General features: G+C 56.1%; 201 protein-coding genes, 1 riboswitch and 1 other annotated feature (1 of these 203 cut by a window edge). Of the genes, 117 read left to right on the top strand and 84 right to left on the bottom strand.

All coding sequences use genetic code 11. The annotated features are described in order from the left end of the window. Nucleotides 1-38: 38 nt before the first annotated feature. Nucleotides 39-932, bottom strand: coding sequence for a LysR family transcriptional regulator (locus AC6I6N_RS04355; protein WP_497943250.1), 894 nt, complete (start codon nt 930-932; stop codon nt 39-41). 286 nt (nt 933-1,218) lie between these two features. On the opposite strand from AC6I6N_RS04355, the gene AC6I6N_RS04350 reads away from it, so the two are divergent. Next, the gene (locus AC6I6N_RS04350; RefSeq protein ID WP_159063934.1) at nt 1,219-1,359 is read left to right on the top strand and encodes a hypothetical protein; all 141 of its coding nucleotides are present in this window, start codon (nt 1,219-1,221) and stop codon (nt 1,357-1,359) included. Nucleotides 1,360-1,428: 69 nt separating this feature from the next. On the opposite strand, the gene AC6I6N_RS04345 is transcribed toward AC6I6N_RS04350, so the two are convergent. After that, complete coding sequence (locus tag AC6I6N_RS04345) at nt 1,429-2,214, bottom strand: isocitrate lyase/PEP mutase family protein (protein ID WP_497943249.1); 786 nt, start codon at nt 2,212-2,214, stop codon at nt 1,429-1,431. Nucleotides 2,215-2,275: 61 nt separating this feature from the next. Further along, the gene (locus tag AC6I6N_RS04340; protein WP_009457090.1) at nt 2,276-2,737 is read right to left on the bottom strand and encodes a universal stress protein; all 462 of its coding nucleotides are present in this window, start codon (nt 2,735-2,737) and stop codon (nt 2,276-2,278) included. Nucleotides 2,738-2,929: 192 nt separating this feature from the next. Here AC6I6N_RS04340 and AC6I6N_RS04335 point away from each other — a divergent pair, with 192 nt between their 5' ends. The 23 genes from AC6I6N_RS04335 (at nt 2,930) to AC6I6N_RS04225 (ending at nt 27,459) form a co-directional block, all read left to right on the top strand. Beyond that, nucleotides 2,930-4,111 (top strand): acetyl-CoA C-acyltransferase family protein, encoded by a 1,182-nt coding sequence (locus AC6I6N_RS04335; RefSeq protein WP_094196865.1) that lies wholly within the window; start codon nt 2,930-2,932, stop codon nt 4,109-4,111. Nucleotides 4,112-4,359: 248 nt separating this feature from the next. After that, nucleotides 4,360-5,502 (top strand): acetyl-CoA C-acyltransferase, encoded by a 1,143-nt coding sequence (locus AC6I6N_RS04330; protein WP_094196864.1) that lies wholly within the window; start codon nt 4,360-4,362, stop codon nt 5,500-5,502. A 212-nt stretch (nt 5,503-5,714) separates the two neighbouring features. Beyond that, the gene (locus AC6I6N_RS04325; RefSeq protein WP_094196863.1) at nt 5,715-6,476 is read left to right on the top strand and encodes a class I SAM-dependent methyltransferase; all 762 of its coding nucleotides are present in this window, start codon (nt 5,715-5,717) and stop codon (nt 6,474-6,476) included. A gap of 97 nt (nt 6,477-6,573) precedes the next feature. Next, entirely contained in the window at nt 6,574-7,542 is a 969-nt protein-coding gene (locus tag AC6I6N_RS04320) for an ABC transporter substrate-binding protein (RefSeq protein ID WP_094196862.1), read from the top strand. A 79-nt stretch (nt 7,543-7,621) separates the two neighbouring features. After that, a complete protein-coding gene (locus AC6I6N_RS04315) occupies nt 7,622-8,518 on the top strand; it encodes an ABC transporter permease (protein WP_094196861.1) in 897 nt (298 codons plus the stop codon). Next, on the top strand, nt 8,518-9,312 hold the full coding sequence (locus AC6I6N_RS04310) for an ABC transporter ATP-binding protein (RefSeq protein ID WP_094196860.1): 795 nt from the start codon (nt 8,518-8,520) through the stop codon (nt 9,310-9,312). The genes AC6I6N_RS04315 and AC6I6N_RS04310 overlap by 1 nt, the downstream gene beginning before the upstream one ends. 307 nt (nt 9,313-9,619) lie before the next feature. After that, the gene (locus AC6I6N_RS04305; protein WP_094196859.1) at nt 9,620-10,861 is read left to right on the top strand and encodes an efflux RND transporter periplasmic adaptor subunit; all 1,242 of its coding nucleotides are present in this window, start codon (nt 9,620-9,622) and stop codon (nt 10,859-10,861) included. 5 nt (nt 10,862-10,866) lie between these two features. Next, the gene (locus AC6I6N_RS04300; protein ID WP_094196858.1) at nt 10,867-14,061 is read left to right on the top strand and encodes a multidrug efflux RND transporter permease subunit; all 3,195 of its coding nucleotides are present in this window, start codon (nt 10,867-10,869) and stop codon (nt 14,059-14,061) included. After that, nucleotides 14,061-15,524 carry an efflux transporter outer membrane subunit gene (locus tag AC6I6N_RS04295; protein WP_094196857.1) on the top strand — a complete coding sequence of 488 codons (1,464 nt, stop codon included), beginning with the start codon at nt 14,061-14,063 and terminating at the stop codon, nt 15,522-15,524. Before AC6I6N_RS04300 ends, AC6I6N_RS04295 begins: the two co-directional genes overlap by 1 nt. Before the next feature lie 55 nt (nt 15,525-15,579). Then, a complete protein-coding gene (gene pdxJ / locus AC6I6N_RS04290) occupies nt 15,580-16,317 on the top strand; it encodes a pyridoxine 5'-phosphate synthase (RefSeq protein WP_094196856.1) in 738 nt (245 codons plus the stop codon). A 50-nt stretch (nt 16,318-16,367) separates the two neighbouring features. After that, nucleotides 16,368-16,937 (top strand): nitroreductase family protein, encoded by a 570-nt coding sequence (locus AC6I6N_RS04285; protein WP_094196855.1) that lies wholly within the window; start codon nt 16,368-16,370, stop codon nt 16,935-16,937. Between the two features lie 219 nt (nt 16,938-17,156). Then, a complete protein-coding gene (locus AC6I6N_RS04280; RefSeq protein ID WP_094196854.1) occupies nt 17,157-17,987 on the top strand; it encodes an alpha/beta fold hydrolase in 831 nt (276 codons plus the stop codon). A gap of 18 nt (nt 17,988-18,005) precedes the next feature. Further along, nucleotides 18,006-18,443, top strand: a complete 438-nt coding sequence (locus AC6I6N_RS04275; RefSeq protein ID WP_094196853.1) for a Zn-ribbon domain-containing OB-fold protein — start codon at nt 18,006-18,008, stop codon at nt 18,441-18,443. Between the two features lies 1 nt (nt 18,444). Continuing rightward, nucleotides 18,445-19,590 carry a thiolase family protein gene (locus AC6I6N_RS04270; RefSeq protein WP_045929923.1) on the top strand — a complete coding sequence of 382 codons (1,146 nt, stop codon included), beginning with the start codon at nt 18,445-18,447 and terminating at the stop codon, nt 19,588-19,590. Further along, nucleotides 19,587-20,393: an IclR family transcriptional regulator gene (locus tag AC6I6N_RS04265; protein WP_080723684.1), complete on the top strand. Its 807-nt coding sequence runs from the start codon at nt 19,587-19,589 to the stop codon at nt 20,391-20,393. Before AC6I6N_RS04270 ends, AC6I6N_RS04265 begins: the two co-directional genes overlap by 4 nt. After that, a complete protein-coding gene (locus AC6I6N_RS04260) occupies nt 20,390-21,616 on the top strand; it encodes a CaiB/BaiF CoA transferase family protein (protein ID WP_094196851.1) in 1,227 nt (408 codons plus the stop codon). The genes AC6I6N_RS04265 and AC6I6N_RS04260 overlap by 4 nt, the downstream gene beginning before the upstream one ends. Next, nucleotides 21,613-22,446 carry an alpha/beta fold hydrolase gene (locus AC6I6N_RS04255; RefSeq protein ID WP_094196850.1) on the top strand — a complete coding sequence of 278 codons (834 nt, stop codon included), beginning with the start codon at nt 21,613-21,615 and terminating at the stop codon, nt 22,444-22,446. Before AC6I6N_RS04260 ends, AC6I6N_RS04255 begins: the two co-directional genes overlap by 4 nt. Before the next feature lie 8 nt (nt 22,447-22,454). Further along, complete coding sequence (locus AC6I6N_RS04250; protein ID WP_427955456.1) at nt 22,455-23,201, top strand: SDR family NAD(P)-dependent oxidoreductase; 747 nt, start codon at nt 22,455-22,457, stop codon at nt 23,199-23,201. Nucleotides 23,202-23,234: 33 nt separating this feature from the next. Further along, on the top strand, nt 23,235-23,990 hold the full coding sequence (locus AC6I6N_RS04245; RefSeq protein ID WP_427955459.1) for an SDR family NAD(P)-dependent oxidoreductase: 756 nt from the start codon (nt 23,235-23,237) through the stop codon (nt 23,988-23,990). Between the two features lie 27 nt (nt 23,991-24,017). Continuing rightward, nucleotides 24,018-24,551: a type II 3-dehydroquinate dehydratase gene (locus tag AC6I6N_RS04240; RefSeq protein WP_094196847.1), complete on the top strand. Its 534-nt coding sequence runs from the start codon at nt 24,018-24,020 to the stop codon at nt 24,549-24,551. Nucleotides 24,552-24,591: 40 nt separating this feature from the next. Continuing rightward, nucleotides 24,592-25,569: a TRAP transporter substrate-binding protein gene (locus tag AC6I6N_RS04235; RefSeq protein ID WP_159063933.1), complete on the top strand. Its 978-nt coding sequence runs from the start codon at nt 24,592-24,594 to the stop codon at nt 25,567-25,569. A 54-nt stretch (nt 25,570-25,623) separates the two neighbouring features. Then, a complete protein-coding gene (locus AC6I6N_RS04230; RefSeq protein WP_159063932.1) occupies nt 25,624-26,154 on the top strand; it encodes a TRAP transporter small permease in 531 nt (176 codons plus the stop codon). Nucleotides 26,155-26,172: 18 nt separating this feature from the next. After that, nucleotides 26,173-27,459, top strand: coding sequence for a TRAP transporter large permease (locus AC6I6N_RS04225; protein WP_094196844.1), 1,287 nt, complete (start codon nt 26,173-26,175; stop codon nt 27,457-27,459). 142 nt (nt 27,460-27,601) lie between these two features. Here AC6I6N_RS04225 and AC6I6N_RS04220 read toward each other — a convergent pair whose 3' ends face one another. After that, nucleotides 27,602-28,018 carry a MerR family transcriptional regulator gene (locus tag AC6I6N_RS04220; RefSeq protein WP_094196843.1) on the bottom strand — a complete coding sequence of 139 codons (417 nt, stop codon included), beginning with the start codon at nt 28,016-28,018 and terminating at the stop codon, nt 27,602-27,604. A 129-nt stretch (nt 28,019-28,147) separates the two neighbouring features. Here AC6I6N_RS04220 and AC6I6N_RS04215 point away from each other — a divergent pair, with 129 nt between their 5' ends. Next, a complete protein-coding gene (locus AC6I6N_RS04215) occupies nt 28,148-29,533 on the top strand; it encodes a dihydrolipoyl dehydrogenase (protein WP_427955466.1) in 1,386 nt (461 codons plus the stop codon). Nucleotides 29,534-29,666: 133 nt separating this feature from the next. Here the strand turns inward: AC6I6N_RS04215 and AC6I6N_RS04210 are convergent, their stop codons facing one another. Together AC6I6N_RS04210 and AC6I6N_RS04205 are read right to left on the bottom strand one after the other, a co-directional pair. Then, a complete protein-coding gene (locus AC6I6N_RS04210) occupies nt 29,667-30,020 on the bottom strand; it encodes an ArsR/SmtB family transcription factor (RefSeq protein WP_094196841.1) in 354 nt (117 codons plus the stop codon). A gap of 83 nt (nt 30,021-30,103) precedes the next feature. Next, entirely contained in the window at nt 30,104-31,318 is a 1,215-nt protein-coding gene (locus AC6I6N_RS04205) for an SGNH/GDSL hydrolase family protein (protein WP_094196840.1), read from the bottom strand. Between the two features lie 120 nt (nt 31,319-31,438). Between AC6I6N_RS04205 and fusA the strand changes: the two genes are divergently transcribed. Further along, the gene (gene fusA / locus AC6I6N_RS04200) at nt 31,439-33,556 is read left to right on the top strand and encodes an elongation factor G (RefSeq protein ID WP_497943248.1); all 2,118 of its coding nucleotides are present in this window, start codon (nt 31,439-31,441) and stop codon (nt 33,554-33,556) included. 190 nt (nt 33,557-33,746) lie between these two features. On the opposite strand, the gene AC6I6N_RS04195 is transcribed toward fusA, so the two are convergent. From AC6I6N_RS04195 to AC6I6N_RS04175, 5 genes are read right to left on the bottom strand one after another with little or no spacing between them, the layout of a single operon-like run. Next, nucleotides 33,747-34,358, bottom strand: a complete 612-nt coding sequence (locus AC6I6N_RS04195; RefSeq protein ID WP_230017992.1) for an SCO family protein — start codon at nt 34,356-34,358, stop codon at nt 33,747-33,749. 15 nt (nt 34,359-34,373) lie between these two features. Next, nucleotides 34,374-36,446 carry a M3 family metallopeptidase gene (locus AC6I6N_RS04190; RefSeq protein ID WP_094196837.1) on the bottom strand — a complete coding sequence of 691 codons (2,073 nt, stop codon included), beginning with the start codon at nt 36,444-36,446 and terminating at the stop codon, nt 34,374-34,376. Between the two features lie 15 nt (nt 36,447-36,461). After that, nucleotides 36,462-37,325 carry a bifunctional methylenetetrahydrofolate dehydrogenase/methenyltetrahydrofolate cyclohydrolase FolD gene (folD, locus tag AC6I6N_RS04185; protein ID WP_094196836.1) on the bottom strand — a complete coding sequence of 288 codons (864 nt, stop codon included), beginning with the start codon at nt 37,323-37,325 and terminating at the stop codon, nt 36,462-36,464. Beyond that, nucleotides 37,326-37,949, bottom strand: a complete 624-nt coding sequence (locus AC6I6N_RS04180; protein ID WP_094196835.1) for a response regulator transcription factor — start codon at nt 37,947-37,949, stop codon at nt 37,326-37,328. It abuts the gene before it with no gap. Further along, nucleotides 37,946-39,703 (bottom strand): PAS domain-containing sensor histidine kinase, encoded by a 1,758-nt coding sequence (locus AC6I6N_RS04175; protein ID WP_094196834.1) that lies wholly within the window; start codon nt 39,701-39,703, stop codon nt 37,946-37,948. The genes AC6I6N_RS04180 and AC6I6N_RS04175 overlap by 4 nt, the downstream gene beginning before the upstream one ends. A gap of 267 nt (nt 39,704-39,970) precedes the next feature. Here AC6I6N_RS04175 and aceE point away from each other — a divergent pair, with 267 nt between their 5' ends. The 8 genes from aceE to AC6I6N_RS04135 all read left to right on the top strand — a co-directional run bounded on the left by aceE (nt 39,971) and on the right by AC6I6N_RS04135 (nt 51,163). Continuing rightward, nucleotides 39,971-42,679 carry a pyruvate dehydrogenase (acetyl-transferring), homodimeric type gene (aceE, locus tag AC6I6N_RS04170; RefSeq protein WP_094196833.1) on the top strand — a complete coding sequence of 903 codons (2,709 nt, stop codon included), beginning with the start codon at nt 39,971-39,973 and terminating at the stop codon, nt 42,677-42,679. 11 nt (nt 42,680-42,690) lie between these two features. Next, nucleotides 42,691-44,385 carry a dihydrolipoyllysine-residue acetyltransferase gene (gene aceF, locus AC6I6N_RS04165; protein WP_497943247.1) on the top strand — a complete coding sequence of 565 codons (1,695 nt, stop codon included), beginning with the start codon at nt 42,691-42,693 and terminating at the stop codon, nt 44,383-44,385. A 9-nt stretch (nt 44,386-44,394) separates the two neighbouring features. Further along, nucleotides 44,395-46,167, top strand: a complete 1,773-nt coding sequence (lpdA, locus tag AC6I6N_RS04160; protein WP_094196831.1) for a dihydrolipoyl dehydrogenase — start codon at nt 44,395-44,397, stop codon at nt 46,165-46,167. Between the two features lie 92 nt (nt 46,168-46,259). Then, nucleotides 46,260-47,651 carry a bifunctional tetrahydrofolate synthase/dihydrofolate synthase gene (folC, locus tag AC6I6N_RS04155; protein WP_094196830.1) on the top strand — a complete coding sequence of 464 codons (1,392 nt, stop codon included), beginning with the start codon at nt 46,260-46,262 and terminating at the stop codon, nt 47,649-47,651. 38 nt (nt 47,652-47,689) lie between these two features. Continuing rightward, nucleotides 47,690-48,535: an SPOR domain-containing protein gene (locus tag AC6I6N_RS04150; protein WP_094196829.1), complete on the top strand. Its 846-nt coding sequence runs from the start codon at nt 47,690-47,692 to the stop codon at nt 48,533-48,535. Continuing rightward, nucleotides 48,532-49,020, top strand: a complete 489-nt coding sequence (locus AC6I6N_RS04145) for a CvpA family protein (protein WP_094196828.1) — start codon at nt 48,532-48,534, stop codon at nt 49,018-49,020. The genes AC6I6N_RS04150 and AC6I6N_RS04145 overlap by 4 nt, the downstream gene beginning before the upstream one ends. 23 nt (nt 49,021-49,043) lie before the next feature. Then, complete coding sequence (gene purF / locus AC6I6N_RS04140; protein ID WP_094196827.1) at nt 49,044-50,528, top strand: amidophosphoribosyltransferase; 1,485 nt, start codon at nt 49,044-49,046, stop codon at nt 50,526-50,528. A gap of 122 nt (nt 50,529-50,650) precedes the next feature. After that, nucleotides 50,651-51,163 carry a ClbS/DfsB family four-helix bundle protein gene (locus AC6I6N_RS04135; protein WP_094196826.1) on the top strand — a complete coding sequence of 171 codons (513 nt, stop codon included), beginning with the start codon at nt 50,651-50,653 and terminating at the stop codon, nt 51,161-51,163. 78 nt (nt 51,164-51,241) lie between these two features. Here the strand turns inward: AC6I6N_RS04135 and AC6I6N_RS04130 are convergent, their stop codons facing one another. The 4 genes from AC6I6N_RS04130 to map are packed head-to-tail and all read right to left on the bottom strand — an operon-like array spanning nt 51,242 to nt 55,846. Beyond that, nucleotides 51,242-51,742, bottom strand: coding sequence for a disulfide bond formation protein B (locus AC6I6N_RS04130; RefSeq protein ID WP_094196825.1), 501 nt, complete (start codon nt 51,740-51,742; stop codon nt 51,242-51,244). A 4-nt stretch (nt 51,743-51,746) separates the two neighbouring features. Beyond that, entirely contained in the window at nt 51,747-52,460 is a 714-nt protein-coding gene (locus AC6I6N_RS04125; protein ID WP_094196824.1) for a MarC family protein, read from the bottom strand. Next, nucleotides 52,460-55,039, bottom strand: a complete 2,580-nt coding sequence (locus AC6I6N_RS04120) for a [protein-PII] uridylyltransferase (protein WP_094196823.1) — start codon at nt 55,037-55,039, stop codon at nt 52,460-52,462. The genes AC6I6N_RS04125 and AC6I6N_RS04120 overlap by 1 nt, the downstream gene beginning before the upstream one ends. A 3-nt stretch (nt 55,040-55,042) precedes the next feature. Then, nucleotides 55,043-55,846 carry a type I methionyl aminopeptidase gene (gene map / locus AC6I6N_RS04115; protein ID WP_094196822.1) on the bottom strand — a complete coding sequence of 268 codons (804 nt, stop codon included), beginning with the start codon at nt 55,844-55,846 and terminating at the stop codon, nt 55,043-55,045. Nucleotides 55,847-56,491: 645 nt separating this feature from the next. Here map and rpsB point away from each other — a divergent pair. From rpsB to AC6I6N_RS04030, 17 genes are all read left to right on the top strand, one after another. Further along, complete coding sequence (gene rpsB / locus AC6I6N_RS04110; protein ID WP_094196821.1) at nt 56,492-57,241, top strand: 30S ribosomal protein S2; 750 nt, start codon at nt 56,492-56,494, stop codon at nt 57,239-57,241. A gap of 111 nt (nt 57,242-57,352) precedes the next feature. Next, entirely contained in the window at nt 57,353-58,231 is an 879-nt protein-coding gene (gene tsf, locus AC6I6N_RS04105) for a translation elongation factor Ts (RefSeq protein WP_094196820.1), read from the top strand. A 93-nt stretch (nt 58,232-58,324) separates the two neighbouring features. Then, on the top strand, nt 58,325-59,041 hold the full coding sequence (pyrH, locus tag AC6I6N_RS04100) for a UMP kinase (RefSeq protein ID WP_094196819.1): 717 nt from the start codon (nt 58,325-58,327) through the stop codon (nt 59,039-59,041). A 19-nt stretch (nt 59,042-59,060) separates the two neighbouring features. After that, the gene (gene frr, locus AC6I6N_RS04095) at nt 59,061-59,621 is read left to right on the top strand and encodes a ribosome recycling factor (RefSeq protein WP_094196818.1); all 561 of its coding nucleotides are present in this window, start codon (nt 59,061-59,063) and stop codon (nt 59,619-59,621) included. 25 nt (nt 59,622-59,646) lie between these two features. Continuing rightward, on the top strand, nt 59,647-60,411 hold the full coding sequence (gene uppS / locus AC6I6N_RS04090; RefSeq protein ID WP_094198359.1) for a polyprenyl diphosphate synthase: 765 nt from the start codon (nt 59,647-59,649) through the stop codon (nt 60,409-60,411). A 13-nt stretch (nt 60,412-60,424) separates the two neighbouring features. Beyond that, a complete protein-coding gene (locus tag AC6I6N_RS04085) occupies nt 60,425-61,279 on the top strand; it encodes a phosphatidate cytidylyltransferase (protein WP_497943246.1) in 855 nt (284 codons plus the stop codon). A 39-nt stretch (nt 61,280-61,318) separates the two neighbouring features. Beyond that, complete coding sequence (locus AC6I6N_RS04080; RefSeq protein ID WP_094196816.1) at nt 61,319-62,521, top strand: 1-deoxy-D-xylulose-5-phosphate reductoisomerase; 1,203 nt, start codon at nt 61,319-61,321, stop codon at nt 62,519-62,521. 11 nt (nt 62,522-62,532) lie between these two features. Then, a complete protein-coding gene (rseP, locus tag AC6I6N_RS04075) occupies nt 62,533-63,855 on the top strand; it encodes an RIP metalloprotease RseP (RefSeq protein WP_249459325.1) in 1,323 nt (440 codons plus the stop codon). Between the two features lie 52 nt (nt 63,856-63,907). Beyond that, nucleotides 63,908-66,250, top strand: coding sequence for an outer membrane protein assembly factor BamA (gene bamA, locus AC6I6N_RS04070; RefSeq protein ID WP_094196814.1), 2,343 nt, complete (start codon nt 63,908-63,910; stop codon nt 66,248-66,250). A gap of 61 nt (nt 66,251-66,311) precedes the next feature. Further along, nucleotides 66,312-66,866: an OmpH/Skp family outer membrane protein gene (locus tag AC6I6N_RS04065; RefSeq protein ID WP_094196813.1), complete on the top strand. Its 555-nt coding sequence runs from the start codon at nt 66,312-66,314 to the stop codon at nt 66,864-66,866. A 6-nt stretch (nt 66,867-66,872) separates the two neighbouring features. Continuing rightward, nucleotides 66,873-68,006, top strand: a complete 1,134-nt coding sequence (lpxD, locus tag AC6I6N_RS04060; protein WP_497943245.1) for a UDP-3-O-(3-hydroxymyristoyl)glucosamine N-acyltransferase — start codon at nt 66,873-66,875, stop codon at nt 68,004-68,006. Between the two features lie 12 nt (nt 68,007-68,018). Then, the gene (fabZ, locus tag AC6I6N_RS04055; protein WP_003799758.1) at nt 68,019-68,474 is read left to right on the top strand and encodes a 3-hydroxyacyl-ACP dehydratase FabZ; all 456 of its coding nucleotides are present in this window, start codon (nt 68,019-68,021) and stop codon (nt 68,472-68,474) included. A gap of 3 nt (nt 68,475-68,477) precedes the next feature. Beyond that, on the top strand, nt 68,478-69,266 hold the full coding sequence (gene lpxA, locus AC6I6N_RS04050) for an acyl-ACP--UDP-N-acetylglucosamine O-acyltransferase (protein WP_264671709.1): 789 nt from the start codon (nt 68,478-68,480) through the stop codon (nt 69,264-69,266). A gap of 77 nt (nt 69,267-69,343) precedes the next feature. Beyond that, entirely contained in the window at nt 69,344-70,525 is a 1,182-nt protein-coding gene (gene lpxB, locus AC6I6N_RS04045) for a lipid-A-disaccharide synthase (RefSeq protein ID WP_321277899.1), read from the top strand. Beyond that, nucleotides 70,522-71,127, top strand: a complete 606-nt coding sequence (gene rnhB / locus AC6I6N_RS04040; protein ID WP_249494413.1) for a ribonuclease HII — start codon at nt 70,522-70,524, stop codon at nt 71,125-71,127. The genes lpxB and rnhB overlap by 4 nt, the downstream gene beginning before the upstream one ends. 10 nt (nt 71,128-71,137) lie before the next feature. Next, nucleotides 71,138-71,920 (top strand): TrmH family RNA methyltransferase, encoded by a 783-nt coding sequence (locus AC6I6N_RS04035; RefSeq protein ID WP_094196808.1) that lies wholly within the window; start codon nt 71,138-71,140, stop codon nt 71,918-71,920. 256 nt (nt 71,921-72,176) lie between these two features. Further along, a complete protein-coding gene (locus AC6I6N_RS04030; RefSeq protein WP_203226755.1) occupies nt 72,177-73,625 on the top strand; it encodes an amidase in 1,449 nt (482 codons plus the stop codon). A gap of 144 nt (nt 73,626-73,769) precedes the next feature. Here AC6I6N_RS04030 and ppsR read toward each other — a convergent pair whose 3' ends face one another. Continuing rightward, the gene (gene ppsR / locus AC6I6N_RS04025) at nt 73,770-74,603 is read right to left on the bottom strand and encodes a posphoenolpyruvate synthetase regulatory kinase/phosphorylase PpsR (protein ID WP_094196807.1); all 834 of its coding nucleotides are present in this window, start codon (nt 74,601-74,603) and stop codon (nt 73,770-73,772) included. A gap of 169 nt (nt 74,604-74,772) precedes the next feature. On the opposite strand from ppsR, the gene ppsA reads away from it, so the two are divergent. Beyond that, nucleotides 74,773-77,139, top strand: coding sequence for a phosphoenolpyruvate synthase (gene ppsA, locus AC6I6N_RS04020; RefSeq protein WP_094196806.1), 2,367 nt, complete (start codon nt 74,773-74,775; stop codon nt 77,137-77,139). A 468-nt stretch (nt 77,140-77,607) separates the two neighbouring features. On the opposite strand, the gene AC6I6N_RS04015 is transcribed toward ppsA, so the two are convergent. Then, entirely contained in the window at nt 77,608-78,249 is a 642-nt protein-coding gene (locus tag AC6I6N_RS04015; protein WP_234354308.1) for a TetR/AcrR family transcriptional regulator, read from the bottom strand. A 341-nt stretch (nt 78,250-78,590) separates the two neighbouring features. On the opposite strand from AC6I6N_RS04015, the gene AC6I6N_RS04010 reads away from it, so the two are divergent. After that, complete coding sequence (locus tag AC6I6N_RS04010; protein WP_264671708.1) at nt 78,591-79,901, top strand: NAD(P)/FAD-dependent oxidoreductase; 1,311 nt, start codon at nt 78,591-78,593, stop codon at nt 79,899-79,901. Nucleotides 79,902-79,934: 33 nt separating this feature from the next. On the opposite strand, the gene smpB is transcribed toward AC6I6N_RS04010, so the two are convergent. Continuing rightward, complete coding sequence (gene smpB / locus AC6I6N_RS04005) at nt 79,935-80,399, bottom strand: SsrA-binding protein SmpB (protein ID WP_042480746.1); 465 nt, start codon at nt 80,397-80,399, stop codon at nt 79,935-79,937. Between the two features lie 59 nt (nt 80,400-80,458). On the opposite strand from smpB, the gene AC6I6N_RS04000 reads away from it, so the two are divergent. From AC6I6N_RS04000 to mmsB, 5 genes are all read left to right on the top strand, one after another. After that, nucleotides 80,459-80,893 carry a type II toxin-antitoxin system RatA family toxin gene (locus AC6I6N_RS04000; RefSeq protein WP_042480744.1) on the top strand — a complete coding sequence of 145 codons (435 nt, stop codon included), beginning with the start codon at nt 80,459-80,461 and terminating at the stop codon, nt 80,891-80,893. Continuing rightward, on the top strand, nt 80,886-81,239 hold the full coding sequence (locus AC6I6N_RS03995; RefSeq protein ID WP_249494411.1) for an RnfH family protein: 354 nt from the start codon (nt 80,886-80,888) through the stop codon (nt 81,237-81,239). The genes AC6I6N_RS04000 and AC6I6N_RS03995 overlap by 8 nt, the downstream gene beginning before the upstream one ends. A 149-nt stretch (nt 81,240-81,388) precedes the next feature. Next, on the top strand, nt 81,389-82,537 hold the full coding sequence (locus AC6I6N_RS03990) for an acyl-CoA dehydrogenase family protein (RefSeq protein ID WP_094196803.1): 1,149 nt from the start codon (nt 81,389-81,391) through the stop codon (nt 82,535-82,537). Then, entirely contained in the window at nt 82,534-83,661 is a 1,128-nt protein-coding gene (locus tag AC6I6N_RS03985) for an enoyl-CoA hydratase/isomerase family protein (protein ID WP_108727522.1), read from the top strand. Before AC6I6N_RS03990 ends, AC6I6N_RS03985 begins: the two co-directional genes overlap by 4 nt. 58 nt (nt 83,662-83,719) lie before the next feature. Next, nucleotides 83,720-84,616, top strand: a complete 897-nt coding sequence (gene mmsB, locus AC6I6N_RS03980) for a 3-hydroxyisobutyrate dehydrogenase (RefSeq protein WP_094196801.1) — start codon at nt 83,720-83,722, stop codon at nt 84,614-84,616. Here the strand turns inward: mmsB and ygfZ are convergent. Then, nucleotides 84,591-85,442, bottom strand: coding sequence for a CAF17-like 4Fe-4S cluster assembly/insertion protein YgfZ (ygfZ, locus tag AC6I6N_RS03975; protein WP_497943244.1), 852 nt, complete (start codon nt 85,440-85,442; stop codon nt 84,591-84,593). The two genes, mmsB and ygfZ, sit on opposite strands and share 26 nt — an antisense overlap. 268 nt (nt 85,443-85,710) lie before the next feature. Between ygfZ and mltG the strand changes: the two genes are divergently transcribed. Further along, nucleotides 85,711-86,718, top strand: a complete 1,008-nt coding sequence (mltG, locus tag AC6I6N_RS03970) for an endolytic transglycosylase MltG (protein ID WP_094196799.1) — start codon at nt 85,711-85,713, stop codon at nt 86,716-86,718. 88 nt (nt 86,719-86,806) lie between these two features. Here the strand turns inward: mltG and AC6I6N_RS03965 are convergent, their stop codons facing one another. Continuing rightward, nucleotides 86,807-87,616 (bottom strand): deoxynucleotide monophosphate kinase family protein, encoded by an 810-nt coding sequence (locus tag AC6I6N_RS03965; protein WP_094196798.1) that lies wholly within the window; start codon nt 87,614-87,616, stop codon nt 86,807-86,809. 136 nt (nt 87,617-87,752) lie between these two features. On the opposite strand from AC6I6N_RS03965, the gene holB reads away from it, so the two are divergent. From holB to AC6I6N_RS03950, 3 genes are all read left to right on the top strand, one after another. Beyond that, on the top strand, nt 87,753-88,802 hold the full coding sequence (gene holB / locus AC6I6N_RS03960; RefSeq protein WP_497943243.1) for a DNA polymerase III subunit delta': 1,050 nt from the start codon (nt 87,753-87,755) through the stop codon (nt 88,800-88,802). A gap of 17 nt (nt 88,803-88,819) precedes the next feature. After that, a complete protein-coding gene (locus AC6I6N_RS03955) occupies nt 88,820-89,590 on the top strand; it encodes a TatD family hydrolase (protein ID WP_094196797.1) in 771 nt (256 codons plus the stop codon). A gap of 347 nt (nt 89,591-89,937) precedes the next feature. After that, nucleotides 89,938-90,834, top strand: a complete 897-nt coding sequence (locus AC6I6N_RS03950) for an ankyrin repeat domain-containing protein (protein WP_121738956.1) — start codon at nt 89,938-89,940, stop codon at nt 90,832-90,834. A gap of 170 nt (nt 90,835-91,004) precedes the next feature. On the opposite strand, the gene AC6I6N_RS03945 is transcribed toward AC6I6N_RS03950, so the two are convergent. The 3 genes from AC6I6N_RS03945 to AC6I6N_RS03935 all read right to left on the bottom strand — a co-directional run bounded on the left by AC6I6N_RS03945 (nt 91,005) and on the right by AC6I6N_RS03935 (nt 93,508). Beyond that, complete coding sequence (locus AC6I6N_RS03945) at nt 91,005-91,844, bottom strand: DUF2789 family protein (RefSeq protein ID WP_121738955.1); 840 nt, start codon at nt 91,842-91,844, stop codon at nt 91,005-91,007. A gap of 163 nt (nt 91,845-92,007) precedes the next feature. Further along, nucleotides 92,008-92,799, bottom strand: a complete 792-nt coding sequence (locus AC6I6N_RS03940) for an RsiV family protein (RefSeq protein WP_121738954.1) — start codon at nt 92,797-92,799, stop codon at nt 92,008-92,010. Nucleotides 92,800-92,809: 10 nt separating this feature from the next. Further along, on the bottom strand, nt 92,810-93,508 hold the full coding sequence (locus tag AC6I6N_RS03935) for a glutathione S-transferase N-terminal domain-containing protein (protein ID WP_108727516.1): 699 nt from the start codon (nt 93,506-93,508) through the stop codon (nt 92,810-92,812). A gap of 122 nt (nt 93,509-93,630) precedes the next feature. Here AC6I6N_RS03935 and arsC point away from each other — a divergent pair, with 122 nt between their 5' ends. Further along, nucleotides 93,631-93,975: an arsenate reductase (glutaredoxin) gene (gene arsC, locus AC6I6N_RS03930; RefSeq protein WP_121738953.1), complete on the top strand. Its 345-nt coding sequence runs from the start codon at nt 93,631-93,633 to the stop codon at nt 93,973-93,975. A 31-nt stretch (nt 93,976-94,006) separates the two neighbouring features. On the opposite strand, the gene AC6I6N_RS03925 is transcribed toward arsC, so the two are convergent. Genes AC6I6N_RS03925 through AC6I6N_RS03915 form a run of 3 tightly spaced genes read right to left on the bottom strand, consistent with a single transcriptional unit; the run spans nt 94,007 to nt 95,757 of the window. Then, nucleotides 94,007-94,579 carry a YceI family protein gene (locus tag AC6I6N_RS03925; RefSeq protein ID WP_121738952.1) on the bottom strand — a complete coding sequence of 191 codons (573 nt, stop codon included), beginning with the start codon at nt 94,577-94,579 and terminating at the stop codon, nt 94,007-94,009. A 48-nt stretch (nt 94,580-94,627) separates the two neighbouring features. Beyond that, nucleotides 94,628-95,191 carry a YceI family protein gene (locus tag AC6I6N_RS03920; protein WP_094196790.1) on the bottom strand — a complete coding sequence of 188 codons (564 nt, stop codon included), beginning with the start codon at nt 95,189-95,191 and terminating at the stop codon, nt 94,628-94,630. Beyond that, on the bottom strand, nt 95,188-95,757 hold the full coding sequence (locus AC6I6N_RS03915; RefSeq protein ID WP_094196789.1) for a cytochrome b: 570 nt from the start codon (nt 95,755-95,757) through the stop codon (nt 95,188-95,190). The genes AC6I6N_RS03920 and AC6I6N_RS03915 overlap by 4 nt, the downstream gene beginning before the upstream one ends. 216 nt (nt 95,758-95,973) lie before the next feature. Here AC6I6N_RS03915 and AC6I6N_RS03910 point away from each other — a divergent pair, with 216 nt between their 5' ends. Further along, nucleotides 95,974-96,558: an SEN1982 family lipoprotein gene (locus tag AC6I6N_RS03910; RefSeq protein WP_121738951.1), complete on the top strand. Its 585-nt coding sequence runs from the start codon at nt 95,974-95,976 to the stop codon at nt 96,556-96,558. A gap of 157 nt (nt 96,559-96,715) precedes the next feature. Here AC6I6N_RS03910 and AC6I6N_RS03905 read toward each other — a convergent pair whose 3' ends face one another. After that, entirely contained in the window at nt 96,716-97,081 is a 366-nt protein-coding gene (locus AC6I6N_RS03905) for an SH3 domain-containing protein (RefSeq protein ID WP_121738950.1), read from the bottom strand. Nucleotides 97,082-97,271: 190 nt separating this feature from the next. On the opposite strand from AC6I6N_RS03905, the gene AC6I6N_RS03900 reads away from it, so the two are divergent. From AC6I6N_RS03900 to AC6I6N_RS03805, 20 genes are all read left to right on the top strand, one after another. Then, a complete protein-coding gene (locus AC6I6N_RS03900; RefSeq protein ID WP_108727510.1) occupies nt 97,272-98,396 on the top strand; it encodes a site-specific integrase in 1,125 nt (374 codons plus the stop codon). A 79-nt stretch (nt 98,397-98,475) separates the two neighbouring features. After that, nucleotides 98,476-98,937 (top strand): GNAT family N-acetyltransferase, encoded by a 462-nt coding sequence (locus tag AC6I6N_RS03895; protein WP_162496891.1) that lies wholly within the window; start codon nt 98,476-98,478, stop codon nt 98,935-98,937. 190 nt (nt 98,938-99,127) lie between these two features. Further along, the gene (locus tag AC6I6N_RS03890; protein ID WP_094196783.1) at nt 99,128-99,889 is read left to right on the top strand and encodes a glucose 1-dehydrogenase; all 762 of its coding nucleotides are present in this window, start codon (nt 99,128-99,130) and stop codon (nt 99,887-99,889) included. A 389-nt stretch (nt 99,890-100,278) separates the two neighbouring features. Further along, nucleotides 100,279-100,395, top strand: a sequence feature (AL1L pseudoknot). 198 nt (nt 100,396-100,593) lie between these two features. Next, on the top strand, nt 100,594-102,021 hold the full coding sequence (locus AC6I6N_RS03885) for a TssA family type VI secretion system protein (protein ID WP_108727509.1): 1,428 nt from the start codon (nt 100,594-100,596) through the stop codon (nt 102,019-102,021). Nucleotides 102,022-102,059: 38 nt separating this feature from the next. Next, complete coding sequence (gene tssB / locus AC6I6N_RS03880; RefSeq protein WP_003799817.1) at nt 102,060-102,563, top strand: type VI secretion system contractile sheath small subunit; 504 nt, start codon at nt 102,060-102,062, stop codon at nt 102,561-102,563. Nucleotides 102,564-102,565: 2 nt separating this feature from the next. Next, nucleotides 102,566-104,053: a type VI secretion system contractile sheath large subunit gene (gene tssC, locus AC6I6N_RS03875; RefSeq protein WP_094196781.1), complete on the top strand. Its 1,488-nt coding sequence runs from the start codon at nt 102,566-102,568 to the stop codon at nt 104,051-104,053. Between the two features lie 143 nt (nt 104,054-104,196). Further along, nucleotides 104,197-104,682 carry an Hcp family type VI secretion system effector gene (locus AC6I6N_RS03870; RefSeq protein WP_003799821.1) on the top strand — a complete coding sequence of 162 codons (486 nt, stop codon included), beginning with the start codon at nt 104,197-104,199 and terminating at the stop codon, nt 104,680-104,682. A gap of 12 nt (nt 104,683-104,694) precedes the next feature. After that, nucleotides 104,695-105,114 carry a type VI secretion system baseplate subunit TssE gene (tssE, locus tag AC6I6N_RS03865; protein WP_003799822.1) on the top strand — a complete coding sequence of 140 codons (420 nt, stop codon included), beginning with the start codon at nt 104,695-104,697 and terminating at the stop codon, nt 105,112-105,114. A gap of 40 nt (nt 105,115-105,154) precedes the next feature. Next, entirely contained in the window at nt 105,155-106,873 is a 1,719-nt protein-coding gene (gene tssF / locus AC6I6N_RS03860) for a type VI secretion system baseplate subunit TssF (RefSeq protein ID WP_094196780.1), read from the top strand. Further along, entirely contained in the window at nt 106,837-107,865 is a 1,029-nt protein-coding gene (gene tssG, locus AC6I6N_RS03855; RefSeq protein ID WP_094196779.1) for a type VI secretion system baseplate subunit TssG, read from the top strand. Before tssF ends, tssG begins: the two co-directional genes overlap by 37 nt. Next, a complete protein-coding gene (gene tssH, locus AC6I6N_RS03850) occupies nt 107,852-110,533 on the top strand; it encodes a type VI secretion system ATPase TssH (RefSeq protein ID WP_094198354.1) in 2,682 nt (893 codons plus the stop codon). Before tssG ends, tssH begins: the two co-directional genes overlap by 14 nt. A 3-nt stretch (nt 110,534-110,536) precedes the next feature. Continuing rightward, complete coding sequence (tssI, locus tag AC6I6N_RS03845; protein ID WP_059317612.1) at nt 110,537-113,422, top strand: type VI secretion system tip protein TssI/VgrG; 2,886 nt, start codon at nt 110,537-110,539, stop codon at nt 113,420-113,422. A gap of 13 nt (nt 113,423-113,435) precedes the next feature. Then, nucleotides 113,436-115,937: a DUF2169 family type VI secretion system accessory protein gene (locus AC6I6N_RS03840; protein ID WP_108727508.1), complete on the top strand. Its 2,502-nt coding sequence runs from the start codon at nt 113,436-113,438 to the stop codon at nt 115,935-115,937. Continuing rightward, complete coding sequence (locus tag AC6I6N_RS03835; protein WP_094196776.1) at nt 115,934-116,890, top strand: pentapeptide repeat-containing protein; 957 nt, start codon at nt 115,934-115,936, stop codon at nt 116,888-116,890. The genes AC6I6N_RS03840 and AC6I6N_RS03835 overlap by 4 nt, the downstream gene beginning before the upstream one ends. A 13-nt stretch (nt 116,891-116,903) precedes the next feature. Next, nucleotides 116,904-117,575, top strand: coding sequence for a DUF3540 domain-containing protein (locus AC6I6N_RS03830; protein WP_159063930.1), 672 nt, complete (start codon nt 116,904-116,906; stop codon nt 117,573-117,575). A gap of 29 nt (nt 117,576-117,604) precedes the next feature. Next, nucleotides 117,605-118,009 carry a DUF4150 domain-containing protein gene (locus tag AC6I6N_RS03825; RefSeq protein WP_094196774.1) on the top strand — a complete coding sequence of 135 codons (405 nt, stop codon included), beginning with the start codon at nt 117,605-117,607 and terminating at the stop codon, nt 118,007-118,009. A gap of 2 nt (nt 118,010-118,011) precedes the next feature. After that, nucleotides 118,012-118,653 carry a type VI secretion system lipoprotein TssJ gene (gene tssJ, locus AC6I6N_RS03820; protein ID WP_094196773.1) on the top strand — a complete coding sequence of 214 codons (642 nt, stop codon included), beginning with the start codon at nt 118,012-118,014 and terminating at the stop codon, nt 118,651-118,653. Nucleotides 118,654-118,660: 7 nt separating this feature from the next. Next, entirely contained in the window at nt 118,661-120,058 is a 1,398-nt protein-coding gene (tssK, locus tag AC6I6N_RS03815; protein WP_003799839.1) for a type VI secretion system baseplate subunit TssK, read from the top strand. A 5-nt stretch (nt 120,059-120,063) separates the two neighbouring features. Beyond that, nucleotides 120,064-120,744: a DotU family type IV/VI secretion system protein gene (locus tag AC6I6N_RS03810; RefSeq protein ID WP_081050039.1), complete on the top strand. Its 681-nt coding sequence runs from the start codon at nt 120,064-120,066 to the stop codon at nt 120,742-120,744. Between the two features lies 1 nt (nt 120,745). Beyond that, entirely contained in the window at nt 120,746-124,738 is a 3,993-nt protein-coding gene (locus AC6I6N_RS03805; protein ID WP_094196772.1) for a type VI secretion protein IcmF/TssM N-terminal domain-containing protein, read from the top strand. On the opposite strand, the gene AC6I6N_RS03800 is transcribed toward AC6I6N_RS03805, so the two are convergent. After that, on the bottom strand, nt 124,707-128,273 hold the full coding sequence (locus AC6I6N_RS03800; protein ID WP_162988150.1) for an ATP-binding protein: 3,567 nt from the start codon (nt 128,271-128,273) through the stop codon (nt 124,707-124,709). The genes AC6I6N_RS03805 and AC6I6N_RS03800 overlap by 32 nt on opposite strands. Before the next feature lie 1,009 nt (nt 128,274-129,282). Here AC6I6N_RS03800 and AC6I6N_RS03795 point away from each other — a divergent pair. From AC6I6N_RS03795 to pap, 3 genes are all read left to right on the top strand, one after another. Then, nucleotides 129,283-129,771 (top strand): hypothetical protein, encoded by a 489-nt coding sequence (locus AC6I6N_RS03795; protein WP_159063928.1) that lies wholly within the window; start codon nt 129,283-129,285, stop codon nt 129,769-129,771. A 93-nt stretch (nt 129,772-129,864) separates the two neighbouring features. Further along, nucleotides 129,865-130,827 (top strand): OmpA family protein, encoded by a 963-nt coding sequence (locus AC6I6N_RS03790; protein ID WP_497943242.1) that lies wholly within the window; start codon nt 129,865-129,867, stop codon nt 130,825-130,827. A 565-nt stretch (nt 130,828-131,392) separates the two neighbouring features. Next, on the top strand, nt 131,393-132,922 hold the full coding sequence (gene pap / locus AC6I6N_RS03785; RefSeq protein ID WP_094196717.1) for a polyphosphate:AMP phosphotransferase: 1,530 nt from the start codon (nt 131,393-131,395) through the stop codon (nt 132,920-132,922). Between the two features lie 117 nt (nt 132,923-133,039). Here pap and AC6I6N_RS03780 read toward each other — a convergent pair whose 3' ends face one another. The 3 genes from AC6I6N_RS03780 to AC6I6N_RS03770 form a co-directional block, all read right to left on the bottom strand. After that, on the bottom strand, nt 133,040-133,498 hold the full coding sequence (locus AC6I6N_RS03780; protein ID WP_497943241.1) for a hypothetical protein: 459 nt from the start codon (nt 133,496-133,498) through the stop codon (nt 133,040-133,042). An 18-nt stretch (nt 133,499-133,516) separates the two neighbouring features. After that, nucleotides 133,517-134,719 carry a formate-dependent phosphoribosylglycinamide formyltransferase gene (gene purT, locus AC6I6N_RS03775; protein WP_230018146.1) on the bottom strand — a complete coding sequence of 401 codons (1,203 nt, stop codon included), beginning with the start codon at nt 134,717-134,719 and terminating at the stop codon, nt 133,517-133,519. A 169-nt stretch (nt 134,720-134,888) separates the two neighbouring features. Beyond that, nucleotides 134,889-136,481: a multicopper oxidase family protein gene (locus AC6I6N_RS03770; RefSeq protein ID WP_497943240.1), complete on the bottom strand. Its 1,593-nt coding sequence runs from the start codon at nt 136,479-136,481 to the stop codon at nt 134,889-134,891. Nucleotides 136,482-136,752: 271 nt separating this feature from the next. On the opposite strand from AC6I6N_RS03770, the gene AC6I6N_RS03765 reads away from it, so the two are divergent. Beyond that, nucleotides 136,753-136,884: a hypothetical protein gene (locus AC6I6N_RS03765; RefSeq protein ID WP_268253668.1), complete on the top strand. Its 132-nt coding sequence runs from the start codon at nt 136,753-136,755 to the stop codon at nt 136,882-136,884. Between the two features lie 338 nt (nt 136,885-137,222). Here the strand turns inward: AC6I6N_RS03765 and AC6I6N_RS03760 are convergent, their stop codons facing one another. Next, on the bottom strand, nt 137,223-138,290 hold the full coding sequence (locus AC6I6N_RS03760) for a DNA-binding protein (RefSeq protein ID WP_497943239.1): 1,068 nt from the start codon (nt 138,288-138,290) through the stop codon (nt 137,223-137,225). 189 nt (nt 138,291-138,479) lie between these two features. Between AC6I6N_RS03760 and AC6I6N_RS03755 the strand changes: the two genes are divergently transcribed. Both AC6I6N_RS03755 and AC6I6N_RS03750 read left to right on the top strand, forming a co-directional pair. Further along, a complete protein-coding gene (locus AC6I6N_RS03755; RefSeq protein WP_497943238.1) occupies nt 138,480-139,679 on the top strand; it encodes a tyrosine-type recombinase/integrase in 1,200 nt (399 codons plus the stop codon). A gap of 294 nt (nt 139,680-139,973) precedes the next feature. Next, nucleotides 139,974-140,414, top strand: coding sequence for a YtoQ family protein (locus AC6I6N_RS03750; protein ID WP_094196712.1), 441 nt, complete (start codon nt 139,974-139,976; stop codon nt 140,412-140,414). A 161-nt stretch (nt 140,415-140,575) separates the two neighbouring features. Here AC6I6N_RS03750 and AC6I6N_RS03745 read toward each other — a convergent pair whose 3' ends face one another. Next, a complete protein-coding gene (locus AC6I6N_RS03745; RefSeq protein WP_497943237.1) occupies nt 140,576-143,038 on the bottom strand; it encodes a heavy metal translocating P-type ATPase in 2,463 nt (820 codons plus the stop codon). Between the two features lie 214 nt (nt 143,039-143,252). Then, a complete protein-coding gene (locus AC6I6N_RS03740; protein ID WP_094196710.1) occupies nt 143,253-143,570 on the bottom strand; it encodes a DUF4148 domain-containing protein in 318 nt (105 codons plus the stop codon). A gap of 141 nt (nt 143,571-143,711) precedes the next feature. On the opposite strand from AC6I6N_RS03740, the gene AC6I6N_RS03735 reads away from it, so the two are divergent. From AC6I6N_RS03735 to AC6I6N_RS03725, 3 genes are all read left to right on the top strand, one after another. Continuing rightward, nucleotides 143,712-144,665, top strand: a complete 954-nt coding sequence (locus tag AC6I6N_RS03735) for a LysR family transcriptional regulator (RefSeq protein ID WP_094196709.1) — start codon at nt 143,712-143,714, stop codon at nt 144,663-144,665. Between the two features lie 102 nt (nt 144,666-144,767). Continuing rightward, nucleotides 144,768-145,442 carry an ankyrin repeat domain-containing protein gene (locus AC6I6N_RS03730; protein WP_094196708.1) on the top strand — a complete coding sequence of 225 codons (675 nt, stop codon included), beginning with the start codon at nt 144,768-144,770 and terminating at the stop codon, nt 145,440-145,442. Nucleotides 145,443-145,498: 56 nt separating this feature from the next. Next, nucleotides 145,499-146,716, top strand: coding sequence for a cyanate transporter (locus AC6I6N_RS03725; RefSeq protein ID WP_108727496.1), 1,218 nt, complete (start codon nt 145,499-145,501; stop codon nt 146,714-146,716). Between the two features lie 216 nt (nt 146,717-146,932). Here AC6I6N_RS03725 and AC6I6N_RS03720 read toward each other — a convergent pair whose 3' ends face one another. Further along, nucleotides 146,933-147,271, bottom strand: coding sequence for a c-type cytochrome (locus AC6I6N_RS03720; RefSeq protein WP_108727495.1), 339 nt, complete (start codon nt 147,269-147,271; stop codon nt 146,933-146,935). Between the two features lie 255 nt (nt 147,272-147,526). Here AC6I6N_RS03720 and AC6I6N_RS03715 point away from each other — a divergent pair, with 255 nt between their 5' ends. Both AC6I6N_RS03715 and AC6I6N_RS03710 read left to right on the top strand, forming a co-directional pair. Further along, on the top strand, nt 147,527-147,952 hold the full coding sequence (locus AC6I6N_RS03715; protein ID WP_497943236.1) for a universal stress protein: 426 nt from the start codon (nt 147,527-147,529) through the stop codon (nt 147,950-147,952). 96 nt (nt 147,953-148,048) lie between these two features. Continuing rightward, nucleotides 148,049-148,837, top strand: a complete 789-nt coding sequence (locus AC6I6N_RS03710; protein ID WP_497943235.1) for a class I SAM-dependent methyltransferase — start codon at nt 148,049-148,051, stop codon at nt 148,835-148,837. A gap of 4 nt (nt 148,838-148,841) precedes the next feature. Here AC6I6N_RS03710 and AC6I6N_RS03705 read toward each other — a convergent pair whose 3' ends face one another. The 5 genes from AC6I6N_RS03705 to AC6I6N_RS03685 all read right to left on the bottom strand — a co-directional run bounded on the left by AC6I6N_RS03705 (nt 148,842) and on the right by AC6I6N_RS03685 (nt 154,419). Continuing rightward, complete coding sequence (locus AC6I6N_RS03705) at nt 148,842-150,023, bottom strand: PQQ-dependent sugar dehydrogenase (RefSeq protein WP_497943234.1); 1,182 nt, start codon at nt 150,021-150,023, stop codon at nt 148,842-148,844. A 128-nt stretch (nt 150,024-150,151) separates the two neighbouring features. After that, nucleotides 150,152-151,549, bottom strand: coding sequence for a class II fumarate hydratase (fumC, locus tag AC6I6N_RS03700; protein WP_125276831.1), 1,398 nt, complete (start codon nt 151,547-151,549; stop codon nt 150,152-150,154). Between the two features lie 50 nt (nt 151,550-151,599). Next, nucleotides 151,600-152,643 carry a type I glyceraldehyde-3-phosphate dehydrogenase gene (locus AC6I6N_RS03695; protein WP_108727491.1) on the bottom strand — a complete coding sequence of 348 codons (1,044 nt, stop codon included), beginning with the start codon at nt 152,641-152,643 and terminating at the stop codon, nt 151,600-151,602. A 12-nt stretch (nt 152,644-152,655) separates the two neighbouring features. Further along, nucleotides 152,656-153,444, bottom strand: a complete 789-nt coding sequence (locus AC6I6N_RS03690) for an SDR family oxidoreductase (protein WP_497943233.1) — start codon at nt 153,442-153,444, stop codon at nt 152,656-152,658. A 3-nt stretch (nt 153,445-153,447) separates the two neighbouring features. Beyond that, complete coding sequence (locus tag AC6I6N_RS03685) at nt 153,448-154,419, bottom strand: D-2-hydroxyacid dehydrogenase (RefSeq protein ID WP_497943232.1); 972 nt, start codon at nt 154,417-154,419, stop codon at nt 153,448-153,450. A 153-nt stretch (nt 154,420-154,572) separates the two neighbouring features. On the opposite strand from AC6I6N_RS03685, the gene AC6I6N_RS03680 reads away from it, so the two are divergent. From AC6I6N_RS03680 to AC6I6N_RS03670, 3 genes are all read left to right on the top strand, one after another. Then, entirely contained in the window at nt 154,573-156,480 is a 1,908-nt protein-coding gene (locus AC6I6N_RS03680; protein WP_497943231.1) for a S9 family peptidase, read from the top strand. Between the two features lie 64 nt (nt 156,481-156,544). Then, complete coding sequence (locus tag AC6I6N_RS03675) at nt 156,545-157,159, top strand: glutathione S-transferase family protein (protein WP_094198345.1); 615 nt, start codon at nt 156,545-156,547, stop codon at nt 157,157-157,159. Nucleotides 157,160-157,267: 108 nt separating this feature from the next. After that, nucleotides 157,268-157,885, top strand: a complete 618-nt coding sequence (locus AC6I6N_RS03670; protein WP_108728709.1) for a hypothetical protein — start codon at nt 157,268-157,270, stop codon at nt 157,883-157,885. A gap of 160 nt (nt 157,886-158,045) precedes the next feature. On the opposite strand, the gene AC6I6N_RS03665 is transcribed toward AC6I6N_RS03670, so the two are convergent. The 6 genes from AC6I6N_RS03665 to proC all read right to left on the bottom strand — a co-directional run bounded on the left by AC6I6N_RS03665 (nt 158,046) and on the right by proC (nt 164,056). Further along, entirely contained in the window at nt 158,046-158,747 is a 702-nt protein-coding gene (locus tag AC6I6N_RS03665; protein WP_094196701.1) for an ABC transporter ATP-binding protein, read from the bottom strand. Beyond that, nucleotides 158,748-159,512 (bottom strand): high-affinity branched-chain amino acid ABC transporter ATP-binding protein LivG, encoded by a 765-nt coding sequence (gene livG / locus AC6I6N_RS03660; protein ID WP_094196700.1) that lies wholly within the window; start codon nt 159,510-159,512, stop codon nt 158,748-158,750. Then, nucleotides 159,509-160,732 (bottom strand): high-affinity branched-chain amino acid ABC transporter permease LivM, encoded by a 1,224-nt coding sequence (livM, locus tag AC6I6N_RS03655; RefSeq protein WP_094196699.1) that lies wholly within the window; start codon nt 160,730-160,732, stop codon nt 159,509-159,511. The genes livG and livM overlap by 4 nt, the downstream gene beginning before the upstream one ends. Further along, nucleotides 160,732-161,661 (bottom strand): high-affinity branched-chain amino acid ABC transporter permease LivH, encoded by a 930-nt coding sequence (gene livH / locus AC6I6N_RS03650; RefSeq protein ID WP_094196698.1) that lies wholly within the window; start codon nt 161,659-161,661, stop codon nt 160,732-160,734. Before livH ends, livM begins: the two co-directional genes overlap by 1 nt. A 104-nt stretch (nt 161,662-161,765) precedes the next feature. After that, complete coding sequence (locus AC6I6N_RS03645; RefSeq protein WP_094196697.1) at nt 161,766-162,887, bottom strand: high-affinity branched-chain amino acid ABC transporter substrate-binding protein; 1,122 nt, start codon at nt 162,885-162,887, stop codon at nt 161,766-161,768. Nucleotides 162,888-163,216: 329 nt separating this feature from the next. Further along, nucleotides 163,217-164,056 carry a pyrroline-5-carboxylate reductase gene (gene proC, locus AC6I6N_RS03640; protein WP_230018182.1) on the bottom strand — a complete coding sequence of 280 codons (840 nt, stop codon included), beginning with the start codon at nt 164,054-164,056 and terminating at the stop codon, nt 163,217-163,219. A gap of 177 nt (nt 164,057-164,233) precedes the next feature. Here proC and ugpB point away from each other — a divergent pair, with 177 nt between their 5' ends. The 4 genes from ugpB to AC6I6N_RS03620 all read left to right on the top strand — a co-directional run bounded on the left by ugpB (nt 164,234) and on the right by AC6I6N_RS03620 (nt 168,580). After that, nucleotides 164,234-165,541, top strand: coding sequence for a sn-glycerol-3-phosphate ABC transporter substrate-binding protein UgpB (gene ugpB, locus AC6I6N_RS03635; RefSeq protein WP_094196695.1), 1,308 nt, complete (start codon nt 164,234-164,236; stop codon nt 165,539-165,541). A gap of 184 nt (nt 165,542-165,725) precedes the next feature. Then, nucleotides 165,726-166,610, top strand: a complete 885-nt coding sequence (ugpA, locus tag AC6I6N_RS03630) for a sn-glycerol-3-phosphate ABC transporter permease UgpA (protein WP_108727487.1) — start codon at nt 165,726-165,728, stop codon at nt 166,608-166,610. Between the two features lie 21 nt (nt 166,611-166,631). Next, entirely contained in the window at nt 166,632-167,474 is an 843-nt protein-coding gene (gene ugpE, locus AC6I6N_RS03625) for a sn-glycerol-3-phosphate ABC transporter permease UgpE (protein WP_094196693.1), read from the top strand. 20 nt (nt 167,475-167,494) lie between these two features. Further along, a complete protein-coding gene (locus AC6I6N_RS03620) occupies nt 167,495-168,580 on the top strand; it encodes a sn-glycerol-3-phosphate import ATP-binding protein UgpC (RefSeq protein WP_094196692.1) in 1,086 nt (361 codons plus the stop codon). A gap of 71 nt (nt 168,581-168,651) precedes the next feature. Here AC6I6N_RS03620 and AC6I6N_RS03615 read toward each other — a convergent pair whose 3' ends face one another. From AC6I6N_RS03615 to AC6I6N_RS03585, 7 genes are all read right to left on the bottom strand, one after another. Next, entirely contained in the window at nt 168,652-169,776 is a 1,125-nt protein-coding gene (locus AC6I6N_RS03615; protein ID WP_094196691.1) for a branched-chain amino acid ABC transporter substrate-binding protein, read from the bottom strand. Between the two features lie 156 nt (nt 169,777-169,932). Next, nucleotides 169,933-170,400, bottom strand: a complete 468-nt coding sequence (locus AC6I6N_RS03610; RefSeq protein ID WP_094198343.1) for a Dps family protein — start codon at nt 170,398-170,400, stop codon at nt 169,933-169,935. Between the two features lie 347 nt (nt 170,401-170,747). Then, nucleotides 170,748-171,713 carry a LysR substrate-binding domain-containing protein gene (locus AC6I6N_RS03605; protein WP_094196690.1) on the bottom strand — a complete coding sequence of 322 codons (966 nt, stop codon included), beginning with the start codon at nt 171,711-171,713 and terminating at the stop codon, nt 170,748-170,750. 161 nt (nt 171,714-171,874) lie between these two features. Next, on the bottom strand, nt 171,875-173,956 hold the full coding sequence (gene recG / locus AC6I6N_RS03600; protein WP_497943230.1) for an ATP-dependent DNA helicase RecG: 2,082 nt from the start codon (nt 173,954-173,956) through the stop codon (nt 171,875-171,877). Nucleotides 173,957-173,968: 12 nt separating this feature from the next. Next, the gene (locus AC6I6N_RS03595) at nt 173,969-174,355 is read right to left on the bottom strand and encodes a Rid family detoxifying hydrolase (RefSeq protein ID WP_042480596.1); all 387 of its coding nucleotides are present in this window, start codon (nt 174,353-174,355) and stop codon (nt 173,969-173,971) included. Between the two features lie 73 nt (nt 174,356-174,428). After that, on the bottom strand, nt 174,429-175,205 hold the full coding sequence (locus AC6I6N_RS03590) for a ferredoxin--NADP reductase (protein WP_094196688.1): 777 nt from the start codon (nt 175,203-175,205) through the stop codon (nt 174,429-174,431). A 35-nt stretch (nt 175,206-175,240) separates the two neighbouring features. Then, on the bottom strand, nt 175,241-175,516 hold the full coding sequence (locus AC6I6N_RS03585) for a hypothetical protein (RefSeq protein ID WP_159063921.1): 276 nt from the start codon (nt 175,514-175,516) through the stop codon (nt 175,241-175,243). Between AC6I6N_RS03585 and AC6I6N_RS03580 the strand changes: the two genes are divergently transcribed. The 3 genes from AC6I6N_RS03580 (at nt 175,515) to AC6I6N_RS03570 (ending at nt 179,102) form a co-directional block, all read left to right on the top strand. Beyond that, nucleotides 175,515-176,558, top strand: coding sequence for a Fe(3+) ABC transporter substrate-binding protein (locus tag AC6I6N_RS03580; RefSeq protein WP_094196687.1), 1,044 nt, complete (start codon nt 175,515-175,517; stop codon nt 176,556-176,558). The two genes, AC6I6N_RS03585 and AC6I6N_RS03580, sit on opposite strands and share 2 nt — an antisense overlap. A 94-nt stretch (nt 176,559-176,652) precedes the next feature. After that, the gene (locus tag AC6I6N_RS03575; RefSeq protein ID WP_094196686.1) at nt 176,653-178,317 is read left to right on the top strand and encodes an ABC transporter permease; all 1,665 of its coding nucleotides are present in this window, start codon (nt 176,653-176,655) and stop codon (nt 178,315-178,317) included. Further along, nucleotides 178,314-179,102 carry an ABC transporter ATP-binding protein gene (locus tag AC6I6N_RS03570; protein ID WP_094196685.1) on the top strand — a complete coding sequence of 263 codons (789 nt, stop codon included), beginning with the start codon at nt 178,314-178,316 and terminating at the stop codon, nt 179,100-179,102. The genes AC6I6N_RS03575 and AC6I6N_RS03570 overlap by 4 nt, the downstream gene beginning before the upstream one ends. Nucleotides 179,103-179,169: 67 nt before the next feature. Here AC6I6N_RS03570 and AC6I6N_RS03565 read toward each other — a convergent pair whose 3' ends face one another. Together AC6I6N_RS03565 and AC6I6N_RS03560 are read right to left on the bottom strand one after the other, a co-directional pair. Further along, nucleotides 179,170-179,931, bottom strand: coding sequence for a MauE/DoxX family redox-associated membrane protein (locus AC6I6N_RS03565; protein ID WP_199827891.1), 762 nt, complete (start codon nt 179,929-179,931; stop codon nt 179,170-179,172). 129 nt (nt 179,932-180,060) lie between these two features. Next, a complete protein-coding gene (locus tag AC6I6N_RS03560; RefSeq protein ID WP_094196684.1) occupies nt 180,061-181,257 on the bottom strand; it encodes an MFS transporter in 1,197 nt (398 codons plus the stop codon). A gap of 101 nt (nt 181,258-181,358) precedes the next feature. Between AC6I6N_RS03560 and AC6I6N_RS03555 the strand changes: the two genes are divergently transcribed. Continuing rightward, entirely contained in the window at nt 181,359-182,288 is a 930-nt protein-coding gene (locus AC6I6N_RS03555) for a LysR family transcriptional regulator (protein ID WP_094196683.1), read from the top strand. A 228-nt stretch (nt 182,289-182,516) separates the two neighbouring features. Here AC6I6N_RS03555 and AC6I6N_RS03550 read toward each other — a convergent pair whose 3' ends face one another. The 7 genes from AC6I6N_RS03550 to AC6I6N_RS03520 all read right to left on the bottom strand — a co-directional run bounded on the left by AC6I6N_RS03550 (nt 182,517) and on the right by AC6I6N_RS03520 (nt 191,335). Then, nucleotides 182,517-182,978 carry a GNAT family N-acetyltransferase gene (locus AC6I6N_RS03550; protein ID WP_094196682.1) on the bottom strand — a complete coding sequence of 154 codons (462 nt, stop codon included), beginning with the start codon at nt 182,976-182,978 and terminating at the stop codon, nt 182,517-182,519. A gap of 231 nt (nt 182,979-183,209) precedes the next feature. Then, nucleotides 183,210-184,622 (bottom strand): type I glutamate--ammonia ligase, encoded by a 1,413-nt coding sequence (gene glnA, locus AC6I6N_RS03545; protein ID WP_094196681.1) that lies wholly within the window; start codon nt 184,620-184,622, stop codon nt 183,210-183,212. 226 nt (nt 184,623-184,848) lie between these two features. Continuing rightward, nucleotides 184,849-186,063 (bottom strand): radical SAM family heme chaperone HemW, encoded by a 1,215-nt coding sequence (hemW, locus tag AC6I6N_RS03540; protein ID WP_094196680.1) that lies wholly within the window; start codon nt 186,061-186,063, stop codon nt 184,849-184,851. A 4-nt stretch (nt 186,064-186,067) separates the two neighbouring features. Continuing rightward, entirely contained in the window at nt 186,068-186,679 is a 612-nt protein-coding gene (gene rdgB, locus AC6I6N_RS03535; protein ID WP_094196679.1) for an RdgB/HAM1 family non-canonical purine NTP pyrophosphatase, read from the bottom strand. A 159-nt stretch (nt 186,680-186,838) separates the two neighbouring features. Further along, nucleotides 186,839-187,576, bottom strand: a complete 738-nt coding sequence (gene rph, locus AC6I6N_RS03530) for a ribonuclease PH (protein ID WP_108727480.1) — start codon at nt 187,574-187,576, stop codon at nt 186,839-186,841. A gap of 29 nt (nt 187,577-187,605) precedes the next feature. Beyond that, on the bottom strand, nt 187,606-190,227 hold the full coding sequence (locus tag AC6I6N_RS03525) for an AAA family ATPase (RefSeq protein ID WP_497943229.1): 2,622 nt from the start codon (nt 190,225-190,227) through the stop codon (nt 187,606-187,608). Next, nucleotides 190,217-191,335, bottom strand: coding sequence for a metallophosphoesterase (locus AC6I6N_RS03520; RefSeq protein WP_321277788.1), 1,119 nt, complete (start codon nt 191,333-191,335; stop codon nt 190,217-190,219). The genes AC6I6N_RS03525 and AC6I6N_RS03520 overlap by 11 nt, the downstream gene beginning before the upstream one ends. A gap of 146 nt (nt 191,336-191,481) precedes the next feature. Between AC6I6N_RS03520 and AC6I6N_RS03515 the strand changes: the two genes are divergently transcribed. Both AC6I6N_RS03515 and nudC read left to right on the top strand, forming a co-directional pair. Then, nucleotides 191,482-192,414, top strand: coding sequence for a YicC/YloC family endoribonuclease (locus AC6I6N_RS03515; protein ID WP_094196675.1), 933 nt, complete (start codon nt 191,482-191,484; stop codon nt 192,412-192,414). Nucleotides 192,415-193,021: 607 nt separating this feature from the next. Then, nucleotides 193,022-193,783 (top strand): NAD(+) diphosphatase, encoded by a 762-nt coding sequence (nudC, locus tag AC6I6N_RS03510; RefSeq protein WP_094196674.1) that lies wholly within the window; start codon nt 193,022-193,024, stop codon nt 193,781-193,783. Between the two features lie 8 nt (nt 193,784-193,791). Here the strand turns inward: nudC and AC6I6N_RS03505 are convergent, their stop codons facing one another. The 6 genes from AC6I6N_RS03505 to AC6I6N_RS03480 all read right to left on the bottom strand — a co-directional run bounded on the left by AC6I6N_RS03505 (nt 193,792) and on the right by AC6I6N_RS03480 (nt 199,877). Next, nucleotides 193,792-194,247, bottom strand: coding sequence for a MarR family winged helix-turn-helix transcriptional regulator (locus AC6I6N_RS03505; protein WP_094196673.1), 456 nt, complete (start codon nt 194,245-194,247; stop codon nt 193,792-193,794). A 71-nt stretch (nt 194,248-194,318) separates the two neighbouring features. Further along, entirely contained in the window at nt 194,319-195,476 is a 1,158-nt protein-coding gene (locus AC6I6N_RS03500) for an FAD-dependent monooxygenase (protein WP_346548589.1), read from the bottom strand. A 10-nt stretch (nt 195,477-195,486) separates the two neighbouring features. Next, a complete protein-coding gene (locus AC6I6N_RS03495) occupies nt 195,487-196,479 on the bottom strand; it encodes a VOC family protein (RefSeq protein WP_346548591.1) in 993 nt (330 codons plus the stop codon). Next, nucleotides 196,476-197,339, bottom strand: coding sequence for an alpha/beta hydrolase (locus AC6I6N_RS03490; RefSeq protein ID WP_346548593.1), 864 nt, complete (start codon nt 197,337-197,339; stop codon nt 196,476-196,478). Before AC6I6N_RS03490 ends, AC6I6N_RS03495 begins: the two co-directional genes overlap by 4 nt. Before the next feature lie 4 nt (nt 197,340-197,343). Continuing rightward, nucleotides 197,344-198,582: an MFS transporter gene (locus AC6I6N_RS03485; RefSeq protein ID WP_108727475.1), complete on the bottom strand. Its 1,239-nt coding sequence runs from the start codon at nt 198,580-198,582 to the stop codon at nt 197,344-197,346. A 170-nt stretch (nt 198,583-198,752) separates the two neighbouring features. Beyond that, a complete protein-coding gene (locus AC6I6N_RS03480) occupies nt 198,753-199,877 on the bottom strand; it encodes an MFS transporter (protein ID WP_346548595.1) in 1,125 nt (374 codons plus the stop codon). A gap of 97 nt (nt 199,878-199,974) precedes the next feature. Here AC6I6N_RS03480 and AC6I6N_RS03475 point away from each other — a divergent pair, with 97 nt between their 5' ends. Beyond that, nucleotides 199,975-200,748: an AraC family transcriptional regulator gene (locus AC6I6N_RS03475; RefSeq protein WP_094196667.1), complete on the top strand. Its 774-nt coding sequence runs from the start codon at nt 199,975-199,977 to the stop codon at nt 200,746-200,748. Between the two features lie 124 nt (nt 200,749-200,872). Next, on the top strand, nt 200,873-202,186 hold the full coding sequence (locus AC6I6N_RS03470) for a M20 metallopeptidase family protein (RefSeq protein WP_108727473.1): 1,314 nt from the start codon (nt 200,873-200,875) through the stop codon (nt 202,184-202,186). A 76-nt stretch (nt 202,187-202,262) separates the two neighbouring features. On the opposite strand, the gene AC6I6N_RS03465 is transcribed toward AC6I6N_RS03470, so the two are convergent. The 3 genes from AC6I6N_RS03465 to AC6I6N_RS03455 form a co-directional block, all read right to left on the bottom strand. Further along, nucleotides 202,263-202,712 (bottom strand): Hsp20/alpha crystallin family protein, encoded by a 450-nt coding sequence (locus AC6I6N_RS03465; protein WP_094196665.1) that lies wholly within the window; start codon nt 202,710-202,712, stop codon nt 202,263-202,265. Between the two features lie 191 nt (nt 202,713-202,903). Further along, a complete protein-coding gene (locus tag AC6I6N_RS03460) occupies nt 202,904-204,427 on the bottom strand; it encodes a nucleobase:cation symporter-2 family protein (protein WP_108727471.1) in 1,524 nt (507 codons plus the stop codon). Between the two features lie 55 nt (nt 204,428-204,482). After that, complete coding sequence (locus tag AC6I6N_RS03455; RefSeq protein WP_249494374.1) at nt 204,483-205,859, bottom strand: 8-oxoguanine deaminase; 1,377 nt, start codon at nt 205,857-205,859, stop codon at nt 204,483-204,485. Between the two features lie 451 nt (nt 205,860-206,310). On the opposite strand from AC6I6N_RS03455, the gene fmdA reads away from it, so the two are divergent. The 6 genes from fmdA (at nt 206,311) to AC6I6N_RS03425 (ending at nt 215,505) form a co-directional block, all read left to right on the top strand. Next, entirely contained in the window at nt 206,311-207,510 is a 1,200-nt protein-coding gene (gene fmdA, locus AC6I6N_RS03450; protein WP_094196662.1) for a formamidase, read from the top strand. 57 nt (nt 207,511-207,567) lie between these two features. Next, the gene (locus AC6I6N_RS03445; protein WP_009453884.1) at nt 207,568-207,855 is read left to right on the top strand and encodes an FmdB family zinc ribbon protein; all 288 of its coding nucleotides are present in this window, start codon (nt 207,568-207,570) and stop codon (nt 207,853-207,855) included. Nucleotides 207,856-208,097: 242 nt separating this feature from the next. Beyond that, entirely contained in the window at nt 208,098-210,335 is a 2,238-nt protein-coding gene (locus AC6I6N_RS03440; RefSeq protein ID WP_497943228.1) for a TonB-dependent siderophore receptor, read from the top strand. A 207-nt stretch (nt 210,336-210,542) separates the two neighbouring features. Beyond that, on the top strand, nt 210,543-211,301 hold the full coding sequence (gene dsrO, locus AC6I6N_RS03435) for a sulfate reduction electron transfer complex DsrMKJOP subunit DsrO (protein WP_108727470.1): 759 nt from the start codon (nt 210,543-210,545) through the stop codon (nt 211,299-211,301). 9 nt (nt 211,302-211,310) lie between these two features. Next, nucleotides 211,311-212,342 (top strand): NrfD/PsrC family molybdoenzyme membrane anchor subunit, encoded by a 1,032-nt coding sequence (gene nrfD / locus AC6I6N_RS03430; RefSeq protein ID WP_094196659.1) that lies wholly within the window; start codon nt 211,311-211,313, stop codon nt 212,340-212,342. Nucleotides 212,343-212,379: 37 nt separating this feature from the next. After that, complete coding sequence (locus AC6I6N_RS03425; RefSeq protein WP_108727469.1) at nt 212,380-215,505, top strand: tetrathionate reductase subunit A; 3,126 nt, start codon at nt 212,380-212,382, stop codon at nt 215,503-215,505. Between the two features lie 240 nt (nt 215,506-215,745). Here AC6I6N_RS03425 and AC6I6N_RS03420 read toward each other — a convergent pair whose 3' ends face one another. From AC6I6N_RS03420 to AC6I6N_RS03375, 10 genes are all read right to left on the bottom strand, one after another. Continuing rightward, nucleotides 215,746-216,723, bottom strand: a complete 978-nt coding sequence (locus tag AC6I6N_RS03420; protein WP_094196657.1) for a Bug family tripartite tricarboxylate transporter substrate binding protein — start codon at nt 216,721-216,723, stop codon at nt 215,746-215,748. 67 nt (nt 216,724-216,790) lie between these two features. Beyond that, nucleotides 216,791-217,981: a tricarballylate utilization 4Fe-4S protein TcuB gene (gene tcuB, locus AC6I6N_RS03415; RefSeq protein WP_497943227.1), complete on the bottom strand. Its 1,191-nt coding sequence runs from the start codon at nt 217,979-217,981 to the stop codon at nt 216,791-216,793. Between the two features lie 32 nt (nt 217,982-218,013). Then, entirely contained in the window at nt 218,014-219,399 is a 1,386-nt protein-coding gene (tcuA, locus tag AC6I6N_RS03410) for an FAD-dependent tricarballylate dehydrogenase TcuA (protein ID WP_108727468.1), read from the bottom strand. A gap of 266 nt (nt 219,400-219,665) precedes the next feature. Next, nucleotides 219,666-220,589: a LysR family transcriptional regulator gene (locus AC6I6N_RS03405; RefSeq protein ID WP_497943226.1), complete on the bottom strand. Its 924-nt coding sequence runs from the start codon at nt 220,587-220,589 to the stop codon at nt 219,666-219,668. Between the two features lie 120 nt (nt 220,590-220,709). After that, on the bottom strand, nt 220,710-222,044 hold the full coding sequence (locus AC6I6N_RS03400) for a sigma-54-dependent transcriptional regulator (protein WP_497943225.1): 1,335 nt from the start codon (nt 222,042-222,044) through the stop codon (nt 220,710-220,712). Then, complete coding sequence (locus AC6I6N_RS03395; protein WP_497943224.1) at nt 222,029-223,810, bottom strand: ATP-binding protein; 1,782 nt, start codon at nt 223,808-223,810, stop codon at nt 222,029-222,031. Before AC6I6N_RS03395 ends, AC6I6N_RS03400 begins: the two co-directional genes overlap by 16 nt. A gap of 99 nt (nt 223,811-223,909) precedes the next feature. Beyond that, the gene (locus AC6I6N_RS03390) at nt 223,910-225,232 is read right to left on the bottom strand and encodes a dicarboxylate/amino acid:cation symporter (protein ID WP_497943223.1); all 1,323 of its coding nucleotides are present in this window, start codon (nt 225,230-225,232) and stop codon (nt 223,910-223,912) included. A gap of 50 nt (nt 225,233-225,282) precedes the next feature. Beyond that, nucleotides 225,283-226,722: an aspartate ammonia-lyase gene (locus AC6I6N_RS03385; RefSeq protein WP_497943222.1), complete on the bottom strand. Its 1,440-nt coding sequence runs from the start codon at nt 226,720-226,722 to the stop codon at nt 225,283-225,285. A 251-nt stretch (nt 226,723-226,973) separates the two neighbouring features. Next, nucleotides 226,974-227,138, bottom strand: coding sequence for a hypothetical protein (locus AC6I6N_RS03380; protein ID WP_497943398.1), 165 nt, complete (start codon nt 227,136-227,138; stop codon nt 226,974-226,976). Nucleotides 227,139-227,141: 3 nt separating this feature from the next. Next, nucleotides 227,142-227,381 carry a hypothetical protein gene (locus tag AC6I6N_RS03375; RefSeq protein ID WP_497943397.1) on the bottom strand — a complete coding sequence of 80 codons (240 nt, stop codon included), beginning with the start codon at nt 227,379-227,381 and terminating at the stop codon, nt 227,142-227,144. On the opposite strand from AC6I6N_RS03375, the gene AC6I6N_RS03370 reads away from it, so the two are divergent. Then, nucleotides 227,332-227,910, top strand: a complete 579-nt coding sequence (locus AC6I6N_RS03370; protein WP_094196650.1) for an AAA family ATPase — start codon at nt 227,332-227,334, stop codon at nt 227,908-227,910. The genes AC6I6N_RS03375 and AC6I6N_RS03370 overlap by 50 nt on opposite strands. Before the next feature lie 45 nt (nt 227,911-227,955). Here AC6I6N_RS03370 and AC6I6N_RS03365 read toward each other — a convergent pair whose 3' ends face one another. The 3 genes from AC6I6N_RS03365 to AC6I6N_RS03355 form a co-directional block, all read right to left on the bottom strand. Next, nucleotides 227,956-228,591: a riboflavin synthase subunit alpha gene (locus tag AC6I6N_RS03365; protein ID WP_094196649.1), complete on the bottom strand. Its 636-nt coding sequence runs from the start codon at nt 228,589-228,591 to the stop codon at nt 227,956-227,958. A 151-nt stretch (nt 228,592-228,742) separates the two neighbouring features. Continuing rightward, nucleotides 228,743-228,887: riboswitch (FMN riboswitch) on the bottom strand. A gap of 58 nt (nt 228,888-228,945) precedes the next feature. Next, a complete protein-coding gene (locus AC6I6N_RS03360) occupies nt 228,946-229,695 on the bottom strand; it encodes an SDR family NAD(P)-dependent oxidoreductase (protein WP_121738901.1) in 750 nt (249 codons plus the stop codon). Nucleotides 229,696-229,847: 152 nt separating this feature from the next. Next, nucleotides 229,848-230,686, bottom strand: the 3' portion of a protein-coding gene (locus AC6I6N_RS03355; protein WP_497943221.1) for an LLM class flavin-dependent oxidoreductase. It continues 454 nt past the right edge of the window; 839 of the gene's 1,293 nt are visible here — the last part of the coding sequence; its start codon lies beyond the right edge, outside the window; the stop codon is at nt 229,848-229,850.

Raw genomic sequence — 230,686 nt, 5'->3', positions numbered from 1 at the left:
GACCAATTCTTGTGACAGGTTCTTGTTGCAGCGTTTCGCTATAGACTCTGGGCCGTGCGCAAAGCACATTCCAGCAAACGCGAGGTCAGGATTTGCGGGTCGCGGTCTGCCCGCAAAATCGCGACAACCCGGCGGTGCAGGCTCGGTTGCTCAATCGGGTATTTGTGCAGATTGTGCTCGTGCAGCAGGCTGTCGGGAATGCGACTGGGCAAGATACAGTCTCCCAATCCTGAGGCGACCAGCCGTAACATGGCGTCGATGGTTTCGACTTCCGCCACAAATTCAGGGTGCAAGCCGCTGCTATGAATCATTCGGCGCAGGGCGTAGTGAGGCGGAAACCCGATCAGGCGCAAGGCCTGGTGGTTTAAGTCTGCATTTGGAAATGGCTCCTGTTTGGCGGAGATACGGCACATTTGGTCGTCAAATAAAGTGTGCGAGACCAAGCCTCCACAGTCCACTGCCGAGTCGTATACAAAACCGACATCGGCCTTGCCGTTTGCCACCAACGCCACCACTTCGGGCGAGCTGCGCCCCAATAAGGATAAATTCACGGCCGGGTGTGAGCTCATGAAAGCAGCTGCCACATCGGACATGAAGTAGTAGCTCAATGTGTGTACAGTGGCCAGCCTTACTGTGCCTGAATTGACGCCATGGTCTTGGCGCATTGCATGGATGGCGCCGTCAATACGACTGTAAGCGGGTTCAATGGCCTGGCGCAGTAGCTCGCCTGCGTCATTCAGGCTGACTCCGCGTCCGGTGCGGGTAAACAGGACCTGTCCCAGGCTTTGTTCCAATGTGTTTAATTGTTTGCTCAGGCTGGATTGGCTTTGTCCCAGATCATCAGCCGCTTTGCTGACCGAACTTAGTTGTGCGATGCGTAAAAAGCATCGCAAGGAACGATCCAGATTGTCGATGGAGCGGAAATCATGCATGCCATTGTCTCTTTATTGTTTTACTTAAATGCGCGAAAAGTGAGTTTTTACTGGGGGCCTTAGGTTGGGGTGGGGAGTGGTGTTTGCAGACCAGTTATTTTGACTGGAATTGCCTATGAAAAAGCCCCGTTTTTAATTGCCTTTATTTTGTTCTAACATCGCCTAATTTGCATCCATAATGCACTCATATTATTAAAAAATTGATTTGTGGTCTAATCATTGATATAATAAAGAAATCGGGGCACTAAGGGCAGTGCCCCCTGGCGATATTGAGCAGGAGTTATTCGTGAGCAAATCGAAACCAGTACGTCGTAAACAGGCCTTTGAGGTTGAGCCCCTGAATTGGGTGGCTCCCAAGAAAGCAGTTGTAGAAACCGATCAGGAAGCCAAGGTGGACGCGTCCAGCGACCAGGCTCAGGACAACTAAGTTCTGACTGTAGGTGTAAAAAGCGCAAGCCATGGTGCTTGCGCTTTTTTTATGCCTGCCGGTTTGGCACTAAGACCAGCGGCGATGGGCCTGGGTAGGGGGCAGATGTCCTTGCTCCAGCAACTGTAGGCTGGCCTGTTCAAAGCAATTCCAGGTGGCCAAGGCCAGTTGTGAGCCGGTGCTGACACGGCGTACGCCAATGGCTGCCAAATCAGGCACGTTCAGCCCCGGATGAATCAGCAGCACATTCACGGGTGTCGGTGCCAGTGCCTGAACTACGTGGGCAATATCGTCCAGCTCGCGTAAACCGGGGGCGTAGACCACATCGGCACCGGCCTGGGCAAAGGCTTGCAGCCGGGCTATGGTTTGCTTCAGATTCAGCGCGCCAATCAGCATGCCTTCGCTGCGTCCCACTAGTAGAACGTCCTCACCACTGCTGCAAATGGCTTGCTTGGCCGCCTGGATGCGGGCCACGGCCAGATCCAGTTCGTACAGCTCGTTGCCTTGGCGATCTTCGATGGACAAACCTGCAATGCCGGTATCAATGGCCAGACGGACGTTTTCTGCGACCTGTTTCGGCTCATCGGCAAAACCGTTTTCAAAGTCGGCATTGAGCGGCAGGTTTGTGCTGGCCGCCAGTTGCCGCAAATGTGCCAGCAGGGCATCGCGGCCCACTTCAAAATCTTCCAGGCCGTTTGACCAGGCAAAAGCGGCGCTGCTGCTGGCAATCGCCTGAGCACCCAAACGTTCCAAGCGTTTGGCTCCCCCTATGTCCCAAGGGTTGGGCAAAACCAGTAAGCCGCTTTCATGCAAGGCTCGAAAACGGCGGCGTTTGTCCTGTGTGCTGATTGTCATGCCGAACTCCTGAGAACAAAAAACGCAAACCGAAGTTTGCGTTTTAATGCCTGGCCACGTTCTATTTTTTCTTGGCTTTCTTGCGGATAACCAGGACGGGGATTTCCGAGTAGGTCAGGACATGCTGTGTTTCGCTGCCCAAGAGCAGACGCTTGTAGCCCTTGCGGCCATGCGAGGACATGACGATCAGGTCGGCTTTTTGTTTTTCAGCGGTAGAGATAATGGCATCGGCCACCAGTTCTGATTTCACCACCAGGCCTTTGACTGAAACGCCAATATCTTTCCCGGCTTGTTTGACGGCAGCCAATTCGGATTGCGCGTGCTCTACCCAGGAGGCTTCGATACGGCTATCCAGTTTCTGGTCAATAATGGGGCCGCCTTCCAGATAGCTTTGTCGATAGCGCGGAATGACGCGCAGAGCCAGCAATTTGGCGCCGCTGGTCTTGGCCAGATTCAGTGCATGGGTGACGGCGTGGGCGGACAGTTCTGAGCCGTCGGTACATACCAGGATACGCTCGTACATGAGGGGGAATCCTATAAAAAGGGTTATCAAGAACGTGTCTTGTGGGTAAGGTATCAAACCATACTGCGAATTACGGTCTTTGTGTCTGCTTTACGGTTTTCCATGGCAGCCGTGTATATTCGAGTGGACGTTTTGTCAGCTTGGCTTTTTTATGCTGGTTATCATATCCCAAAGGGATTGAGGGAGATTCATATGAAAGAAGTAGTGGTAGTCCAGGCATGCCGTACCGCGATTGGTGATTTTGGTGGTGGATTAAAGAATGTGTCGCCAATCGAGATGGGAGCCACGGTGTTGCGCGCGGTACTGGACAGAAGTGGCGTATCAGCGGCAGACGTCCAGCATGTCGTGATGGGGCAGGTCATTCAGACCGAGCCGCGTGATATGTACTTGTCGCGTGTGGCCTCGGTGCAGGCTGGGGTGGGGCATGGAACACCGGCCATGAACGTTAACCGTTTATGTGGCTCGGGCCTGCAGGCTATTGTGTCGGCCGCGCAGGGCATTTTGCTCGGTGATGCCAAGGTGGCCTTGGCAGGTGGTGCAGAAAGCATGAGCCGTGCTCCTTATATGTCCAGCGCACATCGCTGGGGCGCTCGCATGGGCGACTCGGTCATGATGGACATGATGACCGGCGCGCTGACGGATCCCTTTGATCGCGTTCATATGGGTATTACGGCTGAAAACGTAGCTCGCCAATACGGCGTAACCCGTGCCGATCAGGACGAGCTGGCACTGGAATCGCACCAGCGTGCGCGTCGCGCAATCGAACAAGGCTACTTTAAAGAGCAGATCGTACCCATCATCCAGAAAAGCCGTAAGGGCGAGATCGTGTTTGATCAGGACGAACACGTACGCCTGGATGCCACGATGGAGAACTTTACCGGTTTGAAGCCCGTGTTCCTGCCCGACGGTGGCAGTGTGACGGCGGGCAATGCCTCCGGTCTGAATGACGGTGCGGCCGCTGTTTTGTTGATGTGTGCCGAAGAGGCGCGTCAACGTGGTCTGAAGCCATTGGCCAAACTCGTGTCTTGGGGCCATGCCGGTGTCGATCCCAGCATCATGGGCATTGGCCCTGTGCCCGCAACCCGTGTGGCGTTGGAACGTGCCGGTTTGAGCGTGTCGGACCTGGATGTGATCGAGTCCAACGAAGCTTTCGCCGCCCAGGCTTGCGCGGTGGTACGTGAGTTGGGCTTGGACCCGGCGCGCGTCAATCCCAATGGCAGTGGTATTAGCCTGGGCCACCCTATTGGGGCGACCGGCGCGGCCATTACCGTCAAGGCTTTGCATGAATTGCAGCGCGTTCAGGGTCGTTACGCGCTGGTCACCATGTGTATTGGGGGCGGCCAAGGCATTGCGGCAATTTTCGAACGCTCTTGAGCTTGTTGATTGTCCCTCTCTAAGCCTCGTTTAGAGAGCAAGAAAGCCGGAAGTGGTACTAAACCACTTGCCGGCTTTTTTTGCGGCACATAACAGTAAATCTTACAAAACGCCGACCTGATTATTTGTTTTGTAGTGGCCCCTAAGCATCCGGCCAATTGCATCGAATTGTTTTAAAAATTATACGTGGCTTGTGTGGCTGAACACGGAGCCACTTTTTTCTCTAGTCAGAATAAAAGGAGGTTCGTATGCAAGAAGTCGTCCTGGTTCAGGCGTGTCGAACCGCGTTTGGTAACTTTGGTGGTTCGTTACGGAGTGTGCCCCCCGTTGAGATGGGCGCTGCTGTTATGCAGGAAGTGTTGGGCAGAAGCGGCGTATCTGCCTCGGAGGTGGAGCAGGTGGTGATGGGGCAGGTGGTGCTGACCGAGCCCCAGGATATCTATTTGGCGCGGGCGGCCTCCATGAGGGTGGGGGTCGCTCATGAGGCTGTTGCGATGAGCGTGAATCGTTTATGTGCATCAGGTTTGCAGGCCATTATTTCGGCAGCGCAAGCGATCGTATTGGGTGAGGCCCAGGTGGCTTTGGCTGGCGGTGTTGAAAGCACCAGTCGAATACCGTATATGGCGACCTCCCAGCGTTGGGGGAGCCGCATGGGTAATGTGGCCTTGGTGGATGTTTTGTCGGAAATTTTTATCAGCCCTTTGACTCGGGAGCATGTGGGGGTGACGGGGGAGAATGTCGCCAGAAAGTACGGTGTGTCTCGTTGTGAACAGGATCAGTTGGCCCTGGAGTCGCATCGTCGAGCGGCGCGTGCCATTGAAAGCGGATACTTTAAAGAGCAGATCGTTCCGATGGTGGCACACGAGGGGACCGTCTTCGAGCAAGATGAGCATGTCCGGCATGATGGGAGCCTGGAGCAGCTTGCCGCCTTGAAGCCTATTTTCCAGAGCGACGGGGGAACGGTGACGGCTGGCAACATTCTGGGTTTAGCGGACGCGGCGGCGGTGGTGCTGATGATGGAAGAGGGGCAGGCGTGTCGTCAAGGCTTGAAACCCATGGGCAAGCTGCGCTCATGGGCGCATGCGGGCGTGGATCCACAACTTGCGGGAATGGGGCCGGTGCCATCGACTCGCTTGGCGCTTAAGCGAGCGGGGCTGACAGTGGCCGATATTGATGTGATCGAGTCCAATGAGGCGTTTGCGGCACAGGTGTGCGCCGTTGCCAAAGAATTGGATTTTGATCCGGAACGTGTCAATCCGAATGGCGGCAGCATTAGTATGGGCCATCCTTTGGGGGCGACAGGGGCGGCACTCGTGGTCAAGGCTTTGCATGAGTTGCAGCGTATCCAGGGGCGGTATGCGCTGGTAACCATGTGTCATGGCGGCAGCTAAGGAGTGGCCCTAATTATCGAGCGCCAGTGAGCCGTTGCTCATCAAGTGATCGCTGTTATGATGGCGCCTTGCTAAAAAACGCCGGAAGGGGCGCAATGTCACCTTCCGGCGTTGTTTTCTCTGTCTGCAGGGTATGTCCAGGTTCAGATTGCTGAGGGAAAGTTGCTTCTGCCTGAACCGGGGTGCCTGACTGATTTGCAAGGAAGAGTTTCATGGCTGGTGAGCAGGGGGACGATAGTCCTACGTTGTCGGAAAGCGAGGGGATCCGTTATCTGCACTTTGGAACGGAGTGGATTCAAGGTGCAATGCGCATTCGCAAGCCCGCTGAATTGGTCTTGGCCTATACACAACAAATGATGGCCTGGCTGTTGTTTACGCCAGACCCCAAGCCCGAACACAAGCTGGCCATTCTGGGCCTGGGGGCGGGATCCTTGTTGCGCTTCTGTCTGAAGCAGACCGACAGCCAGGTGCAGACCGTGGAATGGAACCCGTCTGTAATTGGGATGTGTCATGCCTTTTTCCGTTTGCCACGTAGCCCACGCTCCCTGATTGATCAGGCTGATGCCGGGGTCTGGGTGCAAGACAGTGATCAGCACGGCCAATATCGCGCCTTGATGGTGGATTTATACGACGCCCATGCCGAAGGCCCGGTGCGCGACAGTTTGGAGTTTTACCAGGATTGCCGTGCCATTCTGGATGACGAGGGCATTATGACCGTCAATCTTTTTGGTGCGCATCCCAGCTTCAAACACAATATTGACAATATTCGTGAAGCCTTCAATGGCAAAGTCTTATTGTTGCCCGAGATGGACGAGGGCAACCAAGTGGTTCTGGCCTTCAAGGGCAGCACACTGGAGATGACGGCCGGAGAGTTGCTCAATCGGGCCGAGCATGTGCAGGCCGATTATGGCTTGCCGGCCACGCGTTGGGCCAGGGAACTGTTGTCGTTTCGTCGACAGATGCTAGACCAGTAAAGTGTTGGGGCAGGGATTACCTCAAGGGGCAAAGTCCTGCTGTTCGCGTTAGACTTAACACCTAAAATTTTCGTTTTTGCATCTAAGGAGTAATTGGATGAAGCTGATCAGATCGGTGCATCAGGTGGCGGCCGCGTTGGCTTGTGTGGGATTGATGTCGGGCGCTGCAGTTCATGCGCAATCTGTATCGGTATCGTCGATTGTGGAACATCCGGCCTTGGACGCCATTAAGGATGGGGTACACAAAGCACTGACTGATGCCGGTTACAACGAAGCCTCGGGCTTCAAATGGCAGTTTCAGACCGCGCAGGGCAACCCTGCCATTGCTGCTCAAATTGCTCGCAAGTTCGTGGGCGACAAGGCTGACGTGATTGTGGCGATTTCCACGCCTTCGGCTCAGGCTGTCGTATCAGCAACCAAGACCATTCCTGTGGTGTACTCGGCGGTGACCGATCCCGTGGTGGCGCATCTGGTTCCCAGCATGGAGCCGTCCGGCACCAACGTGACGGGTGTGTCCGACGCTCTGGCATTGGAAGCCCAGGTGGATCTGATCAAGAAAATCGTTCCCGATGCCAAGCGTGTGGGTATGGTGTACAACCCCGGTGAAGCCAACTCGGCCGTGGTCGTCAAGGAAATGAAAGAGCTGTTGCCCAAGCATGGCATGACGCTGGTAGAAGCCACGGCTCCTCGTACCGTGGACGTGGGTGCGGCTGCCCGTAGTCTGGTGGGCAAGGTCGATGTGATCTACACCAATACTGATAACAACGTGGTGTCGGCATACGAATCCTTGGTCAAAGTCGGTAACGATGCCAAAGTACCCCTGATTGCCTCTGACACCGACAGTGTGGCCCGTGGCGCGATTGCGGCGTTGGGCGTGAACTACTACAACCTGGGCTTGCAAACCGGTCAACAAGTCATCCGTATTCTGAAGGGTGAAAAACCCGGCGATATGGCTTCCGAGACCAGCAGCAATCTGGAGCTGTATGTCAATCCGGGCGCTGCCAAGCGCCAAGGCGTTTCGCTTAACGAGGACTTCGTGAAGTCCGCTACAAAAATCGTCGAATAAGCCTGAGCTGACTGCTTCTTGCAGGTGGGTTGCCACAAGCTGCCCGCCTGTTTCTTTTGTATCCTAGACGTCCAACAATATGTCTATTTATTCAATGTGGGGGGCCCTGGAGATTGGTCTGATTTTCGGACTGGTTGCTCTGGGTGTTCTGATTTCTTTTCGCATCTTGCGATTTCCTGACCTGACGGTCGATGGTAGTTTTCCTTTGGGTGGGGCGGTTGCCGCCATCCTGATCAGTCAGGGCAATGATCCTTTTCTGGCGACCGTGGTGGCAACGTTTGCCGGCGCCATTGCCGGAACCATTACCGGCTGGTTGAATGTCCGCCTGAAAATCATGGATCTGCTGGCCAGTATCCTGATGATGATCGCCTTGTATTCCATTAACCTGCGCATCATGGGTCGTCCCAATGTTCCTTTGATCATGGAACCGACGGTCTTTACGATCCTGCAGCCCGAAGCCATCGCTGACTATATTGCCCGTCCTTTGCTGTTGATTGGTTTGGTGATCATCGCCAAGCTGGCGCTGGATTGGTTCTTCGGTACACAAACGGGTCTGGCCATGCGTGCCACTGGTGCCAATGCCCGTATGGCTCGTGCGCAAGGCGTGGCAACCGGCAATATGCTTTTGCTGGGGATGGCGATTTCCAATGCGCTGGTCGCTTTGGCCGGTGCCTTGTTTGCTCAGTCGCAGGGTGGGGCGGATATTTCCATGGGTATTGGGACTATCGTGATTGGTCTGGCCGCCGTGATTGTGGGTGAAAGCATTTTGCCTGCTCGTAAACTGTTCTACGCCACCTTGGCCGTGGTGCTGGGCGCGATTCTGTACCGCTTCTTTATTGCTTTGGCCCTGAATGCCGATGTGATCGGCTTGAAAGCGCAGGACTTGAATCTGGTCACCGCCCTGTTGGTAACCGTGGCGCTGGTGATTCCATTGCTCAAGAAAAAGCGTGCTCGTAAACAGAAGGGGGCTCAGTAATGTTAGAAGCAAAAAAACTGTGCCTGACCTTTAACCCAGGCACGCCTATTGAAACCCGCGCCTTGCGCGGCTTGTCCCTGACCATTCCTGAAGGGCAGTTTGTGACCGTGATCGGCTCGAACGGCGCAGGCAAGTCTACTTTTCTGAATGCGATCTCGGGCGACCAGTCTGTCGATGATGGTCAAATCATGATCGACAACGTGGACGTGACTCGTCGCCCGGTCTGGGAACGTGCCAACTGGGTTGCCCGTGTGTTTCAGGATCCGATGGCTGGTACCTGTGAGGACCTGACCATTGAAGAAAATATGGCACTGGCGACGTGTCGTGGCAGTCGCCGCGGGTTGAGCCGTGCTGTGCGTCACTCCATGCGTGCTGAGTTTGCAGAGCGCCTGGAAACCTTGGGCCTGGGTCTGGAAAACCGTCTGACAGACCGTATCGGTTTGCTGTCTGGTGGTCAACGTCAGGCGGTCAGCTTGTTGATGGCCGCGTTGCGTCCTTCCAAGATATTGTTGCTGGATGAACATACTGCCGCCTTGGATCCACGTACGGCAGACTTCGTGTTGCAACTGACCAACCGTATTGTGCGCGAAGGTGGCCTGACCACCATGATGGTCACGCACAGTATGCGTCAGGCTCTGGATGTGGGCGACCGCACGGTGATGTTGCATCAAGGCAAGGTGGTGCTGGATGTCAGCGGTGAGCAGCGCCAAGGCCTGGATGTGCGTGATTTGCTGGAGATGTTTGAGAAGGTGCGGGGTGAAACACTAGCCGATGATAGTTTATTGCTAGGCTAGAAAGCACTATTCCGAATCTGGAAAACCGCGTCAACTCTAGGGGGTAAACGCGGTTTTTTTATATTAAAAAATCCCTAGGCATATGATAATACGTGTTCTTTTGGCGTAGGCGGACGACGGGGCAAGTGTAAGGGGGGAGCTGGCTAATCGTAGTCGCCAAACGATTGCAAGATCGGAATGCGTCTCATCGCAAATTTTCCTGTTTGATTTGGGCTTTTTCGACATATACTTGCTGCTTGTCCAAACCATACAATCCAGTCAGTTTAAGCGTTAAACTCCCATGCAACGCTTAGCTCAGGAGTTCTTCATGTCATTTCAAAGCTTGTTGGGTCGGCAGACTTTCCGTATTGCTGCCTTCTCTTCCTTGGTTCTTCTGGCCGCTTGCGGCAACAAAGAGCCTCAAGCTCCGGCCGGCGGGATGAAGGTCCCGGTCAGTGTGATTACCGTCCAACCGACCTCTACCGAGTTGTTCTCCGAGCTGCCTGGACGAGTCGAAGCCATCAAAGATGCACAAATCCGCGCCCGTGTGTCGGGAATCGTGGAAGAAATCAACTTTGAACAGGGCGCTGATGTCAAACAAGATCAGCTCTTGTTTACCATTGATCCTGCTCCTTACCGAGCTGTTCGCAATCAGGCCGCCGCCCAGTTGAAAAATGCACAGGCGGAAGCGCAAAGTGCCAAGCAATTGGCCCAGCGCTATGAGCGTTTGATCAAGGAAAATGCGGTTTCGCGTCAGGATTACGATAATGCCAAGGCCCGTGCGATGCAGGCGGATGCGGCGATTGCTGCTGCGCAAGCCACGTTAGAGAGCGCCAATATTGATTTGGGCTACACCAAGATTGTGTCGCCGGTGTCAGGTCGTATTGGCAAATCCTTCGTAACCGAAGGTGCGCTGGTCTCGGCCGCCAACGCCACGCACATGGCAACCGTACAGCAACTGGATCGTGTCTATATTGATGTGACCCGTTCGACGGCAGAGCTGACTCAACTGCGTCGCGCCATGGCCGATGGCACCTTGAAGTCAGCGGGTGAGGCCCAGGCCAAAGCCAAGGCTGTGCTGGAAGATGGCTCTTTGTACGATCAGGACGGTGTGCTGCTGTTTAGCGGTGTCAGCGTGGATCCTTCTACTTCGCAAGTGACCTTGCGTGCCGTGTTCCCGAACCCTGACGAGATCCTCTTGCCCGGTATGTACGTGCGCGTTCGTCTGGAACAAGGCGTGATTCCCGATGCCTTGTTGGTGCCCGCCCAGGCGGTTCAGTACACCTCGGATGGGGCCTCTAATATTTACGTGGTTCGTGAAGAGAAAGCCCAGTCCGTACCGGTTGTATTGGGACCTGAAAGCGATGGTCAGTATGTCGTGGAGAATGGCCTGCAAGCTGGAGACCAGATCATTGTCGAAGGCTTCCAGAAGATTCGACCCGGTGCACCTGTCCAGACGATGCCTTGGAAGCAGGGCAACAAATCCGCCGCTGCGCCTGCTCCTGATGCGGCCCCCGCACAGGAACCGGCCGCTGCGGCTGAGCCAAACGAAGCCAAGTCTAGCGAGTAAGCGACATGCCTCAGTTTTTTATTGAAAGGCCCATTTTTGCATGGGTCGTTGCCTTGGCGATCACGCTATTTGGCTTATTGGCCTTGCCCAATATGCCCGTAGCGCAGTATCCCGATGTGGCACCCCCTTCGGTCACCATCCGGGCGACCTACCCCGGTGCAACGGCGGAAGACGTTGCCAGCACGGTAGCCAGTGTGATCGAAGATCAACTGAACGGTGCCAAGGGTCTGCTGTACTACGAGTCCGTCAGTGATTCCTACGGTTCGACCGAAATCACCGCCACGTTCCGTCCTGGTACCAATCCTGACATGGCTCAGGTGGACGTCCAGAACCGGGTCAGCAACATTACCGCGTCCTTGCCGACAGCGGTGATGGAGCAGGGCCTGCACGTTGAGCAGTCCAGTACAGGCTTTCTGCAAGTGGTGACCTTGTCCTCCACGGATGGCAGCCTGGACCAGACGGCTCTGGCCGATTACATCGAACGTAATATTAAGAACACGATTTCCCGTGTCCCTGGTGTGGCTCGCTTCCAGTTGTTTGCGTCCGGTCGTGCCATGCGTGTGTGGCTGGATCCTGCCAAGCTGGTCGGTTACCAGATGAGCCCGGCAGACGTGACCAACGCCATTCGTCAGCAAAACATGCTGGTGTCTGCCGGTATTCTGGGTGGCCCACCGAATCAGGACAGTCAACGCGTGGCTGCGCCGATTACGGTTAACGGTCAGTTGGCAACCGTGGAAGAGTTTGAAAACATCATTCTGCGCTCGCAGGCCGATGGTTCGACCGTGCGTATCAAGGACGTGGCTCGAGTGGAAGTGGGGGCGGACAACTACCAGTTTGGTGCCCGTCTGAACAGCAAGCCGACAGCGGCCTTTGCAATCTCCTTATTGCCTGAAGCGAACGCGCTGGATACCGCGGCGGCGATTAAAGTCGAAATGGAGAAGTTGGCCGAGTTCTTCCCAGAAAACATTCGCTACGACATTCCTTACGACACCTCACCTTACGTGGACAAATCCATCACCCAGGTGGTTTACACCTTGCTGGAAGCCATGGTGCTGGTGTTCATCGTGATGTACGTGTTCCTGCAAAACGTGCGCTATACCCTGATCCCTGCACTGGTGGTGCCGGTGGCGATTCTCGGGGCCTTCGCGGTGATGCAGGTGCTGGGCATGTCCGTGAACGTGCTGACCATGTTCGCGATGGTGCTGGCCATTGGTATTTTGGTGGACGACGCGATCGTGGTGGTGGAGAACGTCGAACGTATCATGGTGGAAGACGGGCTCTCGCCTAAAGAGGCCACCAAGAAAGCCATGCCGCAAATTAGTGGCGCGATTGTGGGTATTACGCTGGTGCTGTCGGCCGTGTTCTTGCCGCTGGCATTCATGGCCGGTTCGGTGGGGGTGATTTACCGTCAGTTCTCGGTGGCCATGGCCGTGTCGATTGCCTTCTCGGGCTTTCTGGCACTGACCTTTACGCCTGCTCTGTGCGCGACGTTGTTGAAACCGATCCCCAAGGGGCATCACGAAACCAAGCGTGGCTTCTTTGGCTGGTTCAACCGTGTCTTTACGCGTACCACCAACGGCTACGAAAGCTTTATTGGCAAGACCCTGCGTCGTGGCGGTCGGATGATGTTCATCTATCTGATCATGGTGCTGGTGCTGGGCTTTTTATACATGCGCATGCCAACCGCGTTCTTGCCCGAGGAAGATCAGGGTTACGTGATTGCCAATATCGAGCTGCCTGCCGGTTCGACTGCCAACCGTACGATTGAAACCATTACCAAGGTCGAGGATTACTTCAAAGAGCAGCCTCAGGTTGAAAACGTGATTGCCGTTCAAGGTTTCAGCTTTAATGGTAGTGGTTTGAACTCGGCGATTGCCTTTGTGCCCTTGAAGGACTTCAACGAACGTAAAGGCGAGGAAAACTCGGCTCAAGCCATCTCTGGCAAAGCCATGGGGCAGTTGTTGTTCGGTTTGCCTGACTCCATGGTGATCGCGATTGTGCCACCCGCTATTTCTGCTCTGGGTAACTCCTCGGGTATCGATATGCGTCTGGAAGACCGTGGTGGCATGGGTCACGATGCCTTGATGGCTGCGGCCGATCAGTTGTTGGGTCTGGCCAAGCAAAGCCCTGTGTTTGATCCACAGAGCGTGCGTATCACAGGCTTGGGGCCTGGCAAGCAGATTCGTCTGGAAATTGACCGTGACAAGGCTGCTGCCTTGGGAGTGAACTTTAGCGAAGCGTCTGCCTTGATCAGTGGCGCTTTGGGTTCGTCCTTCGTGGGTAAATTTACCAACCAGGGCCGTGTGCAAAGTGTCTGGGTGCAAGCTGATGCGCCGTACCGCATGACCATTGAGGACGTGCTCAAGCTGAACGCTCGCAATAAGGAAGGCAAGATGGTTCCGCTGTCTGCCTTTGTGAACCAGACGACCGAACAAGGTCCGGTACAGATCGTGCGTTACAACAGCTACGAGTCTGTTCGTATCAGTGGCGGTCCCGCTCCAGGCTACACCTCGGGTGAAGCCATGATCGAGATGGAAAACCTGATGAAGCAATTGCCCAGCGGCTTTGGTGTGGACTGGACTGGCCTGTCCTACCAGGAGCGTCAGGCGGCGGGTCAGTCGGGTATCCTGATGGGCTTGGCTGTTTTGGTGGTGTTCATGCTGCTGGCTGCCTTGTATGAAAGCTGGGCGATCCCGCTGTCCGTGATGCTGGCCGTGCCACTGGGTATGCTCGGTTCGGTCTTGCTGGTGTCCGGTCTGGGTATGCCTAACGACGTGTACTTCCAGGTGGGTATCGTGACGGTGATCGGTCTGTCGGCCAAGAACGCAATTCTGATTGTGGAGTTTGCCAAGGATGCTTACGCCCGTGGCGCCACCTTGATCGATGCCACTTTGGAAGCCGCCCGTCTGCGTTTCCGTCCTATCTTGATGACCTCCTTCGCCTTTGTGCTGGGTGTGGTGCCTCTGGCTACCTCTACCGGTGCGGGTGCGGCCAGTCAGAACGCCGTGGGTCTGGGCGTGCTGGGCGGTATGTTGGCCGCTACGCCTTTGGCGGTCTTGATGGTGCCGACTTTCTTTGTCGTGATCCTCAAGCTCTTTAAAACCAAACCCCGTTTGTTTGGCGAAGCCGCCAAATTGCACGAGGAAGAACTGGCCAAGCAAGCTGCACAACCGGCCGGTTCGCAAGGAGGACAGCACTGATGTCTAGTATGTTTTTACGTAGTCCCTTGGTGCTGGCCGTGGCGTTTGCCTTGTCGGCTTGCTCCTTGGCACCGAAGTACGAGCGTCCTGATTCCCCTGTGCCTGCACAATTTCCTCTGGCCCAGCAGGGCCAGGCGGATGTGGCACAGGTCGCTGATCTGGGGTGGCGCGAATTCTTTACCGATGCGCGCCTGCATGCCCTGATCGAACAGGCTCTGGAAAACAACCGTGACTTGCGTATTGCCACCCAGCGTATTGAGGAAGCGCGTGCGCAGTATGGTGTGGCACGCAGTGATCAGTTGCCCAGCATTGGTGTACAGGCGGCCCAGCAGGCCACTCATACACCGGCTGAGTTGCGTCCTGCTGGCCCAAGCTCGGCGCCCGTGTCTCGTACGTATCAGGCCGGCGTCGGTATTACTGCTTTCGAGCTGGACTTCTTTGGCCGGGTGCGTGATTTGGCCCGTGCTGCTCGTGAACAGTACTTTGCCACCGAGCAGGCTCAGCGCACCGCCCATATTGCTTTGGTGGCGGGCACTGCTGAAGCCTACTTTAAGGTACGTGCAGCAGAAGAATTGCATGCTCTGATGAGCAACACCCTGCGTAGCCGTCAAGAGACATTGCGCCTGGTGCAGTCCTCTTATGATGCCGGTACCGTGTCTGCGCTGGACCTGAATCAGGCCAAGGTGCAATACAACACCGTGCGTTCTGATATGCAGGCTGTTGAACGTGATCGCCAGCGGGCGCTCAATGCCTTGCAGGTCTTGTTAGGACGTGAAATTCCCCAGGATCTGCCTGCTGGCTTGCCGTTTACCCGTGCGCAGCTGATGCCTAGCTTGCCGGTAGGCCTGTCCGCAGAATTGCTGGAACGTCGTCCCGACATTCTGGCCGCCGAGCACGTTTTGCGTGGCTCCAACTACAGCATCGGTGCGGCGCGCGCTGCTTTTTTCCCGCGTCTGAGCCTGACCGGCCTGCTGGGCTTCATGAGCCCCGAGCTGGGCGGTCTGTTCAGTTCGGGCAACCGTTACTGGCAGTTCCAGCCGCAAATTACCATGCCGCTGTTGTCGGGCAGCACTTGGGCCAATCTGGATTTGGCCGAGGCTCGTCGTGATATTGCGATCAGCCAGTACGAAAAAACCATTCAGGTAGCTTTCCGTGAAGTGGCTGATGCTCTGGCGGGCGAAGCCACTTATGGTCAGCAGATCGATGCCTTGCAAGAGGTCGATCAGGCGGCCAGCGAAAGCTTGCGTTTGGCCAAGCTGCGTTACGAAGTGGGTATAGACAGCTTCCTGCAGGTACAAACGGCGGAAGTTAGCCTGTACGGTACGCGTCAGGCTTATATTCAAACTGGCTTGGCATCCTTGATGAACCGGGTCGAGTTGTACAAGGCCTTGGGGGGCGGCTGGACAGCCGAAACCATCCAGCCTGAAACAAAGACTCAGGCCGCTGGGACAGCACCGGAATAAACAGGCGATAATACGTCTAGTCATTCATCCCTGAAACTACGGAGGTCCTTGGGGAATGTTAGAACTGGGCGTCAATATCGATCATGTGGCGACGCTGCGCCAGCAGCGTCTGACCACATACCCTGATCCAATTCAGGCCGCTTTGCGAGCAGAGGAAGCCGGAGCGGACCTGATCACCTTACATCTACGTGAAGACCGGCGTCATATTCAGGATGCCGATGTCGAGGCGCTGCGCCCCGTACTGCGTACCCGGATGAATCTGGAATGCGCCATCACCACCGAAATGCTGGACATTGCGTGCCGTATCAAACCGGACGATGTCTGCCTGGTTCCCGAACACCGTGCCGAACTGACAACCGAAGGTGGTTTGGATGTGGTCGGTCATCTGGACCAGGTCAGGGCCGCAGTGCAGCAATTGCAAGCTGCCGGCATTCGTGTTTCGCTGTTCATTGATGCCGACCCGGCGCAAATTCGCGCTGCCAGTGACGTCGGCGCTACCGTGATTGAACTGCACACTGGCGCTTATGCGGATGCTCAAACACCCGAACAGGCAGCCAGCGAACTGGAACGTATCCGTGCCGGCATTGCTCAAGGTGTGTCCCAAGGTCTGCGTGTGAACGCGGGTCACGGTCTGCATTACGGTAATGTACAAGCGATTGCCGCCTTGCCCGGACTGACGGAGCTCAATATTGGTCATGCCATTGTTGCCCAGGCTGTCTTTGACGGCTGGGAAAAAGCCGTGCGTGACATGAAAGCCCTGCTGGTGCAAGCGCTCGCCCCTGCTCAAGCCTGACTGAGCCCTGCCATCAGGGCAGGGCACGCTTAACTGATTCTGGAAGCACTATGAGTACTATTGATTCTTTATTGTCCCGTCGCTCCATCAAGCTGGTGCAAGGCCCCGGCCCGAACGAGCAAGAGCTGGACCTGATTTTGCGCGCTGCCATGGTCGCTCCTGACCATGGCCGTTTGCAGCCATGGCGCTTTTGCCTGATTCGCGGTGAAAACGTGCAGGCTTTGGGTGAGCTGGCTATTGCCGCCAACGAACGCGCCGGTAATCCCTTGACCGAACAGAAAGCCGCCAGCGTGCGCGCTTGGCTGGCCAAGGTGCCTATGCTGATCGCCGTGGCCAGCCACATTGATCACGGTGAAGAAAAAATCCCTGAACTGGAACGTGTATTGGCTACCGGTGCGGCTGTCAGTAATATGCTGCATGCTGCGCATCAATTGGGTTTTGGTGCTTTCTGGAGTACTGGTCTGGGCACTTACGGTGAAGAGGTCCCTGAAGCCTTGGGCTTTGATTCCCTGGATTACCAGTTCCTGGGCTTTGTGTCTGTGGGTACACCGATTCATAAACTAGGCCCTGCGCAGCGCCCTGAACCTCAACAGTTCCTGACTGAGTGGCAAGCTGCTTGAGTCAAGCTGATGAAGAACCGGTTTTAAGATAGTGCCGGTTACCGGGTATCACCCTGGAGGGTGATTGCTGTGGAATGTTTTAAAAAGCCTGAATCCTTTCTGGATTCAGGCTTTTTTTGTGCTCTAGGGTTTGTACTGATAGGCATGAACCTAGTCCCGCTTTTATTATTATTCCATACATTAGAATAACATTCCGTTAAACGGAATATTAACAGGGAAATGATGAAACGAGTTCGCACACAGCACCTGATGCTTCCCGATGGGGCCGAACTACATTACGTAGAAATTGGGCAGCCCAGCGCATCTCGTCCATCCGTACTCATGCTGCACTCCCTGTTTTTCAATGGCGGTATGTTCCTGCCCGTGATTCAGGCGTTGCAAAACGAATGGCACATTATTTGCCCGGATCATCGTAATCAGGGTTTGAGCACCGCAGGCCAGAAGCCCGCCACCATGCATCAGTTGGCACAGGACTACGCATTCCTGGCCCAAGCGCTGCAGCTTTCTTCTCTGCATGTAGTGGGTAGCTCGATGGGAGGTTATGTGGCTCAGGAGCTGATGCAGTGCGCACCTCAGTTGGTCCGTTCTGCTGTCCTGTCTTGCTGCACCTCGATGGCAGAACAGCAGAAAGAGCGCTTTGACCAACTGGAAGCGCAACTGCGTCGAGATGGCGGTGCGCCCTATGTCTCGGCCTTGCTGCAAACCATGTTTGGAGACGCCTTTCTGGCAAGCACAGACCTTGCTGCTCAGGCTCAGCAGGAGCAGTGGCGCGACTACTTCACACACTTGCCTCCCAGCATTGCCAACTCAGTCAATGGCGTGTTTGCCCGTCCTGACTATCAGTCCCTTTTGGCAGGCAATAGCACCCCTCATTTGTTGATCAGCGGTGCTTTGGACAGAGCTAAAAAGCCCGCTGATATGGAGCATATGCACAGCTTGCTTCCAGACAGCACACATACGGTATTTGAGCAGTCCGGTCACACAACGCCGGTTGAAGTGCCCGAAGCCTTCGCACTGCAAATTGAGAATTTTTGGAATCAAGTTAATTAATGCTGCAAGGATTAATTCATGCCAGTTACTGAATCTACTGAGCTGCCGACGGCAATGGCTTTCGGTGCAAATGCACAGCCGATACGAGATATTGCGTTAGACCAGGCTAGCCAGTTTGTTGTTGAAGATGGCGCGGTCTTGTTGCGTGGCAGCCAGAGCCGTTCCAGCGGCAGCAAGGCTTTTCCCGTCCGTGACGTGTGTATGGAAACGGGTGCTCGCGACATGCAAGACATGTTTTTTGGCCCATTTGGAAAGCTCTACAGTTTTTCCACCATTTATGTTTCCGCGTCGCGTCCCACGCCTTACACCTTGGGTTATGTGGATTTTCCTAACGGAGTTCGTGTTTTGGCACACATACGTTGTGAAGACCTGAGTGCCTTGTATTGCGATATGCCTGTCAGTACTGCCACCGATGGCAATGACTGGTTTGTAACTCCTGTGTCGGCGGAGAAGTAAGGTGAGTGAAGCATATGTAGTCGGCGCGGCCATGATTCCCATGGCTCGTCATAAAGAATCCAGCTATACCGGTTTGGCCTTGCCTGCAATCCTGAACGCGATGGCCAGTGCCGGTGTACAGGCTCAGGATATTGATGCTGTTGTTTGCGGCCACGCCTTTGGTGGCATGTTGACGGGACAGCGTCTGGTCAAGGAAATCGGTATTGGTACAGTGCCTGTCGTCAATTGCGATAACGCTTGCTCGGGTGGGGCCACAGCTATTCACTTGGCGTGGAAAGATATCCAGGCTGGCCGACACGACATCGTGCTGGTGATCGGTGTGGACAAGCTGACGCAGTTTGGCGGAGGCACCTTGCCTCTGGTGCAGGAAGATCCCGAAGTCCAGCAAGGTTTGGTGATGCCTGCGGTGTATGGCATGCGTGCTCGTCGTTACCTGCATGAACGCAATCTGGGGCCAGAAGTTCTGGCGCAGGTCTCCATCAAGGCTCGCACACACAGTAAACATAATCCCTATGCACAGTATCGCGATCCACTGACCGTGGAGCAGGTGCTGGCATCACGTCCTATTTGTGACCCACTGACCTTGCTGCAATGTTGCCCTACGGGGGATGGCGCGGCGGCCTTGATCATGGTGTCCGAGCGTGCCTTGAAACGCTTGCAGAAACCTGCCATGCGGGTCGCTGCGTCGGTGCTGCATTCCGGTCAGGCGACCAGCGGTTTTCGCGATATGACTCGTCCCGAGATTTCGGCGGAATCTGCCCGCGATGCCTACAAGATGGCGGGGATTACAGCCCAGGATCTGGATGCGGTTGAGCTGCATGACGCGTTTACAATCGCCGAACTTATTTATTACGAAGCACTAGGTTTGTGTGAGGTCGGGCAGTCTGCTCAGTTTCTGCTGGATGGCCGTAGTACCTACGGCGGTGACGTGGTGGTGAACCCCAGTGGCGGTTTGCTGGCCAAGGGCCACCCAGTGGGAGCAAGCGGTGTGGCCCAAGCCGTGGAAATGTACTGGCAACTGACACACCAAGCCGGAGAACGTCAGGTTCCTGATGCTCGCTACGCCATGACTCACGTCACGGGTGGCGGTATTGCGGGCCTTGATCATGGTGCTTGTGCAATCCATATTTTTGAAGCCCAGATATGACCACACAAAACACGTCCACCTCTACTAGTTCAACCGGAACCGTAAGCCGTGCGCTTCAGCTATTGGCTGTCTTGGCGGAGTCCAATGGCCCGGTAACCGTCAAGCAAGTGTCCGAGCAAATGGGCCTGGCCCCTTCAACGGCTCACCGCTTGCTCAATCTGCTGCGCAAAGATGATTTTGTTGCGGTGGTCAGTGGTGGAAGTGGTTTGTACAGCATTGGGCCTGAATTTTATCGAGTAGCGGCGCAAGTGATGAGCGCTGAATCCAAGCCTGCCTTGGCACAAAAATCTCTGGACGAGATTGCTTCCGAGTTCAACGAGACTGTCCTGTTTGGCACGTATGCCGTCAGCGAGTCGGCCATGAGTTTTGCCGCCATCGCACGAGGCGAGCACAAGCTGCAATATCAGATTGATTTGCACAAACCCATGTCCCTGGTCTGGGGGGCTTCCGGCAAGGCTATTTTGGCGTATCTGGATCAGGACACGATAGAGCGTGTGTATGCCAAGGCCGAGACCTCTCCGGCGCAAGATGCACCTTTGCCTGCTTTGGAGTCGCTTTTGGCAGAGCTGAGCGAAGTGCGCCAGAACGGCTATGCCCACAGCATGAGCGAGAAGTTGCCCGATGCACGCGGGGTTGCTGCACCAGTCTTTGATAACCACGGCATTGTGGGCTGTATTTGTTTGACCATGCCCACTACCCGTGTGCCCAGTGCAGGTTTGAGCGCCATTACCGCTGCCGTTATTCATCATGCCGAAAAACTGTCCGAGATGTTCGGATACCGACATAGAAAAACCAAATTATGAGTCATACCGCTACCGCTCAGCCCCTGGCAGGCTATAAGGTCATCGACCTCACTACCTTTTTGTCCGGTCCCTTCTGCACACAAGTGCTGGGGGATCTGGGGGCTGAAGTGGTCAAGATCGAGGCACCGGAAGGTGACTCCAGTCGCAGTATTCCCCCCCATTTTGTGGGTGAGGATAGTGCCTACTATCTGAGTATCAACCGCAATAAAAGCAGTTTGGCGGTAAATCTGAAAACCGCTGAAGGGCTGGACCTGGTTCGACAACTGATCCTGAAAGCGGATGTGGTTGTGGAAAATTACCGCCCCGGTGTGGCAGCCCGTCTGGGCCTGGACCCACAGGCCTTGTGTGAAGAACACCCCGGCCTGGTCTGGGCGTCCATTAGTGGTTTTGGACAAACCGGCCCGGATCGTGACAAACCTGCTTACGACATGATTGTGCAAGCCTTGTCAGGCGTCATGAGCCTGACGGGCGAAGAGGGCAGACCCGCCGTACGTTTGGGTATTCCAGCCGGTGATACGGTGGCTGGTTTGTACGCGACTATCGCTATCAATGCCGCCTTGGCTGACAGGGAGCGTACTGGTAAAGGTCGGATTGTGGATGTGGCGATGCTGGATTGCCAGTTGGCCATGCTGTCCTATCAAAGTGCCTATGCCTTGATTGCAGATGTGACGCCCGCGCCCCAAGGGGCCAAGCATGACTCTATTCCTACTTATCGCTCATTTCGAGGGGGAGATGGCCGTGAGTTTGTGGTGACGGCCAATACCGAGAGAATGTGGCAAGGCTTGTGTCGTGTGCTGGGTTTGGAATCGCTTATTGACGATGAGCGTTTCCAGACTGGTGCCAGCCGCCTGAAAAATAAGCAGGCCTTGTGGGAGCTGCTTGAAAGCGCTTTCGCGACACAAGCGGCTGCGCATTGGATTCCTTTATTGGAAGAGCATAGCGTGCCGGTTGCCTTGATCCAGTCTGTGCCAGAGGCATTGGCGCATGCGCGCACTTCAGAGCGCAGCATGATTCTGGCGCTTCAAAATGAAGACCACAGCATTGAGGTCGTTGGAAACCCCATCAAATTCGTGGGCGCCGAAGCGGCTCCATCTCGGTTCCCTCCTAAGAAGGGCGAGGATGATGCGCGCGTGTTGGGTGAGTGGTTAAGCCTGTCTGCTGAAGCTGTGTCGTCTTTACAAAGTAAAGGCGTTTTGTTGAACAGCACGTGTAGCCAAGCATGACGAACCCATTGAGCAGGCTTCATTATTCGGGTTCTTTGCTCGCGGTGGACAAGGGCACGAGCCGTGATGAGTGTGTCATTGCCTTGCACTCCATCGGAGTCGATGCGTGCTCCTTTGACGCACTGTTCAGCTATTTGGCTGCCGATTACCCGTGTCTGAGCTACGACCTGCGAGGTCATGGCTCGGCTGTCGCGCTATCGCATTTCGACCTGGATACCTTGGTGGACGATGCCGTCAAGGTGGTGGAGTCCTGTCGTTGTGACAAGGTTCATTTGCTGGGGCATTCGATTGGTGGGGTGATTGCAACCCTGGCGGCGGCCAGGTTGGCCGAGAGTTCTTCCAAGAAGGTGCAAAGCCTGAGCATTATCGCCAGCCCGCCGATGGGTTTGGCGGTATTTGGTGAGCGTGCCCAGGCCATACAGCACGAGAGCCGTCAAACCATTGTGCAGACCACTATGCAGCGCTGGTTTGGTGGTCTGGAGCCCAGTCCTGAGCTAGCCCAAGCCATGCAGTACGCAGAGCAACAGCTACGCCTGGTTCCGGTGAAGACATTGCTGAGCAGTTGGCAAAGTCTTGCCCAGTTTTCCGGGTATGGCGACCTAGCGGCGCACTTGCCGGCCACTTTGCTGCTGACGGGCAGCCAGGATCTGTCTACGCCCGCCAGTGCCATGCAGATCATCCTGGATACTTTGCACAAAGCCGGCAAGACACAGACCGCGCTACACATTATTGATGGGGCAGGGCACATGTTGCCACTGACTGCGCCCGATACCTTGATTGATTTGCTGTTGGCGCACTTCAAGGCATCTGGCAACACACATTTTTGCTAGGAACCGTTATGTCAGATTTTATAGGCCGAATCGTGGTTGTCACGGGTGCTGCCGCCGGCATCGGCCAGGCTGTATGCCAGCACCTGCTGGAGTTGGGTGCCATTGTGGGGGGGATTGACCGTCAGCCTGAGGGTATCCCTCAAGGGGCCACGGCCTTGATTGCCGATGTGACCGATCAGGAGTCCTTGAATTTGGCGCTGGCCGGGTTTGCCCAAGAACAGGGCGGCATTGATGTCTTGATCAATAACGCCGGTGTGAGCTTTGTGGGCACGATAGAAGATGGCAGCGACGAAGACTGGCTGCGCATTTTTAACATCAATGTTCTGGGCTATATGCGTAGTACGCGTGCGTGTTTGCCATATTTGCGTCAGTCGAACAATGCCGTGATCGTCAATATGTCTTCCTGCACGGCGATCAATGGTTTACCCGAGCGCGCGCTGTACTCAGCGAGCAAAGGGGCGATCCAGTCCATGACGCTGGCGATGGCCGCCGATTTGATTGCCGAGCAGATTCGCGTAGTGGGCATTGCCCCCGCCACCGTAGACACCCCTTTCATGACCGAGCTGGCCAAGCGCGCTAGCGATCCGATGGCCAAGCGCAATGAGTTTCACCGTCGCCAACCCACCGGCCAAATGGTACAGCCCGAAGAGGTTGCCCGCCTGGTTGCCCACGTTGCCCACCCGGGGGCGCTGTCTTACACCGGCACCGTCATCAATATTGATGGTGGTATGGCTACCTTACGTATGCCTGCCTGAATACATTCATACCCATACCAATAAGGAACTATCGTGAGATTTGAAAATAAAACAGTGATTATTACCGGAGCGGGCCAAGGGATTGGTCGTGCCTACGCGCAAGAATTTGCTAAGGCCGGGGCCGCAGTGGTGGTCGCTGATTTGAACATTGACAAAGCACAGGCGGTTGTCGCAGAAATTCAGGCAGAAAATGGTCAGGCACTGGCCGTCAAGGTCGACGTGTCGGATGACAAGAGCACGGCCGAGATGGTTGCGCAGGCGGTCAAAGCCTTTGGCACGGTGGACGTTCTGATTAACAACGCAGCCGTTTTCTCGACTTTGAAAATGAAGCCATTTGAAGAAATCGATGCAAACGAGTGGGACTTTGTGATGGGCGTCAATGCCCGTGGTGTCTTTAACTGCGCCAAGGCGGTATCGCCTTTCATGAAGCAACAGCAAAGCGGCAAGATCATCAATATTTCTTCCAGCGTTGTGGTCACGGGCCGCGCGAACTACGCGCACTACGTGGCCTCAAAAGGGGCGGTTGTCGCCTTGACCCGCGCCCTGGCTACCGAGCTGGGTGAGTACGGCATCAATGTCAATGCCATCAGTCCGCACGGCATTGTGACCGAAGTGCCACGCGACACCATTCGTCCAGAGCAATGGGACGCCATTATCGCTGCCCAAACCTTGAAACGTAAAGGGGATGTCAGCGACATGATTGGCGCCACCATGTTCCTGGCTTGCGATGAAAGCAAATACATCACGGGTCAGACACTGAACGTGGATGCTGGTCTGCGTTTTAACTAATCCCACTTGGCAAGAGGCTTTCCGAGCATGAGTGCACATAACTTCACCATCACCCGTTCTTCCAACCGCAAACACCTTATCGCTGTGATTGATGGCCCGAACATGTCGAGCCTGGGTAAGCGCAGCAAAAAAGTCTATGGAAACATTCAGTCCCTGGACGAGCTCAAGGGATGTGTGCGCAACTTTGGTGAGCAGTTGGGTGTAGAGGTAGAGAATTTTTCGTCCAATCACATGGGCGATATTTTGGAGTACATCCACGAGTCCGCTCATCGGGTCGATGGTTACCTTATTAACCCCGCTGGCTTGACCACCATTGGCGAGGGCGTACGCCATGCCCTGGAAGACACGGAGCTGCCCGTGATGGAAGTTCATTTTTCGAATATTGCGGCCAGTGCTGGCGCTGCCCGTGGTCTGGGCGGTGGCAGTATTCAATCCAGTTTTACCCATACCGCTACTGGCATTTGCATGGGCATGCGTCATTACAGCTACCTGGCTGCGCTGACCGCCTTGACCTTGGCTCTGGATGATCAGAGCTTCCTGGGGCGACCTTCGGGTCAGTAGTTTCTCTTTATCTCATATAACGATTAATACGGAGGAAGACATGAAAAAGTTTTCTCTACTTGCTACCATTTTTGCCGCAGTCGGTTTGTTCAGCAGCGTTGCCGCCCAGGCAGAAATCAAACCGGTCACGTTGAAGTTTGCACATATTTATGCTGTCCAGGATCACTGGGGACAAACAGCAGAGCGCTTTAAAGCGGCTGTTGAAGAGCGTTCAGGCGGGAAAATCAAAATCAATATCGATGCCAACGGCTTGACAGGTGACTGGCCTCAGTCCATCGAAGGCTTGCGCATGGGCACCAATCACATTGTGCTGCAAAGTGTGGGGGCGTTGGACCGTTACGCCAAGTCAGCCGGTGTCGAAGCTTATCCTTACCTGATTCGCGATATGGATCACTACCGTGCTGTGTACAACGGCCCGGTTGGCCAAGCGCTGTATGAGCAGATCGCCAAGGAAAGCGGCTTCAAGCTGGTGGGTGCAGCCTATCGTGGCGCTCGCTACCTGACTTCAAACCGTGTGATTCAAAACCCGGACGATTTGCACGGCCTGAAAATGCGTGTCCCGCCACTGCGCATGTATCGCAGCACCTGGACCACGCTGGGTGCCAGTCCGGTGCCTATGGGCATGGCTGAGCTGTTCACCTCCTTGCAGCACGGCATGATCGATGGTCAGGAAAACCCCCTGGAAGTGATCAAGAACGTCAATCTGTTCGAGGTGCAAAAGAACGTGGCTGAAACTCAGCACACCATCGGCGCGATGACCTTGATTTATTCGGACGCCTACTTCAAAAAACTGCCCGAAGAGACACGGCAGATTTTGCAGGAAGAGGGCGAGCGTGTGATGCAAGAGGCCACAGATCGCATGATAGCGGAAGAGGAAAACATGAAGCAGTTCCTGATCGGAAAAGGCATGGCATTTAACGCCGTTGACCGCGAAGCCTTTGCGACCAAGATTAAAGCCATGGATGCAGAGTTCCCCGAGCTGCAGGTTTGGCTGGATAAAATCCGCGCCGTTCAATAATGAAAAAATCGGGACATGTGTCACCCGCATGTCCCGACCCCACAGGTAAAAGTTATGACAACTAACAACGTACCGACCAAAACAGAAAATTGGGCCGATAAAAGCGCGTCTGTTATTGAAAAGGCGCTGGACTGGATTATCGGCAGCATGATGTTTGTGATGTGTGCGGTTATTGCATGGCAGATCTTTTCTCGCTACGTCCTGAAAGATATGTCCTCCTGGAGTGAGGAAGTCGCTCGCTTCTTGATGGTGTGGATTTCCTTGCTGGGCAGTGCGGCTGTATTGCGCCGTGGTGGTCATGTCACTGTCACCATTTTGCTAGATTACCTTTCGAGCAAACTCAAACGGCGCGTATTGATTATTCGCGACCTTTTGATGTTGGCGACTCTGCTCAGCATGACCTACTACGGTTGGGAATTTGCGCAAATCAATGCGGTTCAGCTATCGGCGGCGATGGACATTCCCATGTCTTGGGTTTATGCGTCCCTGTGGCTAGGGATGGGCTTGTGTGTCGTCATTTTGCTCTTGATTCGCTTGGGCAGTCAGTCCGATTGGACATCTGGCAGTACCGATGAGCATCCCTAAGTACGGAAAACACTTTTTATGATCACCGTAACCTTAATTACCCTCCTGACGCTCATTCTCATGCTGATTGGCATGCCGATCGGCTTTGCCATCACGGCGGGCGTTCTGGCTGCTTTGGTAGTGCTGGGTGATATCAGTTTGATGGCGGTTCCCCAGCAATTGTTCAGCGGACTGGACAGTTTCTCCTTGCTGGCTATCCCGTTTTTTGTATTGGCTGGCAGCTTGATGACTTCCGGTGGCTTGACCAGCCGACTGCTGGATTTTGCCAATGCCTTGTTAGGTCGTTTCAAAGGGGGCTTGGCCATGAGCGGCGTGCTGGCCTCTGGCATGTTTGCCGGGATATCCGGTTCGGCGGTGGCAGATACCAGCGCCTTGGGCCGTATCATGATTCCGGCCATGATCCGCTCGGGCTATCCCCCCGGTTTTGCGGGCGGCGTCATTGCGGCAGCGAACGTGGTGGCCCCCATTATTCCGCCCTCTATTCCCTTTATTGTCGTGGCTGTTCTGACGGGCCAATCCATCACAACGTTGTTTCTGGCTGGAGTGGTGCCAGGTGCTCTTTATATGTTGTCCATGCTGGTGTTGAGCTGGTGGATCAGCAAGCGCAATAATTTCCCCACGCAAGGCAAGGCTTCGGGCAAGGAAATCTGGACGACATTCAAGAACTCGGCCTTTGCCTTGCTGCTGCCGATCTTTATTCTGGGCGGTATTCGCAGCGGTATTTTCAACATTACCGAAGCCGCTATTATGGCGGTGATTTATGCTCTGATAGTCGGTACGTTTGTGTACCGTCAGATCACCTGGAAAGTCTTTGTCGATAGTTTGGTCGGCGCAGCCCATACCACCGCCGTGATCATGATTATCGTTGCAGCAGCACGTGTTTTTAGTTGGTTGTTGGCTTATGTCAGCATTCCGGAGGCCATTTCCGCCTTTGTCTTGGAAAACATCAGCAACCCGCTCGTGTTCCTGCTGTTCGTCAATGTGCTGTTGCTGATCGTGGGTATGTTTCTGGAGACCAATGCCGCTTTGGTCATGCTGATTCCTGTGCTTTACCCCATTGCGATGAAATTGGGTATTGATCCTACGCACTTTACTGTGGTTACTGTCGTGAATCTGTGCATCGGTTTGATTACCCCGCCCGCGGGCTTGTGTTTGAATATTTCGTCCTTGCTGGCTCGCATCTCTTTAGAGCGTGGTGTGGTGGGTATTGCTCCTTTCCTGTTAACAGCTTTGCTGGTACTGCTTCTCTTGACCTTGTTCCCACAAGTGTCGGTGTGGCTGCCTAATTTGGTTGCGGGCTCTTAGGATACGTATAAGTAGGTAAAAGGCGGCTGCCTCCCGGACCTTGATGAAGGTTTGGGAGGTTTTTTTTCAAAGTGGTCCTGTTGTTAACCGGTCCGGGCAGGGAAGGCCCACAAGCGTCGCATGGGTCTGGATGAGCCCACGGCTAACTTGGTTTCTGAACCGAACTGGAACAATGACCGCCCTCTAACCCATCCAAAATCGGGCAATCTGGCTGGTGGTCGCCCTGGCATTGCTCAGCCAGCACACTCAGTTTGGCCGCCATGTCCAGCAGCAGAGCCGCGCGGCTTTCCAGATCCTTGATATGTGCCTGGGCCAGTTGCTTGACCTCGCTGCTGGGACGTTGCTGGTCGCGCCACAGGCTGGTCAACTGCTGAATGTCCGCCAGATTGAAGCCCAAATCCTTGGCACGCACAATAAAGTGCAAGGTATCCAGGTCTTGATCCTGGTAGACGCGGTAGCCATTGGGGGCACGGTCACTATGCAAGAGTCCCAGATCTTCATAGTGCCGAATCATCTTGGGTGTCAGGCCGGTTACGCGGGCCGCTTCACTAATCAGCATGGGCTTTCCTCGGGGCAGTGCAAGGGGACTGCGTTATGATTGAAAGAGTCAATTCTGCACATTGTAGAGCGGGCCGTCAGGTAGGTCATCAGGCCCCTGATTGCCTGAGTATGGACTCAAGGAGTGGTGATGAAAGAAATTCAGTGTGATGTTGCCGTCATTGGAGCAGGGACAGCAGGTATGACAGCGTATCGTACGGCCAAACGAGCCGGCAAACGAACGTTGATGATCGAATCAGGCCCTTATGGCACCATGTGCGCACGCGTTGGCTGCATGCCATCCAAGCTGCTGATTGCAGCGGCCGATGCCGCCCATCATGCCCGCCATACCGCTCCCTTTGGTGTTCACGTGGATGGCAATATCCGCATTGAAGGCAAAGAGGTTATGGACCGCGTGCGCCGCGAACGGGATCGCTTTGTGCAGTTTGTGGTGGACGATGTGGAAGGTTTTGATGCCCAGGACAAAGTGCGTGGCCATGCCCGCTTTGTGTCCGAGCATGTGCTGGAAGTGGACGACCATACCCGTATCACTGCAGGACACGTGATTATTGCTACCGGTTCCACGCCGGTGCGCCCCAAGGAGCTGGAGCCGCTGGGGGCTTTGTTAATCAGTAACGAAGAGATTTTCGACTGGACGGATGTACCGGAAAGTGTGCTGGTCGTGGGCACCGGTGTCATTGGTCTGGAGCTGGGCCAGGCGCTGGCGCGCTTGGGCGTGAAGGTGTCCATCATCAACCGTAGTCAGAGTCTGGCGGGTCTTTCCGATCCTGAGGTGCGAGAAGCCGGACGAGCGATTTTCAGCCAGGAACTGAACATTCGTGCCGACGTAGCTGTATTGGGTAGTGAAGTCGTCAATGGCAAGGCGCGCGTGCGCTTGCAGGTGAATGGCAAGGAGTTGGTCGAGGACTACGACTATGTACTGGGGGCGGCAGGCCGCAAACCTCAGTTGGATAATTTAGGCCTGGACAATACCCCTGCACAATGGGATAGCAAAGGGCGGGTGGTCTTTGACCTGGACAGCTTGCAACTGAAAGGCACCTCTATCTATCTGGCGGGCGATGTGAACCAGCGCGCACCTATCTTGCACGAGGCAGCAGATGATGGTCGTCTGGCCGCCTTGCAGGCCGCCAGCAATGGCCAGGACGAGCCTATGGCGCGTCGTGCCCGCATGGCGGTGGTGTTCAGTGATCCGCAGGTGGCCGTGGTTGGCACACCCTTTAAGTCGCTGCCAGAAGGTGCAGTGACGGGTAGTGTGAATTTTGGCAATCAGGGCCGTGCCCGCGTGATGTTGGTCAACCGTGGCTTGCTGCATGTGTATGCAGACAAGGAGGGCAAGTTCCTGGGGGCCGAGATGGTCGGGCCTCAAGCCGAACATATCGCTCATTTGTTGGCCTGGTCCTTGCAGATGGGGCTGACACTGGATCAGATGCTGGCGATGCCGTTCTATCATCCTGTATTGGAAGAGGGTCTGCGTACGGCCTTGCGTCAGGCTCAATCTGCCTTGCGAGGCAAGTAAGCTCATCTGAATGGGGTTGATTTCGTTCTCGGGTTTTTGCCCCGGGAATCTTGATCCTGTATTTGAACTGCCCGCCAAAGCTTGGATGCTGATCCGACCTTGGGCGGGCAGTTTGATTTTCAGGGCATTTTTATTATTTAGCGGCGTTTTGCAGATGTTGCGCGGTGGTCGCCTCGGTTACCGGGTCATGTTCCAGTGCGCCTAGCAAGGAATGCAGCAGGCCGGGAAAGCGTGCCTCCAGATCGTCCTTACGTAGAGACAGTAGGTTTTCCCGTCCAGAGGGTCGTTGCCAGATCACGCCGCTATCGCGCAATACACGCCAGTGATGGGTCATGGTGGATTTGGTTTGGCCTTGCAGCAGCGAGCCACACGCGCGTTCGCCTTCCGAGGCCAAGGCGCGTACAACGGCCAGGCGCAAAGGATTGCCCAGGGCCGTGAGCACATTTTCCAAGCGAATCTGTGCGCGCTCGGGATGATTGGGAAGCATGTAAAGTCCTGTCTTGATTCGTCGCAGTGATTGTACCTGTGTCCACGTACCGTCTCCTGCCTATTAGTCGCCCTTGCTACTGCTTATGCTGTGATTTCTGAACGCTGCAGTAGCGAAAGCAGCGTTTTTATGGAGATGGATTCGGCAATTAATTGATTGCCATGATTATGAGGATGCAGGTGATCGCCCACATCCAGAGCCGCTCGCAGGCGTTGCGGGTCTTGCGGATCGCGTAGCAACGTGTCCAGATCGATAAGGGCATCAAATTCCTGGCTGCTACGCATCCAGGTATTCAGCGCTTGTCGGATGGCTTCTTTCTCTGGGGTGAAGAAGGCATCGAAGGGTGAGCCGCCAAAGGCTCCCTTGAAGGGCGTTAAGGTCAGTCCTACTAGTGGGATGTGCTTGGCATGGGCTTGAGCAATCAGGTCTTGATAGGCCGTAATCAGAACTGCTGCGCTAGGGGGGGCTGTGTCCGGTTCCAGCGGCGTGCCCGGCCAACCCAGATCGTTTAGGCCGACCTGGAGGATGCCCAGTCGGATGCCAGGGACGTTTAAGACATCACGTTCAAAACGGATCTTGGCGCTTATGCCTATGCCATTTTGTCGCAGCCGGGAGCCAGATTGCCCTGCATTGACGACTGCGACGCCATGCGGCACCAAGTGTTTTGCCAGATGATCTGTCCAGCGTTGATCACTATCGATGGATACGCCATTGCCATCAACCAAAGAGTCCCCAATGACGGCCACCACGCTGCGGTTTGTGCTGGTTTCGACCCAGGCGGCGCCGAGTACAGGCAGGGCGGTGATCTCGGTGCCTGTGCAAGAATCAACGTGCTCGACCAAGGTCTGGTTGCCGGGCAGGAGGGTGACAGTACGCCTCGTATCCCAATGAAAGCTGGACACGGGACAACGCTGGGGCAGATAGAAGCGTACAAATAGGCTGGCCAAATCGGGGATATCCAGCTCGAGCGGATCACTGAGCAACGTTTTACCCGCAGCAATAACGGCCTGTGGTTGAGCGGAAAACAGTAGTGTCTGGTGCTTCTGTGTGTTCGAGCCAAGTGCCACACTGACCGGGCCCAGAATCAGTGGCTGTGTGCCGTATTCGTTGGAAAAAAGCAGTCTTAAACGCTTCCCACCCAAGCTGACGCGCAACCTCAAGGCCACCGTTTGTTGGCCGCTTAGCGCTGCCATATTGTTTGGGAAAGGTAGTTCTTCGCCCCAGAGCGGTTGGGTGCTGGCGGTCCAGGTGGCAATCCAGTGGGATGACTTTGAGTGTTCTTGAGATAAGTGGTGCACAGAAAATTCCTTGTTAATAGTACGATTGTAGGCGTACTATTAGATGATTATCAACCACTGAAATAAACAGGAGCCCAACTGCCTTGTTGCGCAAGGTATAAGGACTTCAAGGGAATTATCATGGCCCGCCATACCCCCATTACTCGCTATCGGAACATCGGTATATCGGCACATATTGATGCCGGCAAGACCACGACAACCGAGCGCATTCTTTTCTACACCGGCGTCAGTCACAAGCTGGGGGAAGTGCATGACGGGGCGGCCACCATGGACTGGATGAGTCAGGAGCAGGAGCGTGGCATCACCATTACCTCGGCGGCCACGACCTGCTTTTGGCAAGGCATGGATGGCTCGCTGCCCGAGCACCGTATCAATATCATCGACACCCCCGGCCACGTGGATTTCACCATCGAGGTGGAACGTTCCATGCGCGTGCTGGACGGCGCGGTCATGGTGTATGACGCTGTCGGCGGGGTACAGCCGCAATCTGAAACGGTTTGGCGTCAGGCCAACAAGTACAAGGTTCCGCGCCTGGCTTTCGTCAACAAGATGGACCGTGTGGGGGCGGATTTCTTTCGCGTACGTCAGATGATGGTGGATCGACTCAAGGCCAATCCTGTGCCTGTGGTGATCCCTATGGGGGCTGAAGATGGCTTCAAAGGCGTGATCGACTTGCGCTTGATGAAAGCGATTGTGTGGGACGAGGCCTCTCAGGGCATGAAATTCAGTTTTGAGGACATCCCTGATGATCTGCAGGCCCCGGCCAAACAGTGGCGCGAGCGCATGCTGGAAGCGGCGGCAGAGGCCAATGAAGAGCTGATGAATCAGTACCTGGAAACGGGTGACTTAAGCGTGGCCCAGATTACGTTGGGCCTGCGCTTGCGCACCATTGCCGGAGAGATTCAGCCCATGCTGTGTGGTTCGGCCTTCAAGAACAAGGGGGTACAACGCATGCTGGATGCGGTGGTGGAGCTGCTGCCTTCCCCTGTGGATGTGCCCGCTGTGCAGGGTTTGGACGAGGCCGGTGAAATCGTCACTCGCCAATCTGACGACAATGAGAAGTTCTCAGCATTGGCATTCAAGCTGATGACGGACCCGTATGTCGGCCAGCTAACCTTTGTGCGAGTGTATTCCGGTGTGCTGGCCAAGGGGGATAGCGTCTATATTCCGGGCCGTGGCAAGAAAGAGCGTATTGGCCGGATTGTGCAGATGCATGCCAATGACAGACATGAGGTCGATGAACTGCATGCGGGTGATATTGCCGCCTGTGTTGGCCTGAAAGAGGTCAGCACAGGGGAAACCTTGTGTGATCCTTTGGCCATCATCACGCTGGAGCGCATGGAGTTTTCCGAGCCGGTGATTCGTCAGGCCGTGGAGCCCAAGACCAAGTCCGATCAGGAAAAGATGGGGATTGCGCTCTCGCGTCTGGCTTCTGAAGATCCGTCTTTCCGTGTCAGCACGGACGAGGAATCGGGCCAGACGATTATTGGCGGTATGGGTGAGCTGCATCTGGAAATTATTGTGGATCGCATGAAGCGCGAGTTCGGTGTGGAAGCGAATGTGGGCAAGCCGCAAGTGGCCTACCGCGAAACCATCAGCAAGACCGTGCGTGATGTCGAAGGCAAGTTTGTGCGTCAGTCCGGCGGTAAAGGACAGTACGGCCATGTGGTCTTCACCCTGGAGCCGCAAGAGGCGGGCAAGGGCTTTGAGTTCGTCGATGCCATCAAGGGCGGGGTGGTTCCGCGTGAGTACATTCCGGCAGTGGAAAAAGGTGTGCTGGAGGCCCTGAACAGTGGTGTGCTGGCGGGCTATCCCGTGGTGGATGTGAAAGTCACCTTGACCTTCGGTTCCTACCACGACGTGGACTCGTCCGAGCAAGCCTTCAAGATGGCGGCGATCTTCGGTTTTAAGGAAGCGGCCAAACAGGCTTCACCCGTGATCCTGGAGCCTATGATGGCGGTGGAAGTGGAAACGCCTGAAGACTATGCCGGCAATGTGATGGGTGATTTGTCCAGCCGTCGGGGCATGGTTCAGGGTATGGATGACATGGTGGGGGCGGGCAAGCTGATCAAGGCGGAAGTGCTTTTGTCCGAGATGTTTGGTTATGCCACCACGCTGCGTTCCATGTCCCAGGGCCGTGCAACGTACAGCATGGAGTTCAAACGCTACGCGGAAGTGCCCAGGTCCATGGTGCAGGATCTGGTGGCAGAACGTCAGAGCACACGACAGGGAGGCTGATGACAAAGGGGGCGGGTTTTCCTGTGTCTAACCAGGCACGGGAACCCCCGCCCCTGATGCTTTGCCTGTTGTTGTTGTTGTTGTTGTTGTTGTTGTTGTTGTTGTTGTTGTTGTTGTTGTTGTTGTTGTTGCTGCTGTGTTGTCGCTGCTGGCCAGTCTGATGTGCGGTTTGATTCAGGGCCAAGCCTGCTTAGTTCAGCAGACTGCGTACCCCGTCCGCCAGAACCTGCACCGATTCGGTGTCGGGTGCCAGATACCGCGCCCTGCCTTGCTGATCGAAAATATACACACCACGGCTGTGCGAGACTTCGTAGTTCTCGGGCGCGTTGGGATCGGGTTTTTCAATCTGGAATGCGACCCGGTAACGACGGGCCAGATCGGCAATCTGCTTTTCAGAGCCTGTCAGCCCTGTCGTGTGCTTGCCGTCAAAGGCGGCTATATAACGGGCCAGGGAGTCGGGCGTATCGCGGTGGGGATCCACACTGACAAAGATGATGCGTACCTGTTCGGCATCGTTACCCAGTTCTTCCATGACCAGCCCAAGCTGGGCCAAGGTGGTGGGGCAGATATCCGGGCAACTGGCATAGCCAAAAAACATCATGACGACTTTATCTTTGAAGTCATCCTGGGTGAGTGTTTTGGAACCAGCGGCTTGCAGGGAAAAGCGCAGATCGGGCAGGAAGCCGCGTACGGGATGCAGATTGGCAGCGGCAGCGCTGCCTAGCAGGAACAGGCCCAGCGCCAGTGTCAGGCCAAACTGTTTAAACAAGACAAGAATGGACTTTACTGGGCTGGGTGTCATGGACGTCCTCTGGGTTTAGGCTGGCTCTGGAGTGAGCCCGCTGTGACGAAGCAGGGCGGTAATCGAAGGGTCGCGGCCACGGAAAGCACGGAAGGAGTCGGCAGCGGGGCGCTCGCCCCCTACGGACAAAATCTCACGCCAGAAGCGATGGCCCGTATTGCTGTCGAGGGTATCACGTGCTCCATCCGAGTGGGTATAGGCTTTTTCCTCAAAGGCCGAGTAGGCATCGGCGGACAGGACTTCGGCCCATTTGTAGCTGTAGTAACCTGCGCCATAGCCACCCGCAAACAAGTGCGAGAACTGATGCGGGAAACGGTGCCACTCAGGCGGGAACAGCACGGCGACTTCCTGGCGAACTTGATCCAGAATTTCCATGACGGCATCAATGCTCAGGCCGCTGTCACGCGAGTGGATCAGCATGTCGAACAGGGAGAACTCCAGCTGACGCACCATTTGCATGCCGCTCTGGAAGTTGCGGGCCAGGTTCAGCTTGTTGTAGAGCGCACGGGGCAGGTGCTCGCCGGTTTCCACGTGGGCAGTCAGCATCTGCACGACGGGCCATTCCCAGCAGAAGTTTTCCATGAACTGCGAGGGCAGCTCGATGGCGTCCCATTCCACGGCGGAGAAGGCCGAGGCAGCCGGATCGTCTACCCGCGAGAGCAGCGTGTGTAGGGCGTGGCCGGATTCGTGGAACAGGGTGATCACATCATCATGCGTCAGTAGCGCAGGGCGGCCAGGCTGAGGTTCGGCAAAGTTGCACACCAGGTAGGCGATCGGCAGACACAGCGTTTCACCTAGACGGCGACGACTGCGTTCGCTATCGACCCAGGCGCCGCCTTGTTTGCCTTGACGGGCGTGCAGGTCCATGTACAGATAACCCAGGACCTTGCCATCGGAGGCAATCACTTCAAAAGGGCGCACGGCAGGATGCCAGGCTGGGATATCGACGGCACGCAAGGTTACGTCAAATAAACGCTGGATGACTTTGAACAGGCCACTCAGAACGGCAGGTTCCGTGAAGTACTGTTTGACCTCGTCTTCCGAATAGGCGTAGCGCTGTTCGCGCAGGCGCTCGGCACTGAACGGTACATCCCAGGCTTGCAGGGTTTCCAGGCCCAGTTCTTGTTGAGCGAAGGCTTGCAGCTCGTCCAGATCCTGGCGGGCGTAGGGACGGGCTTTGGCGGCCAGATCACGCAAGAAGCTCATCACCTGTTCTGGGGTGTCGGCCATGCGGGTTTCCAGACGCATATGGGCGTAGCTGGCAAAACCCAGCAGGTTGGCTTCCTGGGCACGCAGGTCCAGCAACGTTTCAATGGCCTGGGAGTTATCAAATTGGGCATCGCCTTGTTCGGAGGCAATGGTGGTGTAGGCCCGGTACATCAGCTCACGCAAGGTCTGGTTGCGAGCGTATTGCATGACAGGCAGGTAGCAAGGCATTTTCAGCGTCAGACGCCAGCCTTGCTGATCGTTTTCTTGCGCAGCGCGTTGGGCAGCGGCCAGCACGTCGTCCGGGATGCCGTCCAGCTCGGCCTGGTCAGTGACCAGGTAATACCACTGATCAATGGCATCCAGTACATGCTCGGAGAACTGTTGCGAGGTTTGCGCCAGCTCTTCGGAAATGCGGGCGTAGTCTTCACGTGCCTGACCTTCCAGTTGCACACCGCTCAGGCGGAAATCGCGCAAGGCCAGGGTAATGATACGTTGGCGCTGGGGCGTCAGGGCGGCAAAGGCCGGGCTGTCAGCCAGAGCCTGGTAACGCAGGAACAAAGGACGGTTCAAGCCTACCCAGGTCGAGAACTCGCTCATGCGTGGCAGGCACTGGTTGTACACCGCACGCAGCTCGGGCGTATTGATGACCGAGTTCAGGTGACCGGCCACCGACCAGGCGCGATACAAGGTTTCGGTGGCGTCGGTGATGGGCTCGACGATATTGCCCCAACTGGGTTCACTATCGTCGTTGGAGACTGTGTCTATGGCTTGGCGGGCCAAGGCCAGCAGTTGGTCCACCGCCTGCTCGATGTGCTCGGGCTGGATGGCGGGATAGTCAATAAGACTGTCGATAGGAACCAGTAAGGGATTTGTCGTCATAAACCGTTGATTAATTTAAAGACTGATGTTGGCCGAGCGTTCGGCCGCTTCCAAGGTATTGACCAGCAGCATGGCAATGGTCATGGGACCCACGCCACCGGGTACGGGCGTAATGGCTGAGGCCACTTCGCTGGCGCTGGCAAAATCCACGTCACCACACAGTTTGCCATCGGCGCCACGATTGATACCGACGTCGATCACCACCGCACCGGGCTTGACCATATCGCCAGTAATGATGCCGGGGCGGCCTACGGCGGCAACCAGCACATCGGCACGGCGGGTCTGGGCGGCCAGGTCACGCGTTTTGGAATTACAGAGGGTGACGGTCGCGCCCGCAGCCAGCAAGAGCATGGCCATGGGTTTGCCCACAATATTGCTGGCGCCCACGACGACGGCCTCTGCTCCACGCAGCGTCACGTTTTCGGACTCCAGCATCTTCATGACGCCGTAGGGCGTGCAGGGGGCAAACAGGGGTTTGCCCGTCATGAGCATGCCGGCATTGCTGACGTGAAAACCATCCACGTCCTTGTGGGGCGCAATGGTTTCAATGACTTTGTGCTCGTCCAGATGGGCGGGCAGGGGCAGTTGAACCAGAATGCCGTGTACCGAGCTGTCCTGATTCAAACGAGTGATCAGGGCCAGCAGCTCGGCTTCGGTGGTGTTGGCCGGCAGGCGGATGATGTCGGATTTCAGGCCGGCGGCTTCACATGCCAGACCCTTGTTGCGTACATAGACTTGGGAGGCCGGATCTTCTCCGACCAGTACCACGGTCAAACCAGCTTGAATGCCGTGGGCTTGCTTCAGTTTGGCAACGCGTTCTGCAACGTCCGCCTTGATAGCGGTGGACAGCTTTTTTCCATCAATAATGCGAGCACTCATTTACGCATCCTCGGACTTGGTGAGGGCGATTTTCATGAGGTCGGCAACCGTAGTGACTTCCAGTTTTTCCATGATATTGGCGCGATGCGCTTCGACAGTTTTAATACTGATATTCAAGTCCCCGGCAATCTGCTTGTTCAGGCGGCCAGCAACAATGCGTTCCAACACTTGCTGCTCGCGCGCTGTCAGGCGGCCCAGGACTTCTTGTTGACTTTTCTGTGCCTGCGCTTGCGAGGCACGTGCGGTAGCTTGCTCGATCATGCGGCTGACAATCGTGCGCAGATCGGCTTCGTTAAAGGGTTTTTCCAGAAAGTCGATCGCGCCTTTCTTCATGGTGCTCACGGCCATGGGCACGTCACCGTGGCCGGTAATGAACACAATCGGGATATTCGATTTACGAGTGATCAGGGCTTCCTGAAGCTCCAGGCCGCTCATGCCGGGCATGCGCACGTCCACAATCAGGACGGCGACCTGGGTAGGATCGTAGGCGCCCAGAAACTCTTCGCCCGATGCAAAGCAGCGGACCCGGTAGCCATTGGCTTCCAAGAGCCAGCGCAAGGAGTCCCGTACGGCTTCGTCGTCATCGACTACGTAAATGGTGCATGGCATTTGCGGGCTGGTCATTCGGGTATCTCCAGTTTGTTATCAAGGGTGTCCACTACATCAGGTGCCGCACAAGGTAGACTGAAACGGAAAATCGTTCCACCCTCTGGATTGCCGACTGCCCATAGGCGGCCGTGATGCGATTCAATAATTGTGCGACAGATGTTCAGGCCCATCCCAAGGCCTTCGGACTTGGTGCTGTAAAACGGTTCAAAGAGGCGCTCGGGGTCTTTCAAGCCATGACCGCGATCGATGACGGCCATCTCCAAAAGCGATTCCTGTTGGGTAATCACCAATTGAAGCACATGATGTTCACTGTGCTCCATGGCTTCGATCCCATTTTTGAGCAGATTCAATAATACCTGTTCTATGAGAATGGGGTCGGCAATGACGTCAGGGACGGGGTCCGGAATGCTCAGTTCAATCTCGATCTGGCGCTTGCGGGCGTCGATTTCGGCAAAGCCGACGGCATTTTCTACAATACGCATGACTTTGACGCGGACGCGGCGTGGCTCACTGCGCTTCACGAATTCACGAATGCGGCTGATGATCTTGCCCGCACGTTCGGCTTGCTGGGCAGCCTTCTCTAGTGCAGCCAGCAGGGTTTCAGGCTGGTAGCGGCCAGATTTCAACATGGCGACAGCGCCCATGCTGTAGTTATTGATGGCGGTCAGTGGCTGGTTCAGTTCGTGTGCCAGCGAGGAGGCCATCTCGCCCATCGTGGTCAGGCGGCTGGTCAACTGAACTTTTTCCTGCTGAATGCGTGAGGCTTCTTCGTGCTTGCGGCGATCAGTAATGTCACGCGCCACTTGCAGGCGTACCCGGCGGCCATCGGTCCAGGCCAGCATGCGGTGATGAACTTCAAACCAGCGGGCCGCCGATTCGGAGTAAATCTCAACGGTTTCATCGGTGAAGCGGCCCAGGCGGCCACCCAGCAATTCAGCGTGACCATTGGATTGGGCGCCGAAGAAGCGACGATAGGTGCGGTTGGCAAACAGCAGCTCCAGACCGTCGGAGGTATCGGCCACCACGGAGATGGCATCATCCAGACCTTCCAGCACCGTCATGAAGCGCTCGTGCGCTGCAGTCAGGGCCTCGCGAATGCGCTTGGGCTCGGTGATGTCTGTCATGGAGGTCATCCAGCCAATCTGTTCTCCATTGGGAGCACGCAAGGGCGAAACATACATACGGGCCGTAAAGCGCGAACCATCACGGCGCTGGGCCTCCACTTCCAGACCGCTGCTGGGTGTTCGGCCCGACAGCAAAAGATCCAGGGTTTCCTGATGCTGTTGATGGCGGCCGGGTAACCAGTAAGGGAAGGGGGCGGTACGACCCACCAGATCGGCTTCGTTCCAGCCAATCATTCGACAAAAAGCCGGGTTCACATAGGCAATGCGGCCTTGCATGTCAAACACGCGCATCCCCGTGGACATGGAGTTCTCCATGGCGCGTCGGAAACCGGTCTCGGCAGTCTGGGCGGCTTCGGCGTGGGTGCGAAAGCGGGTATAGCGCCACAGGGCCAGCAAGCTGACCACAATCACCAGAGACAGGGCCAGAATTACCATCATCAGGCGTTGCTGGCGCGTTTCCTGATCGATGGTCACAAACATGACGCTATCGTTTTGCAAACGCTGCAGCCACAGGAATACCCCCATGACACAGAGGTAGAGAAACAGCACGACAACCGGTGTCAGCCAATAGAATCCACGCCGATTCTGCTTAGCCTGATCATAAAAGGTTGAAGGGATCAGAGACTTTTTGGGATGAGTAGCCATAACAGCAAGAAAAGAAGTATGGCTGGATTGTAATGTAGGGCTATTTTTTTTAGTGATATTTCGTATTATGAAAACACATACCATAAAATGAAATTTTGCTTGAGCCTTTCTGTGTTCTTTCCTAGAATGGTTTGGTGCAGGCGTACCCCGCCTTGAACGCTCACAGTCCGCAATACCCGCTTCGGTCAGGATCGCTTTACTTCTTCTTAGAGGGGCGGCTCAGCGTCGAACAAGACCGGACTACTACCACATATATGGAGACACTATATGTCCTCAACCCAAGACAATAGTTCGGCTCAGGTCAGTCAAGACCAAGCCCTAGAAACAAAAGAGTGGCTTGACGCCCTGGAGGCGGTGGTGGACCGTGAAGGCCCGGCCCGTGCCCATGATCTGATCGAAAAGCTGATCGATCTGGCTCGTCGCTCCGGCGCTCACATTCCGTTCTCGCCCAACACGGCTTATGAGAACACGATCCCTCCCGGTCTGGAACCTGCCCACCCCGGCAATCTGGTGCTCGAAGAGCGTATCCGTTCCTACATTCGCTGGAACGCCATGGCCATGGTCGTGCGCGCTAACCGCGAAACTCCTCCCGATGGCGGTGGTTTGGGCGGACACATTGCCTCGTTTGCATCGCTGGCCACCATGATCGGCTGCGGTCAAAACCATTTCTGGCACGCTGAAACCGAAGATCGCGGCGGCGATATGGTGTTCTTTCAGGGCCACTCCTCGCCCGGTATTTACGCCCGCGCCTTCATGGAAGGTCGTATCTCCGAAGAGCAGTTGAACAACTTCCGTCAGGAAGTCGATGGCAAAGGCTTGCCGTCCTACCCGCATCCCAAGTTGATGCCCGAATTCTGGCAGTTCCCCACCGTATCCATGGGCCTGGGCCCATTGATGGCGATCTACCAGGCCCGTTTCCTGAAGTACCTGCATGCCCGTGGCATTGCTGATACCAGCGGCCGTAAAGTCTGGGTGTTCCTGGGCGACGGCGAGATGGACGAACCCGAATCCCTGGGCGCCATTGGTCTGGCGGCACGTGAAAAGCTGGACAACCTGATTTTCATCGTGAACTGCAACCTGCAGCGTCTGGACGGCCCTGTACGTGGTAACGGCAAAATCATCCAGGAACTGGAAGGGACCTTCCGTGGTGCTGGCTGGAACGTGCTGAAACTGATCTGGGGCGGTTACTGGGATCCCTTGCTGGCCCGCGACAAGGAAGGCATCCTGCGCAAGGTCATGGAAGAAACCGTGGACGGCGAATACCAGGCCTACAAAGCCAATGATGGTGCCTACGTTCGCGAGCACTTCTTTGGCAAGCACCCCAAGCTGCTGGAAATGGTCAGCCGCATGAGCGACGAGGACATCTGGCGCCTGAACCGTGGCGGTCACGATCCTCACAAGGTGTACGCTGCATTTGATGCCGCCACCAAGCACGAAGGTCAGCCTACCGTTATTCTGGCCAAGACCATCAAGGGCTACGGCATGGGCCACGTGGGCCAAGCCAAGAACCCGTCGCACCAACAAAAGAGCCTGGATCTGGACGCCGTACGCGAATTCCGCGACCGTTTCAACATCCCGGTTCCTGATGACAAACTGGAAGAGCTGCCTTACTTCAAGCCAGCGGAAGACTCTCCAGAAATGCAGTACCTGCATGCCCGCCGTCAAGCCTTGGGTGGCTACCTGCCCAAGCGTCGCAACAAGGCGGACGAGCAGTTGACCGTGCCGACACTGGACGCGTTCAAGCCCATGCTGGAAGCCACTGCCGAGGGCCGTGAGATCTCCACGACGCAAGCGTTTGTCCGTTTTCTCAATACTTTGCTGCGCGACAAACAGGTGGGGCCTCGTGCTGTGCCTATCCTGGCGGACGAATCCCGTACCTTTGGTATGGAAGGTCTGTTCCGTCAGATCGGTATTTACGCGCCTGAAGGCCAGAAGTACACCCCGGTCGATAAAGATCAGGTCATGTACTACCGCGAAACGGCCAACGGTCAGTTGTTGCAGGAAGGGATTAACGAGCAGGGTGCATTTAGCTCCTGGATTGCGGCGGCCACGTCGTACTCCAACAACAACCGCATCATGATCCCGTTCTTCATCTATTACTCGATGTTCGGCTTCCAGCGCTTTGGCGATCTGGCCTGGGCAGCCGGTGATATGAAGGCACGTGGTTTCGTGCTGGGCGGCACCGCCGGTCGCACCACCCTGAACGGTGAAGGTCTGCAGCACGAAGATGGTCATAGCCATATTCAGTCCTCGCTGATTCCTAACTGCATATCCTATGACCCCACCTTCGCTCACGAAGTGGCTGTCATCATGCAGCATGGTTTGAAGCGCATGGTGCAGGACCAGGAAGATGTGTACTACTACATCACCTTGATGAACGAGAACTACGCTCAGCCTGGTTTGGTCGAAGGCGATGAAGACGGCATCCTGCGTGGCATGTACAAGTTCAAGTCGGTTGCCAAGGACAGCAAGCTGCGTGTTCAACTGATGGGTTCGGGTACGATTTTGCGCGAAGTGATCGCGGCACAAGATCTGCTGGAAAAAGACTGGGGCATTGGCTCCGATGTCTGGAGTGTCACCAGCTTTACTGAACTGCGTCGTGATGGTCTGGATTGCGAGCGTGCCGCTCTGCTGAATCCGGAAGGCAAGGATCTGCCTGTACCGTACGTGACGACCCAATTGCAAAACACCGACGGTCCTATCGTGGTCTCTACCGACTACATCAAGGCCTTTGGTGACCAGATTCGTCCGTTCGTGCCTAAGAACCGCACACTGAAAGTGCTGGGTACCGATGGCTTTGGTCGTTCCGACTACCGCTTCAAGCTGCGTGAGCACTTTGAGGTTGATCGTCACTTCGTGGTGTTGGCTGCTCTGCGCGCGCTGGCTGAAGAAGGCAAGATTCCGTTCAGCAAAGCGTCCGAGGCGATTGCCAAATACGGCATCAATCCTTCCAAGGCCAACCCGCAGCACGCATAAGGGACTGAATCATGAGCAATATCATTCAAGTCAAAATCCCGGATATCGGTGCTGACGACGCTGTCGAAGTGATCGAAATCCTGGTCAAGGAAGGCGAGACCATTGAGGTCGAGCAAAGCCTGATTACGGTGGAGTCCGACAAGGCCTCCATGGAAATCCCATCGTCTGACGCTGGCGTGGTCAAGTCCATCAAGGTCAAACTGGGTGACAAGGTCAAGGAAGGCAGCTTGGTTCTGGAACTGGAAGCCGCCGAAAGTGCGCAGGCAGCGCCTGCCGCTGAGCCTGCCAAGGCCGAGGCCACGCCTGCTTCCAAGGCTGAAGCGGCGCCCGCCGCCGCAACCGCTGCGGCGGGTGGTGAACAGCAAGTAACGGTTCAAGTACCTGATATCGGCGACGCCCGTGATGTGGACGTGATCGAAATCATGGTTCAAGTGGGTGACACTATCGAAGTGGAACAAAGCCTGATCACCGTGGAATCGGACAAGGCTTCCATGGAAGTGCCGTCCTCCCACGCCGGCGTGGTCACGGCCATCAAAGTGAAGCTGGGTGACAAGGTCAGCCAGGGTAGCGACATTCTGGAACTGACCGTGCAAGGTGCTGCCGCTGCACCGGCCAAGGCCGAAGCCGCTCCTGCTCCTAAAGCTGAATCCGCTCCTGCCGCTCCCGCTGCCGCTGCCGCTGCTGCGCCTGCGGCCAGCTCCTCGGTCGTGGTCGGTGCCGGCGCACCGGCTCCAGAGCGTGTCTCGCCTACGGCTGCCTTTGCCCAAGCAGAAGGCTCATTACGTAATCTGCCCCACGCCTCACCGAGTGTGCGTAAATTTGCGCGTGAATTGGGTGTGGATCTGGCCAAGGTTCATGGCTCGGGCGATAAAGGTCGTATTACGGCTGACGACGTGCGTGGCTTTGTGAAGCAAGTCATGGCTGGCGGCGCTGCTCCGGTTATTGCAGCCGGTACGGCGGCTCAGGTCGGCGGTCTGGATGTGCTGGCCTGGCCCAAGGTTGATTTTGCCAAGTTTGGCCCAGTCGAAACGCAGGCTCTGTCGCGCATCAAGAAAATTTCGGGTGCCAACCTGCATCGCAACTGGGTCATGATTCCTCATGTCACCAATAACGAAGTGGCTGACATTACCTCTCTTGAAGCCCTTCGCAAAGAGCTGAACGAGGAATACAAGAAGTCCGGCGCTCGTGTCACCATGCTGGCTTTTGTCATCAAGGCTGCCGTGGCGGCCCTGAAGAAATTCCCCGAATTCAACGCTTCGCTGGATGGCGACAATCTGGTGCTCAAGCAGTACTACCACATCGGTTTTGCGGCGGATACGCCTAATGGTCTGGTTGTGCCGGTCATTCGTGATGCCGACAAGAAAGGCATTCTGGATATCGCTCGTGAAACGGGCGAACTGGCTGCTGCGGCCCGCGATGGCAAGTTGAGCGCAGCCCAGATGCAAGGCGGTTGCTTCACCATTTCCTCGCTGGGTGGTATTGGTGGTACGGATTTCACACCCATTATCAATGCGCCCGAAGTGGCCATTCTGGGTCTGTCACGTTCCTCCATGCAGCCCGTCTGGAATGGCAAGGAATTTGCGCCACGCCTGATGCTGCCGCTGTCCCTGTCTTACGACCACCGCGTTATCGATGGTGCCTCGGCTGCCCGTTTCAATGCCTTCCTGGCAACGATGCTGGCCGACTTCCGTCGTATTGCACTGTAAGGAGTTGTCATGAGTCTGATTGATCTGACGGTCCCGGATATCGGCGACTCCGGTGAAGTAGATGTCATCGAAGTGCTGGTGCAGGTCGGTGATACGGTCGAGCTCGAGCAAAGCCTGATCACCGTGGAGTCCGATAAGGCCTCGATGGAAATCCCTGCCGCTCAGGCGGGGGTGATCAAGGAATTGCTGGTCAAGGTGGGTGACAAAGTCTCCCAGGGTTCGGCCATTGCCAAGATCGAAGTAGCGGAAGGCCAAGCGGCTCCCGCTGCGGCACCCGCCAAAGAAGAAGCGCCGCAGGCAACTGTGCCTGCCGCTGCTGCTCCGGCCTCGACACCTGCTCCGCAGGCGGCCAGCCATCAGGGTGCTGCGGATGACTCCGTGGATGTGCTTGTTCTGGGCGCTGGCCCAGGCGGGTACAACGCGGCCTTCCGTGCGGCTGATCTGGGCCTGAAAGTGGCTCTGGTCGAGCGCTACAGCACTCTGGGTGGTGTGTGTCTGAACGTGGGTTGTATTCCTTCCAAGGCCTTGCTGCATACTGTGGCGGTCTACGAGGAGGCCAAGTCCCTGGCCACACACGGCATCAAGTTCGGCGAAGCGCAAATCGACATCGATGCGCTGCGCGACTACAAGAACAAGGTCATCGGCAAGCTGACCGGTGGTCTGGCCGGTATGGCCAAGGGCCGCAAGGTCCAGGTTGTGGTCGGTAATGGCCAGTTCCTGGACCCCAATCACATCGAAGTGACCGCCAACGACGGCACCAAGAAAGTGATCAAGTTCGGTTCGGCCATTATTGCTGCCGGTAGTCAGTCGGTAAAACTGCCATTCTTGCCTGACGATCCACGCGTGGTGGACTCTACCGGCGCGCTGGAACTGAAGTCTGTGCCCAAGCGCATGCTGATTGTAGGCGGTGGCATCATCGGTCTGGAAATGGGTACGGTGTACTCGGCTTTGGGCGCACGCCTGGACGTGGTGGAAATGCAAACCGGCCTGATGCCGGGTGCAGACCGCGACGTTGTCAAGGTGTGGGAGAAGATGAACAAGCATCGCTTTGACCACATGATGCTGGAAACCAGCACGGTGGCTGCCGAAGCCCGCGAAGACGGCATCTGGGTAACTTTCGAAGGCAAGAACGCTCCGGCCGAGCCACAGCGCTACGACCTGGTTCTGCAAGCCGTGGGCCGCTCGCCCAATGGTAAGAAGATCGGTGCCGAGAAAGCTGGTGTGCAGGTTACAGACCGTGGCTTCATCCCGGTTGACAAGCAACAGCGCACCAACGTGCCGCATATCTATGCGATTGGCGACATTGTGGGCCAGCCCATGCTGGCACATAAGGCCGAACACGAAGCTCACGTGGCTGCTGAAGTCATCGCCGGCGAAAAATCCTTCTTTGATGCTCGTGTGATTCCTTCGGTGGCCTACACCGATCCGGAAATCGCCTGGGTGGGTCTGACCGAAGATCAGGCCAAGAAAGACGGTATCAAGGTCGAGAAGGGCGTGTTCCCTTGGGCTGCATCCGGTCGCGCAATTGCGAACAACCGTGATGAAGGCTTTACCAAGGTTCTGTTCGATGCGGAAACCCACCGTATTGTGGGTGGCGGTATCGTCGGCACCAATGCGGGCGAGCTGATTGGCGAGCTGGTGCTGGCTATCGAAATGGGTGTGGACCCGGTCGATCTGGCCAAATCCATCCACCCGCACCCCACCTTGTGCGAGTCGGTCAGCAAGGCGGCTGCCGTTGCCGAAGGGACGTGCACGGACTTGCCGCCAGCCCGTCGCAAGTAATACCAGTATTGGCCTGATAGTTAAGGCGTATTGGATCACGGCAGGTGCTATCATCAGCGCCTGCCGTTTTTATTTTGTAATTGGTGTTGTCCATGACTCATCCTGTTCTGAAAGCCGACTCCTCGCTGAGTGACTGGCTGTCCTATTTGGAAACTTTGCATCCTGCGGCCATTGATCTGGGCCTGGGCCGGATTCGCGAGGTTGCCCAACGTCTGAACATCAAATTGGATTCCGTCGTTATCACGGTGGGCGGCACCAACGGCAAAGGCTCGACCTGCGCCATGCTGGAAGCGATTTTGCTGGCGGCGGCCTACAAGGTGGGTGTGTATGCCTCTCCGCATCTGGTGCGCTACAACGAGCGCATTCGTTTAAATGGCGAGATGGCCGAGGATGCCCAGATTACGGCGCAATTTGCCCGTATCAATGAAGCCCGGGGCGACCTGACACTGACTTACTTTGAATTCTCCACGCTGGCGGCCTTGTTGCTGTTCCAGGAGCAGCGCGTTGACGTCGCGGTGCTGGAAGTGGGTTTGGGTGGCCGACTGGATGCCGTCAATATCATTGATGCGGACTGTTCCATCATTACCAGCATTGATATTGATCATGCTGAATACCTGGGCAATACCCGAGAGCAGGTTGCTTGGGAAAAGGCTCATATTTTCCGTGCGGATCGTCCCGCCATTTGCGCCGATCCCGTGCCGCCACAGACCATGCTGGATTATGCCCAGGAGATTGGTGCCCAGTTGTGGCTGTTTGGCAAAGATTTCAACTATTCCGGCGACCGTCAGCAATGGGCCTACGGTGGCCGTAATCAGCGCCGCGCTGCATTGGCTTACCCGGCCTTGCGTGGCGCAAACCAATTGCTTAATGCTTCTGCAGCATTGGCTGCGCTGGAATCCTTGCATCCCCGCTTGGCCGTGCCTGCGCAAGCGGTACGCGCCGGTTTGCTGCGTGCCCACATGCCTGGCCGTTTCCAGATTCAGCCTGGTCAGCCTTGCGTGATCTTTGACGTGGCGCATAATCCGCATGCGGCGGCGGCCTTGGCGCAGAATCTGGACAATATGCCGCCTTACCCCAAGACGATTGCGGTTGTGGGCATGTACAAGGACAAGGATGTGGATGGCGTGATTGCCCGCATGGCCACGCGTATCGATCATTGGATGTGCGCCAGTTTGGAAGGACCACGCAGCATGTCGGGCGAGGAATTGGCCAATCATGTGCACACCGTTCTGGCCAGTGGTCAGACGCCTGACGATGTTCTGGCCCCCGAGGCCGAATCCAGTTCACATCGCCCGGGCGTTCGACCTGTTGCACGGGCTTCGGTCAGTAAAGCGTCAGCAGTCGTATCCAGTTACAACAGTCCTCGGCTCGCTTACGAGGCGGCATTAAAAGAGGCCAGTGACAATGATAGAATTGTTGTGTTTGGCTCGTTTGCGACAGTAGGGCCGATACTTGAAGCCGCAAACGACCGTTCATCTTCCTGAATATCGGTAAGACTGCTTATTTCATAGGTCTGGGGCTCATGGGTTTATTTTCACGTAACGATACTTCCTCATCGTCGGGTCGCCGCGCTAGTGCTTCTAGCGACTCACAATTATCGGAACTGCGTGGACGGGCTCGCCGCCGTCTGATCGGTGCGTTGGCTCTGGTTCTGGCCGTGGTTGTGCTGGTGCCTATGCTGACTGCCGACAAAACGCCACCCGAGCCCGAGCAATCTCTGGCCTTGGGCCCTATTGGTCAGACAACGGGGCAGGGCGCGGCGCAAACTCGCCCTGGCGAGTTAGTCGTGCAAGAGAACACCCCAACGCCTGTTATCGAGCAGCCCGACGAGCCACCGGTGACTGATCCCTCCACCAGCACAAATGGTGGTCTGGCTGTGGTCAATCCCGGCCTTGAAACGGATCCTGCTCATGTGACCACGCCAAGCACGCCGACAGCACCACCGCCGGTGACAACGCCTCCAGAGCAGCCCAAACCGGTCGAAAAGCCTAAACCTGTTGAAAAACCCAAGCCTGCTCCAGCGCCTGCCCAAAACGGCCGTACGGATGATGGCTCCTATGCGCTGGCCCTGCTCGAAGGCCGTGTACCCAACAAGCCTGCCCCTGCAGCTGCCACCAAACCCGCAGCGCAGCAAGGCAATTTCATTTTGCAGATTGTCGCCTATTCCAACCAGAACGATGCCCAGTCGCGTCGTGATCAGCTGGTATCGGCCGGTGTGACCAATGCCTATGTAGAAACGGCACAAAGCGGTGGCAAGCCAACCTATCGTTTGCGTGTGGGACCATTCCCCACCCGTGAAGCGGCTCAGGCAGCTCAGGCCCGCTTGCGCTCGCTCGGTTACGAGAACAGTTTTATCTCGGCTAAGTGAGCAGCTTCGACTATATCGTCCTTGGAATTGTGGGCGTATCAGGCCTGCTGGGCCTGATACGCGGATTGATCAAGGAAGTTCTTTCGCTCAGCGCCTATTTGCTGGCTTTCATGGCCGCAATCTGGTGGGGGCCACGCACATCAGGTTGGATACAAGTCTGGATAGAAAACGGCTTATTACGTACGGCTTTGGCCTACGGAGCCGTTTTTTTTATGGTCTTGTTGCTGGTGGGTTTGTTGAACATGCTGCTGGCCAGCCTGATAGAACAAACGGGTTTGACACCTGCCGATCATGGGCTGGGTGGCTTGTTTGGGCTGGCCCGCGGGGTATTGCTGGTGCTGATTCTGGTCATCCTGGCCGGACATACCGATTTACCGAAAGAACCGTGGTGGGAGCAGGCTAAGTTGGCCGAGCCTGCGATCCGCGCGGTGCAATCGATTAAGGCCATGCTGCCGCCGTCTCTGGCAGAATGGCTGCCTTATTGAGAACACACTAACGGGAACCAATCATGTGTGGAGTTGTAGGGGTTGTTGCGCGCAGCCCTGTAAATCAGTTGATCTATGACAGTTTGCTCTTGCTGCAGCATCGCGGGCAGGATGCAGCGGGGCTGGCGACCTGGCACGACCAGTTCTTCAGCATGCACAAGGCATTTGGCCTGGTGCGGGACGTGTTTCGTACTCGCAACATGCGCTCTTTGCCAGGCAATAGTGGTATTGGCCACGTGCGTTATCCCACTGCAGGCTCCAGCCAGAGCGTGGAGGAGGCGCAGCCGTTTTACGTCAATGCCCCCTTTGGCCTGAGCTTTGTTCACAACGGTAATCTGACCAACTGGCGTGAACTGCGTGAAGAGCTATTTACCATTGACCGTCGCCACATCAACACCAACTCGGACTCCGAGGTTCTGCTGAATGTGTACGCGCACGAACTGCAACGTGCTGCTACCGGTCCTGAGCTGTCTCAGGACGAGGTGTTTGACGCCGTGGCCGCCGTGCACCGTCGTGCTCGTGGCGCTTACGCTGTGGTTTCACAAATCGCGAACTTTGGTCTGGTTGCCTTTCGCGATCCAAACGGGATTCGTCCTTTGTGCCTGGGCCGCAACGTGACCCCCAAGGGCGAGGAGTGGATGGTTGCCTCCGAGTCCGTGGCCTTGACCGGTTGCGGCTTTGAGCTGGTTCGTGATGTGGAGCCCGGCGAGGCCATCATCATTGATCTGGATGGCAATCTCAGCAGCCGCCAGTGTGCCGAGAACCCGCGCCTGAATCCCTGTGTCTTTGAATACGTATACTTTGCCCGTCCCGATTCGACGGTCGATGGTGTGTCGGTGTACGACGCGCGTTTGTTGATGGGTGTGTACCTGGCCGAGAACGTTGCCAAGAATCTGCGTCTGGCTGATATTGATGTGGTGATGCCTATTCCTGACTCGGCCCGTCCATCGGCCATGCAGCTGGCGGCTCATCTGAATCTGAACTACCGCGAAGGTTTCATCAAGAACCGCTATGTAGGTCGCACCTTCATCATGCCCGGCCAGGAAGTGCGCAAGAAGTCTGTGCGTCAGAAACTGAGCGCCATTCCAATGGAGTTCCAGGGCAAGAACGTGCTGTTGGTGGATGACTCCATCGTGCGTGGCACAACCAGCCGGCAGATCGTGGACATGGCTCGTGCTGCCGGTGCGAACAAGGTGTTCTTTGCCTCGGCAGCGCCACCTGTGCGTTTTCCGAACGTATACGGCATTGATATGCCTACCGTGTCCGAGCTGATTGCCACGGGGCGTGATGTGGATCAGGTTGCCAAGGAAATCGGTGTGGATGGTCTGGTCTACCAGGATCTGCACGATCTGGAGCAATCCCTGCGCGATTTGAATCCACGTTTTGCCGGTTTTGAGTCCTCCTGCTTTAGTGGCGAGTACGTGACGGGTGATGTGGACGAGGCTTATCTGAATTTGCTGGCGGAAGGCCGCAAAAGCGGTCGTGAAGTGCCGGACGTGACGGATTGATCGCTTAACCGCTTAGTTGAATAGAAAATCTGCTTTTCTGAGCTACACCCCAAAGCTGGACGCCAGTCCAAGCTTTGGGGTGTTTTAATCGGAAGTTTCGTCGTAGCGTAAAGAGGATCGGTATGGCGGTGCCACAGAACAAGCAGGAATTGCTGGATGCGATTCGTACCACCTATCAGAAACTGATGGCCGACCTTGCCAGTGTGCCAGCGGAGCATGCCCGAGACGCGACGCTGCCGGGGCATAGACAAGGCACACAGATGAGTGTGTCCGATCTGGTGGCTTATTTGATCGGATGGAATCTGTTGGTGCTGAAATGGTGTGATGGCAAATCAAAGGGACGACCGGTCGATTTCCCTGAAACCGGCTATACGTGGAGCGAGTTAGGCAGACTGGCGCAAAAATTTTATGCCGACTATGCAGGCGTGGCCTACGCTGACTTGCTGCGGCTATTTGCGGATGTACATGCTCGCATTGTCGCGCTCGTCGAGCAGGAAAACGATGCTTCGCTGTATGGCATGCCTTGGTATGAGAGGTACACCCAAGGCCGGATGATCCAGTTCAATACATCGTCACCCTATGCCAATGCACGGTTGCGGTTGCGCAAGTGGAAGAAAGCGAACGCCATCACCTGATAATTCGATGTTCTTGGCGTGCTGGCGCACGGTCTGGCCGAGCTGTCACGCCATGCCTGAAACATATGGCCGCCAATGCTAAGCACCACGACGCTTGAACAAGGTCAGCAGCAAGCCCAGGCCCAGAATGACAAACAACGCCAGGCTCCAGTAGGCGTATTCGATTCCCAGCAGCGGTTGACGGGCGTCCATGCAGGAAGCATAGATGCCAAATAACCAGGGCAGGCCGCTTTCCAGGCCAGATTGGGTAATGAAGCGGTCAGCAAAGGTCTGGTCGCAACTGAACAGGTGTTGCGCCACAGAGACCTGATACCAGGCAGCCACAATACCGCCTACCGCTGTGGCCAAACCCAGCAGGCTGGCTATGGTGGAGCTGCGTGGGTGACCAAGTTGCTGCAGCACACCTGCGATCAGGCTGAATACGCCCAGCACAATGAAAATCAGCCGTTGCAGCACGCACCAGGCGCAAGGCGGGATGCTGAATACGTGCTGAGAGAGCAGCGCAATGCCTACGCCTGAGAAGGCGAGCAGGGCGATCAGATAATAGGGTGCAGCGGATTGGCGGGAAGAGGCGGCCATGGTATCAAGAGGAACTTAAAGAATGAAAGGTAGAGGCTTCCTGTAGCAAACCCAGGAAAAGCTCGTGGAAACCTGCCCAGGTAATCTGCACGCCCAGGCACAAGAGAATAAAGGCGGACAGGCGCATCACGACAGCGGTGCCATTCTTGCCCAGTTTGTACAGAAATTGGGATGCAAAACGTAAGGCCAGAAACACAATAAAACTGGCCGCCGCAATAGCGGGCAGTGCGCCAGCCAGCTTGCTCATGGTGCCGGCGACCGAGTTGTCGTGCAAGGTCGCCCCTACCGTCAGCGCAGCAGACAAGGAGCCGGGGCCGCAGAGCATGGGGAAGGTCAAGGGGTAGAAGGCCTTGGAGCGAATTTGTTCCCAGGAATAGGACTCGGCCATGTTCTGGGCGTGTGCCGCATCAAAGTCCGAGGCGTTGATCAATCGCCAGGCGGTGCCAATCACCAGCAAGCCCCCGCCAATACGAATGATGGGTAGGGAGATGCCAAAGAAATTCAGCACAATATTGCCTGCCACCATAGCGATGGCCAGCATGATGAAAATGTTGATGGCAACTTTCTTGGCCAGTCGGGCGCGATCGGGCACGCTGGCCCCTTCGGTCAGGGTCAGAAAGATGGGGGCGGCCGCAGGCGGGTTCAGCATGGGCAAGAGTGTGGCCAATGCAAACAAGAAGCTGCGACTGACATCGGCAAAGACAGAGGAGATTTCCATTAAGACGCGGAGGTTTGTTGAGAGAGGGCCAAACGTACATCGCGCTCCAGGCGCAATTGATGACGGTTGTGTTCCAGTGCGGCGCCACTGAGGATGAAGACGTCTTCCACGCGGTCGCCCAGAGTCATGACTTTGGCTGAGCGCAGTCGTACGCCGTGGCGCTCGAATACTTGGGCGAGACTGTACAACAAACCGCGCCGGTCTGTAGCACTTAAGGTCAAAATCCAGTCTTGGCCTTGCTCATCCAGGCGCAGATCCACGGTGGGCTGAATGGGGAATACTCTGGCCCGGCGCGAACGTATGTCGCGATAGGGATCGTGAGCATGCTCGTTGGGGATCCAGTCCTGCTGTAGTGCCTGGCACAGCTCGGTTTCGATCAGCAAGGGGTCACGCCGCAGGGCATGGTCGTAGGCGGGCAGCATCACGACAAAGCTGTCCAGTGCCCAGCCGTGGCGAGTCGTGTAGATGCGTGCGTCCTGAATGCTGACGGCCTGGCTGTCAAAGTAACGACAGATACGTAAAAACAGACGGCTGGCGTCTTTGGTATAGACCAGTACCTGCAGCGCGTCGGTTTGTCCGGCGGGACGTATGCGCACAACAGGAGTCAGGCTGTGGGACTGGTGGTAGAGCTGGATCGTGTGCCAGGCGATTTCGCTGGCGTCATGACGCAGAAAATAAGGCTTGTCCAGCCATTGCCAAAAGTCTTCACGAGCATCGTCCAGCAGACCGGCCAGACGTATTTCACCGGCGGCGTCACGTTTGCGTTGATCCAGCACGGAGACACCGTCCTTGACGTCGCGCCCTAACGCCGCCAAGGTCAGGTTGTACAGATCCTCCAGTAGCTTGCCTTTCCAGGAGTTCCAGACGGTTGGGCTGGTGGCACGAATGTCGGCTACGGTGAGCAGGTACAGGGCGGTCAGCCGGCGTTCGGTGCCTACGGTTTGTAAGAACTGGAAAATCACATTCGGGTCGCTCAAATCGCGTTTTTGTGCGACCTGAGACATGCTCAGGTGTTCTCGGACCAGAAACACCACCAGTTCTGCATCTACGGGCATCAGGCCGTGATCCTGGCAAAAGGCCAATGCGTCCTGGGCTCCCAATTCGGAGTGATTCCCACCGCGCCCTTTGGCAATGTCGTGAAAGAGGGCGGCAATATACAGCAGCCAGTGGCGATCAAAACCGCTCATTAGCTGATTGGCCATGGACAGCTCCTCGCTGTGCTCAGTCATGGTGAAACGGCGTAGATTGCGTATGACTTTCAGCGTGTGCTCGTCCACGGTATAGGCATGGAACAGGTCGTGTTGCATCTGCCCGACCACGCGCCGGAAGACAGGCAGGTAGCGGGGCAGCACGTTGAGCAAATTCATCAAGCGCAAAGTGTGCACAATGCCTTTGTTCTGTTGGAGAATTTCCAGAAACAGACGTCGATTTCGGGGCTCGGCCCGGAAGGTGGTATCGATCAGGCGGCGGGCGTGCCACAAGGCGCGCAGCGTATCGGCTTTCAGGCCGCGCAAACTAGCTTGTTGCTGCAAATGCAGCATGGCGACAAAGATCAGAGAGGGGTCTTGCTCGAAGCCATTGGCTTGACGCAATTCCAACTGTCCATGATGAATCTGGAAGTGTTCATCCAGGACAAGCGGTTCCTGATCGGTTTGTGGAAACAGGTGTTCCTCAATGCTGCGCATCAGGATCAGATTGAGCTGGCTGACAATCTTGGCGGCCCAGTAGTAACGCTGCATCAGCAGTTCGCTGGCACGTCGGGTGGCCGTGGGTTGGAAGCCGTAGATTTCCGCCAGACGTGGTTGCAGATCAAACAGCAGTCTGTCTTCGGCGCGGCCTGTCAGTAGATGAAGTTCAATGCGCAGGCGCTTGAAGGCTGCTTCGACCCGTTGCAGGGCATTGAGCTCGGATTCGGTCAGCAGCTCGGATTGCGCGACGTCCAGCCAAGTGCGCCCCAAACCGGCTGCCCTGGCCATCCAGAGCAGCACTTGCAAGTCACGCAAGGCGCCAGGCGACTCTTTGCAGTTGGGCTCCAGGGAGTAGGGCGTGTCTTGCAGATGGGCATGACGCTGCTGCTGCTCGGCCTGCTTGGCCAGAAAGAAGGCTTGCGGGTCCATCTGGCTTTGCAGTTGCTGTTGGGCATGGCGCAGCAATAACCTGGAGCCTGCCAACCAACGGCTTTCCAGCATGGCGGTTTCGGTAGTGATGTCCTGGCTGGCTTGTTCCAGGCATTGGGCGGGTGTGGCCACATTGTGGCTGGGGGCCAGGCCGATATCCCATAAGGCGGCGACCAATGCCTGGATGCGGTCAATGTCCTCTGCGTTTGGTTCACGCTGCAACAGAATCAGTAGATCCACATCCGAGTGCGGGTACAGTTCCCCGCGACCATACCCGCCCAAGGCCGCCAAGCTGGCTTGGCGGGGCAGGGGGTAACGGTCCAGGAGTTCGCGCAGGCCTTGGTCACAAATCTGGCACAGGCTTTTGAGCAGACGATCACAATGCAGGTCTTGCCTGAAGCGCTCGTAGACCTGGGCCCGGCGGCAAGCAATTCTGTCGCGAAGCTGGGCCAGGAAGGACATGGTTCAGGCCTTGTTGATGATGGCTGGAGGGGCAGGCATGCCGGGCGAGACGGTCAGTACTTCATAGCCGGTATCGGTCACCAGTATGGCGTGCTCCCATTGGGCTGACAGGCTGTGGTCGCGGGTGACGACGGTCCATTGATCTGCCAGGGTGCGCAGTTCGCGACGGCCCGCGTTGATCATGGGTTCAATGGTGAAGATCATGCCGGCTTCCAGTTTTACGCCTGTGCCGGGCTTGCCGTAGTGCAGCACTTGCGGGTCCTGGTGGAATTTTTGGCCCACGCCATGTCCGCAATATTCACGTACCACGGAAAAGCCTTGTTTTTCAGCGTGTTGCTGAATAGCGTGACCGATATCCCCCAGGGTTGCGCCCGGCTTGACCTGATCGATGCCCAACCACATGCATTCGTAAGTGGTTTCAGTCAGGCGACGGGCCAGGATGCTGGGTTCACCCACGTAGAACATGCGGCTGGTGTCACCAAACCAGCCATCTTGAATAATGGTGACGTCCATGTTCAGAATATCGCCGTTTTTCAACACTTTATCGCCAGGAATGCCGTGACAGATGACGTGGTTGACGGAGGTGCAGATAGAGCCCGGAAAGGGCGGGTAGCCAGGGGGCGCGTAACCCACGGTGGCTGATTTGACCCCTAGTTCATTGATGCGCTCCATGCACAGGCGGTCCAATTCGCCAGTCGTGACGCCTGCTTTGACAAAGGGGGTCAGGTAGTCAAGGATGGATGCCGCCGTCTGGCAAGCAGTGCGCATTTTTTCGAGATCAGTGGGGTCTGTGACGAGAATACTCATAGCAACTTGAACAGGTCTATTGAAAAATAGTAGAATTATAGGCTTTTGTGAATTTTGCAGTTACGCACAGTCCCGTTTGGGACGATCTGGCGGCTGTCCAGGCAAGGCGGTGTAAGGCAGCACAAAGCGCTGTTTACCGCATTAAATCTGGGTTTTCCTGGTTTGACCGGCTTTTCTCAGGCCTTCTGAATCTTCAGGGCGGATGAGTAAAGCAAGGGGTCAGGACAGTTTGCTCCAAGATTGAAAAAAACGCCTCAGGGCGCTGCGAGCCAGCAAAAACACGCAGAATTCACAACGAATACAGGGTCAGCACGATTACAAGCGTTGCAAAAGCAACATGGGCAGCAGCCCGGTTCTTGTCAACAGATGCTGACCAGGCAATCCCCTAGGATACACCTGCAAGCGGTGCGCTGCATGCAGGCAGTAGCCAGAAAAGTTTCAGGCCCGGGTTTGACGGCAGATTTCTTGTCTGCTCAAAGGCGCGGGTCCGTTGCAGTGCAGGCGTACGCTCATGTCGGGCGACGTTTTTTATGTTGTATGTAGTAAATCGCGTGACTGTCCGTCTCGGGGTGTCTGGAATGCAGCACAGGCTGCGGCCCTTACCGGATACCGGGCAGTTACAAGACCAAACCCTTGGAGAACTTTATGTCTTTAATGCGTGAAATGCTGGAAGCTGGTGTGCACTTTGGCCACCAAACCCGTTACTGGAACCCCAAGATGGCTCCGTTCATCTTCGGCCAGCGTAACAACATCCACATCATCAACCTGGAAAAAACGGTTGTTCAGTACGAAGAAGCAACCAAATTCGTGCGTCAACTGGCTGCTCGTGGCGGCAACGTGCTGTTCGTCGGTACCAAGCGTGCTGCTCGCGAACTGGTGGCTGCTGAGGCCGAGCGTTGCGGTATGCCTTACGTTGACAGCCGCTGGCTGGGTGGCATGATGACCAACTTCAAAACGGTCAAGACTTCCATCAAGCGTCTGAAAGAAATGGAAGGTCAGATGGCTGAAGGCCGTCTGGAAACCATGAGCAAGAAAGAAGCCTTGATGTTCGAGCGCGAACTGGAAAAGCTGAACAAGGCCATCGGCGGTATCAAGGACATGAACAACCTGCCTGACGCCCTGTTCGTGATCGACGTCGGCTACCACAAGATTGCTGTGGCCGAAGCCCGCACGCTGGGTATCCCCGTTGTGGCCGTGGTTGATACCAACCACTCGCCAGAAGGTCTGGATTACGTGATTCCTGGTAACGATGACTCGGCCAAGGCTATCGCTCTGTATGCCCGTGGCATGGCTGACGCCGTGTTGGCTGGCCGCGAACAGAACCTGAACGGTCTGGTTGAAGAAATCGCCGCTGACGAAGAATTCGTCGAAGTTCAGGCTGACACCCAGGAGTAACAGGTTCACCGCTGTCTGCCAGACACCATCAGTTGTCATGGCAGACAGCTACAGTGACCTTTCGTATCGCCCCGGCTTGCCGGGGCACGTTCTACAGAATTGGAGAAAACCGTGGCTCAAATCACCGCATCGATGGTTAAAGAATTGCGCGAGAAAACCGACGCGCCCATGATGGAATGCAAAAAAGCACTGACCGAAGCCGACGGCGATATGGCACGTGCTGAAGAAATCTTGCGCGTGAAGCTGGGCAGCAAGGCTAGCAAAGCAGCTACCCGCGTTACCGCTGAAGGCCTGGTTTCTGTTTACATTGCTGACGATGCCAAGACCGGCTCCGTTGTTGAAGTCAACTGCGAAACCGACTTCGTTGCCAAGAACGATGACTTCATCGGCTTTATCAACGACGTCGCACAACTGGTTGCCAAGCACAACCCAGCAGATCTGGCCGCTTTGGCTGAACTGCCACTGGCCGACAGCAATGTCGAGACCGTGCGCGCTGCTCTGGTTGGCAAGATTGGTGAAAACATCTCGATCCGTCGCTTTCAGCGCTACGAAACAGTCGGCCAACTGGCCAGCTACGTTCACGGTGGCAAAATCGGCGTATTGGTTGATTTCGCCGGTGGCGACGAAGAAGTGGGCAAGGATCTGGCCATGCACATTGCTGCGACTCGTCCTAAAGCGATGGACGCTTCCGGTGTTGACGCTGCTGAAATCGAAGCCGAACGCTCCGTGGCGGCTCAGAAAGCGGCTGAATCGGGCAAGCCTGCTGACATCGTCACCAAAATGGTTGACGGCGCTGTTGCCAAGTTCCTGAAAGAAGTGACTCTGCTGAGCCAGCCTTTCGTCAAGAACGACAAGCAAAGCGTGCAGCAAATGCTGGACGAGAAAAAAGCATCGATCGCTGGCTTTACCCTGTACGTTGTGGGTGAAGGCATTGAAAAGCGTGTTGAGGATTTCGCCGCTGAGGTAGCTGCTGCTGCCGGCCAAGCCTAATCTAGCTGGTTTTTTCAGGGCAGGCACCGTAGTGGCGGTGCCTGCCCTGCTGCTTTACACTCTCTTCTGTCTTCGTCACTTGGAATCCCACCCATGACTACCCCTCTTTACAAACGTGTCCTGTTAAAGCTCTCCGGCGAAGCGCTGATGGGTGAGGACTCGTTCGGTATTAATCGCAGCACAATCATTCGCATGACGGAGGAGATCGCCCAGGTTGCCCAGTTGGGGGTGCAACTGGCTATCGTGATTGGCGGGGGAAATATCTTTCGCGGCATCGCTCCAGGTGCCCAGGGCATGGATCGTGCGACAGCCGATTACATGGGCATGATGGCCACCGTCATGAACGCGCTGGCCTTGCAAGATGCCTTGAAGCACCGTGGCCTGGATGCCCGTGTGCAATCTGCCCTGAATATTGAACAGGTTGTGGAGCCTTACATTCGTCCCAAGGCACTGCGTTACCTGGAAGAAAACAAAGTTGTTATTTTTGCAGCCGGTACGGGCAATCCGTTTTTTACCACCGATACGGCAGCGGCCTTGCGCGGCGCCGAAGTGGGGGCGGAAATCGTACTGAAAGCCACCAAGGTTGACGGCATCTACAGTGCCGATCCCAATAAGGATCCCGGTGCGACCCGTTATTCGCGCATCAGCTTTGACGAGGCCATTGTGCGTCGTCTGGAAGTGATGGACGCCACGGCCTTCGCCTTGTGTCGCGATCAGAAACTGCCGATTAAGGTGTTTTCGATCAACAAACCCGGTGCTTTGACGCGTGCGGTTTGTGGCGAGGACGAGGGCACCCTGGTTCACGTTTAAAGTTATAGGAATTTAGTCCATGAGTCTTTCCGAGATTAAAGCATCGACCGATAACCGTATGGGCAAGTCCCTGGAGTCTCTCAAGACGGGCCTGGCCAAGATTCGTACTGGCCGCGCTACGGCAGGCTTGCTGGATCATGTTCAGGTCGAATACTACGGTTCCATGGTGCCTGTCAGCCAAGTGGCTAACATCACGGTGGTTGACGCTCGCACCTTGAATGTGCAGGTATGGGAAAAGCATATGGCTGGCCCCATTGAAAAAGCCATTCGCGACAACGAGCTGGGCCTGAACCCCATCTCGATGGGCGAGAGCATTCGTGTGCCCATGCCCGCCTTGACCGAAGAGCGCCGTCGCGATCTGGCCAAAGTGGTGCGCGGTGAAGGTGAAGATGCCAAGGTCGCGATCCGCAACCTGCGTCGGGATGCCAATGACACGCTCAAAAAGCAAGTCAAGGACAAGGAGATTTCCGAGGACGACGAGCGTCGCGCCCAGGATGAAATCCAGAAGCTGACCGACAAGTATGTGGCTGAAGTCGACAAGCTGATCGCCCAAAAAGAAGCCGAGATCATGACGGTCTAACGGCTTTTGCACAGGTGGCTAGGTGATTTCTTTCAGTTCTACCCAAACTATTCCGGAACACGGTCAGGTTCCTGGCCACCTGGCAATTGTCATGGACGGCAATGGACGATGGGCGACCCGTCGTCTTTTGCCACGCACGGCAGGGCACTTGCGGGGTGTGCAGACCGTGCGGCGCATTGTCGAGGCTTGTGGTGAGCTCGGCGTGCGTTATTTGACCCTGTTTGCTTTTAGTTCCGAGAACTGGCGACGTCCTCCCGAGGAGGTCTCCCTGTTGATGGGGCTATTTGTCAAGATGCTGCAAAAAGAAGTGGCAACACTGAAAAAAAACGGCGTCCGACTTCATGTTATTGGCGAACTGTCCGCATTTAGCGATGAACTGCGTGGGCTGATTGCCGATGCAGAGGAAAAAACACGCGATAACGACACCTTGCATTTGACGATTGCCGCCAATTACGGCGGTCGTTGGGATATTTTGCAAGCGACCCAAAAGGCGCTGGCCGCTAATCCTCACTTGGTCGATCATCCCGAGCAGTTGGATGAGGCCATGTTCAGCCCCTATTTGGCGATGTCTTATGCCCCCGAGCCGGATTTGTTCATTCGCACGGGTGGAGAGCGTCGCATTTCCAATTTCTTGATCTGGCAGATGGCCTATACCGAGCTGTACTTTACAGACGTGTACTGGCCGGATTTTGACCGGGCGCAGCTGGAACAAGCCTTCGAGTGGTATCGTGGGCGCGAGCGGCGCTTTGGGCGCACCAGTGCCCAGGTGCAGGGTAGCCCCGCGCCTTGACGGAGCCTTATCTATGTTGAAACAACGAGTCATCACCGCCCTGATCTTACTGGTGATTCTGGGCGCGGCCATGCTTGCCCCCGTGCGCTGGCCCTTGTTGGCCATCTTTGTGCTGATGAGTACGTTGGCGTGCTGGGAGTGGGAGCGTCTGAGTCTGTCTGAGGATCAGCAGCGTTGGGCATGGCCCTTGGCCTTGCTTAACGGTGCCTTGATGTTGTGGCTAAGCGTGTACTGGTATGACACAGGTCCACAAGAGCAGGCGGCTGATCTGGTGTACCGTGCCCTGGTGCCGTTAATGGCGGCATGGTGGATCGTTGGAGCGACAGGGCTGGTGTTGAAGGGTCAGGCCACACAACGAGCTCAAGGTGTTTTGCTCAGTGTGATGGGTGTGCTGGCTCCCTTGGTCGCGTGGGCCAGCCTGTCTCTTTTCTTGTACACGCAGGGCATTGTGTATGTGCTCTCCCTATTGGTTCTGATCTGGGCGGCGGATATCGCAGCCTACTTCACGGGTCGTGCTTTTGGTAAGGCCAAACTGGCCCCGCGTGTCAGTCCCGGCAAGACCTGGGCTGGAGCGGTTGGCGGTATGGCCGCTGCGGCGGTATGGATGGTGATAAGCGCAAATTGGGCAGGCAGCTTTGGTGCCGACGTGCAGCAACGTTGGGGGTGGGTTGCCACGGCTGTTTTGGGTGTTGCCCTGGCGGCCTTGTCGATCGTAGGTGATTTGTTCGAGTCTTTGCTCAAGCGCCGTGCCGCTGTGAAAGATTCCAGTCAATTATTGCCCGGCCATGGTGGAGTCTACGACCGTATCGACGCCTTGCTGCCGGTTGCTCCCGTAGCCTTGCTGTTAAGTGGGGCGTGGCTCTTTTAGTCCTGCGTGGAACTAAGTGTTTGCGTCAAGGAAGAACTCATGAGTTTCCAGCATGTTTGTGTGTTAGGGGCCACTGGCTCTATTGGTATCAGCACACTGGATGTGATTGCTCGTCATCCGGAGAGGATGGCGGTTTATGCCGTGAGCGGCCACACTCGTATGGAGCTGCTGGCCCAGCAAGCTCGTGACAGTGCCGCTCGGGTTGTTCTGGTGCCTGATGAAGCCGCGCGTAGCCGCTTTCTGGCGGCGTGGCAGGGTGGTGTCTTGCCCGAGATCCGGGTAGGTGCCCAAGCTCTAGCCGATACGGCGGCGGACCCACAAGTAACGACGGTGATGGCCGCGATTATCGGGGCAGCAGGTCTGCCTTCGGCCCTGGCTGCGGCTCGTGCGGGCAAGCGGGTGTTGTTGGCCAATAAAGAAGCGCTGGTCGCTGCGGGCCGTATCTTCATGCAAGCCGTGCAAGAGGGCGGGGCGCAATTGATGCCTATCGACTCCGAACACAGCGCCATCTACCAATGTCTGGCCGGTGAGTTACCTGCGGAGCCCGGTCAGCCTGTGGCTGCTCTACGCCGTCTCTTGGTGACAGCTTCCGGTGGACCGTTTCGCTCGCGCAGCTTGGCCGAGCTGGATGAGGTGACCCCCGAGCAAGCCTGTGCGCATCCCAACTGGAGCATGGGCCGCAAAATTTCGGTGGATTCAGCCACTATGCTGAATAAAGGCCTGGAAGTTATTGAGGCGCATTGGTTGTTCTCGGTGCCCGTTGAGCAGATTGATGTGGTGGTGCATCCGCAAAGCGTGATTCACTCCATGGTTGAGTACATAGATGGCTCGGTGATGGCGCAATTGGGGCAGCCCGACATGCGCACGGCGATTGCCTACGGTCTGGGCTTTCCGGAACGCTTGTACAGCGGCGTAGGCTTGTTGGATCTGGCCACAATGGGTCGCCTGGACTTTGAACAGCCTGATTTTGTGCGTTTTCCCTGTCTGCGATTGGCCTATGATGCTTTGCGCAGCAGTCAGGCTGCCTGCGTGACTTTGAATGCCGCCAACGAAATTGCCGTAGACCGCTTCTTGGAAAGGCAGATTGGCTATACTCAGATTCCGGCGGTGATTGAGCATTGTCTGGACAGGCTCAATGGCCGTGCCAGCCAGGCCTTAGAGGCCCTGGAAGGGGTGTTGGAGCTGGATAGCGAGACCCGTTCGCTGGCGCTGGATTACTGCAGAGTCTCTGCGCGTATTTAACAGGAATTAACATGCTCTTCACGGTTCTGGCTTTCTTGGTAGCCTTGGGCGTGCTGGTGACTTTTCACGAGCTTGGCCACTACTGGGTGGCTCGTCGTTGCGGCGTGCGTGTAGAGCGTTTTTCTATCGGTTTTGGCAAGGTGCTGTACCGTCGTTTCGACAAGAACGGCACCGAATGGGCTGTCTCTGCTCTTCCTTTGGGCGGCTACGTCGCCATGCAAAATGATCCGCCTGCTCATGCAACGCAGGCACAGATCGACGAGTCCTTCAATCACAAGCCCCTGCGACAGCGTGCCGCGATTGTGCTGGCTGGTCCAATGGCCAACCTGATTCTGGCGGTGGTGATTTATGCCTTTGTAGGGTTGTTAGGAGCCCAGGAGCCTGTCGCGCAAATCGGTCCCGTCCCAGAAGGCACGCCAGCGGCTCAGGCCGGTTTCCAGGCTGGGGATCGTCTGGTCTCGGTGGATGGCAAGCCTGTGGATTCCTGGTTGCAGGCGCGCTGGGCCTTTATGGATGCCTTGTCCTCGGGCGGCGAGCTCGAAGTGGGAGTCAAGGACCTGCTGGGACGAGAAGAAAATCGTTACCTGACATTACCGGCTGGCGAGATTTTGCCGGACGGGCAGGACCTGATGGCCAAGGCTGGGCTGATGTTACGCCCGGCACGATCCGTTGTCCAAGAAGTGTTTAAAGATACGGCAGCCGAACAAGCAGGTCTGAAAAAAGACGACCTTATTCTCCGGCTGGATGATTTGATCGAGCCTGGAATTACGGCGTTCGTTCAAAAGGTGCAACAATCTGCGGGTAAGACACTTGAGCTTGAGGTGCTGCGCGAGGGTGAAATTCAACGCCTGCTGCTTACTCCCCAGGGCGATGCCAAGGCACAAGGGCGTATTGGTGCCCAAGTGGCTATGGATATGCCCATGACCTTGGTGCGGTATGGGCCCATCGAGAGCGTGGAGCGCGGATTTACCCGTACCGGGCAGACTTTCTGGTTCTCTTTGAAGATGATCGGGCGCATGATTACGGGCGATGTCTCTGTACGTAATGTCAGCGGGCCGGTTACTATTGCGGATTATGCAGGTCAGACAGCGCGTATTGGCTTTATTGCCTACCTGAATTTCTTGGCCTTGATCAGTATTAGCATTGGTTTACTGAATTTATTGCCCGTACCTATGCTAGACGGTGGGCATCTACTGTACTATGCCATCGAAGCCGTGCGCGGCAAGCCCGCTTCGGAGCGTATGATGCTTGTCGGTCAACGGCTGGGTTTGGCCTTGTTGGCCGTGCTGATGAGTATTGCTTTTTTTAATGACATCACCCGTCTTTTCAGTTGAGAGCGGGTGGCATACAATTTCCAACCATTTGACCGACCAAGGATTGTCCAGGATGTCGTTTAGCCGGAAACCTACTTTTGCGTTGCGTGTTCTGCCCGTATTGGTGGCAAGTCTGCTTGCCCCCGCCTTGGCGAATGCATTTGCACCGTTTGTCGTGCGCGATATTCAAGTCAATGGCATCCAGCGGGTCGATCCCGGTGCCGTGTTCTCGTCTTTGCCTGTCAAGGTCGGTGAGTCCTTCTCGGAAGAGCAGGCGGCAGACGCGATTCAGCGCTTGTACGCCACCGGTTTTTTCAGTGACGTGCAAATTGACACCAGCACCAATGTGCTGATCGTTAACGTTAAGGAGCGTCCAACCATCGCCTCCGTGTCTTTTAATGGCATGCGCGAGTTCGACGCCAAGAATATTATCAACTCCCTGGCCCAGGTAGGCTTTGGAGAAGGCCGGGTTTTTGACCGTTCCATGTTGGAACGTGCTGAATTCGAGCTGAAACAACAGTACTTGTCCAAGGGCAAGTATGGTGTGGAAATCACGCCTATCATCACGCCTTTGCCACGTAACCGCGTCGGTGTCAGCTTTGACATCTTTGAGGGTGGCTTGGCCAAGATCAAGGAAATCCGCATCGTCGGTACGGAAGCCGTCTCGCAAGGTGACTTGCTCGATCAGATGGAGCTGACGACCTCGGGCATGATGACCTGGTACACCGGCACTGATAAATACTCCCGCGAAAAACTGGAAGGGGATATGGAGCGTATCCGCTCCTACTACCTGAATCGTGGTTTCCTGGAGTACTCGGCCGAAGCGCCTCAGGTATCGATTTCGCCCGATCGCAAAGACATTTTCATTACCCTGACCATTCACGAGGGCCAGCCCTACACCTTGAGCAGCGTGAAATTGGCCGGTGATCTGCTGGGTCTGGAAGACAAGATCGAGCCGATGGTGCAGCAAAAAGAAGGCGAAGTGTTTTCCTCGGACAAGACCAGCGCTACCGTAAAATCGATCACCGAATATCTGGGTGGCTTGGGTTATGCCTTTGCGAATGCCAACCCGAACCCGGTGCTGGATCGCGAAAATCACACGGCTGACTTGACCTTCTACGTCGATCCCGGTCGTCGCGTGTATGTGCGCCGTATTGAGGTGGGTGGAAACGTCCGTACCCGTGATGAAGTGGTGCGTCGTGAAATGCGTCAGCAGGAAGCGGCCTGGTATGACTCGGACGCCATCAAGTTCTCGCGTGACCGTATCGACCGTCTGGGCTACTTCAATGAAGTAGATGTGAATACCAAGCCTGTACCGGGTTCGCCTGACCAGGTCGACGTGAACGTGGACGTGAAAGAAAAGCCCACCGGCTTGGTTAACCTCGGTATTGGTTACGGTTCGACTGACAAGCTGATGCTGTCAGCCGGTATCAGTCAGGACAACATCTTCGGTAGTGGTAACAGTCTGTCCTTGCAGGTCAATACCAGTAAAGTGAACCGTGCGGCGGTGATCAGCCATACCAATCCTTTCTGGACAGGTGACGGCATCAGCAAGACCACCTCGATTTACTACCGTCGTACCACGCCTTACCAGTCCAATGATGGTTGGGGTGATTACCAGAACACCGCAATCGGTGCCGGTTTGAACTTCGGTGTGCCTATTTCCGAGTACGACCGTGTATTCATGGGCGTGAACTTCGAGCACAACAAGCTCTCGCGCCTGAGCCCGCAGTACACACCCCGTGCCTATCAGGATTACGTAAACGAGTACGGTGAAGGCACCAATACCTTTATTTTCAACCTGGGTTGGTCCAAAGATACTCGCGACAGCGCGATTGCTCCCAACAAGGGCAGCTTGACCAGTCTGTCGGCTGATATGGGTACGATGGATTTGCGCTATTACATGCTGCGTGCCAGCCATCAGCACTATATTCCTTTGGGGCGTGCTTACACGCTGGCTCTGAACGGGGCGATTGATTACGGTCGCAGCATCGGTGGCAAGAGTTTCCCGGTGATCAAGAACGTATACGCCGGTGGTATCGGGTCGGTACGTGGCTACGAAGGTGCATCCTTGGGCGGACGCGATATCTTGACGGGCGACTACCTGGGTGGTTCGCGTCGAATGATTGCCAACGCTCAACTGTATCTGCCATTCCCCGGTGCCTCACGTGACCGTACGTTGCGTTGGTTCGTCTTTGCCGATGCCGGTAAAGTTGACAACACCAGCGGTGGTTGCCCAATGGGTCGTCCTGACCGTTTGTCGGAGGATCCATGCGGTTGGAAGTACGCTGCAGGTCTGGGCTTGTCGTGGGAGTCCCCACTCGGTCCGTTGCAGTTGTCCTATGGTCGCGCCTTGCGCGCCAAGGAAGGCGACGATAAACAAGCCTTCCAGTTCCAGATTGGTACCGCTTTCTGATGTTCGTGTTTAGTGGCACAATTGCACTATTCTGCAGCCTAATTAGCAAGGTAGATTTTTCATGAAGTCAAACATCGCATTAAAACTTACAAACATCGCCCGCAGCTTGTCGCGTGGCAATAACGCGCTCGTTCTGGCTGCCGCGCTGGGTGTCGGCGCCATGACCGCTGCTCCTGTTGTTCAGGCCCAGACCAAAATTGGTTTTGTCAGCACAGAGCGCATTTTGCGTGATTCCAAGCCCGCCAAAGCGGCCCAAACCAAAATCGAAGCAGAATTCAAGCGTCGTGACGAAGAGCTGGAGCGCATGGCCAACAACCTGCGTTCGCAAGCTCAGAAGTTCGACAAGGATGCTCCTGTCTTGTCCGAGTCCGATCGTGTGAAGCGTCAGCGTCAACTGGCTGACCTGGATTCCGATTTGCAGCGCAAGCGCCGCGAATTCCAGGAAGACTTCAATCGTCGCCGCAACGAAGAGTTCTCGGCTATCGTTGAGCAGGCTGATGCCGCTATCAAGCGTATTGCTGACTCGCAAGGCTACGACCTGATCATTCAGGACGCGGTCACCGTTAGCCCACGTGTGGACATCACCGAGGAAGTTCTGAAAGCACTGGGCGGTTGATGCACTATGCCGGTATTGCTGAACGTTGATCAGGCTGTACAGCTGTCTGAACTCATAGACGCCATCAACAAGACCGGACTGGATTGCAAGCTGCCAGAAGGCATTAAAGAGCCTATGCCCCGGATTCGGGGCCTAGGCTCTTTACTTTCTGCGGGTCCGGAAGAAATCAGCTTTCTGTCCAATCCCAAGATGCAGGATCTGCTGGAGCAGACCCGTGCTGCGGTGGTGATTTTGACGCCACAGGTCTACGAGGATCTGGGCTTTACACCGTCCTTTATTCCGGTTTTGTGCTCAGAGCCTTATCTAATGTATGCGCTGCTGGCTCAGCGTTTTGATCAGGTGCGCATGGCGGATTTGCCCCAGGGCATCCATCCCAGTGCGGTGATTGATCCTAGTGCTCAATTGGGCGAGGGCGTGTCGGTCGGGCCCTTTTGCGTGGTGGAGGCCGGCGTCAAGATCGGACGTGGCACCCGTTTGGGTGCGCATTGCGTGATTGGCGCAGGATCTACCTTGGGGCCAGACTGTTTACTGCATGCGCGTGTCACTCTTTACCACCAGGTGCATATCGGTGCCCGCGCCATTTTGCATTCGGGCGTAGTGCTGGGCGCGGACGGTTTTGGTTTTGCGCCGGATCCAGTGAAAGGCAAGGGTGCCTGGGCCAAGATTGCACAGATCGGCCACGTGCGTATTGGCGACGATGTTGAAATCGGCGCCAATACGACGGTGGACCGTGGTGCACTGGATGACACCGTGTTGGCCAACGGCGTCAAGCTGGACAACCAGATTATGATCGGGCACAACGTGCAGGTCGGCGAGCACACGGCCATGGCGGCGTGTGTGGGGGTGGCCGGCTCTACCCGGATCGGGGCGCGTTGTACGATCGCTGGGGCAGCGATGCTCTCGGGCCACCTGGTCTTGGGTGACGATGTACACGTCTCTGGCGGTACGGCTGTCACCTCCAATATCAGTCAGCCTGGACGTTATACCGGGGTTTATCCCTTTGCTGGGCATCAGGACTGGCAGAAAAACGCTGCCGTGCTGGGGCAATTGAGCGGTTTGCGCCGTCGCCTGCGCTCTTTGGAGCGTCAGCAGGCTGATGGGGCAAATGAATCATCTGAACATATCAATAAACAAAAATAAGCAGGACAGGACATGGAACTCGACATTCGACAAATTATGGATCGCCTCCCTCATCGTTACCCGATGCTGCTGGTTGATCGCGTCTTGGAACTGGTGCCCGGCAAGAGCATCGTCGCCATTAAAAACGTGTCGATGAATGAACCCTTTTTTACGGGTCACTTTCCGCACATGCCGGTTATGCCTGGGGTCTTGATCATTGAAGCCATGGCTCAGGCAGCGGCGCTGTTCTCTTTTACCGATCCTGAGGATCCGTACGCCAAAGTGGACAACAAGCTAGCCTATTACCTGGTTGGTGTGGATGGCGCGCGTTTTCGCAAACCCGTGATGCCAGGCGATCAGTTGCGTTTGGAAGTGACCGCGGATCGCATCAGCCGCGCCTTGTGCAAGTACACGGGCCGTGCCTTGGTTGATGGCCAAGTGGTTGCCGAAGCTAAAATTATGTGTGCGATCCGTCAATTGGAAGAATAGTTTATGCGTATTCATGAAACGGCCATCATCGAAGCGGGCGCTCAGCTTGCAGATGATGTCGAGGTCGGGCCTTACAGCATCATTGGGCCTAATGTCACGATAGGGGCGGGCACCAAAGTGGGGCCCCACTGCGTGATTGATGGCGTGACCACGATTGGTTGCAACAACCATTTCTACCGTTTCTGCTCCATTGGTGGCATGCCGCAGGACAAGAAGTACGCGGGTGAACCGACTCGTCTGGAAATCGGCGATGGCAATATGGTTCGTGAGTACGTCACCATCAATACCGGTACGGTGCAGGATGTCGGTGTGACCCGTGTCGGCAATGATAACTGGATCATGGCCTACACCCACATTGCACATGATTGCCAGATTGCCAATCACACGATTATCGCCAACAGCGTCCAACTGGGCGGCCACGTGCATATTGGCGACTGGGCCATTCTGGGCGGTTTGACGGCTGTGCATCAGTTCGGTCGTATCGGTGCACACAGCATGATTGGTGGTACCAGCTCGGTGCGTCAGGATATTCCTCCTTACGTGATTGGTGCAGGCGATCCTTTCCGTCCTGTCGGTGTGAATAGCGAAGGCCTGGGCCGTCGCAACTTCCCGGCTGAAGCGATTTCGGCGGTGAAGGAAAGCTACAAGCTGCTGTATCGTCGCAAGCTGACGGTGGAGCAGGCCGTGGAGCAGATGCAAGCCTTGCAGGAAACGCAGCCTGAGTGCCGTGCGGCCGTACAGGTCATGATCGACTTTCTGAATGACTCCAGCCGGGGTATTTGCAGACCATGAGCAGCGCCTCCAGCCCATTAGCGGCACGTTCAGACGGGTCGGGGCAAACAGGGGCCAAGCGGGATCTGTGTATAGGAATGGTAGCGGGCGAGCCGTCTGGCGATTTGCTGGCGGCCCGCATCATTCAAGGACTGCGCCAGGGCAATCCTGGCGTGCAGGTAGAAGGCATAGGCGGCCCCGAGATGGCCGCCCAGCAATTTCACCAATACTATCCCATGGACGCCTTGACGGTATTTGGTTACGTCGAGGCGCTCAAACGTATTCCGGGTCTGGTTTCCACGTATTTGGGCATGCGCAATCAGTGGTTGCGCCAGCGTCCGGATGTGTTTGTGGGTATTGACGCCCCGGACTTCAATTTGCGCCTGGAGCATCGTTTGCGTCAGGCCGGTGTGCCGACGGTGCACTTTGTGGGGCCCTCGATCTGGGCCTGGCGCTATGAGCGCATCCACAAAATCCGCGAAGCGGTGTCTCATATGCTGGTACTGTTTCCTTTCGAGACCGAGATCTACGAAAAGGAAGGCATTCCGGTGACCTATGTGGGTCATCCCTTGGCGGCGAATATTCCCTTGCAGCCGGATAAGGCTGACGCTCGCTGTCGCCTGGGCTTGCCCGAGACAGGCCGTATTCTGGGCGTGCTGCCTGGCAGCCGCTCCTCCGAGGTCAAGATGCTGTCACCGCGCTTTTTGCAGGCCGTGCAGATCTTGCAGGACCAGGATCCGGATCTGACGATTCTGGTGCCTATGGTGAATCCCAAGCGTCGTCAGGAGTTTGAGGAAGCGCTGGCTCAGCATCCCATCCGCAATTTACACATTATTGATGCCAATACGGCCGGTATTCGTCAGCCTGATTCGGAAGGCGTGGTTCGCCCACCCGCCTGGACGGTGATGGAAGCCAGTGACGCTGTGCTGGTGGCCAGTGGTACTGCCAGCCTGGAAACTGCCTTGTACAAGCGGCCTATGGTTATTTCGTATGTGCTCAGCCCCATGATGGAGCGCATCATACGGTGGAAGTCCGGTCAGGACAGGCCTTATGTGCCCTGGGTGGGTTTGCCCAATGTGCTGGCTCGGGATTTTGTCGTACCCGAACTGCTACAAGAAGATGCCCAGCCAGCGAAACTGGCGCAAGCGTGCTGGAAAGCCTTGAGCGATCAGAGCTATGTGGCGCATATCGAGAAAGTCTTTACCGAGATGCATTTGACCTTGCGCAGGGACACGCCTGCTTTGGCGGCCGAGGTTATTTTGAATATGGCACGTGCATGAAGCAGCTGGATTTATTGGTCAGTGATGTCTCGGCAGGTTTGGTGGCGGGGCTGGATGAAGCGGGGCGTGGCCCATTGGCCGGTCCCGTCTTTGCCGCTGCTGTGATTCTGGACCCGAACAATCCCATTGAAGGCCTGAACGACTCCAAGAAGCTGACCGCCAAACGGCGTGAAGCCTTGGCCGTTCTGATCAAGGAAAGGGCTTTGGCCTGGGAAATTGCCAGCGCGACCGTCGCAGAAATTGATGACATCAATATTTTGCACGCCGCCATGCTGGCGATGCAACGAGCCTGTAATGGCCTGAGCGTCAAACCTGAGCAAGCCTTGGTAGATGGCAATCGTGTTCCCACTGGCCTGTGCTGCCCGGCAGAAGCCATCATCAAAGGTGACGCCAGCCATGCTGCCATTGCGGCCGCATCCATTTTGGCGAAAACAGCGCGGGATGCGGTCTGTCTGGAATTACACCGAGACTATCCTGAATACGGTTTTGATCAGCACAAAGGCTACGGGACGGCCTTGCATTTGGACCGTTTGTCTCAGCACGGGCCTTGCCCCGAGCATCGTCGAAGTTTCGCGCCGGTACGCGCATCTCTAGTTAGGTAAGTTGAAGAAAATGAGGCTGATTGAATCCAAAGATAATGCGCTGTTCAAACGAGTGCAGCGCCTGGCTCACGATAAACGCGAGCTGGACGGGGGCGATCAGTTGATTTGGTTGGAAGGCATTCATCTATGCCAGATGTGGCTGGAGCGCCGAGGTTTGCCGGAACTGGCCGTTTTCGAGATGGACCGCCACTCGGACGAGTTGCTCGAACTGGCGCGCTTCTTGCCAGGTCATAGCAGTGTGACCTTCAATGCAACCTTGATGAATGCCGTATCCCAAGTTGGTCAGGGGCAGGGCATAGGCTTTATTGTTCGCGTACCTCGAGGGCAGGTTTGGACGGCTCCCACAAAACGTGCCATCTTGCTGGATCAGGTTCAAGACCCGGGTAATGTGGGCACCGTCTTGCGAACGGCGGTGGCGGTGGGGTTGGAGGCCGTGTATCTGACGCCAGGCTGTGCCAGCGTCTGGTCTCAGAAAGTGCTGCGTAGTGCACAGGGCGCCCATTTCTCCATTCAAATCCATGAGCAGGTCGATGGTGTGGCTCTGCTTGAAAAAGCTGCCTTGCCGGTGCTGGTGACCTCCTTGGGGCCAGATGCCCAGGACCTGTATGAATCCAGCTTGCCCGACCAGGGAATTTGGGTTTTTGGCAATGAAGGGCAAGGTGTTAGCCCGGCCTTGCTGACCAAAGCGAATCAGTGTTTGTTCATCCCTCAGGCGCCCGGCGTGGAGTCCTTGAACGTGGCGATTGCCACCGCCCTTTGTCTGTACGAGCAGCGTCGTCAGCACAGCCGCTAGTCTTGGCGGCTTGATTGCACCGTACTGGGAAGAGTCAGCCGGTGTCAGTGACTTCTTTCTTGATGTCGCTCTTGTCTCCACTTTTAAAATCAAGTAAATCATCTAGTAAGGCGTCTGCTTATCGCTACGCGAGCATTGAGTGCATAGGGCATTGACGCTTGTCTGCTAGCGGCTCCCTGAGGGCCGCTTTGTCACCTTGTATCGCTCCATCGTTGTATCCGGTTGGATTCCTAATCTTTTTCAGATGAGGTCAACAATGAAACTTAGCGAATACGCGACCTATGATGCCTTGGCGTTGGCTGAGCTGGTTGCCAAGAAACACATCAGTGTTCAAGAATTAAGTCAGGTGGGCAAGAAAGCGGTTGATGCATTGAACAGCAAAATCAATGCGGTGGTAGAGAGCTGGGACGGGGAGATTGACCCCCATGCTGACCGGGACTCCGTACTTTACGGCGTCCCGTTTTTGATTAAAGATCTGGCCATCACCATGAAGGGCAAACGCTACGAGCTGGGTAGCAAGCTGGCGCAAGGCATGGTCATGGATGCGGACAGTACTTTGATGAGCCTCTATAAGGAGGCGGGACTGGTCACCCTGGGTCGAACCACGACCTCGGAATTTGCCATCAGTACAACGACGGAGGCGCGCTGCGTAGGCCCTACGCTGAACCCCTGGAACCCTGCCTTTAATGCCGGTGGCTCGACAGGAGGCTCGGCAGCCGCGGTCGCGGCAGGGATGGTGCCGGTGGCTCACGCAACTGACGGCGGTGGCTCTATTCGTGTCCCGGCGGCTGTGAACGGCTTGTTCGGCTTGAAGCCCACTCGGGGGCGGGTCTCCAGCGGCCCCCTGCAAGATGAGGTCTGGAGCGGTTTGCTGGCCCACCTGGGCGTCAGTCGTAGCGTGCGAGACAGCGCTGCTTTGCTGGATGCGATTAGCCGTCCCGGTATTGGTGAACCGTATTACACGGCAGCACCCCCTCAGACCTTTCTATCGGCTGTGAAGAAAAATCCAGGCGCTTTGCGTATCGGGTTGATGATGGACCCGCCCAGCGGTGATAAAACCGAGTCTGTCATTGCCGGCAAGGCGATTGATATGGCCTCGGTGCTGGAGTCTCTGGGCCATCAGGTCGAACCCCTGGTATTTGATTCCGGCGTCAGTTGGGAGGCTTTTGTACACGCCAATGCCCAATTCTGGAATGTGAACACGGCGGCGTGGATAGACAGCATTGCCGCAGCGACCGGGCGGCCGGTGAATGAGGTGTATCTGGAACAGGCCACGTTGGCGGCCTATGCCTACGGCAAGAAGATTAGCGGAATTGATCTTTTGGGGGCGATCGCCGTGCGTAATACGGTCTCCCGGAATCTGGGCGCGTATTTCCAGAAATATGATGTCCTGATGACTCCCACCGTACCTGCGCTGCCCATGAGGGTGGGTGAGTACAACCAGATACAGGATCAGGTGGATGGCCTGGGCTGGATTGCCCACGTCTTTAAGCAAGCACCTTTTGCGGCTTTGGCCAATATCAGTGGCTCACCCTCCATGTCGGTGCCGGCCGGGCAGGATGTGGCGACTTCCTTACCCATAGGCATGATGTTTACGGCCGCTTATGGCCAGGAATGCCTCTTGTTTGGCTTGGCTGGCCAATTGGAGCAAGCCTTGCCCTGGAGTGATCAGCACCCGCAGGTTTGGGTGGGCAAGTTGGATTGAGTGCGGACAAAAGCAGCAGATCTTACACCGTAGCAGCGGCCAACAAAAAGGCCTGAGTTCGGTGTGATACCGAGATCAAGCCTTGATGTTGAGGCTGTCCGAATACTCCCGTAGGGGGTATCGCCCGGACTAGCTGTTCGATCCTTAGTAAGAGCGGCGGTCCAAACCGACATCATCCAGAATCTTGGTGGAGATTTCCTCGATGGATTTGGTGGTGGTGGACAGCCAGGGAATGCCTTCCATACGCATTAAACGTTCCGCCTCAGCCACTTCCATGCGGCACTGCTCGATGGTGGCGTATTTGCTTCCCGGACGGCGCTCATTACGCACTTCAGACAGACGGTCTGGATGAATGGACAGACCAAAAATCTTTTTCCGGTAGGGAGCCAGCGTGGCGGGCAGGGTGCCGCGCTGGAAATCTTCGGGAATGATGGGGTAGTTGGCGGCCTTGACGGCGTACTGCATCGCCAAGTACAAGCTGGTAGGCGTTTTTCCGCAGCGGGATACACCCACCAGAATCACGTCGGCTTGTTCCAGACCATTCACGTACTGACCATCGTCGTGCGCCAGACTGAAGTTGATGGCCTCAATGCGGTTGTTGTAGCGCTTGGACATGCCACCGGAGTGCGAACGGCCTACGGAACGGCTGGATTTCACTCCCAGGGCGCGTTCAATGTGTCGTACAAAGGCACCAAACAAATCCAGGAAAGTGCAGTTGGCCGCGCCAATAATGTGCGCCATCTTGGGGTCAACCAAAGTGCTGAATACCAGCGGTTGCTGGCCTTGCTCTTGAGCGCATTGGTTGATGCGATCAGCGACAGCTTGGGCTTTCTCGATGGTATCGATGAAGGGGATACGGACGGCCTGAAATTCGAATTGAGCGAATTGCGACAGGACGGAGTTGCTGAAAGTTTCGGCGGTAATGCCCGTGCTGTCAGAAACGACAAAGACGGTACGCTCAATAGGAGAAGATGTCATGGAATAAGTCGTGCACAATGCTCGGGAAACGGTACAATTTGCAAGATTACCATTTACCGCTCGGATCGGGGTATGGAAAGGCAGGTTTGCTTAGGACAGATCACACAGACAGCGCTGTTGGGATCACTGCCTTAAGCAAACACGCTTTTTTTTCTATTCAAGGTGACTTATGTCTTACGTAATTAGTTTCGACAAGCTCCGCATGACGGACGTCGACACAGTGGGCGGTAAAAACGCGTCGCTGGGCGAAATGATCAGTCAACTGGCCGACGCTGGTGTGCGCGTGCCAGGTGGTTTTGCCACAACAGCCGAAGCATTCCGCGTTTTCCTGAAAAACAACGATCTGGACAAGCGCATTCAGCAGCGTCTGGACGCGCTGGACGCCGACGACGTTCGTGAACTGGCCGCTGCCGGTGCCGAAATTCGCCAGTGGATCATCGACACTCCATTCCCGGCCGAGTTTGAAAAAGCCGTACGTGACGCGTTTGCTGAACTGGATGCAGACGGCAAGGGTTCGTTTGCCGTGCGCTCTTCCGCCACCGCTGAAGACTTGCCTGACGCTTCCTTTGCTGGTCAGCAAGAAACCTACCTGAACGTGGTGGGCATCGACGAGGTGCTGAGCAAGATTCACCACGTGTTTGCCTCCCTGTACAACGACCGCGCTATTTCCTACCGCGTGCACAAGGGCTACGCCCACGCTGAAGTGGCGCTGTCCGCGGGTATTCAGCGCATGGTGCGCTCCGACAAGGGCAGCGCTGGTGTGATGTTCACCCTGGACACTGAATCGGGCTTCAAGGATGTGGTCTTTTTGACGTCCTCTTACGGCCTGGGCGAAACCGTGGTTCAAGGTTCGGTCAATCCGGACGAGTTCTACGTGTACAAGCCAACCCTGGCTTCCGGTCACTACCCCATCATCAGCCGCCGTATCGGCTCCAAGCTGATCAAGATGGAATTTGACGAAGGCCGTACGACTGATCACGCTGTGCGTACCGTAGACGTGCCGGTGTCCGAGCGCAACCGTTACTCCCTGAGCGACGAAGAAGTCATCGAACTGGCTCGTTACGCCACCATCATTGAAAAACACTACCAGCGTCCTATGGACATTGAGTGGGGTCGTGACGGTATCGACGGCAAGATCTACATTCTGCAAGCCCGCCCTGAGACCGTTAAGTCCCAGCAAGGCAGCAACGACGTGCAAGAGCGTTACCGCCTGAAAGCCACTGGCGAAGTGCTGGTTACCGGCCGCGCTATTGGTCAGAAGATCGGTTCGGGCAAAGTCCGTATCGTGGCAGACGCCTCCGAGATGGATCTGGTCAAACCCGGCGACGTGCTGGTCACCGACATGACGGACCCTAACTGGGAACCCATCATGAAGCTGGCTTCGGCTATCGTCACCAACCGTGGCGGTCGTACCTGCCACGCGGCGATTATTGCTCGCGAACTGGGCATCCCTGCCGTGGTCGGTTGCAACAACGCCACAGACGTGCTGAAAGAAGGTCAGGAAGTGACGGTGTCGTGTGCTGAAGGCGACGAAGGCCGGATTTACGACGGTCTGCTGGAAACCGAGATCGAAGAAGTCAGCTGGGGCCAAATGCCCGAGATCGGCCTGAAAGTCATGATGAACGTGGGTAATCCCCAACTGGCTTTCGACTTCTCGCAAATTCCTAACGATGGCGTGGGTCTGGCTCGTCTGGAATTCATCATCAACAACAACATTGCGATTCACCCCAAAGCCGTTCTGGACTACCCCAATGTGGATAGCGACCTGAAAAAGGCAGTGGAATCGGCGGCTCGTGGCTACGCCAGCCCACGTGCTTTCTTCGTGGAAAAACTGGCCGAAGGTATTGCGACTCTGGCCGCTTCCTTCTACCCCAAGCCCGTCATCGTGCGTCTGTCGGACTTCAAGTCCAACGAATACCGCAAGCTGGTGGGGGGTTCGCGCTACGAACCCGAGGAAGAGAACCCCATGCTGGGCTTCCGTGGTGTGGCTCGCTACCTGTCCGAAGACTTCGCAGAATGCTTCAAGATGGAATGCGAAGCCCTGAAGAAAGTGCGTGACGAAATGGGTCTGACCAACGTCGAAATCATGGTGCCATTCGTGCGTACCCTGGGTCAGGCAGAACGTGTTGTGGACCTGTTGGCTTCCCACGGTCTGGCTCGTGGCGAAAACGGCCTGCGCCTGATCATGATGTGCGAAGTGCCTTCCAACGCCATTCTGGCCGAGCAGTTCCTGCAGTACTTTGACGGCTTCTCCATCGGTTCCAACGACATGACTCAGTTGACTCTGGGTCTGGATCGTGACTCCGGTATGGAGCTGCTGGCTGCCGACTTCGACGAGCGCGACGAGGCTGTGAAGTTCATGCTCAGTCGTGCCATCAAGGCATGCCTGGCACAAAACAAATACGTGGGTATTTGTGGCCAAGGCCCCAGCGACCACCCTGATCTGGCCAAGTGGCTGAGCGATGAAGGCATTATTTCGCTGTCGCTGAACCCGGATACGGTTGTGGATACCTGGCAACGTCTGGCCAAGGTCTAAGACGTAAGTTACTGCTAGCGAAATCTCTGGCAGTACGCGGGTCAAGTCAGGTAAGACCTAACACCCCGACATGGAGCTTCCATGTCGGGGTGTTGTCGTTTTGGGGACGTATCTTGTGCTTTTGTTCTTGCTATGGCTCTTGGCCGTGCTCATGCGATTTTGTTTTGCAGCGCTTGCTGCCTAGGTGAGTATATTGGCGCTTTGGCTAGCTGGAGTGCTTGTACAAGCTTGTATAGGTATTGCCAAGCGCTCGTGCCTATTGGTGTGCGGCTAAGGAGAGGGGCAGGCTGCAATTCTGATGAGCAGAACGGAACAGGGCAGGGCGCGGGTGAGAGGCCGTGATGGGGAATGGCCGTAACCGCCCTGGATCGGGCGGCATGGATTCGGAGTGTCTTGACGGGTTCGCTGCTAAGGGGAGAGGAACCGTGTATGGACAGAACAATCAGCGCTGCAGCTGATTGGCTGGTATTAGTTTGCTGCGTCGATTTGGTAAACGTGTAAGAACATATCCAGAATATGCTCCGTCTCAGTTTGAATGCGCTCTTCACTCCAGGGCTCCATCGCCCCCATGAGCAACAATACAATTTCGCCTTCGCTCAGGCAACGGAAGTGTTCCACCATTAATACCGGGTCCAGCCGGCGTAGCGTGCCACGCTCGATATGGTGAGCAAAGAAACACTGCACTCCGTCCCAGATCTGGTCGTCCAGCATCTCCATAAAGCGTTTGCCGATGTCGCTGTGTCCACCGACAGAGACCACGATACGCAAGAGCTGGGCGGTTTGCTTGGAGTACAGATTACGCAGCATGGGCAGCAGGAAACTCTGCAGTTCCTGGCGGATATCACCTTCGCAATCCAGCTTGGTCAGAACCTGTTCGGTAAATTCCTGGGCACCTGTCAGCAGAACAGCCAGCAAAAGGTCTTCTTTGGATGGGAAATAATTGTAGAGCGTGCCCTTGGAGCCGCCTGCCAATGCAGCGATTTGGGACATGGATGTGGCCTCAAAACCATTCTCGCGAAAAACCTCGGAAGCCACTTCCAGGATTTTGTCGCGGCGTTCGCGCCCCTTTCGAGTCGCGCGTTGGGATTTTCGGGGAACATCGTCATGCATAATGGCAGGCAAAAATTAAGTGAATAGGACAAAGCCAGCATCATACCGTATCAATGGCTGCTGTGCTGCTGCTCCATGTCGACCGTTAAGGGAAGGCAAGACCAAACCCCTTAATTTTACGACATGCACTGCTATTGGGCCTATTTGTTTGCCTCAGTCTTTGATCTAAGGCCTAGTAAAGCGCAAAAGTGCCACACATTCGGGTGGTTGCACGGGTCAGTGCTTCTGGACGCGCCTGGCGGCGTCTACAGATCGCTATAGTCCTTATCTGTTTTGATTTAAAGTATAAGGCGGCGGTTCTGATACTCTCTTTGCTTAAGACAAGGCCCAAGGAGTTGTGGATGTCTACTACGCAGTCGTATCAAGTGGTGATTGTTGGGGGCGGGGCAGGAGGCCTGGAGCTGGCTGCCAAATTAGGGCGTCAGTTCGGGCGTCAGCATATCTTTTTGGTCGACAAAGACAGCGACCATATCTGGAAACCGTCATTGCATGAGGTGGCTGCCGGTACCCTGGATATTCACCGCGAGGGGCTGTCGTATTTCATGCTGGCGCGTGACTGCGGTTTTACCTTTATTCAAGGTGAAATGATCAGCATAGACCGCGAGCAACGCACGATCACGCTGGCTCCGGTCCTGGGACCCGACCATGAAGAAGTCTTCCCGGAGCGCAGCCTGTCCTACGGTACGCTGGTGATGGCCGTAGGCAGCAAATCCAATTTCTTCAATACGCCTGGCACCCATGAGCATGCGCTGGCCTTGGACTCGACTCATCAGGCCGAGCGTTTCCGTTTGAAGCTGCTCAATGAGCTGATCAGTGTGACCCGCCGCGCGCAGCGTGAACCGGGGGCGCCCCTGTACATCAATATTGTTGGGGGCGGGGCTACCGGGGTAGAACTGGCAGCCGAGTTGCTGGAAGCCCGTGCCGATTTAAGCATTTACAGCATTCCGGGCAGCAGCTCGGACCGCGAAGTGCGTATCACCTTGCTGGAAGGTGCCGATCGCATTCTGTCCGCCTTGCCGCCCAAGCTATCGGCTACCGCGCAAAGCCTGCTGGAGCAGCGTGGTGTGGCGGTACGGACCTCGGTGCGAGTCAGCCGTTTGGCGGCTGATCACATTGAGGATGTGAACGGTGGCCAGTATCCCAACGATTTGTGCGTCTGGGCCGCAGGGATTGAAGCCCCTGCCTTCTTGGGCCAACTCGGTTTGCCGGTCAACCGGATCAATCAACTGGTGCTGGACGCCTGTTTGTCTACGCCCGATCCGTATATTTGGGCGTTGGGCGATTGCGCGCAAGTGCCTTGGGACAAGGAAGGCCAGTTCTTGCCTGCTCGCGCACAGGTCGCACACCAGCAAGCCAGTTACTTGCGCAAGCGGTTGGCTGCTCGCATTCAAGGCAAGCCGGTTGATGAAGCTCCCTTTGTCTACAAGGACTACGGCTCACTGGTCTCGGTGGGCCATAGCCGTGGGGTAGGCAGCCTGATGGGGGTTCTGTCTGGCAAGAGCTGGTTTGTAGAGGGTTTGCTGGCTCGCATTATGTATATGAGCCTGCACTTGATGCACCACATGGCGATTTTGGGGGTTGCGCGAACGGCAACCTTGGCTTTGGGCCGTTTGCTCAGCAAACGGGCCGCCCCTCGTGTTAAATTACATTGAGACTTGGAACAAAACGGGCTTTTTAGCCCGTTTTTATTCATTCGTCTTACGGCGGGTGTCGTGTTTCATCAAGCGTTCTTGTTCGCGCTTCCAGTCTTTGTCGCGGGAAACATCACGTTTATCGTGCAGTTTTTTACCGCGTCCCAGGCCGAAGTCCAGCTTGATACGACCTTTCTTGTAGTGGAGGTTCAGGGGAACCAGGGCGTAGCCACGTTGCTCAACCTTGCCAATCAGCTTGCTGATTTCTTCGGCTTTGAGCAGTAGTTTACGTGTACGAGTAGCATCGGGCCGGATATGGGTGGACGCGGTCGGCAAGGCGCTGACGTGCATCCCGATAATAAACAGCTCGCCTTCGCGTACGATGACAAAGCTTTCTTTGAGCTGAACATGACCAGCTCGGATCGCCTTGACCTCCCAGCCCTCCAGGACCAGACCGGCCTCAAAGCGCTCTTCGATAAAATATTCGTGGGTAGCCTTGCGATTATCAACAATACTCATGAATTAATTGCCAACCATAGATTGTAAAATCAGAACATTCTATCTATTAACCAGACCTGATGCATACAGTAAAACGCTCCGTCCTCCTTCCTTATAGCTGCGAACAGATGTTTGATTTGGTTGCAGAGGTGGAAAAATACCCTGAATTCATGCCCTGGTGTGGTGGCGCGACCGTCAATCAGCGCGACGAAAAGGGGATGGAAGCCTCGGTGACCATCAGCATTGCGGGTATTCGTCAAACCTTCACCACACGCAACGAACACGATTATCCCAACCGTATTGTCTTGCGCCTGGTCAAAGGTCCGTTCTCGGCCTTGACGGGGGACTGGCAGTTTACTCCTTTGGGCGAAGACGGTTGCAAGATCGTGTTCACCATGGAGTATGAATTCTCCAGCCGCGCGCTGGAAATGGTCGTGGGTCCCATCTTTAACCGCGTTGCCAACAGCTTTATCGACTCCTTTACGCGCCGCGCCCAAGAGGTTTACGGTGACTGAGTTATCCGTCAGCGTAATTGTGGCCACTCAGGCCCAGGTCTGGAAAGCCGCCCTGCGTTTGCCTGCGGGCAGTTGTGTCCGTGATGCCCTGTTAACGGCAGGAATTGCCGAAGGGCTGCGTGAGTGCGGCCTGCCACCGCTGGATGATGAACAGGGCCTGGAGGCACTGCACGTCGGTGTCTATGGCCAGCGTTGCCAGTTGGATCAGCTCTTGCAGGATCAGGACCGGGTGGAGGTCTACCGTGAGCTGGTCTTTGACCCGATGGATTCCCGCCGTCGTCGCTACGCGCACAAACTGGCGGCACGCGCTGCCGCCAGACCCCGCCGCAAACCCGTCCGCGCCTAGTTCATTCCGGCCTGATCATCAGGCCGCTACTTTCAGCTAGACTGTCGCCTTCTGCCTGGCGCTGCTCCCTATGAAAATGCTGATTGTCATCAGCACGACAACTAAAGGGGGCGGCTCGCATTATGGTGGGTAAAAATAAGGAGACAGACATGATACTGACAGACGATCAGAACGCTTTTGCGCAAGCGGCTCGCGAGTTTGCACAAGGGGAGCTGGCACCGCATGCGGCGCGTTGGGACGAGGAACAGATTTTCCCGATCGAGGCGTTCCGTAAAGCGGGTGAATTGGGTTTTTGCGGCTTGTACGCCCCTGAATCCATCGGTGGTCTGGGCTTGGGACGTCTGGAGTCCAGCCTGGTATTTGAGGAAATGGCTGCGGTTGACCCGTCGACCACCGCATTTTTGACCATCCACAATATGGTGACCTGGATGGTGGGCACCTGGGGTACGGAGGAGATCAAGTCTCAATGGGGAGAGTTGCTGAGCAGTGGCCAGAAATTGGGTTCGTATTGTCTGACTGAACCCGGTGCGGGGTCGGACGCCGCCTCCCTGCGTACCCGCGCCGAACGTGATGGCGACGATTATCTGATCAGTGGCAGCAAAGCCTTTATCTCCGGTGCTGGGGACACGGACCTGCTGGTGGTCATGGCTCGTACCGGCGGTGACGGTCCCAAGGGGATTTCCGCCTTTGCCGTACCTGCTGATGCCGCCGGTATTACTTACGGTCGTAAAGAATTGAAGATGGGCTGGAACAGCCAGTCCACACGGGGCATTACCTTTGAGCGTGTGCGTGTTTCTGCCTCGGCCATGCTGGGCCAGGAAGGCGAGGGCTTCAAGCTGGCCATGAAGGGCCTGGACGGTGGCCGTATCAATATCGCTTGTTGCTCGGTAGGAGCCGCCCAAGGCGCTTATGATGCCGCCCGCCAATACATGCAAGAGCGCCGCCAGTTCGGCAAGAGTCTGGATCAGTTCCAGGCCCTGCAATTCAAATTGTCCGATATCCTGACCAGTGTCGTGGCTGCTCGTCAAATGGTGCGTCTGGCCGCCTCGCACCTGGACGCCGGCAGCAGTCAGGCCAGCACGTACTGCGCCATGGCCAAACGCATGGCCACGGATCTGGGTTTTCAGGCCTGCGTGGATGCGCAACAGCTCTTTGGCGGTTATGGTTACTTGAAGGATTATCCTGTGGAGCGACTGGTGCGCGATACTCGGGTGCACCAGATTCTGGAAGGCACAAACGAGATCATGCGTGTCATCATCGCACGACAAATCATTGATCTTGGAGCTGATATTCGATGACGGATTCTGTTTTGTTTGATCGCCTGCCCGGCCAGAACGGAAAGGCGATTGGTGTTGCTACGCTGAACCGCCCGCAAGCCCTGAATGGACTTAATTTGGAGATGTGCCAACTGCTGTTCAAGCAGTTTCAGGAATGGGCGCAGGACTCCAGTATTGCCATGATCGTGTTGCACGGTGCCGGAGAAAAGGCGCTGTGCGCAGGGGGCGATCTGCATTCGCTGTACGCCTCCATGCAAAAGAACCAGGGTGGCTCGGCCTGGAATAACGAGTACGCCCGCGAATTTTTCGATGTGGAATACCGCCTGGACTATCTGATTCATACCTTTCCCAAGCCGATTTTGTGCTGGGGTGACGGGATTGTGATGGGCGGGGGCGTGGGCCTGTTCAACGGCGCCAGCCATCGTGTGGTAACCGATACCACGCGTTTTGCCATGCCCGAGATCTCCATTGGCCTGTTTCCCGATGTGGGCGGCACCTGGATGCTGTCGCATCTGCCTGCCGGCATTGGCCATTTTCTGGCACTGAGTGGCGCACAAATCAACGCGTCGGACTGCTTGTTCCTGGGTCTGGCGGATGCCTACTTGCCACGGGTGCATTTCGACGCCTTGCTCCAGGCCCTGCAAGCCACAAACTGGTCTGATGACCGCGCTGTGTGTGACAGCAGCGTGCATCAGATCCTGCGTCGTTTGGCGGATGGCGCTCGCCCCGATAGCGGCCCGCTGGAGCAGAACTACGCCATGCTGCGTGATGTCTGCGCCAGCCGTGAATTTGAACGCATTACACAGGCTCTGCAGCAGTGGCAGGGCAGTGCCGACCCCTGGTTGTCCCGTGCCGCGCAAACCTTCGCCAAAGGTGCGCCTGGCTCGGCTCGTTTGTCCTTTGAGCTGCTGGAGAAGGTGCATCACCTGTCTTTGGCCGATGTTTTCCGTCTGGAATACATAGTGTCGCTGCAATGTGGCGTACAGGGCGACTTCCAGGAAGGCATACGGGCACTGCTGATTGATAAAGACAAACAGCCGCGCTGGAATCCTGCCTCGCTGGAACAGGCGGATGCACGCTGGGTGGAACGGTTTTTTGTTCCTGCCTGGCCGGCAGAAACGACTCATCCCTTGGCTGACCTGTAACCCAGGCAGACCGCTGCGGCGCCAGACGGCGCCGCTTTCATAATGACGAGGAGACAAAATGAGTAACACGATTGCATTTATCGGGCTGGGCCATATGGGTAAACCCATGGCGCTGAATCTGCTCAAAGCCGGTCATAGCCTGAAAGTCTTTGACTTGAATGCGCAAGCCATGCAGGAACTACAGGCAGCAGGGGCACAGGTGGGGGAATCGGCGGTGCAAATCGCCCAAGACGCGCAGATGGTCTTTACCATGCTGCCTGCTGGCCGCCATGTTCGTCAGGTTTACGAGGGCGAGAACGGCTTGCTGCAGACTGTGGCCCCCGGTACGGTGCTGGTCGATTGCAGCACCATTGATGCGCAAACCAGCCAGGATCTGGCGGCCAAAGCCAGCAAGCTGGGTCTGTTAATGCTGGATGCGCCGGTCTCCGGTGGGACCGGTGGCGCCATTGCTGGCACCTTGACCTTTATGGTCGGGGGCGAGGATCAGGCCCTGGAAAAGGCGCGCCCTTACTTGGATGCCATGGGCAAGAACATTTTCCACGCGGGTAAAGCCGGTGCGGGTCAGGTTGCCAAAATTTGCAACAATATGCTGTTGGGGATTTTGATGGCGGGTACTGCTGAAGCCTTGGCTTTGGGCGTTGCCCACGGTCTGGACCCTGCCGTGCTGTCGACCATCATGGCGCGCAGTTCCGGTCGAAACTGGGCAACTGAGCTGTACAACCCCTGGCCTGGGGTGATGCCGGATGTACCGGCTTCGCGTGATTATCAGGGCGGCTTTGCCACGGGCCTGATGCTGAAAGACCTGGGTCTGGCAGCCGATGCGGCTGTCAGCCAGAACAGCGCGACGCCTTTGGGCGAACTGGCACGCAACCTGTTCGCCTTGCACGCCGCACAAGGTCAGAATGCAGGGCTGGATTTCTCCAGCATTCTTAATTTGTACCGTCAGAAGCACTAAGTTCTGGCAGTGCGTAGGGCAGGGGCTGCAGTTCCAGCGCCTGTCCTTGCTCCAGTTGAAACTGGCCTTGTTCCAGGTCCGCCAGTACCACTTCCATCAAGACATACAGACGTCGCTGCCCGTTATGCCAGGCGCGGTTGATAATGCGCGCGGCGGCCAGCGGTTCCGCATTCTGCGAGACCAGAAACACATCGGCAGCTTCCGGCGTCTGTGGTGCCGTGTCCAGAACGGCGGTACGTGCGGCCATCATGCGCCGTTTGATCGTGCCTCGATAGTGGCTGCGAGCCACGACTTCCTGGCCTGGATAACAGCCTTTCTTGAAGTTGATGCCATCGATCAGATCCAGGTTCAGGGTCTGGGGAATGAACAAATCCTGCGTGTCGGCGCTGATCCAGGGCAAGCCGGCCAAAATATCTGCCGTTTCCCAACGACCTTCAGAAGTCTGAGCGTTTGCGTCCTGCTGGGGAGAAATTCGCCAGTGACGATTCAAGCCGTCCAGATCGCCGGGGGCCTGAATCAGGGTGTCGCCACCTTCGCGCCGCACATTCCAGACGGCTTGGGCAGCGGACGAATCGGCCACACCGTAAACCTGTAACTCGGCCAGACTGATCGCGACTTTGCTGCGCAGCACGAACATGCGTAAGCGCTTGATCAGGGCTTCGCTAAGATCACGGCGGACCAGGGCAAAGACCGTTTCGTTCTCCTCGCGCCACAACACCATGGTGGCCAAGCTGCGACCTTTGGCGGTGCAATAGGCCGCGATGCAGGCACGGTCGGCAGCCAGGTGCTCCAAATCATTACTGACTTGAGCATGGAGAAAAGACACGGCATCGGCTCCTTGGAACTGGAGGACGCACAAATCTGGCAGGGCGAAAGAGGAGGGAGCAGGCATTCCGGTCATGGCTGAGCGAAAAAAGAAATTTAAACATCAATGATACCGTGTGCGAGGCTAGTTCTAGGGGCATACCCCCGCTGGAATCAGGGCATGGGCTGGGTGGAAGAAGAGGGCGGTGCTAACTGATCCCAGTTTCGGTGTTGGGCTGTGACACATATTCAGGAATACGCCGCCTTATTCTGTTTACAATAGCGCTCGCATGAAAAAAACTGTCAAGATCTTCTCTGCCCTGTTGGGCCTTTGGTTGGTAGTCGCCTGTGTGATAGCGGGTGGTGCCTGGTATTGGGCCAAGAAGCAGCCCGTGACGATGCGTGCCGAACGCATCGATTATGTGGTCCCTGCCGGTTCAGGTCCCCGTGCGATTGCGCGCAGTATGCAGCAGGCCGGGATCGATATTCAGGAAGATGCCTTTGTCTGGATGGCGCGTCTCTCCGGTCTGGATACCTCCTTGCAAGCGGGGGCTTATGAGGCGGTACGCGGGGATACACCGTGGGTGGTGATGGAGCGCATGTCCAGCGGCAATATGCTGCAGACCCGTTTGACCATTCCCGAGGGGTGGACCTATCAACGCATACGTGACACGCTGGCAAGCAACCCTCAGGTTCGACAGACCTTGAGCGAGGTGAGCGATGCCGATTTGTTGAAGCGCTTTGGTGTGGAGGCGTCTCATCCAGAAGGTTTGTTCTATCCCGATACCTATGTCTTTGTGCCCGGTACGGCGGATATCGACATTCTGCGTCGCGGTTTTCAGGCCCAGCAGGAACTGCTGGAGCAGCTATGGGCGGACCGGGACGCGGATTTGCCCTTGAAGACCCCGTATGAAGCCTTGATCATGGCCTCTATCGTGGAACGTGAGACGGGCCATAGCCAGGACCGGGCACGCGTGGCTGGGGTATTTATGAATCGTTTGCGTGTCGGCATGCCTTTGCAGACAGACCCGACGGTTATTTACGGCATGGGTTCGGCTTATGAGGGCCGTATTCGCAAGCGTGATTTGACGACCGATACGCCCTGGAACACGTACACGCGCAATGGATTGCCACCCACGCCGATTGCCAGTCCCGGTAAGGCTTCCTTGATGGCGACCTTGCATCCCGAAAAACATAATTTCTATTATTTTGTATCGCGTGGGGATGGAACCAGCGAGTTCTCGGCCAATCTGGCTGCACATAATCGGGCCGTCGCCAAATATATTCTGAAGCGTTAAAACCAGATCAGGCCCCTCAGGGGCCTGAATGCTGCTGGCCCAATGCCTGGGGGCGCGTATCGGGCTTTGCTATTGTGGTGACCGTGAGTCAGCGCTCCAAACCGTGCCTTTGCGCGAACCCTGCCCACAAATCATGGACCTTGTTGGCGAGCTCTTCCAGGCCCGCATTATTTTGAATCAGATAGTCTTGGGGAGCGCGTTCTACGCCCCATTCAGACGAGTGCTGGCTGATCACCGGGTTGCCCGGGCGTTCAATATGCCAGATTTCCCCGCCATGTTCACGGATGAAATTGGCCTCGTTTTCGTAACGAATGTCTTTGATCAGCAGGCAACGGGCCTGACTCATATCAGGAAGCTGGTGGCTGGGCAGGAACAGGGGCAAGCTTTGGCGACGCTGCTCGTAATCCGGATAGGTGGCTAGAACCTGATTACGCAAGTGCTCGGCCGCCTGACGCGGGCTCAAACCCCAAAAGGCGTCAATGTGATCAGCACGTTTATCATCCAGGTGTTCGGGCGCCATGCCGTAAATCGCGGCCAAGGCCAGCGCCCAGACCGAGTAATCCTGAACGTCTCTGGCAAGGGGGGCACCAGGGCCAAATTCCAGTACATGCTGGGCACGGCGCAGCCAGTGATCGGGGTCACGCTGGCGCATCCAGTCTGTCCCTAGTAGCTGAAAGCACTGTCTGGGGGAGCGTTGCCACAGGGCAATAGGCACTTCTTTCAGACTGTCGTCGGTCCAGGCCTGGGCTGGGCTTAGGCCAAATAGCACTTCGCAGCCCATTTTTACGGGGTCGGCCAAGGCATAGGCAGCCAATAAAGGGTTGTGTGCCAGTAGCAGATTGGCGACGGTATCTTTGCCTGAGCGCGCTTTGGCGGCCAGCCCGATCAATAAGCTCACTTCATTATCCTTGGTAGTGGAGCAGGCATTTTACCGGTTCATATTACAATGTGCGCTGGGCTGTTCAAGCGGGGGCGATTGCCTTGCCCTTCCTGCGCGAATCAGGCCTTTTGTTGTGCAACCTTGAGGCAATACGGTGTCTGATAGTTTGACTTTTCTACCCTGGCAAATCGAGACTGCTCAAAGCTGGCTGGGTCATCAGGAGCGTTTTGCCCATGCCTGGCTGATCCACGGTCTGCCGGGCATCGGCAAGACGCAATTCGCTCGTGCAGCCGCGGCCAGTTTATTGTGCGACCAGCCTGTGCAGGGGCTGGCTTGTGGTCACTGTCATGCCTGTCAGTGGGTGCGGGGGGGGAACCATCCCGATTTACGTTTACTGCGCCCGGATGCGCTTGCTCTGCAAGAGCAGGGGCCGGATACTCAGGACGGGGACTTGGCCAAAGAGTCGGCCGCTCGCAAAAATCCCTCTCGGGAAATCCGGGTGGAGCAATTGCGTCAGTTGCAACATTGGTTCAATACCGGCACCCATCGAGGGGGCTGGCGCGTGGCGGTGCTGTATCCGGCTCAAGCCCTGAATCTGGTGTCCGCCAATGCCTTGCTGAAGGTGCTGGAAGAGCCCGCAGATCGTACGGTCTTTCTGCTGGTTGCCGATGCACCAGACCGGCTGCTGCCCACACTTGTATCGCGTTGCCGCCGTTTGCCCTTGCCGGCACCCCATGCCCAGCAAGCGGTGCAATGGCTGGAGCAACAAGGCGTGGATCAAGCCTCGGATTGGTTGGCTGCCTGGGGAGGAGCACCGCTCAAAGCACTCAGTGCCAGTCAGGAGATGAATGCACCGTGTCCGGACTGGCTCAGCGCCTGGATGGATGGGGTGTTGAAAGCGGGTCGTGAGGCGGATTTGTCCTTGGCCGATACGCTGGAAAAACTGCCTGCCCAAGAGTGGATCGACCATTGGCAGCGCTTGTTTGTCGATATTGAACTGGGTAGTTTTGCTCAACCGGCGCGTTACTATCCTTCTTTGCAAAAACGCATTGATGCCTTGGCCGCCCAATCCAACACCACGGCGGTAACAGAAGCCCTGAAGTGGCTGGTCCAGCAAAAGGCGCTGGGCAATCATCCACTCAATGCTAAATTGTTTATTCATCATGTCCTGGACCGATTGCACCAGGCATGTCGTCGTGTTTAAAAAAGTACCGTCTAACCATGTTTGTTGACTCGCATTGCCATCTTAATTTCCCTGAACTTGCTGAAAATCTGGACGACATCCTGGACAGGATGCGCCAGAACCAGGTGGGCTGTGCGCTGGTGGTCAGCGTGGATATGGACGATTGGCCCGGTTTGATGGACCTGGTGCGTCCTCACGGCCATCTGTTTGCTTCGGTCGGAGTGCATCCGGATTACGAGAAAGTCACTGAGCCTACCGTCCAGGAGCTGATCCGGCATGCCCAAGATCCCAAGGTAGTGGCGATTGGCGAGACGGGTCTGGACTATTACCGCTTGCAGGAACCCTTGGATTGGCAACGTGAGCGTTTCCGCACCCATATCCGTGCCAGCCGCGAATCGGGGCTGCCCTTGATCATTCATACCCGTTCGGCCAGTGAAGACACCATTGCCATCATGCGCGAAGAGCAGGCGCAGATTGCCGGGGGCGTGATGCACTGTTTTACTGAGACCTGGGAAGTAGCACAAGCGGCTTTGGATTTGAATTTCTACATTTCTTTTTCCGGGATTGTGACCTTCAAGAACGCCACCCAACTGCAAGATGTGGCACAACGAGTGCCGCTGGATCGTTTGCTGATCGAAACGGACTCGCCGTTTCTGGCTCCTGTGCCATATCGAGGCAAAACGAACAATCCGTCCCTGGTCATTCATGTGGCCGAGAAGATCGCGGAGCTGCGCGGGATCTCGGTCAAGGAAGTGGAAGAGGCCAGCACGGAGAATTTCTTCAAATTATTCAGTAAGGTACGGCTTTAATTTAATCTTGTTTAGAGGTTTTTTGAGGCCCTAGTCGTGGTTTAGCTCAAGGTTCACGGTCTTGCTGAGACATGTGTTGAAGTTAATCTGATGCTTTAGGATTGGTGTTTAAACTATTGATTTTAAATATAAAAATAAAAGTTTTCATGATTTTCTTCCCTTTTCTGGTTTGGAGGGAAATGGATATGAAATGATGTTTTTTATTGATAATCAATAGCTTGGCTGTGTTTCTTAAACCGTTTTGTGGGTTCTTGGAGTCCGCCTGAGCATAAAAAAATGCGGCGTTAAGCAACCCCCTCTGTACTTTCATAAATTAATAAAGCACTTTATGAAAAGGATTTAATAAGATGATTTATAAAAGAAAAATACTCGATAAAGCCATCCTTTCCATGGTGCTTCCTTTGGCCTTTCTGCTGTCAGCCCCCGTGTCGGCGCAGGAGCCGGAGCTGGAAAGCCGAAACTGGTACTTGGCGCTGGAAAATGATCGCCCGAGTATCATCGAGCAGGAGTTCATTAAGGGAGCGAATCCCAATGCGCTGGATGCCAAGGGTAATCCTTCTTTGATGCTGGCGATCCGCAACAAGTCCTGGAAAGTGGTGGACACCTTGCTGGCTAATCGCCAAACCAATGTGAACATCGAGAACGAGGCCCGCGAAACTCCCATGATGTATCTGGCCCTGATGGGGGAAACGGCTCGTTTGCGTGATCTGCAGGCGCGGGGTGGGCAAGTGAATCGGGTGGGCTGGTCGCCTTTGCACTACGCTGCCTCTAAAGGGCATGAAGACACCGTGCGCTACCTGCTGTCTCAAAAAGCGATTGTGAACGCACCTGCGCCCGACGGAACCAGTCCTTTGATGATGGCGGCTTTGTCAGGCAAACGGGCAGTCGTCGATATGTTCTTGGCAGCGGGTGCGGACCCGAGCATGCAAAATGCTCAAGGCTTGAGTCCGGCAGATTGGGCACGTTCGGCAAACCATGAGCAGTTGGCCAGCTATCTGGATCAGGCCGTTGCACGCAAAGGGGCTGCAGCACCGGCTGCAGCGGGGACGTATTCGGGTGGCGCGGTACAGACCTATGGTGTGCCTGAGCGGGTAGAGCAGCCTGATTTGAACCGGGTGCAAACCGTGACGGTAGAACCAGAACCCGCTCCTGCAGCGGATAGCTCAAGCTCCAAGCCCGCTTCGTCGGACAGTACCAGTCGGTATTTTGACCTGGACCGTTTTGACAAGCCTGTGCAGCCTTGAGCCAGGGACAGGATGGAAAAAGGAGCCTTCAAGGCTCCTTTTTTTTGTTGCTGCGATTCTGAGGGTGTGTAGTGATACGGGCTTCCTACGACATGACCCCACTTATCGGCTCAGGTTTTAGCGGCCCTATAGGCAAAGTCCTATAAGCTTTTTGAGCTGTTGCTGCTTAATTAGCTTTTTCTTTCTTGCGCCTTGGCCATCTGCGAAGCATGCACAAAGGTCTGGAAGCCCTGGAGGTAGCTGCTCAGCATTTTCTGGATAGTCTCATCTTGCAGCTTGCCTTCCGCATCAAAGGAGTTCTGTGCACGAGACACCAGTAAAGAGCTGCCGCTATACAGGGACACGCCCAGCATTTTCAGGGTAGGCAACCAGGCTGTCTGGGAAGAGATCGTGCCAAAGCCACCCATGGAGGCACCGATCAGTCCCGTAATGCGGCCCGAAAAGATAGTTTTCATATCCGTACGGGACAACCAGTCGATCCCGTTTTTGAATACACCGGGGACGCCGTTGTTGTATTCCGGGGTGACCAGCAGCAGGGCATCGGCGCTCAGGATCTTTTCCTTCAAGCTCAGCACGGCCTCTGGAATGCCGTCCTTGCTCTCGATATCACCGTCATACAAGGGAATACCGTGCAGGGTCGCCACGTCGATGCTCATCCCTTGCGGGGCCAGGGCTTGAGCAGCATGTGCCAGGGCGGTGTTGAAGGAGCGTTGACGTAGACTGCCTGACAGGGCCAGAACGCGGCAAGGGCCTGACAGGTTCAGCACGCCAGTCGTTTGACGCAGGGCTTCGCTTAACTGGTCAATGATCTGGATCCATTCGGGAGAGTCCAGCAATCGTTTCTCCCGAATGAACTCGGCCTGAGACTTGTTCCAGAAGGGAGCGTCGGCCAGCAGGATGTCATTGGGCAAGGGGCGGTGTTTTTCCAGAAAACTGGCAATCGCCTCGGGAGTGTTGGGCAGACCCAGTTGAGCAAACAGGTCGTGAAAGCGGAACAAGTTATCAGACATGATGGTATGGGCGCTTGCAAGAGAGGGATGATCGGACGCTAAGAGCGGGGGGGCGACTGGGTATGACTAAAGACGCCGGGCCTGACATAGCATATGAGCACACTGTGTTTATGAACAGGCAGTCGGAAATGCGCTGCCTGTGTGCGTTATGTGACCCAAATGCTTAATTGGCCGGTAGGTAGGCCGGACGCAGGATGCCTCGCAGCTCCGAGTAAGGCAGCAGGAACTCGGGCTGACCGAAGGAGTAGGGAGCGATCTCGTAAGGGTTGTATTTCACCAGCAAGCCCTGATCGGTCAGTGCGATCGTTTGGGCAGGCTGGAAGGGCCACATTCTGTCCCAGCCAGCGCGGTCTTCACGTGCTTCGCTCAGGTTGGAAACCCAGTTGTTGTGGGCTTGGCGAACCAGTTCCTGGAAGGGTTTGATCTTGCCGGGAGCAATAATGCGCTCCACCGGCAAAGCGACTTTCAGACGATTGTCCCAATTGATGAACTGGGTGGCGGTAATGCCGTGGGCGGCACCCGTCATATAAATACCCGAACTGAGCTCTATCACGGTGAGATCACGGTTGCGATAGCGGGTACGAGCGGATAAGTGCACTTCGTCACGATTATTGGCCGTCACCCAGTAGTAGTTCTCGAACTCCTTCAAGCCACGGTAACCGGGATGACGGTCTGTAATGACTGTCATGTTGGCCAGGCTTTCATCGACCAGCTTGGTCAGCTCGGAATTGCCGGGGAAAATCAGGGACTTGACTTCCAGACGTGGGCATTCACCCGTACAGCCTGGTTTGACATGTTTGTAATCCAGAGGCTGGGTAAAGACCCCCTCCTTTTCAGTCTGATCCTGGGTTTGTGTCGGAATCAGGGAGATGTTGCTGGGCGTGCTGGAACACGCAGACAGAGCCATGGCTGTCAGGCCAATAAGCAGCAACTGAGAGGGGCGCTGTAAGGTCATGGAATCAGTCCTATCGGATAGTGTTGGAATCTTGGCCAAAGAGGATTTGGTGTGCCTTGGGGTCATGTGCAGGCGAACCGGGGTTGATCTGCTCAGTCAAGGCGTAGGCTCGGCGGGTCGCGGGGCGCTCGCCAATACGCTCAAACCACCGTTTCACATTTGGGAAGTCGTCCAGGTTCTGGCTTTGGCGCTGGTGGGAGACAATCCAGGGATAACTGGCCATATCGGCAATGGAGTAGTCTCCGGCGATAAAGTCGCGCTGTGCCAGATGTTTGTTCAACACACCGTAGAGGCGGCCGGTCTCACGGACATAGCGGTCAATGGCGTACTCGATTTTGACAGGGGCATAAACATTGAAGTGGTGGTTTTGACCTGCCATGGGGCCTAGTCCCCCCATTTGCCAGTACAGCCACTGCAAGGTTTCGGTGCGGACTCGCAAGTCGGCAGACAGGAACTGGCCGGTTTTTTCTGCCAGGTATTGCAGAATGGCGCCGGACTCGAACAGGGCGATAGGCTCGCCGCCGTCTTGCGGGGCCTGGTCAACAATGGCGGGAATACGGTTATTGGGAGCGATACGCAGAAATTCGGGTTTGAATTGATCGCCCTGGCCAATATTGATGGGGTGGATGGTGTAAGGCAGACCGGACTCTTCCAGAAACAGGGTGACTTTATGTCCGTTGGGAGTAGTCCAGTAATACAGGTCGATCATGTGTTCTCCTGGCGAAATGCAGACGCTGGCCTGGCTGCGGCAAGCTACCCAGATGACGTATCCGGCGGCGCTGGGCTACTATTGTTCGCCTGAATACGGTTTATAGGAAGTCAAAGACTGTCATGAGCAAAATCTATCATAATCCGCGCTGCAGTACTTCGCGTAATGCCTTGGCCCTGATGCGTGAAAAAGGTCTGGATCCGGAGATCATCGAGTACCTGAAAACTCCTTTGACACGTAGCGAACTCAAGGCGCTGATTGCGGCTGCAGGCTTGACGGTACGTGAGGCTATGCGCAGCAAAGAAGCCATTTACAGCGAGCTGAATCTGGGCAATCCTGATCTAAGCGATGAGGACTTGCTGGCAGCCATCGAAGCCAATCCTATCTTGTTGAACCGTCCTATCGTGGTCACAGCAAAAGGGACGCGTCTGGCGCGTCCCTTGGAAGTGGTGCAGGAAATTCTGTAATCAGATTTCCATGCCGATGGGCAAGTCTGGGTTAGGGGGCGATGGCTTCCAGTGCAATACGAATGGTGACCTCGTCGCCCACGTGGGGCACATTGGCCGGCATGCCAAAGTCGCTGCGCTTGACCGTGATTTTGCCGTCCGCGCCCAGAGCGGGCTTTTTCAACATCGGGTGTTGGGGCATCGTCAGGAAGGACTCAATGGTCATGGTCACGGGCTTGGTAATCCCCTTGATGGTCAGATCGCCTTGAGCAGATACGGGCTTGTCCCCGTCGAACTGAATGTCCTTGGACACGAAGGTGGCCTCGGGGAACTGCGCGGTATCAAAGTAATCCTTGCCCTGGATGTGTTCGTCGAACAGGGCAAAGCCAGTGCTGACCGAACGGGTATTGACTTTCATGTCAATGCTGCCGGTTTTGGCTTCCTGGTCCAGGGTGACGGTACCTTGTGACTTGTTAAATCGCTGGCTTTGGGTGCTCAAGCCCAAATGCTTGTAACTGAAGTGGACGAAGGTGTGGCTGGGTTCAACCTGATAAGTGACCGGCGCGGCCTGAGCGGCAAAAGCCAATAGAAAACTAGCTGACAGGGCAATCACGGGCTTGATCATAAGGGTGCAATCCTTGTTTATACGGGGAGGAGACGTTGATGCGTCTGCTTATTTCGCATCAATCTTGAAGTTGACGGTGATCTCGTTGGCCACGATGTCATAGCTGGACCAGGAACCCTCACCGATAGAAAAATCGCCACGCTTGATGTCAAAGGCGCCGCTGAAAGTGGCTTTGTCACCTTCGGGGGTCATGGTCGCCATCACGGTGATGGGCTGTTCACGGCCTTTGATTTGCAGGATGCCTTGCACTTCGTAGTGCTGGGCGCTGACGGCGCGGAAACTTTTGGAGCTGAAAACGGCCTGGGGATGTGCATCAATATCGAACCAGCGCACGTCCTGTAATTCGTCATCGGCTTCTTCGGAGCCGGTGTCAACGCTATCCAGTGCGACTTTCAGTACGACCTTGGATTGATCCAGGGCGTCGGGGTTGAAATTCAGTTCGCCCTCAAATTGGCGGAACTGGCCGTCCAGCTTCACGCCCATTTGGGAATACTGAAAGCCGATTTCGCTATTTTGGGTGTCCAGGGCCTGGTAGTTCTTGGCATTGGCCGACAGGCTGGCGCTCAGGCCCAAGGCGCCGATCAGCAGAGGCACGAAGACAGATTTTTTCATGATTTGGCTTTACCTAAAGTAAAGGTGATGCGGCCTAGCAAGCCGTCACGGTCTATGAACTGATGCTTTAAAGCCGCCAGAATGTGCAGGCTGACCATGGCAATCAGGGCGTAATTCAAAAAGATGTGGACTTGGACCAGCAGCTCGCCCAAAGGTTTATCTTTGGACACCAGATCGGGCAGGGGGATCACACCAAACCACACCGTCTGGAAACCTTTGGCCGAACTCATCAACCAGCCCGTCAGAGGAATGCCAATCATCAGCAGGTACAAAGCAGCATGACCACAGTGGGCCAGAGCCCGGCTGAAAGACGACATGCCAGCGGGCAGAGCAGGGGGGCGGTTCAACAAACGCCAGAGCAGGCGCAGGATCACCAGCACCAGTAGGGAAATGCCCGCCCATTTGTGCCAAGAGTAGACTTGCAGTTTTAGAGGTGACAGGGGCAAGGTTTTCATGACGTAGCCCACGGTCACCAGTGCAGTCAGGGCCAGGGCCATCAACCAGTGCAAAGTACGTGCTACGAGGGTATAGCGCGGGAGGGCACCTGGAACGGGGGTAATGCTCATTGATAATGCCTTTCATTTACGAAGCCCAGAGACTTTACCCTGTTTGTCAGCAAGGTAAAAGGCCAGATTTTGCAACGCAGTAATGCAATATTGAGGGGTATCGATCTTGTGAAGCGGCTATCGGAGTATTTTCTTGTCAGCGTGTGACAAGGCTTTTAGGGCAGGGCGGGGGCGGGCTACACTCGTTCTTTGAGCACGCAAGCAAGGAAAGTGGTTATGTGGAAAACAGCGTTGGTCGTCGTGGTAGCCGGGTTGTTGGCAGGGTGCCAGGATTCGAAAAAGGCCAATGAGGAAAATTTCAGTATGGCGATCCAGCGTTATCTGGATACGCGAGACGGCTTGTGTGTTGGTGTCCCTGGACGTGTCTATCCCTATCAGGCCGAGCATGACTCCCCTTTGATCGTAGAAGATCGGGCTCGTCTGGCCGCGTTGGCCAAGGTGGGTTTGTTGCGTCAGGTTGGGAAAGAGGACGCACCGCGTTACGAGCTGGATGCCAATGCGGATACCTATTTGCGTCGCTCCAATGCTGAACAGTCCCAAGGCGAGCGTGACGCTTTTTGTACAGGCCGCCTGGTTTTGGACCGCATCAGTGATTTCACCGAGCCGGCCAGTGCAGGTGGGTTTACTGTCAGTCAGGTGAACTATGTGTATCACCTGGCTGACGCTGCGGGTTGGATCAAAGATAGTGCGGTTCTGGATACCTATGAGGATCTGCGTGCTTTGACGGCTCAGCAAGTACAAGGGCAGGCAAGAATGATCCTGACCAATAAGGGCTGGGTTCATCAGAATTTGTATAGATAGTCCAGCCTAATAGTTTCACATTGCATGTTTGAACGGCTGTGGGCAAACGATCTGCGCGTGACAATATGCCCTGATCCAATACCCTCTGCCTTGTGATTGAGGCAGAGGGTTTATCGGGCGTCAGGGCCGTTGTTGCGGCCAGCCCTGCTGCAAGAGATCAGTTGTCAGCAGGTAGGGGCGAGAGGTGGCTAAGAGGTACCCAGCCCAGAGCGCCATCCTGGGGGCGCAGGCACCAGCACCAGCCATTCAGGATTTTTTCTCCTTGAACAAGGTCACCCTTATCTACATTCATTTCCAGCGCGCTGTAGTCTTGCAGTGCACGACCTGCTCCAGGGTCTGGCAGTCGCTCAATAATTTGTTCAGGCACCCATCCCCCGGCGTGTTCATCGGTAGAGCAGTAAATCCAGTTATCCCAGTTTTCCGGGCCTTGATACCGTTCTCCGACCTTCAGAAAATCGCCTTGTTTCAGGACCAAGGGTTTCGGATATTCAGAGCGATGGGGGGTGGTGACCAAGTATTGCATCGTGGCGTAGTTCGTAAAGTTTGTCAGGGTCCTGTATTATACTGTATAAACGTACAGATTTTTTGCTGCGCGTTCTACCGTTTCTCTTGCTTCGTCCTTATTTGTTTCGCTTTAGGGTTCTTGGACCTCTTGTCATTCCCTTGTCGCTGATAGACAATAAAATGCAATTAACGGAAATAACGAGTACCCGATGAAAAAACGGTCTACACGAGAAGAAGGGCAGATTGACCTGCCCATTTTGGGCTTGCAGGCCGCAGACATCTCGGCGGAAGCCTTGTTTGATACTTGGTTGCAACATCAACGCCCACCCATGGCGCCCAGTACCCAGCGGGTTTATCGCACCTTGTGGCGGCGCTTCTTGCATGCCTTGCAAGATCACAAAAAACAGTACACCCAGATCAAACCCGTGGATATCCGGGACTTTTTGAGCAATCTGGACGATGTGCGCCGACCACAACGCGAGCGCTATCAACAAGTCATCGCCCGCGCTTACGAAGAGCTTTGCCGTCAGGATGGCCGCTCGGAAAACCCAGCCCTAGCCCCCGCTATTAATGACCCCTTCAAGGAAAGCTGGCGCCAAGCTCCCGACAACCAGGCCACCCAATTTCTCTCTGTCGATCAATGCGTTGCCACCATCAAGGCCTTGCGTACCCGACTGCGAGTTTTGGAGTTGGCCAGCGATATGACCATCGCCGCCCGTTGGCGTGAATATCGGGATATGACGATTGTGGCCGTGATGCTGGGTACCGGCTTGCGCCCGGTCGAGTTAGGGCAGTTGCACCCTTGCGCGATAGGCGCTGTTCGACGCGCTGCAGAACCCGCAGAAACAAATGACGTTGATGACGAGCAAACTGCCCTTTGGCGGGCTGGCACTATCTTGCTCAAGCTTACAGGCGCGGCAAAGCGCGATGTGTTTGTGCCCGTCTGGTGCGAAGGCATTTTACGCAGTTGGTTAATCTTTAGCGCAGCCCAAGACGCTTCAGTCTGGACGAAAGACAGCCGTGTCTTTCCGGGCAGTCGCCAGATCAGTGTCGCTCGTCCTCAGGCACAGATGAATCCCGCGACGCTCGCCCGTATTGTCAGTAAATGGGGTATCAAGCAGATGGATCTGTTAATGACGCCACAACGGCTGCGCAATACCTTTGCCGCGGGTTTGATCGAACGCGGTTTCTCTCTCCCTGAAATCGAGCAAATCATGGGCTACGCCCTCGGTGCTGCCAGTGCCTGGCGTTTGCAAGCTTCCTGGTTGGCGTGGCTGGATGCGCAGAAGGTTCCTGACAATCCTGTCACGACAGAGAATATGCAGTCAGAATGAAGGGCTAGCTACAGATTAGGCAGCTCCAGCAGGCATAATTCCACGTCTGTTTTGTCTATTTTTTGATAAGGAGTGTGAGTTGACGTCTACACCTGTTTTTCGTCCTGCGGTAGAAGCAGATCTGGAAGCGATTGTGGCCATGTTGGCTGACGATATTCTGGGTCAACAGCGTGAAAATACCAGTCTGCCCCTGGCTCAATCCTATCTGGAGGCCTTTGCTGCGATAGAAGCGGATCCTAACCAGTATTTAGCCGTTGTAGAGCTCAATGGTGCTGTTGTGGGGACCCTGCAGATCACCTATATGCCTGGCCTGTCCCACCAAGGTGCCTGGCGCGGGGAAATCGAATCCGTCCGTATCGCCAGCTCGGCCCGTGGCTCGGGATTGGGGCGTTTGATGATTCAGTGGGCGGTCGAACAATGCCGTCAACGCCAATGTCGCATTGTTCAATTGACCTCGGATAGGGCACGAACCGACGCCCATCGGTTTTATGAGCAGTTAGGCTTTACGGCTAGCCATAAGGGTTTCAAGCTGACTTTGTAAGCTTATTTTTCTAAAAAACCTATGCGCGGTACGAACAATAACGATAAAAACCGCATAGGAAAGCGTCGTCTTGAACGACGAATTCATGAAGAGGTACTTATAAGAAGCACAAATAAGCGCAGAGTACGCTTGGCCCGAGCCCGGTTTTTCGCCTTATGATGCCTTGAAACGGTACGTTGGAGAGAGACAAATGGGCTTGGCATCAGATTATCCAGTCATAGTGGTTACCGGTGGGAGCCGTGGCATAGGTGCAGCGACCGCGCGCCTGGCCGCCGTGCAGGGCTATAACGTCATTCTTAGCTATGCTGAAAGCGAATCTGCTGCCTTGGCAGTGGTCGCTGAAATAGAGGCGGCAGGTCGCCACGCTTTTGCTGTCCAGGCGGATTGTGCAGATCCCAAGCAGATAACTGGGCTCTTTGAACAAGTTGACCAGAGATTTGGACGGATTGACGTGTTGGTGAATAACGCAGGTGTGCTGTTTCAGCAATCCCGTCTGGAGAATGTCGGGTTCGAGCGTATGCAACGCACTTTTGCCGTCAACACGCTTGGCCCCATGCTTTGTAGCCAACAGGCGGTTAAACGTATGGCTTATTGCCATGGTGGGCAGGGAGGCTCCATTGTTAATGTCTCGTCAATAGCGGCCAAGCTTGGCAGTCCGAATGAATATGTGGATTACGCTGCGTCAAAGGGAGCATTGGAGACTTTCACAACGGGCTTTGCTAAAGAGGTTGCCCGAGAAGGGATTCGTGTCAATTGCGTTCGGCCAGGACATATTTATACCGAGATGCACGCCAGCGGTGGTGAGCCGGACCGTGTGGATCGCTTAAAGGACAGCATTCCAATGGGACGAGGGGGACAAGCAGAAGAGGTGGCACGTGCAATTTTATGGCTGGCTAGCTCCGAGGCGTCCTTTGTCACGGGAGCATTTCTGGACACGACAGGCGGCAAGTAGCCCATAGGATCGGAGCCATGCACCTCAGCGGGAAATTGCGTGATGCTCACTGGCATGGGCAAGGTCATATCCGCTTTGACGTGATGTCTAGTCAACGGGGCTCCCTGTGCCACCTCCCAGCTCAATCCATTCAATAAGCGAGCCATGTTTTTTGGAGTATATGGATCGGCCATGATGAAGATGCGGCGGGCAGGAAAAACGGACATCGAATGATGGCAATGATTCTCAATACATTTCTGACCGAACTAATCCAAATTTATTATTAAAAATTGCATAGTTTGGTTTTTTGCCTTGAAGTGCGCGAGCGTGCTGCGCACCTGCTGCGGGAGCACGAGAATCGAGAGCGATCCAAAGCGATCCAAAGCGAACGAGACTCTGAGTCTGGGGAGCACTTTTTTCGTCTGGGCGGTGCCCGATCACCAACTGAAGTAATCCGGCAGTGTATTGATAGGCACCGAGACGCATAAGGAGTTGGGCCGCTGTGTCAGCGTTTGCAGATTGTTCCGTCCGGCTATCGCTGATCGCTTGACTTACACCGATGGACACAAGCTAGCGTTTATAGAGTGTTTATTCCGCCGTACTACATGCTAGATAAGTACCAAGAAGCCTTTAACGATCTTTAAACGTGTCATTTCTATACTTCGTGCATCAATAGTAGGTCGCCTTTTTTTGACAGGTGACTGGAGTCTGGGGGACACGGAGTAATGTTGGACAGCCAGCTAGGTGTACGAGCAATCAGCCAATCACAGCCTCATGGGCAGATGCCTCGTGATAGTGAGACATTTGCGTCGCTTCAGCTTGAAGTTGGCAAACGTGTGGACATGCATGCTGCCACACCCCTGGACTGGTCGCTGGTCGCCTCTCTGGCAACTCAGGTACTGGATAAAGAAGGCAAGGATCTGAGTGCCGGGGTGTGGTTGTGCGCAGCCTGGTTGCATGAGTACGGTACGCGTGGTCTGGCTGCTGGACTACAGGTGATACGCGATCTGCATACGGTGTATTGGGACGCCATGAGTCCGGCTGCAGCACGCATTCGTGGCCGGCGCAATCAAGTGCAATGGCTGCTGGACGAATGTGACGCGGTATTGTCCGAGCCCGATTGGGACGCAGAGGGACTGGATTCGCAGCAACGCGACGAGGTTCTTGCCCTGTGTGATGAGCTGGATGCGTTCTGGCAGGCTAAAGACGATGAACCGCCGGCGTGGTGGCGTTTAGGCAAGCGTCTGGGAGAGTTGTTGCCGACCGCCCAGAGCGAGGCACCTGTTACACAGACTTCGTCTGAAACGCGTGTTCCTGATTTCCCGCTTTCTGAACCGGCGCAGGACGAATCTGCGGTAGCGACCCAGACGGCCGCCCCGGTACTTGCAGCCAAAGAAGTCGCTCAGCCTGTGCGCTCTGAGGTGGGGTCTGACTCCGCGAGTGACAAGACCCTTGTCATCGCTGCTGCAACACTAAGCGACGTGGTCGCGGCCGAGCGCTATGTAGAGCAAAGCGTCGCGACGATCCAGGAGTCTTTGCTGACTCTGGACGATGCACTGTTGGCCACGGCCTGGCTGCTGCGCTTGAACCGACAAAGCGCCTGGCTGTTTCTGGATACCTTGCCGCATGCCCAGGAAGGGGTGACGCGCGTTGCTCCGCCGCCTGTCGCGGACTTGGCAGTGCTGGAGCGCCTGAGCGAAGCCCAGGACCCGGCGGCGATCTTGCGCTTTGCAGAGTCGCGCCTGGGACGCATGCGTTTCTGGCTGGATTTGAATCGCCTGTCCTATCAGGCGGCGCAGGCTTTGCCTCAGGGGCAGGCCGGTGCGCAAACGATTCTGATCGAAACGCAAGCGATCTTGCAGCGTTTGCCTGGGCTGGAGCGCTTGGCTTTTAGCGATGGGCGTCCCTTTGCCGATGAGCAGACGCGTGCCTGGCTGACCGCGTCCGGGACGCGGGTGACTGAGCCTACGCCTGCCGCTGGCCGTGCCGAACCGCCTAAAGAGACGGCGCTGGACGGTGAGGGATTGGATGTGTTTGGCCTGACCTCTCTGGTCATGGCGGCTGGAGCCGAGGCCGAAGCTGCGCGACGCTTGTTGGATGGAGCGTTGGCGCGGTTAAAGACGGGTGGCGAGCAACTGATGCGCGCCCGATGAAAGAACAGACCCCGATTTTCTAAACAGGAGAAACCGACATGGCTGCTGATGGTTCCGTCGCCCCCAAAGAGCGCGTCAATATTGTGTACAAACCCGCCACGGGTGATGCCCAGGAGCAGGTGGAGCTGCCGTTTCGCCAGTTAGTGCTGGGCGACTTTACCTTGCGCGAAGACAGTACGCCCCTGGATGCGCGTACGCCGGTCAGCGTGGACAAGGATACGTTCAACGACGTGCTCAAGGCCCAGAATCTGTCGCTGACCTTGCTGGTGCAGGACAAGCTCAATGAGCAGGCCGGTCCGGACGATCAACTGACTGTGGACCTGCGGTTTGAGTCCATGCGCGACTTTCAGCCCGACGCGCTGGTCGATCAGGTGCCCGAACTGCGCCAGTTGATTGCCTTGCGCGACGCACTCAAGGCATTGAAAGGGCCACTGGGCAATCTGCCTGATTTTCGCAAGCGTCTGCAGGGACTGGTACAGGACGAAGGCACGCGTCAGCGTCTGCTGGCTGAGTTGGGCGTACAGGACAAGCAAGGGGAATAAACATGACTGCAACCACACCGGAACAGCAGGCTCAGACTGCGCAAGGCGCCCAGGAAGGCGGCTCGCTGCTCGATGAGCTGATTGAATCGACTCGCCTGCGTCCTGATGATGAGGCCTACGCCATTACCCGTCAGGGGCTGGAAGCCTTTGTGGCCGAGCTGCTTGAGCCGGGTCGCCAAAGCGAGAAGATCAGCCAGGGCTTGATCGATGAGATGATCGCCAATCTGGATCGCAAACTGTGTCGTCAGGTAGACCAGATTTTGCACCATGTCGATTTCCAACGCTTGGAGTCGGCCTGGGCAGGGCTGAAATTCCTGGTCGATCGCACGGATTTTCGTGAGAACAACAAGCTGGCCATTCTGAATGTGTCCAAGCAGGCGCTGCTGGAAGACTTTGAGGATGCCACCGACATTACCCGCTCGGGCTTGTATACCGCTGTCTACACGGCGGAGTTTGGGCAGTTCGGTGGTCAGCCCTTTGGCTCCATCATCGGCAATTACGAGTTTGGTCCCGGCACCCAGGACATCAAGCTACTGCAGTCCTTGGCCAGTGTGTCGGCCATGGCGCACGCGCCGTTTATCGCCTCGGCAGGGCCGCAGTTTTTTGGCGTAGACAATTACTCGGCGCTGCCCAATCTGAAAGATCTGAGTGCAGTCTTTGAAGGCCCGCAATTTACCAAGTGGAATTCATTTCGCCAGTCCGATGACGCCCGCTTCGTGGGCCTGACCTTGCCGCATTTTCTGCTGCGCGTGCCTTATGGGGAGGACACGGTACCGGCCAAGACCTTCAATTACAACGAAGACGTGTCGGGTGGCAATCAGAACTTTCTGTGGGGTAATGCGGCCTTTGCGTTTGCAGACCGATTGGCCGACAGCTTTGCACGTTATCGCTGGTGCGCCAACATCATCGGGCCGCAAGGCGGCGGTGCGGTCGAGGACCTGCCTATTTACAACTACGAGGCCATGGGCGAGACCCAGACCAAGATCCCGACCGAAGTGCTGATCTCCGAACGACGCGAATTCGAGTTGGCCGAACAAGGCTTTATCGCCCTGACGATGCGCAAGAACACGGACAATGCAGCCTTCTTTTCGGCTAATTCCTCGCAAAAGCCCAAGTTCTTTGGCAACAACAAAGAAGGCAAGGTGGCCGAGACCAACTACAAGCTGGGCACGCAACTGCCTTACATCTATGTGGTGAGCCGTCTGGCGCACTACATCAAGGTGATCCAGCGCGAGAACATCGGCACCTGGAAAGAGCGCAATGACCTGGAAGCCGAATTGAACGAGTGGATTCGTCAGTACGTGGCCGATATGGATAACCCGAGCGCGGGTGTGCGCAGCCGTCGGCCTTTGCGACAGGCCGAGGTGACCGTTTCGGATGTGGAAGGCGATCCAGGCTGGTACCGCGTGGGCTTGAAAGTGCGTCCGCACTTCAAGTACATGGGCGCATCGTTCACCTTGTCGCTGGTGGGCAAGCTGGACAAAAACTGAGTTTGAGGGCGGGCGATCCTGTGTCAGCAGGATCGCCGCCTTGAGGCACCGGCGCGACGCCAGCCAGACGTCGTGGTGTACCCGGTATTGGCAACGACTGCTTAAGTCATCACACAGTCAGTTAACAACAGGAGTAATTTACCATGCCTATGCCATGCTATCTCACGCTTGAAGGCGAAACCCAGGGCAAGATCGAAGGGTCCTGCGAAGTTCAGGGTCACAGCGGCAAGATTCTGATCCAGGCCGTCGATCATCGCATTGAACTGCCCAAGAGCCCCCAGACGGGCCTGCCCTCGGGCAAGCGCCAGCACTTGGGTATTACCTTGACCAAGGAAATCGACAAGTCCTCGCCCAAGATCTTCCAGGCACAGTGCTCGGGCGAACAACTGAGCAAAGTCGAGCTGGAGTTTTACCGTATTAGCCCTAAGGGCACGGAAGAAAAGTACTACACGATTCGCCTGGAAAAGGCCGTCGTCACCAGCTCGCGCACTTGGGTTCCTAACTGCCTGGCTCCCGAGAACCGCCAGTTCGGCCACATGGAAGACATCGCCCTGACCTACGAAAAAATCGTCTGGACCTGGGAACCGGACGGTATCGAGGCCGAAGACTCCTGGCTCACACCAAAGTAATAGGGAAAAGGGATGCGCGAGTTGCGTCTGCTGGAGCGCATTGCTGCGCTGGAGACGGGGCAGATCCAGACCCAGGCCACGCGTGCCCAGGTGCTGGTGGTCTCGATACGCGAGCATCTGCAGCGCATCCTTAATACCCGGCGCGGCAGCGTGCCACTGGACCCGGAGTTCGGGGTGCCGGATTTCACCAATCTGGCTGGCTCCTTTAGCAGCGGGTCCACGCGCGAGATCATCGACAGCATTACCCGCATGATCGAACGCTACGAGCCGCGCCTGAAAGCGCCCAAAGTGCAGGTCAGCGAGCAGGGCAGTGAGGTGCTGTCCTTGAGCTTTTCGCTCGAAGGCCTGGTGCAGGTAGACGACCACGAGCTGCCGATACGGCTGGCTACGTCAATCTCCTCGTCTGGTCGGGTGTCTTTGCAAGCGCAATGACAGACGTGTTAGCTGTTGCGTGTGCTCCAGGGAAATGGGAATGTTGAATCGATACTACGAACAGGAACTGCATAATCTGCGTTCCTTGGCGGCCGAATTTGGGCGTCGCAATCCCGCTCTGGCTCCCTTGCTGGGCAGTGCGGCCGCGGTCGATGCGGATGTAGAGCGTCTGCTCGAAGGCGTGGCCTTCATGACGGGGCTTGTGCGCCAGCGTCTGGACGACGATTTTCCTGAGTTTGTGCAAAGTCTGGCGCAACTGATGTTTCCGCAGTTCCTGCGGCCGGTGCCATGCATGACCATCATGCAGTACAGTCCGCGCAGCGTGACCGGTGAAACCTTGCAGGTGCCGGTCGGTACGACTTTTTCTTCTTCCGGCGAGCGCGGTGAGCGCGCGGTATTCAATGCGATTTATCCGGTCGCTGTTGAGCCTTTGCGGCTGGAACACGCCTATTGGGATGCAGGCCAGCGCGCCAGTCAGGTGCCGGCGCTGGTGCTGGAACTGGCTCTGACAGGCTTGGATGCCGCTCAATGGGAAGGGAACTCGTTACGGTTGTGGCTGGGCGGCAGCGAGACGGTGGCCAGCGGATTGTTCCGAATTCTTATGCGTGACACGCGCGCCATCTATGTCGGCTCGCCCCAAGGCAGCATGGTACGGCTGGAGCCGGCGTGTCTGCGTCCGTTTGGCTTTGACCCCGCCTATCCTTTATTACCCTGGCCGGCAGGTGCGCATCCGGCCTGGCGCATTTTGCATGAATATTTTGCCCTGCCCGAAAAGCTGCGCTTTCTGGAGCTAAAGGGACTGGAGCGCTGGCGTGCCCGTCAGGGGACGCGATTGGTGCTGCGTTTTGAATTTGACCGTCTGCCCGACTGGGCTCCTGAGGTCAGTGTGGACAATTTTGTCTTGCATGCGAGCCCGGCCGTCAACTTGTATCCCCTGGATGGCCAGCCCTTGTACGTGGATCACCGGCAGCCGGAATATCGTATTCGGCCAGTCACGGGGCGTCAGGGAGCTCAGATTTACAGTGTGGACCGGGTGGACCTGCGCAGTGCGGATGGGCTGGAACAAGGCTATCAGCCGGCCAGCGACTGTGTGCCGGGCGCCCAGTCCTATCACATTCGCGTACGTGCCTCAGCACTGGGATCGGGTTGTGAGCATTATTTAAGCTTGCCAGGCGCTGGGCTGGCGCAAGACGGTGAGCAGGTCCTGTCCTTGCGCCTGAGCTGTACCGACGGCAGCGGGCCGGATGATCTGCGCCTGGGCGAGATTTGCGAGGCGACCGACCGGTCGCCGGTGCGGGTGACTTTTTCTAACATTACCGGGGTCACCTCCTATCGCGAACCCTATCTGGCGCAGGATTTGCTCTGGCGCGTGCTCTCGCACATGCAGGCCAATCAGATGGCGCTGTCCAGCGCCGAGAGTCTGCGCAAATTGCTGTTGCTGTATCTGCCCGAGCAACGCGGGGAGTCCGGGCAGCGAGCCGCCGGATTGCGCCAGATCGAATCTATTCAGCAGGTGCAGGTGCAAAGCCAGCGGCGCATGGTGCGCGGCATGCCTGTCCAGGGCAGTACGGTTCGCATCGAGTGCGCAGGAGATCATTTCTCAGGTCCCGGCAGCCTGTATCTGTTCGGTTCTGTCTTGAACGAATTTTTGTCCGGCTGCGCGACGATGAATACCTTCATCGCCTTGACGTTGCATGACACGGTCCATGGGGAGACGCTGCAATGGCCAGCGCAGATCGGTCAGCAACGCCTGTTGTAGAGGCTGGGCTGCTGCAGGATTTGCAGACCCAGGCCCCTCAATACAGCTTCTTCCAGGCGGCGCGTTTGCTGCGCCAGCATCTGGGCGACGATGCGGCCTTGCGCGAGCGCCTGCGTATTCGGCCGGCACTGACATTGGCATTCCCCGAGTCGGATCTGGCCAAGGTCGAACGCGGTGTCGATGGACGTTTTCATATTGAGGCCAATTTCTTTGGTTTGTATGGGGTGACCTCGCCGCTGCCCACGTTCTATACCGAGGATCTGATTCAAGAAGCGATGCAGGGGTATTCGGCCCGCCGCGATTTTATCGACATTGTGCATGCGGCTCTGTACCCGCTGCTGTATCAGGCCTGGGAAAAGTATCGCATCTGGCTGGCTGTACATGAGCGTCGTGATGGCCAGCGCCTGCGCCAGCTATATGCCCTGGTAGGGCTGCGTGAGGCGCCTGAACGCCAGGATGATGCGCAGGCGCTGCTGCCTTTTGCCGGCAATCTGGGCATGAAGTCACGTTCCGCCTTGGGTTTGCAAAGCCTGTTGGCAGGTTTGTTGGGGGGCTTGCCGGTGCGGGTCCACCCCTGTGCACCGCGCTTTGTCCGCATTGCCCCGGTCTATCGCAGCCGCTTGGGCGGACAGGCCTGTAGTTTGGGTGAGGACAGTGTGCTGGGCGAACAGGTGCTCGATTGCGCCGGCAATGCCGATATCGAAATTGGCCCTTTGCAGGCCGAGTTGTTTCACGACTTATTGCCGGGTGCGCCCTTGTTTGATCGGGTCAGCCGCACCGTGGCCTGGTATTTACAGGCTCCGCTGCAGTGTGAGCTGCAGTTGTGGCTGGAGCCGCAGCAGCGCCAGGGGGCCTGTCTGGGCCGGGGTTGGCAGCGGCTGGGATGCAATACATGGCTGGGCCAAGGCCGTAGCCGCGTACTGGCCGAGCGGCCGGTGCGTTTCGGCTTGAATCTTTTTACTGCGGAGAACGATGATCATGATGCTCGTTGACTTAAAGCCTTTGTTTGCCAGGCTCAATCCCTTGTGCACAGCGGCCGTGGAGTCTGCCGCAGGCCTGACCCTGGCACGGGGGCATTATGAAATCAGCATTGAGCACCTGTTGCATCGCCTGCTGAGCGAGACGGGCAGCGATCTGGCTCACATTCTGGCCCAGAGCCAGATTGATAGCCTGCGACTGGCCGCCCAATTGGAGGATGCACTGGCACGCTTCAAAAGCGGCAATCCGGGGCGCCCGGTGTTCTCGCCCATGCTGACGGAGTGCTTGCAAGATAGCTGGCTGGTCGCCTCGGTCAATCTGGGGGCCCGCCATGTGCGTAGTGGTGCCGTGTTGCTGGCCTTGTTGATGCGGCTGGGTTATTACGCCGCAGGTACACCGTGGGGCGAGAGTTTGCGTGCCCTCTCCAGTGAGCAATTGCACAAGCAGTTTGCCGCCTGGACCGGGGCGTCGGCTGAGCAGGCTTACGAGCCGCTCGACGCGTCCAAGGGGGCACCGCCCACGGCGACCTCGGCCGCTGATAGCGCACTGGCGCGGTTTTGCGAAGATTACACCGCCAAGGCGGCGCGCGGTGAGATAGATCCGGTATTCGGGCGTGACGATGAGATCCGCCAGATGATCGACATTCTGGCGCGTCGTCGCAAGAACAACCCCATTTGCGTGGGTGAGCCCGGCGTGGGCAAGACAGCGGTGGTCGAGGGGCTGGCCTTGCGCATCGAGCAAGGCGATGTGCCGGAGTTTTTACGCGGTACCCGCTTGCTGGGCCTGGACCTGGGGCTGCTGGAGGCCGGGGCGAGCGTCAAGGGGGAGTTTGAGCAACGGCTACGTGGTGTGATTGATGCCATCAAGGCCTCACCGCAGCCCATTATCTTGTTTGTCGACGAGGCGCATATGCTGATTGGCGCCGGTGGCGCCAGCGGTGGCAGCGATGCCGCCAATCTGCTCAAACCGGCCTTGGCGCGTGGTGAGCTGCGCACCATTGCCGCGACCACCTGGGCCGAGTACAAGAAGTATTTCGAGCGCGATCCGGCCCTGACGCGACGGTTTCAATTGATTCGACTGGACGAGCCTGACAGTGCCACGGCGGTGCAGATACTGCGTGGGCTCAAGAGCCGCTACGAGGCGGTGCATGGTGTGAGCGTGCGCGACGATGCCTTGCAGGCTGCAGCCACCTTGTCGGAGCGCTACATCACGGGTCGACAGTTGCCGGACAAGGCTGTGGATTTATTGGATACGGCAGCAGCCCGCGTGCGTATCAGTCTAGGAGTCAAGCCTGCCGGGGTGGAGCGGATAGAACGTCGTCTGGCGGGTTTGGCCCGCGAGCGTGAGGCCCTGGAACGCGATCAGGCGCACGGTCATCGTATCGAGGCGGCGCGTCTTGAGCAGATCGATGCACACGTGCAGCAGGACCAACAGGATCTGGATGCGTTGGTCGAACGCTGGCAGGCCGAACGGGCAGCTGCCGAGCAGGTCCTGGATTTGCGGCAGCGTCTGGCCCGCTTGCAGGCAGACCCCGATAAGGCCGGACCTGAACACGGTGATGCGGCGGTGGAACCGGACTTGTCGCCCGAGGATTTGACCCAGGCGTTGAGCCAGGCGCGCGAGCAATTGTGCCGCCTGCAGGGCGATGCCCCTCTCTTGTTTACGGAGGTCGGGCCCGATACGGTCGCGCAGGTGGTCTCGGACTGGACCGGCGTGCCACTGGGCAAGATGCAGCGCGATGGGGCCAGTGCCGTGCTGGGACTGGCGGGGCAGTTGTGTCAGCGCATCCGGGGTCAGGATGAGGCCCTCGCGCAGATAGCCCAGGTGCTTAAGGCGGCGCAGTCCGGCTTGCGCGATCCGCGCCAGCCGCTGGGCGTGTTTCTGTTGGTCGGTCCTTCGGGGGTGGGCAAGACAGAAACAGCGCTGGCGGTGGCCGATGAGATGTTCGGCGGTGAGCAGGCGCTGACCACCATCAATATGAGCGAATTTCAGGAAAAACACACTGTCAGCCGGCTGGTCGGCTCACCTCCCGGCTACGTGGGCTATGGCGAAGGCGGCGTGCTGACCGAGGCTGTCAGAAAACGGCCCTACAGTGTGGTGCTGCTGGACGAGGTGGAAAAGGCTCATCTGGATGTGGTCAATCTGTTTTATCAGGTGTTTGACAAAGGCTCGCTGGCCGATGGCGAAGGTCGGCTGATCGACTTTTCCAATACGGTCATTTTCCTGACCAGCAATCTGGCCACCGACATCGTGACGGCCGCCCGGGTCGAGACCCCCCCGCCGCAGACTGATGAACTGGCCGAGCGTATCCGCCCGACACTGTCGCAGCATTTCAAGCCGGCTCTGCTGGCGCGCATGACGGTGGTGCCCTACGGCACGCTGTCGGATGAGGCTTTGGCGCAGATTGTGCAGATAAAACTGGCTCGCATCGTGCAGCGCTTGCAAGTTAGCAATGGGTTGAGTCTGGAATTTACCCCCGCGGTTGCTCAGGCCATTGCGGCGCGTTGTACCGAGGTAGACAGTGGCGCGCGCAATATCGACTTTATTTTGCGCAAGAGCCTGTTGCCGGCGCTGTCTGACCGGGTGTTGGCCTGGATGGCCGACGGTGATGGCTCGACCGCCTTGAGTGTAGATGTGGGCCCGCAGGCATCGCAGCCCTGGGTGATACGGATGGGGAGCTAAGGCATGCTCAATGACTACGATACCGAACAGGCCTTGGCCAGCTTCCGTTGTGGCCTGGCCGATCCTGACCTTTTTCTGGTGACGCGCTGGTCCGGCGAGGAGGCCGTGTCGCGGCCTTATCGTTTCGAGATCGAGCTGGCCTCCGCACGCGACGATATCGATCTGGAAGAACTGCTGGGAGCGCGTGCTACCTTGAGCGTGCTTGATGCGCAGGAGCGTTGGCTGCCCTGGCACGGCATTATTACCGAATTGCGGCAGACGCATCGTGATGATGGCTTTGCCCATTATCGAGCCGTGCTTGAGCCGCAAATGGCGCTGCTGCGCATGTTTCGCCTGTCGCGGGTCTATATGGAAGCCGATGCACAGGCAGGCGGTAAACCTGATCTGGGCACCATCATTCGCATGGTACTGGCGCAGTGCGGCCTGAGCCGGCAAGGCGAGCCAGCCCAGGATGCCGGCGCGCAGTATTGCCTGCGTTTGTCCTCCGACCTGTTGATGGCGACGCGCACTGCGTTTATTTGTCAGTTCGAGGAGAGCAGCCTGGACTTTCTCTCGCGGCGACTGGAGCACGAGGGCGTCTATTACTGGTTCGAACAGGGCGCAGACCATGAAATTCTGGTGTTTGGTCATGAGCGCACGGACCAGCCTCGGCAGGCTGTCCCCCTGTATTGGCGACCGGCCGGTGCCTTGAGCGGTGAACAGAATCGGATTGGGGTTTCGCGTTTCGATCATGCGCTGAGTGTGTCGCCGCGCTCGGTGGTGCTGCGGGATTTCTCGGTTAGCCAGCCTTCATTGAATCTGACCATGAAAGCGGCTATCGACCCGCAGGGGCAGCCGCCACAAGACAGGTTCGATGGCGTGGGAAGTGTGGAGATCTATGGGGCCCACTTCAGCAAGCAGGACGATGGCGAGCGCATGGCGAGCTTGCGTGCCGAAGAAATTGCCTGCCAGCGTAGTCGTTTTCAGGGTGTGGCTTTGGCGCCGGGAGTACGGGCCGGTTATCCCGTGCAGTTGCATGAGCATTTCCGCCACGATTTCAACCAGCGCTACTTTGTGATTGCGCTGCGCCACGAGGGGCGCCAGCCCTTGCCGCGCCAAAGTGGTGCGGCGGGGCATGAGCAGGTTTTTTATCAGGCTTCCTTGACGGTGCTGCCCGAGGTGCGTCAATTTCGCCCGGCGCGCGTCACTCCCAAGCCCCGTGTGGTTGGCTTCTTGAGCGCGATAGTCGTGGCCGAAGGCCAGGGCGAATATGCCCAGATCAACGAGCACGGTTGTTACCGCATACGCTTTTTGTTTGCCCCTGTCGATGCGAATCGCCCCGATGGTGGCAACTCCGCCTGGGTGCGCATGGCCACGCCGTATGCGGGCAGCCAGCATGGCATGAATTTTCCTTTGCTCAAGGGAACGGAGGTGCTGGTGTCGTTTCTGGGCGGCGACCCGGACCGGCCGGTGATTGTTTCGGCCATTCCAAACGAAGAAAATCCTAGCATTCGCAATCAGGATACGGCGACTCAGCCGGGCTTGCGCACGGCCGGTCAGAATGCTCTGGAGTTCGAGGACAGACTGGGCGCCCAGCATACGCGTTTGTCCTCGCCTACGCTGGGGAGCACTTTCCATCTGGGCGCGGACCCGGCCAGCCCCCATCGCTCGGGCGTGCGTCTGAGTACACAGGGGCATATGGGCCTGCTGGGACGCTCGTTCATTCAACAAGTGCCTGGTGTTTACCACCTGGAAGTGGGCAACAAGGGCAATGTTGATACCGATCCCGAACCGCGCGAACGCCTGAAGCAGGCACAGAATCAGGCCATGGCCGACTTTCTGGAAGAGGAGGCCAGCTTGCCGACGGCCACCGCGCCCGTGCAGATGAAAGCCCTGGAGGCCAAACGGGCGCTGTTGGCGCAGATGTTGGCCCAACTGCAAAAGAATGCGCAGGCCACGGCAGGCGGGCAGCCTGATCTGGATGGGGCCTTAAAGCAGTTGCAAGCCCTGCTGGCCAAACTAGATAGCGCTTTGGACAGGCTCGAGCAAGGCAAGTCCGTATCTGAGGAACCCAAAAAAGAAGGGGAGGCAGCGGGCGAGGATACCGGAGACAAGAAGGATACGACGGAGGCAAAGAAGGAAAAAACGTCCAGCGAAAAGTTCAAAGAACTGATGGATGAGATCAATCAATCGGCCAAGAAGGTCAAGGAAGGGACCGATGGCTGGGTTGATCTGTCCTACCTCAAGGCACCGGAAAAGGTGCTGGATATTTCGCTGCTGAATGTCAATCCCATCAAGATATCCACGTCGCTGGGCGCGGAAGTCAGTGCCTCAGCCTCGCTCAAAAGCAGCATTACCGTGGGCTATAGCGTGGGGATCAAGTATAGCGGCTCCAAGGAGCTGGATCTGCGCGACTACACCAAAGTCGAGTTGAGCGATCAGAGCCGCATTACCAAAGGCGATGAGAAGAAGATCATCCTGGGGGCCGAGAAACGGGTGGTGCGCAGTCAAAGCACCAAGGTGGTGGATATGGAGGGCACCTATGGCAAGCAGTCCATTACGGTGGCCAATGCCTACTCGCTGACCAGCCGCACAATCAAGTATGTCGTGGGAACCGGAGGAATCGATACGCTGGTCGCTGGCAATGCCACCGTAACTGGAGCGCCCACGTCTTTGCTGTCCTGGGAAGTCCTGATCTCCAAGATCAAGATCAGCAAGGCTCAGGTCGTGATTAAAGCGGGTAATGCCGGTGTGATTCTGGAATCCATGTCCATGACGGGGCAGCTCAAGGTGAAAGACACGGTGGTTTACATGAAGGCTCCCATGATTGATGTGGCCGGCCAGAACGTACGCATCAATGGCACGGCCTCGGTCAATATCAAGGCCAACGGCATTGTGAAGCTCAATTAGGAACATTGCCCCTATGGATATCGACAAACCCGATGATGTGCTGCTGATGCAGGCCTACCATGCCCAGGCAGGGCAAGCGCGCTGGGTGGTGACCTTGGGCTATGTCTGGCAAGCGGGCGGATGCCTGCCCGAAGCCCAGGCCTGGCCGTGGTTGCTGGCGCATTTTCCGGATGAGGCCTTTGATGCGGGTTTGAAAAAGACACGGGGCAGTTATGGCGTAGCGGGACAGGCCTGGGCGCCCCCTGGGCAGCACACGACGGCCATGGCGGTCCAGGTCCAATTGGGCCACTTGCAAAAAACCCTCCATGTGCATGGCACGCGTCGCTGGCAACACACGCTGGCAGGTTGGCGTGCCAGTGCTGCCGAGCCGTTTCAGTCGCTGCCCTTGACCTTGCGCCAGGCGTATGGTGGCGCAGGCTACAACGAAAACCCATACGGTTGCGGGTGGTTGAAAGACCCGGAGCAGGCGCAGGGTGTCTTGCTGCCTCATACCGAACATCCGGATACGCCGGTGCTTTCGCCGGCTGACCGATGGGGGCCGGCGATATTGACGCGTCTGCCCGCTGGCGCTGGCTCACGCATGCGTTGGGTGGGGACGGTGGATGAACGCTGGGAGAAAGAGCGCTTTCCCTGGCTGCCTGATGATACTGATCCGCGATTGTTCGATGCTTTTCCTCAGGATCAGGTACGGGATGGTTACTGGCAAGGCACGGAGTCCTGGCGTGTGCAGGGGATGCATCCGCAACGACCGGAAGTGTCGGGCCGCCTGCCAGGCCTGCGCCCCCGTTTGCTGCTGCGCAGAAAAGGGAGTGAACGGATTGAGGAGGCGGTCCTTGATCTGGATACGGTGTGGCTGTTTCCTCAAGATGAACGTGTCCTGATGCTGTATCGGGCCAGCATCCCGGTCCAGCGTGCCGATGCGGCCGATGTTGCCGCTGCGGCAGTCTTTACCGAGTACGCGCACGAGCCGGCTGGCAGCCTGCCTGATCTGCAGGCACGTTGGACAGCGCTGCATGCAGCCGCTGGTGCGCAGGGTATGGCGCACGAAACACCGCAGGACAAAGAGATGGAGCCGTTGAGCGACCTGCCGCAGATGGCCGACGCGTCGCAGGCGGACCCGCAGATCCTGGCCCAGTTGCAGGACAGCCTGGAGCAAGGTCGAGCGCAGGGCAATGCCTGGATTGCGGATATGGAAGAACGTCTGGCTCCGTATAGCCCGGTTTCCTTGCCGCGCATTGCGCCTTTGGCCGCTCTGGTTCTGAGCGAAAAGGCCGAGGATAGCGATCCGCTGCAAAGCATCGAACACGCCTTGCAGCAGGGACAGGACCAGTTGCTGGCGCAGGTCAAGGACGTGGCCACGCGTCTGGAGCTGGATGAAAAGCCCTTGCTGGCGCTGGCGCAATTACCTCGCGCCCCCTCGACCTCCGGACCGGTGGACATGCTGGCCGAGATACAGGCTGCCAAGGCCGGTTGGGCCGATGTGCCGCCTTCCGCCTTTGATGCCTTGGAGGAGCAAGGGACCAGCCTGCACGCTGAGTTGGCCGAAATGGATCAGCGTCTGGACAGTCTGGCTGCCGAGCTGGCCGTGTTGCAGGCTGGGTTGGCTGCTCAAGGAGCACCGCAGCAGTTTATCGACACGCTGGAGCAATTTCATGCCCACCGACAGGCGGGCCATAGCCTGCGCGGGTGTCATCTGATGGGGCTGGATCTGCGGGGTGTGGAGCTCGACGGGGCCGATCTGAGCGGCGCCGTGTTGGAAGCATGCATTCTGGCGGGCAAAAGGATCGATGCATTGAATCTGACCGGTGCTCGTTTACAGAACTGTGATTTGCAGGGCGTTGTTCTGAGCGCGGCCCGACTGGCTGCTGGGCAATGGGAAAACTGTTCGCTGGAAGGTGGCGGCTTTGCCCAGGCACAGGCCGAGCGCCTGGGAATGACGAGTTGCCGTCTGGCAGGCAGTAATTGGCATGCCGCACAGTTGGATGGCGCTGATCTGTCGCAATGCACGCTGGATCGGGCGTGTTTCTCGCAAGCGGTATTACGGGGCGCCACTTTTTCCGGCGCGCAGGGCCACGATGTGGACTGGGTGGGCGCGCAGATGGCCGATGTGCGCTTGGACAGTGGCTGCATCTTGCGTGAGGCCGATATGCGGTCTGCCGATATGCGGGGGGCCAGTTTGCAGGACAGTGACTTGCGCGGCAGCCGCTTCGACCAGGCTGATCTGAGCGATGCTTTTTTACAGATCTGCGATTTACGCGCTGCGACGGGCTGGCAGGTGCAAGCTGCACGAAGCATTTTCAAAGAAGTGAATTGGACAGGAGCGCGCTGGCCCGGCGCCAATTTTCTGGATGCGGCGTTTGATTACGCCTTGATTGACCAAACCGATTGGCGTGGAGCCAATCTGTATGGAGCGCAACTGGGCAGTGCCACAGTGCGTAGCGTGGACTTGGAAGGGGCGCTGCTAGGCCATTTGCCTGACTGGGCCCGACACACACAAGGAGGTAAATCACGATGAGTTTGAGTGCAGAGCAGTTGCTGGCCCTGATCGAACAGGGCCCAATTCGAGATCTGGATTTGTCCGGCGGTCAATATAGTGGTTTGAAATTCGACGGTTTGCGGGCGGACGGATTGAACCTGCGCGGTGCCGATCTGAGCGCCTGTGATTTATCGGATGCGGTGCTGGTCGACTGCCAGTTCCAGGGGGCGCGCTTGAGCGGGGCCGCACTGAGCCGGGCGCACTTTGAGCGCTGCGATTTCAGCGGCGCGGATTTGAGCGCGGCCTCTTTGGACGATGGCTGGTGGCTGCAGTGCAATTTGAGCCAGGTGCAGGCTAGTCAGGCACTCATGCACGGCGTGACCTGGCAACACTGCGATCTGAGGGGCTTGCGCCTGCCCGAGCAAATCGGGCCGGCCTTATGGATGGATTGTGAGGCGGCTGGCTTGCAGGCGGTGGCCGCGCAGTGGTTTCAGGTTCAGGTGCGTCGCACCAGTCTGGCGCACGCGCATCTGGCACAAGGCCGTTTCGAACAATGTGCGTTTGAGCATTGTGATCTGGAGCGAGCCGACCTGTCGCAGATTGTGGCTCCGTTTCTGTCGCTGGCTTACAGCACGCTGGATGGAGCCTGCCTGGACGGGGCCCGTCTGGAGGGGGCCATATTCAATTATGCACGCTTGCCGCAGGCCAGTGCGCGCGGAGCTCATCTGGCACAGGCCAGACTGGGGCATACGCATGCGCAGGGGCTCTGCCTGTCGGGCGCCTGTCTGGAATATGCCGATGTGAGCTATGCGCGTTTGCAAGGGGCTGATCTGAGCAGCGCGCAGGCCAAAGGCATGCGCGTACACGGAGCCGATCTGCATCAGGTGTGCTGGGATGGCTGTGACAAGCAAGACCTGCAGGGTGACGATATCCCACGCCTGCAGGCCGAGCGCTGGTGTGCCGACGCGCGCTGGACTTTGTCGGCTCTATAAAAAGGAGATGCAGATGTCTTGTCTGAGTTCAAGTTCTGAGCAGCCGTCCATCGCGCAGGAGCCCTCGCAGATCGCTCAGTGGCAAACCGTGCCGGCCAAAGTCTATGTCCAGGCCGGCCAGCGCTGGGGCGTGCTTGGCACGATGGGCTGTTGCTTTGCGCCGCTGGCAGCCTCCTGCCTGTTGCAGCCACAAGTAGGCGATCTGGTCTTGCTGACGTTCGATGGGCGGCAGGCCTACATTCTGGCGGTGTTGGAGCGCTCCGGTCAGACGGCGCAGCTGCAGCTGCCCGCTGATACCGTGGTGCGCAGTGCTGGCAGCGTCCGTGTCCAGGCTGGTGGCGGTTTGCATTTGCAAGCGGCGCAGGCCGTAGTGCTGCAAGGGGCGGATGTGGCGCTACAGGCGGAACAGTATCTGTTACAGGCCCGGAACGTGCATCTGGCCGGACAGTCCCTGCACAGCTATTTTGCACAGCGGCAGGAGTATAGCGGCCAGCGTCAGCAGGTCGATGGCCAGAGCCAGCTACATGCTGGTCAGCGCGTTACGCGTGTGGCGGGACACGATGACTATGCGGCTGCCTCTCAGCGGCTGGTCATCGAGCGGGATTGGCGTGTGCGGGCCCGCAGCGCTGAGCTGCGTGGCGCCCAACGTGTGGTCGTGGACGGCCAGCAGGTGCATCTGGGCTAGGCCCGGTATTGCCAAGGAGATTTTTATTTATGTTCATGCTCAACAATGGCGGGGCGCAGGCCAATGCAATTCCCGATGTGTGCAAGGTGCCGACTCCGGCCGGTCCCGTGCCTACGCCTTTTCCCAATCTGGCGACGACGCAGATGGCCCAGCCCTCGGGCTTGGTGCGCAATGTGCTGGTGGTCAATATGCCGGCTTTGAATCAGGCCAGCAAAATCATGATGAGCAGCGGTGATGAGGTTGGCACCGTCGGCGGCGTAGCCAGCAATCGAATCAAAGGTGAAGTGCAGTTCATGAACGGCAGCATGACGGTGATGGTGGGTGGCAAACCGGCTGTGCGGATGGGCTGCATGACGGGCCACAACGGCATGCCGGTCAATTCGGTCGGGACGGTGATCAGCCCTAGTCAAAGTACGGTGATGGTGGGGAGCTGAGGATGAGGCACAGTCATAGTGTTCGTATGGGTCGCCGCGCCGCGCTGGTCTTGCTGGCCGCACTGGTGTTGACCGGCTGCGGCATGTTCAAGACCAAGTCCAAGGACGAGGCCTTGAAGGATCTGCAGTGGGAGTACGAGCGTGATGCGCTGGTGCTGGAGGTCAATGCCGACCCACAGTTGAACACCTGGGGAGGGCAGGCGCATACGGTGCTGATGGTGGTGGCGCAGATGGTCGAACCCTCAGTGTTTGAGCCGTATTCAAGCAGGCCCGATCAGCTCTCCAGTCTGTTGATGGCCGATAGCGCGCCGACGGGTTTGCTCAGTCTGGATCGTATTTTTATCGAGCCGGGCGTCAAGCGGCGCATCCGGCTGGCACGCATGGACAAGGCCCGTTACGTCGCCGTCGCGCTGGGCTATCAGCACCTGGACCCCGCCCGCAGCACCCGTCTTTATCAGTTTGGCGCCAAGCTTGACAGCCATGGCCTGATGTTCCGTGAGTACGAGGCCCGGCCCGAGCCGTTGCGCATTCGTCTGCGGCTGGGCCCGCAAGCCATCATCGAGAGTCAGACTGATACTGTCATTCCGCCCCCGGCCACCTTGCCGGCAGCGGGCCCCTGGCCCGTCGGTCACCAACACCCATAGAGATTTCATGAGCGTTCATCCTTTGCAACCGATCTTCTGGCACCAGGGTCTGTTTTTGCAGCCCCAGCATTTCCAGCATAACGACAATCTGTTCTACCAGCGTCTGGCTTTATTCATGGCCCAGACTCAGCCGTACCCATGGGGTGTGCTGCAACTGGAGTTGGACGAGGCGGCATTGCAGACGCTGGATTTCAGGGTGCTGGCCTTAACAGCGCGGCTGCGCGACGGCAGTTTCATTCAGTATCCCGGCAATGCCGTGATTGAGTCGCGCGGTTTTGAACTGGCGGATCTGGCCACTGGCCGTACGGTGTACCTTGGACTGCGGCGCATGATGCCTGGCCAGGCCAATGTGAGTGTGGTTGACGATCCGGGCCAGGCTCAGACGGTGAGCACGCGCATGGTGGCGGCTGCCGATCCGGTCACGGTGGCGGATGATTACGCGCAGGGCCCTGAGGGGCAACTGGACTTGATGAATTACGTCTTGCGCGTGTTCTGGGACGAGGAATTGCCTCAGCTGGGTCACTATGAACTGCTGGCTGTGGCGCGGCTGGAGCAGGACGGGGATCAGGCGCGCTTGCAGCGCCAGTACATCCCCCCCAGCCTGAATTTGTCGGCCAGTCCCTGGCTGATCGAGACGATACGACGCATCCGCGACGAGCTGACCGGACGCGCACGGCAGCTGGAAGTCTTTAAACCTGGCGGCTTGGGCAGGACGGAGGATCTGGACGGTAACCACCTGAGCTTGCTGGTGGCTTTGCAGGTGCTCAATCGTTATGGCCCCATGCTCAATCATGTGCTGGAGGCCCCGCAGACGCATCCCTGGCAGGTCTACGGCTTGTTGCGGCAGTTGGTCGGCGAGCTGTCCACGTTCTCGGAACGCTACGACATGATGGGCGAGACCCGGGACGGCAAGGTGCTGGCCCCGCCGTATCAGCACGAAGATCTGGCAGCGGGGTTTCACGCCATGAGCACCCTGATCAGCGCCTTGCTCAATGAAATTGTTGCGGCTCCTGAATTGCTGATCCGTTTGCAGCCTGTTGGCGCCAGCGCAGGCTTGTACGAGGCTGAGCTGCCGGACGCGTTTTTTGCCGCTCGGCAACGCTATCACCTGGTGGCCTATGCCGGAGTCGAGCAGCAAGAGCGTTTGCAATCGCTGGCGGGCGACTTCAAGCTGTGTGCTCCCGATCAGGTTGAATTGATGGTGACCCATTCGCTGGGAGGGGTCGAGCTGCTCAAACTGGCCGAACCGCCACGCGGCATTCCTCGTCGTCCGGGAGCCTTGTACTGCTACATCGATCCCATGTCGCCGGGCTGGGCGGCACTGGAGCAGACACGCGCAGTGTCCTTGGTTGCGCTGGGCGCGCCCGAGAACCTGCAGATTGAACTGATTGTCAGCAAATGGTGAGCGCGATGCCCGTGATACAGGACAGTAGCCTGGCTTCTTTCTTTTTGACGGTCATGCGTCAGGCGCGTACTCACTTTTCTCAGGAAGCCGATTCAGCCCAAAGCGGTGCGGCGTTGATCGAGGCGCTGGATCAGGCCTGCGCGCGCGCCCGTGAGCGCGGCTATGAACAGGCCGAGGTCGGCGCCGCCCTGTTTGCCATTGTGGCCTGGATTGACGAGGCGGCCATGACCAGTCCCTGGCCCGGAGCCGGACACTGGCGTTTGACGCCGTTGCAGCGTCATTACTTTGCCACCACGCGCGCTGGCAGCGAGTTTTATCAACGGCTGCAGGCTCTGCCCGAGAATGCCACGCAGGTGCGTGAGGTGTACGGCCTGGTGCTGGTTGCCGGATTCCAGGGTGAATATGCGGCGCGCGCGCCCGGTGAGTTTGAGTCCTGGCGAGTGCAGTTGCTCGAGCAGATACGTCATGAGCAGGGCATGCCGGGTTTTGCGGCGGGACAGGCGCTGTTTCCGCAGTCGGGTACCGGACAGGCCACGCCCCCGCGGCCAGCCGGGCGATTGACGGGGCGGCCCAGTGGATACACGGTGACGCTGCTGCTGGCACCCTTGCTGCTGGTGCTGGTGCTGTATCTGTATCTGGATCACTCACTGGCCAATCTGGCCAGCGCTTTGTTGATGGACCATTGATATGTTGAAACGAAGTTTGCGTGTGCTGGGCTTCTTGGCGCTGCTGCTCGTGCTAACGGGGCTGGCCTGGTTGTATGTGATGCACAAGGGCTGGCCGCTGTGGGCCTTGCCAACGCTGGTGCTGGTCGCACTATTGCTGATCTGGCTGGCCGCGGGGCTGCGTCGGCGCTGGCTGGCGTGGCGTTTGCGCCGGCGTCTGGCGCGCGACATGCCGCGTGTGGTGGGCAGCCAGCATGCCGCGTTTGACGCCCAATGGGGAGCCGGCTTGCAGGTGCTGCGTCAGGCACGACTGGGGGGACGGCGTTCATCGTTGTATGCCTTGCCCTGGATGCTGAGCCTGGATGTTGGACCTTGCCAGACTCAGGACGATTATGCCCGGCTCGCGGTGCAATCGCTGCCCGCAGCGGGGCCAGGCCTGGATCAGGGCGTGGGCTGGTTTTTCATGAAAGCCAGTGTCATGGTGTGGGCTGGGCCGGTGCTCGGCGCGGATGAGCACACGGCCCAAGAAGCGGCATGGTCGCGTCTGTTGCACCAACTGATGCGCACGCGCCGACGCGAGCCGCTTAACGGCTTGGTTTTCAATATCGACTTGTCCTGGCTATTGCAGGCCAATCAGGAACAGTTGCAGGCGGCGGGCAAGCAGATGCGGGCTCGCCATGATGCCTTGGCGCGTGTTTTTCAGGCGCGCATTCCTGTCTGGCTGATGTTGCAAGGGGGCGAGAAGGTTCCCGGTCTGTCTGCCTGGCTGCAGCAATTGCCGCCCGAGGTCTACGATCAGGCGCTGGGCTATATGGTGGGCGGACAAGGGGCCGAGCAGGGCTCGCTGCAGTTTCTGGCGCAGGCGTTCGAGTCCGTGGGGCGACGAATGGCGCAATTGCGGATTGTACTCGGTCAGCATGGAGTGCAGCCTGCGCCGGTGTTTGAATTGCCCGAACGTATCGCGGCACAACAAGCCATCCTGCAAGACTTGCTGGCCCCGGCTTTCGAGGCCACGCCGTATTCGGCCACCCCTTTATTGCGTGGCCTGTACTGGCAGGTGCGCACTCCGCATCAAACTCGTGAAGGCATTGCCTTTGCCCGCGACGTGCTCGATCGCATCCTGCCGTCTTGCCGGTATGGCTGGCAAGTCTTCGACCGCTGGTCGCCCTGGCGCCGTGTGTTGCGTCATTCTCTGGTTCTGGCCTGGCTGCTCTTGTGTGGTGCGCTGGCAGGCGGCTTGTTTTACTCCAGTGAACGTGCCCGCTCGAGTTTGCAAGCCTTTGCGGCCCAACCGTTGCAGCAGCTCGAAACACGCATGCAAAAGGGTGCGCTGGACGAAGATGTGCAGTCGCTCAATATCTGGCGCAGTGCCATTGGCAGGCTGGACAGCGCCAATCACGGCATCCAGGCCTGGTTGCCGTTTCAGGGCCATGTGCGCCAGGTACAGCAGTTTTACCAGCAACGTTTTGTGGATGCGTTCCGGCGCGAAATCCTGCAGGCGTTTCTGGACCCATTGATTGTGCAGGATCTGCCACGCGTCAGTCGTAGCGGCAGCGAGACAGAAGTGGCTGCCTGGAGTCAGTATTTGGTGCGTCGCATCAATCTGGTGGCCGGCCAGTTACGCGGCAGCCCGCTTGAAGGTCGGCCTTTGCCGGGCATGGAGCTGGCGACCTTGTATGGCGACTCGGCCTCCCGGCAAGTCGGTCTGCAGACGGGTGTGCTGCTTGGTCAACAATATGTGGATTATCTGCGCTGGTCCCCCGAGCGGGTTCAACTGCAAGGGGAGCTGGATGCGTTGCAGGCTGCGCTGCGCCAGTTGGGCTTGCGTGCTCGCTCGCCCTCCTGGTTGCTGGCCTGGGCGGATTTTCAAAACAGCATCCGCCCGATTACGCTGGCGGATTTCTGGAGTGTCCGGCCCGATGCTAGGGCGCCTGTGATCGCTGCCGGTTTGACGCAGACCGGTACGGCAGCGATCTCGGGTTTTGTCCAGGAGCTGGCCGAAGCCTCGGGTGAGCGCAGTTTCTGGATGGGGCAAAGTGATGTGCTGGAACAGGGTTTCCGGCAACTGTCCTACGACGCCTGGTATCGCTTCATTGTGCGCTTTAACGATGCCCGTTTTTATTTGCAGACCGAATCGGATTGGGATGGCGCCATCAGCAGTCTGTTTTCAGTGGCTGATCCCTATGCCCGTCTTTTTGAAGCGGTTGATGGGCTGTTTCAGCAGGTGCCTGCCGGAGAACGCCCGGCTTGGGTGGCTAGCATGCTGACGTTGCAGCAACTGCGTCTGGCCGCCCGTCAGGCCCCCGCCCAGGAGGGTCTGGCAGGCTGGCTGGATCAGGCTCAACGCGTCAATGCACTGGGGCATGTGGGGCTGCGCTCGGTGCAGCAGGGGGAGTCGTTGACACAAAGCGTGCAGGGCGTCAGCGCCAGTCTGGCGGGCATTGCGCCGTTGCGTGCCTATCAGACTCAACTTGCCGATGCGATCAAGCGCTTGTTGCAGGGGCCGGGCAGCGCGCAGGAACTGGCACGCCAGACCTGGGGGTTTGGACAGGACCCGCAAGTGCAAGAGTCGTTGCTGCACGATGCCCAACACAGTCTGGATGACTTGCGCACCCAGTTGCAGCGCGATACAGCCCGTGAGGATGCCGTGTGGACTCTGATGCGTGGTCCGCTGGCCTTGGTGCTGGATTACACCGCCCGGCGCACCGCCTGCGGTTTGCAGGATCAATGGGCCGCTTCGGTCTTGAGTGTGGTACAGGGTGTGCGCAGTCCCGTCCTGGCCTATGAACTGTTGTACGGTGATCGTGGCACCGTGCCTCAGTTCTTGCAGGGTGATTTGCGCTACTTTGTGAGCCGTGATGCGCAAAGTTACGGACCGCGCAGTGCGCTGGGGCAGAGCATGCCGCTTAGTGGGCAGTTCTATGCCTACGCGAACGCCGTTCAGGCGCGGCAGGTGGCGCATGCCGAAACGCGCCTGCACGATGAACAGGCGGCGCGTGTGCGCGGTAGCCAGATCGAAACCTTGCAGCAGGAGCTGGCTGAGCTGGATAAACAGGCCAAAGCGGTTCAGTCCTTGGCCGCGGCCGTTGTGATCGATGCCGAGCCGCCGCTGCTCAACACCGGGGCGCGTCAATTGCCTCAACGCACCCGCCTGAGTTTGCAATGTGCCAGCGGTGTGACGCGGCTGGATAACTTCAACTTCCCCTCCAGGGCTACCTTTGCATGGGCACAGGGGCAGTGTGGTGATGCAGTGCTGCAGATTCAGTTTCCAGGCTTTGTGCTGGAGCGGGTCTATCCGGGCGCAGAAGGCTTTATCGACTTTTTGCACGAGTTCAGCAGTGGTGAGCACCGTTTCCAGGCCAGCGACTTCCCGCAGCAAGAAGAGCGTCTGATCGATGCCGGCGTACAGTGGCTGGTCTTGAACTGGCGTTTGCAGGGGCAACGTAATCTGGTGGATAACGTGAACCAGTTGCATCGCATTCAGGCCCGACAGGCTCAGATCAACGAGCAATTGCTGACCCTGCGCGAGGCGCAGTCCGGCGTGAGCAGTCCGATGGCGCAACCGAGCTGGACGCAGGATCTGGTGCCCGAGCGCATTGTGACCCAGTGCTGGCGTTCGCCAGTAACGGTGTTTCAGGAGGAGGGACCATTGCCGCCCGATTCGGCCCCGACTGCACCGGCACCGCAAAAGCAGGCTGTTCAGCCCGCTTCAAAACGGGCCGCCAAACCTGCGCCCGAGCAAGTGGCGGCCTCATTAGCGACGCCGGCTCAGGAGCGGTCGCAGCAGGGCTGGCGTGTTCAGGTGGGGGTGTTTGCCGATCCCCGCGCTGCCGTGGAGCAATTGGATGCGCTGGGGATTGACGCCGTGCAGATTCCCTTGCCTCGTCCGGGACGCAAAGATCTGTACCGGGTGCAAAGCCCGGTTTATGACAGCCGCGAACAAGCCCGCATCGTGGCCGGGCAGATTGCCCAGGCCTTGCGGGTCAACCCGGAATTAGTGCCTGGCGATCGTTAAGCCAGTGCTGGTAGGCCAGCAGCCCATGCTGGTCCATGCTTTCCCGGGCCTGCTGCCAGTGTTGGCTGGCCAGGTCCGGGCATTGGCGCTGTAGCCAGATATCGCCGCGCAGACACTGTATTTCTGGAAGCATCAGCACGGAACCGTGTTGTTCGCTGATCTGTTCGGCTTCGGCCAATACGGCAAACGCGGCGTCGTCGCGCGCCAGGCTAAGCAGGGCGCGAGCCAGCATGCACAGTTGTCCTTCCACAGCAACAGGCATATCCATGCGTATACGTTCGATCGCGGCCTGCATGGGCTCAATCAGGTCCGCGTTGCGGGTCTGTAGCACAGCGGGTAGTAATTGATGCATCTGCGCCAGTGCAATCCAGACCGTATCGGGCTTGGCCGGTGACTGCGTTCCAGTCAACGCCAAACTCTCCTGAGTCATTTCCTGCAGATTTCCGGCCAGGTAGTAAATACGCATCAGATGTAGCCGGGAGGCAATGGCGCCCGCCAAAGGATGATGGTGGTAGCTGGCCAGGGTGATGGCGTGGCGGGCATTTTGCAAACCAGTGGAAAAATGGCCTTGTAAGGCCTGACACAATCCCAACGAGGCATAGGCCAGCGCCTGCGAGGGCTTCTGGGATGGCAGGGCCTGGGCATCCTGGGGTTCGGCCGACATGCCGATCAACGGCAGGGCCCGCACCAGCAACGTTTCTGCCTGTACCGGATCGCCCCGCCACAGGCGATGCTGGGCCAATGCGTACCAGGCCCAGCCTTGCCAAGCCTCGTTGAGTTGATCCTGAGACAAGCGCAGTACTTTTTCGGCAATCGGCAAGGAGCCGTCCAATTGTCCGCGATTGTGGCGGGTCAACCATTCGCCCCACAGGCTGGCCAGCAAGGTCAGGGGCTCTTCAGGGTCCCTCAGCTCGTTGACCTGCTCGAAGGCTTCTACCGAACGGGGAGAGCCCGGGCCCGTGGCCGCGGTGCTTAAGGAGGCTTTAGTCAGGTGCAGTGCAAAACTGGTTTGTGAATGCACGGTGGGATCGGCGATGAAGCGCCGGCTGCGTAAAGCCTGTGACAGGTAGCGCTCGGCTTCCTGTAACTGGCCGTGTTCGAGTGCGTGCTCGATGGCGCGTTGCCACCACTGGACCGTATCCTGGTAGCGAACTTGCCCCAATAGGGTGGCAATAGCCGATGGCGCGTGATTATGCTCGACCATATGCTCGGCCAGCCGTCGTCCGAGTCGTTCGCGCTCGGGACGGATAATGAGCTGGCGCAGACAGTTGCCCAGTATATCGGGGCAGCGCCAGCGGGATTGCTCGGTGGACATCAACCATTCATGCTGCTCCAGGATCTGCAAAGCGGTACGGATGGTCGATTGGGGTTGCTCCAGCAAACGGCTGGCAAGGCGCTCGTCAATATCGGGCAGCAGGGCTGCCAAGTAGGCCAGTTCGCGTTGGAGCGGCGTCAGGCGGCGCAAATGGGCGGCGCACTGGTCCAGCAAGCGCGGCACCAGGGTCAGGTCCTGACCGAGCTGATATAAGTGCAGCAGTTCGCGTGCCAGCATGGGGCTGCCTTCACTGTGCTCGATGATGTGCGTGCGAATATCGCGAGGCAGCTTGATCGAGCGGCTGCGCTGACTGATCAGTTCATTCATGTCCTGGTGGGCGAGTGCGCCAATCCGCAAGGGCAGGACAGGCCAGGACTCGGGCAAGGCCTGGCGAGAGGTGGCCACGATGCGCAGCCGCTCCTCGCCTGCCAGCAGACGCTGCAACAATTGTAGGCTGGCGGCATCACACCAGTGCAAGTCCTCCCAGGTCAGCAACAAGGTCTGGTTCCGACAAAGCGCGTGCAACAGGGCCAGCAAGACGTGTTGCGTTTGTTCACGCACTACGCTCTGGCCGAGTGTGGACGGTTCAATCAAGGTCTGATGCAGAATATCGGCCTGCGCAACGCTCAGGTCGTACTGGGCCATCAATCGTTGATGTAGCTGCGTGTCCTGCTCGCCGTTACGGGTGTCGGCGGTATTCGGTGTGACATATCGCAGCTCTTTTTGCAGCCAGCGCAGTACCGGCGCGTAAGGGCTGCGTACATCATTTTCCTGGGTCTGCAGCCCCACGACGGCACCTTCCACATTGCGCACATAGTCCTGCAGCGAACGCAGCAGCTTGGTCTTGCCCATTCCGGTATGACCATGCAGCAACAGCATGCGTGGCGCCGCGCTAAGACGACCGCTCCAGTATTGAAGCAGAATATCGAACTCGCGCAGCCGTCCGTGAATGCGGCCGGTATCGGTGGCGGTTTCGCTCAGGCGTAACTGGTATGAGGATGGTTCTTTGCCTGATGGCAAGGCCTCCAGAGACCAGGACGACAGGCGTGCAGCCGCCTGACTGCTGAGCAAGACCGCCCCATTGTCTGCTTGCCAGGCCAGGGAAATGACGGATTGGCAGAGCAAATGGTGTGCGTTGATGGGCGTGGTCGGATCAATGGGCAGTACATCAGCATGAACGGCCAGGCCAAGACTGACTTGGGCTGGCCGGCTGAGACCGGCCAGCGTGCGCGCCAGGGTCAGGGCAGGGGCCACGGGACGCTCATTGATGGCGGGGTAGCCGAAATGCGCCAGCAAGGTGGCGTTATGTTCCTGTTCTATCCAGGCCCCGTGTTCGCGAGCACAGCGCACCACCCGCTCATGCGTTTCGCGCAGGAGAAAGGTTCTGGTTTCGTAATCCGTCTCCATGGAATCGTCGCCGCTGTCAGGGTTGGGGCGCCAGCCAATGGCAATGGCTACCGTAGCCATGGCCCGAAAGTGGTAGCCTTCGGGATCGGACGGCCCATGTAAGGCGGGCGCTGCGTTAACACCGGTGCCTAGCAAAGCGCGCGTCTGTGCGTCAGGTTGTACACCCAGACGCTGCTGGAGCACATCGCAACATTGCTGATAGGCCAGCATGGCCGCGTCATGATCATTGTCCTGCACCAAAAGTCGGATAAGTAAGCGGTGGCAGGATTCATCCTCAGGCCACAGATTGACCCAGGTTTTGGCATACGCCAGGGCTGCCTGCTGCTGTTCGCTGGCCATCAATGCCTTGATCAGATGGTGTCGGCATTGCGCCAGCTCGATGTCCAGGCGTGCATTCCAGTTGTTGTGCCAGCTCATCAAACTGTCACTACCGGGCAATTTAAGGCCCTCCAGAAATGGACCTTGGTACAGGCTTAGTTTGTTGCGCGCTTCGTCCAGCTCGGTCGCCGTGGAACTGCCTATGTACAGAACGTCACTCCAGACGGTATCGGACTCCAGTGTCAGGCTTGCCGTGGAGCTGAGCAGCACCTTGGACAGGGGGGCCAATGCCTGACGCAACACATACAAGGCATGGCGCACCCGAGCGCGCCCCTGCTCGGGGTCGCTCTCGGGCCAGAGCATATCGGCCAGCTTGACTCGTGCTATTGCCTGGCCCTGTGCCAGCACCAAAAGAGCGAGCAGCAGCTTGACCTTGTCATAACTTAACAGGTGACTGCGGTCCTGCCCGTCGATCAATAAACGAAAGGTTCCCAAACAATAGAGTTCAATTCGGTTGGGACCCTGTCTCGAGATCCCCGTCTGCATTCCCATCTTGTTTTCCATCCCTGCCGACTGCACTCTGCGTTAGTAAATGTACGAGTGATGCAACAAAAGGCTTCATTCTGGTTTGCAGGCGTTTATTTTTGGTTTAACTGGGAAGGAAACCTGATCCCCAATACCGCTATGAGGAACCCATCAAGCTTGGCCGTGTGAACACAAGGCATGCAGCGGGCGGCGTCGGCTTGTAACAAAACTAATTAGGCCTCTGATTTATTACGCGGCTGTGGCAAAACACAGATCACATGGGGGGCGATAATTGGCTGTTAGTGGCTTTGTGAGGATTACGGCGGCTCAAACGCGACATCACATAGCGCTGAAAAAACGACTATTGGCGGGCCGGTCTGCGTAGCAGGATCGACGGGAGCAGGGTACAGGTCCCGATAGAATGGCGTTGCTCCGGCCGTGCTCAGATTCGCCAGAAATGTCGCGCATGGCTGGTCTTGCGCTTTGCACGCAAGGCTCAGGGCGGTTGCCCTTGTCGGCTTGGGTCTGCGCCTCAATCTTATGGTGCTTTCCTTGTCGGGATTTGACGTGTACTCAGAACGGCTGGGGCACCGGAAGTCATTGTTTCTCTCTGTACTGGGCGCAGACCGTTCCCTCCATGTGGGATTGTTCGTTGCTAGTTACGAGCAAATCACTACACGCCGTATGCAGTGGGTGTCCGCTTCCCAATAGAAGGCAAACAACCCAGATACTTTTGACCTTGCGTTTAAAAGAAGGGGCTTGCCGTACACAGTTGCGTATTAAAACGACTATGGCGATGTGGAGGCTTAATGGATATGGGCTGAGTCGTTGAGTGCTTAGCCAGGCGTTCCGTCATAGTCTTGCAACATGGCTATGAGTGAAAAAGAGTGCGAATTCTCTTTGAATTGTTTTTATCGAGCGTGCTCTGGAAAAGAGAAAAATTTTAAGCCTGAGCTTGCAGAATGTGTGTTAAAAACGCGTGGCTTTTGGAATTATTCCGAGCGGATCGTTTAATACAATTTGTATCTTTTTATATAAAATGACACACATCATAAAATTAATTATTTCGTTTTTAACCCTGATAAGTCTTGGTGGCTGTGCTGCTGAAATAGGCTCCGCGTTAGGTATTCAGCTCATAGAAAAACCGATGGTAAGGGGGGAGAGCATAGAAAAATATCGTGATGCTTTCGGTCGTAGCGGGGAAGTTGAAACCGTTTTGAATGGAGAGCCTGCCTATAAGTGGAATCTTTCCTACTACCAACGAGTCACCGTGGAGGCAGATACTTACGCATACCATAACTTGGATCGACCAGGAATGACGACAGGTATTATTTATGAGGACAGAGACATACTCCGTCCCTGTCAGCTAACGATGTCCTACGATCCAAAGACGCGTTTGGTGACGGATTTTGAACTCACCAATCCCGCAAAATGTGGAGAAGTCCGTCGTGCATTGCGGAACCTATAACAACAAAAAATATTAATGATAATAAAAACCAAGAATAAAAAAATCAGAATGTAAATAGTAATAAATAGCGGTTTATTTTTATAATTAAAATATATGTTAAAGACAATTTTATCTTTCGTGTTTCTGGTGTTGCTGATAGTGGATACGCCAGCTGTTTTTGCCGCTGACGTCAAAGGTTCTAGCGATCATCCGCTTTTGAGTCGATTCCCAGGGGCAGAGATTCGCAACTATTTGAGAAAAAACTACGATGCCGCCGTGTTGCCTGCGGGAATCATTAAGGACAAGAAAGCACCGGGGCAATTGCTTGAATTGGAGGGTAAGGTCACTCGCATCGCTTACCGGATTCCGGGTGAGCATTCAGCATTGGAGGTTCTGCGAAATTACGAGAAAGCGCTGCAGCAAGGCGGGTTTGAAACGCTGTTTGCCTGCCATGGCCCAGAGACGTGTGGTCCGGATATGATGCCCTTTATTTCCCTTGAAGGACGCGTTCGACCTACTGCATTTGGCGATGCGGTCTTTGGTAGTTCAAGTGAGCGTGTTTTGCTCACCCGTCGTAGTGATGAGGCAGGAGAGGTCCACGTTTTTCTGCATGTGGTGGATGATACGTCCAATCACAGGACCTATCTCTATCAGGAAATCGTAGAAGGTGCCCAATTGGAACTGGATCAAATTAAAGTGCTACAAGCGGACGAGTTGCAACAATCACTCGAACGCCAAGGGTATGTCACGGTTCCAGGAATTTACTTCGATAGCGCTAAAGCAGAGATAAAACCAGAATCGGATACGGCCTTATCAGAAATGGCTAAATTGCTCTCTAGCCATCCAGACCTAAAAGTATATGTGGTGGGCCATACGGATAATCAAGGTTCGCTTGATGCCAATCTGACCTTGTCGCAGAGTAGAGCTCAGGCAGTTGTTCAGGCTTTACATACTTCATATGGTGTTAAGGCGGAAAACTTGCTGGCTAAAGGTGTCGCATCTTTTTCTCCGGTAGCAAGCAATGCAGACGAAAAAGGGCGCGCGCGCAATAGACGAGTTGAGCTGGTAGTGCAGTAAAGCCATCTCAGGCGCCAGCAACGATGACCAGAACCAGTGTGCTGGCTGCGGGCTCGGGCGATCAGGGATAGGGCTTGCGTTCGTTCCGTCGTCCTACACCGCTCTGTATCTGTGGCGGGTTGATCTTGAGCGGCTGTGCTTGGCGTGCTTGTGGTGGCTACACTCATGCAACAGAACACATCGAGCCCAGCCCTAGGGGTAATCAATCCGATATAAGGGAACTGAAAGCGAGCATCGCCCAGGATTGGGTGTAGGCCTTGTGGGTGCAGGTGGCGGGATTCCGACTGTATTGAGTGCCTTTTTGCTTGAAGATAAGCTGGTTGAACGTCCTGCGAGATTGCTGTGTGGGACAAATAAAGACCTCTTGTTTATTTCGCTAATAATTAACGCATAATGTATATTATGTAAAGTCGCTAAATAGCAGTGCTTTGTATCTACCTCTAAAGAATCGCTACTACGCTCGTCCTGGCTACTGTTTTTCTGCAGATTATTTTCCTCCCCAAGGTAGTTAAGTCTCCCCTTGCATGGTTATAGTGACGAGCTATGTGAAACGGAGCGAAGCACGATGGGCCATGTACTACAGTTTGCCGAACGCGATCCCAGCTTGAGTGATGACGTAGCCAAGACGCAGATTGACGCGCTGCGCGAAGCGCTGCTGCTAAAGCAGTACGAGCGTCTGCAAAAAGCAGATCAAACCTTGCTGATCGTGGTAGCCGGGATGGATGGTGTGGGGAAAGGCTCTGCAATCAATACCTTGAACAGTTGGTTGGATCCTCGCTACGTGCACACCTTGGCTTTTGGTGCGCTAAATGAAGAGGAAGCCATGCGGCCTTTAATGTGGCGTTATTGGAATCGGCTGCCGGTTCGTGGTCAGACGGGTTTGGTGTTTGGTTCCTGGTATGCCCCTTTGATGACAGAGCTGGGCCGCAAGAAACCGGATCCGACCAAGATCGCCCTATACACCCATTTGATCAATCGTTTTGAAGCGCAACTGGCCTATCAAGGCGTGCAGGTGTTGAAACTATGGTTCCACCTCTCCGCTCAAGCTCAGTTGACCCGCTGTACGACCTTGATGGCTGACCCAAATACAGCTTGGCGTGTTAGCAAGGCAGACTTGAAGGTTCACAAGAAATTCAAGCAATTACGCAATGCAGCTACACAAACCATTAATCTGACCCACAGAAATTACGCTCCCTGGGTGGTGATCCCCAGCGCAGATCAGAACTTGCGTGATGTGTCCTTGGCAAAAGTCGTGTTGCAGGCTTTGGATAAACCCATTGTCCCGCGACAAGTTAAAGAGCCGTATGCGTTCCCGTTTCGTTTGAATGTGCCGACTGCCAGCTTGCAGTCCCCTCCTCCCGTGGAACCTGTGTTGGATTACGATGCCGAGCTTTTGCATTGGCAAGGCCGTTTGTCCTGCGCGGTACGTAGCAAAGCATTCCGCAAACATTCTTTGGTACTGGTCTTTGAAGGACGCGATGCGGCCGGTAAAGGCGGCACTATTCGCCGTTTGACTGAAGCCCTGGATGTGCGGATGTACGATATCTTCCCTATTTCCGCTCCTAACGCGGTGGAACGGGCACGTCCGTATCTATGGCGTTTCTGGCGCAAGTTGCCGCGTCTGGGAGAAATCTCCATTTTTGATCGCTCCTGGTATGGTCGTGTGCTGGTGGAACGAGTGGAGAAGCTGATCTCCCGCGCTGCCTGGCATCGTTCCTACGAGGAAATCAATGAGTTTGAGGCGCAATTGTTGGCCAACGGCACGGCGGTGATCAAGTTTTGGCTGGATATTGATAAGGATGAGCAGCTAAAGCGCTTCAAGGCCCGCGAGGAAACACCCTTTAAGGCTTACAAGATTACGGAAGAGGATTGGCGTAATCGTGAGAAATGGACGGCGTATCAACGTGCGGCTCAGGAGATGTTTGCCCAGACTGATACTCACATGGCACCTTGGCATATTGTGCCTAGCAAGGACAAAAAAGCGGCGCGTATTCAGGTGCTGCGTACCGTTGTGGAAACGCTGGAGTCTTTGGATGAGCACATGATCAGCCTCAATGAGCCGGCCTTGTCGGATCAAGTTAGTGAGCAAGTCTAAGGACGGCAGCCCGCTATTGATGTATTCGCTTGGCTATCCTGCCAAAATAACCAAACAAAAAACAAACAAAAAAGCACCTGCGGGTGCTTTTTATGTGCTGCAGGACTGATGCTAGCCCTATAAATCCTGTTTTGCAGCCAGGTTCAGGATCTTGTGCCAGCGTTTGGCCTCAGCAAAGTGGCTGGTTTGAATCTCCCACCGTTGGGTGGGATTACGCAATATAAGTGTCAGCCCCCTGCCCTGTGGCTCTACTGCTTCAATATCCGCAAAAATAAAGGCACGTACCCCCTGCCGGGTTTGAATCTGACCACGCTTTTGCAAGGCATCCAGGCGTATCGAGCCATCGGGTAAAGCCAGTTCTACAATGCGCTGGCCTTGTTGTTTTTTACCGTGGATGGCCAGATAACGGCGTCGCCATACCATAAAGGGAGCCACCAGAATGGCCGCCGCTATCAACAGGCTCAAGATAGCGGCGATGGCACCAGCACTGGCGCTGACCAGGTTAAAGAGCTGCATTCCACCATAGACCAGCGCCGCAATAATCCCTATGAACAGCAGGAAGATGATGACGGGCATGGTGGAAAACGCCTTGTTTTAGCGGGCTTGGACTTTGACGGTGGCAGCGGCTTGGCGAGCGTTGGCGCGGGCCGTTTCCAGGTCAGTGTCTGCTGCCAGGGCAACACCCATGCGGCGTTTTTCAAAGCTCTCGGGTTTGCCGAAAAGACGGATATCGGTTTGCGGGATGCGCAGGGCTTGGGCCACATTCAGAAAGTCTACGTCTTTCGCATCTACGCCACCGTAAATCACGGCGCTGGCGCCGGGCATGCGCAAGGCCGTATTAACTGGCAGGCCCAGAATCGCGCGTGCATGCAGCTCAAATTCGGACTGCCATTGAGTAGCCATGGTGACCATGCCCGTGTCGTGTGGGCGGGGGCTGACTTCGCTGAACCATACCTCATCGCCCTTCACAAACAGCTCTACGCCAAACAAGCCTTGGCCACCCAGGTTCTGGGTGACCGCCTGGGCGATATCGCGTGCGCTTTGCAGGGCTTTGGGGCTCATGGGCTGAGGCTGCCAGCTCTCTACGTAGTCGCCATCTACTTGCTTGTGACCAATGGGGTCGCAGAACTGGGTTTCGATCTGGCCGTCTGCACCGACGGCACGGACGGTCAGCAAAGTGATTTCGTAGTCGAAATCAATAAAGCCTTCCACAATGACGCGGCATTGGCTAACGCGGCCACCGGCCATGGCGTAGTCCCAGGCTTTGGCGACGTCATCAGGCCCGCTGATCTTGCTTTGACCTTTGCCCGAGCTGCTCATCAAGGGTTTGACTACGCAGGGGTAGCCGATCTTATCGTCGATAGCGGCTTGCAGTTCTGCCAGCGATTCGCAAAATTGGTAGGGGCTGGTGGGAACGCCCAGTGTTTCAGCAGCCAGACGGCGAATGCCTTCGCGGTCCATGGTCAGCCGAGCAGCACGGGCGGTTGGTATGACGCGCACCTTGCCTTGGGCTTCCAGCTCTTCCAGCACGCCGGTAGCAATAGCTTCAATCTCGGGCACAACCAGGGTGGGCTTTTCTTGTTCGATCAGGGCGCGCAGTTGCTCGGCGTCACTCATGGTAATAGTGCGCGAATGATGGGCAACTTGCTGGCCAGGTGCGTTGTCGTAGCGGTCTACCGCGATGGTTTCTACCCCTAGGCGTTGCAGCGCAATCAGCACTTCTTTGCCCAGCTCTCCCGAGCCCAAGAGCATGATTTTGTCCGACGACGACGATAAAGGGGTGCCCAACAGGCTCATGGCGCGTGCTCCGCTGAAAATGAGAAATTCAAAAGCGGTATTGTAATGCAGGCGACGCCGGGTTTTTTTCAAGCAGGACGGCTTTGTCCGCCCCGCTGGCACACAGCCTTGCGGAGCGGACGTTTTCAAGACTTCAGCTTGAAAGCCGGACGAGCCTTAATCCGCCTCCTTATTCCACCATTAGCTGCGCCATCATGCCCAGGTCCTCATGCTCCAGAATGTGGCAATGAAACATGCGCAGGCCTGGCAATTCCTGTCGGAATGCCAGTCGGACTGTCTCGTTGGGGCGCAGATTGACGGTATCTCGCCAGGCACGGAATGGCTCCGGGACGGACCTGTTGCCGGTTTGACGTGCCAGAACCTGAAACTGCGTTCCGTGCAGATGGAAAGGATGATCCATATGGGAGTCGTTGATGACATCCCAGTACTGCCACTGCCCTGTCGGGCAACGCAGGTCGATACGGTTCATGTCGTAGACCTGATTGTTGATGCGGAACATGGAGCGCATGGCTGCCATGCCGGGCATCATGGTTTCCTGGTCCATGCCCCCCATGCCCTGATGGTTCATTCCGGGCGAGGCCGCCATGCCAGAGCCGTGCCCGGATGGCATGTCGTGGTTCATGGGCATGACTTCGCTGAACACCACTTTTGCGGTACTGGCGGCAGCAGGAATCGCCGGAATTGTCCGTAGCTGCTCGGGCAGGTCGATTTCCTGATGGCGGATTGTCAGCCCTGCCAGCGTCAAGGTCTCGGGTTTTTCCTTGATCATCATTTTTTGCCTGTCGTAATACAGGGCTTGCAAGCTGCTTTCCAGGTTTTTTCCCGCTTGGATAAAGAACTCCACCCGTTCAGCCGGTGCCAGCAAAATAGACTCTGCGGCGGCCAAAGGCTGTTCCAGCAACCCACCATCTGTACCAACTTGAATCAGCTGGGCGCCGGGGATGTGCAGTCTTAAATAACGGGCAGAGCAGGAGTTCCAGATGCGAATACGTTCTGCTGTGCTGGTCTGGATGCGCGGCTGGCGTTGAGCATTCAACAGCACGAACTGCCCTTCCCTGCCATTCATCCAATCCGGGCCGGTGTTGGCCGGTATATGGCCATTGATGTCCAACCGCAAATCGCTGATCGCCCAATGTTGTTCCGCATAGTCCTTCAATGGGTCTTTGGAAGAGCGAACAATAATTGTCCCGCCCAGTCCATGCGCGACTTGCTCACCACTTTTTCCATGCGGATGCGGGTGATACCAGTAGGTGCCGGCGCAACCTTTGGGCAAAGTAAAGCGGTAGTAGCGGCTTTGTCCTGGTAAGACCGCGTCCTGTGGGTTCCCGTCCTGATCCGAGGGTACGGGCAAGCCGTGCCAGTGAATCGTAGTGGCTTGATCCAGCTGGTTTTCAAACTCGATTTCGACTTGATCGCCTTCGTACAGCTCGATGAGTGGGCCGGGAGCCTGGCCGTTGTATAGCCAAAGCTCGGTGGTTTTGCCATCGGCGAGCACACGTTGGTGGGCGGCCGCAGTAATTTTCGCCTGAAACAGCCCTTTTTTCTGACTACTGTTTTTCAGCACTGGTAGAGCTTGCAGTGCCTGACCTGCCAGCATCTTTTCGACCGGCATCAAGCCTTGCCGAGCCATCATGCCGTGACCGGGCATATCTGCGGGCATGGATCCGTGGTGCTCCATCATGCCCTGTGCCCAGCTTCGTATAGGCAGGCTGCTCAAGAGGCTGGCACCTAAGGTGAGTTTGAAAAAATCGCGTCGTTTCATGGGTTTATCCCTATTAATCATCAATATACATGCGCTGCCCACGCCTAGTGAGCACAGGCTTGTTAGGCTTGGGGCGGTAATTAGAACGAGATGATCAGGACGAGCGCGGAGGTGGCTGGGCGGGGCCAATGAACCGGGAGAGGTAGTCTTGGTGCAAAGGAACGGGAGGGAAAGCGGGCTGCAAGACAATCGCTTCAGGCGGTGGAATCAGTGTCGCAAGACACGCGCAGCAGCCACTTTTTTGCGGGGTGCTGCAATGGTTGGGAGCGCTATGGTGAGATTGCCCCGGCGAGGCGAGGTGCCCTTGAACGGTGCTGTGAGCCGCGTTCTGAGTCGTGGCGTGCGCGGCAAAGTTGGTACCCAGGCCGATGCTGGCAAACAAAACAATAAGGCTGACTACTAAAAGCCAGCCTATGGTTTTGCGAGATGAAATGGGTGCGCGCAGCATGGGTAAAAGCTTAGCACGAGGCTGCTATTGGTCGTTTGCGCTAAAACAGACCGTTACACGCAGTGGTCCATTCATGATGGCATTCGAAGCAGGAAGGCGAAGGGCTTCAAAGCATGAGGAAGACGATGAGCTGTCCTTACCTTCGGTTCGGCTGCTCGTTCATTCAAGGCTGGGCTGGGCTTTGCCTGATTTTTGATTGAAATCCCGCTAAATCGGCCGACACCTTTTTCGGTGATTGAAAGCGCGCCAAGCCTATCCTAGTGCATGCTGGCATAGGCTGCTGAATGGGCTCTTCATTGTTCAGGATCATTCTTGATCAAGCGCCGCTTTAAGCGTACGGGCCGCACTGGCTGGGCCTGAGCTTGCTCCAGTTGCTGGCTGAGCAGTTGGGCTTTCTTGCGTGCTTCTTCATTTTCTCGCTCCAGCAAGGCTGTACGTGTGCGTAGCATTTGTAGTTGTCCCTGCATCTCTTTGGCCAAGTTATGGCTGATATCCAGAGCTGCTTGCATGGCACGACGCTCGCCCTGCTCTTGCCCCAGCTCCTGGCGCAGCTTCTGCATTTGATCCTGCTGCTGGTTCAGCTCTTGTTCGTGAGCCTGACGCTGGGTTTTGTTCGCGTGCTCGGCCTCTTCTATTTGTTGACGCAGTCGCGTTTGAATGGAGCGTTCCTTGTCGATTTCCAACAAGGCACGGCGCTCGTTGGCCTGGGCGCGCTCCTCGGTCAGCTCAATGGCTTTTTGCAGCCGCTCCAAATCCTGGGTGAACTGTTCGCTTTGGCGGCGTAGCTCTTGCTGAACCAACTGCTTTTCGGTTTCCAGCTCGTTTTGGCGTTGTTTGGCGTGCAGCAAGTCTTGTTTCAGAGCCGCTTGCTCCTGACCGGCTGCCTGTAGTGCTTCTTTCAAGCGTTCTATGTTGGCTTGAGCCGTTTTCAAGGCGCCCTGCTCTACTTCCAGTGCCTGTTGTGCTTCCTGGGTTAGGGCTTGAGCCTGTGCGACGCGTTCATCAGCCTGGGTTTGGTAATGCTGCAGTTGCTGTTTTGAGTGACCCATGGCTTCTTGCCAGATACGGCCCAGCAGGTCTCCCGTCAGGCTTTGCAGTTCTTCTGGCATATCAGCCATATCCAGCCGAACCCGGCTTTTGTCCCGCAAATCTTCCCAGAACGTCTGGAGAGCCTGGGCTGGAGCACTCATGCTGCCTTTACGCACCAATTGGTACAGCTTGTTGGCCGTAGGCGTGACGCCATAGCGAAAAAACAGGAGCGCAGCCACTTCTTTGTACAAAGTCTGCGTATGGCTGAAGCGATCGCGTAATTGGGCCACATCAGCCAAGATTTGGCCCTCATTGGGCTGGTTTTGCTCCATTTTTCCACCTTTGTTGATAATTTAATTAATAATACAACGTAATATATAAAATTATCAACAAATTGAATTCTGTAATTTGACATTATCTCTATAATGTCAAATATATGGCCTTAAGAAGGCCGGATTGCACAGGGACGGGTTTGAAACCCCTTCCCTGCTCTCTTAACGCCTCTGTTTTTCTGCTGATCCATGGAAATAGCCAACACGTCACCCTCAACAGAACTGGGATCGGACGATATTGCTCAATTACTGGCCCGTTTTGATGGGCGGCAAGGCGCAAACCGTTCTATCGGTGGGCGGGCGCAGATTGAGGCGCAAACAGATATAGAGGCGTTGCGAGCCTGGTTGGCACGCTATATAGATAGCCCGCGTACCTACGCGAACTATCGCAAGGAGGCGGAGCGGCTTTTGTTGTGGGCCGTCTTGGAGCGTCGCAAGGATCTGTCCTCGCTTAGTCTGGAAGACATCCTGGCCTATCGTTTGTTTTTGGCAGACCCTCAACCAGCTCATCGTTGGGTGGTTCAAGGACGCGCCCGCCCTGCCCGTCACCATGCGGCGTGGCGGCCCTTTGCCGGGCCCTTGTCTGAAAGCAGCCGGAATCAGGCTGTACTGATTCTGAACTCTTTATTTAGCTGGTTGGTGCAGGCGGGGTATTTGGCGGGCAATCCTTTGGCCTTGTCGCATCAAGGTCGTCGACAAAAGAAAACCACTGCCCCCCAGCAGCGATATTTGAGCCGGCTGCAATGGCGTTGGGTGCAGGATTACATTCAGGCTTTGCCTGAACAGACGCAGAGCGAGTTGCGCTACAAGGCGCGTGTACGCTGGCTTTTCTCTATCCTTTATGGTGGTGCCTTGCGTATTTCCGAACTGGTTCAGGCACGTATGGCCGATGTTCAAGAACGTGCCGATGCGGGAGCGACAGCCCAGTGGTGGCTGCATATCCACGGCAAAGGCGATAAATGGCGTCATGTGCCTTTGACGCAGGAGCTGTTTAGTGAATTGATGCGCTATCGGCAAGCGCATGCTCTGCAGGGTGCCCCGCAGGCCTTGGAGCCCTATCCTTTATTAATGTCGGCTGGCGCCAGTGACAAGCATCTGACGCGGGCCATGGCGCATGTACTGGTCAAACAGGTTTTTCAAGGCAGTGCTGACCGTTTGCGGAATTTGCATCCAGACCAGGAATCTCAGGCCCGCATTCTGGAGCAGGCTTCGGCACACTGGCTGCGCCATTCGGCTGGCTCTCATCTGGCTGATCAAGGCGTGGATTTACGCATCATCCGTGACACTCTGGGCCATGAGTCCATTGCCACGACCAATATCTATCTGCATACCGATGATGATCAACGTCACCAGGCGCTGGAGCAATCTCATAGCCTGGGTTGGAAATAAGGTGTAAGTATCTGCCCGATTCATTGCAGGAAAACTGAATTAGCTAGACGCCTTGGATCGCTCAGTAAAACAGCAATCCCAAGGCGTGGTATCTGCGAGTTCAAGCCGATTGCACCCATGTAATACGGTATCCAGAAGTACGAGCCGCCTGTTTGACACCTTGAATGTGTTTGCAAATAAGGGCTATCGCGTTTGTCTGCTGTTAGGCAGCGCTCAATATGCTACTGTTGGACGGGTTTGAATGCGCCGGGCGCCTGTTGAAGAGGCGTCCGGCTTTTCTTTATGGAGTGCGTAATGACTTACACCGTTTATCTGTCCGGCGAAATTCACACGGATTGGCGCGAGCAGATTGCCCAAGGCGCAAAGGCCGTTGGACTGGATATCACCTTTACCAGCCCGGTCACCGATCATGATGCCAGCGATGCCGCAGGCGATCACCTAGGGCCGGCCAGCGAAGGTTTTTGGCGTGATCACAAGTCTTCCAAAATCAATGCCATCCGTACCAGAACCCTGATTGAGCAGGCGGATCTGGTCGTGGTGCGTTTTGGGGACAAGTACAAGCAGTGGAATGCTGCTTTTGATGCTGGCTTCTGTGCCGCCTTGGGCAAACCCTATGTGACTTTGCATGCCGAGGACATCATCCACCCATTGAAAGAAGTGGATGCCAGTGCGCAGGCCTGGGCGACCACACCCGAGCAGATCGTCGAGATTTTGCGCTATACGCTGAAAGCCTGATTATCAGTACAGGTCGGAGCGTGAGTGTGGCGATATTGTTTTGCCCGATAAACATGCCGCCCATCCGTGGCGGCATGTTTCTGCTCTGAGAGAGAAGAAAAAACCCGTTGTTAAAACAACGGGTTTTAAAGACCTGCGGTACTACGTGTTTTGAGAAGATCTTAATCCAGCTTCACACGACGCAAACGCAAGGCATTGCTAACGACAAAGACGCTGGACAAGGCCATGGCGCCTGCGGCAAACATGGGCGAGAGCAAGGTGCCGTTAAAGGGATACAGCACACCGGCGGCAACGGGAATCAGCGCCACGTTGTAGGCAAAGGCCCAGAACAGGTTTTGACGGATATTGCGCATGGTGGCGTGGGACAAGGCAATCGCGGTGACTACGCCTTGCATGTCCCCCGACATCAAAACCACATCAGCCGCTTCAATGGCAATATCCGTGCCGGTGCCAATGGCAATCCCCACGTCGGCCACGGCCAGCGCGGGTGCGTCGTTAATCCCGTCACCGACATAGGCCAAATGTTGATGGGTTTCGCGCAAGGCCTGGACAGCCTGGACTTTGCCTTCAGGCATGACTTCCGCCACCACTTCATCAATATTCAAGCGGCGGGCAATGGCATGGGCCGTGTGGCGGTTATCCCCGGTAATCATGACTACTTTGATGCCACGGGCATGCAACTGCTCAATGGCGCGCGGGGTCGTTTCCTTGATGGGGTCTGCCACGGCCAGCAAGGCAATCACTTGCTTGTTGCGGGCGGCGTACATCGGTGTTTTGCCGTCCTGGGCCAGCGCTTGGGCCTGCTCCGTAAAAGCAGACAGGTCTGCACCTAATTGAGTCATCAAGCGGTCTGCACCGACATGCCATTGATCGGCTCCGATTTGAGCCGTGACGCCCAAGCCGGTCAGGGACTCGAATTGCTCGGCTTTGGGTAGCGTGACATGCTTGTCCTTGGCGGCGCTGACGATGGCTTGAGCAATCGGGTGTTCGGAGTAATTCTCCAAAGCGGCAATGGCAGCCAAAGTCTGATCCTGGTTTTCACCCGAGGCGCACACAAAATCGGTCAGCTCGGGCGCGCCTTTGGTCAAGGTGCCGGTTTTATCCACGGCCACGACTTTCACATCGCGCAGTGCTTGCAGCGAGTCCCCTTTACGAAATAGCACACCTGCCTGTGCAGCACGACCTGTTCCCACCATGATGGAGGTTGGTGTGGCCAGACCCATGGCGCAAGGGCACGCAATAATCAGCACGGCCACGGCATTGACCAGCGCAAAGCTCAGTGCGGGCGATGGGCCAAAAATCAGCCACACAATGGCGGTCAAGACGGCCAGTGTCATGACGGCAGGCACAAACCACAGCGTGATTTTGTCGACCACGGCCTGAATCGGCAGCTTGGAGCCTTGGGCCTGCTCAACCATAGAGACAATATTGGCCAGTACGGTGTCCTGCCCTACGGCGGTAGCTTCAAATTCCAGCGAACCTTTTTGGTTTACCGTACCACCGATGACCTTATCGCCCAGGGATTTGGAGACGGCAATCGATTCGCCTGTCACCATGGATTCGTCCACATAGCTTTGACCGGCCACCACATCACCGTCAACCGGAATACGCTCGCCGGGGCGAACCAGGACGATATCGCCGGTATGCAGATCGGCTAAAGGCAGTTCGACTTCCTGTCCGTCACGACGTACACGGGCGGTAGGTGGTTGCAGGCTGAGCAAGCGCTGAATGGCTTCAGAAGTACGGCCTTTGGCGCGGGCCTCCATGACGCGCCCGAGCAAAATCAGGGCCACGATGACAGCGGCGGCTTCGAAGTAAACGTAAACGGATTCGGCAGGTAGCCACTGGGGGGCAAAGGTGGCTACTACCGAGAAGGTATAAGCAGACAGGGTGCCGACAGCGACCAGCGAGTTCATGTCCGGGCCGCCCCGCAGCAGAACAGGAATTCCTTTGGTATAGAACTCTCGCCCAGGAAATAGCAAGACCAGCGTGGTGAGAACAAACTGGATCAACCAACTGTTTTGTGTGCCGATGGTGCTGGCCACCCAATGATGAAAGGCAGGCACCATATGGCCGCCCATTTCCAGAATGAAAACAGGTAAGGCCAGAACCAGAGCGAGCCAGAAACGCTTGCGCAGGGTTTCGTAGCTTTGCTCGGCGCGCTCGAACTGGTCGTTTGTGGCGGCGGCCTGAGCCAGGCTAGCGGGATAACCGGCTTTGCTTACGGCCTGAATCAGGTCGGCAGCTTTTACGCCTTGCACGACCTGGACGTGGGCTTTGGCGGTAGCCAGATTGACCGAGGCTTTTTGTACACCAGGCACTTTCAGCAGAGCTTTTTCCACCCGACCTACGCAAGAAGCGCAGGTCATGTCCTGCACATCCAAAACGATGTCTTGTTGGGAAACTTTGTAACCACCCTTTTCCACTGCCTGCATAATCGCTTGGATGGGGGCAGCCCCGTCGTAGTCCACGGTGGCTTTGTGGGTGGCCAGGTTGACCTGGGCCGATTGCACCCCTGGCACTTTGCCAATAATCTTTTCAACCCGACTCACGCAGGAGGCGCAAGTCATGCCTTCTACGTCTAAAGTCAGGCGTGAGCCCTTGTTTGAAGCGCTTGTTGTCATCGAAATCACCCTTCAATGAATCGTCAATGGAGCCACTTTAGGGCTTGACCCGATGGGAAGGTCAAGACGTGATAATAAATGCCCCCACGCTGCGCCTTCGGCTTGCTGCCCCCCCGAGGGGGCGTTTTTACCTTGGGGCGGCCCGGTGGTAAAAAAAACGCCTCCGAAGAGGCGTTTTAAGGGGGAAGCGACGACTAACTAGCGATCATTCAGCTTAGTAAGCAACGAAGGAGCCGTTGTTGTTGTTCCAGTCGTTGGCTTGAGCTGCAACTTGATCACGGCTCAGTTCGGAGCGGGTATCAATACGTGGGTAATCGCTCATGGAACCCGCGCTAACGTAGCCTTGCTCTTGAGCGGTAGCCAGTTCCTGAACCACTTGCTGACGGCTCAACGGAGCGTCGGTCGATTGAATCGTTGGGTAGTTCAGGTTTTCACCGGTGGCGACGTTGTTGGTGGCTGCCATGGCGGTGCCGCTCAAAGCGGTAGCACCCAGAATCAGGCTGGCGATAGTTGCGCGTGTGATGTTTTTCATTATTTACTCCAAATATCTATGGTGTGTTTTTCGGTCGTTCGCTGTGGTGTTTAGCGAATCGTTAGATGGAGTATGAGCCTTTCTAAACCTAGTAAAAACCCTTAATATTGCAAATGTATTTCCATTCATGGAACAATCCAAATGAGTACCATTATCGCCGGCCCTTTGCTCAACGACATCGCGATCTTCGTGGAAGTGGCCCGCGCTCGCCACTTTAGTCGCGCTGCCCAGGCCTTGGGAATGCCCGTCTCCACGGTGTCACGCCGTATCCGTGAACTGGAAAAAGAAGTGGGGGTGGCTTTGCTAAAACGCAGCACCCGCAATGTGGATGTGACCGATGCCGGGCAAGTGTATTTCGAGCGTTGCCTGGCCGTAGTTGAACAGGCCCGGCTGGCCCACGAGCAGTTGCTGGATGTGGCCCAAACCCCCAAAGGCCGCTTGCGCGTTTCCATGCCGGCTAGCTTCAGCATTGTGCTGATGCCGTCCATTATCCGAGGCTTCAATCAGCAGTACCCCGATATCGAGCTGGAGTTTGATTTGACGATTCGGCCTATTGATTTGCAGTCGGACAATTACGATTGCGTCATTCGCGTGGGTGCCCAGCCCGACTCCAGCGCGGTCGCCACCATGTTGGGACAGATTCGATTGGGGCTGTATGCAACCCGCAATTATCTGGATCGCAAAGGGCGGCCCAAACACCCTTCGGAGTTGGAAGGACACACGTGTATCTGCGCCCGCCCTGCTCGTGCGGATCGTATCTGGTCCCTGCGCGGCCCGAATCAAGAGCGTTATGACGCTGTTGTGGAAGGGGCTATCACTGTGAATAACGCCATCATGATGCGCAAGCTGGCTGTGCATGATTTGGGAATTACCGCCGCATCCTTGCTGGAGCGCCGTCTGGATCCGGATTGTGCGCAACTGGAGCGTGTTTTGCCTGATTGGGAGTTTGCGCCTTTCCCCATTCTGGCGCTATTGCCATCCCGCCTGATGCCACAAAAAACTCGTGTGTTTTTGAACTATTTACGCAGTGAACTGGACCGATTGATGTCGCAACCGGAGCTGGATGTCGCAGCGGCCGGTCAGGCTTATCCCTAAAAATATAAGTGCTATGGCCGTGACGCGCTATTGATCAAAACCTAACTATGCTATTTATAGACGTTTGGCCCCTTTGGCCAAAGCCATGAAGGGGGAACGTACATGAGCGCAACAATTCAAGGCTTGTTGGCAGGACTGGTGATGGGCCTGGCCTTAGGAAGTGGCAACGTGTACTCGCAAACCGTTTTGCTGGAAGCAGTCGAACAAGGCGATAGTGCCAAGGTGCGCGAAATTCTGTCAGAAAAACGAGCACGCGCCAGTGTCAGTGTCAGCGACGATCAAGGGCAAAGCCCTTTGCTACGTGCGACCTGGTTGAACCATGTGGATATTGCTGAGCAGTTGATACGCGCGGGCGCGGATGTGAACCAGACTGACTCCATTCACGACAGCCCTTATCTGGTTGCCGGTGCACAAGGCCGTTTGGAAATTCTACGCATGACTCTGAAAAATGGGGCTGATCTGCGTAGCGTGAACCGTTATGGTGGCACCGCTTTGATCCCAGCCGCTGAACATGGCTATGTCGATATCGTACGCTTGCTGCTGGCAGCGGGCGTAGACCCTAATCACGTGAATTATCTGGGTTGGACTGCCCTGCATGAGGCCATCGTGCTGTCCGATGGGGGGCCAGATCATCAGGAAGTGCTGCGCTTGCTGATCAAGGCCGGGGCGGATGTGAACTTGCCGGATCGTCAGGGTGTGCGACCGTTAAGTTTGGCGCGCCAACGTAGCCAAACCGAGATGGCCGAGATTCTGGAGCAGGCCGGGGCGAATCCCTAAGCCTGGTCTGTTCGTCCCTCTATTTTTTTCTTCTCATCAACAACAATAACGATTTTATGTCTTTTACTCAGACTGCGCCCGCACGGTCGGGCGCATTGGCCAGCCCAGGCTTGTGGCTGGCTTTCGTCATTTTGGTCGGGCTGAACCTGCGCCCTTTTCTGACATCCAGCGGTACTTTGGCCAGGCAGGTGGCCGAAGGCTTGGACATGCCTTTGAGCAGCCTGGCCTGGTTGACCTTGCTGCCTATGATGGTGATGGGGCTGGGGGCCTTTTGCATGCCCTCTTTGCGGCGTGTCCTGGCGCTGCGTCACGTGCTGATGACTGCTTTGCTTTTGCTGTGTCTGGGCTGCGTGTTGCGCTGGTTTGTGCCCAATGGAGCCAGCCTGATTGCCACAGCCCTGATCTGCGGTTTTGGGGTGTCTTTGTTGCAGGCTGGGATGCCCGGTTTGATCAAAGAGCAGTTTCCGCATCATATTGCTCAGGTAACCGGAATTTACTCGGCCACCCTGATGGGGGGTGGTGCTTTGGGCGCGCAGATTACGCCTTTGCTGAGTGCCTTGACGGATAGTTGGCGTATCGCCCTGGCATTCTGGGCCTTGCCCATTAGTGTGGCCTTGTGGATTGCGTGGAAAGTGGTGCCACGCCAGGAGCCGGGCGCGAATTTGTCGCCGCCCTCCTTGTCTTTGCTGGCTCGTCCCCGCACCTGGACCTTAATGGTGTGTTTTGGCCTGATCAACGGGGGTTATGCCTCCTTGGTGACTTGGCTAGCGACGTTCTACCAAGATCGAGGCTGGTCAGCGCAATCCAGCGGTAGCCTGGTGGCGGTTTTGTCGGTGGCGCAAGCGATTGCGGCGTTTGGTTTGCCCACCTTGGCGGCCAAGAACAAAGACCGCCGTATGTGGGTATGGCTGGCCCTGGCTTGCCAATGTGTTGGCTTTCTGGCCTTTACTTTTGTGCCCGATATGGCCCCATATTTATGGGCGATTATTATCGGCATCGGTCTGGGCGGTTGTTTTTCTTTGCTGCTGTTGGTGGCTCTGGACCACTTTCCGGATGCGGCTCGTGCCGGGACGTTGAGTGCCTTGATGCAAGGCGGTGGCTTTCCGATTGCGGCCCTCTTTCCCATGATCAGCGTGCAGTTGCGTGAAATGAGTAATGGCTTTCAGGCAGGCTGGCTGTTGCATGCGGCAATGGCGGCATTGGTGGCCATCATGGCCTGGAGCTTTCAGCCTGCGCAATACGCCAAAAAGATGAATCGGGACGACAGTCTTTAAGTCAGTCTGATCATGTAGAAAAAAGCCTGGCTATTGATGTACCCAGGCTTTTTTATCGCCTTGGAATTTTGTGGTCTAGCCGTTGACCGCAGATGCTGCGTTTGTCTTTTCTTATCTAAATGATGATCGTAAGATGGCGTGGAAAATCGCAATCCTGCGCAGCCAATAAAAACGGCCATCCTTGGATGACCGTTTCCCTGTGTGTCAACACCCTGCTTATTCTTTTGGTGCGCCCGCCATGATCCAGTCCACGACTACCTGGATGTCCGCATCGGAAATGGCCGGATTTGCAGGCATGGGTAAAGGACCATAAACCCCCTTGCTACCTTGACGAATATGCTGGGCAATCACCTCAGCATTGGCCGGATCGCTCTTGCGCATGGCAGCAATGTCTTTATAGGCAGGACCGACCACTTTCCTGTCCACCGTGTGGCAGGACAGGCAAGCGTTTCTGGTCAACACATCCTGGACCGATTCAAAACTGGCTTGGGCTGCCTGAGCACTGAAACCGGCACTGAACAAGGCTGTACAGACCAGTAGCTGCTTTACACGCATGAGGGGTATCTCCTAATTAAAAGGCTGGTGGGCCAGAACGGTGGGCGAGAAAGGTGCGTCGCACTTGTATTTTTCCGCACATAAGTGGGGCTATGTGGCATGCACATCGTGATCATACGGTTATGATAGAACAAGCTTTCATAAATTGCGGTGGGTCTTGATGCTGATCAAGCGAGTCGCTGCGCTTATTCTGTAATGTCCTAGTAGAAGTTAGTGCTTCATACTTAAACAGTTCATACACTACAAGAGGTCTTCATGCTTAATGTTCTCGTTCCTGTCGATGGCTCAGATGCTTCCACGCGCGCTTTGAAAGCAGCGGTTGACATCCTAACGGGCAAACCAGAAGCCACTTTGCACGTACTGGCTGTTCCTACACCGATCGTGTCGGGCAACGTTAAACGCTTTTTCTCGGAAGACGTGTTGCAGGCGTACTACCAGGATGAAGGCAGCAATGCGCTTTTGCCTGCGCGCTCCGTGTTGGCTGGATCGCCCTTGAAAGTCAAAGAGAGCATTATTGCCGGCAACGCCGCTCAAACTATCAAAGAATATGTAGAAAATAACCAAATCGATCACGTTGTGATGGGGACTCGCGGTCTGAGCGCCCTACCCGGCCTGGTGCTGGGTTCGGTTACAACCAAGGTGCTGAGCCTGGTGAATGTGCCCGTCACCTTGATTAAGTAATTGAGCTGATTGTTCAGTCTCGGCAGGCCGTCCTTGAGACGGCCTTTTTTATGACTGTGTTTCAATACCGCCATCACAACTACAAACGCACCCCTTATGCCAGACTCCGACTTACTCGATCACACTGCCCGTGCCTGGGACAAGCAGGCGCAAACCGAAAGCCCCTGGTCCTTGCCTGTCAGCAGCGAACAGGTTGAACAGGCCCGTCGTGGGCAATGGCAAGTGCATTTGCTGCCCTCGCCTGTTCCTGCGGATTGGCTGGGTGATATTCAAGGTAAATCCGTTTTATGCCTGGCCAGTGCCGGTGGGCAGCAAGCCCCTATTTTGGCCGCAGCCGGGGCTAAGGTAACGGTGTTTGATCTGTCTGCCGGGCAACTGGACAAAGACCGTATGGTGGCCGAGCGTGACGGCTTGTCCTTGCAGATCGAACAAGGCGATATGTGCGACTTATCGCGCTTTGCGCCCGAGAGTTTTGATCTGATCTTACACCCGGTGTCTAACCAGTATGTGCCTGATATCAGCGTGGTGTGGAAAGAATGCGCCCGCGTTTTGCGTCCAGGCGGACATTTGCTGTCCAGCTTCTTCAATCCGGCTGTGTTTATTGCCGACCGGGATCCCAGTTATGCCCAGCAGGGCTTGATCCGTCCCAAGTTCACGGTCCCTTATTCGGACTTAAGCAGCCTGGATGCCGACGCACTACAAGCCAAGCAGGCTCGCATGGAGCCCTTGATTTTTGGGCATTCCCTGGCGCAGCAGATTGGTGGGCAGTTGCAGGCAGGTTTGCATCTGGTCGATTACATCGAAGAAATGCACCCCGCCCCGCGCTTTGAGATCGAGAAATACTTGCCCAGCTTTATGGCGACACGCAGTCGCAAACCGGCTTAAGGGATCAGGGCTTGGCTTGGATGCGCAGGAGCTGGCCGTCGTTTTCGTCGGTCAGCACATAGACATCGCCATCCGACCCGACGCGTACATCCCGGATACGCTGCTTCAGGTCTTGCAACAAGCGCTCTTCTCCGACGATATGGCCGTCCTCTTCGTCAAATTGCAGACGAATCAAGGCTTGCTCTTTCAGGGCCCCTACAAACAGGCTGTGCTGCCAGTCCGGGACGCGCTCGTCGTTATAGAAAGCCATACCGCTGATAGCAGGCGACACTGACCAGTAGTGGAAGGGTTCGATCAGGCCCTCAATCAGTGTGGCACTGGCGTTGGGAATGGGTTTGCCATCATAGCCTTGACCCTTGGTACGCAAAGGCCAGCCATAATTGGCGCCCGATTGAATGCGGTTCAGCTCATCGCCGCCTTGCGGACCATGTTCAGCGACCCAGAGTTCATTTGTCCAGGGGTTCCAGGCCATGCCCTGCGGGTTACGGTGGCCGTAGCTCCAGATCTCCGCCCTGGCACCGCGCAGACTGCGAAAGGGGTTGTCGCGTGGGACCATGCCATCCGGACGGATACGCACGACTTTGCCTTGCAGATGATCCAGTTGCTGGGCGGTCGCGGGCTGGTTGTTCTCGCCCAAGGCGATGTACAGGTCTCGTCCACCCGGATCAAAGGCCATGCGCACGCCATAGTGCTGCCCGGTGGACAAGGCGGGCTCCTGGCGGAAAACCGGACGGAAGGCATCGATACGTTTCAGGTCCGAAGACAGCACGCCATAGCCTATGGTGGTGGCCGAGTGTTGCTTGTCGCGCCGCTCTGCATAAGCCAGATAAATCCGGCGGCTGCGGAAAAAATCCGGGGCCAGAGCCACATCCAGTAAACCGCCCTGAGAGTGCGCGTGGACTTTGGGCACACCGGTAATAGGTTCAGACAAGCCGTTTTCTTTGGTCCAAATGCGCAGGCGACCTGGGCGTTCGGTAAGGAGAATTCCGGCGTTATTGGGCAAAAAAGCCATGGCCCAAGGGTGTTCCAGTCCGCTGGCCAGGATTTCAACCGAGACAGCCGGCCCGCTGATAACAGGAACAGGTTCAGATTGTGCCCGGGCCGGCGTCGGCGCAATGGCGGCAGCCATGCCCAGCACGGTGGCAGCAAACGCCGAGGACAAGCCGAGAATTTTCTTTATACGCATAGGGCAGTGAAAGGCAGCTAGGTGGGGTGAAACACTCCCCTACTCTTTCATAGAGACACAGGGCCGTCTTCTTAGGTGTTCGCTCCCTTGATGGAGCGAACACGGTCAAGCATAACCGAGGCTGAGGTTTAGCCCGGGTGAGTCATATCCAACGGCACAATCCACTGATCGTACTGTTCGTTAGTCAGGTAGCCCGATTTCAGGGCGGATTCACGTAAGGTCAGGCCCTCTTTATGGGCGGTCTTGGCAATGTAGGCGGCCTTGTCGTAACCGATGTGGCGGTTCAAGGCGGTAACCAGCATCAGGTTCTGATCCAGATTGTGCTGGATTTTCTCCATGACAGGTTCCAGACCCTGGGCGCAATGCTCATCAAAGGCTAGGCACGCATCGCTGATCAAGGCAATGCTCTCCAGGACGTTATGCACCATCACCGGTTTGTAGACGTTCAGCTGGAAGTTGCCTTGGCTGCCGGCAAAGCCGACAGCAGCGTCGTTACCGTAGACCTGCACGGCTACCATGGTCAGAGCTTCGCACTGAGTCGGGTTGACCTTGCCGGGCATGATGGAGGAACCGGGCTCGTTCTCGGGGATTTGCAGTTCGCCAATCCCGCAGCGAGGGCCGCTGGCCAGCCAGCGCACGTCGTTAGCCATTTTCATCAAGGCACCGGCCAGGGTACGCAGGGAGGCGGACAGGTTCACCAGCGCATCGTGGGCCGACAGTGCGAAGAACTTGTTTTCGGCAGCCTGGAATGGCAGACCTGTGATCTTGGCAATATGGGCCGCTGTGCGCTCGCCAAACTGCGGATGGGCATTCAGACCTGTACCCACGGCAGTGCCGCCAATCGCCAGTTGGTAAATGCCGTCCAGTGCCTTGTCCACGGTTTGCAGGCCGAAATCAATCTGCGCAACCCAGGCACCAATTTCCTGACCCAGCGTGATGGGCGTGGCATCTTGCAAGTGGGTACGGCCAGTTTTCACAATATTGTTGAATTGCTTGGCTTTGGCAGCCAGGGTGTCGCGCAACTGGCCCACATCTTTGCGCAGGCGGCGCTGGCATTCCAGACCTACAGCGATGTACATGGCGGTGGGGAACGTGTCGTTAGACGACTGGCCGCGGTTTACGTGGTCATTCGGGTGGACGGGTTTTTTGCTGCCCTTCTCGCCACCGGCCAGCTCAATGGCGCGGTTGGAGATCACCTCGTTCACGTTCATATTGCTTTGCGTGCCAGAGCCGGTCTGGAACACTACCAGCGGGAATTCGGTGTCCCACTGGCCTGCAATCACTTCATCAGCCGCTTTGACAATCAACTGGGCTAGCTCGTCGGGCAATTCGCCCAGTTCCTGGTTGGCCAGGGCCGTGGATTTTTTCAGGATGCCCAGCGACTCGATCATGCTGCGGCCCCACTGGAAGCGGTCGCGACCAATCGGGAAGTTCAGAATCGAGCGCTGTGTCTGTGCGCCCCAATAGTGGTCCGCGGGAACCTCAATGGTTCCCATGGAATCCTGTTCAATACGTGTCGTACTCATCATGGCTCCTGTAAGAATTCGGAAGACAGTTCAGTTTGGAAATGGGGTGTTCACGGCTGGCGCAAAAAGCGCGCAGCCCACACACAGGCAATATCGAGCATGCGGTTGGAAAACCCCCATTCGTTATCAAACCAGACCAGCATATTGACCAGCCCGTCCCCATTGGTTCGGGTTTGTGATCCGTCCACCACGGCAGAGTGTGGATTGTGATTGAAGTCGATCGAGGCATGGGCCTGATCGGAGTAGTCAAGAATACCAGGCCATTGCTGTGCCGCTTTCTGAAATAGCTGGTTAATTTCGTCCCGGCTGGTGTCACGCTCCAGATTGACCATCAGATCAATGGCCGACACGTTCAAGATGGGCACACGTATGGACTTGGCCTGAACCTTGCCTTTTAGCTGCGGCAAAAGACGTTCTACGCCGCTCGCCAATCCGGTAGAGACGGGAATCATGGATTGCAAGGCGGAACGGGTACGGGCCAGATCGCTGCTGTGGTAGCCATCGATCATGGGCTGATCGTTCATCACCGAGTGCAGCGTGCTTAAAAAGGCGTGGCGTATGCCAAAGGTTTTATCCAGTTCAGCCAGAACTGGGATGATGGCATTGGTGGTGCAGGACGCATTGGAGACAATCCGCTCGTCGCCTTGCAACTGCTCATGGTTAATGCCCAGCACGGTGGTGAAATCCACATCCTGGGCGCTATTGCCAGGGTTTGATACCAGCACACGAGGGCAACCGGCGTCCAGGAACTGTTGCAGCTCGGCGCGGCTGCCAAAGGCGCCACTGCACTCGATCAGCATGTCCAGATTCAGCGCCGCCCAGTCTATGGCTTTGGGGTCGGTTTCATGCAGAACCCGTATGGCTTTGCCACCCACAATCAGTTCGTGTTCGTTGTGCTCTACCTGGGCCGGGAATACGCCATGAGTCGAATCAAAGCGCGTCAGGTAAGCCATGGTGGCTATCGTGGCGGGCTCGTTGATAACCACCACATCAAACGCCTGACGTTGTGGGGATTCGTAAATGGCGCGTAGCAAGCAACGGCCTATGCGGCCATAGCCATTGATCGCGATGCGGATGGGACGAGGTAGCGGCATGATCAGGAAAAATCAGAAAGTAATGGAGAATCCGCCGTCTACAACCACGATATGGCCATTGACATAGGAAGCAGCCGGGGAGGCCAGAAACACAGCAGCAGCGCGGATTTCATCCGGATTGGCCCAGCGTCCCAAGGGATTGCGGCCAACCACCAGAGGGCCTTTGACCGGATCCTGGGCCAGCGCCGCGTTGCTTTCTGTGGCAAACGTGCCAGGGGCAATGCCGTTGCTGGTAATGCCCTGCCCGCCAAATTCTACTGCCAGCGCACGCACCATCCCGGCCAGTCCCTGCTTTGCGACGGGGTAAATAGCGTCACCCGGACGGGCCAGCGGGCCTGCAATGGAGGTCAAGGTCACAATACGACCTTGCTGGGTTTGGGCGTGCAGCATGGCCTGGGCCGCGTATTTGGACAATTTCAGCGTCGCCAGCAGGTCCACATTCAGCAAATGCTCAATATCGTCCCAATTGGCGTCCTGCAAGCGGCTGCGCAGTCGCACGCCGACATTGTTCACCAGAATATCGGGCGTGCCGACGTGCTGGCATAGGGCTTGGTAGGAACCCGGCAAGGAGTCCAGATCGGCCAGATCGTACTCCCAGGTATCGACATGGGCGCCAGCGGCTTTCAGTTCCTCGGCAAGCGGCAGGAGTTTGCTGGCGTTACGACCATGCAGAATCACATGAGCGCCATGGGCGGCGTAGGCACGGGCGATTTCCAGGCCCAGACCAGCGGACGAGCCGGTGACCAGAGCGCAGCGGCCAGCCAGGGAAAAATTGGCTTGATAGGAGTGTAAATCAGTCATTATCTACAGCGTATGGCGCGCTTGGCCACGATGGAAAGCCACAATGTTTTCGATCAGCTGGTTTGCCAGGGCTTGCATGGCTTCCTGACTGGCCCAGCCTATGTGCGGCGTCAAAATGTAATTGGGCAAGTCTAACAAGCGCATCAGGATATGGTCAGCGGGTGGCGGTTCGGGCGTGCAAACATCAATGCCGGCGCCACCCAGCCAGCCTTGCCGCAAGGCGTGCTCCAGCGCCTGATTGTCAATCAGCCCGCCACGGGCGGTATTGATCAGCAAGGGGCGGCGCGGGGCCATACGCTCGAATTCGGCCATGCCCAGCATGTTCTGCGTTTCTGCTGTCAGCGGGCAATGCAAGGAGAGGATGTCCGCCTGCTCCAGAACTTGCTCGAAAGGCAGGCGGTCATCAGCATGACTGACGATGGTCTGACCACGGCGCTGGGCAAAGATGACTTTCATGCCCAAGGCGCGGCCCATGGTGGCAACGGCTTGCCCCAAGGAGCCCGAACCGATCAGCCCCAAGGTGGAGCCGGCCAGATCGCGTATGGGATAGTCGAAATAACAGAACTGTTGGGCTTCTTGCCAGCGGCCTTCTTTGACAGACTGGCGGTAAGCGCAGATATTGCGACGCAAGGCAAAGACCAGCGCAAAAACGTGCTCCGGAACACTACGTACGGCATAGTCGCGGATATTGCTGACGACAATCTGGTGTTCGCGGGCGGCATCCAGGTCGATATTGTCGCTACCGGTAGCGGCCAGCGCGATCATTTTCAAGTTGGGCGCGGCCTGCAAATGCTCGCGCCGCAGCGCCACTTTATTGCTGATGACAATGTCGGCATCAGCAATACGTTCGGCCACTTGATCGGGAGCCGTACGTCCGTACACTTGCAGTTCATGCTTAAAGGGAACCTGTGGCAGCTGTACGCTGTCTGACAGTGTCTCTCTATCCAGAAAAACGATACGAGTCAAAGAAGTCATGCCTGTCCTTGTCCTGGGTTGTCCCCGCTATTCTGGCCCTATTTTCAGAGGGCTCTTAGCTTTGCCGGGTACCATCATCCGATATAGTAATGGGATTGACGCAGGCTTGTCCTTGGTCTGATCCTCATAACCCTGTTTTATAGGTTATTGCTTATGCTCTTGTCCCTCTTGCTTTCGTTGGGCGCCCACGCCCTGATACCGGATAACGTCGCTAGCACCACTCCCCCACTGTACGACATACGGGACTTCTTTCAGAATCCCAAGCGTAGCGGTTTCCGGATTTCGGACCAGGGGCGCATGATCGGCTTTATGGAGCCCGTCAAAATTGATGGCAATCCCGCCCGTCAAAATATCTTTGTGCAAGAGTTGAAAGGCAGTGAACCGGTCGGTGAGCCTCGTCGAGTCACCGCTGAACATCAGCGCGATATTGCCGAATACTTCTGGAAAGGCGACCAGACCGTTATTTACGCCAAGGACGTCAATGGCGACGAGAACTATCACGTACTGGCCGTGAACGTGATCACGGGCAAAGTCACTGATCTGACACCGCTGGAAGGTGTGCGCGCCGGTGTACAGGATGACTTGCCCGACGACCCGGAGCATATCCTGGTGTCACACAATGGCCGCAACCCGGAAGTGTTTGATGTCTACAAGGTGAATGTCCTGACCGGCGAAAGCACCCTGGCCGCTGAGAACCCAGGCGATGTACTGGGCTGGAGCACGGACCATCAAGGTCGTGTGCGTTTGGCGATCTCGATCTCGGGCGTAGATTCCGAACTGCGTTACCGTGACAGCGAATCCGAGCCCTTCCGCAGCATTTTGCAAACGGACTTCCGTACCGAAGTCAGCCCCCTCTTCTTTCACGCAGATAACCAGCGTTTTTACGCGTTGAGCAATCGTGGCCGTGACACTTCGGCCTTAGTCCTGATTGATCCTGCCAAGCCGCACGAGGAAGAGAAAATTTACGAATTGCCTGATTACGATTTGATGGGGGCCGGTTATTCCCGTCTTCGTCAGGTGTTGACTTCGGTGGATTACTACACCGACAAACCGGGTCAGCATTTCTTTGACGAGCACAGCGAGAAAGTCCACGCGGCAATTGCGCGCCAACTGCCCGGCTACGAGATCAGCATTCAGTCCATCACTCGCGATGAAAAGAAAATGATTGTGGCCAGCTACAGCGACCGCAATCCAGGCTCACGCTACCTCTATGACGTGGATAGCGACAGCCTACATAAGCTGGCTGTCATCAATAGTGCGCTGCCTGAAAGCGATATGGCGACCATGCATCCCATCGAATTTACGGCACGCGATGGCATGAAAATCCACGGCTACCTGAGTCTGCCGCTGGGTGTACCCAGCCGTAATTTGCCAGTGGTAATCAACCCGCACGGTGGCCCTTGGGCGCGCGACTATTGGGGCTTTAACCCCGAGGTGCAGTTCCTGGCCAACCGTGGCTACGCCGTCTTGCAAATCAACTTCCGTAGTTCGACCGGTTATGGTCGCAAGTTCTGGGAAGCGGGCTTCAAGCAATGGGGCCTGAGCATGCAGGACGATATTACCGATGGCGTGCAGTGGCTGATTGATCAAAAGATTGCTGATCCCAAGCGTATCGCCATTTACGGTGCCAGCTACGGTGGTTATGCGACCTTGGCCGGTATCGTCAAAACCCCGGACTTGTACGCGGCTGCAGTGGACTATGTAGGCGTGTCCAACTTGCTGACTTTCATGAACACCATACCGCCGTATTGGAAACCGCTGCTGGTGAAAATGCACGCCATGGTGGGCGATCCGGAGAAGGATAAAGAGCTGCTGGAAGCCAACTCTCCGGTTCTGCACGCCGACAAAATCCGTACTCCGCTATTTATTGCTCAGGGCGCACATGATCCTCGGGTGAACAAGGCGGAAAGCGATCAAATGGTCGAGGCTTTAAAAGCACGTGGTGTAGACGTGGAGTATATGGTCAAGGACAACGAAGGCCACGGCTTTCACAACGACGAGAACAAGTTCGAGTTTTACGAGCGCATGGAACGCTTTCTAGCGCGACATTTGCAGCCTTGATTGTTTTGGAGTGGCGCGACAAGCTCGCACCATTTTGTTTATCGCAATTTTGGAAGGGGAACGTATGAAACTGTATTACATGACCGGTGCTTGTCCTTTGGTAATCCGCATTGCATTGGAGTGGCTAGGCAAGCCATTTGAATCCCAGCGCGTTAGCCGCGACGAACTGCAACAAGAAGCCTTCCTGAAACTGAACCCGAGCGGCGCTGTGCCGGTTCTGGTGGACGGTGATCTGGTCTTGACGCAAAGTATCGCTATTCTGGAATACTTGAACGAAAAGAACCCGCAAGCCAATTTGATTGGCAGCACGATCGAACAGCGCTTTGAAGCGCGCCGCTGGCTGGCTTTCCTGAACGCTGAAATCCACCGTAACGTGGGCGTGGTGTTCGGTGTGCATCGCTACGCTGATCAGGAAGCGACCCAGGCCGAAATCAAAGCCAAGACCGCTGCTTTGCTGACCAAACAACTGGGCGTGATTGACAAGCACCTGGAAGGCAAAGAAACCCTGTCGGGCTCCTTGTCTGTGGCCGATGCTTACCTGTACGTGGTGCTGCGCTGGGCTGGCCTGATGAAGCTGGACCTGTCGGGCATGAAGAACCTGAACGCGTTCTTTGCTCGTATGGAGCAGAACGAGGGCGTGAAAGCGGCCTTGCGTGGTGAAGGTCTATTGAAGGATTAAGCTTGTGTGCAAAGCGAATAGTGAGTGATTGATCCTTCAGATAGCACGAGACGAATCACACACTTATCTGGCGAGCCACACAGCATCATGCTCTGGGACAGGTTGATAGTGAGTAAAAACAGACTGTTCAGTTTTTATCGGCAAAGACACGATGGGCCTGCTCCCAGAAACCTCGGCTATTATGCGGCAAGCTGGCTTGCCGCATTGGCCGTCTTGGCCTTGTTTGCCTTCATTAATTTTCATGTATTAAAACCCACGGATGTCAGCGGAACGCTATTGGGCGGTATGTTTGGCGCCCTATTCAATCTTAGCTACTGGGTTTTTGGCGTATCAGGCCTATGCGCTCTAGCGTTGTTCCGGCTCTCTGGATGGCATATTACCTGGGTATTAGCGGGGCTACTGCAAGTGGGTATCAGTGCGCTGTGGCGGATTCAATATTGGCAGGCGTATGAACGACATGAGCAGATGTTGTCACCTGGGCTTGGCGAGCTCTATGTATCCATGCTGGTAGGGGCGGGCCTCGCGGCGATCGGCATTGTGAAATATCGACAGGCCGGACCTTACCCGATAGCATCCCGACCAAGCAAGGTTAAAACAGTCGTTGCGTTATTGTTGGTCGTGCTTTACTTGGTGCTGCCGCTGCATTTCAATTTACGTACCCCTCTTCCTGATTGCGCCTTTGGCCCCAACGGGCAGCAGCTCACACTCTGTTTGGAAAACGAGTAGAAGTGAACGGTGGCCCAGCCTCTTTTTGTCTTGCGCCACTTTTTGTTGAAACGGATACTTATTTGAGACTGAGCAGGGGTAAATAAAAAAAACCAGAGATTGGCAGATACGCCATCTCTGGTTTTTTTGGTGTTCAGCTTTTTTCTGGGGTGCAAATACGTCAAGCCCCCAAATACGCCTTCCGAATATCCGGATTGGCCAACAAATTGGCCCCGGTATCCTGCATCACCACTTTCCCGGTTTCCAGCACATAACCACGGTCTGCAACTTGCAGAGCCTTATTGGCGTTTTGTTCCACCAGGAACACCGTCACACCTTCTTCCCGAATCATGCGGATGATGTCGAAAATCTGGGCGATGATCAGTGGGGCCAGGCCTAGCGTAGGTTCGTCCAGTAGCAGCAAGGAAGGCTTGCTCATGAGCGCACGCCCGATGGCCAGCATTTGCTGCTCACCACCTGACATGGTTCCGGCACGTTGGGCTGCGCGCTCTTTCAGGCGGGGAAACAGTTTGTAGACGTGCTCCTCCCCTTCTTCGATCTCGCTGCGGCTCAGAAAGAAGCCGCCCATCTTCAGATTTTCCGATACGGTCAAGTCTGGAAAGACGCGGCGACCTTCGGGAGAGATAGCGATGCCTTTGCGCATGATGCGGTGCGTATCGGCTTGGGTAATGTCCTCGCCCATGAAGCTGATGCTGCCCGAGCTGGCTCGGGGTGAGCCACATACGGTCATGAGCAAGGTGGTTTTGCCAGCGCCGTTCGCGCCAATCAGGGTGACGATTTCGCCCTGATTCACGTCCACGCTAACTTGATCCAGCGCCTGAATAGCGCCGTAATGGGTAGATACGGAATCCAGCTTCAGCACTTATTCTTCCCCCAGATAGGCTTTGATGACGCGCGGATCATTGCGCACTTCTTCAGGTAGGCCGGTGGCAATGGGTTTGCCATACTCCATGACCAGGATCCGGTCTGACACGCCCATAACCAGGCTCATATCGTGCTCGATCAGCAAGACGGCCACGCCAAACTCCCGGCGCAGCTGGTCGATCAGGGCCTGTAGATCGCGTTTCTCTTGGGGGTTCAGGCCCGCTGCAGGCTCGTCCAACATCAGCAAGCGAGGCTTGGTAATCATGCAACGTGCAATTTCCAGGCGGCGCTGGTGGCCGTAGGCCAGGTTGCCCGCTTCACGGTTGGCCAGATCGGTCAGACCCATAAAGTCCAGCCATGTCACGGCTCGTTCTTTGGCCTGTTTTTCTGCCAGTTTGTAGCGTGACAGGTTTAACAGGCCAGACAGAAAGCCGGCCTTGAGCTGACTGTGCTGGGCAACCAGCAGGTTTTCCAGTACGGTCAGTTTCTTGAACAGGCGTACGTTCTGGAAGGTACGCACCAAGCCTTTTTGTGCCACTTTATGGCTGGACAAGCCGTGGATGGGCTGGTCTTCCAGGGTGACCGAGCCGGAGGTGGGTTTGTAAAAACCACCGACACAGTTAAATACGGTGGTTTTCCCAGCGCCGTTAGGGCCAATAATGGCAAAGACTTCGTCTTTCTTTACATCGAAGCTGACGGAATCGACTGCCAGCAAGCCACCAAAACGCATCGACAGGTTTGATACTTGGAGTAATGGGCTCATGTACGCAACTCCACATGAGGGCGTTGTACAGGTAACAAGCCCTGTGGACGCCAAACCATCATGGCAACCATGACCAAACCAAAAATCAACATCCGATACTCCGCGAACTCTCGGGCCAGTTCAGGAACCACTGTCAGCACAATGGCAGCCAGAATGACGCCAATTTGTGAACCCATACCACCCAGCACGACGATGGCCAGGATTAAGGCTGATTCAATAAAAGTGAAGGACTCTGGGTTGACCAGCCCCTGACGGGCAGCAAAGAAAGCACCGCCAAAACCGGCAAACATGGCGCCCATGGTAAAGGCGGACAGTTTGATGGTGGTGGGGTTCAGACCCAGCGATCGACAAGCAATCTCGTCCTCGCGCAAGGCTTCCCAGGCACGGCCAATAGGCATGCGCACCACACGGCTGGAGACTAACAAGGTAATCAGGGCCAGAGCCAGGGCCATCAAATACAGATACACCACGACGTCCTGATTGCTGAAGGTCCAGCCCATCAGATCGTGGAACGTGGTCTGCCCTTCTGGCGCACGGCGCGCCATGGGGAAACCGAATACGGTTGGCTTGGGAATACCGGAGATGCCGTCTGGGCCACCGGTCAGGTTATACATATTGATGAGCAAGAGGCGAATGATTTCACCAAAGCCCAGGGTAACAATGGCCAGGTAGTCGCCGCGCAAGCGCAGTACGGGGAAACCCAGCAGGAAGCCAAACAGGGCCGCCATACCACCCGCCAGCGGCAGCGCTTCCCAGAAGCCCCAGCCTGCGTAGTGATAGAGCAAGGCGTAGGTATAGGCACCTACGGCATAAAAACCCACAAAGCCCAGGTCCAGCAGACCGGCAAAGCCGACCACAATGTTCAGCCCCAGGCCCAGCATGATGTAGATCAGCACCAGGGTGGCAATGTCCACTTGGGCACGACCACCAAAAAAGGGCCAGACCACGGCACAAGCGATCACGATGTACAGCAGGATCTTCTTGTGCTGCATGCTCAGTTTGGGCAAGGTCCAGCGGCTTTCACGCACCTTGGTGCGATTGACGTTAGGGCGGATCAACTGGACGACAAAGACCAGTGCCATGCCGATAAGGATGATCTGCCAATCGCTTTCCAGGTGGGTGGTCATCCCGGTGCGTATAATTTGCAGGCCAAAGACGGGAGCCACAATAATGCCTGCCAGGACAGCGGCGATAAATGCATTGCTAAAGCGGTTCATCATTAGACTTTCTCCACCTCGGGTTTACCCAGCAGGCCCGTTGGGCGGAACAGCAGGATAAAGACCAACAGTAAAAAGGCCACGATGTCCTTGTACTGCGACGAAATAAAGGCAGCGGCAAAGGTTTCTGCCAAACCTAGCAAGACTCCGCCCAGCATGGCGCCGGGGATGCTGCCAATCCCGCCCAGCACGGCGGCTGTAAAGGCTTTGATGCCGGCAATAAAGCCGATAAAGGGGTTCAGTTTGCCAATGGCGGTGGCAATCAGCACGCCGCCCACGGCAGCCAGCATGGCACCGATGATAAAGGTGAAGGAGATGATTTTATTGGTGTCGATCCCCAGCAGATTGGCCATGCGCAAGTCTTGTGAACAAGCACGCGAGGCACGACCCAGACGCGAGTATTTGATGTAGAGGCTCAGCATGATCATCAGCACTACGGTGACGACAATAATCATGACGCGCGAGTAAGGCGCGGTAACCGTAAAGCCGTCCGAGCCCAGACTGAACTGGAAAGAACCCGTCAGCAAGGCGGGTACAGCCATATCACGTGCGCCTTGACCCAGGGCAACCCAGTTCTGCAAGAAAATGGACATACCAATGGCTGAAATCAGCGGGACCAGCCGAGGGCTGCCACGCAATGGCGCATAGGCAACTTTTTCAATTGCGTAGCCGTAAACGGCAGTTACCAGCATGGCAACCAGCAACATGATAAGAATGATCAGCCAGATGGGCAGACCCGAGCCTACGCCAATCGCAGTCAGGGTAACCAGCCCGACATAAGCGCCGATCATGTAGATCTCGCCGTGGGCAAAGTTAATCATTCCGATAATGCCATAGACCATTGTGTAGCCGATGGCGATCAGTGCATAAATAGCGCCCAAGGATAAACCATTGAACAGCTGCTGCACGATCTGAGGGAGTAAATCAGACATGCTTGTTTTTTTCCGTTGAGTCCGTCGTTTTGTTTTGAGGCTTTGTGGGCATCTAAAAGCAATGCCCCCGTTCTTCGTAGAGAGCGGGGGCACATCATCCAGTCTTATTTCTCAACCAGATCAAAGTTACCTTCTTTATCCCACTTGAAAACGGCAAATTCGAAATGCTTCAAATCACCCTTGGCGTCGTATTCTACCTTGCCAATGGCAGTATCGAACGCATTTGCGTGCATGTAGTCGGCTCCCTTGGCGGAATCTTCACCAACCGCGTTGATGGTGTCGGCAATAATTTGCACGGCCGCGTAAGCGGGGAAGGTAAAGGCCCCGTTAGGATTGCGCTTGTATTTGCTGAAGTTCTCCATCACATCCTTGTTGGCCGGCATCTTGGTGAAGTCGGTTGGCAAGGTCACCAGCAAACCTTCCACGGCCGGGCCGGCAATGGCGACCAGATCGCGGTTGGCAACGCCTTCCGGGCCCATGAAGGTGTTGGTCATGCCTTGTTCGCGAGCTTGACGCAACAGCAGGCCCAGCTCGGCGTGGTAACCGCCGAAATAAATCAGATCGGGGTTCACACCCTTCAGTTTGGTGATTACGGCCGAGTAATCGCTGTCGCCAACGTTAATACCCTCGTACATGACAATATTCATGTTCTTTTTCTTGAGCGCGTCACGCACTTGAGTGGCAACACCTGAGCCGTAAGTCTGCTTGTCGTGCAGGACGGCAATGCTCTTGGGCTTGAGAACGTCAGCAATATAGTCGGCTGCAAAGGGGCCTTGTTGGTCGTCACGCCCAATGGTGCGGAAAAAATAATGAGGCTTGATGGTGTCGGTCACCAAGGGCGAGGTGGCTCCGGGAGTAATCGCGACAATGCCTTCTTGTTCGTAAATATTGACCGCAGGCACCGTTGTACCCGAGCAGGCGTGAGCAACAGCGAATTTTGCGCCAGAGTTGAGCACGCGGTTGGCCGCCGGCACAGCCTGCTTGGGTTCGCATGCGTCATCAATCAGAACGGCTTCCAGCTGTTTGCCTTTGACACCCCCAGCGGCATTAATCGCGTCAATCGCGGTCAAGGCACCGGCCTGGATCTGGTCACCGTATTGGGTGGACGGGCCGGTCATGGGCTGAGGAATACCAATTTTGATGGTGTCCGCCGCGTAGCTTGTGCCCATGGCCATTACGGTGGCCAAAGCGGTCAGAGCGGGGGTGAAGCGTCGAGTAAAGGTCATAGCAACTGTCTCCCGAGGCCGGGGTCTACCGGCATTACTTTTAGAAAGTGCTTGTTCTGGTGCTTGCATTCACATTGTTCTGCACCAGGGGAACCCATTTTGGGGGAGCCGCCTAAAACTTGTCACTTCGTATAAGCCCTAGCGCCCTACTTATTTATTTTTGCAATAAGGAGGCACTGTTAATGGGTAGGCTAAAATCCGCCTGCTTACTAAACGCCTTCTCTATAAAAAAGAAAAGAGGAGATCCTTTCGGAGCCCCTCTACTCTTTGACTGCTTTTTTATTGCGCTATATCAATTCCTGGCAACGTGCTAGGGAGTTATCCGAGTGTCAGGAAAACTCTGCAGCCAATTCACCGGCCCGCACTTTGGCGGCATTGACGGCTTTTTGCACCAGTGGCGTAAAACCGCCCTCATTAAAGACCGTCAAGGCCGCTGCCGTTGTCCCCCCTTTGGAAGTAACCCGTTCGCGCAAGACTGAAGGCTCCTCCGGCGACAGAGTGGCCAGTTGGGTTGCGCCGTGCAAGGTGGCCAGGGACAACTGACGAGCCTGTTCAGGGGACAAACCTTGTTCAATCCCGGCTTTAATCAAGGCTTCGATGAACAAAAACACGTAAGCTGGACCACTGCCCGATACTGCGGTGACAGCATCAATGGCGGCATCGTTTTCAACCCAGACGACTTCCCCGACGGATTTCAACAGTTGTTGTGCAATGGCTTTATCGCTTTCATCGACTTGTTCCAGAGCCATCAGGCCGGTAATGCCACAACCAATAAAGGCTGGGGTATTGGGCATGCAGCGGATCACGCGCTGGTATGGCTTACCGGGTTCGCCCAGCCAGTCGGCCAGAGCGGTTGCCGGGATGCCAGCGGCGACGCTGATAACCAGAGTGTCCTCTTGCAGATAGGGTTTGCAGGCCAGCACGGTTTCCTTCATGACCTGAGGCTTGACGGCAAACACCCAGATACGTTGCTTGGACAAGGCCGGGCCGGGTTCATGGGTGGTCTGTACACCCTGCTGAGCCCACGACTCCAGTGCTGGGGGGTAAATATCAATGGCCAGAACGTCCGAGCCGCCGCAGCGTTTCCCGATTAAACCAGCGGCCAAGGCACTGGCCATATTGCCCGCGCCAATAAACGCCAGCTTAAAAGAGGTATCGTGTGGATTCATCATCGCTCCCATTAGAAATCTGTCCTTTGACGCGTTTTTCAGCAGTCGAGGGTAATTAGTCATTGCTTATATAACGTTCCCATGGCTACATTCATGAGAGCGTCATAAACAAGTAATAAGCTTGAGTTTTAAACCTGCTACACCATTAGCGGCACCTTTTATACAGGAGAAAGCCTGATGCGAACAAAACTATTTGCTCTGTCTCTAGCCGGTCTGATTGCTTCTATCGGCACTGCGCAAGCGGCCACGGAAATTCAGTTCTGGCACTCAATGGAAGGGGCCTTGGGCGAACGGGTTAATGCATTAGTCAAAGACTTTAACGCATCTCAGTCGGACTACCAGGTTAAAGCTTCGTATAAAGGCAACTATGGCGAGTCCATGAACGCTGGCGTCGCCGCTTTCCGTGCTGGTAATGCCCCCGATATTTTGCAGGTATTCGAGGTGGGTACTGCCACCATGATGGCGGCCAAGGGCGCCATTGAGCCGGTGCAGGAAATGTCGGAAAAAGTAGGCAAGCCTATTAATCCAGCGGAGTTCCTGGGTGCCGTTGCCGGTTACTACTCGTCTAATGAAGGCAAGCTGATTTCCATGCCCTTTAACAGCTCCACGCCGGTGCTGTACTACAACAAGGATGCCTTCAAGAAAGCCGGCCTGGATGCTGAGAAACCACCCAAGACCTGGCAAGAATTGCACGCAGCAGCCAAGAAACTGCGTGAATCTGGCCAAGAGTGTGGCTACACCTCCTCTTGGCCCTCGTGGATATTGCTGGAGAACTTTGCCGCTTGGCACAACATTCCCTTTGCCAGCGAGAATAACGGCTTTGGTGGCCCCGGTGCCCGTCTGCAACTGGATAACCCGCTGTTTCTCAAGCACATTAGCTTTCTGGCGGACATGTCCAAGGACGGCACGTTCTCCTACGGTGGTCGCGGCGATACCGCTAATGCCCTGTTTACCAGTGGCAAATGCGGCATGTTTACCGGTTCCAGTGGTAACCGCGCCAACATTATCAAAACCGGCGAATTTGAGTTTGGCACCAGCAGCCTGCCCTACTACAGCGATGTCCAGGGCGCGCCCCAGAACTCCATCATTGGTGGTGCCTCCCTGTGGGTCTTTGCCAAAAAATCGGATGATGTCTACAAAGGCGTGACCGAATTCTTCCACTTCATCTCCAGCCCGGAACAAGCTGCGGCCTGGCACCAGGACACCGGCTATGTGCCTGTGACCAAAGCCGGCTTTGAAATGACCAAGGACTCCGATTTCTATGCCAAGAACGTGGGTGCAGACGTTGCCGTCAAACAGCTCGATGCCAGCACCACCGAGAACTCGCGTGGTATCCGTCTGGGTTACCTGCCCCAGATTCGTGATATCGAAGACGGTGTCATGGAGCAGATTTTTGCGGGTAAGGTCACGCCTGAAGAGGGTTTGAAAGCCATGCAAAGCCGTGGTAATGAACTGCTGGAGCGCTTTGAAAAGAGCGTGAAGTAAGCCCGACCCGCCTTGCGCGGGTGGTTTACAATCGAGCGTATGAGCGCAGTTGCTGATGACTTGCTGTTCTGGCGCCAAGCCAGCATCGTGTCGTGATGCAGTCCAAGCCGCTCATACGCTTTTCGTTTCACTTGAAGTCTGTCCACCCTGATGGTGGCGCTCCCTTCCCACTGCGCGCAAACCTATGGAAAAACGAGTCGTCTTTCGTCATAAGACACTGCCCTATTTGCTGCTGGCCCCGCAGCTAGCCATTACCCTGATCTTCTTTTTTCTGCCTGCCGGTCAAGCGCTGTGGCAGGCTTTTCATTTGGAAGATCCTTTTGGCCTGTCTTCGCAGTTTGTGGGCCTGGACAATTTTGCCGAGCTGTTCAGTAGCGCGGAATATAGGGCCTCGTTCAAGACAACGGCCGTATTTTCGCTTGCCGTGTCGGTGCTGGGCTTGGTGGTGGCACTGATTTTGGCCGTAATGGCAAATCGGGTAATACGAGGAGCACTGCTGTATCGCAGCCTGCTGATCTGGCCTTATGCGGTGGCAACCGCGGTGGCCGGGGTATTGTGGTTGTTCCTGTTTTCTCCATCAGTGGGGATCGTGGCCGTGTTCCTGCTGGAGCATGGTATTGAGTGGAATCCGCGTTTAAATGGCAATGACGCCATGTTGCTGGTGGTGATTGCGTCGGTCTGGAAGCAGATCTCCTACAACTTCCTGTTTTTTCTGGCCGGCTTGCAAGCCATCCCGCGTTCGCTAATCGAAGCCGCGGCGATGGATGGGGCTGGTCCCATGCGCCGCTTCTGGGGCATTGTGTTTCCTTTGCTGGCCCCTACGACCTTCTTCCTGCTGGTCGTGAACATTATTTATGCCTTCTTTGACACCTTCGCCATTATTGACGTGGTCAGCCAGGGCGGCCCAGGCGAGGCGACCTCGATTCTGGTTTACCGGGTTTACAACACGGGTTTCCGTGGTTTGGATATTGGCTCCTCGGCGGCTCAGTCTGTGGTGCTGATGGCCGTGGTTGTGGCGCTGACAGTGATTCAGTTCCGCTATATTGATCGCAAAGTGACGTACAGCTGATGCGCAGCAAGGAACACAGTCATGGTTGAACGACGCCCTATTCTTGATTTTTTCACGCATCTGACCCTGATTCTGGGTGTGATCGTGATTGCCCTGCCCTTGTATATCACCTTTGTGGCTTCCACCCAGACCAGTGCGGAAGTCGCGCGTGCGCCTATGTCGCTCTGGCCTGGCTCGCACATGGTGGAGAACTACATTACTGCCTTGCAGGGTACGGCTACCAACTCCCCTCCAGTCGGACGCATGTTGCTGGTCAGCATGGTCATGGCCTTGGGCATTGCGGTGGGCAAAATCATTATTTCCATGCTCTCGGCCTTTGCCGTGGTGTATTTCCGCTTCCCTTTTCGCATGCTGTGTTTCTGGATGATTTTCATCACCCTGATGCTGCCGGTGGAAGTGCGCATCATGCCCACGTATGAGGTCGTGGCGGACTTGCATTTGCTTGATAGCTACGGGGGCCTGATCCTGCCCCTGATCGCCTCTGCAACCGCTACCTTTCTATTTCGTCAGTTCTTTCTGACGGTGCCTGATGAACTGATCGAGGCCGCTCGCATTGACGGTGCTGGCCCCATGCGGTTTTTTAAAGATGTTCTGCTGCCTTTGTCCAAGACCAGCATTGCCGCTTTATTTGTGATTCAGTTTATTTACGGCTGGAACCAGTATTTGTGGCCGCTGATTATTACCACCAAAGAGGATATGTACCCGATCGTGGTCGGGATTCGACGCATGATCTCCGGTGGTGACAGCGTGACCGAGTGGAACGTGGTGATGGCAACGGCTCTTTTGGCCATGATCCCACCTGCTTTGGTGGTGATGCTGATGCAAAAGTGGTTCGTCAAAGGTCTCATCGACTCTGAAAAGTAATTCTCTACAGGCTTTATTGAATGGCTAGCTTACGATTTGAAGGCGTCAAGAAAACCTACCCGAACGGGACGGTCGTAATTCACGGTATTGATGTGGACGTGAAAGATGGCGAGTTCGTGGTGATTGTGGGCCCCTCTGGATGCGGTAAATCAACCTTGATGCGTATGGTGGCGGGCCTGGAGTCTGTCACGGGGGGCCAAGTACTGATCGACGGTAAAGTCGTCAATGATATGGAACCGGCAGAACGCGACATCGCCATGGTGTTCCAGAACTACGCGCTCTACCCGCATATGTCGGTCTTTGACAATATGGCCTACGGCTTGAAGATCCGTAAGTTTTCCAAGGACGAAATCAAGCAAAGGGTCAATGCCGCTGCGGCGATTCTGGAGTTGGGCGCCTTGTTGGAACGCCGCCCTGGGCAACTGTCGGGTGGCCAGCGTCAGCGTGTTGCCATGGGCCGTGCGATTGTCCGTGAACCTAAGGTGTTCTTGTTTGACGAGCCCCTGTCCAATCTGGACGCCAAGCTGCGGGTACAGATGCGGCTGGAAATTCAGAAGCTGCATCGTCGTCTGAAAACCACCAGCTTGTATGTGACTCATGATCAGATCGAGGCCATGACCTTGGCCGAGCGCATGATTGTGATGAATCAGGGCATGCCCGAGCAAATTGGCACTCCAGCCGAGGTGTTCGAGAAACCTGCTTCCGTTTTTGTAGCCACGTTTATCGGTTCACCCCCCATGAACTTGTTGCCCGTGCAGGTGAACGAGCAAGGCGCAATCATGCAGGATAACGGTCAGCCCGTACAGTTTGGCCCGGAGATGGTGCCCGCTGCAGTACGTGGTCGTAAGGTGTTCTTGGGTATACGCCCCGAGCACATCAAGCTGCATGTGCCCGGTGTGACAACGCAAGTGGAAATGGTGGAAGTCTTGGGTTCTGAGCAGTTGTTGCACTTGGGTTGTGGCGACTATCGCATTATCGTGCGCTGCCCGATTGAGCAGACCCGCAAATACCCGATTCAAATTGGTGAGGCCATTCAGATTGGCTATATGCCGCCCCACCCTCTACATTGGTTTGATCGCGATACGGGCTTGCGTATTGAGGCCTGAGCAAACGCCAAGGTAAGGCACAATAAAAAACCGGCCCGAAGGCCGGTTTTTTTACGAGCAATAATCAGGGATTACTTGCCGTAGACGGTTTTAGTACCGTCAGCGTGCCAGCTAAAGACGTCAAATTTGAAGTCGTTCAGGTCGCCCTGCTTGTTCCAGCTGATTTGTCCGATGGGCGTTTTCACACTATTGGCGTGCAGATAGTCGGCAACTTTGATGGGATCATCAGCGCCAGCGCCCTTGATGCCTTCGGCAATCGCGAGAGTGGCGGCATAGGCGGACAGTTGGAACGCGCCGCTAGGGTCACGCTTCTTGTCCTTGAAGGCTTGGACGATAGCCTGGTTATCCGGATCTTGCGAGAAGTCCGCAGGCAAGGTCAGCAGCATGCCTTCAACAGCTTTGCCAGCAATCGCATTAATGTCGGGATTACCCACGCCTTCTGGGCCCATGAAGTGAACTTTCACGCCTTGCTCAGCGGCTTGGCGCAGCAGTAGGCCCATTTCCGGGTGGTAGCCACCAAAGTAGACGAAGTCCACGCCGGTGGATTTCAGCTTGGTGATGACGGCAGAATAATCGCTGTCGCCTGCGTTAATGCCTTCAAACAGAGCAACTTCGGTGCCCGCTTTTTGCAGTTCGGAGCGAACCGAAGCGGCAATACCTTGACCATAGGACTGTTTGTCGTGCAGGACGGCGACCTTAGTCGGTTTGATCTGTTCCAGAATAAACTTGGCCGCTGCCGGGCCCTGCTGGTCGTCACGACCAATGGTGCGCAGGATCATGTCGTAACCTTTGCCGTCGGTAACAGCGGGTGCTGTTGCCGAAGGGGTCACCATTAACACGCCTTCGTTGTTGTAGATGTCAGTGGCCGCGATGGTCGCGCCCGAACACACGTGACCGACAACATAGTGGATCTTGTCATTCACGATGCGGTTGGCTGCGACGGGACCTTGCTTGGGTTCGCAGGCATCGTCAACAGTGACTAGTTCGAGCTGTTTGCCCAACACGCCACCAGCCGCGTTGATCTGTTCGATGGCCGTATCGACGCCTTGTTTGACCATGTCACCGTATTGAGTCACCGAGCCGGTGAAAGGACCAGCCAGCGCTATACGGATATTGTCAGCGTGAGCAGCACCGGACAAGAGCAGACCCGTTGCCAGGCTCATGGCCGCTGCAACAGGAGTGAAACGAATTTTCATAGAAAACACCTCCGTGAATATGCAGGAAAGCATACACCGATAACAGGGCTTTATGCCTGCCTTGCGGGCGAATTCAGGGTTTTCTATAAGGGGAATAGGAAAGGCCACCGTATGGTGGCCTTTTTTTATCGCTATTTGAGGGCGATAAGCAGGTAATTACTGCAGCAGGCTACGCAGCATCCATGCATTTTTCTCGTGTACGTCCAGGCGCTGGGTCAACAAGTCAGCCGTAGGCTGGTCGTCGGCAGAGTCAGCACGATTAAATGCGGCGCGAGCAGTACGAGCCAAGGCTTCGTTACCTTTGACCAGCAGTTCGATCATGGTGGTGGCGTTTGGAACGGACGTAGGCTGCGAGATGGACGACAGTTTCTGGAATTCGGCGTAAGTACCTGGGGCGTAGTGACCCAGGGCACGGATACGCTCGGCGATATCATCCAGGGCTTGCCACAGTTCGGTGTACTGCGTCATGAACAGCTCATGCAGTGTCTTGAACATGGGGCCGGTGACGTTCCAGTGGAAGTTATGCGTCATCAGGTACACGGTGTAGGAGTCGGCCAGTACCTTGGACAGCTCGTTGACTACCGCAGCACGGTCTGCTGTCGAAATACCGATATCGATCTTCAGGGCGCTGCTGGCGGCTCCAGCAGGAGCGGTGGGTTTGGCAGCGACAGGCTTGCGGGCAGAGGCCGGCTTCGCCGCAGGTTTAGTTGCTGTCGCGGGCGCTTTGGCAGTCGTGGCAGGCTTTTTGGCGACGGGCTTTTTAGCGGTCACTTTCTTGGCGGCTACCGGTTTTGATTCAGCCTTTGTTTCAGCTGCAACTGCAACCTTGGTATCAGTGTTTGGGGCTGCTTCGGCCTTGCTGGCCTTGGCGGTTTTACTCACTGCTTTCACGGCTTTTGCCATAGTGGACTCCTGTTAAACAGAGGGCTAAATAGGTACTGAAGCAGAATAACACGCAGTAATGATGCGACTTACGCTAGTTCAGGATACGGGAAATTGCTGTTGTATTCGACTTTTAAGTAGTTGACCCCACCTAAGCCACTTTCCATGATCCCACGGGTCAACGCATCAATGGCTGAAATACGTGGAAAACTTTTGCGCCAAACCAAGGCAATGCGTCGATCTGGAATGGGCTTTTTGAAGGGAACGTAAGCGAGCAACTCGTTGGCTTGGCCTGGGGCACTTAAGGAGCTTGCAGGCAGGACCGTCAGACCGATGCCGGTAGCAACCATATGTCGAATGGTTTCCAGTGAAGAGCCTTCAAAGGTGCGCTGTATACCTTCACTGGATGCTGAAAAGCGCGACAGTTCCGGACACACATCCAGCACCTGATCGCGAAAGCAATGGCCGGCACCGAGCAGCAACATGGTCTGATCTTTCAGTTGTTCAGGATCGATTTCCTTGCGCTTGGCCCAGGCATGTTCATGGGGCATGGCCACCACAAAAGGCTCGTCGTACAGCTCGCGGATAACCAGGCCGGTTTCGGGCAAAGGCAGGGCCACAATGGCGCAATCAATTTCCCCTTGGCGCAGCAGTTCCAACAGGCGTACGGTAAAGTTTTCTTGCAATAAAAGTGGCATTTGTGGGGTCAGCTCGATCTGCTTGGGAACGAGTTTGGGCAGCAAATACGGTGCCACGGTGTAAATAATGCCCACACGCAAGGGGCCTGCCAAGGGGTCGTGGCCTTGGCGGGCAATCTCCCGCAGATTGGCTCCCTCTTCCAGCACTTTCTGTGCCTGGGTGACAATACGCAGCCCAATCGGAGTAATAGCCACTTCGGGTCCGCCACGCTCGAAGATGACCACGCCTAATTCGTCTTCCAACTTCTTGATGGCCACCGACAGGGTTGGTTGGCTCACAAAGCAGGCTTCGGCAGCACGTCCGAAATGACGCTCGCGTGCTACGGCAACGATGTACTTCAGCTCGGTCAATGTCATGACAATTCCTTGTGCAAAACAGCATTAAGACCTTGGGTGAAGAACTCCGGCCTGACAGCCAGAGCCTCTCCGCCCCAATACGGGGGGCGCCTGCGGCGCCATATCCATCATGCCTCGCGTAAGCACGCCGTAAATGGTCAGGCTTGCATGCAGGCTCGTGGTCAACTACGGAGTAATTCTTCTCGGCCCTTCATCCAACGCTGTAAATGGTGGTGTGCGTGGTCTGGATAATCACGGCGAAAGGTGCTGGCCAAGGTTTGGGCCTGCTCGATCAAGTCTTCATCGGACTCCAGACTGGCAAACCGCAAGCCTGCCTGTCCGGATTGGCGCATGCCCATGAACTCGCCCGGGCCGCGTTGTTCCAAGTCGCGTCGGGCAATTTCAAAACCATCAGTCGTTTCATACATGGCGCGTAAACGCAGGCGGGCAATAGCCGAAAGTGGCGCTTGGTACAGCAACACGCAAACAGACTGAATCTGCCCCCGCCCTACCCGACCCCGCAACTGGTGCAGTTGCGCCAGACCAAAGCGCTCGGCATGTTCAATGATCATTAAAGAAGCATTGGGCACGTCTACACCGACTTCAATCACGGTGGTCGCAACCAGCACGTCCAGGTTGCCGCTGCGAAACGCCTCCATCACCTCAGCTTTTTCCGTGGAGGCCAAGCGGCCATGAATCAGGCCTACTCGCAAGGGAGCTAAGGCTTGTTCCAGAGCCACATGGGTGTCTACAGCGGTTTGCAATTGCAGCGCTTCGCTTTCTTCAACCAGGGGGCAGACCCAATAGGCTTGTCTGCCTTGGGCGACTTCGGCCCGAACGCGCGCCATGATTTCATCGCGGCGATTATCGGCGGCCAGTTTCGTAATAATGGGGCTGCGGCCCGGCGGCAGCTCGTCAATGGCGGAGACATCCAGATCGGCAAAGAAGGCCATGGCCAAGGTACGCGGGATGGGCGTGGCACTCATATTCAGTTGATGCGGCAAGTAGGCTTGCCCTTTCTTGTCCTGCGCATCCCCTTTGCGGTTCAGTTCCAGGCGCTGGCCAACACCAAAGCGGTGCTGCTCATCCAGAATCACCAAGCCCAATTGCTGGAACTGGACATTGTCCTGAATCAGAGCCTGAGTGCCGACGGCCAGTCTGGCTTGTCCGGAGCTGATGGCTTCATAAGCCAGACGTTTGGCCTTGACGCCCAAACTGCCGCTTAGCCAGGCCAGCTCTACACCCAAAGGCTCCAGCCAGGCGCGCATTTTCAGGTAGTGCTGCTCGGCCAAGATTTCAGTGGGCGCCATCAGGGCCACTTGAAAACCGCTGGCAATCGCTTGCACGGCGGCAATGGCTGACACAATGGTTTTGCCGCTACCCACGTCACCCTGCAACAAGCGGTGCATCGGGTAAGCGCGTTTCATGTCCGCACTGATTTCCTTGACACAGCGTTGTTGAGCCGCCGTTAGCTGGAAGGGCAAAGAAGCCAGCAAGGCTTTGGCCAGATCACTATTGCCTGCACGCATGGGCTTGGCGCGCTGAGCCTGACGGGCAGCGCGGGCCTGCGCCAGGGATAGTTGCTGAGCCAGCAACTCATCAAATTTGATGCGGCTCCAGGCTGGATGGCCATGCTCGAACAAATCGTCGTAGCTGAGCTCTGGTGGTGGGTAATGCAAAAGCCGGATGGCCTCGTTAAAAGGCATCAGACCGTATTCGTTACGCACTGCTTCAGGTAGCGTGTCGCGCAGGTCTGCGTTATTGAGCGCATCGGCAATGGCTTTGCGCAACTGCACTTGGCTCAAGCCATCAGTCGTGGGATACACAGGGGTCAAGGCGCGGGCCAGGGGCTGACCGGCTTTGGTGACTTTGGGATGCACCATTTCCAGGCCATGAAAGCCCTGGCGCACTTCGCCGCGCACTCGCAGCGGCAAATCCCCTTGCAACTGCTTGAGCTGGCTGGGGTAAAAGTGCAGCCAGCGCAAGGCCAGCTCGCCACTTTCATCGGCAATACGTGCATGCAACTGCGCACGGGGACGAGCCTGGACGTCTGTACTCAGGATACGCCCTTCAATTTGCGCCATCTTGCCAGGGTAAAGATGGGCGATAGGCTCAACCTGAGTCTCGTCCTCGTAGCGCAAAGGAAGATGGACCACGAAGTCGGCAGGCTCTCGTAGGCCGAGCTTTTCAAACTTCTGATCCAGGCTGAGCGCTTTGCGTGGCGCAGCCCGTTTGGCCTGAGGCGCAGGCCGACCTGCGGTCATGGCAATACGTCTTTAGAAATTGAGGATAGCCTCGACCTCGAACTGAGCGCCTTTGGGCAGGCTGGCCACACCGATGGTGGAGCGTGCAGGGAAAGGCTGGGGAATCAGTTCGGCCATGATGGCGTTCGCGCTGGCAAAGCGGGACAGATCGGTCAAAAACAAAGTCAGTTTGACGATGTCACCCAGATTAGCACCAGCTTCTTTGACCACAGCTTCCAGGTTGGCAAATGCCTGGCGTACCTGACCTTCAAAATTTTCAGATACCAGTTCGCCAGTGGCAGGCTCCAGACCGATTTGGCCAGACAGGAATACTGTCTTGCCGCCCGAAGCGATAATGGCCTGAGAGTATGGGCCTACAGCTGCCGGAGCGGCATCGGTGAAGACAACTTGCTTAGTCATAAGAAACCTCTGATGAGTGTTGTACTATCAGAGTTTAAGCGCCTATAGCTAAAATTAACAGATCTTGGCGGGATTATTTTTCCACGAAGGCGCGTTCAATTACGTAGTCACCGGGCTGACCAACACCGGGCGACACTTCAAAACCGCGTTTATCGAGCATGGCGCTAATGTCGGCCAACATAGCTGGGCTACCGCACAGCATGGCGCGATCCTGAGCGGGATCCAGTTGAGGAATGCCCAGGTCTTCACACAGCTTGCCCGTTTCGATCAGATCGGTAATTCGGCCGGTATTGCGAAACGCTTCGCGGGTAACGGTGGGGTAATACAGCAGTTTTTCGCGTACCACTTCGCCAAAGTATTCGTTCTGTGGCAATTCGTTCTGGATGAAATCGGAGTAGGCCAATTCGCTGACGAAACGTACGCCGTGAACCAGTACGACTTTTTCAAAACGCTCGTAGGTGTCGGGGTCCTTGATGATGCTCATGAAGGGAGCCAGACCGGTGCCGGTACCAAACAAGAACAGATTGCGACCTGCGCGCAGGTCGTCAATAACCAGAGTGCCAACGGGTTTGCGGCTGACCAGAATGGTATCGCCTTCCTTCAAGTGCTGCAGGCGCGAGGTCAAGGGGCCATCCTGTACCTTGATGCTGAGAAACTCCAGGTTTTCTTCGTAGTTGGCGCTGGCAATACTGTAAGCGCGCATCAGCGGCTTGCCATCAACTTCCAGACCGATCATTACAAAGTGCCCATTATGAAAACGCAGGGCGGCGTCGCGGGTGGTGGTAAATGAGAACAGGGTGTCATTCCAGTGGTGGACGCTGAGCACTTGTTCGGTATTGAAAGCTGCCATGGTAGGTATCGTCTAAAGGGGCAATATCGCCCGGATCAGTAAGCAAATATTTGTCCATTGTACCGAGTTCCCTCGGTAAATCCATGCTCATTCACCGATACGATTTGATCGCAATCAGGACTTACCATTAAGTTCTGGGATCTGCTTTTTTCTGCTTTGGCGTGGATGACACGGCGATTTTTAGCTGGTGAGTGGGCTTGTATGTCAAATAGCTCTTGCCTAGTTTCTGCATACGTTTGATAATCATTCACATTTTCCGACCTCGTATCGGTTCTAACGTTATTTCCGTCTGTTTTTGGAGTGTTGATCATGCGCTTTACTCTTCGTAGTCGTGCCCTGACCCAAGCCTTGCTTCTGTCCGCGATGGGCACCATGTCGATGGCCGCTTTTGCCTCTGGCGAAGTCAACCTCTACACCACACGTGAACCTGGCTTGATCACTCCCCTGCTGGAAACCTTCAGCAAGGACACGGGCGTGAAGGTCAATACCGTGTTTGTCAAAGACGGTTTGATCGAGCGCGTGAAAACCGAAGGCGACAAATCCCCTGCTGATATTTTGATGACGGTAGATATTGGTAATCTGCTCGATCTGGTCGAGGCTGGTGTTACCCAGCCTGTTGAGTCCGCCACCTTGGACAGTGCAATTCCTGCCAATTTGCGTGGTGCAGATAAGCAGTGGTATTCCCTGTCTCTGCGCGATCGTGTGGCGTATGTGGCCAAGGATGTGGATGTAAAAAGCATTCACTACGAGGATTTCGCCGATCCTAAATGGAAAGGCAAAGTGTGTATCCGTTCCGGTCAGCACCCTTACAACACGGCTTTGGTCGCTGCCATGATTGCCCATAACGGTGCACCAGCAACCGAGCAGTGGCTGCGCGGTGTGAAAGACAATCTGGGCCGCAAGGCAGCCGGTGGTGACCGCGATGTAGCCCGCGATATTCTGGGCGGCATTTGTGATATCGGTATCGCCAATGCTTACTACGTGGGCCGCATGAAAAATGCTGAACCCGGTAGCGACTCCTACAAATGGGGTGAAGCGATCAATGTGGTCCGCCCAACTTTTGCCGATACCAAAGGCGGTGGCACACACGTGAACATCTCCGGTGCCGCCGTGGCCAAGCATTCTCCTAATAAAGACAATGCCGTCAAACTGCTGGAGTACCTGGTTTCCGAAAAAGCCCAGAGCCTGTACGCCAAGGCCAATTACGAATACCCGGTACGCGCTGGCGTTGAGCTGGATCCTGTTGTTGCCAGCTTCGGCCCCATGACGATTGATCCTTTGCCTCTGACTGAAATTGCCAAACACCGCAAGCAAGCCAGCGAGTTGGTGGATAAAGTTGGCTTCGACAATTAAAATCGCCCTACTCTTTTTCTACGACCGCCAGCTTTGAGAAATCAGAGCGGCGGTCGTCGCGCATTTAAGCGCCTGTAATACCTAGCCTTTCATAATGCCTTTTTTTCGTCGTCTGCCCCTTTGGTCCCTGGCTGCCGCTGTGATTGCCCTGATTGTGGCAGCGCCCGTGATTACTTTGCTGACCCACGCCTTAGGCGGCTCGACCGAGCACTGGTCACACCTGTTCCAGTTTGTTCTCCCCCATGCAATGAGTAATACCTTGCTGCTGCTGTTGGGCGTGGGGGTAGTAGTGAGCTGTTTGGGAGTGGGATCCGCCTGGCTGATTACCGCCTACGAGTTTCCCGGACGGCGGATTTTGCAATGGGCATTATTGCTGCCTCTGGCGGTGCCAACCTATATCGTGGCCTTTGCTTACCTGGATTTGTTACATCCGATCGGTCCGATTCAATCGGCCATTCGTTATGTTTTGGGCTATAGCAGCCCGCGTGAGTTTCGTTTGCCGGATTTGCGCTCTTTGGGTGGTGCGATTTTCCTGTTGGGTTCGGTACTTTATCCCTACGTCTATCTAAGTACACGGGCTATGTTTGCCACCCAATCGGCCAGTTTGCTGGAGGCGGCACGCATTATGGGGGAGTCGGGCCGCAGTGTGTTTTTCCGTGTTGTTTTGCCCATGGCTCGACCGGCCATCGCAGTGGGCGTCAGTCTGGCCTTGCTGGAAACGCTGAATGATATCGGTGCTTCCGAGTTCCTGGGCGTACAGACCTTGACGGTGTCCATCTACACCACGTGGGTGACACGTTCTGATTTGGCAGGTGCGGCACAAATTGCTGTTTCCATGCTCTGTCTGGTTGCGGCGCTGATCAGCATCGAGCGCTATGGTCGCCGTCGCCAGGCTTACTCCAGTAATCAGCGCTCTGAACCTATCCGACCCACCAGGCTGAAAGGCTCGGCAGCGTGTATCGCTATTGCTTTGGGGTTGGCGCCTGTGCTGGTGGGTTTTATTGCCCCGTCCCTGTATTTGTTAAATGAGACGATCAAGCATGTGACTTTGGCAGGTGGCGTGTCGGCGCAATTACTGAGCAGTGCCTGGAACACCTTGTATATCGCCGCGCTGGCAACCGTGGCGACTTTGACCTGCGGTCTGGTCGTCGCCTGGGCAGCTCGTGCGGTACGTTCGGGACGCAAACCACGTCTGGCCCGTTTTCTGGCCGGTGTCAGCAGCCTAGGTTACGCCATTCCAGGGACTGTACTGGCAATTGGACTGTTGACTCCCTTGGTCCTGTTTGACTCTTTCTACAATCAAATCATGTCCTGGTTTGGCGTCTCCGCCACAGGTTTGTTGTTGATGGGCTCGACCCTGGCTTTGGTCTTGGCCTATACCTTGCGCTTTCTGGCGATTTCGATTGGCGGTATTGAAGCCGGACTGGCTCGTATTCCAGCTTCCCTGGAACAGGCTTCCCGTTTATTGGGGGAGTCTCCGGCAGGTACGTTAAAACGCGTACATTTGCCCTTGCTGCGCCCCGCGATGGGCGCCGCTGCCCTGCTTATTTTTGTTGATGCCATGAAGGAGCTACCCGCTACCTTGTTGCTGCGCCCGATGAATTTCGAGACATTGGCAACCTGGCTGTATGCGGAAGCGGCTCGTGGGACTTACGAGGAAGGCGCCGTTGCCGCCTTGGCCATTGTTTTGGCTGGTTTGATCCCCGTTATTTTATTGGCACGTACTCAATTGATGGCCTCTGGCCCACGCGCATCATGAATGATTTTCTGGATTTGCAGGCAATTACCCTGTCTTATGAAACGTCTGAAGGCTTTCGACCGGTTGTTGATCAGCTCAGCCTGCACCTGCCCCAAGGGGAGATTGGCTGTCTGCTAGGTGCATCGGGCTGCGGCAAGACCACGGTCTTGCGAGCCATTGCCGGTTTCGAGCCTTTGCGTGCCGGACATATTCTGTTAAATGGCCATGTCTTGTCGGCTGTTTCTCATCAAGTGCCACCAGAAGATCGCCATGTGGGCATGATGTTCCAGGATTACGCCCTTTTTCCTCACTTGACGGTAGAAAAGAACGTGGCCTTTGGCCTGCGTAAATGGGATAAAGCTCAGCGTCAGGCCCGAGTGCTGGAGATGCTGGAACTGGTGGATCTGGCCCGCTTGGCGCAGCGCTATCCGCATGAGTTGTCGGGGGGGCAGCAGCAGCGCGTGGCTTTGGCACGGGCCTTGGCCCCCAAGCCTTCCCTGCTATTGCTCGATGAACCTTTTTCTAATCTGGATGTAGATACTCGCGAGCGTCTTGCGTTCGAGGTGCGCGACATTCTGAAAGGCGCAGGTATGACTGCGATTTTAGTGACCCATAATCAGGCTGAAGCGTTTGCGATTGCTGATCGTATTGGCGTGATGCAGGCTGGCAAAATTGTCCAGTGGGATTCCCCTTACAGCTTGCACCACCACCCCGTGAATGACTTTGTGGCGGATTTTGTTCGCCGTGAAGCCATCATGGCGCAGCGGGCCCAGGCCTTTTTGCGTGGGGAACCTGCGGAGCTGTAAAAACCACAGTACCGTCGTAGCCCGCTAGACGCCGTTTTCTGCTGCGGGGCGATGAGGCGCCGGTTGTTTACGTGCCCAGCAAGAATGGCTTGATCATCATCCATACCGCCATCGCAACCATCATCAGGTTTTCAGTCAGGGATACAAAGCCCAGAGGAACCTTGCTGTCGCCACCTACGCAGGCGCATTTCAGTTCACGTTTGTCGATATAAACGGCCTTGAACACAGACCAGGCCCCAATGCTGCCAATCACTAAGGCAATGGGCACCGACAGCCACATCATGGCACCAGCCAACATCAACACGCCTGCCAAGGCTTCGCCAAAGGGATACAGGTAGGCGTAGCGCACCCATCGCTGGGCGAGCAAGTCGTAGTTAAGAAACATGGTGGCAAAGCCATCCACATCTTTGAGTTTTTGCACGGCCAACAAACACATGGCAATGGCAATAAACCACTCTAGTGTCTGAAGGCGCACGATTTGCTCAAAGGTCGCCCAGGAAACGGCCAGAGCCATCAAGGCAGCCATCATCAATAAGGCGATTACAGGTGTGTAGCTGACAGCATCCTTGTCTTTGACTGTCCCGCCGAAGTGCTCGACCAGTTCGTCGTAGCCCCCTATCCGCTTTGCATCGATAAAAGTTTGCGGTGTGGTGCGGACGTGATGTTGGGCCTTGAAAGCATCGATCTCTTCCCGATTTTCAAGCCAGTGATCTTCCACTTCGTAGCCTTTACGTTTGAGCAGTGCGCGTGCTTTCAGCCCGAAGGGGCAGATATGTTCTGCCGTCACCATGCGGTAAAGCTTGGCGCGTTTGGCGGTGTGCGTAGCCATATGCGACTCTCCTTTGACGTGATGCCGTTCGGTAATTGACCTCCCTTAGACGCTTATGCAAGCGTTAATCTGCCACCCTAAACCAGGTGCTTTTGGGGATCAGTAAGCAGATGTAGAGCGTTAGGCGTGTTAGTGATCCACCGCCTGTGTCTGATCGTGATGGGGATTCAGTCTGGCGACAGTGCTGCGCAGGAAAATAGGCAAGGCTACAGCAACAAGTGCCATCAGACACAGCAAGGTATAGAGCGCTGATAGAGACAGGTCCTGACCATTCAAGATCGTGGATGGAAGGGCCAAGGCAATAAAGCTGCCAAGATGGTTCGTTGTAGTTTGTAGCGCCATGAAACGACCTCGCTGCACGTGATTGGGATAGCTCGCACTGCAAGCGCTGGCACACACAAGACGGATGTAGCTGCCTGCCATGAACAGAATCATGAATCCTTGGGCTGTGCCCCATTTCAAGGCCAGCATGATCAAGGACAGGATCAGAAGCAGTGTGCCCAGCTCAGATGTTCGGACCTGCCCCCATTTCTTGATAGCTATGGCGGACAGACGTGAGGCCAGCCAAGCCGCAACGCCACTCAGAATGAACGTCGCTGGCATGTGTTTGAGCTCAGAGCCGTAGCACAAGGTTAAAACAGGGATCAGAACCGGGATGAGCAGCAGTGACCCTGCTTGTGCAACAGCCGGCAAGCATAACCAGCGCCACGCCTCTTTTCCCAAACACAGTTGAGGTACTTGCTGGGCGGATGTGGGAGTGCGTGAAGGCAGGTAGCGATAGGCCAGCGCGGCAGCCAGCAAGCAAAGTCCGGCCAGAACCAGCAAGGCGATACGCCAACCCAGCTCCACAGCGATGAGCAAGGTGGCGGGCATTCCGACAATGCTGACCAGGGCAAATGCGCTGACGACAATCGCAATCGCGTCGGTCCGTTGCTCGGCATTCAGGTCAGTCAGCAGCAAAGCCATGGCTGCACTCATCAGAAAACCGCCGAGCAAACCGGCGCCCAGGCGCAGTATCAGAAATAGTCCAAATGCAGAACTGTTCGCGCCCCAGGCTGTGAGCACGGCCAACAGAACCAGGGCCAGTAGCAACAAGGGCTTTAAAGCCACTCGATGCATCCAGCGTGCCGCCAATATGCCAGACAAGGCGGCAGCCCCCATGTAGATGGAGGCGACATAACCGGCGTAGGTCGCAGGGACATCAAAATCCACTGCCATCCAGACAAACAAAGGCGTTAAGGCCATAAACTCCAGGGCATGAACAAACTGGATGAACGACACAGCATGGGCACAAAGCCGGGGGTGACATACGTCAGAATCAGACATGGTGATAGATACCAACAAGAAAGGCTTTAGCCTAACTGCTCTCGGTTTTGATATGCAGTCTCTATAATTTGAATGTTTATTTATCAAAACCGGGATAATCCATGAGTTCCCAACTGAATCTAAATGCCTTGCGGGTTTTTGTACAAGTTGCTGAGAGCGGTAGTTTTACCGCTGCAGCACAGGCCTTGGATTTACCAACCTCGAATGTCAGCCGCTATGTAGCGCAACTGGAGCGGCAGATTGGGCAGCGTTTGCTGGAGCGCAGTTCCCGGCAACTGCGTCTCACCAGCGTTGGCCAAGGCCTGTTTGACACGCTCCAGCCTTGGTGGGGAGCCTTGAGGCAGGCTGAGCAGGATTTGCTGGATCAACGTACCCGTTTGTCAGGCCGCTTAAGAATTTGTATTCCATCGGAGGTGGGGCCGGTTTTATTCGCCGGTGCTCTGGCCGATTTCGCGTCCCAGCACCCTGATCTGGAGCTACATTGTCAGACCAATTTGGAAGGCCCTGGCGTGCTGATGCAGGATTTTGATCTGGCTTTGTTGATGTGCCGGGGTGCTCTGCCAGACAGCAGTCTCGTGGTGCAGCCGCTATGTTCTTTCGATTGCCAGGTTGTGGCTGCGCCTGCGTTGATCGAGCAATACGGCATGCCGAGCAGCCTGGAAGAATTGGAGCATTTACCCTGCATTACGACCGATACAGCCTTGGATGGTCAGGCCTGGCAGTTTGTTTTGCCTGATGGTCGTTTTCACGTTCTGAATGTTTCCAGCCGTTTTCGCGTCAATAGCGGTTTGCTGGCTGGGGCTGGTGCCGTCAAAGGTTTGGGTTTTGCGATGTTGGCACGCCAAGGATGTGAAACCGACATTGCTCAAGGACGTTTGGTTCCAGTCCCCCTACCCTTGTCGCCTGCTCCTTTGCGTTTGGTGCTGGCTTATACGCATCGACGGCACCTGTCGAACTCGGCGCGGGCCTTGATTGAGTATCTAAAGGAGCAAGGCGAGAGCGGTACTTTGCCTGGATTAGACACGAACTAGATTTGGAGGCTGACGCTTATTATTTATCGCTTGTTGCCGGGTATCGAATGCTTTGATACTTGTCCTTGCAAGTCAAATTTTTGGGGCTGGTTGAGGATTCTCTCCGGCCTTTGTCATGTCTGGCGTGCCAAGAGCCAGGATCTGAGCTTTATACGGAGCAAAACCGGGCAGAGGCAGTTGTTACCGTCGTGCAACGTTGCGTTTCTATCGCCACGCTACTTAATGAGGCTATCGAGCAAGGACACTCGGTTTGAGCATATCAATATGAGGAATGCCGTCTTCGTCGTAGACCTCGCCCACAGGTTCAAACCCTAAAGAACCGTAGAACTTTTGCAAATGCGCCTGTGCGCCAATGCGTATGCCTGCGCCAGGATAATGGGCTTCGGTAAAGCGGATGGCTTCGGCCACCAGTGCATAGCCAATTTTCAGGCTGCGAAACTGGGCCAAGGTCAGGACGCGGCCAATCGAAGGCTCGGCATATTTCAAACCGGGCGCGACGACACGGGCATAGGCAACCAGCTCATTAGCTTTGAGCACGGACAAATGCCAGGAATGCAAATCCAGGCCGTCCACGTCCTGGTAGGCGCACTGTTGCTCGACCACAAACACGGCTTCGCGCGCCTGGATGATCGCGTACATTTCTCGCGTGGACAGATCGTCCAGCCGTTTCCATTGGAAAATCAAATCCATCTCTACTTCCATACCGATCGTGATTTATAGACTGTGTCTGGTTGATTGTCTAAGCATGAATTGCAGGTGCAAGCCGGCAATGTCCTTGCGGCTACAGAGAAATAACATACCGTGAAGGTCTGGCTCCTGGATTGCTACGTATAGGCACGACGACGGTTGGTAAGCCTATAAAAAGAGCGGCCCGAAAGCCGCTCTTTTTGTTCGTACTGGCCAAAGCCAGTGCCTTTCATCTTACAGGCCGTAGTACATGTCGAACTCAACCGGATGCGGCACCATGCGCAAACGAGTGATTTCGGCTTGTTTCAGCTCAATGTAGGCGTCCAGCATTTCATTGCTGAACACACCGCCACGGGTCAGGAATTCGCGATCTTTGTCCAGGGACTCGATAGCCTGTTCCAGCGACACACAAACGGTTGGGATTTTTGCATCCTCTTCGGGTGGCAGATCGTACAAGTTCTTGTCGGCGGCATCGCCGGGGTGAATCTTGTTTTGCACACCGTCCAGGCCGGCCATCATCAAGGCCGAGAAAGCCAGGTAAGGGTTGGCCATTGGATCGGGGAAGCGGGCTTCAACACGACGTGCCTTGGGGTTGCTGACGTAAGGAATGCGGATCGAGGCCGAACGGTTACGGGCGGAGTACGCCAGCTTGACCGGGGCTTCAAAGTGCGGAACCAGACGCTTGTAGGAGTTGGTTGAAGGGTTGGTGATGGCGTTCAGGGCACGAGCGTGCTTGATGATGCCGCCAATGTAGAACAAGGCGAACTCGGACAGACCGGCGTATTCGTTACCGGCAAACAAGTTCTGGCCGTCTTTCCAGATAGACTGGTGTACGTGCATGCCAGAGCCGTTATCACCAACGACAGGCTTGGGCATGAAAGTGGCTGTTTTGCCATAAACATGCGCCACGTTGTGGACGGTGTATTTCAGGATCTGGTTCCAGTCAGCACGCTCGACCAGAGTCGAGAAGCGAGTGCCGATTTCCAGTTGACCGGGGGCCGCCACTTCGTGGTGATGGATTTCAACAGGAACGCCCTGCTGTTCCAGCAACAAACACATTTCGGAGCGCAAGTCGGCAAACGAATCCGTGGGTGAAACAGGAACGTAACCGCCTTTGACACCAGGACGGTGCCCCAGGTTGTTGCCATTGAGTTCCAGACCGCGCGACCAAGGGGCTTCTTCGGAACGAATCTTCACGAAGCTGCCCGACATGTCGTCGTTCCAGGTAATACCGTCGAACACGAAGAATTCCGGCTCGGGACCAAAGTACGCGGTATCGCCCAAACCACTGGAGCGCAGATAGGCTTCAGCACGTTTGGCCAGCGAACGAGGGTCGCGGTCGTAGCCTTTCAAATCGGAAGGCTCGACCACATCGCAGGTCAGAATCAAGGTGGGCTCTTCACGGAACGGGTCCATACGGGCGGTTTTGGCGTCCGGGATGAGCAACATGTCCGAGGCTTCAATTCCTTTCCAGCCAGGCAAGGAAGAGCCGTCAAAAGCGACACCAGACTCAAAGCGATCCTCGTCCACCGCGTGTGCGGGGGTGGTCAAGTGGTGCTCGCGGCCCAGAGTATCGGTAAAGCGGAAATCGACAAACGTGATTTCGCGTTCGGCAATGATCTTCAGAACATCTTCGGGGGAGGACATGATTACTCCAGCGTCAATGACGTTAACAAAAAGTGAGGAGGAGTGGCGCGGATCATTGTGTAACCCACTAAGGCAGGTCTTCAACACGCTTATCAAAATCGGGGCTGAATTGATGCAAACAGACCGGCATCGATAAATTCGTTATGGCATAGGACTTACCAGAAATTAATTGTAGAGCAATTGTGCGGATGCACAATAAAAAATGTCTTAAATAAACAATTAAATGTCAGGAGCCTTCATCTGGCAGGAATGATTCCTGTAAATCATTTAAGAATCGCCAGCCTAAATCGGTGGTGCGAACGCGAACCGGGTCGGCAGCCAGCAAACCTTTCTCGATATTGCGCTTGATGACGGGAAGGATCTGCGCAAGTGGTATGCCTGTACGCTCCTGGAAGTACTGGGCAGGTACACCCTCTTTCAGACGCAGCACGTTCAGCATGAACTCGAAAGGTAGCTCTTTGGGCATGACGCGGGCGTTATGCGCATAGTGGCTACCGTCGCGCTTGATGGCGTTCTGCATCCACTGCGCCGGACTGCGGGTGGTCGCCGTACGGATAATACGGTCGTGAAAGGACAGCTTGCCGTGGGCCCCTGGGCCGATGCCGATATAGTCGCCAAATTCCCAGTAATTCAGATTGTGGCGGCTATGGCCACCCCGCTTGCTGTAGGCTGAAATCTCGTACTGGTTCCATCCACGGCTGGCAGTTAATTCGATCAACCTGTCCTGCATGGCGGCGCTATCGTCGTCATCGGGCAAGGCGGGCGGGTATTTGGCAAAGACGGTATTGGGTTCCAGCGTCAAATGGTAGAGCGACAAATGCTCGGTCTCATACGACATGGCTTGCACAATGTCCTGCTCGGATTGCGTTGGGGTCTGGCCCGGCAAGGCGTACATGATGTCCAGATTGACGCGCTCCACAGCCTTCATGGCGGCTTCAATGGCCTGCCGTGCTTGCTGGCTGTCATGAATACGACCCAGTGCCTTCAGGGCTTGATCGTTAAAGCTCTGAATACCCAAAGAAATCCGGTTTACACCGCTTTGCGCAAAGTCCATGAAGCGCGAGGCTTCCGAGGCACCGGGATTGGCTTCCAGGGTGATTTCTGCGTCGGGCAGCAGGTTCAGATGGGAACGCAGCAAGGCCAACATGCGGTCCAGCGCCTGGGCCGACAGCAGGCTGGGCGTGCCGCCACCGATAAACACGGAAATCACCTGTCTGCCCCAGACCAGTGGCAAGGTTTGCTCCAGATCGGCTTGCAAGGCGTCCAGATACTCGTTTTCGGGTAGCTCAGCCGGTGCTTCGTGTGAGTTGAAGTCACAGTACGGGCATTTGCGCACGCACCAGGGCACGTGAACGTACACAGACAAGGGAGGCAGACTGGGAAGCAAAGTGGCAGGGCCGGAGCCAGGCCGAATGCGCACTTCGGGAGAAAAAACAGTCATGTTTTTACTCGGCGGCCAGACGGGCCAGCAGTGCTTGCATGGCTTGCGCCCGGTGGCTGTATTGGTTCTTCACTTCCGGCGAGAGCTGCGCCGCGGTTTGCTTGAATTCAGGCAGGTAAAAATGCGGATCGTAGCCAAAGCCATTCTCGCCAACGGGCTGATCCTGAATCTCCCCTTCCCAGACGCCTTCAATCACGATAGGCCGTGGGTCCTGGGCATGGCGCACATACACCAGAACGGCCACATAACAGGCGCGGCGGTCGCGTTGTCCTTGCAGACGTTGGACCAGCAAAGCGTTATTGGCAGCATCGGACTTTTCACCACCCAGTTCGCGGGCGGCAAAACGAGCGGAGTACACGCCGGGAGCTTGGTCCAGGGCGCGCACACACAGGCCGGAGTCGTCGGCCAAGGCGGGTAAGCCGCTTAACTGGCTGGCATGGCGAGCCTTGGCCAGCGCATTCTCGATAAAAGTAGCAAAGGGTTCCTCGGCCTCAGGAATGTCCAATTGGCCTTGCGGGACCATGCTGATACCGGCCTGGGCCAGGATGGCGGAAAACTCCTTGAGCTTGCCGGCATTGTTGGAGGCCAGGACAACACGCTTGGATTCAGTGTTCATAAGTCGCTGCAGGCGGCAAAGCGCCCTGTTCAGTAAAAATGGCAAGGCGCCGTGCCAGGCAGTGGATGCTGCGCGGAACGGCACGGCGTCCCAATAGCAGGTTTGTCCCGCCGCCTAGCCGTGTGGCGCAGGTGGCAGGACAGACCCAATTCATAACAATCAGCCCTGCAAAGCTTGTTTCTGGGCTTGCATCAGTTCGGCAATGCCCTGCTCGGCCAGATCCAGCAAGCGGTTCAAGGTGGGTCGTGCAAAGGTCTGGCCTTCGGCAGTGCCCTGCACTTCCACCAGATTGCCGCTGCCTGTCATGACGATATTCATGTCCACGCCGCAGGCGGAGTCTTCCAGATAGTCCAGATCCAGTACGGGATTGGATTCGAAGACACCGACCGAGACGGCCGCCAACTGATCCTGAATGGGCGAGGCTTGTAGCTTGCCCTGCTCTTGTAGACCGCGTACGGCCAGACTGGCAGCCACCCAGGCACCGGTAATGCTGGCGCAGCGGGTGCCGCCGTCGGCTTGCAAAACGTCGCAGTCAATGTGAATGGTGCGCTCGCCCAGGGCTTTCAGATCGAAGACGGCGCGCAGGCTGCGGCCGATCAGACGTTGGATTTCCTGGGTGCGGCCATTTTGCTTGCCACGGGCGGCTTCACGGTCCGAGCGGGTGTGCGTGGAGCGAGGCAGCATGCCGTATTCTGCCGTTACCCAGCCCTGCTCCTTGCCTTTCAGAAAGGGGGGGACTTTGTCGAGCACGCTGGCATTGCACAAAACATGGGTTTCACCCAGACGGATCAGTACCGAGCCTTCGGCGTGACGGGTAAAACCGGTCACCAGTTCGATAGGACGGCATTGTGCAGCAGATCGACCCGAGGGGCGTGCAATCGTAGCGTTTTCAGACAAGGCTAGGCTCCGGATAACATTCAAAACGCTTATTGTACGCCTTGCGGGACAGGCCGTAGCGCCACACCCATGTCCATCCACTTATCGGCCTGACAGGTGAAAAGCAGGATCTGATGGCGTTGGGCGGCATCGTGAATAATGCGCTTCATGGCACCTAGCCGATCGTTGTCGCTGTGGACCAGCACGTCATCCAGAATCAGCAAGGTAGGACGTCCGGCTTGCTGCAATAGATCCGCATAGGCCAGGCGCGCAATCAGACCAATTTGCTCGCGTGCGCCAAAGCTCAAACCGTCGATATCGTCCGCCAGCCCTTGCCCACTGTCGCGTTGCAACCAGCGTGGGGCCAGATGCTCGTCCAGCTCCACCTGAGCCTTGCCCAAAAGCAGGCGCAGATAGTGGTTGATGTGCTTTTGCAAAGGTTCGTGTAATTGCTGGGTCAAGGCGTTGCGCTGTTCGCGCAGCACAGACAGCAGCAGGCGCAAGGCTGCAACACGGCGCTCGTAAGTGGCGCACCGACGCTGGCAGTCGTGCAGACGCAGTAAGGTCTGGTCGATTTGCTCTTCCAGACCTTGTGCTCCGTGAGTTTCCAGCTTGGTTTGCACCAGTTGGGCGGCCAGACAGGCCTCGTTATAGCTTTGCTCCTGCTGCAGGGCGCTGCGCTCCAGACGTTGCAGGTCCTGCTCCAGAACCGAGACAGGCAAGGCGGCCAGTTCGGTGGCCAGCGTCTTTTGATCGGTCAATTGTTGTTCGCGTTGCAGGCGCAACTGTCTCCATTGCTGTTCGCGCTCCTGCTGGGCTTGCTGGCGTTGCGGGTCAGCCCATTGCTGCTCCAGGCTGTTGGCTTCGGCGCGTGCCTGCTCCAGGTGGGCCTGGGTGCGGGCGACGGCTTCACGGGCGTCGTGCCAATCGCTTTCCAGCGCACGGTACTGTTGCTCGGCCAGGACCGTTGCTTGGGCGATACGGTCCCGTTCCGAGGCCTCAATCGCCTCGCCTTGTGGGCGCTGCGGGGCTACGCGCTGCTGAGCCGCCTGAACCAGGCCCTGCAAATGCGCCTTACCCTGCGGGGCAAGCGCTTTCATGGCGCTGCGTAACAATCGGTCTTGCTGCTCTTGTTCCCGATATTGCTCGCGGCGACGCTCTAATTCTTCCAGGCTTTGCGCGCCCAGTTGGCTAAGCGCCTGTGTGTATTCTTGCCGGGTTTGCGCCAATTGTTGCTGCACCTTACCCAGATCGCGACCACCCGGAATGATGCGTAGCTGGCCCATTCCGGGCAGCTCAATCAGGGTGCTGGTGCTCAGGTGAGCGCGGTGTTGGCCTTGAATGGACTCGCCATCCAATAGCAGGTTGGCTCCGTCTTGCAGTTCGATCTGCACTTCGGTGGAAATCGTCTCAAGTTGGTGTTGTAAGCGCTGGATAAGCTGATGCTGCTGGCGCACTTGGTCCAATGCCTCATCGCTTATTTTCAACTGCACCAAGGCGGCACCGCATTGAGCCAGCTGGGTTTCCAGCTTGCCCAACTCCTCCAGTTGTCCTTGCACCTGCAACAATTGCTGCTGGGTGTCTTCAAAATTGGCCTGCGCTTGAAACCATTGTTGCCAGGTACGGGCGCGCTCCTGCTCCTGCCGGCTGGCGTCTGCATGGCTGCGAGCCTGCTCCAGACGCTGGCTGAGGGTGTTGAGCGTGCCCTGCTCTTGCTCCAGCTTGGCGCCTAAGGATTTCACCTGTTCGGCGCGCTGGCTACGTTGGCTGGCCGATTCCTGATCGCGCTCCCCGGCTTGCTGATAGAGCTTTTCGCGCTCTGCCAGCATGGTCAGTGCCTGTTGTATTTCCTTGGCACGCTCCTGTAATTGGCGGGCTTGACGCAGCTGAACTTGCACGTGTTTGGCTTGTTCGCGCAGTTGTTCCCATGGGCGGTTTGTCTCGGCAAGGGCAATTTGCTTGCGGGCCTGCGCCAGTTCGTTCACCCACTGTTGATACTGTTGCAAGGCGGACTGCTGGCTTTGTAACTGCTCTTCCAGCTCCTTGGCCTCTTTCTGCGCTGCCAACCAGACGCCACGCGGCTGTCCTTGAGCCTGGGTCACATATTGGTCCAACTGTTGCTGGGCCTGTTCGATCAGATAATCCCCGTCGGCACTGGTCAGATCGGCGATTTCACTACCTAAAGCCTGCTGTAAGGTGCCGCTGGCGTGTTCGACCGAGCTGCGCAGATCCTGCCCCTGCCCTTGCTCGATCCACAACAGGCCCGGCACACCCCAGTTACGGGCCTGGCTGCTGCCTTTGGCGGCGTACTCAAAGCCCATTTGCTGGGCCAGGTACTGCTCGGCTTCATCATTGTCCAAATGCTGATTGCCTATGTACAGATCGCAGCGCTTGCGCTTCAGAAAACGCTTGCTCAGGCGCATGTCCTGGCCGTTCAGGCTGAAATTCAACTCGATTTCTGGCGCGGCCGAGGAGTCGCCCCAAGGCAGGATTTTTGTCAGGCTGCCCGTGCCATAGCGCTCGAAAAACACCGTGCGCAGGGCTTCAGCCAAGGTGCTTTTACCGGCCTCATTCGGGGCGCTGATGATATTCAGGCCCGGCTCCAGCTTGTCCAGTGAGACGGGCTGACGAAAGCGCTTGAATTGCTCGACGCGCAGGGACTTAATGTGCATGACCGCCTTCCTTATCGCGCAGCAAACCGGCCAGAATCAACAAGGCATCTTCGGCGGCTTGCTGTTGATTGCCGTGACGCAGCTCCTGCAATTGTTTCAATGCCGCCTGCAGATAGCCATCGGCTTGTAAGGCGTTCAGATCTTCCTCGGACGGGGCCAGACGCAAGGCATCGCGCTGGCAATCCCAGGCGCGACAACGGGCCTGGGCCTGCCCCAGAATGCTCTCCAGACGCTCAAAACCGCTTAGGCTTAGTTGGCCAGATAGTTCCAGCTCCACCACGCTTTGATCGGTCAACGCACTAAGTTCCCGCTCTAGCAGATCCAGGTCCGTGTCGTCATTCAAATGCTGCTGAATGCTACGCCAAGGGTGCTGGGCAACCGGCAAGGCTTGAACCGCAGGTGTTGCGCCGGGTTCGCTGATATCGACCAGCAAGGCTTGGCCGGCGTCATTATCCCGAAAGCGGTCTGGCTCGGGGGTGCCGCTGTAGTAACAGCGATCGTTGACTTTAACGGTGCCATGCCAATCGCCCAGCGCCAGATAGTCCAGATTGGCTCGTTGTACGCGGTTTTGATCAATGAGATTGTGGCTGTCCAGGTGTTCCAGCACCCCGCTGACGCTGCCGTGCGCCAAACCCAGACGCCAGTAGCCTGCTGGGCTTTCAGCCCGATCGAACCACTCGCTCAAGTCCTGGTAAGTCTGGCGTTGTGTCAACGGTGCTGGCAAGACCGCAAGTTTCAGGCTCTCCAGCAGAAACGTCTCTGGTTTATCAAGCACATGCACGTAGTTGGGAATGCAGTTCAAGCGGCGCGCGCGCGTCCAGACGCTTTCGCTCAAGGCAGCGTCATGGTTACCGGGCAGGAGTAGCCAGGGGCCGGTGAATCCCGCCATGGCATTGAAGCTGCGGCGTAGATTGCGATCGCTCAGGGTTTGCGAGTCAAAGACGTCGCCTGCGACTACCAGCAGATCAGCCTGATGTTCCGTCGCCAGTGCGGCCAGCTTCTCGATGGCCTTGAAACGCGCCTCGGCCAGGGCGGCTGCGTCCTCCAGCTCAAAACGCGAGTACTGGCGACCTATTTGCCAATCGGCTGTATGCAGGATTCGTAGCATGACTGCCCTTCGTGATGAAAAAAAATTGGCCCTCACAGGCCTTGAATGCCTAAAGTATAGAGCTTTGTAGCAGCGAGAGGAGCGGCCAAAGCCGGGACCTGAGAGTACAATTGGCGGCTTTATTCCATTCTTAAAGCGACCCACCCATGATCCGTAGCATGACCGCGTTTGGCAGTGCCAAGGCCGAGTCCGAAGCAGGCACCCTCAATATCGAGATGCGCAGCGTTAATAACCGCTTTCTGGACCTGAATCTGCGTCTGCCCGAAGAGCTGCGTTTTGCAGAGAATCTGCTGCGTGAGCTGGCTGCAAAGGGCGTGCAGCGCGGCAAGCTGGAATTGCGGGTCAACTTTGCCCGTAGTGGCACGGATCAGCAACGAAACCTGGACATGGAAGCGGTCGAGCGCACGGCGCAGATGCTGCAAGTAGCACGTGTTGCCATTCCGGACCTGCCTGCGCCCGAGTTGCATACCTTGTTGAGCAATCAAAGCGGCAATAATTCGGGCATGGACCCGCAAGTCTGGCTACCCATGGTCAGTGAGGCGTTTGAGGCTGCCTTGCTGGATTTTCAGGCCACCCGAGAACGTGAAGGCCAGCGTCTGGCACAAGCTATGCTGGCTATTCGTCAAGACATAAGCGCCATTGTGGACGAGGTCGAACAGCACCTGCCCGCAATCCTGACAGAGCAAAAGAACAAGATTGCTACTCGCCTGCATGACGCCTTGCTGCAAGCCAGCCCAGACGGCTTTGCCTTGATTTCGGGCCAAGAGCTGTCTGCCCGCGTTGCCCAGGAAGCGGCTGTCTTCTCTCTGCGTATTGATGTGGCCGAGGAAATCGCCCGCCTGCGTTCGCATTTGACCGAGCTGGAGCTGATTCTGAACGGCGATACCAGTGTGGCGTCCAACAAGAAAAGTACCCGCCAAGGCAGCACCGGTAAGCGTTTGGACTTCTTGTTCCAGGAGATGAACCGTGAGGCCAATACCTTGGGCTCCAAGGCTGGCAGCATGGATGTGACACGTGCCTCTATCGACCTGAAGCTGTGTATTGAGCAACTGCGCGAACAAACCCAAAACATCGAGTAAAACCAAGTCAGCCTCTTTTTTTTCCCTTCCCACAGTTTTTTTTGCAGGTGCTGTCTGCTTAAACCGCATTAACCCCCAAGGTTTATGCGGTTTTTTTCAGAAAACCGTCTGGTTCAGATCTGGCGGTTTTTTTGTGGGCCTTTCCGGATGATCGCCAAACTCCCGGTAGCATTTTTTTAAAAGTGGTCTGGTTGAATGAGTAAAAAACATCAACACTTTATAAGTCACCTTAATATATAAAAATAAAACAGCAATTTTTAAAATAAAAAAATAAAACAAAAATAAGAAATGATTTTTATAAACAATGAATTCACTTTTAAAAATTTAAAAACAAGTCATTAAGTTTAAATAAATACGCGCTTAATTATCTGCCTGCTAATTAGTTGGCTTGCACGTTTTGTCCTGGGGTATGGCAAATAAAGTCATGACAAACGTCATCTCTTTGACAACTGTGTTTCTGGTTTTAAAACAGCCGTTTTCTCTGTCCCTGACCTTGATACCTTGCTTGGCCTGCTGTATTTTTTCCGCCTTTTTTCACCTTTGGCCTTCCCGTACAATAGCCAGCGTTGCGCTGCACTTAGGCGGCTTATTAAAGGACAGGAAACACATGAATTTCATTTTTCGTGGAAATGAAATATTGGTCAGCAGCCAGGAAGGGCAAGCCTTGATTCCCGCCAAACCCGCTCTGGATTTAGCTCCGGCGCAATGGCATGCTCTTTTTCCGGGCGAGGATTGTCAGGATTTTGCCTGCCACGTCGCCGTCCAGACCCCGGCTCCAGATGGCTTTATCTTTCGTCCCTTGCGCGGCGTGCTCTCGCAGTTGGGCGATCAAGCCAGTCTGGTGAACCGGGCTTTTCAAGTCTCAGAATGGGCACGTAGTCATCGTTACTGTGGGGTGTGCGGCTCCGCCATGGAACGCGTCAAGCATGAGCTGTGTTTTCGCTGCACTTCCTGTGGCTTCTCGGCCTACCCCCGAATCTCCCCGGCCATGATGGTGCTGATCCGCGACAAGGACCGTATCTTGTTGGCCTGCCACTCTACGTATGCCACGGCGCGTTACACCGCTTTGGCCGGTTTCGTGGAAGCTGGTGAGAATCTGGAAGAAGCCATTCACCGCGAGGTGATGGAGGAGGTGGGACTGCGCGTGGACCGTATCCAGTATTTCGGCAGTCAGTCCTGGCCTTTTCCACATTCTTTGATGGTGGCTTATACCGCCGAATATGCGGGCGGTGATTTGCGTATCCAGGCTGACGAGATCAATGACGCGCGCTGGTTTGGCCCGGGTGATGCCTTGCCGGATCTGCCCCATACCGATTCCATTGCGGGTCGTTTGATTCGGGCCAATCTACCGGGCCAGGCCCAGCGTTAACCCTTGCCTCAGGTCGCCAGATGCGCGGCAACATGGCGCAGCATGCGGCCAAAGTCTTCGCGCTCATCAGGACTGAGCACGGACAGGGCGTTATCAATCATTGCCTTGGCGGCGGGCCAGACTTGCGCATAGCGTTCGCGGCCCGTTTCGCTCAGGTACACACGCATATAGCGACTGTCGTTTTCGTCTGCGCGACGCTGAACCAATTCACGCTCTTGCATTTGATCAATTACCCGGCTCAAGACCGGTTGATGCACGACAATGGCCTTGGCAATTTCACCGATGCTGCGCCCGTCTTCATCCCACAGATATTGCAAGACCCGAAAATGCACATAAGTCATATTGTGCTCACGCAAGGTGGTCGATCTTAGCGTTTGGTCCAACTTGTAGATAATGCTTGCCATCTGGAAGGCCAGATTGGTTTCTACACAGCTATCAGGGATGGAAACGGAAGTTTTGCTCATGGTGCCTTGGAGGAGTCAGTCCTGCGCTTGACGCCCCATGAAACCGGAGCGACAAGCGGACCGTCAGTATACTAGCGGCGCTCTGCTTGGACAGTGCCCGTCGGCGTATGACTGGCAGCGCGGAAAATCTGCGCGTAGCTCCAGGGATTGGACATGGCAGAACGCACAACTTGCGTACGCACGGCATCGGGCAAGGCACTGATCTCGCCATATAAACAGGACCACTTCTGGCAGTGCTCAACAATCTCGCGCTCATTGTTCTCCCAGGCCTCCAAGGCGTCGGGTATATCGCGCACATCCTGCACCTTTTCCAGGAAGGTGGCCAGAGCCAGACCATTTTGCATGGCCATGCCCCCGCCCTGCCCCAGATTCGGAGGTTGAGCATGAGCGGCGTCACCTAAAATCGCCGTACGGCCGCTGGACCAGGTTTTGCAGCGTGTCACACTGTAACGACCCCAACTGACTGGGCCATCGGCACGCGCAATCAGGTGTGCCCAATGCGGGAACAAAGCGGACCAGTATTCCTTGTCGATCTGGGTATTGCTGGCGCGCACATCGTCGTGTGGACAAGTCAGGGCCAGATAGGTTTGGGTTTCACTGACTGGCGTAATCAACAGACGATGCAGGCCGTTCCAGTTCTCGATGTATTTTTGAGCATCTTGCTCTTGGGTGTCGCCCGGCCTGCGCTCGATCATGGTGCGTAAGGCCCCTTCGCGAGTTTGCTCGTGTACCAGCTCCAGCCCCAGAGCCTGGCGGATACGTGACCAGATGCCATCGGCGCCTATCACCAGATCAGCACGCAAGCGCTCGCCCGAGGCCAATTGAACTTCCCCGCGTGCGTTAGCGGCGATGACTTCTACATTCGTGCGAACCTTCACGCCGGCGCGCTTGCCTGCTTGCTCCAGGGATTTCAGCAGTTGCGAGCGCATGACGGTAATCAGCCGACGATCGGCCGGTGTGGGGCCGCAATCGATGACTTCGTTATTCAGGTCACGCTGTTCAAAATGGCTACCGTAAAAGGCACCTTCAATGGCTTGCTCGTAGGCCCCTAAGGCCTTCAAAACGCGCAGGCCATTTTCCCAGATATAAATACCGGAGCCATTGGCGCGCAATTCAGACTGGCGCTCCAGCACGGTGACATCCCAGCCACGCTGAGCCAAAGCGGCAGCGCTTGCCAAGCCACCCAGGCCACCGCCTGCGACCAAGGCACTTCGTTTTTTATCGGACATGCTGGTTTCCTTAAACTTGCGCCCACAAAGGCAAAGAGTGATGGCGATCCAGAGCGCGCTCGCCTGCCTGCGTCACATACCACTCGCTGAGCAGACCGTCCGGATCACGTAAGAAGAAAGCGCGCTTCCAGGGCAGGTTCACATCGTAAACGGGGATGATGTTCTGGGCTTTCAGGCGCTCCAGCGTTTGTTCCAGATCCTGAACGCTGGCCAGCTCGAAACTACCATGAGAGAAGGAAGCTTGTTTGTCACGTACCAGAATCAGGCTGTAATCATAATTGGCCAGGCCGGCACGTAAATAGACGACTCGATCGTTTTCATAGACCACGTCCAGACCAGCGACGTCGGTATAGAAGTGGCGCATGGCGTCCAACTGAGCGGTACGCAGCACGGCGTGGGTGACACGACGGGGTTGGACCGGGGCGTCAGGCACTGTTTCCAGAACCGGGTCAGCATCGTAGCGGCCTTCGGAAAATGGCTCCTGCCCTTCGGGATCCCAGCGGCTGGTCAACAATTCCATGGGGCCACCTAGCACGCTGCGCCAGTCTTTAATGGTGTCGCAGTAGAACTCGTTGTAGTTGCCATCGGGGTCAAACATATAGACGCTATGGGCGACCTGGTGGTCCACTGTCATGTCAATGTCGCACCCCTGCTCTTTTGCTCGCCTCCAGCCAGCCACCAGTTCAGCCTCGTTCTCCAATTCCCAGGCCAGGTGATTCAGGCCGGGGTTCAGGCCGATCGTGCCGGGCAGTTGCAGCAGACCGTCACGGCCATAGCGATTCACGCCTTTGGTCGTTTCCATCATGCCCAGGTCATGGGGAGTGTGGCCGGTGCCCAAAAAGGTGGCCACCAGATCAGGCTCGGTAAATTCCACTTTCAGGCCGCAGACCTGGCTGTAAAAATCTTCACCGCGTTGCAGCTCATCAACCCACAGGTTGACGTGGCCCAGACGGCGGGGCTCAAAGCACGCGGCTTGGATGGAGTGGGAAGTTGTTTGTGTCATAGTCTCTCCTCCTGGGTATGACGATTCATGGTCTGCAACACGGCCAGCGTCAATGCGCTGTCGCTCTGCTCCAGATCCATCAAGACGTTGAAATGATGTCGGTTGGGCACGGACATGCTCTGCACCAGGCAGCCCGCCAGCTCGCATTGCCGGGCGTAGTGACGGCTTTGTTCGTGCATGACGGCCGGTTCCAGTGCGCCCCAGGCCACGAGCACGGGGGTTCCTTGCGCTGGTGGGTGCAAAGCCGGGCTATAGCGTTGGGCTTGTTCGTCGTCCAACTGCAGCCAGTCATTCACGGCGGTCTGCAAGATGGGATGCAAATCCATCACGCCGCTGAGAATGCTGGCGCTGTGGATCAGGCGCTGTTCGCGTTGGGCATCGGCCGCCAGCAACATGCCGCTTAAGTGCCCTCCTGCCGAGCTGCCACTAATATGAATACGCTGTGGGTCGCCATTGAATTGCCTGGCATGCGCGTGAACCCACTGCAAAGCGCGTTCGCATTGCGCCACGATCTGCGGCAGGCGGTAAGCGGGAGCCAGGCCGTAGTCCAGGCAAATCACTGTGGCACCGGCGGCATGCAAGCTTTGCGCCATCATGGCCGAGTCGTCCTTGGATAACATGCGCCAGTAGCCACCATGAATGAACAAATAAACCGGGGCACCGGCGTGGCGGGCTGCATAGACATCCAGTTTTTCTGCCGGGTCATCGCCATAGGCGTGCGTGCTGAAACAAGTGCTCAAGGCAGCGCGGGCCCGTTCACTGGCGTGCTGGTAGGCGGCCATTTCAGCGTCAAAATCAGCCACCGAGGCCTGGAGCCGGTATTGCTCCAGGTCTGCCGGATCAAAAATAAGTTTGTTCATTTCTTTAGTCCGGCTGTGCTGACGGCAAGCGGTTCAATAGGAGGAAACCGATAAAAACCAGCACTTCTACCGCCAGGAAACTGCCAAAGGCCCAGACGTAGGAGCCGGTCAGACTCAGCAGCAGGCCCAGCAAGGACGGCGCGACAAAGGTGGCAAACACACCGCCCATCTCGGCATAGCCAGCAGCACAGGGGCCCAGGTTCACGCCATAGCGTTCACCCACGTAACTGAAAATAGCGCCACCATGAAAGACCCCTACGCCACAAAGAATGGCCACGATCAGCAAGCCGCTGTAGGGCAATGCCTGCCAGGCAACCAGAACACAGGCGCTGGCCGCCAGAATGGTGAGCCACATGCCCACACGCATCACGCCAACACGGGTGAAGCGGTCGCTGACGTAACCGCCCAAAATCAGGAAAAAGACCTGGGACAAACCCATGATGGTGCCGAACAAGGGGGCTTGTTCGGGGGCCATTTTCTGCACATCAATCAAGGCAGGAATCAGCCAGGTCGCCGTTGCGGCAACCGAGAACAAGGCACCAAAAATGGCCAGAATGCCCACCCAGATCCAGGGGCGTGCGGCAATGGAGCGCAATACACCGGCGTCGGTTTTGATCTTGTCGTGAGGATCCTGATAAGGGCCGGCGCGTACCACCAATTGTGTGATCAAGCAGGCGCTTAATGTCAGCCCGCCCAGGACCAGAAAGAAAGCACGCCAGCCATGCGCCATGGCGTAAGGCAGACCCAAGGCAAAATCCAGGGTAATGGCCAGCGAATAGGCGGCCAGAATAATGCCCAGTACCAGACCCTGGCGGCGTGGCGCAAACCATTGCATGACGATTTTCATGGACCCGACCCAGACGGCGGAGTCAAAAAAGCCCACCACCAGACGCAGCAGAAAGAGCTGCGTGAAATCCTGCGCCTGGGTCTGCAGCAGCATGAGCAAGCCGCTGCCACCCAAGCCAATCAGGTACAAACGGGCCGAGCTCATGGAACGACCACGTGGTGCCCAGAACAACATGCCCAGCGCGAACGAAACACCGAAAGCGCCCTGCACCAAGCCAGCTTGTGCGGGGCTGAGTGACAGGTCTGCCGACACAATTTTGATAACGGCTGCAAAGCCATAAAAGTCGGCTGCCAGGCACATCTCACCCAGCACAGCCATTAACAGCATGAGCAAGGCCACTGCGCCGCGTGGCTTGGCCTTGTCGAGCGGATTTCCGATAACCCCCTGTTCCACCATGTCATCCTCTCCTTTTGGATAAATGTTCAAGCTGAGTGTTTGTCAGACACACTCTTCAATTGCTTTAAACATGAAGGATTATGGTGATTCGACTTAATCTATGTCAATACATATGTATTAGCATATAACCTATAGTGAGGTGCCTTACGAATGGCATGTCAGGGTTTTTCTCAAGTCCTATTCAGGGGTAAAGCCAGGCAAATAGCGGCCAGAACGGCACAAATAAGGGTCACATCAGCCAGATCCCCCCACCAGGCTGACAAGGCCAAGCCCAGGCCCAGCAGCAAGCTGTACATCAGGCCAAAGATCGCACCGGCCATACCCGCTACCGAGCGATAGTGCTGCAAGGCGCCGGACAAAAGGTTAGGAATCGCCACCGCATAGGCCAACGCAAGCAGCATGGCAGGGAGCAGAAAAATCAGGTGTTTGCCTGCAAATTCCAGACCAGTAGCCGATACCGCCAACAGCGCAATGCCCCGCCAAATCAGCCTACGGGACGACTGCCCCGCAGCCAGCCAGCGGCGGTTCAAAAACGCACCCATGAACGTGCCCGCAGCCAACAGGACACCAGCAATCATCATGGGTCGGTTGTCCGAACCCAAGCCTTGCAGCAAGAAGGGAGCCCACTGATAAAACGCAAAAATCGTGGTGTTGAACAGCGCCACCAGCAAAGCTGATTGCCAGATTGCGGGGTCTTTCAACAAGCGAATCAGAACCTGCCACAAGCTGCTGTGCTGACTTTGTGCGGGGCGGGTTTCAGGAAGCTGCAATAGGCTGATGCCTAGCAGAACCAAGGCCAGAACCAGCAAGCCGATGAAAACCGGTATCACTTCAGCACCCGAAGACAGGACCACACCCATGGCCAAACCCAGCAAAGGGCTCAGCGCCAGAGCTGCCCCGATAGTGCCGAAAATCTTGGCCAGTTCTTCGGCCTGATAACGGTCCCGCAGCATGGTTTGCACGCCAATGGAGCCGACCGCCGCACCAAATGCGCTAATCATGCGAGCCAGCAAGAGCACTATGAAGTTCGGGCTGAACAGGGCGAGCAGACAACCCAGGCCATACACCGTCAAACCCGCCAAAACAGCCGGTCTGCGCCCAGCCCGGTCGCACAGCCAGCCCCAGAACAGCACACCGAGCGCAAAGGCAATAAAGTAGACGGACAAGGTTTGGCCCGCTTCACTGGCCGATACTGCGTAGGTATGAGCGATAAGGGGTAAAGCGGGGCTATAGGCGGTCTCGACCACCTGCGGAAACATGATCAAGACGATCATTAATAGAAGAAAACGAGTCATGCCCATTCACACATCAATTTGAAAAGAATGAGCGTAGCGCTGGTCAATCTTTTCTATTACATCTATTCTGATCAAAAACCCATAAAATCAGACAATCATGCCTTGCCTACACGCGAATGACCCATTCCCCGACCTGAGAGGCCGCCATGCGCTGGGGATTGCAGCCCGTTTGGCACAACATGATTCCGGCCTGCATCAGCATCCCTGGGGCCAGATTCTGTACACGCACAGCGGCTGCATTACTGTCACCCTGGATCAGCAATTGTGTTTGCTGCCGCCCAAGCGCTTGATCTGGATTCCTGCCCTTTTGCCCCATCAGGCGCAAATGAGCGAGCAGGTGGATTACCGGTCGGTGTACCTGGATCCGACTCATTACCCTGATTTGCCTTCGCAGGTCCAACTGTTGGCGGCAAACGATTTGCTGATTGCCGCACTGGACCGTATCGCCCAAGCCGATCTGGATGAGAACTGGGATCAGCCACCGGGCCGCCATGTGATGCTGGTCTTGCTGGATGAATTGCAACGGGCACCCGATCAGGCCTTGTTTCTGCCCTTGCCGAAAGACAGCCGCTTACAGCAAATCCGCTTGAATACCCTGCCCCCCGCGCTGAACGAAGTAGCTCGCTATTTGGGTGCCAGCGAGAAAACCATCAGCCGCCTTTTCAAACGCGATACCGGCTTGAATTATCAGCAATGGCGACAACAATGGCGTCTACTTAAAGCGATTGAGCAGCTTTCCACGGGTGGCCGTGTCACTCAGTTGGCCTCGGATCTGGGCTTTGCCAGCGACAGCGCGTTTATTGCGTTTTTCAAGGAACAGACGGGCCTGACTCCTGGTCATTTCAGCCGTCAAAAACGCTATTTCGATTAGGCAATAGTGGACGAATGCACTAAGGGCTCCTAACTACTATAGGTGTCAATTAATCAGCCCGATTACTGCCTATACCAGTGCTATGATCAGTTGCTATTACGACTACAAAAAGACAGGAGACTATATGAAGAATCCATTCTGCCTGAGCCTGTTGGCAGCGACGTGTTTAATGGCTGGTACGGCGGCGCAAGCCAGTAATCCCATGATGGATACTGCCATGAGCAAGGCCGATGCCTTGGAACAGCAGGTTATTGAGTGGCGTCGTCATATTCACCAAAATCCTGAGCTGTCTTATCAAGAGCACAACACGGCGGCCTATATCAAGGCGGCCTTGGAAACGATGCCCGGTTATCAGATCCAGACTGGCATTGCACAAACTGGCGTCAAGGCGGTATTGAAAGGTGGAAAACCGGGTCCGGTCGTGGCCCTGCGAGCCGATATGGACGCCCTGCCCGTACAGGAACGTAATGATCTACCCTTCAAGTCCGTCGCCAAAAGCACCTGGCAAGGCAAGGAAGTGTCGGTCTCGCACGCTTGCGGCCACGACACCCACGTTGCCATGCTGCTAGGGGCGGCCAAGGTGTTTTCGGATATGCGCGACGAACTGCCCGGCACGATTGTGCTGCTATTCCAACCGGCGGAAGAACAAGGCCCGGGCAAACCGTTAAGTGGGGCTAACGCCATGATGGCCGAAGGCGTGCTGGACCAGCCTAAAGTGGATGTGGTGATGGGCCAGCATATCGGCCCCTCCTACCCCGCAGGCAGTATCGGCTACCGCCAAGGCAGCCTGATGGCCAGTGGTGATGTGTTCTCCATCTCTTTGGCAGGTAAAGGCGGCCATGGCTCCTCGCCCTGGAATGCTGCCTCGCCCGTTGTTGCGGCCGCTGAAACTGTTGTGGCTTTGAATAACATCATTGCCCAGCGCACCAATCCCCAGGACGGCACCACTGTCGTAACGGTAGGCTCGCTGCACAGCGGTAACCGCCCCAATGTGCTGCCGGAAAGCGCCGACATCAGTGGCACCGTGCGTTCTCTGTCCAAGCACAACCAGGCAACTGCGCATGAGCTGATTCAGCGCTACGCACAAAACATTGCTGCGAACCACGATTTGAAGGCCACTGTGCGTATCGACACGGGCTATGAAGTCCTGGTCAGCGATCCTAAAGCCACCCAAACCGTGATTCCCGCTCTGGATCTGGCCACTGACGGGATAGGAGCTAAGGAAGTGGCTCCTGGCATGGGCTCCGAGGACTTCGGTGCGTTTGGCAAGAATGTGCCCGTGGTTTTCTGGCGTCTGAACGCTTCGCCGCATTCCGACAAAATGGGCGCACCGAATCATTCGCCTGAATTCATGATTGATGAAAAGGCGTTGCGCATCGGCACGCGTGCGTTAGTGGCCAGCTCCTTGACTTATATGATGGAGAACAAAAAGCCCTAACCTCTTGGTGATTTCAGTTAGAAAGCCAAAAAAAACCGCGCCACTTAGGGCGCGGTTTTCAATTTAACAAGCTGATTTAGCGAATTTCCAGCTTTTTGGCCCCTGCTCCGCCCTTTTTCTTGGGCAGAATCAGTTCCAAAATGCCGTTTTCGCATTTGGCACTGGCCTGGGATTCGTCAATGTCCTGCGCCAGGCTAAAGCGACGGGTTTGCACTCCGTAGTAGCGTTCGCTGCGTAAGAGCGTATCACCGTCCTTTTCTTCCTGTTCACGCCGGCTTTCAACACGGATAGTGACGACATTGCCTTCAACACTGACATGCACATCTTCTTTTTTGATGCCAGGCACTTCTGCACTGACTTGATAGGCTTGTTCGTTTTCGTTCACATCCAGACGAATGCTGGGTGGCGTATTGCCAGCCAAAGAGCCCACGACTGGCACGCGCCGGAAAATATCCTCAAAATCCCGCCATGTCTCTGTACCGGTCAGATCCCCAAACGGATTAAAACGTGTCAAATTGTTTGCCATGCTTGATCTCCATTTTTCCTTTGCTGAGCCCTACTGCAATGGAAGGCGTGGGCTCGATCGCCTACCTAAAGAAAGATGAGGCTAGTCGCTTATATTTCAAGGGCTTGGATAAAAAAAACCACCTTACTCCCTAGAGAGACAAGGTGGCTAAAGGTACGATCTTATGTTCTTTTAGCAACGGATCCCATTGCTCAGGTGCTGCTTAAACCCGGTTTTGTGTGCAGTACCGGGGGCTGTTCCGGTGCAGGGTGTTCATCGGCAATAATGGGAACTTCCTTGCCATTCTTGTCTATGATCTTGCCGTTTTCAACGTAATCACCTTCATTAAGGTTGGCCACGTCCGAGACCCGCAGGTAGCGGCCCCCACCAGCAGCAAAAACAGAAGGTTGATCGGAATTGCCCAAGGTGAAGTGGTTGAACAAAAGATTCAGCACAATCGCAACCAGGGCAGCCGAACTGATGCCGGAGTGGAAAATCGTCGCAAACCAGACCGGGAAGTGCTCGTAGAACTTGGGAGCCACGATCGGAATCATGCCTGCGCCGATCGCGGTGGCCACGATGATCAGGTTCATATTGTTTTCATAATTGACCTTGGCCAGCGTACGAATACCGCTGGCCGCGACGGTGCCAAACAGGACCATGCCCGCTCCACCCAGTACGGCTGGGGGAACAGCGGCAACCAGGCGGCCCATGATGGGCAGTAGACCCAACGCGATCAGAATCAAACCACCGAAAGCCACGACGTAGCGGCTTTTCACGCCCGTTACCGCCACCAAGCCGACGTTCTGGGCAAAGGCGCTTTGTGTGAAGGAGCCGAAAATCGGTGCGATCAGGCTGGAGAGCATATCGGCACGCAGACCATCGCCCAGACGACGCGCATCAACTTTGGTCTCGATAATGTCACCTACGGCAAGAATGTCTGCCGATGTTTCCACCAGCGTCACGATGATCACAATGAACATGGAGATAATCGCGGCAGTCTGAAAAGTGGGCATGCCAAAGTGAAACAGACTGGGCAAGGCAAAGACCTCGCCTTGGCTGACGGCAGAGAAATCCGCATGGCCCATGGCAACCGCAATAACAGTACCGATGATGATGGCCAGCAAAATGGACAGGCGGGAGATCGTGGCGCTGCCCAGCTTGCTGAGCAGGAGCACGATCAGCAAGGTCATGGCGGCCAGGGAGATATTGCCGACGCTGCCAAAGTCCGGAGCTGACGGGTTGCCACCCATGGCCCAGAATGCGGCCACCGGCATCAGGGTCAGGCCAATCGTTGTAATCACGCAGCCGGTCACCAAGGGCGGGAAGAACCGGATCACCCGTGAAAAGACCGGCGTAATCAGCAGCCCTATCAAGGACGCCACAATGACCGCGCCAAATACGGCCGGCAAGCCGCCTCCCGTGCCCAAAATAGCAATCATGGTGGCGACGCCGGAAAACGACACCCCTTGAACCAGCGGCAGACGGCAGCCAAAAAATGGCACGCCCAGAGTTTGCAGCAAGGTCGCCAGACCGCCCATGAACAAGCAGGCGGTAATCAGCAAGCCGGTTTCATTGGCAGGTAAACCCGCTGCTTCACCAATAATCAGCGGCACGGCGATAATGCCGCCGTACATGGTCAATACGTGTTGAAAGCCATAGGCCAGATTCGCGCCCAGGCCCAGATTCTCGTCTTCGGGGCGAGCTGTATCCGCTGCCCTTTTAGCTGTTGTCATGAATGTCTCCGAATAAGAAATAGGCAGAGCTCTGTCGGCCCTGTCACTACAAAACTCAAGCTATCGCTGCGGTATCCAGTACCTTGTCGCGCAAACGGCGAGCAGCGGCTTGATGGCGTTGCATCAGGTCTTGCACATCAATGCCGCAGACTTGGCCGTCAATCACGCGCCACTGTCCGGCGACCATCACACGGTCGGCCCGGTCTGCGCCGCAGAGCAGCAAGGCAGCCAAGGGGTTTTCTGCGCCGGAAAAGCGCAATTCATCCAGGGTGAACAAAGCCAGGTCGGCCTGCTGTCCGACGTTCAGGCCACCAATGTCCTCGCGCCCCAAGCAACGGGCCGAGCCTTGAGTAGCCCAACGAATAACCGCTTGATGAGTGACCTGGCCCGGCTCATAGCGCAGGCGGCCCAGCAAGAGTGCCTGTCGCATCTCTTGGGCTAGATTGGAGTGGTCGTTGGAAGCCGAGCCGTCCACGGCCAGACCGACGGGGGCACCGGCCGCTTCCAGCTCGATGGTGCGGCACAGGCCGCTGCCCAGCACCATATTGGACGAGGGGCAATGGGCAATCCCCGTGCCAGCCCGGCCCAGGCGCTGGATTTCTTCGTCGTTGAAGTGAATGCCGTGCGCCAGCCAGGTGCGATTGCTTAGCCAGCCTTGCTGATCCAGATAGTCCAGGGGACGCATGCCAAAGAGGCGCTCGCAGTAGGCGGTTTCGTCCTCAGTTTCAGCCAGGTGCGTGTGCAGGCGTACGTCTTCGCGTTCTGCCAGCTTGGCGCTTTCGCTCATCAACTCACGACTGACAGAAAACGGTGAACACGGGGCCAGAGCCAGCGTAATCATCGCGCCATCTGCGCGCTGGTGATAGTGGCGAATCAGGCGCAGGCTGTCGTCCAGAATGGTTTGCTCGTCCTGAACGACGTTTTGTGGGGGCAAGCCCCCCTGATCACGGCCCACGCTCATGGAACCGCGAGTCAAGGCGGCGCGTACGCCCAGGCGCTGAGCGGTTTCTGCCTGACAATCAATGGCATGTTGCAAGGCGCCCGAAAACACATAGTGGTGATCGGCCACCGTCGTACAACCGGACTGCAGCAGTTCCACCATGGCCAGTTCGCTGGCCACCTGCATTTGCTCGTCATCCAGACCGGCCCATACGTCATACAGCGTGGTCAGCCAGGGGAACAAGGGCTTGTTCAGCGCTGGGGTATAGGCCCGTGTCAGGGTTTGGTAAAAGTGATGATGGGTATTGACCAAACCGGGCAACAAAACGTGCCGGGAAGCATCCCAGCTTTGATCGTAAGCCTGCTTGGGCTGCTGACCGGCGGCCACTTTTTCGATAATGCGGCTGTCTTGCACCAGTACGCCGCCGGCAGCTTGCGTATCTGAACAGGCCAGTGGATTGCGAATCCACAGGATGGGGGTACGGCGAGTCATGAGTGTGTCTCCTGCGTTCTATTTGTTTTTTATTGTTGTCAGTTCGACTTGCCGACTTATATATCCAACGTGATAAGGGTTATAGGGAGCCGATCGATAGCAATGCTTATGTGCACCGCCAGCCTTGGGTCTGCTTATGCCATCGAGAAACTCTTATGCCTTGTATATGGATCGCCATATAGCGATGCCCGCTGTTTTTACGGCATGCCGCGACATAAAAATTTGTTCAATATTAGGATTTATCCTCTGGACAAACGCCTCGTAGTGTTGTCCTTTAATCACTTAATGCCTAAACCATTGGTCTGCTTAAGATTTATTTATCGGCAAAAAAAAGCATATAAAACAGTCATCTTCCTGCACTTTGACCCGCTCTGTTCAGTCATGTTAATTGTGTCGCCAAGCGCATTAAAAGCGCCGTTGTGCGAACCCGCACACATTATTCGGAGAACACATGCAGCATATAAAAATCAAACCCGGCGCACCCTTGGCCGAACAAGCTGAAATCGGGCACAACCGATGGCACCCCGATATTCCAGACCTGACCAGCGTCAAACCTGGGGAGGAGATGATTCTGGAATGTATGGACTTTCTGGATGCTCAGATTCAAAACACGGACAGCGCCAACGACGTACGTGATGTGGATCTGACCCGTGCCCATCCATTGACCGGCCCTATCCACGTTGAAGGTGCCGAACCTGGCGATATCCTGGTGGTGGACCTGCTGGATATTCGTTGCATTACCCCCGTGGGTTTCTCGGGCATTTTCGCCAAGGAAAATGGCGGCGGCTTTTTGGCCGAGCATTTCCCCGAAGCCGACAAGGCCATCTGGGACCTGCATGGCGTTTACGCCACCTCCCGTCACATTCCTGGCGTGCGCATTGCGGCCATGATGCACCCCGGCCTGATCGGCACCCTGCCCTCGCACGAGCTGCTGCGAGAGTGGAATCGCCGTGAAGCCCTGCTGGTGCCCAAGGGCCATGCCAATCCACCCGATGCCAAAACCGCCGTATTGCGCGGCGTGAAAGGCGCCGAGTTTGACCGCATGGCAGCCGAAGCAGCTCGTACCGTACCTCCGCGTGAGCACGGCGGCAATCTGGACATCAAGAATCTGACCATTGGCTCGCGGATTTACTTCCCCGTCTATGTGAAGGGCGCTGGCCTGTCCATGGGCGACCTGCACTTCTCCCAGGGCGATGGCGAGATCTCCTTCTGTGGCGCCATTGAGATGGACGGCGCGGCCCATCTTGGCTTTGATCTGATCAAAGGCGGCATGGCCCAATACAACCTGACTGCGCCTATTTACGTCCCGGGCCGTCACGATCCCAAGTACGATCAGTGGATGCACTTTACCGGCATCAGCGTGGAAGAAGGCGTCAACTACTATCTGGATTCCACGGTTGCGTACCGTCAGGCTTGTCTGGCAGCCATTGACTACATCAGCCGCACCACCGATCTGTCGCGCGCGCAGGCGTACATGCTGCTGACAGCAGCTCCGGTTGAAGGCCGTTACGGCGGCGTGGTGGATCTGCCCAACAGTTCCGCTTCCCTGGCATTGCCTACCGGTATTTTTGATACCGATATCCTGCCTAAAGGTGCCTTGAATGACGCGGCCCGTTTTGGCCGTCCAGGCACACGCTGTAACTTGACCTGATCGGTCTCTGGCCCTGGCTTCTTATCGAAGTCAGGGCTTGCTTTACTCGGATTCGCCATGCCTTTGTACGACTATCTTTGCAATCACTGCCTGCAGCGCAGCAGCCATTTGCGCAGTATTGCCACCCGTAATGACCCTCAAACCTGCCCTGCTTGCGAAAAAGGCAGCCTCTTGCTGCAATTGAGCGCACCACGACGCTTGTTCAGCAAGGCCAGCCCCACGCGTGGCCTGACGCCCCAGCAAGCCCTGGCAGGCAATAATGTAACCGGGCCCGGTACCCGATCCAGCACCCGAAATTCAGTCATCCACACTTGTATGGGCCCTGGCTGCAGCGTTTGTGCCTAAATACAATCAGCCCCGTTGCTACGCAAGCTGTCAGCCTTGACAGGCCGCTGCTGTGACGGTGACGGGGCGTAGCCCTGGCTGTATTTGTCCGGTCTGATGTGTTGCTTTTACGAGATCAACAATCCGTAACATTGCCCACCCTGCTTATAATCACGAATCAATCTCATTATTACTGGGTGTTCATTATGTCGGTGTCCTCGTCTTTCGCCGCTAAGCGCCAGGTGCCTAGCGGCGTATCTTTTATGTCTTTAAGCAGTCTGGCAGTGGCTTTATTGTTCGCCTTCCCCTATCAGACGCAAGCGCAAGAGGTCGAGGAGCTGGAGCGCATTGTGGTCAAGGCCGAGCAGGAACTCAAGCAGACCTTGGGTTCTTCCATCATCACCGCCGAAGACATCCAGAAGTCCCCTCCCGCCAACGATATTTCTGACGTTTTGCGTACCATGCCGGGCGTAAATCTGACTGGTAACTCGGCCAGTGGCCAGCGCGGTAATAATCGACAGATCGATATTCGCGGCATGGGGCCGGAAAACACCATGATCCTGATTGACGGCAAACCCGTCAGCTCCCGCTCTGCCGTGCGTTTTGGCTGGCGTGGTGAGCGCGATTCGCGTGGCGACACGAACTGGGTGCCTGCTGAACAGATCGAACGTGTGGAAGTATTGCGCGGCCCGGCAGCCGCCCGTTACGGTAACGGTGCGGCGGGTGGCGTGGTCAATATCATCACCAAGCCGACGACAGACACCTTCCAGGGCACTTACTCCCTGTACGGCAACCTGCCTGAACATAGCGATGAAGGTGCCACGCGTCGCATGAGCTTTGGCTTGAGCGGCCCGATCAGCGAATCCTTGTCTTTCCGGCTGTACGGGAACCTGAACAAGACGGACTCGGATGATCCGGAGATCAATAAAGGACATCAAACCGAGCGTGGCGGTGCCAACGCGAACAGTTTGCCTGCTGGCCGTGAGGGTGTGCGTAACAAGGACATCAATGGTTTACTGTCCTGGCGTCCTGATAGCCGTCAAACCGTGGATCTGGAAGCGTCTTATAGTCGACAAGGCAATATCTACACAGGCGATACCCAAAATACGAATACCAATGACGAGGTCAAACGTCAGTTGGGCGACGAGACCAACAAGATGTATCGCCAAAGCTATTCCTTGACGCATCGTGGTGACTGGAACGACAAGACAAATTCCCTGGCCTATTTTCAATACGAAAAAACACGCAACTATCGTTTGCTGGAAGGCTTGGCCGGTGGTACTGAAGGCGCCTTCAATGACCCATCTCGGGTTAAAGACGGTGGCTTTGGAACGGTTGATCTGACTACACTGACGGCCCACGCCGAGGCCAGCCATCAATTCAAAACCGGCAACGTTGAGCAATACGCCACTTTCGGTATGGAGTGGGTGGGTCAGGAGCTGAACGACAAGTCCTCGGACTTGGCACAACGTAACCCGACCCGTATCCCTGGCGTTCCCAACAAATACAAACCCAAGTCACGAGCCAATATTTACTCCGTTTTTGCAGAAAACAATATCTACGCCACTGACAAGACCACGGTGACACCCGGTCTGCGCTTTGACTATCACGACAAGCATGGCAGCAACTGGAGTCCTTCGCTGAACCTGACGCATGCCGTGACGGACAACTGGTTGCTGAAAGCCGGTATTGCCCGCGCCTACAAGGCTCCTAACCTGTATCAAAGCAATGATGGCTACACCTTGTACAGCCTGGGTAACGGCTGCTGGGGCAATACCACGGGCAGCAGTACGGGTTGTTTCCTGCAAGGTAATTCGGACTTGAAGGCTGAAACCAGCATCAATAAAGAGCTGGGTGTGGAGTACGTGGGTGACAATGGCCTGGGTGCCAGCCTGACCTATTTCCACAACGATTACCGCAACAAAGTGGAAGCGGGTCGTTTTGCCGTGGATAGCTTCACGGCCTTGAACAATCAGCAATTGATTCTGCAATGGGAAAACATCCCCAAAGCTGTCGTCTCCGGCCTGGAAGGTAACTTGACCCTGCCCCTGGCTGAAAACTGGATGTGGTCTACCAACTTCACCTACATGATCGAGTCCAAGAACAAGACCACCGGCGAAGCCTTGTCCACTATTCCCAAGTACACCATTAACACCACGCTGGACTGGGACGTGAATGCCGACTGGTCGCTGCGCGCCAAGGCAACCTTCTACGGCGAGCAAAAGCCACCGAAATACGATTACTACGGTCAGCCTTTGACGGGTTCTGCTACCGACAAGGTCTCGCCTTACGCCTTGTTTGGTCTGAGCACGCAGTACAAGATCAACAAGCATTTCCGCGTCAACGCAGGGGTCGATAACCTCTTTGACAAACGTCTGTTCCGTCGCGGTAATGCCATCGGTGTGAACCTAGGGACACCGAACTATATTTATGGCGCCGGGGCACATACCTTTAATCAGCCAGGCCGCACTTTCTTCCTGGGATTGAGCGGGACGTTCTAAGCGTTTTCATCTCTATCAAGATACCTATCGCCCCTCCCCAAAACGGAGGGGCGCTTTTTTGTGCCTGGAAAGTACAGTCGCGCGTCAACATTTCAACCTTTAAATGTTCTTTTTGACCTTCATCAAGACTGGAGGCTTGGATTCTTCATATGCTTATAACTACAAATAATGTAAATGGGTTCAACCCAAGCATGTAAAGGAAAACACATGACTCCAAGCGCCGAGCCCAAAAAGGGCAAGCGACGTTTTCTTAAGGAATTGCTAGGCCTGAGTGCCGGGGCCACGATTATTCCTATTCAACCTGTTCAAGCAGCGATGAACAGCCAGCCTCCACGACGTAGCGGTGGGAAAGATGGGGCCCGCTACGGCATGGTGGTTGATCTAAGAAAATGTATCGGTTGCCAGGCCTGTACGGTTAGCTGTTCTATCGAAAACGCGCCGCCTATCGGCCAGTTCCGCACCACGGTTCTGCAATACGAGGTGCTTGATGAACAGCAACAGGCGGCGATGCTGAGCCTGCCCCGTCTCTGCAACCACTGCGACAACCCGCCCTGTGTACCAGTCTGTCCTGTACAGGCCACATTCCAGCGCGAGGACGGTGTGGTGTTGGTTGACAACGAGCGATGTGTCGGCTGTGCCTACTGTGTTCAAGCCTGTCCTTACGACGCCCGTTTCATTAACCATGAAACGCAAACCGCCGACAAGTGCACCTTCTGTGAGCACCGCTTGGAAGTGGGACTGTTGCCCGCCTGTGTGGAAAGCTGCGTCGGAGGTGCCCGTGTCATTGGTGATATGAACGATGAAACCAGCACGATTTCCCAATTGCTCAAGGAGCACAAAGAGGAAATCCGCGTTCTCAAACCCGGCATGAATACCAGCCCGCATGTGTTTTATATCGGCTTGCCAGATGAGTTCGTCGACGGTGTGGATGGTCAGGCCAGTGTGCGCTTGACCCATCAGTTCTAAGAGGCCGCTATGTCTATTATTGAAATTCTGACCCCCGCCTACGAGGTTGCCTGGCTCCCTTGGGCAGTTCAATACTTTTTTCTGGTCGGTATGGCCGCCACCAGCACCGTATGGGTATGGCGTTGCGCCTGGTCCAGCGACAGCGCCTTACGCCGTCTGGAACCCGCGCTGATGATTGTGCTGCTGTGCAGCAGCATTGCCGCTCCTGTGTCCTTGCTGGCTGACCTGCACCAACCGGGTCGTTTCTGGCATTTCTACGCCTACTTCACTCCCTGGTCCTGGATGTCTCTGGGCGCCGTCCTGCTGCCCCTGTTCGTCGGTCTGTCCGTGGCCAATGTGCTGGCTTGGTGGTTGAACAAACGTGCTCTGTGGCGCTGGTTGAGCTTGGCTTTGCTGGTGTCGGCCTTGTCGATTCTGGTTTACAGCGGTTTTGAAGTGATGGTGCTGCGCTCGCGCCCCTTGTGGAACACCGCCTTTCTGCCCATCAACTTCGCCTTGACGGCCGCTCTGGCCAGTCTGGGAGCCATCTTGCTGGTTGCTCGTCTCTTGCCCGGTGGCGTAGCCAATTTACCGCTGGAATACGTACGCCGCTGGTCTCTGGGCGTGGTTCTGACCTTGATCGTGGTCGCTCTGTTCTGGGTGGGTTCGGGTCTGTTGGGCTACAGCCATTCTTTCGGTACTGCCTGGGAGCTATTCCAGAGTTACCCCGTATGGCGTTTGGGTTTCCTGGGGTCTTCTGCCTTCGGTCTGCTGCTTCTGTATATGCTCAGCCGTCCGATCAGCACCTTGCAAGGCAATCTGTACAGCTTGGTCTGCGCTGCTTTCATGCTTGGCTCTGCCTGGGTATTTCGCTGGATTATTTTCATGGCGGTACAAGGTGTGCCCAAATACGGCGCTGGTTTGTACCTCTACACCATGCCCTTAGGCAGCGATGGCCTGCTGGGAATGCTGGGTGTGCTGGGCTTGTGTATTGCCTTGCTCGCCGCCAGCACCACCCTGCTCTCTCTGTTCCCGGCCCGCCGTTCAACGTTGACGGCCTAGGCCCCACAGACTCACTAGCTTTCAGGTACTTATCGTCATGAGCAAGAAAAAAGAAACCCCTAACCTGTCGCGTCGGCAGGTATTGACCCGCGGCGGTGCCGCTGTGGGTGGTCTGGCTGCGTTTGCGGCAGGTTATAGCGACACCGTGGTCAAGGCGGTGCAAGGTCTGGGCCAAGGTACAGCCGGAGCGCCAACTGCCCACGCCACCCGTGGCAACTCCTTGCAGGCCGAGTTCCGTATTGACCCAATTACCGGCCTGCTTGATACGCAACCCGGCCAGATTGTGAGCCCTTCCAGCTGTTTGGGGTGCTGGACACAGTGTGGTGTGCGCGTACGTATTGATACGGAGAACAACAAGATTCTGCGTATCGCTGGCAACCCTTACCATCCTTTGGCAACCACGCAGTCCGCTCCTATGGAGCAGCCCGTACGCGAGGTTTACGCCATGCTGGGCGGAGAAAACGGCCTGGAAGGCCGTGCCAGTGCCTGTGCCCGTGGCGCTTCCATGCTGGAGCAGCACAGCAGTCCTTACCGTGTTTTATCGCCTTTGAAGCGTGTCGGCCCCCGTGGTTCAGGCCAATGGGAGCGCATCAGCTTTGAGCAATTGATTGAAGAAGTCTGTGAAGGTGGCGATCTGTTCAAAGAAGGACATGTCGACGGTTTGCGTGCCATTTGGGATCATGAAACCCTGATTGACCCACAGAATCCCGAGTTTGGCCCACTGGCCAACCAGTTATTGTTCACCGATGCCGCGAACGAAGGCCGTACACCACTGCTCAAACGCTTTGCCGAGCAAGCCTTTGGCACGGTCAACGTCAGTAACCACGGTTCATATTGCGGTCAAAGTTTCCGTGTGGGAACGGGGGCTGCCATGAACGACATTAAAGGGCTGCCTCACGGCAAGCCTGACTGGAAAAATGCCCGATTTGGCCTGTTTATTGGCGCTGCACCGGCTCAATCCGGTAACCCGTTCCAGCGTCAGGGCCGTGAATTGGCCGAAGCCCGTTCGCGTCCTGAAAATACCTTCAAGTACGTGGTTGTTTCCCCGATTCTGCCCACCTCGTCCAGTCTGGCCTCGGGCAGTGGCAACCGCTGGCAGCCTGTTCTGCCCGGCACCGACTTGTCTTTGGTGATGGGCATGTTGCGCTGGATTCTGGAACAAGAGCGGTTTGATGCAGAACACTTGTCCTTGCCCCACGCACCTGCCGAGCAGGACGAAAATACGGCTTCCTGGACTAACGCCAGCCATTTATTAATTGCAGATCCCAAGCATCCTGGCTTTGGACGTTATTTGCGCGGCACGGATCTGGGTTGGGAAGTGGCCGAAGGCACTGAATCGCCCTTTATCGTTCAGGACGAACAAGGTGAGCTACGCGCCCATACCGATCTGGATCGCGCCACGCTATTTGTCGACCGTAGTGTTGAGCTGGAAGGCCAGGATGTACGCGTCTGTACTGCGTTGAACATGCTGCGCGAGCGCAGTCAGGAAAAATCCATTGCCGAGTACGCCAAAGGCTGCGGCATGGAAGAAGCAACCCTGATCGAGCTGGCCCGTGAATTTACCAGCTACGGTCGCCAAGCCGTGGCTGACGCTCACGGCGGCACTATGAACGGTTCTGGTTTCTACACGGCTTACGCTATTGCCATGTTGAACACCTTGGTGGGCAACCTGAATCTGAAAGGTGGTTTGGTGCTGGATGCCGGCCCATTTGGTCCTTTTGGCCCCGGCCCACGCTACAACTTCGCACAATTTCCTGGCAAAGTGACGGCTAAAGGCGTGTCCTTGTCGCGTCATCGCTTCGCTTACGAAAAATCCAGCGAATTCAAGCGTCGTCAGGCGAATGGTGAAGCCTTGTACCCGGCTCCTGCTCCCTGGTACCCCGCCGTGGGGGCTTTGAGCAGTGAAATGATTGCTTCAGGTCTGAATGGCTACCCCTATTCAGCCAAGGTCTGGATTAATCACATGAGTAATCCGGTCTACGCCATTGCAGGTTTTAAAAATGCCTTGCTGCACAAACTGAAAGACCCCGCTGCTTTGCCTTTATCAATTTCGATAAACCCGTTCATCAACGAGACCAACGCGTATGCAGATTACATCGTGCCAGACACAGTGACGTACGAAAGCTGGGGGGTGTCGGCACCTTGGGCCGACGTGATTGCCAAATCCTCCACCCTACGTTGGCCAGTGGTGCAGCCACGTGTGGATCGCACGGCCGATGGCCAGCCCATCAACCTGGAAAGTTTCCTGTTTGCCGTGGCTTTGCGTCTGGAGTTACCTGGTTTTGGTAAAGGCGTTCTGAAAGACAAGGCGGGCAATGCCCATGACTTATTGCGCGCCGAGGATTTCTATCTGCGCGGCATGGCCAATATCGCTTTTGGTGCTGGCCGCCCGGTTGGCGACGCATCCGACGACGATATGCGCATGACAGGCGTGGATCGCCTCTTCCCGGATCTGCAAGCGCGCCTGCATCCCGAAGAGCAGCGCAAAGTGGCCATGTTGCTGACTCGCGGAGGTCGCTTCGACCGAGTTGAAAACGCCTGGAAAGGGAATCAACTGAAAAAACGTTACGACAACGCCTTGCAGATCTGGAATGAGGACTTGGCCAAGATGCGTCACACCATGACGGGTGAACGTTTGAGCGGCTGCCCCACATGGTACCCAACCCGTCTAGCCGACGGCAGCCCGATGCGCGAACACTTTTCTGAGCAAGAGTGGCCGCTGCTGATGAGCTCCTACAAATCCAATTTGATGAGCTCCATGTCCATCGGCATGTCACGTTTGCGCCAGGTACACCCGCATAACCCGATTTCCTTGAATCTGGATGATGCGAAAAACATGGGTATTCGTAACGGCGACCGTATTCGTGTCAGCACACCTGGCGGCGCGGTTGAAGGTGTTGCTTTGGTGCGTGGCGGTATCATGCGCGGTGCCATCGCTATCGAGCACGGTTTTGGTCATACCGAGCTGGGGGCCCGTTCGCACCAGATCGATGGCGAGGCTATGCCCCACCTGAACGATCTGGCAGCAGGCGTGAATCTGAACGAATTGGGGTTTGCCGATCCAACCCGTGGCGATGGGCAGGACAACGTGTGGATTGACTGGGTCTCTGGCGCTGCTGTGCGACAGGGTCTGCCAGCCCGAGTGGAGAAGTTGTCGGCTTAAAAAAAACCACACCTGCATCAAACCGTTGTTAAAGGATAAGGATGCCGATTATTCCTTGGGATAATCGGCCTCTTTCTTTAGTGGCCCAAGTTTGAGTGCCCCCAATGGCAAAGGCCAGTCTTCAAGGCGATGCCCTCTACCCCAAGAACCTATTTCATGAACTGGATGGTTTGTGCTTTCAAGAGTGCGGCCGCAAACGTAGCCGCATTCGCACATTCAGCTTCATGGATACAGGGACTGTTACTCCCCTTTTAGTCCACGCTCTTGAATGGTCTTTCGCCACTGAGCTGACTCCTGTTCCATGAACTGGGTTAATTCGGCACGGCTTGTTGGCTGAGGAGTTAAGCCATAGTCCAGCAAGGACTGACGTATTTCAGGATCGTTCAATACCTTGACCAGCTCCTGATTCCAACGCTCCTGAATGTCCTCTGGCATCGTTCCCGGCCCTAAGAATGCATACCAATTTAGTGCAATAAAACCAGGGTAGCCGGCCTCTGCCACCGTTGGAATCGTTGGCATATCAGCAGAGCGCTCCAAACCGGTTGTCGCTAATGGAATCAAGGTACCGACCTTAATGTGCGGGGCTGCTGTCGGTGGAGCCGCAAAGTATGAAGCCACCCGTTCCCCGATAAGATCTTGCAAAGCTTGACCGCCGCCACGATAAGGGACGTGCACCATTTCAACTCCAGCGCGCTGGTTAAGGAGTTCTCCGGCCAAGTGTGAGGCAGAACCTGATCCGGAAGAAGCAAAGTCGATAAGACCAGGCTCACTCTTGGCAAGCTCAATAAACTCGCTCAAGGTTTTTGCTCCTATACCTTTATGCACAACCAGTACGTTGGGAAAATGTACACCTCCCGACAAAGGAGCCAGGTCTTTGAACGGGTCGTAAGGCACTTTCATCAGGTGTGGAGAAATAGTCATTGGCCCCACGGAGCCCAAGAGCAACACCGAGCCATCATTATCAGCATTAGCCACTTGCTGATGCGCCAAAATACCGCCAGCGCCTGCTTTGTTCTGTACAACAACAGTCTGACCGATGTTGTCCCCAAGTTTTTTGGCAATCATGCGGGCAGCGGCATCGGCTGCGCCACCGGCTGCGAAGCCGACAACTAAAGAAATCGACTTTTGGGGTGGAAATGTCTGTGCTTGCACCGATGAGGCAAGCAAACCGATTGATAAGGCGGCACTGGCAAAACAGGAAAAGGGACGAAAACGCATGATGCTCCTCTTGAGTCGTTATAAGTATGGTTGCGATGAAAAAAGGGAGGCTTTAAACCCGACAGGGTCAGTCGCCACCGGCACGAATGGGGTTTGGCTGCCGCCTCTCTATGGCATGGCGCAATAGCGATGCGCTGCGGAAAATACCGTGTGCAAACTTGCCATAAGGCAAGGTGGCAAAAAGCGCCATCACTGCTCCGAGATGCAAGCACAACAACAAACCCATCGCGGGTGTGCTACGGGCCAGCCATAGGGCCAGTCCGCTGGCGCTAATCAAAAACAGCAAGGCAATAAAACCCAGATCCATCGGCTTTTGTTGCTGATCGCCCTGTGCCGGGTCGCGACGCACGTTCAGATAGCCCAAGCCGGCCGTGCCGATACATAGGCTCACCCCTCCCACCGATCCCAGCAGTTTGGGCAGACTGGGGAAATCGTACGGAGCTACCATATCGAATAGATAGTGGTAGATCGTGCCCAGGCTGGTTGCAGCAAAGCACAGCATGAAGCCATAAAAGGTCAGGTGATGAAATCGGCGGCGCGACAAGGTGTAGGCGTCATCCTCGTTATGGCATCCCTTCCCATGCCCCCCATCCAGGTACTTGAGCTTGAGCACCGAATGGGTCGCCTCGGCGGCAGCCGTCCTGCTGACAGGTGCGCCACTGGTGACCGGAGTGATTTCTACCCAAAAACCATGCACCCCTTTGCCTAAGGCAAAGACCGCAAACAGGAACACGGGCGCAAACATGCCTACCAACAGGTTATGCGGGAATAGATTGTAAAAATCTCCAGCCAATGCTGCGTCCCAGAGCGTACCGTTGAGCGCCAACGCCAAAATCAGGAACAAGGCCAACCCCAAGGTCAACGCAATCGACATCACCAAGCCGTTGCGCTCGTAGAGCTTGCCCAGCCTCTTTGGCCAGGCATACTGGGTATAGGTTTGGGCACGAACCTTGGCCATCGCTTGCGGAACATTGACCGCAAATTCGTGAGGCGCTGCGTATTGGCAAGCATGCAGGCACGCCCCGCAGTTATGGCATAAATTTGCCAGGTAATGCACGTCCGCTGGCTCGAACATCAAACGGCGTGTCATCGCGGGAAAGACCGCGCAAAAGCCCTCACAGTAACGACAGGCATTACAGATCGTCATGATGCGATCGACCTCCTGTTCATTTCTTGTGTAGTGCACCGTGGGACTGGGCGAGTGTGCGTGCAACTCGGTGTTGCATGCATCATTTATTAATGCTTGAAGTGATTTCATGGGAGTCTCGGGATCAGGGCGCAACAGCGTTTTCATTGTCTGGCCGCCTGTGCAGCCTGTGTGCCTGCAATGCAGCCAAAGGTTGTACCAATCGACATTCCCACTCCTGCTGTATAGCCTTGCCCCAGCACATTGCCCGCCATCATCTCGCCGGCAACAAACAGATTGCGGCTAGGTTTATTGTCAAAACGTACGGCAGCTGTTTCGTCGGTGAGCAGGCTCAGGTAGGTAAATGTCACACCTGGGCGCAAGGCATAGCCATAAAACGGGGGGGTATCAATCGGCAAGGCCCAGTGCGTTTTGGCAGGCGCAATACCTTGGGTGTGACAGTCGTCCAGCGATGTGTGATCAAACTTCCCGACCTGGCAGGCTTTGTTGTAATCATTCAGGGTTTTCTGGAACGCCACCTCGTCCAGACCCAGTTTGCGGGCCAGCTCGGGCAATGTTTCAGCCTTTTGGCCAGGAAAAACCGGGGGCATGAATCGACCAATCGCCTTACTGTCTATGATCGAATACGCAATTTGGCCCGCTTGTTGGGCGACCAAACGTCCCCAAATCGCGTAACGTTTGGGCCAGAAATCTTCACCCTCGTCATAGAATCGCTTGGCTTGACGGTTAACCACGACCCCTAGGGATACGCAGTCAATGCGGGTGCAGATACCCCCGTCATACAACGGGGCTCGTGCGTCAATTGCCACCATATGTGCCTGGGTTGGGTCGCCGATATGGTCTGCTTTGTGATCGTTGATCATATGGCGCAATAACACGCCTTGATTAAAACGTGTGCCACGAATCAGGAAGTTATCCGAAGGCCACTCTCCAAGCTCGTTTTGTCCCCAGGCCTCCCGTAACCATTGACGGTTGGATTCAAAGCCGCCCGCCGCTAATACGCAGACTCGTGCCTGGATACGTTGTTCGCCGCACCACGCTGCTACAAATTGACCGTCCTTTATTTCCAGCCGATCAACAGGCGCGTTATAGCGAATGTCCACCCCCAGGGCTTGAGCACTGCGGTAATAGGCATTTATCAGGGCTTTACCGCCACCCATGAAAAAAGCATTGGTGCGCGCCACATGCAAGGCGCCTGAGAGCGGAGGCTGAAAGTTGACACCGTGCTTGCGCATCCAGTTGCGACAGGTGCTCGTCGTGCGAATGACTAAGCGGGCCAGATGCTCATTCGTTTTTCCGGCTGTCACTTTGAGCAAGTCTTGCCAGAATTCCTCCTCTGGATAAGCATCGACCAGGACATCTTGCGGCGCATCATGCATACAACGCAAATTACGGGTGTGTTGCGAATTGCCTCCTCGCCACTCACGGGGAGAAGCTTCCAGCAAAAGAACACGTGCCCCTGCCTCTCGGGCTGAGAGGGCTGCGCACAATGCGGCGTTGCCGCCTCCAATAACAAGTACATCAACCATTGTTGTCCGTTTCCTGTGTGCTATTCGTGGCTTAAGCGTTTCGCCACGATATGGAACGGGGTCTACTTTAGGGATGTGGTCTTGTCGACGCCAGTATGACCAAGGCTATAGGTGTTCACTAAAAGTGAAGGCCAAGCGCACAGGTCGACCTCGTCTAGTAAGCAACGCGACAACACGCTCCAGCGTAAATGGGTGTGGGCACAGCTAAAACGGGTGAGCAACAAAGGGGGCCAAGGGCTACCGCTTTCTGAGGAAACGTATCTGTTTCACAGTAGCGTGGCTCCTGGCCAGCGTGATTGCTGCACCAGCGAGCGCATAACATCGGCCAGCACGATCCGGGCCGCCAGCCCCGCTGGTGCTAATTCTTCGTCGGATAAGCTGGCGATCAGGTTGCGGCGTTTGAGGGTTTCATGCGCTAAAGGCAAGCTCACTAAACGTTGATTGTGATTACGAACTACCGCCGCGCCAGGTTGAACCGTTGCGGCGTAGCCAGAGCACACCACATCCATTAGCAAGGCCAGGCCGTCAATCTCCACCACCACATTGGCCTCAGTGCCTTCGCGGAAAAATTCGGCATTCAGCAAAGCACGTAAGCCGTGGGAGGCACTGGGCATGACAAGTGGCAGATTGGCAATATCACCCAGCGTTAACGAGTGCCCCTCAGGCAACAAGCGGCGTTGATTGGGGTGGATGATAAGAAACAGGCGTTCATCCAGAATAGCTTGCGCACTCCAGGAGTGATGCCCTGCCGTATGGAACACCACCCCTAAGTCAATCTGGCGTCGATTGAGCATTTGAGACAGATTGCCCGATAAGCTTTCGATCAGATGCACCCGCACATCGGGATAGCGCTGCTTCATGGCACTGAGAAAAGGGACCGCCAGGACCGAACCGGTGGTCGGAGCCAGACCTACCGTGACCTGCCCAGACAGCCGAGCGGCCTGCGCCGCCAGGACGGCATTATCGGTGTGTCTCAACGCCAATTGAGCTTCTTGACGAAAAGCCAAGCCGGCGGCGGTAGGGACCACACCTGTCGATGTGCGCTGTAACAGGCGCACCGATAGCTCCCCTTCCAGGCGGCTGATTTGCTGGCTGAGCGCTGAAGTGACAATACCCAGATCTTGGGCGGCCTTACCCATGCTGCCCAACTCCACTACACGCAAGAAATACCGCAGCTGACGCAGCTCCATGATAGAACGCCATAAAAAAGTAGGACGAAAGCTCTGATCATAGATCAATTAGACAAAGAGCTGCTTATCCTGACAATGACAGGCCCCATCGGCACAAACAGGAACTCGAAGAGAAAGACATTAGGACGCTGACAAACCATACTTGCGGATCTTATCGTGCAGCGTGCTTTTGGCGATGCCCAACTCCTGTCCGGCACGGGTCAAATTATGTTGATGTCGTCTCAGGGCCTCGACGATCAAGGCACGCTCGACCGCTTCCACCGTTTGGACCAGGGAGGTCGGCACCGTTCCTGGCGCAGCTTGCTGACCGGGCAAGGCGCTGTTGACTCCCAGCACGCAACGGTCCGCAAAATTGCGCAGCTCGCGCACATTGCCTGGCCAATGCCAGGCCAGCATGGCCTGCAGGCGCTCGGAGTCCGGCTCCAGAGCCGGGCGGCCATGTCGGGCCGCCGCCAACAAAGCAAAATGTTCAAACAACAGGCCAATATCCTCGCGCCGTTCACGCAAGGGGGGCAAGGGCAAGGTGGCCATATTCAGGCGGTAATACAAGTCGTGACGGAACTGGCCTTGATCAGCCTGCGCCAGCAAATCGACTTTCGTGGCCGCAATCACCCGGCAATTGATGGCGATGGATTGATTCGAACCCAGTCGCTCCAGCGTTCGTTCCTGTAAGACGCGCAATAGTTTGACCTGCATGGCCATCGGCATGCTCTCTATTTCATCCAGAAACAGCGTACCCTGATGTGCATGTTCGATTTTGCCGATTACCCGCTTGCCGGCGCCCGTAAAAGCGCCTGCTTCATGACCAAACATTTGACTGTCAAACAGACTGTCGGACAGTGCGCCGCAGTTGACGGCCACAAAATTGCCCTCACTGGTGTGTCCCACCTCGTGAAGACAGCGCGCCACCAGCTCTTTTCCGGTGCCGGTTTCGCCAAAAATGAGTACATCGGCAGCACTATTGCCCAGATTGCAGATCAGTTCACGCACCTTGGACATGACTGAAGAGTTGCCCAGCACACGGGCTTCAATGGATTGCTTGTCTTGCAATTGACACTGCAATGCTTTGATTTCAAAGCTCATTTGGCGCCTATCCAAGGCGCGCGATACGACTTGTACAAAATGTTCGGGCGAAAAGGGCTTTTCGATGAAATCATAGGCCCCCATTTTCATGGCCTGAACGGCCATTGATACATCGCCATGGCCGGTAATCAGCACCACAGGCAAATCGCTGTCTACATGTTGCAATTGCTGCAACAAGCTCATGCCATCGGCGCCCGGCAAACGTACATCGGACACGACAATGCCTGGCCAGCCATTGTGCAGCAGGCGCAAGGCCTGTTCTGCGCTCTCGGCCTGCTCCACCCGAATGCCTTCAAGCTGCAAGGTTTGGCTACAACCCAGACGTACATTGGCATCGTCTTCAACGATAAGAACCGTCAGTGCGTCGTACATTTTTCTGCTCCAGGAAAGGGAAGCACAATAGTGAATACGGCGCCACCGCTTGGCAAGTTATCTGCCGTCAAGCGACCCCCACAATGTTGGATGATACTCATCGAAATGGCCAAACCCAGGCCCAGTCCGGTACCACTGTCTTTGGTGGTGAAAAACGGCTCGAATAAATGCAAACGCACCTCCTCGCTTAATCCCGGGCCATTATCATGAACCCGGATCGCCACCTGCTGGCCTTGCCGCTGGCTGCTGATCTGAACGACGGGATGAGCGTTTTGCGTAGACGCGGCATCAATCGCATTGCTCAGTAAATTAACAATGACTTGTTCAAGGCGGTTGGGATTGCACAGCACCCTGCCCGCATCGTCAGCCAATTGCACATGTATCGTTGCGCGGTGTTGGTTAATAGAGGGTTCCAGGATCAGCAAGGCATGATCGATGATGGCGTTCAAATCTGCCAGCCCCGAATGACCGGGCGATTTGCGAGCAAATTGCTTGAGTTGTGAGGTCAGTGCGCCCATGCTGTCCACCAAATCATTGATGCGCTTCAAATTGGCGCGCACCGTATCCAGGTCGCCGCGCTCCATGAAGCGGATGGTGTTCCCTGATAAGGTACGCAGCGCAGTCAAGGGTTGATTGAGCTCGTGGGCCAGGCCAGTAGACAATTGTCCAATGACGGCCAGTTTGCCTGCGTGAATCAAGCCGGCCTGAGTCTCTTCCAACGTGCGGGTACGCTCCTCCACTTTGCGTTCAAGCTGAGCATGGGCCCGCTCCAGTTGCAAGCGTGCAAGAGCCCGATCACGCTGTTGCTGCCGGCGCAAATACCAACTGATCAACATCACAAAAAAGGACATGATCCCCAAGGCGGCCAGGCCTGCGTACAGGCGAGCCATGGCATAGACCAGATCGGTGGGCAAAAACAGCGTCAAAGTCCAGCCGTTAGCACCAAACGGAAGTGTCTGAGCCAGAAAAAGTCCGCGAACCTGATCCTCTGTCTCCGACTCTGTCCCGGTCCCAGACCAAGACACTAATTGCGCATCTCGGCTCAGCACTTTTTGGGTCAGCAGATCCAGTGGCGCAATCGGTAAACCGTTGTACTGGCGAGTCTCGCGCAGGTACTGCTGCACATCTTCAGTCAGGGGCTGATTTGCCGTAAATTTCCAGGCGGGTACGGAGGACAAGATCGCCACACCATAGTGATCGGAAACGATCACCGGCGCTTGTGCATGGGTCCAGGAATCCTGTAAACGATCCAGGTCCACCTTGATGACGGCCACCCCCATGACATGCCCTGCCAGCGAGATGGGTGCGGAGATGTAATAGCCTGCCTCGCCCCGAGTGGTTCCAACGCCAAAGAAGAAACCAGGCCGCCCTTGGCGTGCCTCGGAAAAATAATGGCGATAAGAGAGGTCTTCCCCCAGATAACTGTCGGCCTGTTGCCAGTTGCTGGTCGCCAGAACGTGCCCCTGGCGTCCAAGGATGTAAATCACGCGGGTCTTGGCGCGCTCGTTCAAGCGCTCCAGATGACGGCTAACCTCAAGCGAGGACTGGGTGCCACGCTCCAGCAGCCCCACCACCGCTTGATCCAGCTCCAGCATCTTGGGTAAATACTCGTACTTCTCGACTTCGTGACGCAATGTCAACGCATACAAATTCAGACGCTGTCGCGCTGAGCCCTGCAAACTGGCCAGTCCAAGCGCTTCGCCAACACGGTAAGCCACCATGCCCGCTATGGCAGCCAGTGACACAATCAATGTCAGCAACAGCAAGACTTTCTGAAGACGAAAAAATCGGAGCAAATGCATAAAAACGTAGCGGCCACTGACACGGGATTGTAGTAAACAGCCGCTACCCAGACAGGAGGGGTGTCAGGCAATGACAGGCGCTGAGCTTGCCGGGGGTGCCTCCTCGGGCCGGGGCTGCGATGAGCCTGCCGCCCTGCTGTCCGCCTCGTCGGGCGCATCGATGGCACCTTCCCATTTAGCGACAACGGCTGTGGCAATGCCGTTACCCAATACATTTGTCGCGGTGCGGCCCATGTCCAGAAAGTGATCAATGCCCATGATCAATAGTACACCAGCCTCAGGCAGACCAAACATCGGTAAAACCGCGGCCACCACGACTAGCGCGGAGCGTGGCACACCGGCGATACCTTTGCTGGAGATCATCAACACCAGCAGCATAATAATCTGCTGTTGCAAGGTCAGCGGCACGTCATACGCCTGTGAGATAAACAAAGCGGCAAAAGCGGTGTAGATCATGGAGCCATCCAGGTTAAAGGAGTAGCCCAGCGGCAGGACAAAGCCGATAACGCGCTTGCGTACACCAAACACTTCCAGCTTTTCCATCAGACGCGGATAGGCCGCTTCACTGGAGGCGGTGGAAAAACCCAGCAACATGGGTTGACGGATTTCTTTGAACAGCGTGAATACCCGACCCTTGAGCACCAGAAATCCGGCAGCAAGCAAAATCAACCACAACACCACCAAGGTGGCATAAAAACTGCCCAGAAACTTGCCATAGACCGCCAAAATACCCAGCCCTTCCGTCGTGATGATATTGGCCACGGCTGCAAACACCCCCAGTGGCGCAAAGTACATGACGTAGTTGGTTACCGTCAGCATCACCGGCACAGCGCCCTCGATAGTTTGTGCGAGGGTGTTTGCCTGGGGATTGCCACGCACTTTCCCCAAGGCCAGTCCAAAAAATACCGAGAACACCAGGATTTGCAAAATCTCGTTCTTGGACATGGACTCAAAAAAGTTACGTGGCACAACGTGAGTCAAAAACGTTTTCAGGTTCAGTGCCGAGGTATCCACTCCCAAGTGCGCGGATTCAGCCGGCAAGGGAATGCCGACATTGGCGCCAGGCTGAAAAATATTGGCAAAAATCAGCCCTACCGTCAGCGATACCAGCGACGCCAACAGGAACCAGCCCACGGCACGGCCACCGATACGGCCAACAGTCGCTGCATCATCCATGCTGGCCATACCGGCAACCAGCGTGGCGAAAATCAGCGGCGCAATGATCATTTTGATCAAGCGCAAAAACATATCCGTCACCATGCCAAAGTAGCTGGCAATGGCATGAGCCTGTTCAGGGGTATCGGCCATTTTGTGGCAGATATACCCCACCACCACACCCAATGCCATGGCAATCAGAATCCATGTGGTTTGCTTATTCAGCTTCATATGCTTATCTCCCTTGTCGGTCCGTGCGCGGGCCTGTCAGTTTTTTTTAATTAAAGAGTTTGCTCAAATTCGTTCACGGTGCGTGGCGCGATCAGCAGTTCAGGCCGCAAGGCCTGAGCCAGCTCGTTCGCACTTAACAAGCCCTGCTCCAGAATCAGCTCGGCCACCCCTTTGCCGGTTTCATGCGCCTGCTTGGCAATGTCGGTGGCTGCGGCGTAGCCAATCAACGGATTAAGCGCCGTAACCAATCCGATGGATTGGCTGACACTGTCTGCCAGGCGCTGAGGATTGGCGGTGATCGCTTCCACGCAGTAGTCGGCCAGAATCATGCATCCGCGTTGCAGGTGACGCAGGCTCTTGTAGAGGCTGTGCGCAATAATGGGTTCAAACGCGTTGAGCTGAAGCTGTCCTGCTTCGGCCGCAAAGGAGACAGTCACATCATTGCCAAAGACTTCAAAGGCAATCTGGCTGACCGCTTCCGGAATGACGGGATTGACTTTGCCCGGCATGATGGAGGAGCCCGCTTGGCGTGGTGGCAAATTGATCTCGCCAATGCCAGCGCGTGGGCCGCTCGATAGTAGACGCAGGTCGTTGCAGGTCTTGGACAGCGTGACGGCAATCCGTTTCAACGCGCTGGACAATTGCACAAAAGCGCTGCAGTCCTGGGTGGCCAAGATCAGATTGGGGGCGCTGCGCAGGCTGATCCCCGTGTTTGAGGACAATTGACGCGTGACCAGTTTGGCATAGCGAGGATGGGTATTGATACCCGTGCCAATCGCGGTCGCACCCAGATTGATTTCACACAGCTCTTGCATGGCCTCGGTCAGGCAAAGGCGATCTTTGGCAATCATGCCGGCGTAAACCGCAAACTCTTGCCCCAGGGTCATAGGGACCGCTTCTTGCAGTTGTGTTCGCCCCATTTTCAATAGCTCTTTGAAAGCGTGAGCTTTGCTCTCGAACGCTTGCTGCAAGTACTCCAAGGCGGTCAATAAACGGGCAGCGCCCTGATAGGCAGCTAGCTTCAAGGCGGTGGGGTATACATCATTGGTCGACTGCCCCAGATTGACATCCTCATTGGGGTGAAGAAAAGCGTATTGCCCTCGCTCATGACCCAAAATCTCCAGCGCACGGTTAGCGATCACCTCGTTCGCATTCATATTGGTAGAGGTTCCCGCACCACCTTGGATCACATCCACCACAAAATGGTCGTGATGCTGGCCGGACTCAATTTCTCGGCATGCCTGCACAATCGCTTCTTTCTTGACGGCATCCAATGCTCCCAGCGCGTGGTTAGCCTGCGCGGCGGATGCTTTGATCTGTGCCAGGGCACGAATCAAATCGGGATAGTTTGAAATAGGTGTCGCCGTAATATCGAAGTTTTCAACGGCTCGCAGGGTGTGAACGCCAAAATACACCGAGTCAGGTACGGGCCGAGTTCCTAGCAAGTCTTTTTCCAGGCGCGTGTGAGCCGTTGCGGTGCAATCAGTCATGTCATCTCTCCGTTTTTATGTAGGGCCCCAAAAATTGGGGTTGTTGTACCGGAGTTAAAAGCAACAACTGTGCCAACAACAGCGGATTGCACTAGCCTATTGAAAAACAAGCCATTTTTTGTGCACTGATTGTAGAGACACTGACAATACGCTCCCTTCTGTTCGGATTTCCGAACACGGCAAGCCCAAAAAAGACGGAAACCCGAACAGAAGTCATCAGACTGTGCGGCTGTGGGTTTTATCCGGCTGTATTACCATGCGGTTTTCTCCCAAAATCGCCCCTCTTTTTGTTGGATACTTTTTTTCAATGTTTGGAATTCTTTTCCGTTAATTGCATTTATTTTCTTTGTTGGATGCCTTGAAGATAGGCGGGTTAGATGTTTGTGTACACCCACAAGGGGATCGGGGTTCATCATTTCTCATCCCTGCCTTAAACTAAGCCTTCTTCCCTTCTTCCCTTCTTCCCTTCTTCCCTTCTTCCCTTCTTCCCTTCTTCCCTTCTTCCCTTCTTCCCTTCTTCCCTTCTTCCCTTCTTCCCTTCTTCGTAGCTTCGGGGTTCGCCCCAGCTTTTCCAAGTTCTTATTTTCTTTTATTGATCTGCATTTCTTTATGCATTCTTTCGTCCTTATTTCAGGTTGCTCCGGCGGTGGTAAGTCCACTTTGTTAGCCGAGCTCCAAAAACGTGGGCATACCGTGATTCAAGAGCCTGGGCGACGTATTGTTCAGGAACAGTTGGCCATCCAAGGCTCTGCTCTACCCTGGCTGGATCTGGAGGCCTTTCTGCAAGAGGCGCTCAAGATTGCCCAAACAGACTACGTGACCGCAGCTCAAGATGGTTCGTGGGTGTTTTTTGATCGTGGCCTGATTGATGCGGCAGCCGCGTTACAAGAATTAAGAGGCCATCCCTTGCTGGAGGCGGTCAGTCGCGCTTACCCCTACCATCCTCGGGTGTTTTTAACGCCGCCCTGGCCACAGATTTATAAGCAGGACCCGGAACGCCGGCATGATATCAACGCGGCTTTGCATGAGTACGAACGCTTGACGCGTATCTACCCTTTGTTGGGCTACCAAGTGAGCATTCTTCCCAAGACAACAGTCCAAAAGCGCGCTGATTTTGTGCTCAATACCCTAGGCACGACCGCTCCATACAAGGAGCGCAAGGCAGTAAAAAAGGGCTGTCAGCCTTAATCGGCCAGCAGCCCTTCTTTTTACTGATATGGTCTCGAGCCTTGTTCAGTTTTTCAAACCAGGCATCACACGCGACAAGGTACCGGCCACCGTACGCTCCAGCACATCGACTAATACCACCGTCTGTTGGTCCACCTCGATATTAAGGCGATCGCCCACCTTGTAGCGGGAGAACGTTGTCTGGCGCAAGGTTTCGGGGATCAGGTTGATGGTCACAATGCCATCCTCCACATCCGCCACGGTCAAGCTGCAGCCATTAACGCCCAGAAAACCGCGTGGGAACACGTACTTCGCCCACTCTTCTGGTACACGGAAACGCAGACGGTTACCCGCCTCGGTAATGCTCAATTCAAGCACCTCTGCGGTCGTTGCGATATGGCCAGCCATCACATGGCCGCCTATTTCCTCGTTCAGCTTGGCCGAGCGCTCGATATTGACCAGATCACCTGTTTTAAGCGTGCCCAGATTCGTGCGCTCCAGCGTGACAGGGATCGCATCAAAAGTGACTTTAGGGCCGCTGATACTGGTTACGCTCAGGCAGGTGCCTTCCACGCTGACACTGGCACCCAGTTGCAGATCCACCAGCAGCTCGTCGGTGAAATCGATTTCAAACTCGGTACGGCCCAGCTCGGCCTTGACCGCGGTAAGAGGACGAACCGCTTTAACAATTCCGGTATACATCAGCACACTCCTTCGCAACATTCATGCAAAAGACCAGTGGCTAATGCAGGGGAGATTTTCAGATTTTTCATTTGAACGCATCCTTGATTAAACAATGCGTCCTCCGGGCAGCAATAAAACACCTCGCTGCCTTGATCACAAGGCAGCGAGGCTTCATCTTCTTTCATCCGGACTCTGACCGTCGGCCCAGGCTTTGCACCTGATCTGCTGATCTTTCCCAGGGGGAGATCGCTCGCGGGCTGGGGAACGAATCCCTTACCGCCGGTGGGGAATTTCACCCCGCCCTGAAGACGGTTGCAGTGTAAGACCGGAGCCCAAGTCTAATCAAGCCAGACCCAAGCCCAGTCGCCAAGCTCAAGCCTGGCGATGCACACTTAAGCCGGCAAAACTTTGCGCCACAGGCATCAACTCGATGTAGTTGACGTTCATATGGGCAGGCGCATTCATGATCCAGGTAATGGTGTTGGCGATATCCTCAGGCGTCAGCGCATCCACGTTCTGGTAAAGCGCAGCGGCTTTGTCTTTATCGCCCAAACGCACGGCGGAGAAGTCCGTGCCGGAACACAGGCCAGGAGCCACAGTAGAGACACGCACTGCCGTACCCGACAGGTCGGCACGCAGATTCAGGCCCAGATGATGCACAAATGCCTTGGTAGCGCCGTACACATTGCCGCCGGCGTAAGCGTATTCGCCCGCCGTCGAGCCCAGATTGATGATATGGCCCTTGTTCTGCTTGACCATACCTGGCAGCAAAGCGTGCGTAATATGCAGCAACGCGCTGATATTGGTAGCCACCATGGTATCCCACTGATCCATCTTGGCGTCTTGCGCCTTGTCCACGCCTAGCGCCAAACCGGCGTTATTGATCAGCACGTCGATATGGGGATAACGAGCCGTCAGATCCGCCAACACTGCCTCAGCACGCGCACGATCGGTCAAATCCACACTGACCGGTACAAACCGCTCGCCCAGCTCGGCGGCCAGGGCATCCAGCTTGTCCTGACGGCGCGCCAGACCCAGCACGGTGTGCCCTTCAGATACCAATTTACGAGCAAGAGCGGCCCCAAACCCTGAGGAGGCCCCGGTGACAACGGCGGTTTTCATAGTGCGATCCCTATACAGCTCGCTGCTCGTTAAGCAGGCGACAATTAAAGCATTAAGGATAGCAAACTTCAGGAACTTCGTAGCCCCTTCCCCCTAGGGAAAAAGCGGACAAATCCAGCAATGGACATGCCCGCTTTTTTCTCATCCCAAGGTCAGGCTGCAGGACGCTCCAGCCCCAGGTGTCCACGCAAAGTGCTGTGCTCGTACTCATGGCGGAACAGACCGCGTTTTTGCAGAACAGGTATCACCTGCTCAACAAAGTCTCGAATACCATTGGGCAAGGAAGGCGGCATCAGGTTAAAACCATCCGCGCCTTCATTGCGCCACCATTGCTCAATCTGATCAGCAATGGATTCTGGCGTACCGACCATGGTGCAATGACCACCACCGGCAGCAATACGACCCAGCAATTGACGAACCGTTGGTTTTTCTATTTCAACAATGCGCAGCATGGTGGCATAACGCCCTTTGGGGCCCTTGAAGCTCTCCAAAGGAGGCAGTGGCGGTACCGGCGCATCCAGTTCCCAGTCCATGCAATCCTGACCGACGAACATGCCCAACTGGCGCAAGGACGTCTCGGCGGGCAAGAGTTCATCCAGTTCCTGCTGCTTGCGACGCGCCTCTTCCATGGTAGAGCCCACATAGGTCACCAGGCCTGGCATCACGGGCACATCCACGCCCCGCCCCGTTTCCCGCACGCGTCGTTTGATGTCGCGGTAATAGGATTGGGCCGAGGGCAAGTCATACGCCACGGCATAAATCGCTTCAGCTTTGCGCGCGGCCAAATCCCGGCCTTGCTCAGAGGCACCGGCCTGAAACAGAACAGGCTGTCCTTGTGGTGAGCGCGGCAAGGTCAAGGGCCCATCGACCAGGAAGTGATCGCCCTTATGCAGGATCTGACGCACCTGATCTACCTTGGCATAATCGCCCTGCCTGTCCATCACCAAGGCACTGTCGCTCCAGGAGTCGAACAGCTTCAGCGAAGTCTCAA

The sequence above is a fragment of the Alcaligenes sp. LTN-3 genome (assembly GCF_059735605.1).
Note: the sequence above shows the minus strand (reverse complement) of the source record. Positions and strands in the feature narration are given on the sequence as shown.

Excerpts from the sequence above, each read along its gene's own strand:
- AC6I6N_RS04355 (WP_497943250.1), bottom strand. The coding sequence starts at position 932 with ATGCATGATTTCCGCTCCATCGACAATCTGGATCGTTCCTTGCGATGC.
- AC6I6N_RS04345 (WP_497943249.1), bottom strand. The coding sequence starts at position 2,214 with ATGACAATCAGCACACAGGACAAACGCCGCCGTTTTCGAGCCTTGCAT.
- AC6I6N_RS04340 (WP_009457090.1), bottom strand. The coding sequence starts at position 2,737 with ATGTACGAGCGTATCCTGGTATGTACCGACGGCTCAGAACTGTCCGCC.
- AC6I6N_RS04335 (WP_094196865.1), top strand. The coding sequence starts at position 2,930 with ATGAAAGAAGTAGTGGTAGTCCAGGCATGCCGTACCGCGATTGGTGAT.
- AC6I6N_RS04330 (WP_094196864.1), top strand. The coding sequence starts at position 4,360 with ATGCAAGAAGTCGTCCTGGTTCAGGCGTGTCGAACCGCGTTTGGTAAC.
- AC6I6N_RS04325 (WP_094196863.1), top strand. The coding sequence starts at position 5,715 with ATGGCTGGTGAGCAGGGGGACGATAGTCCTACGTTGTCGGAAAGCGAG.
- AC6I6N_RS04320 (WP_094196862.1), top strand. The coding sequence starts at position 6,574 with ATGAAGCTGATCAGATCGGTGCATCAGGTGGCGGCCGCGTTGGCTTGT.
- AC6I6N_RS04315 (WP_094196861.1), top strand. The coding sequence starts at position 7,622 with ATGTCTATTTATTCAATGTGGGGGGCCCTGGAGATTGGTCTGATTTTC.
- AC6I6N_RS04310 (WP_094196860.1), top strand. The coding sequence starts at position 8,518 with ATGTTAGAAGCAAAAAAACTGTGCCTGACCTTTAACCCAGGCACGCCT.
- AC6I6N_RS04305 (WP_094196859.1), top strand. The coding sequence starts at position 9,620 with ATGTCATTTCAAAGCTTGTTGGGTCGGCAGACTTTCCGTATTGCTGCC.
- AC6I6N_RS04300 (WP_094196858.1), top strand. The coding sequence starts at position 10,867 with ATGCCTCAGTTTTTTATTGAAAGGCCCATTTTTGCATGGGTCGTTGCC.
- AC6I6N_RS04295 (WP_094196857.1), top strand. The coding sequence starts at position 14,061 with ATGTCTAGTATGTTTTTACGTAGTCCCTTGGTGCTGGCCGTGGCGTTT.
- pdxJ (WP_094196856.1), top strand. The coding sequence starts at position 15,580 with ATGTTAGAACTGGGCGTCAATATCGATCATGTGGCGACGCTGCGCCAG.
- AC6I6N_RS04285 (WP_094196855.1), top strand. The coding sequence starts at position 16,368 with ATGAGTACTATTGATTCTTTATTGTCCCGTCGCTCCATCAAGCTGGTG.
- AC6I6N_RS04280 (WP_094196854.1), top strand. The coding sequence starts at position 17,157 with ATGATGAAACGAGTTCGCACACAGCACCTGATGCTTCCCGATGGGGCC.
- AC6I6N_RS04275 (WP_094196853.1), top strand. The coding sequence starts at position 18,006 with ATGCCAGTTACTGAATCTACTGAGCTGCCGACGGCAATGGCTTTCGGT.
- AC6I6N_RS04265 (WP_080723684.1), top strand. The coding sequence starts at position 19,587 with ATGACCACACAAAACACGTCCACCTCTACTAGTTCAACCGGAACCGTA.
- AC6I6N_RS04260 (WP_094196851.1), top strand. The coding sequence starts at position 20,390 with ATGAGTCATACCGCTACCGCTCAGCCCCTGGCAGGCTATAAGGTCATC.
- AC6I6N_RS04255 (WP_094196850.1), top strand. The coding sequence starts at position 21,613 with ATGACGAACCCATTGAGCAGGCTTCATTATTCGGGTTCTTTGCTCGCG.
- AC6I6N_RS04250 (WP_427955456.1), top strand. The coding sequence starts at position 22,455 with ATGTCAGATTTTATAGGCCGAATCGTGGTTGTCACGGGTGCTGCCGCC.
- AC6I6N_RS04240 (WP_094196847.1), top strand. The coding sequence starts at position 24,018 with ATGAGTGCACATAACTTCACCATCACCCGTTCTTCCAACCGCAAACAC.
- AC6I6N_RS04235 (WP_159063933.1), top strand. The coding sequence starts at position 24,592 with ATGAAAAAGTTTTCTCTACTTGCTACCATTTTTGCCGCAGTCGGTTTG.
- AC6I6N_RS04230 (WP_159063932.1), top strand. The coding sequence starts at position 25,624 with ATGACAACTAACAACGTACCGACCAAAACAGAAAATTGGGCCGATAAA.
- AC6I6N_RS04225 (WP_094196844.1), top strand. The coding sequence starts at position 26,173 with ATGATCACCGTAACCTTAATTACCCTCCTGACGCTCATTCTCATGCTG.
- AC6I6N_RS04220 (WP_094196843.1), bottom strand. The coding sequence starts at position 28,018 with ATGCTGATTAGTGAAGCGGCCCGCGTAACCGGCCTGACACCCAAGATG.
- AC6I6N_RS04215 (WP_427955466.1), top strand. The coding sequence starts at position 28,148 with ATGAAAGAAATTCAGTGTGATGTTGCCGTCATTGGAGCAGGGACAGCA.
- AC6I6N_RS04210 (WP_094196841.1), bottom strand. The coding sequence starts at position 30,020 with ATGCTTCCCAATCATCCCGAGCGCGCACAGATTCGCTTGGAAAATGTG.
- fusA (WP_497943248.1), top strand. The coding sequence starts at position 31,439 with ATGGCCCGCCATACCCCCATTACTCGCTATCGGAACATCGGTATATCG.
- AC6I6N_RS04195 (WP_230017992.1), bottom strand. The coding sequence starts at position 34,358 with ATGACACCCAGCCCAGTAAAGTCCATTCTTGTCTTGTTTAAACAGTTT.
- AC6I6N_RS04190 (WP_094196837.1), bottom strand. The coding sequence starts at position 36,446 with ATGACGACAAATCCCTTACTGGTTCCTATCGACAGTCTTATTGACTAT.
- folD (WP_094196836.1), bottom strand. The coding sequence starts at position 37,325 with ATGAGTGCTCGCATTATTGATGGAAAAAAGCTGTCCACCGCTATCAAG.
- AC6I6N_RS04180 (WP_094196835.1), bottom strand. The coding sequence starts at position 37,949 with ATGACCAGCCCGCAAATGCCATGCACCATTTACGTAGTCGATGACGAC.
- AC6I6N_RS04175 (WP_094196834.1), bottom strand. The coding sequence starts at position 39,703 with ATGGCTACTCATCCCAAAAAGTCTCTGATCCCTTCAACCTTTTATGAT.
- aceE (WP_094196833.1), top strand. The coding sequence starts at position 39,971 with ATGTCCTCAACCCAAGACAATAGTTCGGCTCAGGTCAGTCAAGACCAA.
- aceF (WP_497943247.1), top strand. The coding sequence starts at position 42,691 with ATGAGCAATATCATTCAAGTCAAAATCCCGGATATCGGTGCTGACGAC.
- lpdA (WP_094196831.1), top strand. The coding sequence starts at position 44,395 with ATGAGTCTGATTGATCTGACGGTCCCGGATATCGGCGACTCCGGTGAA.
- folC (WP_094196830.1), top strand. The coding sequence starts at position 46,260 with ATGACTCATCCTGTTCTGAAAGCCGACTCCTCGCTGAGTGACTGGCTG.
- AC6I6N_RS04150 (WP_094196829.1), top strand. The coding sequence starts at position 47,690 with ATGGGTTTATTTTCACGTAACGATACTTCCTCATCGTCGGGTCGCCGC.
- purF (WP_094196827.1), top strand. The coding sequence starts at position 49,044 with ATGTGTGGAGTTGTAGGGGTTGTTGCGCGCAGCCCTGTAAATCAGTTG.
- AC6I6N_RS04135 (WP_094196826.1), top strand. The coding sequence starts at position 50,651 with ATGGCGGTGCCACAGAACAAGCAGGAATTGCTGGATGCGATTCGTACC.
- AC6I6N_RS04130 (WP_094196825.1), bottom strand. The coding sequence starts at position 51,742 with ATGGCCGCCTCTTCCCGCCAATCCGCTGCACCCTATTATCTGATCGCC.
- AC6I6N_RS04125 (WP_094196824.1), bottom strand. The coding sequence starts at position 52,460 with ATGGAAATCTCCTCTGTCTTTGCCGATGTCAGTCGCAGCTTCTTGTTT.
- AC6I6N_RS04120 (WP_094196823.1), bottom strand. The coding sequence starts at position 55,039 with ATGTCCTTCCTGGCCCAGCTTCGCGACAGAATTGCTTGCCGCCGGGCC.
- map (WP_094196822.1), bottom strand. The coding sequence starts at position 55,846 with ATGAGTATTCTCGTCACAGACCCCACTGATCTCGAAAAAATGCGCACT.
- rpsB (WP_094196821.1), top strand. The coding sequence starts at position 56,492 with ATGTCTTTAATGCGTGAAATGCTGGAAGCTGGTGTGCACTTTGGCCAC.
- pyrH (WP_094196819.1), top strand. The coding sequence starts at position 58,325 with ATGACTACCCCTCTTTACAAACGTGTCCTGTTAAAGCTCTCCGGCGAA.
- frr (WP_094196818.1), top strand. The coding sequence starts at position 59,061 with ATGAGTCTTTCCGAGATTAAAGCATCGACCGATAACCGTATGGGCAAG.
- AC6I6N_RS04085 (WP_497943246.1), top strand. The coding sequence starts at position 60,425 with ATGTTGAAACAACGAGTCATCACCGCCCTGATCTTACTGGTGATTCTG.
- AC6I6N_RS04080 (WP_094196816.1), top strand. The coding sequence starts at position 61,319 with ATGAGTTTCCAGCATGTTTGTGTGTTAGGGGCCACTGGCTCTATTGGT.
- rseP (WP_249459325.1), top strand. The coding sequence starts at position 62,533 with ATGCTCTTCACGGTTCTGGCTTTCTTGGTAGCCTTGGGCGTGCTGGTG.
- bamA (WP_094196814.1), top strand. The coding sequence starts at position 63,908 with ATGTCGTTTAGCCGGAAACCTACTTTTGCGTTGCGTGTTCTGCCCGTA.
- AC6I6N_RS04065 (WP_094196813.1), top strand. The coding sequence starts at position 66,312 with ATGAAGTCAAACATCGCATTAAAACTTACAAACATCGCCCGCAGCTTG.
- lpxD (WP_497943245.1), top strand. The coding sequence starts at position 66,873 with ATGCCGGTATTGCTGAACGTTGATCAGGCTGTACAGCTGTCTGAACTC.
- fabZ (WP_003799758.1), top strand. The coding sequence starts at position 68,019 with ATGGAACTCGACATTCGACAAATTATGGATCGCCTCCCTCATCGTTAC.
- lpxA (WP_264671709.1), top strand. The coding sequence starts at position 68,478 with ATGCGTATTCATGAAACGGCCATCATCGAAGCGGGCGCTCAGCTTGCA.
- lpxB (WP_321277899.1), top strand. The coding sequence starts at position 69,344 with ATGGTAGCGGGCGAGCCGTCTGGCGATTTGCTGGCGGCCCGCATCATT.
- rnhB (WP_249494413.1), top strand. The coding sequence starts at position 70,522 with ATGAAGCAGCTGGATTTATTGGTCAGTGATGTCTCGGCAGGTTTGGTG.
- AC6I6N_RS04035 (WP_094196808.1), top strand. The coding sequence starts at position 71,138 with ATGAGGCTGATTGAATCCAAAGATAATGCGCTGTTCAAACGAGTGCAG.
- AC6I6N_RS04030 (WP_203226755.1), top strand. The coding sequence starts at position 72,177 with ATGAAACTTAGCGAATACGCGACCTATGATGCCTTGGCGTTGGCTGAG.
- ppsR (WP_094196807.1), bottom strand. The coding sequence starts at position 74,603 with ATGACATCTTCTCCTATTGAGCGTACCGTCTTTGTCGTTTCTGACAGC.
- ppsA (WP_094196806.1), top strand. The coding sequence starts at position 74,773 with ATGTCTTACGTAATTAGTTTCGACAAGCTCCGCATGACGGACGTCGAC.
- AC6I6N_RS04015 (WP_234354308.1), bottom strand. The coding sequence starts at position 78,249 with ATGCATGACGATGTTCCCCGAAAATCCCAACGCGCGACTCGAAAGGGG.
- AC6I6N_RS04010 (WP_264671708.1), top strand. The coding sequence starts at position 78,591 with ATGTCTACTACGCAGTCGTATCAAGTGGTGATTGTTGGGGGCGGGGCA.
- smpB (WP_042480746.1), bottom strand. The coding sequence starts at position 80,399 with ATGAGTATTGTTGATAATCGCAAGGCTACCCACGAATATTTTATCGAA.
- AC6I6N_RS04000 (WP_042480744.1), top strand. The coding sequence starts at position 80,459 with ATGCATACAGTAAAACGCTCCGTCCTCCTTCCTTATAGCTGCGAACAG.
- AC6I6N_RS03990 (WP_094196803.1), top strand. The coding sequence starts at position 81,389 with ATGATACTGACAGACGATCAGAACGCTTTTGCGCAAGCGGCTCGCGAG.
- AC6I6N_RS03985 (WP_108727522.1), top strand. The coding sequence starts at position 82,534 with ATGACGGATTCTGTTTTGTTTGATCGCCTGCCCGGCCAGAACGGAAAG.
- mmsB (WP_094196801.1), top strand. The coding sequence starts at position 83,720 with ATGAGTAACACGATTGCATTTATCGGGCTGGGCCATATGGGTAAACCC.
- mltG (WP_094196799.1), top strand. The coding sequence starts at position 85,711 with ATGAAAAAAACTGTCAAGATCTTCTCTGCCCTGTTGGGCCTTTGGTTG.
- AC6I6N_RS03955 (WP_094196797.1), top strand. The coding sequence starts at position 88,820 with ATGTTTGTTGACTCGCATTGCCATCTTAATTTCCCTGAACTTGCTGAA.
- AC6I6N_RS03950 (WP_121738956.1), top strand. The coding sequence starts at position 89,938 with ATGATTTATAAAAGAAAAATACTCGATAAAGCCATCCTTTCCATGGTG.
- AC6I6N_RS03945 (WP_121738955.1), bottom strand. The coding sequence starts at position 91,844 with ATGTCTGATAACTTGTTCCGCTTTCACGACCTGTTTGCTCAACTGGGT.
- AC6I6N_RS03940 (WP_121738954.1), bottom strand. The coding sequence starts at position 92,799 with ATGACCTTACAGCGCCCCTCTCAGTTGCTGCTTATTGGCCTGACAGCC.
- AC6I6N_RS03935 (WP_108727516.1), bottom strand. The coding sequence starts at position 93,508 with ATGATCGACCTGTATTACTGGACTACTCCCAACGGACATAAAGTCACC.
- arsC (WP_121738953.1), top strand. The coding sequence starts at position 93,631 with ATGAGCAAAATCTATCATAATCCGCGCTGCAGTACTTCGCGTAATGCC.
- AC6I6N_RS03925 (WP_121738952.1), bottom strand. The coding sequence starts at position 94,579 with ATGATCAAGCCCGTGATTGCCCTGTCAGCTAGTTTTCTATTGGCTTTT.
- AC6I6N_RS03920 (WP_094196790.1), bottom strand. The coding sequence starts at position 95,191 with ATGAAAAAATCTGTCTTCGTGCCTCTGCTGATCGGCGCCTTGGGCCTG.
- AC6I6N_RS03915 (WP_094196789.1), bottom strand. The coding sequence starts at position 95,757 with ATGAGCATTACCCCCGTTCCAGGTGCCCTCCCGCGCTATACCCTCGTA.
- AC6I6N_RS03910 (WP_121738951.1), top strand. The coding sequence starts at position 95,974 with ATGTGGAAAACAGCGTTGGTCGTCGTGGTAGCCGGGTTGTTGGCAGGG.
- AC6I6N_RS03905 (WP_121738950.1), bottom strand. The coding sequence starts at position 97,081 with ATGCAATACTTGGTCACCACCCCCCATCGCTCTGAATATCCGAAACCC.
- AC6I6N_RS03900 (WP_108727510.1), top strand. The coding sequence starts at position 97,272 with ATGAAAAAACGGTCTACACGAGAAGAAGGGCAGATTGACCTGCCCATT.
- AC6I6N_RS03890 (WP_094196783.1), top strand. The coding sequence starts at position 99,128 with ATGGGCTTGGCATCAGATTATCCAGTCATAGTGGTTACCGGTGGGAGC.
- AC6I6N_RS03885 (WP_108727509.1), top strand. The coding sequence starts at position 100,594 with ATGTTGGACAGCCAGCTAGGTGTACGAGCAATCAGCCAATCACAGCCT.
- tssB (WP_003799817.1), top strand. The coding sequence starts at position 102,060 with ATGGCTGCTGATGGTTCCGTCGCCCCCAAAGAGCGCGTCAATATTGTG.
- tssC (WP_094196781.1), top strand. The coding sequence starts at position 102,566 with ATGACTGCAACCACACCGGAACAGCAGGCTCAGACTGCGCAAGGCGCC.
- AC6I6N_RS03870 (WP_003799821.1), top strand. The coding sequence starts at position 104,197 with ATGCCTATGCCATGCTATCTCACGCTTGAAGGCGAAACCCAGGGCAAG.
- tssE (WP_003799822.1), top strand. The coding sequence starts at position 104,695 with ATGCGCGAGTTGCGTCTGCTGGAGCGCATTGCTGCGCTGGAGACGGGG.
- tssF (WP_094196780.1), top strand. The coding sequence starts at position 105,155 with ATGTTGAATCGATACTACGAACAGGAACTGCATAATCTGCGTTCCTTG.
- tssG (WP_094196779.1), top strand. The coding sequence starts at position 106,837 with ATGGCCAGCGCAGATCGGTCAGCAACGCCTGTTGTAGAGGCTGGGCTG.
- tssH (WP_094198354.1), top strand. The coding sequence starts at position 107,852 with ATGATGCTCGTTGACTTAAAGCCTTTGTTTGCCAGGCTCAATCCCTTG.
- tssI (WP_059317612.1), top strand. The coding sequence starts at position 110,537 with ATGCTCAATGACTACGATACCGAACAGGCCTTGGCCAGCTTCCGTTGT.
- AC6I6N_RS03840 (WP_108727508.1), top strand. The coding sequence starts at position 113,436 with ATGGATATCGACAAACCCGATGATGTGCTGCTGATGCAGGCCTACCAT.
- AC6I6N_RS03835 (WP_094196776.1), top strand. The coding sequence starts at position 115,934 with ATGAGTTTGAGTGCAGAGCAGTTGCTGGCCCTGATCGAACAGGGCCCA.
- AC6I6N_RS03830 (WP_159063930.1), top strand. The coding sequence starts at position 116,904 with ATGTCTTGTCTGAGTTCAAGTTCTGAGCAGCCGTCCATCGCGCAGGAG.
- AC6I6N_RS03825 (WP_094196774.1), top strand. The coding sequence starts at position 117,605 with ATGTTCATGCTCAACAATGGCGGGGCGCAGGCCAATGCAATTCCCGAT.
- tssJ (WP_094196773.1), top strand. The coding sequence starts at position 118,012 with ATGAGGCACAGTCATAGTGTTCGTATGGGTCGCCGCGCCGCGCTGGTC.
- tssK (WP_003799839.1), top strand. The coding sequence starts at position 118,661 with ATGAGCGTTCATCCTTTGCAACCGATCTTCTGGCACCAGGGTCTGTTT.
- AC6I6N_RS03810 (WP_081050039.1), top strand. The coding sequence starts at position 120,064 with ATGCCCGTGATACAGGACAGTAGCCTGGCTTCTTTCTTTTTGACGGTC.
- AC6I6N_RS03805 (WP_094196772.1), top strand. The coding sequence starts at position 120,746 with ATGTTGAAACGAAGTTTGCGTGTGCTGGGCTTCTTGGCGCTGCTGCTC.
- AC6I6N_RS03790 (WP_497943242.1), top strand. The coding sequence starts at position 129,865 with ATGTTAAAGACAATTTTATCTTTCGTGTTTCTGGTGTTGCTGATAGTG.
- pap (WP_094196717.1), top strand. The coding sequence starts at position 131,393 with ATGGGCCATGTACTACAGTTTGCCGAACGCGATCCCAGCTTGAGTGAT.
- AC6I6N_RS03780 (WP_497943241.1), bottom strand. The coding sequence starts at position 133,498 with ATGCCCGTCATCATCTTCCTGCTGTTCATAGGGATTATTGCGGCGCTG.
- purT (WP_230018146.1), bottom strand. The coding sequence starts at position 134,719 with ATGAGCCTGTTGGGCACCCCTTTATCGTCGTCGTCGGACAAAATCATG.
- AC6I6N_RS03770 (WP_497943240.1), bottom strand. The coding sequence starts at position 136,481 with ATGAAACGACGCGATTTTTTCAAACTCACCTTAGGTGCCAGCCTCTTG.
- AC6I6N_RS03765 (WP_268253668.1), top strand. The coding sequence starts at position 136,753 with ATGGTGAGATTGCCCCGGCGAGGCGAGGTGCCCTTGAACGGTGCTGTG.
- AC6I6N_RS03760 (WP_497943239.1), bottom strand. The coding sequence starts at position 138,290 with ATGGAGCAAAACCAGCCCAATGAGGGCCAAATCTTGGCTGATGTGGCC.
- AC6I6N_RS03755 (WP_497943238.1), top strand. The coding sequence starts at position 138,480 with ATGGAAATAGCCAACACGTCACCCTCAACAGAACTGGGATCGGACGAT.
- AC6I6N_RS03750 (WP_094196712.1), top strand. The coding sequence starts at position 139,974 with ATGACTTACACCGTTTATCTGTCCGGCGAAATTCACACGGATTGGCGC.
- AC6I6N_RS03745 (WP_497943237.1), bottom strand. The coding sequence starts at position 143,038 with ATGACAACAAGCGCTTCAAACAAGGGCTCACGCCTGACTTTAGACGTA.
- AC6I6N_RS03740 (WP_094196710.1), bottom strand. The coding sequence starts at position 143,570 with ATGAAAAACATCACACGCGCAACTATCGCCAGCCTGATTCTGGGTGCT.
- AC6I6N_RS03735 (WP_094196709.1), top strand. The coding sequence starts at position 143,712 with ATGAGTACCATTATCGCCGGCCCTTTGCTCAACGACATCGCGATCTTC.
- AC6I6N_RS03730 (WP_094196708.1), top strand. The coding sequence starts at position 144,768 with ATGAGCGCAACAATTCAAGGCTTGTTGGCAGGACTGGTGATGGGCCTG.
- AC6I6N_RS03725 (WP_108727496.1), top strand. The coding sequence starts at position 145,499 with ATGTCTTTTACTCAGACTGCGCCCGCACGGTCGGGCGCATTGGCCAGC.
- AC6I6N_RS03720 (WP_108727495.1), bottom strand. The coding sequence starts at position 147,271 with ATGCGTGTAAAGCAGCTACTGGTCTGTACAGCCTTGTTCAGTGCCGGT.
- AC6I6N_RS03715 (WP_497943236.1), top strand. The coding sequence starts at position 147,527 with ATGCTTAATGTTCTCGTTCCTGTCGATGGCTCAGATGCTTCCACGCGC.
- AC6I6N_RS03710 (WP_497943235.1), top strand. The coding sequence starts at position 148,049 with ATGCCAGACTCCGACTTACTCGATCACACTGCCCGTGCCTGGGACAAG.
- AC6I6N_RS03705 (WP_497943234.1), bottom strand. The coding sequence starts at position 150,023 with ATGCGTATAAAGAAAATTCTCGGCTTGTCCTCGGCGTTTGCTGCCACC.
- fumC (WP_125276831.1), bottom strand. The coding sequence starts at position 151,549 with ATGAGTACGACACGTATTGAACAGGATTCCATGGGAACCATTGAGGTT.
- AC6I6N_RS03695 (WP_108727491.1), bottom strand. The coding sequence starts at position 152,643 with ATGCCGCTACCTCGTCCCATCCGCATCGCGATCAATGGCTATGGCCGC.
- AC6I6N_RS03690 (WP_497943233.1), bottom strand. The coding sequence starts at position 153,444 with ATGACTGATTTACACTCCTATCAAGCCAATTTTTCCCTGGCTGGCCGC.
- AC6I6N_RS03685 (WP_497943232.1), bottom strand. The coding sequence starts at position 154,419 with ATGACTTCTTTGACTCGTATCGTTTTTCTGGATAGAGAGACACTGTCA.
- AC6I6N_RS03680 (WP_497943231.1), top strand. The coding sequence starts at position 154,573 with ATGCTCTTGTCCCTCTTGCTTTCGTTGGGCGCCCACGCCCTGATACCG.
- AC6I6N_RS03675 (WP_094198345.1), top strand. The coding sequence starts at position 156,545 with ATGAAACTGTATTACATGACCGGTGCTTGTCCTTTGGTAATCCGCATT.
- livG (WP_094196700.1), bottom strand. The coding sequence starts at position 159,512 with ATGAGCCCATTACTCCAAGTATCAAACCTGTCGATGCGTTTTGGTGGC.
- livM (WP_094196699.1), bottom strand. The coding sequence starts at position 160,732 with ATGATGAACCGCTTTAGCAATGCATTTATCGCCGCTGTCCTGGCAGGC.
- livH (WP_094196698.1), bottom strand. The coding sequence starts at position 161,661 with ATGTCTGATTTACTCCCTCAGATCGTGCAGCAGCTGTTCAATGGTTTA.
- AC6I6N_RS03645 (WP_094196697.1), bottom strand. The coding sequence starts at position 162,887 with ATGACCTTTACTCGACGCTTCACCCCCGCTCTGACCGCTTTGGCCACC.
- proC (WP_230018182.1), bottom strand. The coding sequence starts at position 164,056 with ATGAATCCACACGATACCTCTTTTAAGCTGGCGTTTATTGGCGCGGGC.
- ugpB (WP_094196695.1), top strand. The coding sequence starts at position 164,234 with ATGCGAACAAAACTATTTGCTCTGTCTCTAGCCGGTCTGATTGCTTCT.
- ugpA (WP_108727487.1), top strand. The coding sequence starts at position 165,726 with ATGGAAAAACGAGTCGTCTTTCGTCATAAGACACTGCCCTATTTGCTG.
- ugpE (WP_094196693.1), top strand. The coding sequence starts at position 166,632 with ATGGTTGAACGACGCCCTATTCTTGATTTTTTCACGCATCTGACCCTG.
- AC6I6N_RS03620 (WP_094196692.1), top strand. The coding sequence starts at position 167,495 with ATGGCTAGCTTACGATTTGAAGGCGTCAAGAAAACCTACCCGAACGGG.
- AC6I6N_RS03615 (WP_094196691.1), bottom strand. The coding sequence starts at position 169,776 with ATGAAAATTCGTTTCACTCCTGTTGCAGCGGCCATGAGCCTGGCAACG.
- AC6I6N_RS03605 (WP_094196690.1), bottom strand. The coding sequence starts at position 171,713 with ATGACATTGACCGAGCTGAAGTACATCGTTGCCGTAGCACGCGAGCGT.
- recG (WP_497943230.1), bottom strand. The coding sequence starts at position 173,956 with ATGACCGCAGGTCGGCCTGCGCCTCAGGCCAAACGGGCTGCGCCACGC.
- AC6I6N_RS03595 (WP_042480596.1), bottom strand. The coding sequence starts at position 174,355 with ATGACTAAGCAAGTTGTCTTCACCGATGCCGCTCCGGCAGCTGTAGGC.
- AC6I6N_RS03590 (WP_094196688.1), bottom strand. The coding sequence starts at position 175,205 with ATGGCAGCTTTCAATACCGAACAAGTGCTCAGCGTCCACCACTGGAAT.
- AC6I6N_RS03580 (WP_094196687.1), top strand. The coding sequence starts at position 175,515 with ATGCGCTTTACTCTTCGTAGTCGTGCCCTGACCCAAGCCTTGCTTCTG.
- AC6I6N_RS03585 (WP_159063921.1), bottom strand. The coding sequence starts at position 175,516 with ATGATCAACACTCCAAAAACAGACGGAAATAACGTTAGAACCGATACG.
- AC6I6N_RS03575 (WP_094196686.1), top strand. The coding sequence starts at position 176,653 with ATGCCTTTTTTTCGTCGTCTGCCCCTTTGGTCCCTGGCTGCCGCTGTG.
- AC6I6N_RS03570 (WP_094196685.1), top strand. The coding sequence starts at position 178,314 with ATGAATGATTTTCTGGATTTGCAGGCAATTACCCTGTCTTATGAAACG.
- AC6I6N_RS03565 (WP_199827891.1), bottom strand. The coding sequence starts at position 179,931 with ATGGCTACGCACACCGCCAAACGCGCCAAGCTTTACCGCATGGTGACG.
- AC6I6N_RS03560 (WP_094196684.1), bottom strand. The coding sequence starts at position 181,257 with ATGTCTGATTCTGACGTATGTCACCCCCGGCTTTGTGCCCATGCTGTG.
- AC6I6N_RS03555 (WP_094196683.1), top strand. The coding sequence starts at position 181,359 with ATGAGTTCCCAACTGAATCTAAATGCCTTGCGGGTTTTTGTACAAGTT.
- AC6I6N_RS03550 (WP_094196682.1), bottom strand. The coding sequence starts at position 182,978 with ATGGATTTGATTTTCCAATGGAAACGGCTGGACGATCTGTCCACGCGA.
- glnA (WP_094196681.1), bottom strand. The coding sequence starts at position 184,622 with ATGTCCTCCCCCGAAGATGTTCTGAAGATCATTGCCGAACGCGAAATC.
- hemW (WP_094196680.1), bottom strand. The coding sequence starts at position 186,063 with ATGACTGTTTTTTCTCCCGAAGTGCGCATTCGGCCTGGCTCCGGCCCT.
- rdgB (WP_094196679.1), bottom strand. The coding sequence starts at position 186,679 with ATGAACACTGAATCCAAGCGTGTTGTCCTGGCCTCCAACAATGCCGGC.
- AC6I6N_RS03525 (WP_497943229.1), bottom strand. The coding sequence starts at position 190,227 with ATGCACATTAAGTCCCTGCGCGTCGAGCAATTCAAGCGCTTTCGTCAG.
- AC6I6N_RS03520 (WP_321277788.1), bottom strand. The coding sequence starts at position 191,335 with ATGCTACGAATCCTGCATACAGCCGATTGGCAAATAGGTCGCCAGTAC.
- AC6I6N_RS03515 (WP_094196675.1), top strand. The coding sequence starts at position 191,482 with ATGATCCGTAGCATGACCGCGTTTGGCAGTGCCAAGGCCGAGTCCGAA.
- nudC (WP_094196674.1), top strand. The coding sequence starts at position 193,022 with ATGAATTTCATTTTTCGTGGAAATGAAATATTGGTCAGCAGCCAGGAA.
- AC6I6N_RS03505 (WP_094196673.1), bottom strand. The coding sequence starts at position 194,247 with ATGAGCAAAACTTCCGTTTCCATCCCTGATAGCTGTGTAGAAACCAAT.
- AC6I6N_RS03500 (WP_346548589.1), bottom strand. The coding sequence starts at position 195,476 with ATGTCCGATAAAAAACGAAGTGCCTTGGTCGCAGGCGGTGGCCTGGGT.
- AC6I6N_RS03495 (WP_346548591.1), bottom strand. The coding sequence starts at position 196,479 with ATGACACAAACAACTTCCCACTCCATCCAAGCCGCGTGCTTTGAGCCC.
- AC6I6N_RS03490 (WP_346548593.1), bottom strand. The coding sequence starts at position 197,339 with ATGAACAAACTTATTTTTGATCCGGCAGACCTGGAGCAATACCGGCTC.
- AC6I6N_RS03485 (WP_108727475.1), bottom strand. The coding sequence starts at position 198,582 with ATGGTGGAACAGGGGGTTATCGGAAATCCGCTCGACAAGGCCAAGCCA.
- AC6I6N_RS03480 (WP_346548595.1), bottom strand. The coding sequence starts at position 199,877 with ATGACTCGTTTTCTTCTATTAATGATCGTCTTGATCATGTTTCCGCAG.
- AC6I6N_RS03475 (WP_094196667.1), top strand. The coding sequence starts at position 199,975 with ATGCCTTGCCTACACGCGAATGACCCATTCCCCGACCTGAGAGGCCGC.
- AC6I6N_RS03470 (WP_108727473.1), top strand. The coding sequence starts at position 200,873 with ATGAAGAATCCATTCTGCCTGAGCCTGTTGGCAGCGACGTGTTTAATG.
- AC6I6N_RS03465 (WP_094196665.1), bottom strand. The coding sequence starts at position 202,712 with ATGGCAAACAATTTGACACGTTTTAATCCGTTTGGGGATCTGACCGGT.
- AC6I6N_RS03460 (WP_108727471.1), bottom strand. The coding sequence starts at position 204,427 with ATGACAACAGCTAAAAGGGCAGCGGATACAGCTCGCCCCGAAGACGAG.
- AC6I6N_RS03455 (WP_249494374.1), bottom strand. The coding sequence starts at position 205,859 with ATGACTCGCCGTACCCCCATCCTGTGGATTCGCAATCCACTGGCCTGT.
- fmdA (WP_094196662.1), top strand. The coding sequence starts at position 206,311 with ATGCAGCATATAAAAATCAAACCCGGCGCACCCTTGGCCGAACAAGCT.
- AC6I6N_RS03445 (WP_009453884.1), top strand. The coding sequence starts at position 207,568 with ATGCCTTTGTACGACTATCTTTGCAATCACTGCCTGCAGCGCAGCAGC.
- AC6I6N_RS03440 (WP_497943228.1), top strand. The coding sequence starts at position 208,098 with ATGTCTTTAAGCAGTCTGGCAGTGGCTTTATTGTTCGCCTTCCCCTAT.
- dsrO (WP_108727470.1), top strand. The coding sequence starts at position 210,543 with ATGACTCCAAGCGCCGAGCCCAAAAAGGGCAAGCGACGTTTTCTTAAG.
- nrfD (WP_094196659.1), top strand. The coding sequence starts at position 211,311 with ATGTCTATTATTGAAATTCTGACCCCCGCCTACGAGGTTGCCTGGCTC.
- AC6I6N_RS03425 (WP_108727469.1), top strand. The coding sequence starts at position 212,380 with ATGAGCAAGAAAAAAGAAACCCCTAACCTGTCGCGTCGGCAGGTATTG.
- AC6I6N_RS03420 (WP_094196657.1), bottom strand. The coding sequence starts at position 216,723 with ATGCGTTTTCGTCCCTTTTCCTGTTTTGCCAGTGCCGCCTTATCAATC.
- tcuB (WP_497943227.1), bottom strand. The coding sequence starts at position 217,981 with ATGAAATCACTTCAAGCATTAATAAATGATGCATGCAACACCGAGTTG.
- tcuA (WP_108727468.1), bottom strand. The coding sequence starts at position 219,399 with ATGGTTGATGTACTTGTTATTGGAGGCGGCAACGCCGCATTGTGCGCA.
- AC6I6N_RS03405 (WP_497943226.1), bottom strand. The coding sequence starts at position 220,589 with ATGGAGCTGCGTCAGCTGCGGTATTTCTTGCGTGTAGTGGAGTTGGGC.
- AC6I6N_RS03400 (WP_497943225.1), bottom strand. The coding sequence starts at position 222,044 with ATGTACGACGCACTGACGGTTCTTATCGTTGAAGACGATGCCAATGTA.
- AC6I6N_RS03390 (WP_497943223.1), bottom strand. The coding sequence starts at position 225,232 with ATGAAGCTGAATAAGCAAACCACATGGATTCTGATTGCCATGGCATTG.
- AC6I6N_RS03385 (WP_497943222.1), bottom strand. The coding sequence starts at position 226,722 with ATGACTGATTGCACCGCAACGGCTCACACGCGCCTGGAAAAAGACTTG.
- AC6I6N_RS03380 (WP_497943398.1), bottom strand. The coding sequence starts at position 227,138 with ATGATGAACCCCGATCCCCTTGTGGGTGTACACAAACATCTAACCCGC.
- AC6I6N_RS03370 (WP_094196650.1), top strand. The coding sequence starts at position 227,332 with ATGCATTCTTTCGTCCTTATTTCAGGTTGCTCCGGCGGTGGTAAGTCC.
- AC6I6N_RS03365 (WP_094196649.1), bottom strand. The coding sequence starts at position 228,591 with ATGTATACCGGAATTGTTAAAGCGGTTCGTCCTCTTACCGCGGTCAAG.
- AC6I6N_RS03360 (WP_121738901.1), bottom strand. The coding sequence starts at position 229,695 with ATGAAAACCGCCGTTGTCACCGGGGCCTCCTCAGGGTTTGGGGCCGCT.